At 59.0% G+C, this 223884-nt stretch carries 221 protein-coding genes and 5 tRNA genes (2 of these 226 cut by a window edge); 132 read left to right on the top strand and 94 right to left on the bottom strand.

All coding sequences use genetic code 11. The features are described 5' to 3' along the window. Both dgcA and ACR3E6_RS02250 read left to right on the top strand, forming a co-directional pair. Window positions 1-422 carry the 3' portion of an N-acetyl-D-Glu racemase DgcA gene (gene dgcA / locus ACR3E6_RS02255; RefSeq protein WP_480485618.1) on the top strand. 544 nt of this gene lie to the left of the window's left edge, so 422 of the gene's 966 nt are visible here — the last part of the coding sequence; the start codon falls outside the window, past its left edge; it ends in the stop codon at window positions 420-422. A gap of 10 nt (window positions 423-432) precedes the next feature. Then, window positions 433-1293 carry a D-amino-acid transaminase gene (locus tag ACR3E6_RS02250; protein ID WP_152459035.1) on the top strand — a complete coding sequence of 287 codons (861 nt, stop codon included), beginning with the start codon at window positions 433-435 and terminating at the stop codon, window positions 1291-1293. Between the two features lie 223 nt (window positions 1294-1516). Here the strand turns inward: ACR3E6_RS02250 and ACR3E6_RS02245 are convergent, their stop codons facing one another. Further along, window positions 1517-2419, bottom strand: a complete 903-nt coding sequence (locus ACR3E6_RS02245) for a LysR substrate-binding domain-containing protein (protein WP_210092756.1) — start codon at window positions 2417-2419, stop codon at window positions 1517-1519. A 172-nt stretch (window positions 2420-2591) separates the two neighbouring features. Here ACR3E6_RS02245 and ugpB point away from each other — a divergent pair, with 172 nt between their 5' ends. From ugpB to rpsD, 7 genes are all read left to right on the top strand, one after another. Then, window positions 2592-3902, top strand: coding sequence for a sn-glycerol-3-phosphate ABC transporter substrate-binding protein UgpB (gene ugpB, locus ACR3E6_RS02240; RefSeq protein WP_209832246.1), 1311 nt, complete (start codon window positions 2592-2594; stop codon window positions 3900-3902). 61 nt (window positions 3903-3963) lie between these two features. Continuing rightward, complete coding sequence (gene ugpA, locus ACR3E6_RS02235; RefSeq protein WP_152459032.1) at window positions 3964-4845, top strand: sn-glycerol-3-phosphate ABC transporter permease UgpA; 882 nt, start codon at window positions 3964-3966, stop codon at window positions 4843-4845. Window positions 4846-4865: 20 nt separating this feature from the next. After that, window positions 4866-5702 (top strand): sn-glycerol-3-phosphate ABC transporter permease UgpE, encoded by an 837-nt coding sequence (ugpE, locus tag ACR3E6_RS02230; protein ID WP_152459916.1) that lies wholly within the window; start codon window positions 4866-4868, stop codon window positions 5700-5702. A gap of 3 nt (window positions 5703-5705) precedes the next feature. Then, a complete protein-coding gene (locus ACR3E6_RS02225; RefSeq protein WP_480485615.1) occupies window positions 5706-6761 on the top strand; it encodes a sn-glycerol-3-phosphate import ATP-binding protein UgpC in 1056 nt (351 codons plus the stop codon). After that, window positions 6761-7696 (top strand): glycerophosphodiester phosphodiesterase family protein, encoded by a 936-nt coding sequence (locus ACR3E6_RS02220; RefSeq protein ID WP_480485614.1) that lies wholly within the window; start codon window positions 6761-6763, stop codon window positions 7694-7696. The genes ACR3E6_RS02225 and ACR3E6_RS02220 overlap by 1 nt, the downstream gene beginning before the upstream one ends. A gap of 623 nt (window positions 7697-8319) precedes the next feature. After that, window positions 8320-8640: a hypothetical protein gene (locus ACR3E6_RS02215; protein ID WP_480485612.1), complete on the top strand. Its 321-nt coding sequence runs from the start codon at window positions 8320-8322 to the stop codon at window positions 8638-8640. Window positions 8641-8880: 240 nt separating this feature from the next. Then, the gene (gene rpsD / locus ACR3E6_RS02210; protein ID WP_152459028.1) at window positions 8881-9501 is read left to right on the top strand and encodes a 30S ribosomal protein S4; all 621 of its coding nucleotides are present in this window, start codon (window positions 8881-8883) and stop codon (window positions 9499-9501) included. Between the two features lie 130 nt (window positions 9502-9631). On the opposite strand, the gene ACR3E6_RS02205 is transcribed toward rpsD, so the two are convergent. After that, entirely contained in the window at window positions 9632-10093 is a 462-nt protein-coding gene (locus ACR3E6_RS02205) for an Lrp/AsnC family transcriptional regulator (RefSeq protein WP_171634539.1), read from the bottom strand. Between the two features lie 102 nt (window positions 10094-10195). On the opposite strand from ACR3E6_RS02205, the gene ACR3E6_RS02200 reads away from it, so the two are divergent. The 4 genes from ACR3E6_RS02200 to ACR3E6_RS02185 all read left to right on the top strand — a co-directional run bounded on the left by ACR3E6_RS02200 (window position 10196) and on the right by ACR3E6_RS02185 (window position 14508). Beyond that, window positions 10196-11611 (top strand): aminotransferase class V-fold PLP-dependent enzyme, encoded by a 1416-nt coding sequence (locus ACR3E6_RS02200; RefSeq protein WP_480485610.1) that lies wholly within the window; start codon window positions 10196-10198, stop codon window positions 11609-11611. A 64-nt stretch (window positions 11612-11675) separates the two neighbouring features. Next, complete coding sequence (gene hisC, locus ACR3E6_RS02195; RefSeq protein ID WP_480485608.1) at window positions 11676-12761, top strand: histidinol-phosphate transaminase; 1086 nt, start codon at window positions 11676-11678, stop codon at window positions 12759-12761. Continuing rightward, window positions 12758-13678 carry a prephenate/arogenate dehydrogenase family protein gene (locus tag ACR3E6_RS02190; RefSeq protein WP_171634530.1) on the top strand — a complete coding sequence of 307 codons (921 nt, stop codon included), beginning with the start codon at window positions 12758-12760 and terminating at the stop codon, window positions 13676-13678. The genes hisC and ACR3E6_RS02190 overlap by 4 nt, the downstream gene beginning before the upstream one ends. Continuing rightward, window positions 13675-14508 carry an extensin-like domain-containing protein gene (locus ACR3E6_RS02185; protein WP_171634528.1) on the top strand — a complete coding sequence of 278 codons (834 nt, stop codon included), beginning with the start codon at window positions 13675-13677 and terminating at the stop codon, window positions 14506-14508. Before ACR3E6_RS02190 ends, ACR3E6_RS02185 begins: the two co-directional genes overlap by 4 nt. Here the strand turns inward: ACR3E6_RS02185 and ACR3E6_RS02180 are convergent. Then, a complete protein-coding gene (locus tag ACR3E6_RS02180; protein WP_480485605.1) occupies window positions 14505-15503 on the bottom strand; it encodes a DUF2125 domain-containing protein in 999 nt (332 codons plus the stop codon). The genes ACR3E6_RS02185 and ACR3E6_RS02180 overlap by 4 nt on opposite strands. A gap of 66 nt (window positions 15504-15569) precedes the next feature. Between ACR3E6_RS02180 and ACR3E6_RS02175 the strand changes: the two genes are divergently transcribed. The 3 genes from ACR3E6_RS02175 to ACR3E6_RS02165 all read left to right on the top strand — a co-directional run bounded on the left by ACR3E6_RS02175 (window position 15570) and on the right by ACR3E6_RS02165 (window position 19094). Next, complete coding sequence (locus ACR3E6_RS02175) at window positions 15570-16100, top strand: gamma-glutamylcyclotransferase (protein ID WP_480485603.1); 531 nt, start codon at window positions 15570-15572, stop codon at window positions 16098-16100. 69 nt (window positions 16101-16169) lie between these two features. Further along, window positions 16170-17348, top strand: a complete 1179-nt coding sequence (locus ACR3E6_RS02170; RefSeq protein ID WP_480485601.1) for a biopolymer transporter ExbB — start codon at window positions 16170-16172, stop codon at window positions 17346-17348. 3 nt (window positions 17349-17351) lie between these two features. Beyond that, on the top strand, window positions 17352-19094 hold the full coding sequence (locus ACR3E6_RS02165) for a peptidoglycan -binding protein (protein ID WP_480485599.1): 1743 nt from the start codon (window positions 17352-17354) through the stop codon (window positions 19092-19094). Between the two features lie 49 nt (window positions 19095-19143). Here ACR3E6_RS02165 and ACR3E6_RS02160 read toward each other — a convergent pair whose 3' ends face one another. The 3 genes from ACR3E6_RS02160 to gloB form a co-directional block, all read right to left on the bottom strand. Further along, on the bottom strand, window positions 19144-20031 hold the full coding sequence (locus tag ACR3E6_RS02160) for a YHYH protein (protein WP_480485597.1): 888 nt from the start codon (window positions 20029-20031) through the stop codon (window positions 19144-19146). Window positions 20032-20169: 138 nt separating this feature from the next. After that, window positions 20170-22494 (bottom strand): ATP-dependent Clp protease ATP-binding subunit ClpA, encoded by a 2325-nt coding sequence (gene clpA, locus ACR3E6_RS02155; RefSeq protein ID WP_171168952.1) that lies wholly within the window; start codon window positions 22492-22494, stop codon window positions 20170-20172. Window positions 22495-22668: 174 nt separating this feature from the next. Next, complete coding sequence (gene gloB / locus ACR3E6_RS02150; protein ID WP_480485595.1) at window positions 22669-23436, bottom strand: hydroxyacylglutathione hydrolase; 768 nt, start codon at window positions 23434-23436, stop codon at window positions 22669-22671. A 61-nt stretch (window positions 23437-23497) separates the two neighbouring features. Here gloB and ACR3E6_RS02145 point away from each other — a divergent pair, with 61 nt between their 5' ends. From ACR3E6_RS02145 to ACR3E6_RS02115, 7 genes are all read left to right on the top strand, one after another. Beyond that, window positions 23498-24232, top strand: a complete 735-nt coding sequence (locus ACR3E6_RS02145; protein ID WP_171634510.1) for a class I SAM-dependent methyltransferase — start codon at window positions 23498-23500, stop codon at window positions 24230-24232. Between the two features lie 300 nt (window positions 24233-24532). Then, window positions 24533-25093 carry a F0F1 ATP synthase subunit delta gene (locus ACR3E6_RS02140; RefSeq protein WP_171722736.1) on the top strand — a complete coding sequence of 187 codons (561 nt, stop codon included), beginning with the start codon at window positions 24533-24535 and terminating at the stop codon, window positions 25091-25093. Beyond that, on the top strand, window positions 25094-26632 hold the full coding sequence (gene atpA, locus ACR3E6_RS02135; protein WP_152459013.1) for a F0F1 ATP synthase subunit alpha: 1539 nt from the start codon (window positions 25094-25096) through the stop codon (window positions 26630-26632). Between the two features lie 15 nt (window positions 26633-26647). Beyond that, window positions 26648-27526 carry a F0F1 ATP synthase subunit gamma gene (locus tag ACR3E6_RS02130; protein WP_171634503.1) on the top strand — a complete coding sequence of 293 codons (879 nt, stop codon included), beginning with the start codon at window positions 26648-26650 and terminating at the stop codon, window positions 27524-27526. Between the two features lie 18 nt (window positions 27527-27544). Beyond that, window positions 27545-28969, top strand: a complete 1425-nt coding sequence (gene atpD / locus ACR3E6_RS02125; RefSeq protein ID WP_152459011.1) for a F0F1 ATP synthase subunit beta — start codon at window positions 27545-27547, stop codon at window positions 28967-28969. A gap of 12 nt (window positions 28970-28981) precedes the next feature. Beyond that, on the top strand, window positions 28982-29392 hold the full coding sequence (locus ACR3E6_RS02120) for a F0F1 ATP synthase subunit epsilon (protein ID WP_171168948.1): 411 nt from the start codon (window positions 28982-28984) through the stop codon (window positions 29390-29392). 114 nt (window positions 29393-29506) lie between these two features. Next, window positions 29507-29857, top strand: a complete 351-nt coding sequence (locus ACR3E6_RS02115) for an H-type lectin domain-containing protein (RefSeq protein WP_171634501.1) — start codon at window positions 29507-29509, stop codon at window positions 29855-29857. Between the two features lie 44 nt (window positions 29858-29901). On the opposite strand, the gene rpiB is transcribed toward ACR3E6_RS02115, so the two are convergent. Together rpiB and ACR3E6_RS02105 are read right to left on the bottom strand one after the other, a co-directional pair. Then, window positions 29902-30351 (bottom strand): ribose 5-phosphate isomerase B, encoded by a 450-nt coding sequence (gene rpiB, locus ACR3E6_RS02110; protein WP_171634498.1) that lies wholly within the window; start codon window positions 30349-30351, stop codon window positions 29902-29904. Window positions 30352-30454: 103 nt separating this feature from the next. Beyond that, on the bottom strand, window positions 30455-31474 hold the full coding sequence (locus ACR3E6_RS02105; RefSeq protein ID WP_117872500.1) for a ribose-phosphate pyrophosphokinase: 1020 nt from the start codon (window positions 31472-31474) through the stop codon (window positions 30455-30457). Between the two features lie 107 nt (window positions 31475-31581). On the opposite strand from ACR3E6_RS02105, the gene ACR3E6_RS02100 reads away from it, so the two are divergent. Further along, window positions 31582-32184, top strand: a complete 603-nt coding sequence (locus tag ACR3E6_RS02100) for a 2-hydroxychromene-2-carboxylate isomerase (RefSeq protein WP_171722737.1) — start codon at window positions 31582-31584, stop codon at window positions 32182-32184. Next, complete coding sequence (locus ACR3E6_RS02095; RefSeq protein WP_171722738.1) at window positions 32181-33014, top strand: alpha/beta fold hydrolase; 834 nt, start codon at window positions 32181-32183, stop codon at window positions 33012-33014. Before ACR3E6_RS02100 ends, ACR3E6_RS02095 begins: the two co-directional genes overlap by 4 nt. On the opposite strand, the gene ACR3E6_RS02090 is transcribed toward ACR3E6_RS02095, so the two are convergent. The 3 genes from ACR3E6_RS02090 to ACR3E6_RS02080 are packed head-to-tail and all read right to left on the bottom strand — an operon-like array spanning window position 33001 to window position 35437. After that, the gene (locus tag ACR3E6_RS02090; protein WP_480485591.1) at window positions 33001-34035 is read right to left on the bottom strand and encodes a threonine aldolase family protein; all 1035 of its coding nucleotides are present in this window, start codon (window positions 34033-34035) and stop codon (window positions 33001-33003) included. The two genes, ACR3E6_RS02095 and ACR3E6_RS02090, sit on opposite strands and share 14 nt — an antisense overlap. Beyond that, window positions 34035-34508 carry a YcgN family cysteine cluster protein gene (locus tag ACR3E6_RS02085; protein WP_171206268.1) on the bottom strand — a complete coding sequence of 158 codons (474 nt, stop codon included), beginning with the start codon at window positions 34506-34508 and terminating at the stop codon, window positions 34035-34037. Before ACR3E6_RS02085 ends, ACR3E6_RS02090 begins: the two co-directional genes overlap by 1 nt. Then, window positions 34505-35437: a bifunctional riboflavin kinase/FAD synthetase gene (locus ACR3E6_RS02080; RefSeq protein WP_209832259.1), complete on the bottom strand. Its 933-nt coding sequence runs from the start codon at window positions 35435-35437 to the stop codon at window positions 34505-34507. Before ACR3E6_RS02080 ends, ACR3E6_RS02085 begins: the two co-directional genes overlap by 4 nt. A 260-nt stretch (window positions 35438-35697) precedes the next feature. Between ACR3E6_RS02080 and ACR3E6_RS02075 the strand changes: the two genes are divergently transcribed. Together ACR3E6_RS02075 and ACR3E6_RS02070 are read left to right on the top strand one after the other, a co-directional pair. Continuing rightward, complete coding sequence (locus ACR3E6_RS02075; RefSeq protein ID WP_480485589.1) at window positions 35698-36279, top strand: methylenetetrahydrofolate reductase C-terminal domain-containing protein; 582 nt, start codon at window positions 35698-35700, stop codon at window positions 36277-36279. After that, window positions 36276-37265, top strand: a complete 990-nt coding sequence (locus ACR3E6_RS02070) for a methylenetetrahydrofolate reductase (RefSeq protein ID WP_152459000.1) — start codon at window positions 36276-36278, stop codon at window positions 37263-37265. The genes ACR3E6_RS02075 and ACR3E6_RS02070 overlap by 4 nt, the downstream gene beginning before the upstream one ends. 75 nt (window positions 37266-37340) lie before the next feature. Here the strand turns inward: ACR3E6_RS02070 and ACR3E6_RS02065 are convergent, their stop codons facing one another. The 5 genes from ACR3E6_RS02065 to ACR3E6_RS02045 all read right to left on the bottom strand — a co-directional run bounded on the left by ACR3E6_RS02065 (window position 37341) and on the right by ACR3E6_RS02045 (window position 42084). After that, entirely contained in the window at window positions 37341-37784 is a 444-nt protein-coding gene (locus tag ACR3E6_RS02065; RefSeq protein ID WP_117872517.1) for a MaoC family dehydratase, read from the bottom strand. Window positions 37785-37885: 101 nt separating this feature from the next. Beyond that, window positions 37886-38761 carry a TIGR01459 family HAD-type hydrolase gene (locus ACR3E6_RS02060; protein ID WP_171168937.1) on the bottom strand — a complete coding sequence of 292 codons (876 nt, stop codon included), beginning with the start codon at window positions 38759-38761 and terminating at the stop codon, window positions 37886-37888. A gap of 102 nt (window positions 38762-38863) precedes the next feature. Further along, window positions 38864-39940, bottom strand: a complete 1077-nt coding sequence (locus ACR3E6_RS02055) for a DUF389 domain-containing protein (protein ID WP_171634479.1) — start codon at window positions 39938-39940, stop codon at window positions 38864-38866. Between the two features lie 132 nt (window positions 39941-40072). Then, a complete protein-coding gene (locus tag ACR3E6_RS02050; RefSeq protein WP_171634476.1) occupies window positions 40073-40993 on the bottom strand; it encodes a manganese-dependent inorganic pyrophosphatase in 921 nt (306 codons plus the stop codon). 110 nt (window positions 40994-41103) lie between these two features. Continuing rightward, window positions 41104-42084 carry a TraB/GumN family protein gene (locus ACR3E6_RS02045; RefSeq protein ID WP_480485586.1) on the bottom strand — a complete coding sequence of 327 codons (981 nt, stop codon included), beginning with the start codon at window positions 42082-42084 and terminating at the stop codon, window positions 41104-41106. 110 nt (window positions 42085-42194) lie between these two features. Between ACR3E6_RS02045 and ACR3E6_RS02040 the strand changes: the two genes are divergently transcribed. The 6 genes from ACR3E6_RS02040 to ACR3E6_RS02015 all read left to right on the top strand — a co-directional run bounded on the left by ACR3E6_RS02040 (window position 42195) and on the right by ACR3E6_RS02015 (window position 48052). Continuing rightward, window positions 42195-42869, top strand: coding sequence for a DUF2161 domain-containing phosphodiesterase (locus ACR3E6_RS02040; protein ID WP_171118784.1), 675 nt, complete (start codon window positions 42195-42197; stop codon window positions 42867-42869). Window positions 42870-43021: 152 nt separating this feature from the next. Next, complete coding sequence (groES, locus tag ACR3E6_RS02035) at window positions 43022-43309, top strand: co-chaperone GroES (RefSeq protein WP_010441779.1); 288 nt, start codon at window positions 43022-43024, stop codon at window positions 43307-43309. Between the two features lie 53 nt (window positions 43310-43362). Next, complete coding sequence (gene groL, locus ACR3E6_RS02030) at window positions 43363-45006, top strand: chaperonin GroEL (RefSeq protein ID WP_171634470.1); 1644 nt, start codon at window positions 43363-43365, stop codon at window positions 45004-45006. Window positions 45007-45249: 243 nt separating this feature from the next. After that, window positions 45250-46092: a DMT family transporter gene (locus tag ACR3E6_RS02025; RefSeq protein ID WP_171722745.1), complete on the top strand. Its 843-nt coding sequence runs from the start codon at window positions 45250-45252 to the stop codon at window positions 46090-46092. A gap of 38 nt (window positions 46093-46130) precedes the next feature. Further along, window positions 46131-46904, top strand: coding sequence for an alpha/beta fold hydrolase (locus ACR3E6_RS02020; protein WP_480485583.1), 774 nt, complete (start codon window positions 46131-46133; stop codon window positions 46902-46904). Beyond that, a complete protein-coding gene (locus ACR3E6_RS02015) occupies window positions 46901-48052 on the top strand; it encodes an alpha-D-ribose 1-methylphosphonate 5-triphosphate diphosphatase (protein ID WP_480485581.1) in 1152 nt (383 codons plus the stop codon). Before ACR3E6_RS02020 ends, ACR3E6_RS02015 begins: the two co-directional genes overlap by 4 nt. Before the next feature lie 67 nt (window positions 48053-48119). On the opposite strand, the gene ACR3E6_RS02010 is transcribed toward ACR3E6_RS02015, so the two are convergent. The 4 genes from ACR3E6_RS02010 to ACR3E6_RS01995 form a co-directional block, all read right to left on the bottom strand. After that, the gene (locus ACR3E6_RS02010) at window positions 48120-49187 is read right to left on the bottom strand and encodes a 5-(carboxyamino)imidazole ribonucleotide synthase (RefSeq protein ID WP_480485579.1); all 1068 of its coding nucleotides are present in this window, start codon (window positions 49185-49187) and stop codon (window positions 48120-48122) included. A 2-nt stretch (window positions 49188-49189) separates the two neighbouring features. Continuing rightward, on the bottom strand, window positions 49190-49945 hold the full coding sequence (locus ACR3E6_RS02005; protein ID WP_480485577.1) for an NAD(P)-binding domain-containing protein: 756 nt from the start codon (window positions 49943-49945) through the stop codon (window positions 49190-49192). Continuing rightward, a complete protein-coding gene (gene purE / locus ACR3E6_RS02000; RefSeq protein ID WP_209832266.1) occupies window positions 49942-50427 on the bottom strand; it encodes a 5-(carboxyamino)imidazole ribonucleotide mutase in 486 nt (161 codons plus the stop codon). The genes ACR3E6_RS02005 and purE overlap by 4 nt, the downstream gene beginning before the upstream one ends. A gap of 76 nt (window positions 50428-50503) precedes the next feature. Then, on the bottom strand, window positions 50504-50728 hold the full coding sequence (locus tag ACR3E6_RS01995; protein WP_152458986.1) for a YdcH family protein: 225 nt from the start codon (window positions 50726-50728) through the stop codon (window positions 50504-50506). Between the two features lie 163 nt (window positions 50729-50891). On the opposite strand from ACR3E6_RS01995, the gene ACR3E6_RS01990 reads away from it, so the two are divergent. The 3 genes from ACR3E6_RS01990 (at window position 50892) to ACR3E6_RS01980 (ending at window position 52510) form a co-directional block, all read left to right on the top strand. Beyond that, window positions 50892-51305 (top strand): Hsp20 family protein, encoded by a 414-nt coding sequence (locus ACR3E6_RS01990; protein WP_058275530.1) that lies wholly within the window; start codon window positions 50892-50894, stop codon window positions 51303-51305. Between the two features lie 5 nt (window positions 51306-51310). After that, window positions 51311-51535, top strand: a complete 225-nt coding sequence (locus ACR3E6_RS01985; RefSeq protein ID WP_171168916.1) for a DUF1150 family protein — start codon at window positions 51311-51313, stop codon at window positions 51533-51535. Window positions 51536-51619: 84 nt separating this feature from the next. Next, on the top strand, window positions 51620-52510 hold the full coding sequence (locus ACR3E6_RS01980) for a PhzF family phenazine biosynthesis protein (protein WP_480485575.1): 891 nt from the start codon (window positions 51620-51622) through the stop codon (window positions 52508-52510). Window positions 52511-52561: 51 nt separating this feature from the next. Here ACR3E6_RS01980 and ACR3E6_RS01975 read toward each other — a convergent pair whose 3' ends face one another. The 4 genes from ACR3E6_RS01975 to trxB all read right to left on the bottom strand — a co-directional run bounded on the left by ACR3E6_RS01975 (window position 52562) and on the right by trxB (window position 58291). Continuing rightward, complete coding sequence (locus ACR3E6_RS01975; RefSeq protein ID WP_480485573.1) at window positions 52562-53398, bottom strand: hypothetical protein; 837 nt, start codon at window positions 53396-53398, stop codon at window positions 52562-52564. Between the two features lie 126 nt (window positions 53399-53524). Then, window positions 53525-55246, bottom strand: a complete 1722-nt coding sequence (locus ACR3E6_RS01970; protein ID WP_152458982.1) for a bifunctional sulfate adenylyltransferase/adenylylsulfate kinase — start codon at window positions 55244-55246, stop codon at window positions 53525-53527. Between the two features lie 196 nt (window positions 55247-55442). After that, on the bottom strand, window positions 55443-57134 hold the full coding sequence (locus tag ACR3E6_RS01965) for an adenylate/guanylate cyclase domain-containing protein (RefSeq protein WP_480485571.1): 1692 nt from the start codon (window positions 57132-57134) through the stop codon (window positions 55443-55445). Window positions 57135-57349: 215 nt separating this feature from the next. Further along, window positions 57350-58291 (bottom strand): thioredoxin-disulfide reductase, encoded by a 942-nt coding sequence (gene trxB / locus ACR3E6_RS01960; RefSeq protein ID WP_171634439.1) that lies wholly within the window; start codon window positions 58289-58291, stop codon window positions 57350-57352. Between the two features lie 227 nt (window positions 58292-58518). Here trxB and ACR3E6_RS01955 point away from each other — a divergent pair, with 227 nt between their 5' ends. After that, entirely contained in the window at window positions 58519-59019 is a 501-nt protein-coding gene (locus tag ACR3E6_RS01955; RefSeq protein ID WP_152458979.1) for an Lrp/AsnC family transcriptional regulator, read from the top strand. Between the two features lie 119 nt (window positions 59020-59138). Here ACR3E6_RS01955 and ACR3E6_RS01950 read toward each other — a convergent pair whose 3' ends face one another. The 5 genes from ACR3E6_RS01950 to lgt all read right to left on the bottom strand — a co-directional run bounded on the left by ACR3E6_RS01950 (window position 59139) and on the right by lgt (window position 63358). After that, the gene (locus ACR3E6_RS01950) at window positions 59139-59921 is read right to left on the bottom strand and encodes a Hint domain-containing protein (RefSeq protein ID WP_480485568.1); all 783 of its coding nucleotides are present in this window, start codon (window positions 59919-59921) and stop codon (window positions 59139-59141) included. Window positions 59922-60255: 334 nt separating this feature from the next. Beyond that, entirely contained in the window at window positions 60256-60384 is a 129-nt protein-coding gene (locus tag ACR3E6_RS01945; protein ID WP_256367481.1) for a hypothetical protein, read from the bottom strand. A 267-nt stretch (window positions 60385-60651) separates the two neighbouring features. Continuing rightward, complete coding sequence (pgeF, locus tag ACR3E6_RS01940; protein ID WP_480485567.1) at window positions 60652-61410, bottom strand: peptidoglycan editing factor PgeF; 759 nt, start codon at window positions 61408-61410, stop codon at window positions 60652-60654. After that, window positions 61407-62474, bottom strand: a complete 1068-nt coding sequence (locus ACR3E6_RS01935) for a class I SAM-dependent methyltransferase (protein ID WP_480485565.1) — start codon at window positions 62472-62474, stop codon at window positions 61407-61409. The genes pgeF and ACR3E6_RS01935 overlap by 4 nt, the downstream gene beginning before the upstream one ends. After that, a complete protein-coding gene (lgt, locus tag ACR3E6_RS01930) occupies window positions 62471-63358 on the bottom strand; it encodes a prolipoprotein diacylglyceryl transferase (RefSeq protein ID WP_210092733.1) in 888 nt (295 codons plus the stop codon). Before lgt ends, ACR3E6_RS01935 begins: the two co-directional genes overlap by 4 nt. A gap of 97 nt (window positions 63359-63455) precedes the next feature. Here lgt and ACR3E6_RS01925 point away from each other — a divergent pair, with 97 nt between their 5' ends. The 5 genes from ACR3E6_RS01925 to ACR3E6_RS01905 all read left to right on the top strand — a co-directional run bounded on the left by ACR3E6_RS01925 (window position 63456) and on the right by ACR3E6_RS01905 (window position 66662). Then, complete coding sequence (locus tag ACR3E6_RS01925) at window positions 63456-63704, top strand: accessory factor UbiK family protein (RefSeq protein ID WP_152458974.1); 249 nt, start codon at window positions 63456-63458, stop codon at window positions 63702-63704. A 321-nt stretch (window positions 63705-64025) separates the two neighbouring features. After that, window positions 64026-64526, top strand: a complete 501-nt coding sequence (locus ACR3E6_RS01920) for a type III secretion system chaperone family protein (RefSeq protein ID WP_152458973.1) — start codon at window positions 64026-64028, stop codon at window positions 64524-64526. Window positions 64527-64565: 39 nt separating this feature from the next. Then, on the top strand, window positions 64566-65381 hold the full coding sequence (gene proC, locus ACR3E6_RS01915) for a pyrroline-5-carboxylate reductase (RefSeq protein ID WP_171634418.1): 816 nt from the start codon (window positions 64566-64568) through the stop codon (window positions 65379-65381). Beyond that, on the top strand, window positions 65374-65712 hold the full coding sequence (locus tag ACR3E6_RS01910; protein ID WP_171634415.1) for a tRNA-binding protein: 339 nt from the start codon (window positions 65374-65376) through the stop codon (window positions 65710-65712). Before proC ends, ACR3E6_RS01910 begins: the two co-directional genes overlap by 8 nt. Then, window positions 65712-66662 (top strand): 2-hydroxyacid dehydrogenase, encoded by a 951-nt coding sequence (locus tag ACR3E6_RS01905; RefSeq protein ID WP_480485562.1) that lies wholly within the window; start codon window positions 65712-65714, stop codon window positions 66660-66662. The genes ACR3E6_RS01910 and ACR3E6_RS01905 overlap by 1 nt, the downstream gene beginning before the upstream one ends. Here the strand turns inward: ACR3E6_RS01905 and ACR3E6_RS01900 are convergent. Beyond that, window positions 66659-67237 (bottom strand): thymidine kinase, encoded by a 579-nt coding sequence (locus ACR3E6_RS01900; RefSeq protein WP_480485560.1) that lies wholly within the window; start codon window positions 67235-67237, stop codon window positions 66659-66661. The two genes, ACR3E6_RS01905 and ACR3E6_RS01900, sit on opposite strands and share 4 nt — an antisense overlap. A 354-nt stretch (window positions 67238-67591) precedes the next feature. Here ACR3E6_RS01900 and ACR3E6_RS01895 point away from each other — a divergent pair, with 354 nt between their 5' ends. Then, on the top strand, window positions 67592-68053 hold the full coding sequence (locus tag ACR3E6_RS01895; RefSeq protein ID WP_152458969.1) for a hypothetical protein: 462 nt from the start codon (window positions 67592-67594) through the stop codon (window positions 68051-68053). 166 nt (window positions 68054-68219) lie between these two features. Next, complete coding sequence (locus tag ACR3E6_RS01890; protein WP_480485558.1) at window positions 68220-70022, top strand: hypothetical protein; 1803 nt, start codon at window positions 68220-68222, stop codon at window positions 70020-70022. A gap of 18 nt (window positions 70023-70040) precedes the next feature. Here the strand turns inward: ACR3E6_RS01890 and ACR3E6_RS01885 are convergent, their stop codons facing one another. After that, window positions 70041-71165, bottom strand: coding sequence for a beta-ketoacyl-ACP synthase III (locus tag ACR3E6_RS01885; RefSeq protein ID WP_171722760.1), 1125 nt, complete (start codon window positions 71163-71165; stop codon window positions 70041-70043). Window positions 71166-71324: 159 nt separating this feature from the next. On the opposite strand from ACR3E6_RS01885, the gene ACR3E6_RS01880 reads away from it, so the two are divergent. The 4 genes from ACR3E6_RS01880 (at window position 71325) to ACR3E6_RS01865 (ending at window position 76988) form a co-directional block, all read left to right on the top strand. Continuing rightward, complete coding sequence (locus ACR3E6_RS01880) at window positions 71325-71792, top strand: MarR family winged helix-turn-helix transcriptional regulator (protein WP_171634400.1); 468 nt, start codon at window positions 71325-71327, stop codon at window positions 71790-71792. Further along, window positions 71789-72826 (top strand): efflux RND transporter periplasmic adaptor subunit, encoded by a 1038-nt coding sequence (locus tag ACR3E6_RS01875; protein ID WP_210092729.1) that lies wholly within the window; start codon window positions 71789-71791, stop codon window positions 72824-72826. Before ACR3E6_RS01880 ends, ACR3E6_RS01875 begins: the two co-directional genes overlap by 4 nt. Window positions 72827-72837: 11 nt before the next feature. After that, window positions 72838-75879: an efflux RND transporter permease subunit gene (locus ACR3E6_RS01870; protein WP_171634396.1), complete on the top strand. Its 3042-nt coding sequence runs from the start codon at window positions 72838-72840 to the stop codon at window positions 75877-75879. Window positions 75880-76127: 248 nt separating this feature from the next. Then, window positions 76128-76988 (top strand): hypothetical protein, encoded by an 861-nt coding sequence (locus ACR3E6_RS01865; protein ID WP_480485555.1) that lies wholly within the window; start codon window positions 76128-76130, stop codon window positions 76986-76988. A gap of 53 nt (window positions 76989-77041) precedes the next feature. Here the strand turns inward: ACR3E6_RS01865 and carB are convergent, their stop codons facing one another. After that, window positions 77042-80386, bottom strand: a complete 3345-nt coding sequence (gene carB / locus ACR3E6_RS01860; protein WP_171634390.1) for a carbamoyl-phosphate synthase large subunit — start codon at window positions 80384-80386, stop codon at window positions 77042-77044. Window positions 80387-80563: 177 nt separating this feature from the next. On the opposite strand from carB, the gene ACR3E6_RS01855 reads away from it, so the two are divergent. The 4 genes from ACR3E6_RS01855 to aspS all read left to right on the top strand — a co-directional run bounded on the left by ACR3E6_RS01855 (window position 80564) and on the right by aspS (window position 84817). After that, window positions 80564-81691 carry an aminodeoxychorismate synthase component I gene (locus tag ACR3E6_RS01855; protein WP_480485553.1) on the top strand — a complete coding sequence of 376 codons (1128 nt, stop codon included), beginning with the start codon at window positions 80564-80566 and terminating at the stop codon, window positions 81689-81691. Next, the gene (locus tag ACR3E6_RS01850) at window positions 81646-82293 is read left to right on the top strand and encodes an aminotransferase class IV family protein (RefSeq protein ID WP_480485551.1); all 648 of its coding nucleotides are present in this window, start codon (window positions 81646-81648) and stop codon (window positions 82291-82293) included. The genes ACR3E6_RS01855 and ACR3E6_RS01850 overlap by 46 nt, the downstream gene beginning before the upstream one ends. Before the next feature lie 14 nt (window positions 82294-82307). Then, window positions 82308-82961, top strand: a complete 654-nt coding sequence (locus tag ACR3E6_RS01845) for a CPBP family intramembrane glutamic endopeptidase (RefSeq protein ID WP_480485549.1) — start codon at window positions 82308-82310, stop codon at window positions 82959-82961. A gap of 77 nt (window positions 82962-83038) precedes the next feature. Next, window positions 83039-84817, top strand: coding sequence for an aspartate--tRNA ligase (gene aspS, locus ACR3E6_RS01840; protein WP_480485547.1), 1779 nt, complete (start codon window positions 83039-83041; stop codon window positions 84815-84817). A gap of 172 nt (window positions 84818-84989) precedes the next feature. On the opposite strand, the gene ACR3E6_RS01835 is transcribed toward aspS, so the two are convergent. Next, the gene (locus ACR3E6_RS01835) at window positions 84990-85709 is read right to left on the bottom strand and encodes a response regulator (RefSeq protein WP_171634374.1); all 720 of its coding nucleotides are present in this window, start codon (window positions 85707-85709) and stop codon (window positions 84990-84992) included. Window positions 85710-85845: 136 nt separating this feature from the next. On the opposite strand from ACR3E6_RS01835, the gene mce reads away from it, so the two are divergent. Both mce and ACR3E6_RS01825 read left to right on the top strand, forming a co-directional pair. Further along, window positions 85846-86250 (top strand): methylmalonyl-CoA epimerase, encoded by a 405-nt coding sequence (gene mce / locus ACR3E6_RS01830; protein WP_170346086.1) that lies wholly within the window; start codon window positions 85846-85848, stop codon window positions 86248-86250. Window positions 86251-86274: 24 nt separating this feature from the next. Continuing rightward, window positions 86275-86547 carry a DUF1467 family protein gene (locus ACR3E6_RS01825; protein ID WP_117867937.1) on the top strand — a complete coding sequence of 91 codons (273 nt, stop codon included), beginning with the start codon at window positions 86275-86277 and terminating at the stop codon, window positions 86545-86547. A 6-nt stretch (window positions 86548-86553) separates the two neighbouring features. Here the strand turns inward: ACR3E6_RS01825 and ACR3E6_RS01820 are convergent, their stop codons facing one another. Together ACR3E6_RS01820 and ACR3E6_RS01815 are read right to left on the bottom strand one after the other, a co-directional pair. Next, window positions 86554-87252: an EI24 domain-containing protein gene (locus ACR3E6_RS01820; protein ID WP_171634371.1), complete on the bottom strand. Its 699-nt coding sequence runs from the start codon at window positions 87250-87252 to the stop codon at window positions 86554-86556. Then, window positions 87249-87827 carry a nitroreductase family protein gene (locus tag ACR3E6_RS01815; RefSeq protein ID WP_171722766.1) on the bottom strand — a complete coding sequence of 193 codons (579 nt, stop codon included), beginning with the start codon at window positions 87825-87827 and terminating at the stop codon, window positions 87249-87251. The genes ACR3E6_RS01820 and ACR3E6_RS01815 overlap by 4 nt, the downstream gene beginning before the upstream one ends. Before the next feature lie 135 nt (window positions 87828-87962). Here ACR3E6_RS01815 and ACR3E6_RS01810 point away from each other — a divergent pair, with 135 nt between their 5' ends. Then, window positions 87963-88238, top strand: coding sequence for a DUF167 domain-containing protein (locus ACR3E6_RS01810; RefSeq protein ID WP_171722767.1), 276 nt, complete (start codon window positions 87963-87965; stop codon window positions 88236-88238). Here the strand turns inward: ACR3E6_RS01810 and ACR3E6_RS01805 are convergent. Further along, a complete protein-coding gene (locus ACR3E6_RS01805; RefSeq protein ID WP_170346090.1) occupies window positions 88226-88474 on the bottom strand; it encodes a hypothetical protein in 249 nt (82 codons plus the stop codon). The two genes, ACR3E6_RS01810 and ACR3E6_RS01805, sit on opposite strands and share 13 nt — an antisense overlap. A 120-nt stretch (window positions 88475-88594) precedes the next feature. Here ACR3E6_RS01805 and ACR3E6_RS01800 point away from each other — a divergent pair, with 120 nt between their 5' ends. From ACR3E6_RS01800 to ACR3E6_RS01780, 5 genes are all read left to right on the top strand, one after another. Then, window positions 88595-89302 carry a M48 family metallopeptidase gene (locus ACR3E6_RS01800; protein WP_171634361.1) on the top strand — a complete coding sequence of 236 codons (708 nt, stop codon included), beginning with the start codon at window positions 88595-88597 and terminating at the stop codon, window positions 89300-89302. Then, on the top strand, window positions 89299-89667 hold the full coding sequence (locus tag ACR3E6_RS01795; protein WP_171206242.1) for a YigZ family protein: 369 nt from the start codon (window positions 89299-89301) through the stop codon (window positions 89665-89667). Before ACR3E6_RS01800 ends, ACR3E6_RS01795 begins: the two co-directional genes overlap by 4 nt. 69 nt (window positions 89668-89736) lie before the next feature. Beyond that, window positions 89737-89988: a DUF6455 family protein gene (locus ACR3E6_RS01790; RefSeq protein WP_171634356.1), complete on the top strand. Its 252-nt coding sequence runs from the start codon at window positions 89737-89739 to the stop codon at window positions 89986-89988. Window positions 89989-90002: 14 nt separating this feature from the next. Further along, on the top strand, window positions 90003-90272 hold the full coding sequence (locus ACR3E6_RS01785; protein WP_171634354.1) for a DUF6455 family protein: 270 nt from the start codon (window positions 90003-90005) through the stop codon (window positions 90270-90272). Next, window positions 90272-90532 carry a DUF6455 family protein gene (locus tag ACR3E6_RS01780; protein ID WP_171634351.1) on the top strand — a complete coding sequence of 87 codons (261 nt, stop codon included), beginning with the start codon at window positions 90272-90274 and terminating at the stop codon, window positions 90530-90532. The genes ACR3E6_RS01785 and ACR3E6_RS01780 overlap by 1 nt, the downstream gene beginning before the upstream one ends. Here the strand turns inward: ACR3E6_RS01780 and ACR3E6_RS01775 are convergent, their stop codons facing one another. Continuing rightward, a complete protein-coding gene (locus ACR3E6_RS01775) occupies window positions 90533-90775 on the bottom strand; it encodes a CDGSH iron-sulfur domain-containing protein (RefSeq protein WP_209832295.1) in 243 nt (80 codons plus the stop codon). Between the two features lie 229 nt (window positions 90776-91004). Here ACR3E6_RS01775 and ACR3E6_RS01770 point away from each other — a divergent pair, with 229 nt between their 5' ends. Beyond that, window positions 91005-91193: a hypothetical protein gene (locus ACR3E6_RS01770; protein WP_480485541.1), complete on the top strand. Its 189-nt coding sequence runs from the start codon at window positions 91005-91007 to the stop codon at window positions 91191-91193. Window positions 91194-91329: 136 nt separating this feature from the next. Here the strand turns inward: ACR3E6_RS01770 and ACR3E6_RS01765 are convergent, their stop codons facing one another. After that, window positions 91330-91689 (bottom strand): hypothetical protein, encoded by a 360-nt coding sequence (locus tag ACR3E6_RS01765; RefSeq protein ID WP_480485539.1) that lies wholly within the window; start codon window positions 91687-91689, stop codon window positions 91330-91332. Between the two features lie 112 nt (window positions 91690-91801). Beyond that, complete coding sequence (rimO, locus tag ACR3E6_RS01760) at window positions 91802-93190, bottom strand: 30S ribosomal protein S12 methylthiotransferase RimO (RefSeq protein WP_480485537.1); 1389 nt, start codon at window positions 93188-93190, stop codon at window positions 91802-91804. 40 nt (window positions 93191-93230) lie between these two features. On the opposite strand from rimO, the gene ACR3E6_RS01755 reads away from it, so the two are divergent. After that, a complete protein-coding gene (locus ACR3E6_RS01755; RefSeq protein WP_245223429.1) occupies window positions 93231-95240 on the top strand; it encodes an AsmA family protein in 2010 nt (669 codons plus the stop codon). Window positions 95241-95287: 47 nt separating this feature from the next. Here the strand turns inward: ACR3E6_RS01755 and ACR3E6_RS01750 are convergent, their stop codons facing one another. Genes ACR3E6_RS01750 through ACR3E6_RS01735 form a run of 4 tightly spaced genes read right to left on the bottom strand, consistent with a single transcriptional unit; the run spans window position 95288 to window position 99853 of the window. Next, window positions 95288-96784, bottom strand: a complete 1497-nt coding sequence (locus ACR3E6_RS01750; RefSeq protein ID WP_171634338.1) for a phosphomannomutase/phosphoglucomutase — start codon at window positions 96782-96784, stop codon at window positions 95288-95290. 15 nt (window positions 96785-96799) lie between these two features. After that, entirely contained in the window at window positions 96800-97633 is an 834-nt protein-coding gene (gene kdsA, locus ACR3E6_RS01745) for a 3-deoxy-8-phosphooctulonate synthase (RefSeq protein ID WP_480485534.1), read from the bottom strand. A gap of 5 nt (window positions 97634-97638) precedes the next feature. Next, window positions 97639-99216, bottom strand: a complete 1578-nt coding sequence (locus ACR3E6_RS01740) for a KpsE/RkpR family capsule polysaccharide export protein (protein ID WP_480485532.1) — start codon at window positions 99214-99216, stop codon at window positions 97639-97641. Continuing rightward, on the bottom strand, window positions 99194-99853 hold the full coding sequence (locus ACR3E6_RS01735) for an ABC transporter ATP-binding protein (RefSeq protein WP_152458943.1): 660 nt from the start codon (window positions 99851-99853) through the stop codon (window positions 99194-99196). Before ACR3E6_RS01735 ends, ACR3E6_RS01740 begins: the two co-directional genes overlap by 23 nt. Window positions 99854-100101: 248 nt before the next feature. Here ACR3E6_RS01735 and ACR3E6_RS01730 point away from each other — a divergent pair, with 248 nt between their 5' ends. Beyond that, complete coding sequence (locus ACR3E6_RS01730; protein WP_480485530.1) at window positions 100102-100689, top strand: uracil-DNA glycosylase family protein; 588 nt, start codon at window positions 100102-100104, stop codon at window positions 100687-100689. After that, window positions 100682-101470: an SseB family protein gene (locus tag ACR3E6_RS01725; protein ID WP_480485528.1), complete on the top strand. Its 789-nt coding sequence runs from the start codon at window positions 100682-100684 to the stop codon at window positions 101468-101470. Before ACR3E6_RS01730 ends, ACR3E6_RS01725 begins: the two co-directional genes overlap by 8 nt. Window positions 101471-101530: 60 nt before the next feature. Here the strand turns inward: ACR3E6_RS01725 and yghU are convergent, their stop codons facing one another. Further along, entirely contained in the window at window positions 101531-102409 is an 879-nt protein-coding gene (yghU, locus tag ACR3E6_RS01720; RefSeq protein ID WP_480485527.1) for a glutathione-dependent disulfide-bond oxidoreductase, read from the bottom strand. A gap of 235 nt (window positions 102410-102644) precedes the next feature. On the opposite strand from yghU, the gene ACR3E6_RS01715 reads away from it, so the two are divergent. Next, window positions 102645-103163 carry a YHS domain-containing (seleno)protein gene (locus tag ACR3E6_RS01715; protein WP_171634317.1) on the top strand — a complete coding sequence of 173 codons (519 nt, stop codon included), beginning with the start codon at window positions 102645-102647 and terminating at the stop codon, window positions 103161-103163. Window positions 103164-103212: 49 nt separating this feature from the next. Here the strand turns inward: ACR3E6_RS01715 and ACR3E6_RS01710 are convergent, their stop codons facing one another. Next, a complete protein-coding gene (locus ACR3E6_RS01710; RefSeq protein ID WP_171722775.1) occupies window positions 103213-103878 on the bottom strand; it encodes a J domain-containing protein in 666 nt (221 codons plus the stop codon). Between the two features lie 230 nt (window positions 103879-104108). Continuing rightward, window positions 104109-104975 carry a methylenetetrahydrofolate reductase [NAD(P)H] gene (gene metF / locus ACR3E6_RS01705; RefSeq protein ID WP_480485524.1) on the bottom strand — a complete coding sequence of 289 codons (867 nt, stop codon included), beginning with the start codon at window positions 104973-104975 and terminating at the stop codon, window positions 104109-104111. Between the two features lie 94 nt (window positions 104976-105069). Here metF and ACR3E6_RS01700 point away from each other — a divergent pair, with 94 nt between their 5' ends. Further along, window positions 105070-105975: a LysR family transcriptional regulator gene (locus ACR3E6_RS01700; RefSeq protein WP_171723621.1), complete on the top strand. Its 906-nt coding sequence runs from the start codon at window positions 105070-105072 to the stop codon at window positions 105973-105975. 98 nt (window positions 105976-106073) lie between these two features. After that, window positions 106074-106859, top strand: a complete 786-nt coding sequence (locus ACR3E6_RS01695) for an inositol monophosphatase family protein (RefSeq protein WP_171722777.1) — start codon at window positions 106074-106076, stop codon at window positions 106857-106859. Window positions 106860-106877: 18 nt separating this feature from the next. Here ACR3E6_RS01695 and ACR3E6_RS01690 read toward each other — a convergent pair whose 3' ends face one another. Next, the gene (locus tag ACR3E6_RS01690; RefSeq protein ID WP_171634305.1) at window positions 106878-107621 is read right to left on the bottom strand and encodes a rhomboid family intramembrane serine protease; all 744 of its coding nucleotides are present in this window, start codon (window positions 107619-107621) and stop codon (window positions 106878-106880) included. 42 nt (window positions 107622-107663) lie between these two features. Beyond that, on the bottom strand, window positions 107664-111062 hold the full coding sequence (gene putA, locus ACR3E6_RS01685) for a bifunctional proline dehydrogenase/L-glutamate gamma-semialdehyde dehydrogenase PutA (RefSeq protein WP_480485522.1): 3399 nt from the start codon (window positions 111060-111062) through the stop codon (window positions 107664-107666). Window positions 111063-111170: 108 nt separating this feature from the next. Here putA and ACR3E6_RS01680 point away from each other — a divergent pair, with 108 nt between their 5' ends. Further along, the gene (locus tag ACR3E6_RS01680) at window positions 111171-111653 is read left to right on the top strand and encodes an Lrp/AsnC family transcriptional regulator (protein ID WP_171615577.1); all 483 of its coding nucleotides are present in this window, start codon (window positions 111171-111173) and stop codon (window positions 111651-111653) included. An 84-nt stretch (window positions 111654-111737) separates the two neighbouring features. Beyond that, window positions 111738-112250 carry a tetratricopeptide repeat protein gene (locus ACR3E6_RS01675; protein WP_480485520.1) on the top strand — a complete coding sequence of 171 codons (513 nt, stop codon included), beginning with the start codon at window positions 111738-111740 and terminating at the stop codon, window positions 112248-112250. A 114-nt stretch (window positions 112251-112364) separates the two neighbouring features. Here the strand turns inward: ACR3E6_RS01675 and ACR3E6_RS01670 are convergent, their stop codons facing one another. After that, complete coding sequence (locus ACR3E6_RS01670; RefSeq protein ID WP_152458933.1) at window positions 112365-113138, bottom strand: FadR/GntR family transcriptional regulator; 774 nt, start codon at window positions 113136-113138, stop codon at window positions 112365-112367. Window positions 113139-113472: 334 nt separating this feature from the next. Here ACR3E6_RS01670 and ACR3E6_RS01665 point away from each other — a divergent pair, with 334 nt between their 5' ends. From ACR3E6_RS01665 to dld, 4 genes are all read left to right on the top strand, one after another. Beyond that, the gene (locus ACR3E6_RS01665) at window positions 113473-114522 is read left to right on the top strand and encodes a TRAP transporter substrate-binding protein (protein WP_171634294.1); all 1050 of its coding nucleotides are present in this window, start codon (window positions 113473-113475) and stop codon (window positions 114520-114522) included. A 120-nt stretch (window positions 114523-114642) separates the two neighbouring features. Continuing rightward, window positions 114643-116706 (top strand): TRAP transporter large permease subunit, encoded by a 2064-nt coding sequence (locus tag ACR3E6_RS01660; RefSeq protein WP_171634291.1) that lies wholly within the window; start codon window positions 114643-114645, stop codon window positions 116704-116706. Window positions 116707-116718: 12 nt separating this feature from the next. Further along, complete coding sequence (locus tag ACR3E6_RS01655; protein ID WP_171118676.1) at window positions 116719-117870, top strand: alpha-hydroxy acid oxidase; 1152 nt, start codon at window positions 116719-116721, stop codon at window positions 117868-117870. Window positions 117871-117888: 18 nt separating this feature from the next. After that, a complete protein-coding gene (gene dld / locus ACR3E6_RS01650; RefSeq protein ID WP_480485517.1) occupies window positions 117889-119568 on the top strand; it encodes a D-lactate dehydrogenase in 1680 nt (559 codons plus the stop codon). A gap of 722 nt (window positions 119569-120290) precedes the next feature. On the opposite strand, the gene gph is transcribed toward dld, so the two are convergent. Beyond that, the gene (gene gph, locus ACR3E6_RS01645) at window positions 120291-120950 is read right to left on the bottom strand and encodes a phosphoglycolate phosphatase (protein WP_480485515.1); all 660 of its coding nucleotides are present in this window, start codon (window positions 120948-120950) and stop codon (window positions 120291-120293) included. A gap of 206 nt (window positions 120951-121156) precedes the next feature. Here gph and hemP point away from each other — a divergent pair, with 206 nt between their 5' ends. Both hemP and ACR3E6_RS01635 read left to right on the top strand, forming a co-directional pair. After that, on the top strand, window positions 121157-121324 hold the full coding sequence (hemP, locus tag ACR3E6_RS01640; protein ID WP_083445319.1) for a hemin uptake protein HemP: 168 nt from the start codon (window positions 121157-121159) through the stop codon (window positions 121322-121324). After that, window positions 121321-121797: a hypothetical protein gene (locus ACR3E6_RS01635; protein ID WP_171228953.1), complete on the top strand. Its 477-nt coding sequence runs from the start codon at window positions 121321-121323 to the stop codon at window positions 121795-121797. Before hemP ends, ACR3E6_RS01635 begins: the two co-directional genes overlap by 4 nt. Before the next feature lie 50 nt (window positions 121798-121847). Here the strand turns inward: ACR3E6_RS01635 and ACR3E6_RS01630 are convergent, their stop codons facing one another. The 8 genes from ACR3E6_RS01630 to ACR3E6_RS01595 all read right to left on the bottom strand — a co-directional run bounded on the left by ACR3E6_RS01630 (window position 121848) and on the right by ACR3E6_RS01595 (window position 132831). Beyond that, on the bottom strand, window positions 121848-124913 hold the full coding sequence (locus ACR3E6_RS01630) for an aminotransferase class III-fold pyridoxal phosphate-dependent enzyme (protein ID WP_480485513.1): 3066 nt from the start codon (window positions 124911-124913) through the stop codon (window positions 121848-121850). 103 nt (window positions 124914-125016) lie between these two features. Continuing rightward, window positions 125017-125889, bottom strand: a complete 873-nt coding sequence (locus ACR3E6_RS01625) for an NAD(P)-dependent oxidoreductase (RefSeq protein WP_480485511.1) — start codon at window positions 125887-125889, stop codon at window positions 125017-125019. A gap of 101 nt (window positions 125890-125990) precedes the next feature. Beyond that, a complete protein-coding gene (gene cueR, locus ACR3E6_RS01620; protein ID WP_480485509.1) occupies window positions 125991-126380 on the bottom strand; it encodes a Cu(I)-responsive transcriptional regulator in 390 nt (129 codons plus the stop codon). Continuing rightward, on the bottom strand, window positions 126377-128845 hold the full coding sequence (locus ACR3E6_RS01615; protein WP_480485507.1) for a heavy metal translocating P-type ATPase: 2469 nt from the start codon (window positions 128843-128845) through the stop codon (window positions 126377-126379). Before ACR3E6_RS01615 ends, cueR begins: the two co-directional genes overlap by 4 nt. Window positions 128846-128925: 80 nt before the next feature. Continuing rightward, entirely contained in the window at window positions 128926-129690 is a 765-nt protein-coding gene (locus ACR3E6_RS01610; protein WP_171634261.1) for an SDR family NAD(P)-dependent oxidoreductase, read from the bottom strand. Further along, on the bottom strand, window positions 129687-130619 hold the full coding sequence (locus ACR3E6_RS01605) for an SDR family oxidoreductase (protein ID WP_480485505.1): 933 nt from the start codon (window positions 130617-130619) through the stop codon (window positions 129687-129689). Before ACR3E6_RS01605 ends, ACR3E6_RS01610 begins: the two co-directional genes overlap by 4 nt. After that, on the bottom strand, window positions 130616-131518 hold the full coding sequence (locus ACR3E6_RS01600; RefSeq protein WP_171722787.1) for a bile acid:sodium symporter family protein: 903 nt from the start codon (window positions 131516-131518) through the stop codon (window positions 130616-130618). The genes ACR3E6_RS01605 and ACR3E6_RS01600 overlap by 4 nt, the downstream gene beginning before the upstream one ends. Next, the gene (locus ACR3E6_RS01595) at window positions 131515-132831 is read right to left on the bottom strand and encodes a flavin-containing monooxygenase (protein WP_480485502.1); all 1317 of its coding nucleotides are present in this window, start codon (window positions 132829-132831) and stop codon (window positions 131515-131517) included. Before ACR3E6_RS01595 ends, ACR3E6_RS01600 begins: the two co-directional genes overlap by 4 nt. A 65-nt stretch (window positions 132832-132896) precedes the next feature. Between ACR3E6_RS01595 and ACR3E6_RS01590 the strand changes: the two genes are divergently transcribed. Further along, window positions 132897-133556 carry a TetR/AcrR family transcriptional regulator gene (locus ACR3E6_RS01590; protein ID WP_171722789.1) on the top strand — a complete coding sequence of 220 codons (660 nt, stop codon included), beginning with the start codon at window positions 132897-132899 and terminating at the stop codon, window positions 133554-133556. A gap of 256 nt (window positions 133557-133812) precedes the next feature. Further along, on the top strand, window positions 133813-134508 hold the full coding sequence (locus ACR3E6_RS01585; RefSeq protein ID WP_209832326.1) for a THxN family PEP-CTERM protein: 696 nt from the start codon (window positions 133813-133815) through the stop codon (window positions 134506-134508). A gap of 390 nt (window positions 134509-134898) precedes the next feature. Here the strand turns inward: ACR3E6_RS01585 and ACR3E6_RS01580 are convergent, their stop codons facing one another. Then, entirely contained in the window at window positions 134899-135519 is a 621-nt protein-coding gene (locus tag ACR3E6_RS01580) for a pyridoxamine 5'-phosphate oxidase family protein (RefSeq protein WP_171634247.1), read from the bottom strand. 12 nt (window positions 135520-135531) lie between these two features. Beyond that, the gene (locus ACR3E6_RS01575; protein ID WP_480485499.1) at window positions 135532-135996 is read right to left on the bottom strand and encodes a nuclear transport factor 2 family protein; all 465 of its coding nucleotides are present in this window, start codon (window positions 135994-135996) and stop codon (window positions 135532-135534) included. Between the two features lie 292 nt (window positions 135997-136288). Here ACR3E6_RS01575 and ACR3E6_RS01570 point away from each other — a divergent pair, with 292 nt between their 5' ends. From ACR3E6_RS01570 to ACR3E6_RS01560, 3 genes are all read left to right on the top strand, one after another. Further along, a complete protein-coding gene (locus tag ACR3E6_RS01570) occupies window positions 136289-136852 on the top strand; it encodes a TetR/AcrR family transcriptional regulator (protein ID WP_171634241.1) in 564 nt (187 codons plus the stop codon). A 142-nt stretch (window positions 136853-136994) separates the two neighbouring features. Beyond that, window positions 136995-138152 (top strand): acyl-CoA dehydrogenase family protein, encoded by a 1158-nt coding sequence (locus ACR3E6_RS01565; RefSeq protein ID WP_480485497.1) that lies wholly within the window; start codon window positions 136995-136997, stop codon window positions 138150-138152. A gap of 190 nt (window positions 138153-138342) precedes the next feature. Continuing rightward, a complete protein-coding gene (locus ACR3E6_RS01560) occupies window positions 138343-139614 on the top strand; it encodes an NAD(P)/FAD-dependent oxidoreductase (RefSeq protein WP_480485495.1) in 1272 nt (423 codons plus the stop codon). 2 nt (window positions 139615-139616) lie between these two features. On the opposite strand, the gene ACR3E6_RS01555 is transcribed toward ACR3E6_RS01560, so the two are convergent. Beyond that, window positions 139617-140318 carry an SDR family oxidoreductase gene (locus ACR3E6_RS01555; protein WP_480485493.1) on the bottom strand — a complete coding sequence of 234 codons (702 nt, stop codon included), beginning with the start codon at window positions 140316-140318 and terminating at the stop codon, window positions 139617-139619. Between the two features lie 103 nt (window positions 140319-140421). Here ACR3E6_RS01555 and ACR3E6_RS01550 point away from each other — a divergent pair, with 103 nt between their 5' ends. Further along, the gene (locus tag ACR3E6_RS01550) at window positions 140422-141273 is read left to right on the top strand and encodes a LysR substrate-binding domain-containing protein (RefSeq protein ID WP_171634228.1); all 852 of its coding nucleotides are present in this window, start codon (window positions 140422-140424) and stop codon (window positions 141271-141273) included. Here ACR3E6_RS01550 and ACR3E6_RS01545 read toward each other — a convergent pair. Next, window positions 141264-142166: a LysR family transcriptional regulator gene (locus ACR3E6_RS01545; RefSeq protein WP_480485491.1), complete on the bottom strand. Its 903-nt coding sequence runs from the start codon at window positions 142164-142166 to the stop codon at window positions 141264-141266. The two genes, ACR3E6_RS01550 and ACR3E6_RS01545, sit on opposite strands and share 10 nt — an antisense overlap. Window positions 142167-142241: 75 nt before the next feature. Between ACR3E6_RS01545 and ACR3E6_RS01540 the strand changes: the two genes are divergently transcribed. The 5 genes from ACR3E6_RS01540 to ACR3E6_RS01520 all read left to right on the top strand — a co-directional run bounded on the left by ACR3E6_RS01540 (window position 142242) and on the right by ACR3E6_RS01520 (window position 149415). Continuing rightward, the gene (locus tag ACR3E6_RS01540) at window positions 142242-145454 is read left to right on the top strand and encodes a reductive dehalogenase (protein WP_480485489.1); all 3213 of its coding nucleotides are present in this window, start codon (window positions 142242-142244) and stop codon (window positions 145452-145454) included. Window positions 145455-145579: 125 nt separating this feature from the next. Then, window positions 145580-146446 (top strand): FAD binding domain-containing protein, encoded by an 867-nt coding sequence (locus ACR3E6_RS01535; protein WP_480485487.1) that lies wholly within the window; start codon window positions 145580-145582, stop codon window positions 146444-146446. Next, window positions 146443-146922: a (2Fe-2S)-binding protein gene (locus tag ACR3E6_RS01530; protein ID WP_152458906.1), complete on the top strand. Its 480-nt coding sequence runs from the start codon at window positions 146443-146445 to the stop codon at window positions 146920-146922. The genes ACR3E6_RS01535 and ACR3E6_RS01530 overlap by 4 nt, the downstream gene beginning before the upstream one ends. After that, the gene (locus tag ACR3E6_RS01525; protein ID WP_480485485.1) at window positions 146922-149177 is read left to right on the top strand and encodes a xanthine dehydrogenase family protein molybdopterin-binding subunit; all 2256 of its coding nucleotides are present in this window, start codon (window positions 146922-146924) and stop codon (window positions 149175-149177) included. Before ACR3E6_RS01530 ends, ACR3E6_RS01525 begins: the two co-directional genes overlap by 1 nt. Next, on the top strand, window positions 149170-149415 hold the full coding sequence (locus ACR3E6_RS01520; RefSeq protein ID WP_152458904.1) for a MoaD/ThiS family protein: 246 nt from the start codon (window positions 149170-149172) through the stop codon (window positions 149413-149415). The genes ACR3E6_RS01525 and ACR3E6_RS01520 overlap by 8 nt, the downstream gene beginning before the upstream one ends. Here the strand turns inward: ACR3E6_RS01520 and ACR3E6_RS01515 are convergent. Next, a complete protein-coding gene (locus ACR3E6_RS01515) occupies window positions 149412-150116 on the bottom strand; it encodes a lysophospholipid acyltransferase family protein (RefSeq protein ID WP_171634212.1) in 705 nt (234 codons plus the stop codon). The two genes, ACR3E6_RS01520 and ACR3E6_RS01515, sit on opposite strands and share 4 nt — an antisense overlap. Window positions 150117-150257: 141 nt before the next feature. Between ACR3E6_RS01515 and ACR3E6_RS01510 the strand changes: the two genes are divergently transcribed. After that, window positions 150258-150333 (top strand) — tRNA-Trp (locus tag ACR3E6_RS01510). Between the two features lie 427 nt (window positions 150334-150760). Here the strand turns inward: ACR3E6_RS01510 and ACR3E6_RS01505 are convergent. Beyond that, a complete protein-coding gene (locus ACR3E6_RS01505; protein ID WP_171634209.1) occupies window positions 150761-151528 on the bottom strand; it encodes an alpha/beta fold hydrolase in 768 nt (255 codons plus the stop codon). 378 nt (window positions 151529-151906) lie between these two features. Between ACR3E6_RS01505 and lptF the strand changes: the two genes are divergently transcribed. Next, window positions 151907-153046, top strand: coding sequence for an LPS export ABC transporter permease LptF (lptF, locus tag ACR3E6_RS01500; protein ID WP_171722795.1), 1140 nt, complete (start codon window positions 151907-151909; stop codon window positions 153044-153046). Window positions 153047-153049: 3 nt separating this feature from the next. Here lptF and ACR3E6_RS01495 read toward each other — a convergent pair whose 3' ends face one another. Next, complete coding sequence (locus ACR3E6_RS01495; RefSeq protein WP_480485482.1) at window positions 153050-153883, bottom strand: LysR family transcriptional regulator; 834 nt, start codon at window positions 153881-153883, stop codon at window positions 153050-153052. A 101-nt stretch (window positions 153884-153984) separates the two neighbouring features. On the opposite strand from ACR3E6_RS01495, the gene ACR3E6_RS01490 reads away from it, so the two are divergent. Beyond that, window positions 153985-154587 carry an HD domain-containing protein gene (locus tag ACR3E6_RS01490; protein WP_152458899.1) on the top strand — a complete coding sequence of 201 codons (603 nt, stop codon included), beginning with the start codon at window positions 153985-153987 and terminating at the stop codon, window positions 154585-154587. 39 nt (window positions 154588-154626) lie between these two features. Here the strand turns inward: ACR3E6_RS01490 and speB are convergent, their stop codons facing one another. From speB to ACR3E6_RS01440, 10 genes are all read right to left on the bottom strand, one after another. Continuing rightward, complete coding sequence (gene speB, locus ACR3E6_RS01485; protein ID WP_171634201.1) at window positions 154627-155469, bottom strand: agmatinase; 843 nt, start codon at window positions 155467-155469, stop codon at window positions 154627-154629. Beyond that, on the bottom strand, window positions 155466-156635 hold the full coding sequence (gene nspC / locus ACR3E6_RS01480; protein WP_480485479.1) for a carboxynorspermidine decarboxylase: 1170 nt from the start codon (window positions 156633-156635) through the stop codon (window positions 155466-155468). The genes speB and nspC overlap by 4 nt, the downstream gene beginning before the upstream one ends. Before the next feature lie 76 nt (window positions 156636-156711). Then, a complete protein-coding gene (locus ACR3E6_RS01475) occupies window positions 156712-157935 on the bottom strand; it encodes a saccharopine dehydrogenase family protein (protein ID WP_480485477.1) in 1224 nt (407 codons plus the stop codon). A 25-nt stretch (window positions 157936-157960) separates the two neighbouring features. Continuing rightward, window positions 157961-159850, bottom strand: coding sequence for a biosynthetic arginine decarboxylase (gene speA / locus ACR3E6_RS01470; RefSeq protein ID WP_171722800.1), 1890 nt, complete (start codon window positions 159848-159850; stop codon window positions 157961-157963). Window positions 159851-159951: 101 nt separating this feature from the next. Beyond that, window positions 159952-161037 (bottom strand): DUF1513 domain-containing protein, encoded by a 1086-nt coding sequence (locus tag ACR3E6_RS01465; RefSeq protein ID WP_480485474.1) that lies wholly within the window; start codon window positions 161035-161037, stop codon window positions 159952-159954. 3 nt (window positions 161038-161040) lie between these two features. Further along, window positions 161041-162051 (bottom strand): imelysin family protein, encoded by a 1011-nt coding sequence (locus ACR3E6_RS01460; RefSeq protein ID WP_480485472.1) that lies wholly within the window; start codon window positions 162049-162051, stop codon window positions 161041-161043. 3 nt (window positions 162052-162054) lie between these two features. Beyond that, the gene (locus ACR3E6_RS01455; protein WP_480485470.1) at window positions 162055-163545 is read right to left on the bottom strand and encodes a di-heme oxidoreductase family protein; all 1491 of its coding nucleotides are present in this window, start codon (window positions 163543-163545) and stop codon (window positions 162055-162057) included. Window positions 163546-163561: 16 nt separating this feature from the next. Further along, window positions 163562-164047: a bacterioferritin gene (gene bfr / locus ACR3E6_RS01450; protein WP_170346155.1), complete on the bottom strand. Its 486-nt coding sequence runs from the start codon at window positions 164045-164047 to the stop codon at window positions 163562-163564. Continuing rightward, the gene (locus tag ACR3E6_RS01445) at window positions 163995-164288 is read right to left on the bottom strand and encodes a (2Fe-2S)-binding protein (RefSeq protein ID WP_171722804.1); all 294 of its coding nucleotides are present in this window, start codon (window positions 164286-164288) and stop codon (window positions 163995-163997) included. Before ACR3E6_RS01445 ends, bfr begins: the two co-directional genes overlap by 53 nt. 86 nt (window positions 164289-164374) lie before the next feature. Beyond that, a complete protein-coding gene (locus ACR3E6_RS01440; protein WP_480485467.1) occupies window positions 164375-165646 on the bottom strand; it encodes an imelysin family protein in 1272 nt (423 codons plus the stop codon). A 249-nt stretch (window positions 165647-165895) separates the two neighbouring features. Between ACR3E6_RS01440 and ACR3E6_RS01435 the strand changes: the two genes are divergently transcribed. Next, on the top strand, window positions 165896-166453 hold the full coding sequence (locus ACR3E6_RS01435; RefSeq protein ID WP_209832354.1) for a ZrgA family zinc uptake protein: 558 nt from the start codon (window positions 165896-165898) through the stop codon (window positions 166451-166453). Between the two features lie 472 nt (window positions 166454-166925). On the opposite strand, the gene ACR3E6_RS01430 is transcribed toward ACR3E6_RS01435, so the two are convergent. Further along, window positions 166926-167876 (bottom strand): GlxA family transcriptional regulator, encoded by a 951-nt coding sequence (locus tag ACR3E6_RS01430; RefSeq protein ID WP_480485464.1) that lies wholly within the window; start codon window positions 167874-167876, stop codon window positions 166926-166928. A 168-nt stretch (window positions 167877-168044) separates the two neighbouring features. Between ACR3E6_RS01430 and ACR3E6_RS01425 the strand changes: the two genes are divergently transcribed. From ACR3E6_RS01425 to ACR3E6_RS01410, 4 genes are read left to right on the top strand one after another with little or no spacing between them, the layout of a single operon-like run. Then, a complete protein-coding gene (locus ACR3E6_RS01425) occupies window positions 168045-168755 on the top strand; it encodes a GntR family transcriptional regulator (protein ID WP_480485462.1) in 711 nt (236 codons plus the stop codon). 7 nt (window positions 168756-168762) lie between these two features. Next, a complete protein-coding gene (locus ACR3E6_RS01420; RefSeq protein WP_171722809.1) occupies window positions 168763-169680 on the top strand; it encodes a dihydrodipicolinate synthase family protein in 918 nt (305 codons plus the stop codon). Window positions 169681-169685: 5 nt separating this feature from the next. Continuing rightward, window positions 169686-171182, top strand: a complete 1497-nt coding sequence (locus ACR3E6_RS01415; protein ID WP_480485460.1) for an aldehyde dehydrogenase — start codon at window positions 169686-169688, stop codon at window positions 171180-171182. Continuing rightward, a complete protein-coding gene (locus ACR3E6_RS01410; RefSeq protein WP_480485458.1) occupies window positions 171179-172519 on the top strand; it encodes an NAD(P)/FAD-dependent oxidoreductase in 1341 nt (446 codons plus the stop codon). The genes ACR3E6_RS01415 and ACR3E6_RS01410 overlap by 4 nt, the downstream gene beginning before the upstream one ends. A gap of 10 nt (window positions 172520-172529) precedes the next feature. Here ACR3E6_RS01410 and ACR3E6_RS01405 read toward each other — a convergent pair whose 3' ends face one another. The 4 genes from ACR3E6_RS01405 to ACR3E6_RS01390 all read right to left on the bottom strand — a co-directional run bounded on the left by ACR3E6_RS01405 (window position 172530) and on the right by ACR3E6_RS01390 (window position 176731). Further along, window positions 172530-173264: an SDR family NAD(P)-dependent oxidoreductase gene (locus ACR3E6_RS01405; RefSeq protein WP_480485456.1), complete on the bottom strand. Its 735-nt coding sequence runs from the start codon at window positions 173262-173264 to the stop codon at window positions 172530-172532. Next, a complete protein-coding gene (locus ACR3E6_RS01400) occupies window positions 173261-173992 on the bottom strand; it encodes an SDR family NAD(P)-dependent oxidoreductase (RefSeq protein WP_480485454.1) in 732 nt (243 codons plus the stop codon). The genes ACR3E6_RS01405 and ACR3E6_RS01400 overlap by 4 nt, the downstream gene beginning before the upstream one ends. A 15-nt stretch (window positions 173993-174007) precedes the next feature. Further along, window positions 174008-175111, bottom strand: a complete 1104-nt coding sequence (locus ACR3E6_RS01395; protein ID WP_480485452.1) for a mandelate racemase/muconate lactonizing enzyme family protein — start codon at window positions 175109-175111, stop codon at window positions 174008-174010. Between the two features lie 72 nt (window positions 175112-175183). Beyond that, entirely contained in the window at window positions 175184-176731 is a 1548-nt protein-coding gene (locus ACR3E6_RS01390; RefSeq protein ID WP_480485450.1) for a trimethylamine methyltransferase family protein, read from the bottom strand. Window positions 176732-176958: 227 nt separating this feature from the next. Here ACR3E6_RS01390 and ACR3E6_RS01385 point away from each other — a divergent pair, with 227 nt between their 5' ends. From ACR3E6_RS01385 to ACR3E6_RS01375, 3 genes are all read left to right on the top strand, one after another. Further along, complete coding sequence (locus ACR3E6_RS01385; RefSeq protein WP_480485448.1) at window positions 176959-178431, top strand: flavin-containing monooxygenase; 1473 nt, start codon at window positions 176959-176961, stop codon at window positions 178429-178431. Continuing rightward, on the top strand, window positions 178432-179418 hold the full coding sequence (locus ACR3E6_RS01380; protein ID WP_480485446.1) for an alpha/beta fold hydrolase: 987 nt from the start codon (window positions 178432-178434) through the stop codon (window positions 179416-179418). Between the two features lie 72 nt (window positions 179419-179490). Further along, window positions 179491-179567: transfer RNA gene (locus ACR3E6_RS01375), tRNA-Met, on the top strand. A 385-nt stretch (window positions 179568-179952) separates the two neighbouring features. On the opposite strand, the gene ACR3E6_RS01370 is transcribed toward ACR3E6_RS01375, so the two are convergent. Further along, window positions 179953-180027 (bottom strand) — tRNA-Thr (locus ACR3E6_RS01370). Window positions 180028-180110: 83 nt separating this feature from the next. Between ACR3E6_RS01370 and ACR3E6_RS01365 the strand changes: the two genes are divergently transcribed. From ACR3E6_RS01365 to ACR3E6_RS01290, 16 genes are all read left to right on the top strand, one after another. Then, window positions 180111-180266 (top strand): hypothetical protein, encoded by a 156-nt coding sequence (locus ACR3E6_RS01365; RefSeq protein WP_171118532.1) that lies wholly within the window; start codon window positions 180111-180113, stop codon window positions 180264-180266. A 6-nt stretch (window positions 180267-180272) separates the two neighbouring features. Beyond that, window positions 180273-181541 carry a UDP-N-acetylglucosamine 1-carboxyvinyltransferase gene (murA, locus tag ACR3E6_RS01360; RefSeq protein WP_171634135.1) on the top strand — a complete coding sequence of 423 codons (1269 nt, stop codon included), beginning with the start codon at window positions 180273-180275 and terminating at the stop codon, window positions 181539-181541. Beyond that, window positions 181538-182014 carry a DUF2948 family protein gene (locus ACR3E6_RS01355; RefSeq protein ID WP_480485444.1) on the top strand — a complete coding sequence of 159 codons (477 nt, stop codon included), beginning with the start codon at window positions 181538-181540 and terminating at the stop codon, window positions 182012-182014. The genes murA and ACR3E6_RS01355 overlap by 4 nt, the downstream gene beginning before the upstream one ends. Beyond that, window positions 182015-182536: a GNAT family N-acetyltransferase gene (locus tag ACR3E6_RS01350; RefSeq protein ID WP_480485442.1), complete on the top strand. Its 522-nt coding sequence runs from the start codon at window positions 182015-182017 to the stop codon at window positions 182534-182536. 61 nt (window positions 182537-182597) lie between these two features. Next, window positions 182598-183899, top strand: coding sequence for a histidinol dehydrogenase (hisD, locus tag ACR3E6_RS01345; RefSeq protein ID WP_480485440.1), 1302 nt, complete (start codon window positions 182598-182600; stop codon window positions 183897-183899). A 98-nt stretch (window positions 183900-183997) separates the two neighbouring features. Then, a complete protein-coding gene (locus ACR3E6_RS01340) occupies window positions 183998-184477 on the top strand; it encodes a UPF0262 family protein (protein WP_171722821.1) in 480 nt (159 codons plus the stop codon). Window positions 184478-184480: 3 nt separating this feature from the next. Continuing rightward, window positions 184481-184933 (top strand): arsenate reductase/protein-tyrosine-phosphatase family protein, encoded by a 453-nt coding sequence (locus ACR3E6_RS01335; protein ID WP_171634118.1) that lies wholly within the window; start codon window positions 184481-184483, stop codon window positions 184931-184933. Window positions 184934-184935: 2 nt separating this feature from the next. Next, window positions 184936-185334 (top strand): ketosteroid isomerase-related protein, encoded by a 399-nt coding sequence (locus tag ACR3E6_RS01330; protein ID WP_480485438.1) that lies wholly within the window; start codon window positions 184936-184938, stop codon window positions 185332-185334. After that, a complete protein-coding gene (locus tag ACR3E6_RS01325; RefSeq protein ID WP_480485436.1) occupies window positions 185327-185920 on the top strand; it encodes a GNAT family N-acetyltransferase in 594 nt (197 codons plus the stop codon). The genes ACR3E6_RS01330 and ACR3E6_RS01325 overlap by 8 nt, the downstream gene beginning before the upstream one ends. 62 nt (window positions 185921-185982) lie before the next feature. Beyond that, window positions 185983-186252 carry a DUF4242 domain-containing protein gene (locus ACR3E6_RS01320; RefSeq protein WP_171722823.1) on the top strand — a complete coding sequence of 90 codons (270 nt, stop codon included), beginning with the start codon at window positions 185983-185985 and terminating at the stop codon, window positions 186250-186252. A 67-nt stretch (window positions 186253-186319) separates the two neighbouring features. Next, window positions 186320-187195: a carbon-nitrogen hydrolase family protein gene (locus tag ACR3E6_RS01315; protein WP_480485433.1), complete on the top strand. Its 876-nt coding sequence runs from the start codon at window positions 186320-186322 to the stop codon at window positions 187193-187195. Window positions 187196-187286: 91 nt separating this feature from the next. After that, window positions 187287-187505: a translation initiation factor IF-1 gene (gene infA, locus ACR3E6_RS01310; protein ID WP_005978431.1), complete on the top strand. Its 219-nt coding sequence runs from the start codon at window positions 187287-187289 to the stop codon at window positions 187503-187505. 11 nt (window positions 187506-187516) lie between these two features. Next, a complete protein-coding gene (locus tag ACR3E6_RS01305) occupies window positions 187517-188095 on the top strand; it encodes a Maf family protein (RefSeq protein WP_171634104.1) in 579 nt (192 codons plus the stop codon). Continuing rightward, window positions 188092-189114, top strand: a complete 1023-nt coding sequence (locus ACR3E6_RS01300; protein WP_171722826.1) for a ribonuclease E/G — start codon at window positions 188092-188094, stop codon at window positions 189112-189114. Before ACR3E6_RS01305 ends, ACR3E6_RS01300 begins: the two co-directional genes overlap by 4 nt. Next, window positions 189111-189293, top strand: coding sequence for a DNA gyrase inhibitor YacG (locus tag ACR3E6_RS01295; protein WP_480485431.1), 183 nt, complete (start codon window positions 189111-189113; stop codon window positions 189291-189293). Before ACR3E6_RS01300 ends, ACR3E6_RS01295 begins: the two co-directional genes overlap by 4 nt. Window positions 189294-189372: 79 nt before the next feature. Next, window positions 189373-189447: transfer RNA gene (locus ACR3E6_RS01290), tRNA-Phe, on the top strand. A 164-nt stretch (window positions 189448-189611) separates the two neighbouring features. Here the strand turns inward: ACR3E6_RS01290 and ACR3E6_RS01285 are convergent. Then, window positions 189612-190055 carry a very short patch repair endonuclease gene (locus tag ACR3E6_RS01285; RefSeq protein ID WP_480485429.1) on the bottom strand — a complete coding sequence of 148 codons (444 nt, stop codon included), beginning with the start codon at window positions 190053-190055 and terminating at the stop codon, window positions 189612-189614. A gap of 85 nt (window positions 190056-190140) precedes the next feature. Here ACR3E6_RS01285 and ACR3E6_RS01280 point away from each other — a divergent pair, with 85 nt between their 5' ends. From ACR3E6_RS01280 to ACR3E6_RS01260, 5 genes are all read left to right on the top strand, one after another. Further along, a complete protein-coding gene (locus tag ACR3E6_RS01280; protein ID WP_480485427.1) occupies window positions 190141-191655 on the top strand; it encodes a DNA cytosine methyltransferase in 1515 nt (504 codons plus the stop codon). Window positions 191656-191778: 123 nt separating this feature from the next. Beyond that, on the top strand, window positions 191779-192003 hold the full coding sequence (locus tag ACR3E6_RS01275) for a hypothetical protein (protein WP_480485425.1): 225 nt from the start codon (window positions 191779-191781) through the stop codon (window positions 192001-192003). A gap of 14 nt (window positions 192004-192017) precedes the next feature. After that, window positions 192018-193982, top strand: coding sequence for a hypothetical protein (locus ACR3E6_RS01270; protein WP_480485423.1), 1965 nt, complete (start codon window positions 192018-192020; stop codon window positions 193980-193982). A gap of 12 nt (window positions 193983-193994) precedes the next feature. Next, entirely contained in the window at window positions 193995-194816 is an 822-nt protein-coding gene (locus ACR3E6_RS01265; protein WP_480485421.1) for a hypothetical protein, read from the top strand. Beyond that, entirely contained in the window at window positions 194816-195580 is a 765-nt protein-coding gene (locus ACR3E6_RS01260) for a hypothetical protein (RefSeq protein ID WP_480485419.1), read from the top strand. Before ACR3E6_RS01265 ends, ACR3E6_RS01260 begins: the two co-directional genes overlap by 1 nt. A gap of 16 nt (window positions 195581-195596) precedes the next feature. Here ACR3E6_RS01260 and ACR3E6_RS01255 read toward each other — a convergent pair whose 3' ends face one another. Next, complete coding sequence (locus ACR3E6_RS01255) at window positions 195597-195863, bottom strand: hypothetical protein (protein WP_480485417.1); 267 nt, start codon at window positions 195861-195863, stop codon at window positions 195597-195599. A gap of 217 nt (window positions 195864-196080) precedes the next feature. On the opposite strand from ACR3E6_RS01255, the gene ACR3E6_RS01250 reads away from it, so the two are divergent. The 4 genes from ACR3E6_RS01250 to ACR3E6_RS01235 all read left to right on the top strand — a co-directional run bounded on the left by ACR3E6_RS01250 (window position 196081) and on the right by ACR3E6_RS01235 (window position 200609). After that, window positions 196081-197304: a MobA/MobL family protein gene (locus tag ACR3E6_RS01250; protein WP_480485415.1), complete on the top strand. Its 1224-nt coding sequence runs from the start codon at window positions 196081-196083 to the stop codon at window positions 197302-197304. A 729-nt stretch (window positions 197305-198033) separates the two neighbouring features. Continuing rightward, window positions 198034-199338 (top strand): hypothetical protein, encoded by a 1305-nt coding sequence (locus ACR3E6_RS01245; RefSeq protein ID WP_480485413.1) that lies wholly within the window; start codon window positions 198034-198036, stop codon window positions 199336-199338. A gap of 413 nt (window positions 199339-199751) precedes the next feature. Next, entirely contained in the window at window positions 199752-200114 is a 363-nt protein-coding gene (locus ACR3E6_RS01240; RefSeq protein ID WP_480485411.1) for a hypothetical protein, read from the top strand. 81 nt (window positions 200115-200195) lie between these two features. Beyond that, window positions 200196-200609, top strand: a complete 414-nt coding sequence (locus ACR3E6_RS01235) for a hypothetical protein (RefSeq protein ID WP_480485409.1) — start codon at window positions 200196-200198, stop codon at window positions 200607-200609. A 75-nt stretch (window positions 200610-200684) separates the two neighbouring features. Here the strand turns inward: ACR3E6_RS01235 and ACR3E6_RS01230 are convergent, their stop codons facing one another. Next, on the bottom strand, window positions 200685-201440 hold the full coding sequence (locus tag ACR3E6_RS01230; RefSeq protein WP_480485407.1) for an IS5 family transposase: 756 nt from the start codon (window positions 201438-201440) through the stop codon (window positions 200685-200687). Between the two features lie 74 nt (window positions 201441-201514). Between ACR3E6_RS01230 and ACR3E6_RS01225 the strand changes: the two genes are divergently transcribed. Next, window positions 201515-201940, top strand: coding sequence for a tyrosine-type recombinase/integrase (locus ACR3E6_RS01225; RefSeq protein WP_480485405.1), 426 nt, complete (start codon window positions 201515-201517; stop codon window positions 201938-201940). A gap of 447 nt (window positions 201941-202387) precedes the next feature. On the opposite strand, the gene ACR3E6_RS01220 is transcribed toward ACR3E6_RS01225, so the two are convergent. Continuing rightward, window positions 202388-204151, bottom strand: coding sequence for a helix-turn-helix domain-containing protein (locus tag ACR3E6_RS01220; protein ID WP_480485403.1), 1764 nt, complete (start codon window positions 204149-204151; stop codon window positions 202388-202390). Between the two features lie 332 nt (window positions 204152-204483). Between ACR3E6_RS01220 and ACR3E6_RS01215 the strand changes: the two genes are divergently transcribed. Continuing rightward, on the top strand, window positions 204484-205836 hold the full coding sequence (locus ACR3E6_RS01215) for a ParB N-terminal domain-containing protein (RefSeq protein ID WP_480485401.1): 1353 nt from the start codon (window positions 204484-204486) through the stop codon (window positions 205834-205836). A gap of 638 nt (window positions 205837-206474) precedes the next feature. Here ACR3E6_RS01215 and ACR3E6_RS01210 read toward each other — a convergent pair. From ACR3E6_RS01210 to ACR3E6_RS01200, 3 genes are all read right to left on the bottom strand, one after another. Then, window positions 206475-206549 (bottom strand) — tRNA-Gln (locus tag ACR3E6_RS01210). A gap of 90 nt (window positions 206550-206639) precedes the next feature. After that, entirely contained in the window at window positions 206640-207629 is a 990-nt protein-coding gene (locus tag ACR3E6_RS01205; protein WP_480485399.1) for an NADPH:quinone reductase, read from the bottom strand. Window positions 207630-207725: 96 nt separating this feature from the next. Continuing rightward, on the bottom strand, window positions 207726-208187 hold the full coding sequence (locus ACR3E6_RS01200) for an SH3 domain-containing protein (RefSeq protein WP_171205541.1): 462 nt from the start codon (window positions 208185-208187) through the stop codon (window positions 207726-207728). Between the two features lie 198 nt (window positions 208188-208385). Here ACR3E6_RS01200 and ACR3E6_RS01195 point away from each other — a divergent pair, with 198 nt between their 5' ends. From ACR3E6_RS01195 to ACR3E6_RS01170, 6 genes are all read left to right on the top strand, one after another. Next, a complete protein-coding gene (locus ACR3E6_RS01195; RefSeq protein WP_171630745.1) occupies window positions 208386-209372 on the top strand; it encodes an NAD(P)-dependent oxidoreductase in 987 nt (328 codons plus the stop codon). A 20-nt stretch (window positions 209373-209392) separates the two neighbouring features. Continuing rightward, the gene (locus ACR3E6_RS01190; protein WP_171630747.1) at window positions 209393-209782 is read left to right on the top strand and encodes a GFA family protein; all 390 of its coding nucleotides are present in this window, start codon (window positions 209393-209395) and stop codon (window positions 209780-209782) included. A 110-nt stretch (window positions 209783-209892) separates the two neighbouring features. Beyond that, window positions 209893-211680, top strand: coding sequence for a gamma-glutamyltransferase (gene ggt, locus ACR3E6_RS01185; RefSeq protein WP_480485397.1), 1788 nt, complete (start codon window positions 209893-209895; stop codon window positions 211678-211680). A 93-nt stretch (window positions 211681-211773) separates the two neighbouring features. Then, window positions 211774-213183 (top strand): FAD-binding oxidoreductase, encoded by a 1410-nt coding sequence (locus tag ACR3E6_RS01180; protein WP_171630751.1) that lies wholly within the window; start codon window positions 211774-211776, stop codon window positions 213181-213183. 86 nt (window positions 213184-213269) lie between these two features. Further along, window positions 213270-213548, top strand: coding sequence for a hypothetical protein (locus ACR3E6_RS01175; protein ID WP_480485395.1), 279 nt, complete (start codon window positions 213270-213272; stop codon window positions 213546-213548). A gap of 142 nt (window positions 213549-213690) precedes the next feature. Further along, window positions 213691-216198, top strand: coding sequence for a GcvT family protein (locus ACR3E6_RS01170; protein WP_171630755.1), 2508 nt, complete (start codon window positions 213691-213693; stop codon window positions 216196-216198). A 43-nt stretch (window positions 216199-216241) separates the two neighbouring features. Here ACR3E6_RS01170 and ACR3E6_RS01165 read toward each other — a convergent pair whose 3' ends face one another. From ACR3E6_RS01165 to ACR3E6_RS01155, 3 genes are all read right to left on the bottom strand, one after another. Then, complete coding sequence (locus ACR3E6_RS01165) at window positions 216242-216577, bottom strand: carboxymuconolactone decarboxylase family protein (RefSeq protein WP_152458825.1); 336 nt, start codon at window positions 216575-216577, stop codon at window positions 216242-216244. A gap of 72 nt (window positions 216578-216649) precedes the next feature. Then, window positions 216650-217303: a DUF938 domain-containing protein gene (locus ACR3E6_RS01160; protein ID WP_480485392.1), complete on the bottom strand. Its 654-nt coding sequence runs from the start codon at window positions 217301-217303 to the stop codon at window positions 216650-216652. Further along, on the bottom strand, window positions 217300-218373 hold the full coding sequence (locus ACR3E6_RS01155) for an NAD(P)/FAD-dependent oxidoreductase (RefSeq protein WP_171722840.1): 1074 nt from the start codon (window positions 218371-218373) through the stop codon (window positions 217300-217302). Before ACR3E6_RS01155 ends, ACR3E6_RS01160 begins: the two co-directional genes overlap by 4 nt. 186 nt (window positions 218374-218559) lie before the next feature. Between ACR3E6_RS01155 and ACR3E6_RS01150 the strand changes: the two genes are divergently transcribed. Both ACR3E6_RS01150 and ACR3E6_RS01145 read left to right on the top strand, forming a co-directional pair. After that, window positions 218560-218964, top strand: a complete 405-nt coding sequence (locus ACR3E6_RS01150) for a hypothetical protein (RefSeq protein ID WP_245217997.1) — start codon at window positions 218560-218562, stop codon at window positions 218962-218964. Continuing rightward, on the top strand, window positions 218961-220193 hold the full coding sequence (locus tag ACR3E6_RS01145) for an HlyD family secretion protein (protein ID WP_171630763.1): 1233 nt from the start codon (window positions 218961-218963) through the stop codon (window positions 220191-220193). Before ACR3E6_RS01150 ends, ACR3E6_RS01145 begins: the two co-directional genes overlap by 4 nt. A 60-nt stretch (window positions 220194-220253) precedes the next feature. Here the strand turns inward: ACR3E6_RS01145 and ACR3E6_RS01140 are convergent, their stop codons facing one another. The 3 genes from ACR3E6_RS01140 to ACR3E6_RS01130 form a co-directional block, all read right to left on the bottom strand. Further along, on the bottom strand, window positions 220254-221399 hold the full coding sequence (locus ACR3E6_RS01140) for an iron-containing alcohol dehydrogenase (RefSeq protein WP_480485390.1): 1146 nt from the start codon (window positions 221397-221399) through the stop codon (window positions 220254-220256). Between the two features lie 67 nt (window positions 221400-221466). Next, the gene (locus tag ACR3E6_RS01135) at window positions 221467-222849 is read right to left on the bottom strand and encodes an aldehyde dehydrogenase family protein (RefSeq protein WP_480485388.1); all 1383 of its coding nucleotides are present in this window, start codon (window positions 222847-222849) and stop codon (window positions 221467-221469) included. A gap of 94 nt (window positions 222850-222943) precedes the next feature. Continuing rightward, on the bottom strand, window positions 222944-223884 hold the 3' portion of the coding sequence (locus tag ACR3E6_RS01130; RefSeq protein WP_171205338.1) for a glutamine synthetase family protein. It continues 412 nt past the right edge of the window; the window shows 941 of its 1353 coding nt (coding positions 413-1353); its start codon lies beyond the right edge, outside the window; its stop codon occupies window positions 222944-222946.

Genomic DNA, 223884 nt, shown 5'->3' with positions numbered 1-223884 from the left:
TCGCCCCGCATCTGGTGCGTTTGGGCGTGGCACTGGTCGAGCAGCCATTGCCGTCTGGTGACGACGACGCTTTGATCGGAATGGACCGCCCGGTGCCCGTCTGCGCCGACGAGTCCTGCCATGATCGCGCCAGCCTGCCCGGGCTTAAGGGGAAATACGATGTCATCAACATCAAACTCGACAAGACCGGTGGCCTGACCGAGGCGCTTGAACTGCGCAAAGCCGCAATCGCGGAAGGGTATGACATCATGGTCGGCTGCATGGTTGGCAGTTCGCTTGCCATGGCACCCGCGACACTGTTGGCGCAGGGTGCGGTGGTGACGGACCTTGACGGCCCGCTTCTGTTGGCCGAAGACCGCGACACCCCGCTGATTTTTGACGACGCCGGAGTTCACCCGCCCGAAGCGGCGCTCTGGGGCTGAGGAGACAAACATGACCCGAACCGTTTATGTAAATGGCGAATACCTGCCCGAGACCGAGGCCAAGGTATCCATCTTTGACCGTGGCTTCCTGTTTGCAGACGCGGTTTACGAAGTGACCAGTGTGCTGGATGGCAAGCTGATCGATTTCGAGGGCCACGCGGTGCGCCTGAAGCGGTCTCTGGACGAGCTGGAGATGGCCGAGCCCTGCACCAAGGAAGAGCTGCTGGAAATCCACCGCAAGCTGGTTGATCTGAATGGCATCGAAGAGGGCCTGGTCTACCTTCAGGTTTCGCGCGGCAGTGACGGCGACCGGGATTTTGTCTTCCCTTCGGCCGATACCAAGCCAAGCCTCGTTCTGTTCACCCAGAACAAGCCCGGGCTGGCTGACAGCCCGGCGGCACGGAAAGGTGCCAAGATCATCTCTATCGAGGACATCCGTTGGGGCCGCCGCGACATCAAAACCGTGCAACTGCTTTACCCTTCGATGGGCAAGATGATGGCCAAGAAAGCGGGGTGCGACGATGCATGGCTGGTCGAGGACGGCTTTGTAACCGAGGGCACCAGCAACAACGCCTATTTCGTCAAGAACGGCAAGATCGTGACTCGCCCGCTGTCCAACGACATCCTGCACGGGATCACTCGCAAGGCCGTGCTGCGCATGGCAGCCGAAGCACAGATGGAAGTTGAAGAGCGGCTGTTTACCATCGACGAAGCCAAAGAGGCTGATGAGGCCTTCACGACCTCGGCCAGTGCTTTCGTGATGCCGGTGGTTGAAATTGACGGAGTCACGCTGGGTGATGGTACACCCGGTCCGATTGCCAAACGCCTTCGTGAAATTTACCTGGATGAAAGCCGAAAGGCCGCGATCTGAAGAAATACCACGTTGGACGGCGTTGCGGTAAATTGCTGCGGCGCCGTGTCGACATCAGTCGGGTCCAAGGGGCCGTGAATTTCGCTGTAAATCCCGCCAAGCATGAGCAGTTCACATACGGCTTTCGGCCGAAAGGCAGGTCACTTACAAGGTTGAGCCGGAACACTGGTATTATCGTCGGACCAGTTCCTGCTGTGTCACAGGAATATGGTTGAAGGCGGGGTTACCCGACCTTGAAAGGGCTCAGGCTTTCCTGAAACTGTTCGATGAATTCCAGTGTTACCAATGACGGTTGCTTCAAAATTGGACGCACCAACGAGAGGGTATGCGTCAAGGACGGCTTGAACGGCCGATAACTCAATCCCCACGACGTGTATTGGACAGCATCCAGTTCGCTAACGACCGAGACACCAACACCTTCAAGCGCCAATTCACATGCTGCCGTGAACTGCCTGACCTCGATATGCGAGTTCAATTCGACATTGGCATGTTGAAACACTTTTGAAAGCCGCCCGAAAAAGTCGCTGTCGCGTCGGGTGTGGATGATTTTGCTGTGTGCAAGATCCGCCGGAGTAATTTCGGACAGGCCTTCCAACTCGTGCCCAGTGGGGAACACGCACACCGTGCGAACGTCGATGTTCCTGCTTTCTACGGCCGGATGACCGTGAAAGCTGTCAGTGATTCCGAAATCATACTGCTCGCCGATCATCCATTCCAGAATGCGTTCAGGTCTGTCAGGTTCGATCGTCAGGGTGACACCGGGCCGATCCTTCAGGAAACCGGCGACGACTTTGGGCAAATGGCTGGTGGCAAATCCCGGCAGGCACGCGACACGGATGTGCCCTGCTTTGCGTTGCGTGATATCCTGGCTGACATCCGAAATCTGTCTCATCAATTCGAGAACGCGCTCGACACTTGGCAAGAGATAGCGAACCTCCTGCGTTGGCACCAATCGGCCTTCCCGGCGGTCAAAAAGCTGAAACCCAAGCGATTTTTCAAGATCGGACAGCAATCTGCTGACAGCTGGCTGGGTCACGCCCAGATCAGCCGCTGCGGCCGTGACAGACCCGTTGGTGGTCACGGCCATCAGGGCCTCCAACTGCCGAACTCTCAGAATTTGACTCATTGCTGATCCCGATCTGCTGCGCCATTTCATAACACTATGTTATTTTTTCACCAAGTAGATAGGCCTTGAATTATATTTTTGTAACGTTAACGTCGTGAAATCGTCATGTGGGCCGTTTACGCGTTGCGGTCGGTATTCAACGAAGCATCAACCCTGATGCATGGGAGGAATCATGAAAAAGAATCTGCTTGGCGCTCTTGCCATCACCACGGCCTTGTCCCCCTTGGCGGCAATGGCGCAAACCGAAGTCCAGTTCTGGCATGCCTTCACCGGTCGCCTTGGGGAACTTGTCAAGGGACAGGTTGAAGAATTCAACGCCAGTCAGGATGAGTTCGTCGTGGTCGAAAGCCACAAGGGCAACTACTCGGAAACCCTGAATGCCGGGATTGCTGCATTCCGGGCCGGTGAACAGCCACATATCCTGATGGTGTTCGAAGTCGGCACGGCGACAATGATGTCAGCCAAAGGGGCGATCAAGCCGGTCTATGAGGTGATGGCCGAAAGCGGCGCGTCTTTTGATCCCGACGCGTATATTGGCGCCGTCAAAGGCTACTACACAACCACTGACGGAGAGATGCTGTCGCTTCCCTTCAACTCCTCGACGCCGGTCCTGTGGGTCAACCGCGATGCCATGCAAGCGGCGGGTGTTGATCCGGACACGGATCTGTCCACTTGGGAAAAAGTCGGCGAAGTGCTCGAGCAGCTGAAGGCAGGTGGCGAGGATTGCCCGCTGGTGACAGCATGGCAAAGCTGGATTCACCTTGAAAACCTTTCAGCCTATCACGATGTTCCCTTTGCCTCACGGGACAACGGATTTGCCGGTCTGGATACCGAGCTGATGCTGAACGGTCCGGTGCAGGTTGCACATCTGACCGCGATGGGTGACTGGGCCAAGGACGGCAAGTTCATCTATACCGGCCGCAGAAACGAAGGTGGTGCGAACTTCCGGTCAGGCGAGTGCGCATTGTTCACCGAAAGTTCGGCCGGATACGCCGGCATCAAGGCAGAGGCCGAGTTCGATTTCGACGTGCGTCCGCTGCCCTATTGGGAATCCGTAACCAGTGAGCCGCAAAACACCATCATCGGTGGCGCGTCTCTTTGGGTAATGGAGGGTCATGAGCCGGAAGAGTACAAGGGCGTCGGAGAGTTCCTGAGCTTCCTGTCATCACCTGATGTACAAGCGGCCTGGCACCAGAACACCGGTTACCTTCCAATCACGACAGAAGCGGGTGAGGTTACGCGTGCCGCCGGTTTTTATGACGAAAACCCGGGCACCGACGTCGCAGTGATCCAGATGACCACGAAAGAGCCGACCGCAAATTCGAAAGGCTTGCGCTTGGGATCGTTCGACCAGATCCGGGGCATCATCGACGAAGAGCTTGAGGCGATCTGGTCCGGTGAGAAGACCGCTCAGGAAGCGATGGACAGCGCGAAGGAGCGCGGCGATGCGTTGCTGCGCCGGTTCGAATCCGCCAATCAATAAGTCGTAACGTCATGCGGGCCCTTTCGGGGCCCGCATTTTCTTTCTTCGGTGGGTTTTCAGGATGGAAAAACGCGTCACCTTTCGCGGCTGGCTGTTGCCATTGGCGTTGATCGCCCCTCAGGTCATCATTTCCGCTGTTTTCTTTTTCTATCCCGCCGGTCAGGCCATCTGGCAGTCGCTGTTCATACCTGACCCGTTCGGGTTGTCGTCCCAGTTCGTGGGGCTCGGCAACTTTGAATTCCTGCTGAGTGACAAGTTTTATCGCGCCTCCTTCGTGACGACGGCGGTGTTTTCCACGCTGGTCACGTTGTGCTCGATGATCCCTGCCTTGTTTCTTGCGGTCATTGCGGACCGATTGATCAAAGGGTCCGGGGTCTATCGGACGTTGCTGATCTGGCCTTACGCTGTTGCCCCTGCGGTTGCGGGCGTTCTGTGGCTGTTCATGTTCAACACGCGCGTCGGCGTCGTGTCATGGTATCTTGGCCAGCTTGGATATGACTGGAACCACGTTCTGAACGGCACCGAAGCCATGGGGCTGGTGGTCGTTGCCTCTGCCTGGGGGCGCATAAGCTATAACTTCCTGTTCTTTTTCGCTGCCCTGCAATCCGTTCCAAGATCCGTGATCGAGGCGGCGGCGATTGACGGCGCGCATTTCTGGCGCCGATTCTTCACGATCGTGCTGCCGCTGCTGTCGCCGACGGCGTTCTTCTTGCTGGTGGTGAACGTTGTTTATGCCTTCTTCGAGACCTTTGGCGTGATCCACACGATCACCGGCGGCGGGCCGCAACAGTCGACGACAATCCTTGTCTACAAGGTATTCTCGGACGGGTTTGTGGGGCAGGACCTCGGCTCGTCTTCGGCGCAATCGGTCATCTTGCTGATCGTCGTCGGCCTGTTGACGGTCATCCAGTTCAAATACGTGGAAAAGAGGGTGCATTACTAATGGCGGCCCAACAGCACGGAATGGTCGAAAAACGCGGCGCGGGCATCTGGTTGTCCCATGCCCTCATGATCCTCGGTGTCCTGATCATATTTTTCCCGATATGGCTTGCCTTCGTGGCTTCGACCGTGACCCAGGCCGAGATCGTCTCGCCACCGATGCCTGTCGTGCCCGGCGATCAGTTCTGGGTGAACTACAAGGCGGCGCTGTTTTCGGGGGTAAATGTGCCCGTTGCCACGATGCTGTTCAACAGTCTGGTGATGGCAATCGGAATTGCAGTCGGCAAAATCATCATCTCACTGCTGTCCGCTTTCGCGATTGTCTATTTCCGCTTTCCCGGACGAACGACGTTCTTCTGGCTGATCTTCCTGACCCTGATGCTGCCGGTCGAAGTCCGCATCGTTCCGACGTTCGAAGTTGTCGCCGGGTTCGGCATGCTCAACAGCTATTACGGGCTGATCTTTCCCCTGATTGCCTCGGCCACGGCAACCTTCCTGTTCCGTCAGTTCTTTCTGACCATCCCCGATGAGCTTGCCGAGGCAGCCCGGGTCGACGGCGCGCGACCGATGCGGTTTTTCATCGATATCGTCGTCCCCATGAGCCGGACCAACATCGCCGCACTGTTCGTGATCCTGTTCATCTATGGGTGGAACCAATATCTTTGGCCGCTGCTGATCACGACCGATCCCGAAATGAATACCATCGTGATGGGTATCAAGCAGATGTTCCCGTCCGGTGACGACTTTGCGCATTGGCCGACGATCATGGCGACGTCCATTCTGGCGATGATCCCACCGGTCATCGTGGTGGTGTCGATGCAAAAGCTCTTTGTCCGTGGCCTTGTCGATAGCGAGAAGTAAGAAATGGCAACAGTTACCCTAGAGAATGTCAAAAAGAGCTTTGGCCCGACGGATGTGATCCACGGCGTTGATGTCGATATCGCCGATGGAGAGTTCATCGTGATCGTCGGCCCGTCAGGCTGCGGCAAGTCCACATTGTTGCGGATGGTGGCGGGGCTGGAAACGGTCACGTCCGGGGAAATCCGGATCGGCGGTGAACGCGCCAATGACAAAGAGCCCATGGATCGCGACATCGCCATGGTGTTCCAGAACTACGCGCTCTATCCACATATGTCCGTGCGTCAGAACATGGGGTATGGCCTGAAGATCGCGGGGCTGCCCAAGGCTCAGATCGATCAAAAGGTGACCCAGGCGGCTAAGCTGTTGCAGCTTGAACCTTTGCTGGATCGCAAGCCCAGGCAATTGTCCGGCGGTCAGCGCCAGAGGGTCGCGATGGGCCGGGCCATTGTCCGCGAGCCCGCTGTTTTCCTGTTTGACGAGCCGCTCTCGAACCTGGATGCCAAGCTTCGTGTTCAGATGCGTCTGGAAATACGCGAACTTCAGGAAAAACTTGGGATCACGTCACTTTACGTCACGCATGACCAGGTCGAAGCAATGACGATGGCGGACAGGATGATCGTGATGAACGGCGGCATCGCCGAACAGATGGGCACGCCGCTCGAGGTCTATGAAACTCCACAAACGCTGTTTGCCGCGCAATTCATCGGCAGCCCGGCAATGAACATATTCGAAGCACGGCGCCAAAACGGGGCGGTCAAGATCGGAGAAATCGAAGTCGGCCCCTCTGGGGGTCCGGACTGCGCCGTGAAGCTTGGCATAAGACCGGAGCACCTGTTGTCGGATGACAACGGCCCGCTTGAAGCCGCGATTCAGATGGCTGAACCGCTTGGGGCCAACACGTTGCTGCACGGTCACCTGTCGGGCTCTGAAAGCGCGATCACGGCAAGCCTTCCCGGTGTCCACCCGATCGAAGGACGCCATCCGATTATGCGGTTCTCGGTGGCACCTGAGAACATGCATTTGTTTGACCACGCGACAGGCAAAAGGCTGGAAGGCTGATGGAGTCTCAACAGGTTGAGGCCTTTCGCGGCGGGGAGAACCTGATCCGGGTCGTGGGGCATCGAGGGGCACGGGGCGTGTTGCCTGAAAACAGCATGATCGGCTTCGACTTTTCACTTTCCATCGGCGTCCCGCTTCTTGAATTTGACGTTGTCCTGACAGCCGATGATGTGCCGGTCATTACGCACAATCATCGTCTGCATTCGGCCAGTTTCCGTGATTGCAATGGCCTGTTTCTGACCGGGGAAGAGCCAAAAGTTTCCTCGCTGACTTACGAACAGATCCGACAATTCGATATTGGGCGTCTGGACGGCCATTCCGCCTATGGCCAACGCTTCCCGGATCAGGCGCAAATAGACGATGTTCGTGTTCCAAGGCTGTTGGATCTGCTCGATTTGGTCAATGACCCGAATTACAGTGATGCCCATTTGATGCTCGAGCTGAAGTCGGACCCCGACGTGGCCCATGATGCGCTTTACCGGGAAAACTTTGTCCGCAGAGTACTTCGGGATGTTCGCGGCAAGGGTTTATCTTCGCGCGCGGTGCTTCACAGTTTTGATTGGAACCTGTTGGCGGAGTGTCAGAGGCAAGCTCCGGAAATACCTTCATCCTACCTAACGCAACTTCCGGATAATGCCGACGATGTTGGCGAGGATTCCTCAAAATCCGTTTGCCCGGACTTTCGTGGCCGTCGCGACGAAATTCCAAACTTGGTAAAGCAGGCTGGCGGTTCGCTTTGGTGCCCGTACTTTGCGGATGTAACACCCGAAAACGTCAAGCGCGCAAAAGAGCTGGGCCTGTGCGTCGTCGTGTGGACAGTCAATGAACACGAAGATATCGGCAGGATGATCGATCTGGGAGTGGACGCAATCGTATCCGACTATCCCGGGCGGGTTCAAAGACAACTGTCGGAGTCAGGCTTCCGTTGGCAGTAGCGTACCGGTGATCCCGGCACCCCGAGGGTGACGTGGATGAATTTCTTGCGCCGATTGAAAATTGCCTCAAACAAAGGCCCTTCAGCCCGTTATCGCTCAGGATCAGTATGTTTTTTCAACATGATTTGATGAGAGCCTTTGCTCAGGATACCGTTCTTGGGCCCGCGGCTGACGGAAATCCGGAACGCTGCCCCCATTTCTCTGAGCGTCACGCTTGCGGTTGTCGGGATAGTGTTCCGTGCCTTTGGGCGATGAAGAAGAATTGATACCTGCACATCAGTTCGTTCAATGCCATCAGGTTTTTTGGTATTGGTTTCGCCCATCGCTGGTCACAACCGTCATCGACGGGCCGGCGCCCCTGACGAACAGCGCCAAGAATTGAGTCACATTAACAACAATCTTGGGTTTGCTACAGTTCTGTCTCTTTTCCGCCGGAATTTGTGCTGATAAGGAAAAAATTGAGTGTTGGGGTGTTGGTAAGTGCGAGTGGGCAGATGAGAGCCGGAACAAACGGTCAAATAGCTATTACTTGGTGTCAGACGGAAATTGATGGGCTAGAAGACGCGCCCCTTTCCTGTATGACGGTCGGAGCAGCATGGTCATGGCGTGGACAAGCAATCGTCATGAGTGAGACTGCCGAGCAAAGCATCGGAAAAATCGGAAATGTCGGGGGCCTTTCCAGCCCGGTGACCAGCCACTTTCCTATTGTCCGTGAGATTTCGGGCGATGTGACCGGAACCCTTACCCTTACCAACGGTGCGCAGAAGTTCTCTGCCAAGCTTGTTGCCGATGGCAACGATACGTCGCGGGCTCTTGTGTTCGAAGGCGCTTGCCCGCCACGGGACGAAGAGTTCTGGATTGTCGAAGTGACCGAGCTTGCGATGATCCCAAACCCCGCCGCGAAAAGCGGCGCGACGGTAGTTTCTTTCCCGACCTCAAACTAGGACTTCAAGCCGCCGCCTTGCGGTTTGGGTGCGGAGCCCGGGCCGCTGGTTGTCTGCCCTGATCGTTTTTCTGAACTTTGCGGGATGTTGTATTGACTCCGCCAGCATTGCGGATATAAGCGCGGCTTCATTGGTGTTGGTGGCCCCCGCAAGGGGATGCCTGTCATGGGGGAGACCTCAAGAGGACAACGCCCTTCATAGTGGCCCGTCAGGGCTTCGACCTAACGAAGGAGATCAGCCGTGACCAAACGCACGTCTGCCAAGTACAAAATCGACCGCCGGATGGGCGAAAACATCTGGGGTCGTCCGAAATCCCCGGTCAACCGTCGCGAATACGGCCCCGGCCAGCATGGCCAGCGCCGCAAGGGCAAACTGTCTGACTTCGGTCTGCAACTGCGCGCCAAGCAGAAGCTGAAAGGCTACTACGGCGACCTGACCGAGAAGCAGTTCCGCCGCATCTACGCTGAAGCCGAGCGTGTGAAGGGCGACACTGGTGAGAACCTGATCGGCCTGCTGGAGCGCCGCCTGGACGCTGTGGTCTACCGCGCCAAGTTTGTCGCAACTGTTTTTGCCGCGCGCCAGTTCGTGAACCACGGCCACGTCAAAGTGAACGGCAAGCGTGTCAACATCCCGTCCTACCGCGTCAAAGAAGGTGACGTGATCGAGGTGCGTGACAAATCCAAACAACTGGCTGTTGTCCTGGAAGCCGTCGCACTGGCCGAGCGTGACGTTCCTGACTACATCGACGCCGATCACTCGAAAATGACCGCGACGTTCGTGCGCGCGCCGGGCCTCAGCGATGTGCCTTACCCGGTCGTCATGGAACCGAACCTGGTCGTCGAATTCTACGCGAAGAACTGATCTTCGCCGAAATCGAATTCCGAAAGGCCGCGCTTTTGCGCGGTCTTTTTTTTGGTTTGCCCATGGCGCAGCCGTCATCGCGACATTGCCTGCGACTCCTTAGGGTGTTTTTGGGCAAATGTAGTGCGTGTCAGATCGGCAGGGGCCTGCCTTCGGCGATCGCTTCCATCGCGAAATACGAGGTCACGCTGTCCAGCTCGACCTTTTCGATCAATCGTTGATAGACCTTGTCATATGACGACATGTCCTGCGTTACGACTTTCAGCTGATAGTCGTAATCCCCTCCGATCCGATGAAAATCCACGACTTCCGGGATTGTCAGAACATGGCTCCGAAACGCCTGAAGCCACTGGGCAGAGTGGTGTCGGGTGCGGAGCATGACGAAGACCACAAGGCTCAACCCCAGTTCTTCTCGTGCGATGCGGGCCGTGGATCCGATCAGCACACCGTTTTCGTTCAGGGCCTTCAAGCGCCGCCAGCAGGCATTCTGGGACAGGCCAACCCGATCCGCCAATTCCCGCTGTGACAGGGTGGCGTCCTTTTGCAGCTCTTTCAGTATGCGTGTATCAATTTGATCTATTTTTGATGCCATAACTGATCATATGACACAAAAATTCAAAAATCCACGCAAAGATATGTGAAGTTTCCTCGGGCCAGAAATATCACATTGGTATGGCAGTAAGGAGCCAATGCCATGACCCTGTCCAAATTCCGTGCGGAACTCTGTTCCACCGCTCACAATTCAAATCTGCGCGATGGGCTGATCGGCGAGAACGTTCTGATCCCGGGTCTGCTTGGAGACGTGCCGCTTGTCTATGCGGATTACGTCGCTTCGGGCCGCGCGTTGCGGCAGGTCGAGGATTTTGTGGCGCAGGACGTTTTGCCGTTTTACGCAAACAGTCACACCGAGGCCTCCTACTGTGGGTCCTACATGACACGTCTGCGCCGCGAAGCGCGGGCGGAAATAGCCCGCATTGTTGGTGCTCGGGAAGAGGACGCGGTGATCTTTACCGGGTCCGGCGCCACTGCGGGGCTCAATCGGTTGGTCAGCCTGCTAGGGGTGGCAGAGGCTGACCAGCCGATTGTCTTGATCGGACCGTATGAACATCACTCAAACATTCTGCCGTGGCGCGAAAGCAAGGCATGTGTCATCGAAATCCCCGAGGCCGAGGGCGGTGGCGTGGACCTGCATGCGCTGAAAGCCGCGCTGGAGGCCCATGTGGATGCCGATTTGGTGGTCGGATCGTTTTCTGCCGCGTCCAACGTAACGGGCATTGTCACCGATCCTGATCCGGTCACGCGGATGCTCAAGGCGTATGGTGCCTTGGCCGTTTGGGACTATGCCGGTGGTGGGCCTTATCTGCCGATGGATATGGGGCCCGAAGGGGCCCGCAAGGATGCGATCGTGGTTTCGCCGCACAAGTTTCCCGGTGGCCCGGGCGCGTCAGGCGTTTTGGTTGTGAACCAATCGGCCGTTAAACGGACGTGCCCCAGCTGGCCCGGCGGTGGAACCGTAAGTTTCGTTTCACCGTGGCGGCATGACTACAGCACCGATCTGTCCACCCGGGAAGAGGCCGGGACGCCCAACGTGATCGGAGACATTCGTGCGGCGTTGGCCTTCATCGTCAAGGATGTCGTCGGAACGGACGAAATCGCCCGGCGTGAGGCGCAGTACAATCAAATGGCGCTGGACGGCTGGAAGAACAACCCGAACCTGACCCTGCTTGGGGTCGAAAAAGCGCACCGTCTGCCGATCTTTTCCTTCCTGGTGCGCGACAATGCGGGCCAGCCCGTGCACCAGCAGCTGTTTACGCGGATGCTCAGCGATATCTACGGCATTCAGGCGCGGGGCGGCTGTGCCTGTGCCGGACCCTACGCCCACCGCTTGCTGGGGATCGATCAGGCAACGTCAGAGGCGCTGCACGCTGCCTTGTCCGCTGGGGAAGAAATGAAAAAACCCGGCTGGGTGCGCCTGAATTTCTCATATCTGATGAGCGAAGAGACGGTTCAGTTCATCATCGACAGCGTCAATGACCTGTCGCACCGGACCGAAGAATTCACGCCTTACTACAACGCCGACCCGGCAACAGCGCGCTTCAAGGCCGCATGAGGGAATTGCCGCTTTTCTCAACCCTTTGAGACAGGTATGAGAGGCCCATTCAACGGAGCCTCTCATGACCAAGATCACCCCACAACCCGGCATTATGGACATCGCGCTGTATCAGGGCGGTCAGTCGTATGTGGCGGGAGTGGAGCATGTGATCAAGCTGAGCTCGAACGAGAACCCGTTTGGACCCAGCCCCAAGGCCATAGAGGCGGTGCGCGACAGCGCGGCCACTCTGCATCGTTATCCCAGCACCGACCACGCGAGCCTGCGCGCGGCCATCGGCGCACGCCATGGGCTGGACCCGGCGCGGATCATCTGCGGTGTCGGCAGCGACGAGGTATTGCAATTCGTCGCTCAGGCCTACGCGGGGCCGGGGGACGAGGTGATCTATACCGAGCACGGGTTTTCCATGTACCCGATCATCGCCCGCATGGCCGGCGCGACGCCGGTCATGGTGGCCGAACGTGACCGCAAGGTGGATGTGGATGCCATTCTCGCCGCGGTAACGGGGCAGACGCGGATCGTGTTTGTCACCAACCCCGGAAATCCAACTTCGACCATGATCCCGAACGACGAACTGGAACGTCTGGCGCTGGGTCTGCCCGACACCTGCCTGATGGTTCTTGATGGCGCTTATGCGGAGTTTGTCGATGGGTTCGATGGCGGGGCGTCGCTGGTTGACGCCCATGAGAATGTAATCATGACGCGCACCTTCTCAAAAGTGTACGGGCTGGGCGGTATGCGTGTCGGATGGGGCTATGCGCACCGCCCGATCATCGACGTGCTGAACCGGGTGCGCCAGCCCTTCAACCTGTCAATGACCGCATTGGCGGCGGCTGAAGCTGCGGTAAACGATGTGGAATTCCTGACCTTCTGTCAGGCCGAAAACGCGCGCCTTCGTGTGTGGCTGGCCGATCAATTGGCCAAGACAGGCGTGCCGTCGGACCCGTCCTGCACCAACTTCATCCTAGCGCGTTTCGCCGATCAGGCCGAGGCCGAGGCCTGCGATGACTACCTGAAAACGCAGGGTTTGATTGTCCGCCGGGTTGCAGGCTACAACCTGCCGAACGCCTTGCGGATCACCGTGGGCGACGAAGAAGCCTGCCGCCGTGTGGTTGCGGCGATCACTGCATTCAAAGAGGGCGCAGCATGAGCCAGATTTACGACCGCGTTGCGCTGATCGGGCTGGGCCTGATTGCTTCGTCCATGTTCTGGGCAATGAAACGTGCAGGGCTGGCCGGGGAAGTGACGGGTTATGCCCGGTCTGAAAAGTCCCGTGAAACCGCGCGCAGGATCGGATTGTGTGACCGTGTTTGCGACACGGCACGCGAGGCGGTTGAAGGCGCCGATCTTGTCGTGCTCTGCGTGCCTGTGGGGGCTATGGGCGCAGTTGCAGAAGAAATTGCACCCGTGCTGAAACCCGGTGCCACCGTTACGGATGTGGGTTCGGTCAAGCGGGGCGTCATTCGGGCGGTACAGCCTCATATCCCCGACGGAGTGCATTTCGTTCCCGCGCATCCCTTGGCAGGGACCGAGCATTCCGGCCCTGAATCCGGGTTTGCCGAACTGTTTGACAATCGCTGGTGCCTGTTGGTCCCGGTCGAGGGTTCGGACCCGGATGCCATTGCCCGTCTGCGCGCGCTCTGGGAGGGCATGGGGTCGAATGTCGATGAGATGGATGCGGATCACCACGATCTGGTCCTCGCCGTAACGTCCCATGCGCCGCACCTGATTGCCTACACGATGGTTGGCGTGGCCGACGATCTGCGACGGGTAACCGACAGCGAAGTCATCAAATATTCGGCCGCCGGCTTCCGCGACTTCACCCGGATTGCCGCGTCCGACCCGATCATGTGGCGGGATGTGTTCCTGTCCAACAAGGATGCGACGCTGGAAATCCTGGGCCGGTTCACCGAAGAGCTTTTTGCCCTGCAACGCGCCATACGCACTGGCGACGGCGATCATTTGTTTGACTACTTCACCCGCACCCGTGCTATTCGTCGCGGCATCATCGATGCCGGGCAGGATACGGATGCGCCGGACTTTGGGCGGGGAAAGGCAAGTTCATGAGACTGCGCTGGGGGCATATTCTGATCGGGGTCGTGGCTTTGAGCGCCGCGCCGGTTCATGCCGCGCCCCTTGACCAGTCTTTGGTGCCCCTCATGCGCCCTTTGACTGTTCAGCAGGCTGTCAGCGCGCCTGCCCCTTCTGACATTGCCAACCTGCGTCCGGTTTCGCGTCCGGTTTCGCCGCAAGTCACGGCTGCGGCGGCGCGCCCGTCGGAGCTGCCACTTCTGGGGCCGGACACATCCTTGATGCCTTATTTGCGACCCGAGTCTGTCGAGCAGCAGGTGCTGTTCAAAAGGCGCAAGCTGCGCAAAGGGTCTGTTTGCGGGGATATTGCCATTCAAGGCAAACCTGTTGGCCGTGTGGGCAGCAAGAATTCAGCCTGTGGTGTCAAGGATGCGGTGCAGATCACCTCGGTTTCGGGTGTGATGCTCAGCCGCCCCTCGACGATGGATTGCGGCACCGCCATTGCGTTGAACAAGTGGGTCGACAAGACCGTCAAACCCACCTTTAAACGCCGCGGGCCCGTGGTCGAGCTGCAAATCGCCGCCCATTATGCCTGCCGAACCCGCAACAACCGCAAAGGTGCGCGGATATCCGAACATGGCAAGGGTCGTGCGATCGATATCTCAGGTTTCAAAATGGCTGACGGTGAGGTGGTGACCGTCCTGAACGGGTGGCGCAAGAACCCGTCTCAGAAACAGCTCAAGAAGATCTGGCGCGGGGCGTGCGGCCCGTTTGGTACCGTGCTGGGGCCGAATTCCGATCGCTATCACAAGGATCATTTCCACCTTGATACGGCCCGCTATCGCAGCGGACCTTACTGCCGTTAACGCAGGATCAGGCGCGGGGCAGGGCCCAAAGGCAATGGCCCGAGCGCCACGAAACCATCGCGGAAATTCAGTTGCAGATCCAGCGCGTTGGGGTTTCCGCCCAGCCCTGCCAGAAAGTTCAGCCCTCGGGTGACGGGATCAACGGCCTGATCGGGCAGGGCACCCGCCGCGTTTGCCATTGCGATCATATCCCGCCAGTTTTCGGCTTTGACGGCAATCTCTCCGGTCGGGATACCTTGGGCGTCCACATCCAAATCGCCGGTCGCGAACAGGCGGAGCTCACCCCATTTGATCTCGGCCAGACGCAGATCGATGGCCACGGGCTGCGGACGGCTGTCTTCGAGGGCGGACCGGCTCCAAACCTTGTCGAAAGTGGTGACCATATCCAGTTCCAGCGTCTCAAAGCTTTGCGGTAACGAACTTGCGGAATGCATCAGGGCCCGCAGTTTTTCCCCCGGTGTAAACCCATCCGCGCGGGCCGTGATGGAATAGGCTTCTGAAATTGGCGTTTGTTCCATGATCAGGCTCAGCGTGTCGCCCGAGGCCAGCGTGGTGGAGTTTTCAGTCACCGACCAGGCCTCGGCCGTCAAAGCCATTTTCTCCAGCACGAGCGAGACGCCGGGCTGCAATTGCAGCTCGGCCAGCAATTCGTCGGCCACGATTGTTGATGTCTGGTCGAAATATGACAGGCGTTGCGGTGTGTCCGCGAACCGCAATATCTGACGACCGGGCCAGACGGCGGGGCTTTCGAATTCGATCCAATCCGCGCTCCATGCCGTGCCGTTCACCGGATCCGCCAGCGCCGGATTGTTCAGACGGGTCATGTGGTGGGTCGGATAGCCCGCTGTCGCGACATTCGAGAAATCCGCTTGCCAGCCGCGCGCCTCCTGCTGTTCGAACCAGCCAGTGATCGCAGAGCGCAGGCCATACCCGGCCACGAACCAATAGGCGCTCCATGCTAGGGAAACAAAAATCAACACTCGTATCATACGCATTCGAAAGGCCCTTTTTCCCGCCTTGGAATTGATGTTTATAGGCCGAAACAGGCAAGGACCAGTGCAATGACGATGTGGGTATTCGGATATGGATCGCTGCTGTGGAATCCGGGCTTTCCGGTGGCACGCAGTGAACGCGCGACACTTCATGGTTATTCCCGCTCCTTCTGCATGAGCTCGATCCACCACCGCGGGACCGAAGAAAAACCGGGCCTGGTGCTGGCACTGGACGAACAGGAGAACGCAAGTTGCACCGGTTTGGCCCTTGCGGTCGAGGCGGGTCACGAAGACCGTACGCTGCACGAGCTGCGCGAGCGCGAGCTGATTTCCTCGGCCTATGTTGAACGTATGCTGGATGTGCACCTGGAAAACGGCGAAATCGTCAATGTCGTTACCTATGTGATCGATGCCGACCACGTCCAGTATTGCGGCGGGATGCCGTTGGAGGAACAGGCCCGGATCATCGCTCATGCGGTTGGCGGGCGCGGTCCGAATGATGAATATCTTTACAACACCGTAGAACATCTGGCCGAGATCGGGCTGCGTGACCATGATCTTGAGTGGTTGGCGCAACGGGTGCGCGACATTACCGCATAAACTCTTGGCGTCACGCGCGGAATCCCGCTAGATTCGACGCAAAGCAGGCAAATACCGGGAACCACGCGCATGGCGCAGGCACATCAGGGCGCGAGACCCCATTTCTCGCATCCCATTCGACAAATTCTGTTGATGTTGATGGCGATCGGCTTGTCCGGGCTGGGCGTGTTTCTGGCACTGCCTTACGTATTGCCGGTTTTCTATGCCAATCCGTATCTGAATGGTTTCATTCTGATCGTATTTCTTATCGGCGTCCTCGCTTGTTTTTATCAGGTCACGCAACTGATCGGGTCCGTGCGCTGGATCGAGGCCTTTGTCGGGGGCGTCGTTCGCGAAGATGCGCGTACACCGCAATTGCTGGCGCCTTTGGCTTCGCTGCTGCGGGAGAGAGGCGCGCGCTCACAGATCAGTTCCACCTCAACCCGGTCCATTCTGGACTCCGTGGCCGAGCGTGTCGAAGAAGAACGGGAAATCACGCGTTATATAACCAATGTTCTGATCTATTTGGGTCTGCTGGGTACATTCTTTGGCCTGGCGACAACCGTTCCAGCCATTGTCGACACCATCCGCAGCCTGAACCCGCAGGAAGGCGAAGAGGGGCTGGCCGTCTTCAATCGCCTGATGACCGGACTCGAGGCGCAGTTGCAGGGGATGGGCGTTGCGTTCGGGTCCTCTCTGCTGGGCTTGGCGGGATCGCTGATTGTTGGTCTGCTCGAAGTGTTTGCCGGGCACGGGCAGAACCGTTTCTATCGCGAGCTCGAAGAATGGCTGTCCTCGATCACCCGCGTCGGATTTGCCGGTGGTGAAGAGGGCGGGGCAGAGATCGCCGTACTGACACCTGTGCTGGATGCCATGTCCGAACAGATGGATGCGTTGCAGGATCTGTTTGCCGCTCAGGAAAGTGAGCGGGCTGAGGTTTCGGCCAAGCTGGGGCAACTGGTCGATGTGATTGCCGAGATGAACTATCGCCAGGCCAATACCGAAAGCGTCACTTCGGCTCTGGAGCGTGTTGCGCTGGGGCAGGATGCGTTGCTTGACCACATGCGCGAGCACGGTGCAGGCGATGGCATCGATGCCGAAAGCCGGATGCGCCTGCGCTCGATGGACGTGCAGTTGCTGCGCATTCTCGAAGAGATTTCGGCGGGTCGTCAGGAAAGCATGAACGAATTCCGCAAGGATATCGAACTGCTGGTCAAGGCCCTGACCCTGCCGCGGGGCGCGGTGCGCACCACGCCGGAAGGAGAGTAACCCATGGCGCTGTCCCGCCGCACCGGTCAACGCTTCCAGGGCTCGGTCTGGCCCGGATTCGTGGACGCGATGACCGGGCTGCTGATGGTGCTGACATTCGTTTTGACCATCTTCATGGTGATTCAGTTCGTTCTGCGCGAAACCATTTCGGGTCAGGAAGACGAACTGACGACGCTGGCAGACGAGGTTGCTGCGCTTGCGGGCGCGCTGGGTTTGGAAGAGCGTGAAAACAGCCGCTTGCAGGCAAGGCTGGGTGCGTTGAACACGACGCTGTCGCAGGCCGAAGACGATCTGGCGCAAGCGCAGTCGCTGATCGCCTCACTGACCACCGAACGCGACCGTCAGGCCGCCGCGTTGGATCAGGCGCAGACCCGTATCACGAATTTCGAAGCACAGGTTGCGGCGCTGCTTGCCGAGCAGGAACAGGCTTTGGGCGACATCGCAGCGCTTGAGACTGTGCGCGAGCAATTGCTGACGGAACAAGAGGCGCTGAACCTTGCCCTTGCACAAAGTCGCGAGGAAATCGATGCGCAGACGGAAGCTGCCCGATTGGCAGCCGCCCGCCGCGAGGCACTGGAAGCATTGGTTGCGGATCTGGAGCAAAGCGGCGATGAACGCGCGGCGGAAATCGCTACCCTTGAACAGCAACTGAGCGATGAAGAAGCCGCCCGCCTGGCCGAAGCCGCTGCCGCCGAGGCATTGCGAAACCGCCTTCAGGATGCGGATGCCGAGCTGACGGCCATGACGCTCGCGTTGGAGGCACAACGCAAAGAGGCCGAAGATACGCTGACTCTTCTGGCCGCCGCGCAAGCCGCGCGGGCCGAGCTTGAGCGGCAATTCGGCGACGTGAACCCTGATGAATTGCGCGCCCAGCTTGAAGCCGCCCTGGAGGCGCAAACGCAAGCGCAGGCGGATGCTGATGAACAACGCTCCCTGGCCGAACAAAGGCAGGCTTTGCTGGCTCTGGCAGAATCGACATTGTCGGAAGAGAAAGAAATCTCAGCCGAGGCCCAGCGTGAGGCGGCTCTTCTCAACCAGCAGATTGCCGCGCTGCGCGGGCAGTTGGGGTCCTTGCAGGCTCTGCTGGACGATTTCGAAGAGCGCAACGAGGCCGCCGAGATCCAAATCCAGACTTTGGGTCAGGACCTGAATGCCGCGCTGGCCCGTGCCGCTTCGGAAGAACGCCGCCGCCGCCTGCTGGAAGAAGCCGAACGCCTGCGTCTCGAGGCCGAGGCCGAAGCACTGGCCGGTCAGAATGAGGAACTGGCAGCGCAGGCGGAAGATCTGCAACGCTATCGTTCGGAATTTTTTGGACGTCTTCGGGATGTCCTTGGCGATCAGGAAGGCGTGCGGATTGAAGGTGACCGCTTTGTCTTTTCATCCGAGGTTTTGTTTCCGACAGGATCAGCCGTGCTGTCCGCGGAAGGGCAGCAGGAGGTTGCGAAAGTTGCGAACATCCTGCGCAGTGTCGCCGCTGAAATTCCGCCCGGTCTGAACTGGGTGATCCGGGTCGACGGCCATACCGACAACGTTCCGCTGGCCGGTTCGGGCCGATACCGGGACAACTGGGAACTCAGCCAGGGTCGCGCGTTGTCTGTTGTGCGCTTTATGGTCGACGCGCTGGGCATCCCACCCAATCGTCTGGCGGCAAACGGGTTTGGTGAATTCCAGCCGGTCAATCCGGCTGACACGCCCGAGGCGCGGGCACAGAACCGCCGGATCGAGCTGAAACTCACGGAAAGATAGCAAACCCTTGCCTCTTGCATGGGTAATCTGTGTGATGGGGTCAAACCGATTACCGTCTGCCAAAGCGAAAGCTTTGATCCGGAGTGCCCATGAAGCAGCGGGGTACCACGGGGTAATCCTCGGTCAGAAAATACGCATAGGTTCCTGAAGGGTATTCTGCTGAAACGGTGAAGGCGCCGTTGCATTGGTCCAAATTGCCGTGACCCTGAACAAAAACGTAGTCCTCGTTGAAGGCGCCGTCATGCCGCCCGCCCGGCGCAGCGCCACCCGGCCGGTTGCCGGGTTTCAGACGATAGGACGACGTCATTTCGGTCACTTTGCCCCCTACGACGCCAGTGACGGTATATATCGGGAAACCATCTGCGGCATAGCCGATCAAGGGTGAATGCTCGGACGGTGACCATCCCAGCAGCTTGACCAACCCCGTCGGTACACCGTGATAGTGATACTTTCCGTTCGGCTGTACATGCGCATAATTGGCGTCCAATCCCAAGGAAACAGCGCCACCCAGAGCATTGTAGGACCACCCGGACCTGGGGTCGCCATGCCAAAACTCGGCCGCCAGCGGGTCGAACACAACCCCGTTGAGTGACACGCCAAAGTTCCACCCCATTTGCAGCGGCGTGATTGCACCTTTGGTCGTTGGATTTGCAGGCAATTTCAACTTGACCTTCTGCTGTTCGATCTGGTGCGGATTGCCTTGGTTTGGAAACCGGCCAACCAGATGATCAGGAATGCCGTTGCCCGTCACTTTGATTTTTCCGCCTTTTTCTTTCACCGAGGCGCTGCTTTTCCCGGGGTTTTCGGTTGCTGGCACCAACCTCAGCGTTTCTGCGGTCGTTTCGTCGTGATAGCGAAACCTGTGCTGTGCAGTTGCCACAGCGGCAACGGTGGATAGGGCAAAGGCGGCGCCCCAGAGAATTGAAATTTTGCTCACGTGTCGATCCCTGTCTTGCGTTCATCATTGAAGATGACACGCGGCAGAAGTCTTTTTCCGTCGCACTTTATGCTGTCAGCAGAGAAAAAGCCCGGCGATGGGGATCGCCGGGCTTTGAAGGAGTTGTCTGTATTTTGGTCAGTCTGCCGTCAACAGAGGTGGTTTGTCTCCTGAAATGCGCCGTTGGTCCGGGCCAAGAATTTCAAGATCCAGTTCGCCCTTCTTGACCGAGACACGAACCACGCCGCCCTTGGCCAGCTTGCCGAACAACAGCTCTTCGGCCAGCGGCTTCTTAATGTGCTCCTGAATCACGCGACCCAGCGGGCGTGCACCCATCTTGTCGTCATATCCCTTGTCGGCCAGCCACTCGGCAGCTTTTGGGGTCAGGTCGATGGTCACGCCACGATCCAGCAGTTGTGCCTCAAGCTGTAAGACGAATTTCTCGACCACCTGCAAAATGACCTCTTTCGGCAGCGGTGCGAAGGAGATCACGGCATCCAGACGGTTGCGGAATTCCGGTGTGAACATACGCTCGATCGCGGCCGTGTCTTCGCCTTCGCGCCGATCGCGACCGAAGCCGATGGCGGCTTTGGCCTGTTCCTGCGCGCCCGCGTTCGAGGTCATGATCAGCACCACGTTGCGGAAATTCACCGTGCGACCGTTGTGATCGGTCAGCTCGCCATGGTCCATCACCTGCAGCAGGATGTTGAACACGTCCGGGTGGGCCTTTTCGATCTCATCCAGCAGCAACACGCAGTGCGGATGCTGGTCAACACCGTCGGTCAGCAAACCACCCTGATCAAACCCGACATAGCCCGGAGGGGCACCGATCAGGCGGCTGACGGCATGTTTCTCCATGTATTCCGACATGTCGAAACGCAGCAGTTCCACACCCAGGGTATCTGCAAGCTGTTTCGCCACCTCTGTCTTGCCAACCCCCGTCGGACCGGCAAACAGATAGTTGCCGATGGGTTTTTCAGGTTCGCGCAGACCGGCGCGGGCCAGTTTGATCGCGCTGGACAGCGCCTCGATTGCCAGATCCTGACCAAACACCACCCGTTTCAGCGATGCTTCGAGGTCTTTCAGCACCAACGCATCATCCTTGGTGACGTTCTTGGGCGGAATGCGCGCGATCTTGGCGACAACCGCCTCGATCTCTTTGACGCCAATGGTCTTGCGCCGCTTGCTTTCCGCGACCAGATGCTGCGCCGCGCCGGCCTCGTCGATCACATCGATGGCCTTGTCGGGCAGCTTGCGGTCGTTGATGTAACGCGCCGACAGTTCGACCGCCGTCTTGATCGCATCGGCGGTGTATTTGATGTCATGATGCTCTTCAAAATAAGGCTTCAGCCCGCGCAAGATCTTTACGCTGTCTTCTACCGAAGGCTCGTTCACGTCGATCTTCTGGAACCGGCGGCTCAGCGCACGGTCCTTCTCGAAGTGCTGACGGAACTCTTTGTAGGTGGTCGAGCCCATGGTGCGCAGTTTGCCGCCCTGAAGCGCAGGCTTCAGCAGGTTCGAGGCATCCATAGCCCCACCCGAGGTCGCCCCGGCACCGATCACGGTATGGATTTCGTCGATGAACAACACCGCGTCCGGGTGATCCTCCAGTTCGGTCACAACCGCTTTCAGACGTTCTTCGAAATCACCGCGATAGCGGGTTCCGGCCAGCAGCGCGCCCATGTCCAAGGAATAGATCGTGGTATTGGCCAGCACATCGGGGGCCTCGCCACCGACGATCTTGTGCGCAAGGCCTTCTGCGATGGCGGTCTTGCCCACACCTGGATCCCCCACCAGCAGCGGGTTGTTCTTGCGGCGGCGGCACAGCACCTGGATGCAGCGTTCCACCTCATCCGAGCGTCCGATCAGCGGATCGACATCGCCAGCTCGAGCCTTGGCGTTCAGATCCACGCAGTATTTTCCCAGCGCGCTTTCTTTCTGTTCGGCTTCGCCGGATGTGGTCTGGGCGTCTTCTTCCACCTGATCCGCACCGGATACCGAGCGGCTTTCGCCATAGGCAGGATCCTTGGCGACGCCATGCGCGATGAAATTGACCGCGTCGTAACGGGTCATGTCCTGCTCTTGCAGGAAATAGGCGGCATTGCTTTCGCGTTCGGCGAATATGGCGACCAGAACGTTGGCGCCGGTCACTTCGGTCCGGCCCGAGCTTTGAACGTGGATCGCGGCGCGCTGAATGACGCGCTGGAACGCTGCGGTGGGTACGGCTTCGGATCCGTCGATATCCGTGACCAGATTCGAAAGATCCTCGTCGATGAACTCCACCAAAGTGCTGCGCAGCTCGTCCAGATCGACACTGCACGCTTTCATGACGCGCACGGCATCGGGTTCTTCCAGAAGGGCCAGCAGCAAATGCTCCAGCGTTGCGAATTCATGGCGCCGTTCATTCGCAGCCGCCAGGGCCGCGTGTATGGCTTGTTCCAGTGTGCTCGAGAATGAAGGCACGCGGGTGCTCCTCTGTCTTGGGTCAGAAGGGGGCGGTTTCTTGGCCGGAACCCCATCCCAACCATGTCCTCATACTATTAGAGTTTGGTTGATCGTGGCCCGGCTTCAAGGGTTTTCTTTCACTTGACAGTCACATTTGTTGTGACCGTGGCCCTGAAGAGGAGCAAATAGGCATCAGAACCGGTCTTTTCTAGCCCGAATTTCGGCAAAAACGGCCTCGGGGTCAGCGCCCACCATACCCAATTTCGCCTGAATCGCCGGATCGGCGGCCCTCAGGAACGGATTTGTGGCCTTTTCAAGGGCCAGAGTCGAAGGAACAGTGGCTTTCCCGGCCGCACGCGCGCGGTCGATATCCGCAATGCGATCTTTCAAGGCTTGGTTTTCGGGATCGACTGTAATCGCGAATTTGGCGTTGGATTGTGTGTATTCGTGCCCTGAACAAACCAAAGTGTCGTCCGGCAGGGCGGCCAGCTTGTTCAAAGAGGCCCACATTTGCGCGGGTGTGCCCTCGAACAGGCGCCCACAACCCAGCGCCATCAGGCTGTCGGCGGTGAACACGGCGGAACTCTGCGGCATGTAGAATGCGATATGGCCATCCGTATGCCCGGAAACGTCCAGAACCTGCGCCGGTTCGCCGCCTATCTCGAAACTGTCGCCCTCTTGGACCTGCTGATCCATCGGTGGCAGGCGGTTTGCGTCAGCGGCGGCCCCGATGACCTTTGCCGGTTGTTTGGCCAATATTCCCGCAAGCCCGTCCACGTGATCCCAGTGATGATGGGTCAACAGCACATGTGACAGCGTCCACCCCCGGTCATCCAACGCCTTCAGGACCGGTGCGGTCTCGGGCGCGTCGATCAGGGCGGTCTGGCCAGTGACGGCGTCATGCGCCAGAAAGGCGTAATTGTCGCTCAGGCACGGGATTGTAACGATTTCAAGAGGCATGGCCTTTTGCCCTTTCATTGCTAGACTGCGCCCAGCTAAGCCGATTGACCGGATGTCCGCAATGCATCTTGATGTACAGGATCTGAGGAACTTCTATTACCGCAGCACGTTGGGGCGTGCGGCGCAGGCGGCTATTCGCGGGCGTCTGATCGAGCTTTGGCCGGAAGCAAAAGGCCAGACAGTGGCGGGATTCGGTTTCGCGGTGCCTTTGCTGCGCCCTTACCTGTCGGATGCGCGCCGGGTCATCGGGTTGATGCCGGGACCACAGGGCGTGATGCCATGGCCGGCAGGCATGCCCAACGTTTCGGTCCTGACCGAAGAAACCCTCTGGCCGATCGAGACCGGCCACGTGGACAAGCTTGTGGTGATGCATGGGCTGGAAACGTCGGAACGGCCAAACCAGTTGCTTGACGAATGTTGGCGCGTGCTGGGCCCCGGTGGCCGGGCCGTCTTCATCGTTCCAAACCGGGCGGGTCTGTGGTCACGGTCGGACAAGACCCCGTTCGGGTTCGGGCGCCCGTACTCTGCAACTCAGCTGGAAAACCAGCTTAAGGCTCATCACTTCCTGCCCGAGGTGCATTGCTCGGCCTTGTATATGCCTCCGTCGTTCCGGCGATTCTGGTTGAAATCCGGCAACCTGATCGAAAAGACCGGCCAGCGGATTCCGACGGTGATGGCGGGTGGGGTGCTGATGGTGGAAGTCAGCAAACATATCCGCCCGCCAAGCGGCAGCGTGACCAAAGACGCGGTCAAAAGACCGATCAAAGCGCTGGACGGCTTGCTGAAGCCCGCCTGAGACCCCGGGCAATTCCATGCGAAAAATTGAGGAAAAAAAGTCACAGGAATCGCAAAAACCTGCATATTCGTAACATTTTTCAACTGGGCCAATGTGTTCAAACCGTCGCACTTGCCGTAAGTTAATGAAAAATAACAATTTGTGGATAAATCCGTTACCGCTATAGCGTATTGCTTGGTTGGTTCGGCTCTGCTACATCCCCGGTGATTTTGATCCCCGACCGTCTGGCCGGGGTTTCTTCACGCCCCCGGGGTAGCTGCCGCACGCGAATTCGGGGCCCAAAATATCGGAAGGGTGGACGTGTCCGAACCAGCTTCGATTTCCACTGGCATCGCCGAGCGCTATGCCACCGCGGTCTTCGAGATCGCAAAAGAGAACAACGACCTTGCAGGTCTGGAATCCGGCATCAATGATCTGGCAGCCGCGCTGGACGACAGTGCAGAGCTGCGCGACCTGATCGCATCGCCGCTGGTTTCCCGCGCTGAACAGGAAGGCGCGATCACTGCGATCGCAGACAAGATGGGTCTGAACGCCATCCTGCGCAACACGCTGGGTCTGATGGCGCAGAAGCGTCGCCTGTTCGTCGTGCCGCAACTGCTGAAGGTTCTGCGCGACATGCTGGCTGATGAGCGTGGCGAAGTGACCGCGGATGTCGCCTCGGCCAAGGCGCTGACCAAGACGCAAATGGAAAAACTGTCCAAGACGCTGTCTGAGCGCGTGGGCAAGACCGTAACTATCAATGCGACCGTGGATGAAAGCCTCATCGGCGGTCTTGTCGTTAAAGTGGGCTCGAAAATGATCGACAGTTCGATCCGTTCGAAGCTGAACTCCCTACAGAATGCAATGAAAGAGGTCGGATAAATGGGAATCCAAGCTGCAGAGATTTCTGCAATCCTAAAGGACCAGATCAAGAATTTTGGTCAGGAAGCCGAAGTGGCCGAGATCGGTCGCGTGCTGAGCGTCGGTGACGGGATTGCCCGTGTATACGGTCTGGACAATGTGCAAGCCGGTGAGATGGTCGAATTCCCCGGCGGCATCATGGGCATGGCGCTGAACCTGGAAAGCGACAATGTCGGTGTCGTTATCTTCGGTTCCGACCGTGACATCAAAGAAGGTGACACCGTCAAGCGTACCAACTCGATCGTGGACGTTCCGATCGGTGACGAGCTGCTGGGCCGCGTTGTGGACGGTCTGGGCAACCCGCTGGACGGCAAAGGCCCGATCAACGCAACCAAGCGTGGCGTTGCAGACGTAAAAGCGCCCGGCATCATCCCGCGTAAATCGGTTCACGAGCCGATGGCAACCGGCCTGAAATCGGTTGACGCGATGATCCCGATCGGCCGTGGCCAGCGTGAGCTGATCATTGGTGACCGTCAGACCGGCAAAACCGCCGTTGCTCTGGACGCCATCCTGAACCAGAAAACCTACAACGACGCAGCAGGCGACGACGAGTCGAAGAAACTGTACTGCGTTTACGTAGCGATCGGTCAAAAGCGTTCGACCGTTGCGCAGCTGGTGAAGAAACTGGAAGAGTCCGGTGCGATTGAATACTCGATCGTTGTGGCCGCAACCGCTTCGGACCCGGCACCGATGCAGTTCCTGGCACCCTACGCCGCAACTGCGATGGCTGAATACTTCCGCGACAACGGCCGCCACGCGCTGATCATCTATGATGACCTGTCGAAACAGGCTGTGTCTTATCGTCAGATGTCGCTGCTGCTGCGTCGTCCGCCCGGACGTGAAGCCTATCCTGGCGACGTTTTCTACCTCCACTCCCGTCTGCTGGAACGTTCGGCGAAGCTGAACGAAGACTTCGGCGCGGGTTCGCTGACCGCTCTGCCGGTTATCGAAACTCAGGGTGGTGACGTTTCGGCGTTTATTCCAACCAACGTGATCTCGATCACCGACGGCCAGATCTTCCTGGAAACCGAACTGTTCTATCAGGGCATCCGTCCTGCCGTGAACACCGGTCTGTCGGTTTCGCGTGTGGGCTCTTCGGCCCAGACCAACTCGATGAAGTCGGTTGCGGGTCCGGTTAAACTGGAACTGGCTCAGTACCGCGAAATGGCGGCCTTTGCGCAGTTCGGTTCAGACCTCGACGCCGCAACCCAGCAGCTGCTGAACCGTGGTGCGCGTCTGACCGAGCTGATGAAACAACCGCAGTACTCGCCGCTGACCAACGCTGAAATCGTCTGCGTCATCTTCGCAGGTACCAATGGTTACCTCGACAAGATCGATGTGTCCGACGTTGGCCGTTACGAAGCTGGCCTGCTGGCGCACCTGCGTGGCAAGCACGCGGATCTGCTTCAGTGGATCACGGACGAAGACCCCAAGATCAAGGGTGACGCTTCCGACAAGATCAAGGCTGCGCTGGACGAATACGCCGCAACCTTCGCTTAAGGGAGAGGCGGGCATATGCCAAATCTTAAGGACCTTAAAAACAGGATCGAGTCGGTCAAATCGACCCGCAAGATCACCAAGGCCATGCAGATGGTCGCGGCGGCAAAACTGCGCCGCGCCCAGGAATCTGCCGAAGCGTCGCGCCCCTATGCCGAGCGGTTCAATGCCGTGATGGCAGGGCTGGCGGCTTCGGTCGGGGGCAGCGACAGCGCCCCCAAGCTGCTCCGTGGTACGGGCAGTGACGATGTCCATCTGCTGGTTGTCATGACAGCTGAACGCGGCCTCTGCGGCGGCTTCAACTCGAACATAGCCAAGCTGGCCCGCCAAAAGGCGGAAGAGCTGCGCCTGAAAGGCAAGACGGTCAAGGTTCTGACTGTCGGCAAGAAGGGCCGCGACGCGCTCAAGCGTGATTTTGGCGATCTGTTCGTTGGACATATCGACCTGAGCGAGGTCAAGCGCATTGGGTACAACAACGCGCAAGACATCGCCAAGGACGTCCTGTCTCGCTTTGACGCGGGTGAGTTCGACGTTGCCACGATCTTCTACTCGAAGTTCGTCAACGTCGTGACCCAGATCCCGACGGCGCAGCAGGTCATCCCCGCCTCGTTCGAGGGCGAAGCGGCGGGTGACGACAGCGGTGCCATCTTCGATTACGAGCCCAGCGAAGAAGCCATTCTGGCCGACCTGCTGCCCAAGGGGGTTGCGACTGCGATCTTCTCGGCTCTGCTCGAAAACGGAGCGTCTGAACAGGGTGCACGGATGTCCGCGATGGACAACGCGACACGCAACGCGGGTGAGATGATCGACAAGCTGACGATCCAGTTCAACCGCTCGCGTCAGGCCGTGATCACCAACGAGCTGATTGAAATTATTTCCGGCGCCGAAGCGCTGTAAGAAAACCGGAGACGAAACATGGCGAATGCAAAAGGCAAAGTCACACAGATCATCGGGGCCGTCGTCGACGTGCACTTCGAAGATCAGCTGCCTGAAATTCTGAACGCGCTGGAAACCACCAACAACGGCAAGCGCCTGGTGTTGGAAGTTGCTCAGCACCTGGGTGAAAACACTGTCCGCACCATCGCGATGGACGCGACCGAAGGTCTGGTCCGCGGCGAGGCCGTGACCGACACCGGCGCACCGATCTCGGTTCCGGTCGGCAACGCCACCCTGGGCCGCATCCTGAACGTGGTCGGCGAACCGATCGACGAAAAGGGCCCGGTCGAAGCCACCGAAACCCGCGCCATCCACCAGCCCGCGCCCGAGTTCGACGAACAGTCGACCGAGTCGGAAATTCTGGTGACCGGCATCAAGGTCGTTGACCTGCTGGCCCCCTACGCCAAAGGCGGTAAGATCGGCCTGTTCGGCGGTGCCGGCGTTGGTAAAACCGTTCTGATCATGGAACTGATCAACAACATCGCAAAAGTGCACTCGGGCTTCTCGGTGTTCGCGGGTGTTGGTGAACGGACCCGTGAAGGGAACGACCTGTACCACGAGATGATCGAATCGAACGTGATCAAGCCCGACAACCTGTCGGAAAGCCAAGTGGCCCTGGTGTACGGTCAGATGAACGAGCCTCCGGGTGCGCGTGCACGTGTCGCTCTGACCGGTCTGACCCTGGCGGAACAGTTCCGTGACCAGTCCGGTACCGACGTTCTGTTCTTCGTCGACAACATCTTCCGCTTTACGCAGGCGGGTTCCGAGGTGTCGGCTCTGCTGGGTCGTATTCCTTCGGCCGTGGGCTACCAGCCAACACTGGCTACCGACATGGGCGCTCTGCAGGAACGCATCACCTCGACCAAGTCGGGCTCGATCACGTCTGTTCAGGCGATCTACGTGCCCGCGGACGACCTGACCGACCCTGCGCCGGCAACCTCGTTTGCCCACCTTGACGCGACCACCGTTCTCAACCGTGCGATCTCGGAAAAGGGTATCTACCCGGCGGTTGACCCGCTCGACTCGACCTCGCGCCTGCTTGACCCGGCCATCGTTGGTGAAGAGCACTACAAGGTTGCGACGGACGTTCAGCAGATCCTCCAGCGCTACAAGTCGTTGCAGGACATCATCGCCATCCTCGGCATGGACGAACTGTCCGAAGAGGACAAACTGACCGTGGCCCGTGCCCGTAAGATCGAACGCTTCCTGTCGCAGCCGTTCGACGTGGCCGAAGTCTTCACCGGTTCGCCCGGCGTTCAGGTTCCTCTGGATGTGACCATCGCGTCGTTCAAGGCCGTTGTGGCCGGCGAATACGATCACCTGCCCGAAGCGGCCTTCCTGATGGTTGGTGGCATCGACGAAGTGATCGCCAAAGCGGAGAAGATGGCCGCAGAAGCCGCCTAAGGAGTATCCCTGATGGCAAACACGATGCAATTCGACCTCGTCAGCCCCGAGCGGAGCCTTGCTTCGCTTCAGGCGAGCGCGGTCCAGATTCCCGGCGCGGACGGGGACATGACGGCGATGCCCGATCATGCCCCCACCATCACCACGCTGCGCCCCGGTCTGCTCAAGGTCGAGGCACCCGAAGGGTCCAGCGAATACCTGGTCACCGGCGGGTTTGCCCAGATCAACGGCGACAGCCTGTCGGTTCTGGCCGAAAAGGCCATCCCGGTGGCGGAAGTAACCCGCGCGCATCTGGACGAGCTGATCGCCGAGGCACGCGCCTCGCACGAGGTGGCGAAGGAAAACGGCGAACAGACCATTGTCGACGATGCAGCCAAGCTGCTGGCCGACATGGAAGCGCTTGGAACGCATATGAGCCTGTAACGGGCCCACTAGTGAAAAATTTGAGCGGCCTCGCAATTGCGGGGCCGTTTTTTTGTCGTGCTTTTGCCGAAATGCCGGGGTAAGTTGCGGGAATTCAAGAATAATGATGATAAGATGAAAAAGTTTCTAACCCATCCCATTGGAATTGAGCAGGGTGAAAATGTCCTGTTCTCGGAGTTTGCCGAAGGCGGCGATATGTGGACCGGGCAGGGGCCGCGTGAACGCCGCGCAAACATTCGGTTCAAAGAAGCATTTCGGACCCCGCCTATGGTGCAGATCGGGATCTCGCTGTGGGATGTCGACACGTCCTCGGCGCTGCGCGCAGAGGTTCAGGCCGAACATATCACTGCCGAGGGTTTTGACGCAGTATTCCGGACCTGGTCCGACACTCGGATTGCTCGCATCCGGGCAAGCTGGACCGCGATAGGAGAGGTGGCACACCCGGACGACTGGAATATATCCTGATCCGGGTTCGCCATGTTTTCAGGCGTTTGAACGACTGATTGGGTTCAGTCGTCCTGCGCTTCGATCATGTCCACGCGTGTGGCGTGGCGGCCGCCTTCGAATTCGGCATTCAGAAACGCGTCAACGATGTCCAGCGCCAGACCCTCACCGACAACCCGCGCGCCAATCGACAGCATGTTGGCGTTGTTGTGCTGGCGGATCATGCGGGCCGAGAATGCGTCGGAACAAACGCCACAGCGAATGCCGGGCACTTTGTTCGCAGCCATCATGATACCCTGCCCAGTGCCGCAGAGGACGATACCCAAGCTGCAATCGCCCGAGGCAACGGCCTGCGCTGCGGCCTTGCCGTGCTTGGGGTAATGGGTGCTTTCCGGGGTTGTCGGGCCGATATCAACCACGTCCCAACCTTGCTGTGCGATGTGGTTGGCCACGGACTGGCGCAGCTCGATCGCCGCGTGATCGCTGGAAAGAACAATACGTTTGTTGGCAGTCATGGAGGTGATTCCACTTGTGTCGCCGATCGCGCCCCATGGTCAGATATCCGCGCAATCGGTATTTCAGATATCAGGGGGCGACATGTTTGGCCGCCCCTGTTGCTCAATCCATCTGATACATGGATTCGTAGATTGGGGTCAGCGTCTTGTCTTCGAACAGCGAAGACACACTGGTTCCGTTCCAGATGTTCAGGATCGCCTGGGTGAAGATCGGCGCAGTCGGAACGATGCGGATGTTCTTTGCCTTCAAAATCTCTTTGGTCGGCTGGATCGTGTCGGTCAACACCAGCGACTTCATAACCGAGTTCGTCACCCGCTCGACCGCGGGGCCGCTCATGACACCATGCGTGATGTACGAATGAACTTCCTTGGCGCCATTGTCCAACAGGACCTGCGCGGCCTTGCAAAGTGTTCCGGCGGTGTCACACATATCGTCGACGATCAGGCAGATCTTGTCCTTCACATCTCCGATAACGGTCATTTCAGCGACTTCGCCTGCTTTCTCGCGCCGCTTGTCAACGATCGACAAGGGGGCGTTGATGCGCTTGGCCAGTTCACGCGCGCGCGCCACGCCGCCCACGTCGGGTGAAACCACCATGATCTCATCCAGATTGTCCTTGAACTGGTTTTTGACATCCAGCGCAAAGATCGGCGAGGCGTACAGATTGTCGACGGGCATATCGAAAAACCCCTGAATCTGCGCGGCATGAAGATCCATCGTCAGAATCCGCTCGATCCCTGCGCCGGTCAGCATATTGGCCACCAGCTTGGCGCTGATGGGCGTGCGGGCCTTGGTGCGGCGATCCTGGCGGGCATAGCCGAAATAGGGGATCACGGCCGTGATCCGTTGCGCCGACGAGCGGCGCAGTGCGTCGGCGATGATCAGCAGCTCCATCAGGTTGTCGTTGGCCGGGTTCGAGGTCGGCTGGATAATGAACATATCCTCGCCGCGTACGTTCTCGAACACTTCGACGAAGATCTCGCCATCGTTGAACCGTTCGACGCGTGCATCGACCAATCCCTGGTCGACACCGCGATACAGGCTCATGCGACGGGCGATGGTTTTGGCAAGTGGAAGGTTGGCGTTCCCAGCGATAAGCTTGGGTTCGTGAAGTGTCGGCATCGGCTGAGGTCCCCGGGCAGCAATGGCAATGTGACAGATTCGTGATGTTGACACCGCTTAGCATGGCCTTACCGTCCCGCAAAGGTAACGCAGCGGAGAAAGTGAACATGACCCGGATTGACTACTTTTTTGCGACAATTTCGCCCTACAGCTATCTTGCGGGGAACCGGCTGGAAGAGATTGCGGCGAAACACGACGCAACGATTAACTACAAGCCGCTGGACATCATGGCCCTGTTCGCACGTACCGGGGGCACGCCGCCGAAAGACCGTCATGTATCGCGCATCGAATACCGCGCTCAAGAGTTGCTGCGCCAATCGAAGAATCTGGGGATGGAGTTCAACCTGCAACCGGCGCACTGGCCGACCAACATGGCGCCGTCTTCCTATGCGATCATCGCCGCGATCAAGGATGGTTCGGGCGACGTGGGCAAGTTGTGCCAGTTGATACTGCGCGCCTGCTGGGCCGAAGAAAAGGACGTCGCTCAGGATGATGTGATCCGGGACTGCCTGGCAAATGCCGGGTTTGACCCGGAACTGGCCAACAGCGGTCTGCTGGTCGGGGCCGAAACCTATGCCGCCAATCTGGAAGAAGCCGTGGATCGCGGCGTGTTCGGCGCGCCGTTCTACATCACGCCGGATGGTCAACGCTTCTGGGGGCAGGATCGCCTGGATGATCTGGATCGGCATCTGTCCGAGATCGATGGATGACAGCCCCGACGGCGATGCAATCCGGTTTCGTGAGACGATTGGGTGACGGAGGGCGCAATTTGCTTGCCCTTCATTGCACCATTGCACATTCCGGCGCGTGGTCCGGCCTGGCCAAGGCATTGGATGGCAGCGTGTGTCTTGTTGCACCGGACATGCTGTCTCATGGGCGCAGTCCGGATTGGGACGGTCAAAGCGATTTCTTTGACGCTGTGACAGGGCTGGCGGCGGTCGAATTGACCGAGCCCACGGATCTGGTCGGCCATTCCTTTGGGGCGATCGTTGCGCTCAGACTGGCCATCGAGCACCCGGACCGTATTCGAAGTTTGACCCTGATTGAGCCTGTGTTCTTTGCGGTGGCAAAACAGGACGCGCCCGGTTTCTACGATCAGCACCTGCGAGAGTCCCAGCCGATTGAAGCAGCGTTCCAAGCAGGCGACGAAGCGCTGGCCGCGCGGTTGTTCAACCGGATGTGGAGCTCTGGCATCAGCCCCAAATGGCCTGACCTGCCAGAGCGGACGCGCGCCAGCATGGTACGTGGGATTCATGTTGTTCCCGCGTCTTATCCCGTTCTGTACGATGACCGGGAAGGGTTGCTTGACCCCGACAGATGTAAGCGCGTATCGATGCCAACCCTGTTGCTGAGCGGATCAAAGACCCACCCGACGATCCCCGCAATCTGTAAAGGATTGCAGCGCCGTCTGCCGAACGCACGCCATGAAGTCGTTCAAGGTGCGGGGCATATGCTGCCCATTTCGCACCCCCTTGAAACCGCCGTGCTGCTTCAGGAGTTCTGGAAAGCTGGCCACGGGGCGGGTGTTACAACAGGCTGAGAAACTGATCGATCTCGGCTGTTCCGATCGACCAGTCGCAGACCAGTCTGCACGCAAGGCTTTCATCGTCATCGTCACCTTCCAGCTCGGCCCCCCAAAGGTGGTAGATTGCCCCGGCCTCATGCAGCTGTTTGTGCTTCGCGCGTGAAAAAGCGGCAAAGACCATATTGGCCTGCGGTTCGTGCAGGGACTCGGCCCCTTTTGCACGCAAGCCATCGGCCAGCCGGGCACAGTTTGCATTGGCCTGACGCGCCAGCTTCAGCCACAGATCATCATCAAGATAGGCCGCCATCTGAGCGGACAGGTAGCGATGCTTGGAAAACAGATGCGCCCCGCGTTTGCGCCGCAGCTCGAATTCCCAGGCCTTGCTCTCGTCAAAGAACACCACGGCCTCGACGCCCATCAGGCCGTTTTTGGTACCGCCGAAGCTGACTGCATCCACCCCGGCTTTCCATGTCATGTCAGCCGGAGAGCAATTCAGGGCCACCAGGGCATTGCTGAACCGGGCCCCATCCAGATGGACGGGCAAGCCATATTCCTTTGCGACCCCGCACAGCGCCTGCAACTCCTCCAGCGAATAGACCGATCCGCGCTCGGTGACCTGGGTGATCGACACCGGCCCGCGCTGCGGCCCGTGAACACCACGGGTTTCTTCGCCCAAGATGGACCCGCGCAGCGCGTCCGGCGCCATCTTGTCACCGCCGGGAACAAGGGTCAGCTTGGCCCCGGTGTAAAACTCGGGCGCGTTGCACTCGTCTTCGTGAATATGGGCAACCGGAGAGCAGAAGATCGTTTCCCAAGGGTTGGACAATGTGGCAAGAGCCAGAGAATTTGCCGCTGTCCCCGTCGCCACCAGATAGACGGCCGCCCCCGGAGCTTCAAAGATGCTGCGAATGCGGTCACGCACCTCGTTCATCATCGTGTCGGCGCCATAGGCCATCTGATAGCCCTGATTGGCCTCGGCCAGTTTGGCCATGACCTGCGGGTGAACCGGCCCGGAATTGTCAGATGCGAAATACATCAGCTAGGCTCCTCGATAATGTAGTCTTCCCACTCTTCCATGGGGGTTTCGAACTCGGACACCGTGCGCCCTCGGACCGACACGCCTGCGGCGTGCACGGTTTCCGGCGTACCAGACAACAATGGGTGCCAGTCGTAAAGCGGTTTGCCCTCCCACAGCAGCCGATAGGCGCAGGTTTGCGGCAACCAATAGGCGTGTTCGTCGATATTGTCGGGCGTCATGACGATGCATTCAGGGACGAATTGATGCCGGATGTCGTATTGCGTGCAGCGGCAGCTTTCATCGTCCAGCAGGCGGCAGGCGACGCAGGTCAGGGCAACTTCGCCCGAGTCTTCATCTTCCAGCTTGTTGAGGCAGCACTTGCCGCAGCCGTCACACAGGGCCTCCCACTCGCGCTGGTTCATCTTGCGCAGCGGTTTGCGTTCCCAGAACCGGGCGGGCAGGCCGGTGCGTTCAATCGGATCGGCGCTCATAGGGCGGCCAGAATGCCCCGGGCCTGTTCACAATCGGCATTCATCTGCGCGATCAGACCATCCAGCCCGTCAAATGTCATTTCAGGGCGCAGGAATTCGATCAGCCCCACCGACAAGGTCGCCCCGTACAGGTCGCCGGAAAAGTCGAACAGGAAGGTTTCGATATTTGGCACTTCGCCATGGAACATCGGGCGGACCCCAACCGAGGCCGCGCCGTTATAACTGCCCTGATGCGGGCCATCCAGCACGTCGACCAATACGGCGTAGACACCGAACTTGGGCGGGTGGAGCCCTTCGATGGACATGTTCGCGGTTGGGAAACCCAGCTCCCTCCCGCGCTGCTCGCCCCCGATCACCTCGCCTTCGATCCTGTGCCAATGGCCCAGCATCGCGGCGGCATCCTTTGGGCGACCCTCGCTCAACGCGGTTCGGATGGCGGTTGACGAGACCACGTTTTCCGACCGCTGCATCAAAGGGGCGATCGTCACGCCAAATCCCATCTCTTGCCCGAACCGAACCAGATCGTCAGCCGTCCCGCTGCGGCCCTTGCCAAAACAGAAATCGGCCCCGACCACGACATGGGACAGGCCCAGCCCGTCACAAATCACGTTGCGCGCGAATTCATCGGGGGAAAGCCCGGCCAGCGCCGCGTTGAACGGCAGTTCATACAGTTTCTTCACACCCAGTTTCTCAAGCCGATGCGCCCGCGCATTGCCGCGCATCAGGCGGAACGGAGGAGAGTCCGGCGCAAAGTATTCACGCGGATGCGGCTCGAAGGTCATGACCCCCAGTGGCGCATCCGGGGCCGCGTCGCGGGCCAGTTCGATCACCGACTGGTGCCCCACATGAACGCCATCAAAATTCCCGATCGCAACGCTGGCGCCGCGATCTTCTGGCTCGACAAACTGGAAATCCCGGATGATGTGCATAGGCGATTGCGTAGCGTTGCGTTGCGATTTGTTCAAGCGGCAGTTTGAATTCAAGGCACCGGTCCTGCCGAAACACACCAAAACCACTTGCCGGACATGATTGCACACGGGGCATCCCTGGAATGCTGTACAACATTCGGTCAACTGCTTGATCCAAAAAAAATACTGGGTGTAGACTGGGTTTCCGGCCCTCGGACCACGCTGGGCGGCGGACGATGGCCCGGCCAGGTTCAAATGAACCCAGCACAGGAGGCAGACCCATGTATCGATTGCGACTGTTCGCGATTCGCAACGCCCGTGCGTTCGAGTGGATTTACAAATGTGTCGAACGGGGCATGGTCGCGATGGATCCGGTCTTTGCAAAGATCGGCTACAACCGCGTTGAACGCCCCATTGCGCTGGTCGAAAAAGGCGTCAAAAGTCTTTTGTTTGATTGCAAGATGTGCGGACAATGCGTTTTGTCTTCGACGGGTATGTCTTGCCCGATGAACTGCCCCAAGCAACTGCGCAACGGCCCGTGCGGCGGTGTACGTCCCGGTGAGTTCTGCGAGGTGAAGCCCGATATGAAATGCGTCTGGGCTTTGGCCTGGGAAGGCGCCAGCCGCATGCAACACGGGGGCAACAAGATAAAAGAGGTTCTTCCGCCCGTGGAACACACGTTGAAGGGATCATCATCCTGGCTGCGGGTCAGCCGCGAGATCGCCGCACGGGAACGCGAGGCCCGGGACGCTGCCCGCGAAACGCTTGCGCAGGCGTTCCCGGAGGCGCGTGAAAACGAACCCTCTGCGGCACCTCTGGCTGCAGAACCCCCCAACGCGGTGAACCGGGAGCTGAAGAAATGAATGATGCCCATCGCAGCGAGGTCGAGCCGATCGGCTATGTGCCTGTTCCCGAAGGCTATGTCTCGCACAGTCGATTGGAAAGAGTTCTGCGTTCGGGTCGCTTTGCGGTGACTGCTGAACTTAACCCGCCAGACAGTGCTGACCCCGAGGATGTGTTTCAGGCGGCACAGCCGCTGGGCGAAGTGGCGGATGCGATCAATGCAACCGATGCGTCTGGTGCCAACTGCCACATGTCTTCGATAGGGATCTGTGCGTTGTTGACCCGCGCAGGGTATTCTCCGGTCTATCAGATTTCCTGCCGAGACCGGAACCGGATCGCCATTCAGGGGGATGTTCTGGGGGCTGCTGCGCTGGGCGTCAGCAACGTGCTGTGCCTGACGGGCGACGGTGTCGGGGTTGGGGATCAACCGGGCGCAAAACCTGTGTTTGACTTTGATTCCCTGACCTTGCTGCGGACGATCCGAACGATGCGCGATCAGGGAAAGTTTCTTTCCGGCCGCAAGATCACGCGCCCCCCTCAACTGTTTTTGGGTGCAGCGGAAAACCCCTGTATACCGCCCTATGACTGGCGCCCGGAACGTCTTGCAAAGAAGGTCGAGGCGGGGGCCGAGTTTATTCAGACCAACTATATCTACGACATTCCGCTCTTTGAAAGGTTCATGGACCGGGTTCGGGATGCCGGTCTGGACGAAAAAGTATTCATCATCGCGGGTGTCGGCCCAATCGCTTCGGCACGCGCGGCACGCTGGATGCGCAGCAATGTGCCCGGAATTCACATCCCGGATCATGTCATCGAGCGGATGGAAAAGGCCGAAAAGCCCGCGGAAGAGGGCAAGAAGATCTGTATCGAACTGATCCAGCAGATCCGGGACATCGCCGGTGTTTCCGGGGTTCACGTGATGGCCTACAGACGTGAACACGTGGTGTCGGAAATCATTCTGGAATCAGGTGCGCTGAAAGGGCGAAAAAGAACCCGTTCTTCCTGACGACCTTGTGTGCATTTGAGTGCCCAAACAATAAAGGCGCCGGTCCGGCGCCTTTTGCGAGACTGTGTTTGCCAGTCAGTCGAACTTGCGCGACGGGGCAAGCACCATCGCTTCGCCGATCAGGACCTTCTTGCCCTCGACCGAACAATGGCAGTCCAGCTTGACGCGGCGCTTGGCAAAATCGATGTCGATCACTTTCACCTCGGCATAGACCATGTCACCCGGACGCACAGGTGCCAGGAACTTCAGTGACTGACCCATGTAAACGGTGCCATGACCCGGCAGTTGTTCACCAATCACGGCCGAGATCAGACCCGCCGTCAGCATTCCGTGGGCAATACGGCCTTCGAAGATTGTATCGCGGGCATAGTCGTCGTCCAGATGCACCGGATTCCGGTCGGTCGAGACCTGCGCGAACATTTCGATATCTTCATCCGTCACCACTTTGCGCAGGTGGCGGGACATGCCCATTTCGATGTCTTCGATACAGATCGTTCCGCGCGGAAGATTGTCCAACATGTTGCCCTCACTCGAAATCGGCCGTGAAAGAAAAAACCATCATTTGGCCAAGGTTGGCAACTTTATTACTTCGCAGTTGCAGAAAATCAAGTCTTTTCTTATTACCTCAAGCGCCCGATCGTGTAGGTTGGATTGATCTTTTCCCTTTCAATATAAGCGGTTAGAGATTCGTGGTGCGGATGATGCGACGTTTTTGTTTCTGCCGCGGCCAATCCGCCCGAGATGAACAGAGAATCAATGCCCTCTCCCATGCCGCCCAGAATGTCCGTGTGGGGGCCGTCGCCGATCACCAGAATGTCGCTGTCGGGGATGTCGTGCCCCAGTTCCTGCAACCTGCGGCGGGCTAGATCATAGATCGGGGGATGCGGTTTGCCGAAATACAGGCTCTCGCCGCCCATTTCGGTGTACAGCCTGGCCAAAGCACCGGCGCACCATTCGCGCACCTCGCCGCGGTCCACGACAATATCAGGGTTCGCACAAAGCAGTTTCATCCCCATCTGCTTGGCGTACAGGAAATCCGGCCGGTTCACATCCGGGTCGGCCATCGGGTCGAACGGACCGCAGCAGACAATACCCTCGGCTTCCTTCAGCGGCACACGCTCGATATGGATGGGGTGATCCAACAGTTTCAGCGGTTCGAAAAAGCCCGCATCGCGCTGCCACTCGCCCATGAAGTAAACCTTGTGCCCCACAGCACCCCGGAACATCGCAGATCGCGCGGAATCCCCGCTGGTGGCGATGGTGTCATACGCGTCGGCAGGGACGTTGAATTGCACGAGCTGCTCTGCCACCCCGGCGCGAGGTTTGGGAGAGTTCGTGACCAAGACCACCAGTCCACCCTTGGCGCGATAGGCCTTCAGCGCTTCGACCGCCTCGGGGTAGGCCGTGATGCCGTTGTGAACACAGCCCCAAAGGTCGACGAACAATGCCTTGTAACGGTCCGAGATCTCGGAAAGCGAGGAAACGATCTGGGTCATGGGTGCCTCTGGGTCTGATATCGCGCTGGCGACAGCTATGGCAAAGCTTGGGCCCGAACACCATCCCGCATTCCCGTTTGCGCCAAGGAATGGGTGAATCTGCTACTCGTCTTCGGTAATTTTCGTGACATCCGGGGCCTGCTGAACGTTTTCCGTTCCCAGGATGATCTGGGCCCCGATACGCGGCTGATACCGGATAATGGCCAAGTATCCGGGTCCTAGTTCCTCCTCCAACACCCCGACCAGAGGGGTCTCACGCAGCTTGGGTGGCAGCAAACCGGCAATGGAAGAAACCTTGAACTGCGCTTCGGCCGGCAGATCGACGATCAGCCAAACCTCGGCCCGCTTGCGCTGAGCGTTGACGTCGATGCGGATGATTTCCACGGAAACCGGATCGGCCCATGCACGAATGGACTCGGCCAGTTGCGCCTCGGTCCGCGTTTCCAGATAACGGTTGTAGGTGGACTTCCCAAGCTGCAGGACGACGACGACCAGAAACGCGATCGCGACAAAGACGCTGGCGGTAAAGTTCAGTTTGCGCTTTCCCTTGCTGAAAACCACGGAGCGCGCGGCATAGACAAGATAAACCGCGCAGGCTGACAGAATGATCGCGCCAAGGTTCGTTGCGAAAAGCAGCCCTGCCTCATAGGCCTCGGCGGGTTCGTCAAAATATAAAAGAATGCCCGAGGCCGACAGCGGGGGAACAAGCGAAACACCGATGGCCGCGCCGGGTAGAAGGCTCAATTCGGACTTGTTGATCTGAACATAGGCCCCGGCCACACCGGCAGCGAGCGCGACGATCAGGTCTTCGGTGCCGGGATCGGTGCGCGCCAGGACCTGGTCGGGGATCAAAATGCCACGGGGAACATCTGCGACATAGACCAGAAACCATGCCATCATCACGCAGACAATGGCAGCCAGGCAAACCGTAAGCGCCAGCGTCACCGCGCGTTTCAACCATCCCATGACCATCGCGGCGGCCACCCCGAGGATCGGGGTCATCAGCGGCGCCACAAGCATGGCCGCGATCACGACAGCGCCTGAGTTGCGCAGCAAACCCATGGTGGCAATCACGACCGACAGCGTCAGCAACATTGCAAAACGTCGCCAATACGCCGCCTTGTCGGCACCTTCAAAAAGAAGGATGCTGCGGGTGGTGCTTAGTTTTCGTACGACCATTGCATTTACCTGACCTGGGATAGGCTTTTGACCCCCGGTCAGACTAACAACCGGCAACGCCTCCGCAAATGGCTGTCAGCAAAGAAAAAAGGCGCCCGAATTGGACGCCTTCATATTTGGGTCGCTTGAGGATCAGACCTTCAGGTTCGGAATGATCTGCTTTTTACGACTCATGATACCGGGCAGAACTACGGCGTCGCCGTCCACGGTTGCGCCAAAGCTTTTCTCGGCCACGGTTTTGACCAGATCATTGGGGACCAGCAGCGTGGCCTCTTCGTTCAGGATATCAACCACGAACAGCAGCACCTGCTCGACGCCGTCTTCCTTGGCAACGGCCACCATCGAGTCCGCCAGGCTGGCCTTGCGGTCCAGAACGACGCCGGGAGCGGTGGTTTCCAGAACCGAGACCCGGAATTTGGTGCCGTCGACCTCGTATTCTTTACTGTCCATGCGGATCAACTCGGCGTCCGAAAAGGACGAGACATCTGATTTCGCCGCGAACATGTCTGCGGCATATGCCGAAATGTCCAGCTCGAGCTCGGCCGCCAGACGTTCTGCAACCTCGCGGTCATGCGCCGTGGTGGTGGGTGAGCGGAATTCCAGAGTATCCGACAGAATGCAGGTAAGCGCGGCGCCCTTGATGGCGTCGGGCATCTTGGCCGCATCTTCGCCCATCAGATCAACCATGATGGTGGCGGTGCAGGCCAGGGGGCGCACTGTGATGTCGATCGGGCCTTTGGTTTCCAGGCCACCGACCAGCTTGTGATGGTCGATGATGGCGCGGATGTCCGCGTCGTTGATGTTGGCCGGCAGTTCGGCGGGGTTGTTGGTGTCGACGATAACCACCGGCGTTTCCGCGGGCAGGTCCTCAAGGATCCGCGGCTTGGGCAGGTCCCAGTTTTCCAGCATGAATGTTGCTTCGGTGTTGGGTTCACCCAGCAGTACGGGTTCGGTCTGCTCACCCTTGACCTCGTTCAGGTACCACGACCACAGGATCGGCGAGCCTGTGGAATCTGTGTCGGGGGATTTGTGGCCAAATACTAGCGTCGTCATGTCAGTGTCCTGCGGAATGGAAATTTGCGCGCCTTATAGGGCGGCTAAAGGCCGTTGTCACGCCGCTGAGCACTGTCTGCGACGCTTGGTCTGAAAACCGCTGGGCCCGTTCAGAACTCGGCGCGTGTCAGAACGTATCCGGCTTCTTCCAGCTGATTCAGCAGGCCGTAATCATCGCTCAGGTGCCCCGCGCCGACCGCAATCACAACCGTCTGATCCCTGATGTCCAGAATCTGCGCCATCCAGTTGGCATTTCGCTGCACCAGCAATTGCTGCTCGAAATCCTCCCATTCCGCATCGAAGGCTTCGGGGCTCAGGCCCGACTGCTCCAGCCCTTGTAAACGGGCAAGCTGTATGATCTCGGCGTGCTTTTCTTCCAGATACGCGTTGGCCATGGTGGCCAACTGGTCTGCATTGCCCAGCATCGCCCCGGACAGGCGCACAAGCGACTCGACCTGTTTCTCAAGCGGATAACTGTCGAACATGGCCATCAGGTCTTCGATTCGTTCCAGCGAGTGCTGCGGGATACCTTTTTCAACGGCCAGATCGTTCAGGCGGGCGTCCATTCCATAAGTTGAATTCGGGTCTTCGATCATGCAGGGCGGAATGCTCAGCATCATGGTCAGGAACCACGGACGCATCTTCGCAGCCATCCAGCCGGGGATGCCGCGCTGGGCCAGGGCTGCGGACAGCGCATCCCAGTCGTCTTCCTCCATCAGATCGATCAACGTAGGGCCCGAGGTAATCATTACCGCACTCAGGTCGTTGGCCATCGTCTTTTCGAAGGCGTCCATGTCGTGCTGAGTGACTTCGAAATAAAAGGCGTCCGCTTTGCTGAGTTCGGGCGACAGGCGGTCAATCACGTCTTCCATGCGCGGATCGTAACTGTGCAACGTGCCGATGATGTGCAAAACCGTGTCGCCCTTGCGTGCAATCCAGTGATTGCCTTCGGGATAAGCGATCTGGCCCACTGCACTTTGCAATTTTGTCCGGGTTTCCTCGGGCAGTTGTGGCCGCAGGTCCACCCCCTCGCACGCGGCCTGAGCCGAGATCGGAAACAGAAGGAACGCAAGAAACGTGAGCAAACGCATGGGGCCAGCCTGAATGGTGTCAAGAAGTTGAACCCAGACTTAGCCACGCCACCTGCCGATGTTCAAGCCGCCCGTCTGGTATTCCCTGGCAATCTGCGTAGCATGGCCACATGAACCGCGAGCAGGATCTCTATCCCCCGGTCAAGGCGCTGCTGGAGCGTCAGGGATACACCGTCAAGGGTGAAGTCGGCGCAGCCGACATCGTGGCAGTGCGCGATGGGGATGCGCCGGTGATCGTCGAACTGAAACTGCGGTTCACGCTGTCCCTGTTTCATCAGGCGATCACCCGGCTGAAACTCACCGATCTGGTCTATGTTGCCGTCTGCAAACCCACCGGCCGAACGGCCCGGCGGGCGCTGAAAGATAATCTGGCACTGTGTCGTAGGCTCGGCTTGGGCCTGATCACCGTGCGGGCTGATGGTACGGTCGAGGTTCAGTGCGATCCCGGCCCCTACGCGCCCCGAAAGAACAAAGCCAGGGCCGCACGGTTGCTGCGCGAATTCGACCGGCTGCAAGGCGACCCGAACGCTGGGGGCGCGACGCGCCATGGTATCGTGACGGCGTATCGGCAGGATGCGCTGAAATGTGCGGCCTATCTGGCCGAGAATGGCCCGTCAAAGGGGGCGGACGTCGCCAGATCGGTCGCGGTCCCGGTCGCCACCCGGCTTATGCGGGAAAACCACTACGGGTGGTTCGAGAAGGTTGAAAAGGGCATCTATGGGCTTACGTCAGAGGGCGCAGAAGGGTTGAAGCATTGGGCCTATAGCTGGGAACAGGCTGACTGATCCATTTTGCAAAAAAATCTCTCACAAATTGTTGACTCGGACTTTTAGACTCCCTAGCTATGCGTCGTTATCACTCACACACCCCGAGTGCTAACGCCTCGTCGAAAGGCGGGGGGAGGATAGATAAACTTTGAGCCCAAGGAGCTACAAAGATGGCATTGAAACCGCTTCATGACCGTGTGCTGGTTCGCCGCGTAGAGAGCGAAGAGAAAACCGCAGGCGGCCTGATCATTCCTGACAGCGCAAAAGAAAAGCCAAGCGAAGGCGAAGTCGTCGCAACCGGCGAAGGTGCGCGCAAGGACAGCGGCGAACTGATCGCAATGGCTGTCAAGGCTGGCGACAAGATCCTGTTCGGCAAATGGTCGGGCACCGAGGTTCAGGTCAACGGCGAAGAGCTGCTGATGATGAAAGAAAGCGACATCATGGGGATCATCGAGTAAGCGCGCGCTTTCTCTGATCTTCATTCCAAATCAATTTCTCAAGGAGAAACGACATGGCTGCAAAGGACGTCAAATTCGACACCGATGCCCGCAACCGTATGCTGAAGGGTGTGAACATCCTGGCCGACGCGGTTAAAGTGACCCTGGGCCCCAAAGGCCGCAACGTGGTTCTGGACAAATCCTTCGGCGCGCCGCGCATCACCAAGGACGGTGTTTCGGTTGCCAAGGAAATCGAACTGGAAGACAAGTTCGAAAACATGGGCGCGCAGATGGTGAAAGAAGTCGCCAGCCGCACCAATGACGAAGCCGGCGACGGCACCACCACCGCAACCGTTCTGGCACAGGCGATCGTAAAAGAAGGCCTGAAGCAGGTTGCAGCTGGCCTGAACCCGATGGACCTGAAGCGCGGCATCGACCTGGCAACTGCCAAGGTTGTTGAAGGCATTAAAGCTGCTTCGCGCGAAGTCAAAGACTCGGCAGAAGTCGCTCAGGTTGGCACAATCTCGGCCAACGGCGAAGCGGAAATCGGCCAGCAAATCGCAGACGCGATGCAGAAGGTTGGCAACGAAGGCGTTATCACCGTCGAAGAAAACAAAGGTCTGGAAACCGAGACCGACGTTGTCGAAGGTATGCAGTTCGACCGCGGCTACCTGTCGCCTTACTTCGTCACCAACGCAGACAAGATGATCGCAGAGCTCGACGACTGCATGATCCTGCTGCACGAAAAGAAACTGTCCTCGTTGCAGCCGATGGTTCCGCTGCTGGAGCAAGTGATCCAGTCGCAGAAACCGCTGCTGATCATTGCCGAGGATGTTGAAGGCGAAGCGCTGGCAACTCTGGTTGTCAACAAACTGCGCGGCGGCCTGAAAATTGCTGCTGTCAAAGCACCTGGCTTCGGCGATCGCCGTAAGGCCATGTTGCAGGATATCGCAATCCTGACCGGCGGTCAGGTTATCAGCGAAGATCTGGGCATGAAGCTCGAGTCCGTGACCATGGACATGCTGGGCACCGCCAAGAAAATCGAAATCACCAAAGACGAAACCACCATCGTCGACGGTGCTGGCGAGAAAGCCGAGATCGAAGCACGTGTTGCTCAGATCCGCACCCAGATCGAAGAAACCACCAGCGACTACGACCGCGAGAAGCTGCAAGAGCGCGTTGCCAAACTGGCAGGCGGTGTTGCCGTTATCCGCGTCGGCGGCATGACCGAAGTCGAAGTGAAAGAGCGCAAAGACCGTGTGGACGATGCTCTGAACGCAACACGCGCTGCCGTTCAGGAAGGCGTTGTTGTGGGCGGTGGTGTTGCTCTGGTCCAGGCCGGTAAAGCACTGGAAGCTCTGAAAGGTGCAAACGCCGATCAGGACGCAGGTATCAACATCGTTCGCAAGGCAATCGAAGCGCCGCTGCGCCAGATCGCCGAGAACGCAGGTGTCGACGGCGCGGTTGTAGCCGGCAAGGTCCGCGAATCGTCGGACGCAGCATTCGGCTTCAACGCGCAGACCGAAGAATATGGCGACATGTTCTCGTTCGGTGTGATTGACCCGGCCAAAGTGGTTCGGACTGCTCTGGAAGACGCTGCATCGGTTGCTGGCCTGCTGGTCACCACCGAAGCAATGGTTGCCGACAAGCCGGCCAAGGAAGGCGCGGCACCTGCCGGCGGCATGCCCGACATGGGCGGTATGGGCGGCATGATGTAAGCACGTCGAATTCGCCCCGGCGAATTCTGACGACCCGACAGGCGCTTGGCGATATCGCCAAGCTGCCGATAGGGAAGCCGTATAGCTTAAGAACGGGGTCGCCTTCGGGCGGCCCCGTTTTGTGTTGACAGTTCTGTTTTCAAGGCGTGTTTAGACGCTGCTTTGTCCGGCGCCGGATGTCTGTTCCCACAACCTTCGCGAAAGTGAGTGTGCAAATCCCGCCCAAACGGCTATGCGGATGGCATGAGATTGTTTTTGCTCACCGCCCTGACCATGTGTGCCTTTGCGGCGAACTCCATTCTGAACCGGTTGGCCATCGACAGCGGAGCCAGCGATCCGACCGGATTTGCCATCGTTCGGGTTTTGGCGGGGGCCGTGGTCCTGGCCGCTCTTGTGCTGGCACGCGGAGGGCGCCTTCCGCTGCGCAATCGAAGGCGGATCATTGGCGCGGGGTCGTTGACGCTCTACATGATCGGATTTTCAATCGCCTACCTGACGCTGGATGCAGGCTTGGGTGCATTGATTTTGTTCGGCGTGGTGCAAATTACGATGTTTTCTGTCGGCGCATTGACGGGTGCTACTCCGACCGCCCGGCAGGTGGCAGGGGCAGGGGTTGCGCTTGCAGGTCTTGCCTATGTGCTGTGGCCGAATGGCGCCGTTCAGGTCGACTTGGCTGGCGCGGCTTTGATGGCCGCCGCCGGTATTGGTTGGGCCCTTTACTCTATAGCGGGTCGATCAGAAACAAACCCGCTGGAGGGAACGGCCGCCAATTTCATCGTCGCATTGCCGTTGACTGCCCTGGCGATGCTTGCCGGCGGCAGCGTCTGGCAGATGAGCGGGGCGGGATATCTGCTGGCCGTCCTGTCCGGCGCGGTAACATCCGGGCTTGGCTATGCTTTGTGGTATCGTGTTTTGCCTCAATTGGCCCCGTCCGTGGCGGCTGTCGTTCAACTCAGCGTGCCGGTGATCGCAATTCTCGGCGGTGTCGTCTTTCTGGGCGAGATTGCCGGAGCACGGCTGATCATCGGCGCCACGCTTGTTTTGGGCGGTATCGCGCTGGCCGTGCTGCGACGTCATCGGGGCTAGGGCTTTTATCAAAGGCTGATAGGCTTTATCTGGCGGTTATGAAACTTTTGATTGCCTTGCTCTTCTGCCTCGTTCCTGCCGCAGCCAGTGCGAAATGCGTGATCCTTCTGCACGGCCTTGCGCGCACCGAGGCCTCGTTCACCGTGATGGAGCAGCTGTTCAAGGCGCATGACTATACCGTTGTGCGCCACGGGTATCCATCGACCGAAATCGGTATTCCGGAACTGGCAAGGCAAACCATACCGGACGCGCTTGCGGCATGTGGCGATGACAAAGCCAATGTCGTTGCGCATTCCATGGGCGGTATCCTGTTGCGCTATTGGCTCAAGGACCATCGGCCCGAAAACCTGGGTCGTGTCGTCATGCTCGGCCCGCCCAATCAGGGCAGCCAGTTGGTCGATGAGCTGAGCGCATGGGAAGTGTTCGGGTATCTGAACGGCCCGGCGGGCCTGCAATTGGGCACAGGTCCCGAAGGCATTCCGCGCCGCCTGCCGCCGGTGGATTTTGAACTGGGGGTGATCGCGGGTGAGAATTCGCTCAACCCGCTGTTTTCCTCGCTGATCGACGGGCCGGATGACGGCAAGGTTTCGGTTGAAACCACCAAGGTCGAAGGGATGAAGGATCATCTTGTTCTTCCGGTGACCCACACCTTCATGATGAACAACCCACGCGTTATGGCACAGGCGCTGCATTTCATCGAATTCGGCCGCTTCGATCGGCAGATCACCTGGCTGGACGGGGTGATGGAGATAATCGACGAGATCTGCATCGGGCAGGATTGCTCGGAACCTGACTCGGAGCCCACACGATGACCTCTCTGGATCTGACTTTGACCGGCGCAGAGGTCCTGTTGCCGGAGGATGGTCTTTCGCGCTGCGATCTCTCGATGGCAGAGGGCGTCATTCAGCAAGATCGGACCGGGCGCAGGGTTGACCTGACCGGTTATCTTGTCCTGCCCGGCATCGTCGATCTGCACGGGGACGGGTTCGAACGCCACATCGCCCCGCGTCGAGGCGCAATGAAGCAAATGAACGAAGGTATTCTGGCAGCCGAAGCCGAACTGGCCGCCAATGGCATCACCACCGCGGTGCTGGCGCAGTTCTACAGCTGGGAAGGTGGCGTGCGCGGCCCCGAGTTTGCCGCGCAGGTATTTCGGGCCATCGCTGCGGTCAAGAACAGCACCGTCACGGATCTGATCCCGCAATTGCGGTTCGAGACCAACATGCTGGAGGACTACGAAGGTCTGGCCCATCGTATCGCCGAATGGCAGGTGCCCTATGTGGTGTTCAATGATCACCTGCCGCATGATCGTTTGGCGCAGGGCAAAAAGCCGCCGCGCCTGACCGGACAGGCGTTGAAGGCCGGACGCAATCCGGATGCGCATTTTGAGATGCTGCTCAATATGCATGCCCGCAGGAACGAGGTTCCCGCTGCCGTCGAAGCACTCAGCGCCGAACTTGTCTCAATGAGGGTGCGTTTGGGCAGCCATGATGACGCGACCGCCGAGACTAGGGCATGGTGGCGCGACCGGGGCGTGCGCATTGCCGAATTCCCCGAAACGCTTGAAGCCGCCGAAGCCGCGCGTTCTGCCGGGGATCACGTTATCCTCGGCTCTCCCAACGTTGTGCGGGGGGGATCACACAAGGGGAACGCAAGCGCCGTCGAACTGATCGCCATGGGGCTCTGTGATGCGTTGGCCTCGGATTATCACTATCCCAGTCCGCGCCGCGCGGCGCTGATGCTGGCCAAAACCGGTCTGCTGGATCTGGCCAGTGCCTGGGCGCTGGTCTCGTCCGGCCCCGCGCGGGTGCTGGACATGCAGGACAGGGGCACGCTCGCGCCGGGAAAACGCGCGGATCTGGTCATCCTGGATGCGGACACCCATCGCGTTGCAGCCACCCTGGCCGGTGGGCGCGTCAGTTACATGTCAGGCGACATCGCCGCCCGGTTTCTGGGTTAGGCCCCGCAAAACCTTCACCTTTTCCCAAAAACTCTCGCCGAAGGCGTCGCGCGCAGGCGCGATAGCCTCAACGTTTGATGCGGTTGAAGTGCCCCATCTTGCGCCCGGCCTTTACCTCGGCCTTGCCATAGAGATGTAGCGCAACATCCCGCTCGCGCGCCAGCTCAGGCACGCGGTCCATATCGTCGCCGATCAGGTTCTCCATCACGACGTCGGAATGGCGCTGCCCGTCCCCCAAAGGCCAGCCCGCCACCGCGCGGATGTGCTGTTCGAACTGATCCACGGCGCAGCCATTCTGCGTCCAGTGGCCCGAGTTATGCACGCGCGGCGCGATCTCGTTCACGATCAGTCCGCCGGGTGTCACGAACAGCTCAACGCCCATCACGCCGACATATTCCAGCGCGTTCAGAATATTGGCCGCCAGCAGGATGGCATCGGTGCGCTGGGCGGGGGACAGGCGGGCAGGGATGGTGGTGGTGTTCAGGATACCGTCGCGATGCACATTCTCACCCGGATCGAAACAGGCGACCTGACCGTCCAGACCGCGGGCCGCGATGATCGACACCTCGTGCGAAAAATCCACAAACCCTTCCAGAATGGCCGGTGCCCCGGCCATATCGGCCAGAGCGGCCTCGGCATCCTCAGGCTTGCGTAGCCGGGCCTGCCCCTTGCCGTCATAGCCAAAGCGACGGGTTTTCAGGATGGCGGGTGTCCCGATCTGTTCGATGGCCGCATTCAGGCTGTCCAGATCGGTGATATCCGCAAACGGAGCCGTTTTCAGGCCAAGCCCTTGCAGGAACGTCTTCTCGGTCAGGCGGTCCTGACTGACCCTCAATGCCTCGCGCCCGGGGCGGATCGGGCGGTGCGCTTCCAGAATGTCCAGCGCTTCGGTCGGGATGTTTTCGAACTCATAGGTGATGACATCCACCGCGTCAGCAAAGGCTTTCAGCGCATCTGCATCGTCATAAGCAGCAGTGGTGACGCGATCCGCAACCTGCCCCGCCGGTGGGTTCGCACCCGGCTCATAGATATGGCTGACAAAACCCAGCCTGGCGGCTGCCACGGACAGCATCCGGCCCAGCTGACCGCCCCCCAGAATCCCGATCACTGCACCTTGGGCGAGCATTTCCGCCATCTTCAACTCTCCAAACGTTTGCCAATTGCCCCAAGCGCGGACCGCAGCGCCTCGTGCGCGCCCCCGTCTTTCAGGGCGTCCGTCATTTGCAGGCTCAGCGTGCCCTCGGTCGCCAGGGCGTCACGCTCCTGCGCCAATCGTCCGGCGGCGCCTTTTTCCATCGAGGCCAGAAAACCCGCCATCAACTGCGTTGTATAGAACTCGGCCCCGTCCGCATCACCGGTTGCGTCACCCAGCCATTCGGCACCGGTGGCCATCAGGTCCAGAATGCCGGGAACCATGGCACAAATGGCGAAATGCGCGTTCAGCGCGGCTTCATCCGCAACCTTGATCACCGGGTTCTCGGGCTCGAACAGTTCCGCTAGCAGGCGATCATTGCCAAAGGCGGCCATCGGGCAGCCGCCGGTTTCCAGAAAACCCAGCGGGATGGTCTGCACGAAATCCGACGCCGGGGCGCAAAGCGCGGCCAGATGCTCGGCCGAAACCGCCGCCATGACCGACACGATCTGCTGATCGGCGCGGAATGTCAGCGGGTTCAGAGCCTCGGCCGCGATATGCGGGCGCAGGCACAGGAACACGATGTCCGAGGTGTCAATCACGGCCTGAGGCGCAGCGACGGTCACGCCCAGTTCCGCCTTCAAGGCGGCTGAAACCTTGGCGTTGCGCTCGGTCACGCTGATCTGGTGCCCCTTGGCGGCCATCAGCCGCGCAATCGGCGCGGCGATATGGCCGGTGCCGATAAAGCCGATCCGGCTCATCCCTGCGGTTCCTGGGGGATCGAGGCTGACAACGCGTCACGCCAGCTGTCCAGCCGTTCGGCCAAAGCATCATCCTGCAATGCAAGAATGCCCGCCGCCATCAGGCCGGCATTGGCCCCGCCGGCGGACCCGATCGCCATGGTCGCCACCGGAAATCCCTTGGGCATCTGCACGATGGAATACAGCGAATCCACGCCCGACAAGGCTCGGCTCTGCACCGGGACGCCAATCACAGGCACCCGCGTTTTCGACGCCATCATGCCCGGAAGATGCGCAGCCCCACCTGCACCTGCAATGATCACCTGCAACCCACGCGAAACAGCGGTTTTGCCATAGTCCCACAGCCGGTCCGGCGTGCGGTGGGCCGATACGATGCGTGCTTCGTAGGCGACGCCCAGTTCGTCCAGAATATCCGCGGCCTCCTTCATCGTGGGCCAGTCCGACTGGCTGCCCATGATGATTCCTACTTTCACATCGCTCATCCGCATACGTCCCCGCGCTCAGAAAGAGCGCGCACTATAGCCAAATCCGGTTGGCTGGCAATGCGGTACAGGGCGTTCAGGCGATGATATCGGGCGTCAGGCGGTCTTCGATCAGGCGGATGATGTCTTTCAGGCGCAGTTTCTCTTTTTTCAGGCGCCGCAAGGTCAGTTGGTCGGCCGTTCCCTTGTCATGCAATGCCTGAATCGCCTCGTCCAGATCGCGGTGCTGTCGGCGGAAGACCTCAAGCTCAACACGCAATACTTCATCTGTTTTCATCGAAAGATCGGTAGGCGCGTTCATTGGCGACTCGAGTTGGTTGTGGTGCTTGGCCAACAAGATAGTGTGTCAGACGTTATCGCGCCAGACCTTGTGGACATCCTGGTTTCTTCCCATATTCTATTGCAGGCGGTTGCCAGAACGGGGCCGCACACCACGTCGCTTTTACAAAGAAGGACGAAAATACGTGTCGAAACTTACTCTAGGCTCATACCCGCATCTTTTGGGGTTCGAGCAGTTGGAACGCCTTCTGGAACGGTCTGCAAAGGCCGGAAATGAAGGATACCCGCCCTATAACATCGAACAGACCTCGGATTTTTCCTATCGCATCACTCTTGCGGTGGCCGGGTTTGCCGAGGAGGATCTGTCAATCACGATCGAGGATCGCCAGTTGGTGATCCGGGGCCGTCAGCGCGACGACAGCGAGGGGCGCATCTTCCTGCATCGCGGCATTGCGGCGCGTCAGTTCCAGCGCATGTTCGTGCTGGCCGATGGCGTCGAAGTGGGCGAGGCGATCATGGAAAACGGTCTGCTGCATGTGGATCTGACCCGCGCCGTGCCGGAAACAGTGGTTCAGACGATCAACATACGGAAGGGGTAAGAGCAATGAATACACCGATTGAAATCAACGCCCAGGGCAACCGTATTGTCTATGTCAAAACGGTTGAAGTATCTGAATTGCCTCGGGAAGTTCGTGAACAGGCCGGCGATCTGGATCAGCTTTACGCCGTCCACGATTCCGACGGGCAGCAACTGGCGCTGGTCGCTGACCGCAAGCTGGCCTTCGTGCTGGCGCGCGAACATGACCTGTCTCCGGTGGCGGTTCACTAGGTGGCCTGAAACACTGCTGAAAAAACGTGACATTCTCCGCCTATGCAGTGATCGTGCCACAAATGCTAAAGCAGGAGTGGCTTCATGGGCTGGTTTGACTTTGACTGGGTGGACGCCTTCAGTGATCGCGCCTTCGGTGGCAACGGATGTGCCGTCGTCCATGAAGGTGCGCGCCTGACGCAAGAGGTCTGCATGGCCTATGTGCGCGAAACCTCTCTGGTCGAATGCACCTTTACCGGGCCGTCCGACGTGGCCGACATCCGCGTCCGCTACTTTCTGGCCAGCCGCGAAATTCCCTTTGCGGGGCATCCGACTATCGCCACCGTCGCGGCGATGCGATCCCGCGGCATGATCTCGGGCGATGGTCTGACGCTGGAAACCGGTGCCGGCCTGGTGTCGATCCGGTTGCAGGGGGATCAGATCGAAATGACTCAGGTCGCACCGCAATTCGGTACGCACGTTCCCGCGGAACTGGTGGCGGCAGCGGTCAGTCTGCCAACGGGAGCCATCATTTCTCCGCCTCAAATGGTTTCGACCGGCTTGCCGTTCTGCATCACTGTTCTGCGGGATCATACGGCCTTGCGGGCCGCTCAACTGGTTGAAGGCCCGTTGCGCAAAGTGGCTGAAACTGCTGGGTATTCCGGCTCGGACATGGCCGAGCCGTTTCTTGTCACGCTGCAAGGGGCAACCGATGAGGGGGATACGTTTTCGCGCCTTCTCATGGCACCGCCCAGCCCGCCCGAAGATCCGTTTACCGGGTCTGCCACCGGTGCGATGGCCGCCTATTTGTGGAAACATGGCTTGATGCAAAAGGAAAGCTTCATCGCCCAGCAGGGTCACGATATGGGCCGCCCCGGGAAGGCCATCGTCACGCGTGTCGGCCCGCCTGATGCGATGACGGGCATCAGGGTTTCTGGTCAGGGGCATGTCCTGATGCGCGGGCAGGTCGACCTGCCGGAAACGCCGACACACTAGGCGGGCGTTTACCAAGGGCTGACCCGCGAAACCCTGGCCGGATGCGACGGGCTACATCCAGGCCAATCGCAGAATCGGGGCCGTACTTGGTTCGATCCCATGTCGTTTGCACAACCTGTCCAGATATGACCCTGAAACCGGCAGCCCGCCCATCCGGTTGGCCATCAGTTTCTTCTGATGGCCGTAGATGTGTACCGAATGCACGGTTTCGGTTTCGATTTCATTCGTCGCGATGCGCGGATCGTGTAGCTTCCACAATTCCTCCTGCGCCAGCGGATAAAAGGTTTCAGCAGTCATGGCATGGCGGTCCTCTGCCGTCTGGCGCAGGAAATGGCCAAAGGCTTTGGGCCCCGAACTGGCCCAGGGCAGGGCTTCGATGCCCCAGCGTTCCCCTCTGGCGGTTCGTTCCCGATTGTGGTGCTGCAATCTGCGTCCACGCCAGGGTTGGGACGGGTTAGACGACATGACAAATTTCAGCATCTGTTCCAGGGTCTCCGATCTTGTGGGCAGGCGCAGCACACCCGTCGGGAAGTCGCCCCGCCTGGAGCGACCGAACACGAAATCCGTCGAAAAGTCGAACGCCCGTACGCAATAGGCATCCAGATCGACCCAGATCACCTCGCTTTGCCGCATCAAGTGCAGCCGGAAAATATCCGAGAAGACGGCAACGCCCTGCCTATCTTCGGCATCGACCACAAAAGGTGGCGGCCAGAAAACGTCGCTGGCAGGGCGGGTTTCGACACCTGCCGGAATGCCTTTTACCTCGTGCGCGACATAAAGGACGAAGCGGTGGCCATGATCCAGAAAGGACTGAAGGCAGAGTTGCTCCAACCAACTCAGATCGGATCCAAACCAGAAACTGGCAATGGTCGGAGACTTGTTCGTCATCTCAGTTTCACACCCGCCTTGAGGTCCTGAAAAGCATCAGGACCAGCGGCAATTGTCAATTGGCGACCAAAAAAGGAACGGCCCCCGGAATGACCGGGGACCGCCAAACAAGGTCAGATGAGACCGTTATCCGTTTGCTGCGATCAGGCCCATGCTTTCCAGTTTCAGCAGCACCTGATGGGCGCAGTTGTCGACCTCGACATTTTCGGTCTCGACCCGCAGCTCGGGGTTCTCCGGAACATCGTAAGGGTCCGAGATGCCGGTGAACTCCTTGATCTTGCCCTCGCGCGCCAGCTTGTACAGACCCTTGCGGTCGCGGCGTTCGCATTCCTCGATGCTGGTGGCCACATGCACCTCGCAGAAGGCACCGAACTGTTCGATCTCTTCCCGCACGGCACGGCGCGTGGTGGCATAGGGCGCGATCGGGGCGCAGATGGCGATGCCGCCGTTCTTGGTGATCTCGGACGCCACATATCCGATGCGGCGGATGTTCAGGTCGCGGTGTTCCTTCGAGAAGCCCAGTTCCGAGCTGAGATTCTTGCGCACGATGTCGCCATCCAGCAGCGTCACCGGGCGGTCGCCCATCTCCATCAGCTTGACCATCAGCGCGTTTGCGATGGTCGACTTGCCCGAGCCCGAAAAGCCGGTGAAGAACACGGTGAAACCCTGCTTGGAGCGCGGCGGGAAGCGGCGGCGCAGTTCCTCGACCACTTCGGGGAACGAGAACCACTCGGGGATTTCCAGCCCTTCACGCAGGCGGCGGCGCAGTTCGGTGCCCGAGATGTTCAGGATCGTGACGTTGTCCTTGTCGAGAATCTCGTCATTCGGTTCGTACTGGGCGCGTTCCTGCACATAGACCATGTGCTTGAAGTCTACCATTTCAACGCCGATTTCGTCCTGGAACTGTCGGAACAGATCCTGCGCGTCATAGGGGCCGTAGAAATCCTCACCTTTGCTGTTCTTGCCGGGGCCCGCGTGGTCGCGGCCGACGATGAAGTGGGTGCAGCCGTGGTTGGCGCGGATCAGCCCGTGCCAGACGGCTTCGCGCGGGCCAGCCATGCGCATGGCCAGGTTCAACAAGCTCATAGAGGTGGTCGAAGCGGGGTACTTGTCCAGCACCGCCTCGTAACAGCGCACGCGGGTGAAATGATCGACGTCGCCCGGTTTGGTCATGCCCACGACCGGGTGGATCAGCAGGTTGGCCTGTGCCTCTTTGGCGGCGCGGAAGGTCAGCTCCTGATGCGCGCGGTGCAGCGGGTTGCGGGTCTGGAAGGCCACGATGCGGCGCCAGCCCAGCTTGCGGAAATAGGCGCGCAATTCGTTCGGGGTGTCGCGGCGCCCACGAAAATCGTAGTGCACGGGTTGTTGGATTCCGACCACCGGTCCGCCCAGATAGACCTTGCCGGCCACGTTGTGCAGATAGTTCACTGCCGGGTGGGCATCGTCATCGGCGCCAAAGACCTTCTCGGCCTCGCGGGACTTGTCCGGAGTCCAGCGGTCGGTCACGGTCATGGTGCCCAAGATCACGCCTTCCTGATCACGCAGAGCGATATCCTGCCCAAGTTCGATCTGATCCGCGAAGTCTTCGCTGACATCCAATGTGATGGGCATTGGCCAAAGCGTTCCATCGGCCAGGCGCATATTCTCGACCACATTGTCGTAATCCGCTTCGCTCAGAAATCCCTTGAGCGGGTTGAACCCGCCATTCATCAGCAGTTCCAGGTCGCAGATCTGACGCGGGCTCAGATCCCAGCTGGTCAGGTCGGCCGCTTCCACCTTCAGCTTCTGCGCCGAATCGTATGACACATACAGTTCGGGGATCGGGGCCAGATTGCTTAACATCGTCATTGGAATTCTCTTGTCGCAGTGTTGATTTGCCAGTGGATATCAGGCGGTTTCGAGGCGTTTGCACCGACTGACAGGCGAAGTCCACAGGCGGGAATGTAACAAAGGAGGATATGCGCCGAATATTTTTGAATTGGAAGGAATTTCTAATTCACAAGTCAAATCGATGATCTGATCCTAACGATCAGAGGTTATTGCTTCATGCAGAGAATTCCTGTTCCTGTTTTGTGGCGTTCTGCTCAAGTGTGGATGCACGGGTGACGGGCAGGGCGGGAATCGGTTCAGACACGCCGCGCAGCTGGAACAATCTGATATCGTCCTGGGGCACGACTACACCGGCGGCCTCCAGCAACTCTTGCGAGACCAGCAGTTCGACCTTCAGCGCCTTGGTTTCGCTTTCCAGACGACTGGCGACATTGACGGCGTCGCCGATTATGGTTTTTGACGCATGGCCCGCGGCGCCGATCTCACCCACCACCAGATCCCCAAGATGCAGACCCATCCCGATGCGAATGCCGGGGCTGCCTTCGGCCTCGAGCTGTGCGTTGAATTCATCAAGGGCGTGACTGATGTCGATGGCGGCTTGCAACCCGGCACGGGCGGACGCCGCCGCATTCGGCTTTTCAAAAACGGCAAGCAGCCCGTCTCCCATATATTTGTCCACGACACCGCCTTCCTTGGTGATGGCAGGCACGACCGCATCGAAAAACCGGTTCAGCAGGAACACGATGTCATAAGGCAATTGGCCGGTCGTACGCGCAGTAAAGCTGCGCATGTCCAGAAACAAAACAGCCAACTGACGTTCCTGACCCTGGCTGGCATGCCCGCGTATGCGACCGCCATCTGGCCTGAAAACCCGAAAAACGGTGGTGGGTTCCGTAGGGCGTATCTGGCAGGCCAGTCGCGTCTGCGGCGAGGCGCCCACAGCAGCAAGGCTGCGTGCTTCGACGTCGCCGGGCGGGGGCAGGGCGTCGTTGCCATCCTCTACGATGACTCGGCATGTGGTGCAGCGCCCCTTTCCACCGCACAGGGCGGCGTGCGGCACGCCGTTCACCTGCGAAATCTCAAGCAAAGTCATGCCTTTTTCCGCGACCACCTCGGGGCCTTTGGCGTAATTCACGCGCACCGAATGCCTGCGCCGCCACAGTTTGCGCCCGATGTAAACCAGACCCGTCGCCCCCAGAGCCAGCCAGAAGATCAAAAGGCCATAGTCTTTTACACTGAACAGGGTCTGGAAGGTCTCGGGCGATGGCCAATTGTAGTGCTCGATATATTGCTCGCGCAGGAATTCATCAGCAAAGTCGGCCCATATGCGTCGACCTTCGGTCAGCAATCCGGCCAACGCGAATAATGGCACGAAAACCGCAACGCCGATCAGATAGGGCACGACCTGCGACCACCACCGGGTCAGCCGCAACCACATATGCAAACCGATGCAGCCGTGTATCCAAACAATCAGCAGCAAGGCGCTTTGCATCCATACGGCGATACTGGGCCACATCAGGATGATGATATATCCCATCTCGTCATTGACGTCATAGACTTCGTGCGCGACCCGCGTCTGCACGATGTGCGAGATCAGTTGCAGCGGAATCAGCAAGCCCAGAACGACCTGCAACGCCGTGCTGAATGGCATGCGCAGGGTTCTGCGTTGCGCGATCGATGTCAGGGCCAGACCTGCATGCGTGAACAGGGCAGCATAGAAAAGCACGCTCATGACATCGTGGCGTGTGACGGCCTTTCGACCGTCCTGCATCCCGTGCAGGTAATCCGTGTGAAACAGGCCCAAGCCAATATTTATGAAATGAAAGAATGCGAACACAAACAACACAAGACCACTGACGATCCTGAGTCGGGTTGACCACCCGCCGCGCCAAAGAGCGTTGTTCAAATGTTCACCTGTTTTTCGCTTTTCCCTCAGCAATCCTGATACGCCGCTGGCTGGGGGTCAAGGGATTGGCAGGTGGCATCGGCTGCCGATCAGTGATTGCAGCGCAGCGTATGCTTTGCAGTGCCCCCTTAAACCCCGGGGGCACTGTACTGAAAAGGCTGACGGCCTTCGGATCTGAATTCACCGGGGCAGCCCTGCAAAATTCAGAATTCGCGTTATTCGGTTTCCGCCAGGAACCGTTCGGCATCCAGTGCCGCCATGCAGCCCATACCGGCGCTTGTGACCGCCTGACGATAGACGTGATCGGTCAGATCGCCCGCTGCGAACACGCCCGGAACCGAGGTTTCCGTGCTGCCCGGTTTGGTGACGACATAGCCACCCATATGCGTTTCAAGCGTGTCCTTGACCAGCTCGTTCGCGGGTGCGTGGCCGATGGCAACAAACACGCCTTTACAGGGGATTTCAGTGATCTCTCCGGTTTTGACATGCTTGACGCGAACGCCCTCGACGCCCAGCGGCGCGTCGGTGCCGATCACTTCTTCCAACTCGTGGAACCACAGTGGCTCGATTTTGTCGTTCTTCATCAGCCGGTCTTGCAGGATCTTTTCCGCGCGCAGCTCATCGCGGCGATGGATCAGAGTCACCTTGCTGGCGAAATTGGTCAGGAACAGGGCCTCTTCCACGGCCGTATTGCCGCCGCCGATCACCACGATTTCCTGTCCACGATAGAAGAACCCGTCGCAGGTGGCGCAGGCTGAAACGCCAAAGCCCTTGAACTTCTCTTCCGACGGCAGGCCCAGCCACTTGGCGCGCGCGCCGGTCGCCAGAATGACGGCGTCCGCCGTATAGGTGGTGCCGCTGTCGCCCTTGGCGGTGAAGGGGCGCTGGCTGAGGTCTAGATCGTTGATGATGTCTCCGATCACTTCGCAACCCATGGCCTTGGCATGATCCTGCATCCGGACCATCAGGTCGGGGCCCTGTACCTCGGTGTCGCCGGGCCAATTCTCGACCTCGGTCGTTGTCGTCAGCTGGCCGCCGGGCTCGATACCCTGCACCAGGATGGGTTCCAGCATGGCGCGGCTTGCGTAAACGCCCGCAGTGTATCCTGCTGGCCCCGATCCGATGATCAGAACCTTGGTGTGTCGTGTGTCGGCCATGGTAACTCCGCTCGAATTGCCTGAATTGGGCTTTTGGCCCGTCGCCCCGATATAGCGACCGACAGACCCGGCTTAAAGCCCCTTACTGTTCAAGCCCATTCAAGCCACCTTGCGCAGGGTGAGGGCGAAATGAGAGATTTGAAAACAAAGAAAATTGCGCATGTACGAAACATTATTGCGCGCGCGTGGGGGGCTGATATAAGAACCGCAAAAATCAGGAGCATTTGATGGTCACGACTCGGCTGGATGATATCGACCGCAAAATTCTGGCGGAACTACAGGCAGACGGTCGGATGACCAATGTGGAACTTGCCAAACGGGTCGGAATTTCGGCGCCGCCCTGTCTGCGCCGGGTGCGCACCCTGGAAGAATCCGGTTATATCACCGGTTACCACGCCGAGGTGAATTCCCGCGAGCTGGGATTTGAAGTGCAGGTGTTCGCCATGGTCGGTCTTGACAGTCAGGCCGAGACCGAGCTGCGCGCGTTCGAAGAACGCTGCCGCGAATGGCCTCTGGTCCGTGAATGTCACATGCTGAACGGCGAGGTGGACTTCATCCTGAAATGCGTCGCACCCGATCTCAGCAGTTTTCAGCAGTTCTTGACCGGTGAACTGCTGACCACGCCAAATGTGGCCAGCGTCAAGACATCGCTTGTTATCCGCGGCGCAAAAGACGAGCCAGGCGTGCCGTTCGACGTTCTGGAAGAACGAATGAACCGGACGGCGTAACCCCCAGACGTTTTGCAGGTGCGGTGTTCGGTGGCAGCATGGCAGCCACCGCCAAGGATAGAATCCAACTTAGTAAAAGCTGCATGATGCCCCCCATAATGCAGTAATCGCTATCGTACTCAGGCTGTCATCGCGTCGATTTCTCCGTCCCCGGCGCGCGGCATCAGCAGCGGACCAAAATCGTTGAGCGACTCGATATGCGCAAACAGGTTCAGATAAACCGACCGCAAAGAGTGGCTGATCATCCGGACCGCGTTCACACCTGGGTGATACGTTTCGAACTGTAAACCATCTACCCGAATAACGGAATGCCGTTTCAGACAAATGTGAAACAGTTCAACTGGCGTCGGCGGCATTGTTTCAATCACACCCGTTCCATCCTGAAATTCGGACACAGGTGTCAGAATCGGGTCATTTCCATACAAATGCCGTAAATGCGTCGGTGTGCCCACGATCCGTGCCGCAGGCCCGGCGATTACACCCGACATCGGCTTTTGCATCCCGAATGTATCTGCCGTGACGCGCGTAAGCGGCCGCGTGCGGCCCCGCGAATCCGGACGTCCCGGGATCAGAGTGACAGATCCCTTCCACAGCACGGTTTCCGACGCGCCATCCTGCGTCAGGACAGTATCCCCGGGCATCAGGTCTTCGATGGCCATGGGCCCATGTTCCGTTTCAACCAGCGATCCGCGCGTGAAGGCACAAAAGGCGTCTTCGAACATTGGCAGGGCAGGCGCGATGTGTCTGGTCTGAACCACGTTTCCGTTTTTCAACAGGGTGCTGACTTCATACCGGCGCAGCTGGGCCTTTGGTTTCGTAACCGGTCGCGGTGCGTCCCGCAGCATGGCTGTCGTTTCGATCGCATTTCTGGCCGCACGGGCCAGTGAACTAGGAATAGTCATAAATATTCCTTCCCCTCAAATTGTCCGGTCAGGCGCGGCGTAACCCCGTACAGGCCAACCTGGCGAACTGGTTCTTTGTCTTGAAACAAATGGGTGACCCATGGGCGGCGGTCGGTCAGACCCCGCATTGCGACAAAATCTCGCTTTCCAATGGTCAACACATTGACCCCCCAGACAAACTCGTACTTCACGGGCGAAAATTGCCCGCACACACACAACTCCTGAATCCGTCTCGACCCCCTCAGATCGCGACGCATCACACATCGGGCAGGAGCAAGCCCGAAGCGCGTTCACCCAATCGAGACCGGCAGCTTGGCCTCGGGGTGTTTCTGTCTCAGCGTCGTGCCGCGATGCGGCTGGCGACCCTGACAGAATGGCTTGATACCCGCTTCCACGGCATTTCCAGCTTCTGGCTCCGCGTGGCGGCAACCATGGCTTTGAGAAAGCGAGATTTGGTTTTCATTTTCTGGTCCTGCTCCGAACGGGTTTGTCTCCCGCATCCGTTATGAACCTTTTGTGACGCACGTTTGCGGCATGGATAAGGCTTATCCGGGATGTTTTGCAGACAAGAAATTTATACTCGGTCCATCCTTCCACTCAACACGCCAGCGTCCGAAACAAGGACGTCAGAAGACCATCTGATAGCTGGCAAAACTCGTTACGATTCTGAGTCCGGTAAACACAACAAATGTGGCGGAAAAGTGGCGCAGCGCCTAAATCTGGGCCAAAATCACAATCTTATGACCGAGATCAACCGCCCGTAATCGGCCTCGTTTGCATGTGTTGTGCGGCGATACGAATAGAACCGGTCTGGGTCGGAATATGTGCAGTGCCGGGTCCATTCCGCCTGCCCGACACCGGCCTGCCGCAATCGGTGCAAACCAAAGGCGGGCAGGTCGAATTGCAGCCGGTCATCCTGTCCGTTCGCAAAGAACCGGGTGTTGTCTGGAGAATCGGCGATAAATGCGTCCAGAAACTCGGGGCCCACTTCGTAGGCGCGTTGTGAAATGCTGGGGCCGATGACGGCGTTGATATTCCGGCGTGTTGCGCCAAGCGCTTCCATGGCGTCCAGAGTCGCCTCAAGCACACCGTCGAGTGCGCCGCGCCAGCCCGCATGGGCTGCTCCGATCACATTGGCTGCGGGATCGGCAAACAGAACTGGCTGGCAATCTGCCGTCAAAATTGTCAGCGCCAGACCAGGTCTCGCCGTCACGACCGCGTCCGCGCGTGGTTTTTCACCTTCCAAGGGCTGTTCAACCGTCAGAACTGTTGGGGAATGAACTTGATGCACGCCGATCATCGCCTCGGGCGCGACGCCCATCGCATCGGCAACCCGCCGACGGTTCAGTGCGACAATTTCGGTTTGATCAGACGATCCATAACCGCAATTCAACCCGTTGAAGATACCAGAGGACGCCCCGCCGCGACGGGTGAAGAACCCGTGACGAAATGGGGAAAGCAAGTCCGAAGTCAGAATTTCCAGTGTCATGGCTCTAATCCCGGCGGTGGTGCAGCATAGGCCGGATAGAGGCCCATCACCTTGAACAGATTTCCCATTTCGGCCGGATGCGTCAACCGGCGATGCGCGGCAGCCAGCGCGTCCAGCTCGGAACCGCTAAGCGACCGGGACAAAGCCTGCGCCCTGGCGGTTATGCCAAGCCGTTCCAGAAACACGCCCTGCGGTGTCAGGCGTGTGTGCCTGGCTCCACAGGCGCGGGTCGCAATGGCCAGAGGCTCAAAATCCACATGTGCCGTCAGGTCTGCCTGACCGGGTGACGCCAGCGGATCGGCGGGCTTGTGGTTTTGCAGGGCTTGCAGTGTATCGCCCAAAGAATGCCAGTCGCCATAATCGACGATCAGCGCGGCACCTCCGTGGCTGGCGATCCGACCGGCAATCACGGTCAGAATGGGGATCGCAGCCGCGCACAGCTCGACCAGATCACCATCCTTGGTGTCCGAAAGCCTGTCCGCCAGCGCCACTTGTGGCCCATTGGGGCCCCGTCCAAACAGCAATTCGCCGTCGCGCTCGCCGACCAGGCGTTCACTCCAGCCGTCACCGTCGCGCAGGAACTGCCGGACAGGCAGCGCGTCGAAGAACTCATTCGCCACCAGCAGCAGTGGCTGGTCCGGCAACTCTGCGACACTGTCAGCCCAGTTCGGTGTGTAACCCTTCAGGGTGTCCGCCTGCACCTGCTTCAGGGCAGGCGAGGCCTCGATCAGCACAATCCGGGCAGCATCGTGAAATCCCTGCACGGTTCGGGTGGCACGCAATATGTCACTCATCAGAGTGCCGCGCCCGGGCCCCAATTCGCACAGGGTGAATGGCGCGGGACGGCCCTGATCCATCCAGCATTGCGCAAGGCACAGCCCGATCAGTTCGCCAAACATCTGGCTGATTTCCGGTGCCGTGGTGAAATCCCCGTCAGCCCCCAACGGATCACGCGTCGTGTAATAGCCCAGCGTGGGATGCAGAAGGCATTCGGCCATGTAGTCGGCCACGCTCATCGGGCCATCCTGTCGGATGCGGGCGATCAGGTGATCGGTCAGGCTCATTTTGCCCGCCCTGCGCGCAAGACAAACCACAGGCCAAGCGCGATCATGGGCAATGACAGGATCTGGCCCATGGTCAGGCCATATCCGCCCACATGCCAGGCCAATCCCAGCGGATTGCCGGGCGACACGAACTGCGCATCCGGCTGGCGGAAGAATTCAACAATAAAGCGCGATGCGCCGTAACCGGCCAGAAACGTGCCCATGATCAGGCCGGGTTGCTGAAAGGCTCCCCGGCGATAGACCAGCCACAGCAACAACGCGCCCAGCAACACGCCTTCCAACGCCGCTTCGTACAGCTGCGAGGGGTGCCGGGCACACATTCCCGCAACCACGCCGGGGCAGTCCTGCGCGGCAAAACCGGGAAAGATGACGGCCCAGGGCAGCTCGCTCGGGCGGCCCCACAGCTCGGCATTGACGAAATTGGCAAGCCGCCCCAACAGCAGGCCGGGTGGCACCGTGTAGGCAACCAGGTCGCCCAGCGACAGGGCCGGAATCCGATGGTGCCGGGCAAACAGATACGAGGCCAGAATCACGCCCAGCAGCCCCCCATGAAACGCCATACCGCCCTGCCAGACCTTCACGATCTCAAGCGGATGCGACAGGTAATAGCCGGGTTGGTAAAACAGCACGAAACCAAGCCGCCCGCCCAGGATCACGCCCAGAATGATCCAGGTGACCAGATCCTCCAGTTGGCCCGGTTTCATCGGCGGGCCGTCCGCAGGCCACAGGGCAGGGCGGCGCAACGCCACGACTGCCAGCCGCCAAGCAATCAGGATACCCGCGATATAGGCCAGCGCATACCACCTCAACGCGAACTCCATCCCGAACAGCGAGATCGAGAACAATTCGGGCGACAGATCGGGGAAATTCAGAACAGCCTGCATGTGCGTCTCATTGCCCGGGGTTTGCAGGGCAAGTCAACCTTGAGCCTGCGGCAATCTTTCCCCATATAGAGATCAACCGCGATACCGGAGAAAAGATATGCAAACCCGCAACAAGATACTGGACGACATGTCCCAGCTGATGACCAACGCCATGGGTGTCGCGCAGGGCGCGCGGGAAGAGGCCGAGAACGCGATGAAGTCGATGATCGACCGCTGGCTGGCCGACCGTGATTTCGTCACCCGCGAAGAATTCGACGCCGTCCGCGCCATGGCCCAGAAAGCGCGCGAAGAAAACGCCGCACTCGAAGCCCGCATTGCCGCACTCGAGGCGAAACTGGACAAGTAACGCCGCGGGCGTTCCCTGATTTCACAGTTTTGGACAAACTCTGCCGCCGCGCAATCCGACCGGGATTGTGCGGTGTCGTGCATTCTGACGTATTGCGGGATTTAATCAACACAAAGCTGACCCGACAGCCAATATTTTGATCCACGTTGCCTTCTGTCCACAACTTATTGCTGTTATCCCCAACAAATAGGGTTGCCAGAACCCACGCCACATCGCACCATATTTAGTACAGGCCTATGGGGGAAGCCCGGTTTGTAGAGCAGGCAACTAGCGCTGGGGCGCTGCCAGCCCCAAGATGCTAGAGATTAGTGAGGTGGCATTATGGCCCTTTCCGAGCAGTATCTCGAAGAAGACATTCATCCGATCGACATTGTTGAACATCTGGCCGAACACCACGACTGGGATTTTGACCGCATCGGGGACGATCAGATCGCCATGGCTGTCGAGGGCCAGTGGCGGACGTATTCGATCACCCTCGCCTGGTCCAACTATGACGAAACGCTGCGGATGGTGTGTTCGTTCGAAATGGAACCACCGGCCGAGCGGGAAATGCAGCTCTATGAGCTGCTCAACAAGATGAATGATCAGTGCTGGGCAGGTGCCTTTACCTATTGGGCGAACCAGAAGCTGATGGTGTACCGGTACGGGTTGGTCCTTGCCGGGGGGCAGACAGCCAGCGCCGAACAGATCGACACGATGATCACCGCTGCCGTCATGAGCGCGGAACGGTACTATCCGGCGATTCAACTGGTCACCTGGGGCAATCGAGAGCCAGAAGAAGCCATGCAAGTGGCCATTGCAGAGGCCTACGGCCGGGCGTAAAGCTTTGCCCCGAACCGACATGTAACGCGGGAGGGGCAAATGGACATGACGCGTGTGGCCGAACAGGGGCTTGTGCTTCTGGGGTGCGGAAAGATGGGGTCCGCAATGCTGGCGGGATGGCTGGAACACGGCCTCCCGCCAGCGTCCGTTTGGGTGATCGATCCGCACCCGTCCGACTGGCTGAAGGCGCAGGGCGTCAACATCAACACACCCTTGCCCGAAGCCCCTGCCGTGGTTTTGGTCGCGGTCAAGCCGCAGATGATGGGCGAGGCCTTGCCCGCCATTCAGGCGCTGGGCGGAGGCAGCACGCTGTTTGTTTCGGTGGCGGCGGGCACCTCGATTGCCACGTTCGAATCCGTTCTGGGCAGCGATACGCCGATCATTCGCGCCATGCCCAACACCCCCGCCGCCATCCGTCAGGGCATCACCGCGCTGATCGGCAACAGCCACGCCTCGGCCGAGGATCTGGCTCTGGCCGAAAACCTGCTGTCGGCGGTGGGTGAGACGGTTCGTCTTGAAGATGAGACGCAGATGGATGCGGTCACCGGCCTCAGCGGATCCGGTCCTGCCTATGTGTTCCATCTGATTGAAACACTTGCCAAAGCCGGCGAGGCGCAGGGCCTGCCGCATGACCTTGCGATGAAACTGGCCAAATCGACGGTGGCCGGGGCCGGCGCACTGGCGATGGCCGCTGACGAGGATCCGTCTCAACTGCGGATCAATGTAACGTCGCCGAACGGCACGACCCAGGCCGCGCTTGAGGTGCTGATGCATGAAGAACGCGGCTTCCCCGACCTGCTGCACCGTGCCGTCAAGGCCGCAACCGACCGATCCAAGGAGCTGTCACGTGAGTGAGATTTCTTTCGACGATTTTCTCAAGGTCGATATTCGTGTGGGCGAGGTGATCCGCGCCGAACCCTATCCCGAAGCCCGCAAACCCGCGATCAAGATGTGGATAGACTTTGGTGATGAGATCGGCGAGCGCAAGACCTCGGCCCAGATCACCGCGCATTATGATCCGTCGACCTTGGTGGGCAAACAGGTCATGGCAGTGGTCAATTTCCCCCCTCGCCAGATCGGCAAGTTCATGTCCGAGGTTCTGGTGCTTGGCCTGCCCGATGACAGCGGCGAGATCGTTTTGATCGGCCCTGACGGTAAGGTTCCTACAGGCGGGCGGATGCACTGATGAAACTGCTGATCACGCGCCCGATGACTCCGGCAGTCGAATCGCGCGCCCGCGCCGATTTCGATGTCACCATCCGGGAAAACACCCTGCCCATGGCGCGGCAGGAGATGCTGGCCGCTCTGGCCGATTACGACGTGGTTGTCCCGACGCTGGGCGATCAGTTCTCGGCTCAGATCTTTGCCGAGGCCGGTCAGCCGCGCTGCAAGCTGCTGGCCAATTTCGGTGTTGGCTTCAACCATATCGACGTGGATGCTGCACGCACGGCCGGGATTGATGTAACCAACACCCCTGGCGCTGTCACCGACGCCACGGCCGATATCGCCATGACCCTGCTGCTGATCACAGCCCGGCGCGCCGGTGAGGGTGAGCGGCTGGTGCGGTCGGGTCAGTGGCAGGGCTGGCACCCGACGCAGATGTTGGGCCAACATGTGACCGGCAAGCGCGTGGGCATCGTCGGCATGGGCCGCATCGGGCAGGCCATCGCGCGCCGCTGTCATTTCGGGTTTGCCATGCAGGTGGCCTATCAGTCCCGCAATGCAAAAGATCTGGATTTCCCGGCGGAATTTACACCTGACCTTGAAGCCCTTGTCGCCTCGGTCGATTTCCTTGTGCTTGCGGTTCCCGGCGGTGCGGAAACCCGCCACCTGATCAATGCGCAGATTCTTCAGGCGATGAATCCTTCGGCCATTCTGGTCAATATCGCGCGGGGTGAGGTCGTGGACGAAGCGGCCCTGATCGCGGCGCTGCAATCGGGTCAGATTGCCGGGGCCGGGCTGGATGTCTATGAGTTCGAGCCCAAAGTGCCCGGGGCCCTTTGTGAAATGGAAAACGTCACCCTGCTGCCCCATCTGGGCACGGCCACCGAAGAGGTGCGCAGCAGCATGGGGCAAATGGCACTGGATAACGTGGCGGCATTTGTGGCGGGCGAGGCGTTGCCCAACCCGGTCTAGCCGCCCACCGCCTCGCGCCAGTGTTTGCGGCACAGCGAAACATAGGTCTCGTTGCCGCCGATCTGAACCTGGGCACCTTCGGTGATGGCGTTGCCGTTTTCGTCCTGACGTATCACCATCGTGGCCTTGCGTCCGCATTTGCAGATGGTGCGGACCTCGCGCATCTCATCAGCCAGAGCCAGCAGCGCGGCTGATCCGGGAAACAGCTTGCCCTGAAAATCCACCCGCAGCCCGTAGGCCAGCACCGGTACGTCCAGATCGTCGACGGCCCGGGCCAGCTGCCAGACCTGCGCTTCGGACAGGAACTGGGCCTCATCGATGAACACGCAGGTTACCGGACCGTCGTCCAGTCTGTTTCGGATCATCGCGAAGACGTCGTCGCCGGGCGTGAAGGTATCGGCCTCCTCCGAGATGCCGATGCGTGATGCGATCCGTCCGGCACCCGCCCTTCCGTCAATGGCCGCGGTCATCAGGTATGTCTGCATCCCACGCTCGCGGTAGTTGTGCGAGGCTTGCAGCAATACGGTCGATTTCCCCGCGTTCATGGTTGAATAGTTGAAATACAGCTTTGCCATGACGCGGGTCTAAAACGCTTGGGGAAAAGGAACAAGATACCAATCTTTTTGATGGAGCGACGTCGCCGTTGCGTTCGCAGAGGCCGAGCTACGCTCTAGGGGATGGAACCCCCACATCTGCAACAGCGACGCCGTCGGCCAACATGTGGCCAAAACGCAGCAAGGCTTAACAATATCACCCCGCAATCACTCATTACCGGCTTGAACTGCCGCCACTCACTCACAAAATCCCCCGCATATCTGAGGGATAGCCAATGTATGACATTTCAATTATGACTTGGTTATGGGAAATTTACCCACGCTTTCCCCCGTTTGGACATCGGGCAGGCGTTTGCAGGTAACAAAGGTAAAACAATGGCAGATATCGGGGCCTATCTGAAAAAACACACAGAAGCGCTGGTCAAAGATGTTGGAATCGAAGCCGCGTGTGAAATTACGGGGAAATCCAAGGCCACTTTGGGACGATACTATTCCGACAATGCTGAGCACGAGGACAGGTTCATGCCTGTGGACGCGGTGGCCCGCCTTGAAAACGCGGCGACTTACCCGCACGTGACGTCGGCTTTGGCGGATCTGAAGAACATCACCTTGTCCTATAGCGACCGCAACACCTCTACCCCCCGCACCGGTGGCGTCAATTCGGATGTCATTGCGCTGAGCCAGCGGTTTGCGATGTTGATGACCGAGTATCAGGCCGCAATCGAAGACGGAATCATCACCGTCAACGAAGCCAAACGGTTGCTGAAAGAAACCAGTTTGCTGCAACAGGTTCTGATCGAGATGAAGCTGCATCTGGAAGAAGAAAGCGTCAGCTAGCCGAGGTCAGGAACCGTTGCGCTCATGACCGGCCAGTTTTCGCCTGTGCGGCTTACCTGTTTTCATGCTCGAAAAGTCAGAAACGCTGACTGTGCCTGTTGCCTCAATTCAGTCACGTCTGTCTTGTAAGGTCCGTCGCGGGCAAGATCGTCAAGGGCAGAGAACCATGCAGAAATCGCAGGGAACATACAGGATTTTCGCAGACCGGGTGGTTCTGCGATTTTTTGTATGCGCCTATGTGGCTCTTCTGGTTCTGATGACCCTGAGTGGTCATCAGGATGGCTCTGACGACGTGATGCGCTGGGTGGTCGTGCAGGATCTGTTGCAGGGGCAGGGCTGGTTCGACAACCATCAGTATCGGCTGGGTCCCGAGGGCGGTACATTGATGCATTGGTCCCGATTGATCGACGCGCCGATCGCCTTGCTCTACGGAACATTCGGTTTGGTTTTGCCGCCCGATACGGCCCTTCAGGTGACGGCATTCGCCTGGCCCTCACTTTTGGCCGGCCTGGCCTTGTGGGCCTTTGCGGTGACAGGCAGCGTTTTGGGCGCGCGGGAAGGCGCTGTTTCGGCACTGGTTGTGGGTGTGCTGGCGCTCGGACACTCCAGGAAGTTCGACTATTTTTCGTTTGATCACCACAATGCTCAGATTCTTCTGTTCGCCACGGCCCTGATGCTGTTTGCGTTGCGCAGGGACAAACCATATGCCGGATGGCTGCTGGGTGCCTGCTTGGCGCTTTCGGTGTCGATAGGCACCGAATCGATATTGCAGATCGCACTTGTCGCCGTGTTTTTTGCCATTGACTGGATCGTCAACGGTGAACCGACCCGTCGCCGGACCATGGCATTCGGTATCGGGCTGGTCGTGACGCTTGTACTGACCAGCCTTGCAACAACGGGACACGAGGCCTTTCTGTTTCCAAGCTGTGACGCCCTGACTCTCAGCGTGGCGTTGCCGGCGAGCGTTGCCGCGGCGGGGCTTTGCATTGTGGCCTGGATCGGGTCTGGCTGGTCACTTTGGGGCCGGGTCGGCGCATGTGTTGCAATTGGCGTGGTGACATTGGCCTGTGCTTACCATTTCGCCCCGCATTGTCTCAGCAATCCGATCGAAGCCCTGCCTCAGGACATGCGCGACTATTGGCTGAGCCAGGTGGCGGAAGCCCAGAAAATCAACGTCACTCTGCAACGGCACCGGGGCGAAGCGCTGGCCCTGATCGCGATGTCGATCCTGTGCGTGGCAGCCGCCCTGATCTTTGCAGTCAGATCGCCCTTCAGACTGGAATACGCCCTGTTTCTGGCCCTGATCGTGACCGGCCTGGTGGTGTTCCTCTATCAGTCCAGAATGATGACATTCCTGGGCGTTTCGCTGGTGGCTGTCCAGGCGCAGATCCTGCGTGTCCTGTACACCTCTTATGCAAGCAGTCGCCGCGCGATGTCAGGGCTTGCGATGGTTGCTTTCATCCTCTGCATCTCGCCGAAAACCGGCGCCAGCATCGATGAGCAGTTGGGGCGCTTTGCCGAGCCGTCCTTTGCCGCATCCGCGATGCCGGCCCGACAGTCACAGCAAAATTCGGGGGCATCCTGCAAAACGCCCGAAGCCTATGCAGCCCTGCATGGCCTGCCAGCCGGCAGAGTTCTTGTTGATTTCGACTTTGCCGCGAACGTGCTGCGCCATACCGACCATTCCGTATTGGCGGGCAATTATCACCGGAATCAGGCTGGAATTCTGGCGCAGATCGAACTGTTCCGATCGGACGCCGACCAGATCGGATCACGCCTGACCGAGCTGGACGTGGATTACGTCATGCTCTGCACGTCCGCACCGCGCGCCGAATTCTGGTCCTGGGCGTCACAGGGCCGTGGTTTGCAACCGCGATTGATTGCGGGGGAAATCCCGGCCTATCTCAGACGGATACAAGCTGCGGAAGGTACAGCCTTTCAGGTCTTTCAGGTGAGTGGGGCAGGCTAGGCCACACAAGATCAACCGTCAGGCGTGGCGCTTCACGATCACCGAACCGACGGAATACCCGGCGCCGAAGGAACAGATCAGGCCCAGATCACCTTCCTGCAAGTCGTCGGAATACTTAGAAAACGCGATGATCGACCCCGCAGAAGACGTGTTGGCATAATCCTGAAGGATGTTGGGTTGCTCGCCCGGCTCGGGTTCGCGGCCCAGAACTTTCTTGCCGATGAAGTCGTTCATCGTCTTGTTGGCCTGATGCAGCCACAGGCGTTTCAGATCAGAGTTTCTGACCCCTTCGGCATCCATGTGGTCGCTGATATGCTTGCTGACCATCGGCAGTACTTCCTTGAATACTTTCCGACCGTTCTGCATGAACTGCATGTCGCGCCGGTCGGTCAGCCCGTCAGGGCGCGAGCGGCGCAGAAAGCCGTTGTTGTTGCGGATATTGTTGGAAAACGCAGTAGCACAGCGGGTCGACAGGATTTCGAAATGCGGGCCTTTGGCGTCTTCGATCCGCTCGATCAGCGTTGCCGTCGCCACATCGCCAAAGATGAAATGACAATCCCGGTCGCGCCATTCCAGATGGCCCGAGCAGATCTCGGGGTTGACCACCAGCGCCGCTCGCACCGATCCAGACCTCACCATATCCGCCGCGGCCTGAATGCCGAACGTGGCCGAAGAACAGGCGACGTTCATGTCAAAGCCGAACCCGTTGATCCCCAGTTCCTGCTGAATTTCGATCGCAATCGCCGGATAGGCGCGCTCGTGGTTCGAGGCCGCGCAGATCACCAGATCGACATCCGCCGCTGTGCGCCCCGCCTGCGCCAGCGCCTTCCTGCAGGCATCCACTGCCATCTCGGTCATGATCCCGGGCTCGTCATCGCTGCGCTGGCGCAGCGTCGGGTGCATCACGTCCGGGTTCAGCACCCCGGCCTTGTCCATCACGTAGCGGTTTTCGATCCCCGACGCCTTGACGATGAACTCTTCCGAGGAATGCTGCATCGCCTCCATCTGCCCGGCGGCGATGGCTTCGGCATTCTTCGCGTTCTGTTTGTCGGCATAAGCGTTGAATGCTTCGACAAGCTCGGCATTGGTGATGACGTTTTCCGGCGTGAAGACACCGGTACCGGTGATGGCGGGGGTATACATGGCGAGCCCTGAGTGTTTCGGATTTGCCCAAAATGCAGTCACGGTGTGATTTGATCAAGGTATGTTGACCTAAGGGAATGTGCATAAAGCTGTAGCTTCATATCTTGAATAGTTCAGAAACTGAAGTATATGACCGCTCCAAACGCGCGGAGATCCCCGATGCCCGACGATATCAGCACCAGGCTTGGCCGCCTCAGCCCCGAGATTCAGGCGATCATGGGCGTCTATGCCCTGTACTGGAAACTGGAAGAGACCTTCGACTGTATCGAAACAGACCTGAGCCACCCCGAATGCCATATGCTGATCAAGCTGGATCAGCCGAAACGCATGGGGGTTCTGGCTGCGGATATGCTGAGTGTACCGTCCACAATCACCGCCACCGCGGATTCGCTGGAAAAAGCCGGCTATCTCATGCGCGAGCGTGACCCCGAAGACCGCCGCGCCTGGTTGCTGGTGCTGACCGAGCGTGGCGAAGAAGCCCGCAACATGCTGGTGGCCGAGGCCGGAGACCTTTTTCACAGGGCCTCGGGCCTGAACGACGAAGAAACAGCCGAATTCGCGCGACTGGCGCGCAAAATCCGTGACAACGTTTTGAAAACGGGAATTCCCGAGGGACTGAAGAAATGAAACTCCTGACCTCTCTGGGCCTTGCACTGGCCGTTCTGGCAACTCCGATTACCGCTCAAGATACTCCGAAGCCGGTCAAGCTGATGCAGGTGCACGAAACAACGCCCGGCTTCACCCGCCAGTTCTTCGGTCGTGTTGCCGCGCGGCAGACGGTCGATCTTGCCTTTCAGGTTGCCGGTCAGATCGTCGAAATGCCGGTCAACGAAGGGTTTGTCATCCCCAAAGGCGGCCTGATTGCGCGACTGGATCAGGAGCCGTTCGAACTGCGGCTTGAGCGGGCGCAGCTGCAAAAGGAACAGGCCGACCGAACCGTCGCACGCCTGTCGCGTTTGCGGGGCACCACGGCCAGCCAGGTGGCGGTCGATGACGCGGAGACCGAAGCGCAACTGGCCGCGATCGCACTGCGCGATGCCGAATACGAACTGGAACACGCGACTCTGACCGCACCATTTGACGCGCTGGTCTCCAGCCGCGCGGTCGAGGCTTTCACCACCGTATCGGCGGGCACGCCGATCGTCCGCATCCACGACATGTCCGAACTGCGCATCGAGGTGGACGTGCCCGAGATCCTGTTTCAACGCTCGGGCCAGAACGACGATATCACCATCACCGCCAAATTCCCCGTAAGTGATGAAGTCTTCCCGCTGGAAATCCGTGAATTCGACGCTGAAACCTCAAGTGTCGGGCAGACCTTCCGCATTCAGTTCGGCCTGACCCCGCCCGAGGGGCTGCAAATTCTTCCCGGCTCGTCCGTCACCGTCAACGTAAAGGTCCGGGATGAGCGCACAGGCATCGTCGTGCCGGCGACGGCCGTCATTGCGGATGCAACAGGTGAGCTTAGCGTCATGGTGTTCTCTCCCGCTGGCGCGGATGAAGGCACGGTCCGCCGCGTTCCGGTGACAATCGAACCCACGCAGTCGGGCGATGTTCGGGTGTTGAAAGGCTTGTCCGACGGTGACGAAGTTGTTGTGGCTGGCGGTGCTGTGCTGACAGACGGTCAGTCCGTGCGCCGGTTCACCGGCTTCGCGAACTGAGGGGCAGACAGATGAACATCGCGCGCGCCTCGATTGATCGACCGCTTTACACATGGCTGATCATCCTCATTGCCCTCTTTGGTGGCATCTGGGGATTCACGTCGCTTGGTCGCTTGGAAGACCCGGCTTTCACCATCAAGAACGCGGTCATCGCCACGCAATATCCCGGTGCCACGGCGGAACAGGTGGCGCTTGAAGTGTCCGAACCCCTTGAATCCGCGATCCAGCAGATGGGCGAGGTGGATGTCATAACCTCTGTCAACCAACCCGGACAATCGCTGATCGAAGTAGAGATCAAGTCGACCTACGACGGCACCGAACTGCCCGATATCTGGACCCGCCTGCGGGCCAAGGTGCGCGATGCCGCCCGCGGGCTTCCGTCGGGTGTCAGCCAACCCTATGTGAATGACGGGTTCGGTGATGTGTTCGGCCTGTTCTATGCGGTGACTGCCGAAGGGTTTTCGGACGCCGAAAAGCATGAACTGGCAACGTTTCTGCGTCGCGAACTGCTGACCGTGGACGGCGTCGCCGATGTCGAGGTTCAGGGCCTGCCGGACGAGGCGATTTTTGTAGAGCCCGATCTGGCGATCTCGGTGAACCAGAACGTCCCGCTGCAAGCGATCAACGAAGCCATTGCCAACGCGGATTCGGTGAATTCCTCGGGGTCTTTGCGGTCTGAAGATGCCCGCACCACCATTCTGACGGCCGAGGGTTCGGACAGTGTCTCGGCCATTGCGGGCCTGTCTGTCGGTTCGCAAGGGCAGGTGATCAACCTGTTCGACATGTCCGATGTCTATCGCGCCCGTCAGAACGATCCGGACATCATGATCCGCTATAACGGGACCGAAGCCTTTACCCTCGGTATCGCCGGTCTGGCGACGGAAAACATCGTCGAGGTCGGCAAGCGAGCTGACGCCAAATTCGCCGAGCTGGATGCGAATATCCCCTTCGGTGTCGATATTCTGCCGATCTATCAGCAACATGTGGTGGTCGAGCAGGCCTCGAACGACTTTCTGGTGAATCTGGCCATGTCAGTGGCCATCGTGGTCGCTGTGCTGGGTATCTTCATGGGGTGGCGCGCGGCCATCGTTGTCGGTTCGACCCTGTTGCTGACCGTGGTCGGCACGCTTCTGTTCATGTCACTGTTCTCGATCGAGATGGAACGGATTTCCCTGGGTGCGCTGATCATTGCCATGGGTATGCTTGTGGACAATGCCATCGTGGTGGCCGAAGGGATGCAGATCGCGATGTTGCGTGGCCAATCCTCGCGCGATGCGGCTGAGGATGTGGCGTCCAAAACCCAGATCCCCCTGCTTGGGGCCACCGTGATCGGCATCATGGCCTTTGCCGGGATCGGGCTCAGCCCGGATGCGACGGGCGAGTTTCTGTTTTCCCTGTTTGCGGTGATCGGCATTTCGCTGCTGCTCAGCTGGATACTTGCCATCACGGTCACGCCTTTGCTGGGGCACTATTTCTTCAAGCAGGGCAAGGAGGGTGAGATCGACGCCTACGGGGGCATCCTGTTCCGCACATATGGCGCGATCCTGCGGTTTGCGCTCCGCTTCCGGTGGCTGGTTGTTGCGGGTCTCATCGGCGTAACCGTTGCGTGCTATGCCGGGTTCGGGTTGATGAAACAACAATTCTTCCCCAACTCGAACACGCCTTTGTTCTTTGTGCATTACAAGCTGCCTCAGGGCACGCCGATTGCCCGCACGGCTCAGGACATGGCGGTATTCGAAGATTGGCTGACCCAACGCGATGACGTGGTTTCGGTCACGACATTCGTCGGTCAGGGGGCAACCCGGTTCATGCTGACCTATTCGGCGGAAAAACCGAACCCGAGCTATGGTCACATGATCATCCGCACGGAAAGTCTGGATAACATCCCGGCCTTGCAGGCGGATCTGGAAGCGTTCGGGTCGGTCCAGTTCCCCGAAGGCGAGTTCGGAACCAAGCGCCTGGTGTTTGGCCCCGGTGGCGGTGATCCGATCCAGGCCCGGTTCTCGGGCAGCGATCCGGTGGTCCTGCGTCAACTTGCGGACGAGGCCGTACGGCGCATGGCGGCGGCGTCGCCCAACGCGCTGTTGGTTCATCATGACTGGCGCGAACAGGAACTGGCGGTGCAGCCGATCTATGCCACAGAACGGGCCCAGACCGCGGGTGTTACGCGCGAAGACATTGCGGCCACGCTGCAATTTTCGACCGATGGCATCACGGGCGGTGTGCTGCGGGAACGTGACCGCCTGATCCCCATCATCTTGCGTCGTCCGGCGGACGGAGATTATTCCATCGTCGATCAGGTGGTGTATTCGGACCAATCCGGGAAATTTGTACCAATCGAACAGATGGTCGATGGATTCGAGTACAAATCCCTCAATACGCTGGTTCATCGCCGCGATCGTGTTCTGACCATCACCGTCGGCGCGGACATCCCGACCGACCTGACGGCGGCTCAGGTACACGCCGAAGTTCGGGACGCCATCGAGGCAATCGAATTACCCCCCGGATACAAGATGGAGTGGGGCGGTGAGTTCGAAAACTCGCGTGACGCGCAGGAAAGCCTGGGCAAACAGTTGCCGTTGAGCCTGCTGATCATGGTGCTGATCTCGGTTCTGCTGTTCAACGCGATCCGACAGCCGATCATCATCTGGCTGCTGGTTCCGATGTCGGTCAACGGCGTGGTCATCGGCCTGTTGGGCACAGGGCTGCCCTTTACCTTCACGGCCCTTCTGGGCCTGCTCAGCCTGTCGGGCATGCTGATCAAGAACGGCATCGTTCTGGTGGAAGAGATCGACCTGGTTCGCGCCACGGGCAAACCCTTGCGCGCATCCATCGTCGAAGCCTCGGTCTCGCGTTTGCGTCCTGTGATGCTGGCTGCGATCACCACTATTCTGGGCATGGCGCCGCTGCTGACCGATGCGTTCTTCGTCTCGATGGCGGTGACGATCATGGGCGGGCTGGCTTTTGCGACCGTCCTAACAATGGTCGCCGCGCCGGTGTTCTACCTGCTTTTCTTCGCGGGCGATGAAAAACGCCAACTTGCAACGGTGTGATCCCTTTTCAAGATTGCAATGGAATCCCAGCTAAAACACACCGATCCTTGTGTGCCAGTTTAATCGTACCGAACCATTCAAAGTGACTCAGATCAGAAGGCGTCGGGAGGGTCGTAGAATGGTCACCTGAGGGGCGGCCTTCATGGAACTCGTTGCTTGACGATGGTCGCCGCTCATCGAGAAACGCAAGGCTTGCCAGGCTCTTCTTCATTTGCTTCAGTGTGTTAGGAATTTGCACGAGGAATTCAATGGATAACAAAATTGGCGTGGCGGGCGTCGCTGGGGGGTTGGTCGGTATAGGGACCTTGTTATACACATACATTGATGGGGAACGAGCCAACGCGCGTGAGCAGGATTTGGGATTTAGCCAGTTTGCTGCAAAAATTTCTCGTCTCGAGGCAGATCTTGAACAAATAGACGAAGAACTCACTTTAAAGGATCAGGAGATATCTTCGTTGCGCGACGCGTTGAGTGCCATCGGCGAACGAGCACCGGTTGATCTTACGTTGCTGGAAAAACGCCTTAGCGATCTTGAGGAACAGCCTGTCGGGCAAGGACAAGCCGCTTCTGTAGAGGCTGTGGCAGCTTTTTTAGTACAGAACCACTTGGATGAGCTGCGCGGACCACAGGGACTGGCAGGTCCGCAAGGCCCGGTGGGTCCAAAGGGGGAAGCCGGGGCTGCTGGTAGCTCGGCGGCACTGAGTCCGCGCGCTCCTATCGAAGTCACTGGCGACTTTTCGACAGATTTTGAACCGCAGTATTTCGGGTCGACCAAAGCGAACCTCGTGGGATGTGCAGGAAAGGGCGTGCGGGTTTCCTGCACCATGCTTTTGGAACCGGAAGATGCCGCGTCATATCACTTTCAGGCCAGAGGAGACAAAATTCGCCTGGCATTGCCGACGGCGGAATGGGTCCAGGCGAAAGAATTCAAAGTTGGTTCACAAAAAAACTGGGTTGTCGGGGGCAATTTGTCCGCGGGTATCCCCCAGCGTGTAGATATTGCTTTCGACCTGCCGAGCGGTGGGCACAAAGGATTTCTGGCATTGGAAGTTTTTGAAGGTCAAAGCAGATCAACCGCCGTTTGGAAAGACATCCCTTTGGCAGAATGATGAGGAAGCTCTGGAGCATATCCAGAGCTTCTTAACGCTGATAGCCACGGCGCTTATCCCTGTAGCGACTTCACCTCGACATCCCCTTCGGCCTGCGCCTTGATCGCCAGAGCGGCAGCATGGCTTGCAGCGGCCGTAGTGTAATACGGGATCTTGTCATAAAGCGCGATGGACCGGATGGCCTTGCTGTCCTCGACCGCCTGCGCGCCTTCGGTGGTGTTCATCAGCAGTTGAACCTGACCGTCTTTCAGCATGTCGACCACGTCCGGGCGGCCCTCATAGACCTTGTTGACCACATCGCATGGCACACCCTGTTCCGCCAGCCAGCTTTGCGTGCCGCGGGTGGCGACCAGCGTGAAGCCTTGTTCGACCAGAACCTGTGCGGCCTCGAGCATCGCCGCGCCCTTGTCGGCATCCTTGATCGAAATAAAGGCCCGGCCCGAAGTCGGCAGCACCATGCCCGCGCCCATCTGCGCCTTGAGGAAGGCGCGCGGGAAATCGCGGTCCCAGCCCATGACCTCGCCGGTCGAGCGCATTTCCGGGCCAAGGATGGTATCGACGCCCGGGAAACGGGCGAAGGGCAGGACCGCCTCTTTCACCGAGAACCATGGCATGTCCGGGTCGGCCAGCGTCATCTGATCCGCGATCTTTGTGTCGTCCACGGTCTTGTAGGGCGGACGCTGCGGGAAGCTCGCCAGCTTTTCGCCTGCCATGACGCGCGCGGCGATGGACGCAATCGCGCTGTCGGTGGCCTTTGCCACGAACGGCACGGTGCGCGAGGCGCGCGGGTTGACCTCGATCAGGTAGATCTCATCATCCTTGATCGCGAACTGAACATTCATCAGGCCGACAACGTTCAGCGCCTTGGCCAGCTTGAACGCCTGATCCTTGATCTGCGCGATGATCTCTTTCGACAGCGAATAGGGCGGCAGCGAACAGGCCGAGTCGCCCGAGTGCACGCCGGCCTCTTCGATATGCTGCATGATGCCTGCCACATGCACATCGGTGCCGTCGCACAGCGCGTCCACGTCCAGCTCGACCGCGCCAGCCAGATAGCTGTCCAGCAGAACGGGGCTGTCGCCCGAGACCACCACGGCCTCGTTGATGTAGCGTCGCAGCTGGTCCATGTCGCGAACGATCTCCATCGCGCGGCCGCCCAGAACGTAGGACGGGCGGATCACCAGCGGAAAACCGATTTCCTCGGCGATTTCCAGCGCCTGCGCGTCGGTCGAGGCGATGCCGTTCTTGGGCTGTTTCAGCCCCAGTTCATTGACCAGCGCCTGAAAACGCTCGCGGTCTTCGGCCAGGTCAATCGCGTCAGGCGTGGTGCCCAGGATCGGGATGCCCTCGGCCTCGAGCGCGTTGGCCAGTTTCAGCGGTGTCTGTCCACCGAACTGAACAATGACGCCGTGCAGCGTGCCGTTTTCCTGTTCCTTCGTCAGGATTTCCATGACGTGTTCAAAGGTCAGCGGCTCGAAATACAAGCGATCCGAAGTGTCATAATCGGTCGAAACCGTCTCGGGGTTGCAGTTGATCATGATGGTTTCATACCCCGCTTCGGTCAGCGCGAAGCAGGCGTGGCAGCAGCAATAGTCGAACTCGATGCCCTGACCAATGCGGTTTGGGCCGCCGCCAAGAATGACGACCTTTTTGCGGTCGCTCGGGCGCGCCTCGCATTCGACCTCGCCCATCATGGGCGCTTCGTAGGTTGAGTACATGTAAGGTGTCTGCGCCTCGAACTCGGCGGCGCAGGTGTCGATGCGTTTGAACACCGCTGAAACGCCCAGATTGCGGCGCGCTCGGCGGACGTTGTCTTCGTCACGGCCCGTCAGCTTGCCCAGGCGCGCATCGGTGAATCCCAGCATTTTCAGCTTGCGGATACCATCCTCGGTGACAGGCAGGCCGTCCTTGCGGAGCTGACGCTCGGCCTCGACGATCTCGCGGATACGGGCCAGGAACCAGGGGTCGAACTTGGTGACGCCGAAAATCTCGTCATCGCTCAGGCCATGGCGCATCGCTTGTGCAATGGTGCGCAGGCGGTCGGGTGTCTGCTGGCTGATCGCCTTGATCACGGCGGCCTTGTCGTCGGCCTCGTCCCAGAGGCCTACGTTCAGGCCGGGGATTTCGACCTCATCAAAGCCGGTCAGGCCCGATTCCATCGAGGCCAGTGCCTTCTGCATCGATTCGTGGATCGTACGGCCAATCGACATCGCCTCGCCCACCGACTTCATCGCGGTGGTCAGATAGGGTTCGGAACCGGGGAATTTCTCAAACGCGAATTTCGGAATTTTTGTCACGACATAGTCGATTGTCGGCTCGAACGAGGCGGGGGTGACTTTGGTGATGTCGTTGTCCAGCTCGTCCAGCGTATAGCCCACGGCCAGTTTTGCGGCGATCTTGGCAATCGGGAAACCGGTCGCCTTCGACGCCAGCGCCGACGAGCGCGACACGCGCGGGTTCATCTCGATCACGACCATGCGACCATCGACCGGGTTGATCGCCCATTGCACGTTTGAGCCGCCGGTTTCGACACCGATTTCGCGCAGCACGGCAATCGAGTGATTGCGCATGATCTGGTATTCTTTGTCAGTGAGCGTCAGGGCAGGGGCCACGGTGATCGAGTCACCCGTATGCACGCCCATCGGATCGACGTTTTCGATGGAACACACGATGATGGCGTTGTCGGCAGTGTCGCGCACCACCTCCATTTCGTATTCTTTCCAGCCCAGAAGGCTTTCGTCGATCAGGATTTGACCCACGGGCGAGGCATCCATACCCGAGCGGCAAATATGGATGTAATCCTCACGGTTATACGCCACGCCGCCACCGGTGCCGCCCAGTGTAAAGGCCGGGCGGATGATGGCAGGAAGCCCCACGGTTTCAAGGGTTTCAAGCGCCAGCGCCACGCCAGCGTCCAGGTCTTTCTTGCCGCTCTCGTCCTTGGGGGCGGTCACAATCTCGGCCTTGGGGTTTTCGATGCCCAGCCGGTCCATCGCCTCGCGGAACAGGGCGCGGTCTTCGGCCATTTCGATGGCATCGCGCTTGGCGCCGATCATCTCGACGCCGAACTTGTCCAGCACGCCCATTTCTTCCAGTGCCAGAGAGGTGTTCAGGCCGGTCTGTCCGCCCATGGTGGGCAACAGGGCGTCAGGGCGTTCTTTCTCGATGATCTTGGCGACCACTTCGGGTGTAATCGGCTCGATATAGGTGGCGTCGGCCAGACCGGGGTCGGTCATGATCGTCGCCGGGTTCGAGTTCACCAGAATGACCCGGTATCCTTCCTCGCGCAGGGCCTTGCAGGCCTGAGCACCGGAATAGTCGAATTCACAGGCCTGACCGATAACAATGGGGCCCGCCCCAATGATCATGATCGACTGGATGTCGGTTCTTCTCGGCATGGCCTTGTTCCTTCGATTGTCCGCGAGTCAGGGCACCGCCCCAGCGCCCAAATTGTCCTGCGTTATAGGGACCGCGCAAAAAGGTGCAAGAGGTATCGGAAACAGGGACGAAATTGCCGCTTTCCCCTCTTTCACTTGGCAGAGTATTCTCTATATGGCCCCTCACGGCAAATGAGGATGCAAGTGCGTATTCGTTTCGATCAGGGACCGGCCGGGCGAGGAACCCGGTTTCAGCGTCCGTCTCAGGTGATCCGCGCGGATGTGGCGGAGGACGTGCCCCAGGCTCTGGCGGCGCTGGACGAGGCGCGCGCAGGCGGTGCCTGGCTGGCAGGGTATGCCAGTTACGAGCTGGGCTATGCGCTTGAACCCCGGCTCAATGGTCTATTGCCGGAAGAACGACGCCTGCCTTTGTTGTGCTTTGGGGTCTATGATGCACCGGATCGTGTCGCCCTTCCGTCGCCTGCGGGTGAAGTGGGCGCATTCCGGCCGCGCTGGGATGAAGCGCGCTACGGCAAGGCCTTCAGGGCCGTGCATGACGCCATCGGTGCCGGCGACATCTATCAGGCCAATCTGACATTTCCGATTGATCTGTCCGTCTCGGGCAACAGCGAAACGCTCTATGCCGCGCTGGCGGTGGGGCAGCCAGTGGGCCACGGAGCACTGGTGCAGCAGGATGGGCTGCCCGATCTGCTCAGCCGCTCGCCGGAGTTGTTTTTCCGCACCGATGAGGGTGGGCGGATCGAAACCCGGCCGATGAAGGGCACGCAACCGCGCAGTGAAGACCCGGATGAGGATGCGCGCCGCCGAGCTTTTCTGAGCGCGGACGAAAAGAATCGGGCCGAGAACCTGATGATTGTTGATTTGCTGCGCAACGATATCAGTCGCGTCGCGCTGCCCGGATCCGTTCATGTGCCTGACCTGTTCCGGGTGGAAACCTATGCCACCGTACATCAGATGGTCTCGCTGGTGCGGGCGCAGCTGCACAAATGCGTGGGGTTGGGTGAAATTCTGACGGCACTGTTTCCCTGCGGGTCGATCACCGGAGCACCCAAGATTCGCGCGATGGAAATTCTTGCGGAACTGGAGCCATGGGCGCGCGACATCTATTGCGGGACGATTGGCTGGGCCGCGCCTGATGGTCGGTCCGAGTTCAACGTGGCCATCCGCACCTTGATGCTTGAGGATGATCAGGCCACTCTGAACGTAGGTGGCGGTGTCGTTTGGGACAGCACCGCCCCGTCAGAGTATGAGGAGGCGTTATGGAAAGCCCGCTTCGCCCGCCCGCTGAACCTGATTTCAGCCTGATTGAAACACTGGCCTTCCGCCCAGATCAGGGCTTTGTCAGGCTGGACCGCCATCTTGCACGAATGGCCCGTACTGCGCGGGTGTTCGAGATTCCTTTCAACCCCGATGAAGCGACCGCCCGACTGAATGGCGCTGCTTGTGACACCCCGCTGCGTTGCCGCCTTACGCTGGATGTGTCGGGATCGTTCGATCTGTCGACCGGCGAACTGGTGGACAATCCCAGAATCTGGCGCGTCGCTCTGTCGGATCAGCGTCTGGCTTCGAATGACCTGTGGTTGCGTCACAAGACCACGCGCCGTGCGCTCTATGATGCCGCGCGCGCAGCGCTGCCCGAGGGGGTGGACGAACTGTTGTTTCTGAATGAACTGGATGAGCTTTGTGAAGGCACCATTACGAACCTGTTTTTGGAAATGCCTGATGGCCGGGTTCTGACGCCCGCTCTGTCCTGTGGGCTCTTGCCGGGGATACTGCGCGAAGAACTGTTGGAAAATAAAGCGGTCACCGAAGCTGTGCTGACCTTGACCGACCTGAAAAATGCGCAAACTGTGCGGATCGGAAATTCACTGCGCGGACTGATCGAGGTGGAGCTGATAGTCGGGTGACAAAAAACAGCACGATGATCGGACCGCCGGTTTCACTGTTGCGGCTGCGGCTGGAATTTGGCCTGTTCTATATTGGCTTGCCGCTGCTGATCGCTGTTCTTTTCCCTCCGAACTGGATGTTTCCGGCGCTGTTTGCGCTGACCGGGCTTGGTATCGTGCTGCTGCACCGGACGCCCGGGTTTCAATGGGCCGAACTTCGTTATGACTGGGCCAACTGGACCCTGCGCGAGGTGGCTTTGTTCTCTGCCATCGTGGCTGCCTTTTGTGTTGGTCTGATTCAGATCACGCGCCCGGATGCCGCGTTCTTCCTGCTTGTGCAGCGCCCCGAAATGCTGGCCTTCATCTGGGTCGGCTACCCACTTTTGTCAGCGCTGCCGCAAGAGCTGCTGTTCCGTCCTCTGTTTTTTCGCCGCTATCACGCGATCCTTCCGGATGGGCGTGCGGCCTATCTGCTGAACGCGGCCATATTCTCGTTCGCGCACCTGATGTACTGGAGCTGGATCGTCGCGCTGATGACATTCGCCGGCGGCCTGCTGTTCACATGGGCCTACCGGCAGCGTGGGTCATTCTTCTATGCGGTGTTGTTGCACGCGATTGCGGGCAATATCATTTTTGCGGTGGGGCTGGGCGTATATTTCTACTCGGGCAATGTGCAAAGGCCGTTTTGAAGGGGCAACCCGCCTTGACTTTCCGGGGCTGACAGGGTGTATCGGCGCGACGAATTCTGCGCCCGAAGGGATATTCCATGCACGCCTATCGCAGCCACACCTGCGCCGCCTTGACCGCCGCCAATGTCGGAGAAACCGTTCGCCTGTCCGGTTGGGTGCATCGGGTTCGAGATCATGGGGGCGTGCTGTTCATCGATCTTCGCGACCATTTCGGCGTAACCCAGATCTTGTGCGACGGCGACAGCGCCGCCTTTGCCGAGCTTGAAAAGGTGCGGTCCGAATGGTGCATCCGTATCGACGGCACCGTCAAAGCCCGTGACCCGGACTTGGTGAACCCGAAACTGCCCACCGGCGAGATCGAGGTTTACGTGCGCGAACTGGAAGTTCTGGGGGCCGCCGACGAATTGCCGCTGATGGTCTTCGGCGATCAGGAATACCCCGAGGAAACGCGTCTGCGCTATCGCTATCTGGACCTGCGCCGCGAGGCGATGCAGCGGAACATGACCCTGCGCTCGGACGTGGTAGCCTCCATGCGCAAGCGTATGTGGGATCAGGGCTTTCGCGAGTATCAGACGCCGATCATCACCGCCTCGTCGCCCGAAGGCGCGCGTGACTTCCTAGTGCCGTCGCGTCTGCACCCGGGCAAATTCTACGCGCTGCCACAGGCACCTCAGCAGTTCAAACAGCTGATCATGGTGTCGGGCTTCGACAAATACTTCCAGATTGCACCATGCTTCCGTGACGAAGACCCGCGCGCTGACCGCTCGCCCACCGATTTCTATCAGCTCGACCTCGAGATGTCCTTTGTTGAACAGCAGGACGTGTTCGACACGATCCAGCCCGTTCTGACCGGCGTGTTCGAAGAGTTTGGCGGTGGCCGCAAGGTCGATCAGCACTGGCCGCAGATCTCGTACAAGGACGCGGCGCTGTGGTACGGCACCGACAAGCCGGACCTGCGGAACCCCATCAAGATGCAGGTTGTATCCGACCACTTCCGCGGTTCCGGTTTCGCGATCTTCGCCAAGCTGCTTGAACAGGAAGGCACCGAAATCCGCGCGATCCCCGCGCCGACCGGTGGCAGCCGGAAGTTCTGTGACCGCATGAACGCCTTTGCCCAGAAGGAAGGTCTGCCCGGCATGGGCTATATCTTCTGGCGCGATCAGGGTGAGGGGATGGAGGCTGCGGGACCGCTGGCCAAGAACATCGGCCCCGAACGCACCGAGGCAATCCGTCAGCAACTGGGTCTGGGCGTTGGCGATGCGGCGTTTTTCCTGGGCGGCAAGCCAAAAGCCTTTGAAAAGGTTGCCGGCAAGGCGCGTGACGTGATCGGTGAGGAATTGAACCTGACCGAAAAAGACCGTTTTGCCTTTGCCTGGATCGTCGATTTCCCGATCTATGAGCAAGACGAGGAAACCGGCGCGATCGATTTCGAACACAACCCGTTTTCGATGCCGCAGGGCGGTATGGAGGCGTTGCAGGGCAACCCGCTGGATGTGCGCGGCTACCAGTATGATCTGGCGTGCAACGGGTACGAGCTGGTTTCAGGCGCGATCCGGAACCACAAGCCGGAAATCATGCTGAAGGCCTTTGAACTGGCGGGCTATGGCGAGGATGAAGTGAAATCCCGCTTTGGTGCCCTGTTCAATGCCTTCCACTACGGCGCCCCGCCACACGGTGGATGCGCGGCTGGTATCGACCGGATCGTGATGCTGTTGGCAGATGAGGCCAATATCCGCGAAGTCATGATGTTCCCGATGAACCAGCGAGCCGAAGATCTGATGATGGACGCACCTTCGGACCCGACCTCGGATCAGTTGATGGAGCTGGGTCTTCGCATTATCCCTCAGGACCAGTAAAAAAACCGCCCGCTTGTCGCGGGCGGTTTTTTTGCACGCAGGCAGTCTGTGTCAGTCCAGCGGGTCTTTCAGATTGGTTCGGTTGACGCGGATGGAACGCGCGGCCTGCCGTGTTTGGCGGTACAGCCAGATGCACAAAAGGGTTGCAGTGATGAAATACGCTGTCACCATTTCAAATCGCCTCTCGCTGTTCCAGTCGGTTCTGCACCATCCCGGCAACCTGCGCCGCCTGCGCCATGATCGGCGTCCCATTCGCGCGTGACAATGCGAGCTTTCGCGCTGCTTCCGCCAAGGGCCTGTCATTTGCTTCGCGCGCGACGCCGTGCAGGAACTGTGCGGCGTAGTCCAATGTACGGTGATCGTTGGGACCTGCGAGCACATCGGCGATATGGGCCATGTCGTCCTGATAGGCCAGAGGGTCCGGGCGGATGATTTCATCGCGCACGGCATGAAGCCCGCTGGGGCGCCGGTCCTCTGGCAGGCGTTCCAGAATGGATTTCTGAAAATGGGACATTGATTTTAGCGGCTTGGACAAAAAACCATCCGCGCCGGCCGCAAGAGCCATGTCTTCGCTGCCGTCATCGCCCGAAAGGCCCATGATGACACTGATACGGGGCGTGGCCTCGGCCAATTCGGCGATCAGGTCGGCGCCGGAACCGTCCGGCAGGCCCATATCGACCAGGATAACCGAAGGCCGATAGATCTGTAGGTGCCTTCGGGCCGATTTCAGGCAATCCGCACGGCGAATGCGCGCGCCGCTGTGCAGGCACATCAGGCGGATGGCATCGCAAGCGTACCGGCTGTCTTCGACAACCAATATGGTCTGACCCAGCAAGGGTCGAGTCGCGGTAGGCGCGGCGGCGGTGGTGGCAAGTAGGCCCGAATCGTCCATGGCAGCTCTCCTATGCAGCAGATGCTTCACGCTAGGAACTTCTGGCTAACACGACGTTAACGCGCGATTTGGCGCACTTGTCCTTTGGCGGATCAGCCCCCATAACCCATGCAACGCAGGACAGCAGGAGTGAGACATGATTGGACGTCTGAACCACGTCGCCATCGCCGTACCGGATCTTGAGGCGGCGTCTGAGCAATACCGCAACGCGCTGGGCGCCAAAGTCGGCGCGCCGCAGGACGAGCCGGATCATGGTGTCACGGTCGTGTTCATCGAACTGCCCAACACCAAGATCGAACTTCTGTATCCACTGGGTGACGACAGCCCGATCAACGGGTTCTTGGAAAAGAACCCGGCCGGCGGCATCCACCATGTATGTTACGAGGTCGAGGATATCATCGCGGCCCGTGATCATCTGAAAGCGACCGGAGCCCGGGTTCTGGGATCAGGTGAGCCCAAGATCGGTGCGCATGGCAAACCGGTTCTGTTTCTGCACCCCAAGGATTTCAACGGCTGCCTGGTCGAGCTGGAGCAGGTATAACCCCCCAGCCCCGGAGGGCCTGAAATGACCATTACTGCCGCGCTGGTGTTGTTCGCCGTCATCTGGTTCATGACGTTATTGGTGGTGCTGCCCATTCGCATCAAAACCCAGGGCGATCTGGGCGACATCGTTCCCGGCACGCATGCGGGCGCGCCGGAAGTGCATCACATGAAAAGAAAGATGTGGATCACCACCGGTATCTCTGTGGTTCTGTGGGCGATCATCGCCGGGATCATCCTGTCGGGCGTGATCTCGGTGCGGGATTTCGATTGGCTGAACCAGTTGGAGCCAAGGTAATCCCCGTCAGGCCTTTTGGCCTGACAAGGCATGATAGATATGGGTGAACGTGGCGGCCCCGATGATCGGGATCACGAGGTTCACCAGCGGCACTGAAAGCGGAATGGCCATCAGTGTGCCCGCCACCCAGATCGTCGTTGAATGTTTGGCCCGCAGTTTGCGCGCGCCGTCGCGCCCGATCCTTCGCATCGCGGCAAGGGTAAAATATTCACGCCCCAGCAAAAATCCGTTCATCGCCCAGAAGATGAAAGGCGCAAGCGGGGTGAAAATCGCATAGAGGATCAGCGCCAGCAGGTTTGCCACAATCAGAAGGCCAAGGAAGCTGAGACCGTCCATAAGCGCCTCTGACACCGGGATGCGCCGTGCGGGCGGCAATGTCGGAAAATGTTTGTCCTCAACCGCCTGGGCCACCTCGTCCAGAAAGATCGAGGTGATGGCCGACGCGACCGGCACCATCAGGAAAACGGGCAGGATCAGAACGAGCACGATACCGGAATAGTTCAGAACGTCGTTCAGCCACGGCACAGCTCCCACAAACGGCAGTGAGATTTCGCTGCCGGACAGCCAGTTGATCAACCAAATCGCACCTGCACAGGCCAGAACCAGCAGCAGAATGGTCAGGCCCACGCCGCGCAGCAATACGGCGCGAAACCTGGGGTCTCCGGTCTGGCCAAGTGCGCTGAAAAAGGCGTTCAGGATGATCATTCCGAAACCCACTCTGTCAACGCGGCCACGTTGGGCCGCGGGCGTTCCGGCGGGGTCGCTCCCTCGGTGGCGATATGAATCAAACCGGCCACGCGTTCGTTTTCGGCAAGCCCGAAAGCATCGACACAGAATTCGCGATCATGTGTTTGCCAACCCGACAGCCAATTGGCGCCCCAGCCCGCAGCCAGCGCGGCATTCAGCAGCGCCAGACAGACCGCGCCAGCAGAGTAGGATTGTTCGATGGCCGGAATCTTTTCGGATTGTTTGCGAACCTCGATGACCGCGACGGCCAGATGCCCCATATCGAACTGGCTGCGCGCTTTGGCGATGTCTTCCGGGCTCTTGTTCAGCCTTTGTCCGCAGGCCTCGGTCAGGGTCGCCAGGCGTGACATGGCGCCCTTTTCCAGAACGATAAATCGCCAGGGCTCCAGTTTGCCGTGATCGGGGCTGCGGGCTGCGGCCGTCAGCAACGGCAGCAACTCTTCCCGGGTTGGGGCCGGAGCAACCAGTGTCTTGGCCGGCCGGGACCGGCGCGACTGCAAAAACTCCAGAGCGGCGGGGTTTTTCAGGGACATATGTTAACTTCCTTTACATCGGGACTCTGTATCTTGGTCGGTATTCTGCCCGTTTCAAGGGCACGCCAATGGATTGCGTGGATCAATTTCATTACGACGTGCTTCGTGCAAGACTTTGAGAAAAAAGAGGAGACAATGGCGAAAACCAAACTGCGCGATCTGCCGGATCTCAGCGCAATGGCGCAGGCCGGGGCCGTGTTCAAACTGAAGGTGACGCCCAAGGCGGCCCGCGATCGGGTAAGCGTCGAAGACGGGCAGATCAGGGTATCCGTTACGGCCCTGCCGGAAAACGGCAAGGCCAACAGGGCCGTGCAGTTGCTGCTTGCAGAATGTCTTGGCGTCGCGCCCTCGACCCTGACGCTGAAGCAGGGGCCAGCCGCACGGATCAAGCTGTTTTCCTATGACCCCTGAGGTCCGGTTTCGCGAATTTGATAAACACCTTCGGGCAGATCCAGCGCGGCCGCCAGATCCCGCACCTGCTCGGGTGACAACGTGATCTTCTGTATTTGATCGGTGCGGGGATCAAGTTGTTCCAGCGTGACGCATTCCGCGAAATTGTTGATCACCACATCTTCCTGCAAAGGTTGTTCACCTTCGTCCACAAGCGTAATGACCGTCGAGTCGAATTCATGCTCAATCGTAAACATGAGGCCAGAGTGCAAGCCGCTGGGGCGCAATGCAAGCCGTTCGTTGAACCGGTGGTGTGGTTTCGCCGGCACGGGCGTACTATGTTGAAATCACGGCCATTCGGTCTCAAAGGATATGACATGCACAGATGGTTTGTTTTATTGCTGTCCCTGCTGCTTGCGGCATGTGGAGGGGGGGCCTTGCGCGTCCAACCCGCCGAGGAATGGCTGGGGGACGAGCCAGAGGCCGAACCGATGGTGCAAACCTTCCGAGAGGTCAGTCGCGCTGTTGGAGCGGAAGCCCGCAGCCAGTGTCTGAAACAGACGACCGGGCAGAATTGCGACTTTCGGATTCTTGTCGACCTGAACCCTCAGGCTTCGGTCAATGCATTCCAGACGCTGGATGAAAACAAGCAGCCGGTGATCATATTCACCCGCTCGATGATCGAATCCACCCAGAACGCGGATGAACTGGCGTTTGTCATGGGGCATGAAGCAGCCCACCACGTGTTGGGGCATATCGGCAGGCAGAGTGAAATCGCCAGCGCCAGCGCGGCTGAGTTCGGGCGGGTGGCAGAGTTGCGCGGCGGGGATGCCGCCGCCATTGAAGAGGCACAAAAGCTGGGCGCGCAGGTTGGCGTTCAGGCTTATGTGAAAGACTTTGAGCTGGAGGCAGACCAGTTGGGAACCATCATCACGTATAATGCGGGATACAATCCGTTGGTCGGGGCAAGATTCTTTGATCGCATCCCGGATCCTGGTGACAGGTTTTTGGGAACCCACCCACCAAATGCACAACGTGTGCAGATCGTGCGGGAAACAGCAGAGCAATTGGGTTTGTCCCAATGACCGAACTTACATGCTTGGGTGTTGTCATGACGGATCGCGGCTCGAAATACGCGGTGTCTGGGGCGCAGGTCACGACGCGGGCTGAAATCGATGCCGTTCTGAACGATTTGAAATCCGACAAGAGCTATGCCAAGGCCACCCACAACACCTGGGCTGCGGCTTTGCCGACCGGCGCGTTGAAAGCTGATGATGGGGAAAGCGGCGCGGGCATGGTGATCCTTCGGATGATCGAACGCGCCGGGCTGAAAAATCACGTAATAATCGTGACGCGCTGGTATGGCGGCAAGAAACTGGGCGGGGACCGCTTTCGCCGTGTTCAGGATGCCACGCGAGCCTATCTGGATCACATCGGCGTCCAATCTTGACCTGAGTCAATGTTTGCCTTCGCAGATGCGCTACCCTTTGGACACAGCGTGAAAGCGAAAGGAAACAGCATGCCCTCCCACGAGACCCTGCGGCTGCATGCCGGATTGGTGGACGATATGGCCAGAATGCTGGACATTGATCTTGAGGAAGCCGCCATTGACGGGTCCGTTTCCGTGGACCAGATTTCTGATGCTGTTTTGCGCTGTACCGACTGCCCGAACCCGGATCACTGCAAGAGTTTGCTGAACAATCCCGGATCTGCCCGGCGGACGCCCGAATACTGCCGAAATCAGGAATTGCTTCACAATCTCCTGCCTTGACACAAAGGTCTGCCATGACACATCTGGGCGAAATCATGACCCATCTGCGCTTGGTGTTGCGTATGGGGCAAACAACCGGAACCGATTTGGCTGCGGCCTATCGGAAAGGTCATCTGAAACAGCAAGAATGGGCTGAAATCGTGCAGCAGTGTCGCGGCTGTTCCTGGGCCAGGGACTGCCCGGAATGGTTGGAACGGCGCGAGCAGGTTGAACAGGCACCGACGACATGCCCGAATCGCAAGTACTTTACTGCCCTCAAAACCAAGCAGGTGGAGAACGCTTGATGTCTCAGGTCACGTTGGGGGAAATCGAAAAGCACTTTTGGCTTACGCGCTCGGTGTCACGCTGTATGGGCATTTCAATGACCGAAGCGATGGCCGAAGGACGTCTTTCACCCGAAAAATACGCCGAGCTTGTCACGCGGTGCCGTGCTGCCGGATGTGACGTACAATGCGAGTTTTGGCTTGCCCGGCAACAGGGCACAGCGACCACTGCCCCGGATTTTTGCCCCAATGCCGAGATACTGAATGGGTTGAAAACCTGATCAAAGCCCGTTGTGCGTTCCGTCGCACAAAGGCGGTTTCGAGCTTTGCTTGCACCCACAAAAGAAGGCCTTTTTGCTGTTTTCCGCAGTATATTTCACAGGCTCTAACCCGGTGCCTTTGTGCGATCCGTCGCAAAACGGCTGGCGGCTGGATTTGCCGCAGGCGCACCAGAAATAGGTTTTCCCTTCGACGACCTCGACCGGAAAAGGCGATTTTCGGGCAATGATGGGTGCGTTTGACATATGGCTTCTCCGTCTTTGGATGAATTCGCTGCAACAGTTTAGGGCGCCGGAGTCAGAAGGATAGGTTTTACGCCTCAAAGAACGTCATTGCGCCATTGGATTGGCATGGATTCGCTGTGACTCACGAAGACGTGATCGATTCAGTTGCCAGATTGTCGTTCAGCCCGTATTCTTAACCTGGCCCCGAAAAGCTGGGCAATATCAGAAAAGTAATAAAGGATTGACGGACATGAAACTGAAACTCGCTGCCGTTGGCGCATTTGCACTGATCCTGACTGCCTGTGCGCAGCAGGAAGAACCGACACCTGTTTACATTCAGCCCAGCTATGACAAAGCCGGCACACCCAGCTGTCCAGGTGGTTATCAATTGGCCACAACCGAGGCTGGCCAAACGGTCTGTGACCCAATCACTCAGTAAGCCATTCGCAGGCGGCCCGGACCCGGACCGCCTGTACGCTTTCGGGAAAAACCGCCACCAGTTGTGGCGGTTTTTTCTTGCCTGCGATTTCTCGGCTATCGGACAGGTTGCGTTCTTCGCGTTGCGTGAACCCTGTTTAGTGCCTTTTGAAGCCGTAGGTATGCTTGAACTTGAATGACTTGAATTTCTGTCGCTTGACCGACCCGTAGGGGATATGCCCGAGGACACGCCGTTTGGGGGCGGTGTATCGATAAACCGGGGCCGGCTTTTTGATATGCGCCTTGGGCCGCTTGGCATGTGACCTGGCCTTTGGGGCCACGTAATACCGGTTTATCTTGTGACGGCCGTTTTTGTGAAAGCTCAGGTGTTTGCCGCCAACCGTAGTGAATCCGGCAGAGCCGACCTGTGTAGGCTGGGCGTAACCGGGAGTGGCCACGAAATGCGCGGCCATCAGGAAAACCACGCAATTCAGGCCAAGCTTGAAGATACGAGACATGAAAACCTCCATGATTGGCTTTCAGTCCAAGATCGGGTCTGACCGCGTGTTCGGCCAATAAACTCGGTTCACGCTTTGCCCATATGCCGTGTGCTCGATGCGGTGTCAGACCTTAGACGGGTTTGCCCCACAAATCGTATTCTCCGGCCTCGTCCACTTCGACCGTGACGATGTCACCGGGCCTGAGGTTTTCGAACCCCTCATCGATGAACAGGTTACCGTCGATCTCGGGCGCGTCTGCTTTGGTGCGGCAGGTGGCGGCCTCGTCGTCGACCTCGTCCACGATCACCTCAAGCGTCTGTCCGACCTTCGCCCGCAACTTGGCCTCCGAGATCGCCTGTGCCTTTTCCATGAAGCGATCCCAGCGTTCTTGCTTGATTTCGGCCGGAACGTGATCGGGCAGGCCATTTGACCGCGCGCCATCGACGTTTTCATACTGAAAACACCCGACCCGGTCCAGTTGAGCCTCGTCCATCCAGTCCAGCAGGGTCTGGAATTCCGACTCCGTCTCACCCGGATAGCCGACGATAAAGGTCGACCGCAGGGTGATATCCGGGCAGATCGCGCGCCAGGCCTTGATTTCATCCAACGTTCTGGCCGACGCGGCCGGGCGGGCCATGCGTTTCAGCACATCCGGGTGGGCGTGTTGAAACGGGATATCCAGATAAGGCAGCACGTTGCACCCGGCATCCGCCATCAGTGGGATCAGGTCCCGCACATGCGGATAAGGGTACACATAGTGCAGCCGCACCCAGGCATCGAGCTGCCCCAGCTCGCGCGCCAGATCGGTGATATGGCTGCGCACTTCACCGTCTTTCCACGGGTTGATGTCGTATTTCCGGTCCAGCCCATAGGCCGAAGTGTCCTGGCTGATGACCAGCAATTCGCGCACGCCGTTTTGCACCAGTTTTTCCGCCTCGCGCAGAACCGCATGCGCCGGGCGGCTGGCCAGTTTTCCGCGCATGTCGGGGATGATGCAGAACTTGCACTTGTGGTTGCAGCCCTCGGAAATTTTCAGATAGCTGTAGTGGCGCGGCGTCAACTGCACACTGCTGGCGGGCAACAGGTCCACGAACGGATCAGGATCGGGGGGCACGGCGGCGTGCACCGCATCCAGCACCTGCTCGTATTGGTGTGGGCCGGTGACAGCCATGATGCGAGGGTGATGCTCGCGAATGTAATCCGGCTCGGCCCCCAGACAGCCGGTCACGATGACCTTGCCGTTTTCCACCAGCGCCTCTCCAATCGCGTCCAGCGATTCCGCTTTGGCGCTGTCGAGGAACCCGCAGGTGTTCACAATGACGGCATCGGCCCCGGCATAATCTGGCGAAATGCCGTATCCTTCGGCACGTAGTCGGGTCAGAATGCGTTCACTGTCGACCAACGCCTTCGGGCAGCCCAAAGACACCATGCCGATGGTTGGCTGGTTCGATTGGGGTGTCTCGGTGATCCGGGCAGAAGGCGCCAGGTCGGGGCGGAGGTTCGGAGGGTTTGTCGTCATGCGCGGCATATAGTCGGGAAAGCTTCCCCTTGCAAATGTGATGCGTGATTTGAATGATCACGGCAATGACAAGCCAAAAGGCGGAGAGCAGAAAATGAAATGGCTGATGCGCATCCTGTTTATCGTTGTCGCCGTGATCGCGTTGATCATCGGCGCGCTGTTGCTGATGCCGGGGGAAAAGCTTGCCGCGATTCTGGCCGAGCAGGTCAAAGCCCAGACCGGCCGTGATCTGACGCTGACCGGTGATGTGCGCATTTCCTTCTGGCCGGTGGTCGGGATGGAAACCGGGCCGGTACGTTTCGGCAACGCAAGCTGGGCCGGACCGGAGCCGATGCTCAGCGCGGATAGCCTGGCTGTCGGAGTGGACGCTGCCGGGCTGTTGAACGGGGATTTGCGGATCAAACGTGTTTTTGCAGACAATCCCGTGTTGCGGCTGGAACGATCCGATGGTCGCGGCAATTGGGAATTGAGCGCCCAGACAACCGCGACAACTGCGGTCGCGACCGGGGGCACGACGCCCGCTGAGCATTCGGGGCAGGTCACGCTGGATCAGCTGGAACTGACGAATGCACGGCTGATTTACGTGGAAAACGGTTCGACGCAGATGGATTTCTCGGGCGTGACACTATCTGCGAGCTGGCCCGAGGTGGCGGCCCCGTTGGTGATGGAGGCCGCCATGCCAGTGCCCGGAGGTGCGGTTCAGGTTGACCTGAAAATCCCGGACTTGCCGGCATTTGCCGCCGGGTCAGTGACTGATCTGGAATTGGCTTTGACGGCCCCGGGCGGAGAGATCGGATTTGACGGACGCGTCAATCTTGCGGGTGAAATGGATGGAACCACCAAGGTCGTAACGCGTGACACTGAAGGGATGCTTGCCGCCTTCGGTCAGGCTGGCACATCCGTACCGCCCGGATTGGGCGAGACTGCCGACATTTCAGCGCATATGACGTATACGCAGGATGGGCGGGTTTCCATGCGGAACATGGTTGCGCAATTGGATGACAACCGGTTCGTGGGTGAGGCGGATATAACCATTTCGGACCCGCCGCGTATCGTGGCCCGTCTGGAAGCCGGTGATCTGGATCTGTCGCGGATTTCCGAAACTGCTTCTGCCTCAGGCGGCACGTCTCAGGCAAACGCTCCTGCACCTGAGGGGTGGTCGACGGACCCTATAGACGCGTCTGCTCTGGCATTGGCGAACGGTAAAATCCGCCTGACGGCGAACTCGATCGCCGTGCCCGGGATGACGTTCGGCAAAAGCGATCTGACCCTGTCGCTGGATCGGTCGCGGGCCGTTCTGGAAATGCACCCGGCCACGCTGTTTGCGGGTCAGTTGCACGGTCAGGTGGTGGCCAACAACCGCAACGGCCTGTCTGTGGGCGGCAACGTGACCGCCACCGGGATCGATCTGAAACAGGCACTGACCACGATGGCCGGGGTCAAACGCCTGTCGGGAACCGCTGCGGGAGCGTTTGAGTTTCTGGGTGTCGGCCAGTCCGAGGATCAGATCATGCGGTCCCTCAGCGGCAAGGGAAACCTGGATGTCGGTCCCGGAGTGATTTCCGGGCTCGATCTGGACCGATTGATGGGGCAGGGTACCGGATCAGGCGGAACCACCGTGTTCAACAGCCTGACGGCCAGTTTCACCATCGACCAGGGCGTGTTGACGAACAGCGATCTGCTCATGTCACTGAAGAATTTCCGCGCAGATGGCACCGGCACCGTGGATCTGGGGGCTCGCAACATCGACTATCTGTTCACGCCCGTGGCGCTGCGGGCCAATTCCGGGCAGGGGATATCGGTTCCCGTTCGCATCAAAGGCCCCTGGAGCGACCCGTCGATCAAGCCGGACCTGACCAAGGTGATCGAGGCGGCGGCGGATGTGAAGGTCAAAGAACTGGAAGACGACGCCAAACAGAAGGTTTTTGAAAAGGTCGGAAACGAATTGGATACGACGATCACCGACAGTGACCAGATCGAAGACGCCATCAAGAACAAGCTTGAAGAAGAGGCAAAAAAAGGTCTGCTCAAATTATTCGGCGGCGACTGAGCAACCATCGTGCTTGGGGCATCGGGATATGCCCCAAGCAGTTGTTTTCAGATGGTTTGGTCGTAATCGCCGACACCGGGCTCGGTTCGGATGACGGCGTCAATGTCCGCGAAGATGGCGCGCATCTCAGCCTCGCTTTCGCTGCTTTCACAGACGACGACCAGATTGGGGGTATTGGACGAAGCCCGCACCAGACCCCAGCTGCCGTTGTCCAGAATCACACGTGCGCCGTTCACCGTAACCACTTCTTTGATTGCGCGGCCTGCGAGTGTTTCGCCCGCATCTCCCTTGGCGACCAGCTTGTCGACCAGCCGCTGAAGGATATCATATTTCTGGGTATCGGCGGCGTGGGGTGACATCGTGGGCGTGGACCAGGTCTTGGGCAGGGCCTTGCGCAGGTCCGACATGCTCTTGCCCGGGTTGCGGTCCATCAGTTTGCAGATTTCGACCGCGACACGCATCCCGCAGTCGTATCCACGCCCGATCGGTTCGGCCAAAAAGTAGTGGCCTGATTTTTCGAACCCTGCCAGTGCCCCGATTTCCTTGACGCGGCGCTTCATGTGGCTGTGGCCGGTCTTCCAGTAATCGGCTTTGACGCCCAGGGCCTGCAACTCGGGGTCGCTGGCGAACAGACCGGTGGATTTCACATCCGCAACAAAGGTCGATCCGGGGTGAAGCTTGGCCAGGTCGCGGGCCATGATGACGCCAACCTTGTCGGCAAAAATCTCCTCACCCTCATCATCGACGACGCCGCAGCGGTCTCCGTCACCGTCAAACCCCAACGCCAGATCGGCACCGCTGGATTTCACCGTGGCGGCCATGTCGTGCAGCATCTCCATGGCTTCCGGGTTCGGGTTGTAGTTGGGGAAGGTATAGTCCAGCCGGTTATGGCTGGGCACGACCTCAACCCCGATCCGTTCGAAAATCTCGGGCGCAAAGGCCGAAGCCGTGCCATTCCCGGTCGCGCAGACCACTTTCAGTGGACGGGACATTTTGAAATCCCCGACCAGGTCGTCGATATAGGCCTGTTTGACGCCATCGACGAACTCGTACGAGCCGCCTTCGCGCGCGACGCCCTCGCCGTTCAGAACGATGTCACGCAGTTCCGACATCTCATCCGGGCCATGGGTCAGCGGGCGGTCAAAACCCATTTTGACCCCGGTCCAGCCGTTCGGGTTGTGGCTGGCGGTGACCATGGCCACCGCAGGCACATCCAGATGGAACTGCGCAAAATAGGCCATGGGGCTGAGCGCTGGACCGATGTCTTTGACACGGATACCAGCCTGCATCAGGCCCAGCATCAGGGCATTTTTGATCGCCAATGAATAATCGCGATAGTCGTTGCCGACCGCGATCACAGGCTCGATCCCGCGCCTGTGCATCTGCGTGCCAAGCCCCAGCCCAAGCGCGGTCATGCCGGGCAGGTTGATCTCTTCGGGATATTTCCAACGGGCGTCGTATTCACGGAACCCGGTGGGCGTGATCATCGCGTCGCGCAGAAAGGTCCAGCTGTTGGGCGTTACCTCGGTGAGGGGTTTGATCATAAGAATTCTCAATCGTTAAATCTGAATCGGATTCTCTTTAGCAAGCGCATCAAATTGCATCAATGTGTCAACAAGTTGGGGCATCTGATCGAGCGGGATCATATTTGGCCCGTCCGATGGGGCCGAGTCCGGATCCTGATGGGTTTCAATGAACACGGCCCCGACACCCAGAGAAACCGCGGCGCGGGCCATCACCGGTGCAAATTCGCGTTGTCCGCCCGAAGACCCGCCCTTGCCTCCGGGTTGCTGCACGGAATGGGTGGCGTCCATCACCACCGGATACCCGGTCTTCGCCATTTGGGGCAGCGCACGCATATCGGCAACCAGCGTGTTGTAGCCAAATGAGGTGCCACGTTCGGTCAGCAGTATATTCTGATTTCCGGTGCTTTCGATTTTGTCGACGATGTTGGTCATTTCCCAAGGTGCAAGGAATTGCCCCTTTTTCACATTGACCGCTTTTCCGGTGTTGCCGGCCGCCAGCAGCATGTCGGTCTGACGGCACAGGAATGCCGGAATTTGCAGAACGTCCACCGCCTCGGCGGCGATGGCGCATTGCGCTTCGGTATGAACATCGGTCAGAACCGGGATGCCCATCGTTTTACGGATGTCATCCAGTACCTTCAGCCCCGCATCGATGCCCATGCCACGCTTGCCCGACAGGGATGTCCGGTTCGCCTTGTCATAAGACGCCTTGAAGACGTATTGCGCCCCGGCTGCGTCGCAGGCTTCTTTCATTTTGCCCGCAATCATCTGCGCATGGTCTGCCGTTTCAAGCTGACATGGCCCAGCTATGATGGTCAGCGGAAGGTCGTTGCCGACTGTCAGGTCGGAGATTTTAACATGTTTCATGAGTTTTATGAGGATACCTGTTCACGAAGGACCGACGCGGTAAGCGAGATCATCAGGTAGATACCAGCAAACAACAGGAATGCCAAAATCGTATTTTCGAACTTGCGCGGATAACTGGGTTCCTGACTGGGAACGGGGTTGACCGAGACGGTCAGATAGCGCACCTGCCGGTTGGCTTCGGACCGGGTCGCTTCCATTTGCTGCATTGCCGTTTGCAGCATCATGTCACGCGCCGCCAGGTCCGCCTGCGCGATCTGGATACGCACGCTCAGCCGCGCCAGCGAGTTTTCGCCGTCCGAGGCATCCTGCATCTCGGCATTCAGTTCTCTCAGAACTTTTTCCAGGCGGGCGATATCTGCCTTGACGCCATCAACCTTTGCCTTGTTCGGGCGCAGGTTGTCCTGAAGCGCGGCGAGCTCAAGCTCTTTGTCCTGAACCAGTATTTCGATTTCGTTGATGCGGGCACGCAGGCTGGCAATGACGTTTTCGGGGTCAAGAACAGCGCCCTGAAGCTGAAGCTCGATCAACTCTTCCTGAGCCTGCCTGCGCGCTTCCTGCGCCGCTTCGAAACTTTGCAGCGCGTCGCGCATCTGGTCTTCGCGTTTTTTTCCGGACAAGGCGTTCACCCTGTCTTCGGCATAAGAAATCAGGCGCTCGGAAAATTCGGTCGATGTCTGCGCGTCGGGGGCGGCAACCTCCATCCGAATGACCCCTTCGGTCGGGTCATAGCCGATTGTAATCATGCGTTTGAACAGCTTATAGGCGTCTTCAAGCGAGGCGTCTGGCGCCAGTCTTTGAATCGGGTCGATCCATTCCTGCTTGAAAACATCAGAAAACCCGGCATCGCGGTCCAGCAACAGCAAAGCTTCTTTCGATTCCAGAAAGGACTGAACCGAGATCGAATCCTGTGTGGTGGCGAATTGCGTGCCGGCAAGCAGACCGCCGATATTGCCCGGTCCGCCATCCGCTTGCAGAATCAGGAATTCGGAATCGCTGGCATACATCGGCGTGGCGATGCGGTAGAAATACAAACCGACAATGAAGGTCGGCAGGAACACAAAGGCCGCCAGACGCGCGAACAGTCCAAGCAATTTACGCTTGCGACGACGGGCGATGTCTTTTTGGATTTGGCCAATTTCAAAATTGCGCCGCTCAGCCGGGCTGAGCTCGGGCCCGGGCAGATTTGTTTTCTCGGCACCCATGGCCTGCGGCAGTTGAACGTTGATCCTGTCCTTGGGTTTGTCACCCTCGTCCGATGGCCTTGCGGCGGCAAGGTCCAGAAGATTGGTGCGCTGGAAGGGGTCGATGCCCTTTTTGCGCAGCAATCGCACCGCGTCATAGTCCGACGTCGCGGCCAGACCGTGTTTCTGCGCCAGACGTCGTGCGATACGCAATTGACGGCCCGTCAGGCCTTCGCGCTTGATGTCGTCCAGCTGCGTCCCGGGCTGTGCTTCGTCGGCGGCCGCAGGGCCTTGCGTCGCGTTGCGAATACGCGAGATGGCGTCCGATCGCGCCTCGGCCGAGTTTTCCGTCTGGCGTCTGCGGCGCCAGTTGTATTTTCTAACCTTGGGTTTCGTAGTCATACAGCTGCTTTGCCTCTTCCAAGGAGTCAAACATATACAATTGCCCGTCCAGAAGTACGGCCGCTTTCTGGGCGAATTTCTCCAACACGGACGGGCTGTGCGATACGATTACCAAAGTCGTCGTGCGCAACCTTTCCTTCAGGATCGCCCCTGCCTTTTCGTTGAATTCGACATCTGTTGTCGCCGGCATCCCTTCGTCGATGAGATACATGTCAAAGTCCAGCGCCAGCATCAAAGAAAAGGTGAAACGCGCCCTCATCCCAGAGGAGTAAGTGGCAAGGGGCTGGTCGAAATATTCGCCCAGACCGCAGAGCCATTTGCAATAGGCCTCGATATAGTCGGGGTCCATACCGTAGATCTTGGCGATGTAGCGCGCGTTCTCAAGCGCTGACAGTTTTCCCGACACGCCACCGGTGAACCCCATGGGAAAGGACACCCGGCATTCGCGGCGGACCACGCCTTCGTCGGGTTTCTCCAGGCCGGCCATCATGTTGATCAACGTGGTTTTTCCGGTTCCGTTCGGGGCCAGAACGCCCAGTGAGGTACCCAGTTCGACCCGAAACGAGACCCGATCCAGAATCACCTTGCGGCGCGTTCCGGTCCAGAAGGATTTGCTGACGTTGTCGAATTCTAGCATTCGCGGTCTGCTGCTCGTTTCGTTTGTGTTGTCGCACTTGCGGGCGGCCAGAAAGGGTATTTTTTACCGGCCCATGTTGGCTACATTATGTCGAATTATGAAACAAATGATCAATGCGGTCCGGCTGCGCGCATGAATGTCTGATTGGGTGCAGCAAAGGTTATCGGTCACTTGGTGCCGCGTCAGGTCGTTATTATCTGTTTTGGCAGCCGACAACAGACGGGATGGGCAGGGGCCTTCACGATCATATGAACGCTATACGTCAGGAAATCCGCGCCTGCCGCTTGTGTGCCGACAGGTTCGCGCAAACAAAAACCGCACACGAGCCGCGCCCGGTGGTCTGGTTCCGCCCCGGAACACCGATCCTTGTCGCGGGGCAGGCACCGGGCGCCCGTGTGCACGAGTCGGGGCGGCCCTTCACCGACCCGTCCGGCGACAGGCTGCGGCACTGGCTGGGGATTGATGAGACGGTTTTTTACGATCGCGACCGTGTTTCGATTGTACCGATGGCGTTCTGCTTTCCGGGGTATGATGCGCGCAATGCTGATCTTCCGCCACCTGCGATTTGCCGCAAGACCTGGCATGACCGGGTGATGCAGGACCTGGGGCGTGTGCCGCTGACCGTGTTGGTCGGAGGTCATGCACACAAGTTTCATCTTGGCGCGCGCGGGTCGGTTACGGACACCGTCCGCAACTGGCGGGACCATGCGCCGCGGGTCTTTGCCTTGCCTCACCCGTCCTGGCGCAATACGGCATGGTTGAAGAAAAATCCGTGGTTCGAGGCTGAACTGCTGCCTGTTTTGCGTGCACGGGTCCAAGAGGTGCTGAATGACTGAATCCACGGCGTTGGACACTGCGCATGCCGCGATGCAGGCGGACCCGACAAGTGATGCCGCTCGTCTGCGTTTCTTCGAACGGCTTGCGGATAGCGAGCTGTTTCTGATGCTGACCGAAGAAGCGCGGGACGAGAATATCTCGCCCGAATTGTTCGATGTGGCTGACGGGCGCTTTGTTCTGGCCTTTGATCGTGAGGACCGGCTGGCGCAGTTTGCCGGGCGGCCCGTGCCTTATGTAGCGCTGTCGGGGCGGGTGCTTTCGGGGATGCTTTCGGGGCAGGGCATCGGGCTTGGTCTGAACCTGGAGACTGCGCCATCTTCGATGCTGGTCCCGGCGGAAGCCCTGGAATGGTTGGCTGAAACGTTGCAGCACCGCCCGCAAAAGGTCGAGGAAGAGCTTGCCGAGTTTTTGCCCCCTGCCGGCCTGCCGCAGGCCCTGCTGACCGCGCTGGATGCGAAACTGGCGACGGCAGGCGGACTTGCAAGCGCGGCCTATCTGGTTGCCACCAAGTCCAAATCGGGCGCGCAGGGCCATCTGTTGGGATTTGTCGATGCCATCGAGGGGGCCGAGCCCGCTTTGGCCAAGGCCGCGTCCGAGGCGCTGACCTTTTCCGGGATTGAGGCAGGCGCGATGGATGTCGGGTTTTTCACCGCAAGCGAGGCCGCCGCCGCGCTTCTGGCCAAGGTGGGCCTTCGGTTTGATCTGCCCCAGCCGCAAATTGCCGAAGCGGTCCGCGAAGCCCCCGGCAGCAATCCGGACAACCCACCCATTCTGAAATAACCATCCAAACACAAACACGCGGCGCAAGCTGCACCGCGTGTCATAGCGCCTAAGATATGTTTATTCCGCTGCCGCTTCCAGCTTGTCCTGCGTGCGGGTTTCGAAATCGCTGGCGTCGTGGCGTTCGTGAAGCTGCGTGTGCGGCTCGCCAAAGGCGCGGTTGACCATGCGGCCGCGCTGAACCGCCGGGCGCGCGTCGATTGCCTTGGCCCATCGCATGACGTTCCTGTAGGATTTCACGTCCAGGAACTCTGCCGCGCTGTAAAGGCGGCCCAGAACCAACTGGCCATACCAGGGCCAAATCGCCATGTCGGCGATTGAATAGTCTTCGCCCGCGATGAAGGTTTTCTCCGCCAGTTCACGATCCAGAACATCCAGTTGGCGCTTGGTCTCCATGGCGAAACGGTTGATCGGGTATTCCCATTTCTCGGGTGCATAGGCGTAGAAATGCCCGAACCCACCGCCCAGGTAAGGCGCGCTGCCCATCTGCCAGAACACCCAGTTCATCACCTCGGTCCGCTCGGGGCCGGATGCGGGCAGAAACGCGCCGAACTTTTCAGCCAGATGGAACAGGATCGAGGCGCTTTCAAAAACACGAACAGGTTTGTCACCTGACCGATCCCAAAGCGCGGGGATTTTCGAGTTCGGGTTGGCCTCGACAAAGCCCGAGCTGAATTGATCGCCTTCTCCGATGTTGATCAGCCAGGCGTTGTATTCAGCGCCTTCATGACCAAGTGCCAACAGCTCTTCCAGCATCACCGTGACTTTTACGCCATTGGGTGTCGCGAGCGAGTAAAGCTGAAGAGGATGCTGTCCGACCGGCAGGTCCTTGTCATGGGTCGCTCCGGCGATCGGTCGGTTGATGTTGGCGAATTGTCCGCCACTTTTACTGTCCCAGGTCCAGACCGCTGGAGGGGTATACGAGGATTGGTCGCTCATCTCTTGCCTTTCTTGCCTATGTCAGGGCTGCCATACAGCTAATATTGCAAACCGCCGAGTCCAACCCCACTCAACTGGCGTATTCTGTAACAATCCGCCGCCAAACTCTCACGTTTTCTCGTGTCGGGTCACAGCGGCGTTAGGGGGACTACGCACCGCTTGGGAATCGCATATTGTCCTGTCAGACCTGCCGCAAGGCATCACGGATTTAGTTGACCCGAAAAGGATGAACGACATGAAACGCTTTGCATTGACACTCGCTGCGGCCATAGCTCTGGCGGTTCCGGCTTTTGCCGGCCCTCAATATATCGACGGCACAGGTTTTGCTGTTTCGGGTTATGATGTCGTTGCCTATCGCAGCCTGGATCAGATGCCGGTGGGCCAGTCGCAGCCCGAAGGTGTGCGCGGAAATGCCAACATCACCGCCGAGTACAACGGTGCGACCTGGGCTTTTGCGACCGAGGAAAACCGCGACAAATTCCTTGAAAACCCGGCATACTACGCGCCGCAATATGATGGGCACTGCGCTTACGGCGTGTCGCGTGGTGGCAAGGTTCCTGCAAATCCAAACCTGTGGCGGATCGTGGATGACAAGCTGTATCTCAACATCACCGACGTGGTTGTCGGATTTTTCGAGGAAGACATTCCAGGCAATATCAATCTTGCCGAAGGAAACTGGCCCGGTATCGAACCAAGCGACGCTTCGACCAATGTGATCCCGAAATTCACGTCGGAAGGCCCGGTTTCAAACTGATCCTGCCTCAAAAGACCCAAGCCCGGCTGGTCCAGCCGGGCAGAGGCCGTTACCCCGCAAGCCAGAATTGATCCCGAATATCCTGATCGGCATCAAACCTGATCCGCACGCTCTTGGCGCCCGGAAACTTCCGTTCGCGGATCGTATCGGGGATGATGACTTCTCCGGCGCCGGTATCTTTTGACTGAAAGCTCAAAATTTCAGCCTCGGTGTGGCGCGCGTTGGTCAGGACGGTCGTCGGCAAGGCCACGCGATTTGCCCCATGATGCACGGGCGTGGTGACAAAATAGGTCAGATGCCGCCCGTAACACCCGACCGCGTCGGGAACGTGATCCGAGACACATGCATCAGATCTGTCCTGAACATCCGCTTCATCGTGCATTTGAGGCAACCTCTGGTCGGGATTCAGCATCGCCTTGCAGGCGGCGATATCCTCCAGCGGAAGTTCGATGATGCGCTTCTTCAAACGGGGTCGGCGCGGTTGCGGAGGGCCGGAACTGGCACCACCTTTCATAACCAAACCTTCTTTGCGCAGAAAATCATAAGCCGCCTTGGCGCGCGAAAAACCGGAACTGTCCCCATCCTTGTGATCGGGGTGTGAATGGAATGCGATCTGCCTCCATGCGTCCCTGATCTCTTGGGAACCGGCGCAGGGGCTCAACCCCAGATCCGCCAACGCATCCGCGCGTGCCCGCACTTTATCGACAGGTTCCATACTCAAAACACTCTTTACAAACTACACATTGCCAGTGTGGTCACAGTCATAGTTTTGTCAATTTTCAAGAATGATTTGCGGGGCTGGTGACAACAATCGCGATGTTGAGATTCAATTGTCCCTCAAAGGCGCCGTTTTATAGGCGTGGTTGTGAAACAGTACACATCTTCCGAAACGACAAACGCCCGGGCGTAAACGTAACCCGGGCGAACCATTGGATTTTTTGAAAGTCAGGCGACGTTTTCCAGTTCAACGCGCGGTGTAATGCCCAGTGCAAAGCAGACATCGCGCGTCAATTCGGGACGGTTCAGGGTATAGAAATGCAGCTTGTCCACGCCGCCTTCGATCAGGTCTGAACACAGCTCTGTGCAGATTGCCGTGGCCAACATATCCTCACGCTCGTCGCGCACCGCTTTTTCAAACGCCTGTTCGACCCACTGGGGAATATGCGTGCCACAGCGCTTGGCGAAGTTGCGGGCGCCTGCCCAGTTCTCGATCGGCAGGATGCCCGGCACGATCGGTTTGTCGATGCCGGCCTTGGCGCAAGCATCGCGGAACCGGAAAAAGGTTTCGGCTTCGAAGAAGAACTGCGTCAGCGCTTCGTCTGCACCTGCGTCCAGCTTGGCCTTCAGCCAGTCCACATCCGCAGCCATGTTTGCAGCCTCGGGGTGGGTGTCGGGATAGGCCCCGACACGAATGCTGAACATTTCGGTTTCGGCCAGTGCCTCGATCAGTTCAACAGAACTGGAAAACCCGTCGGGGTGCGGCACAAACTTGTCCTGACCCTTTGGCGGGTCGCCGCGCAGGGCGACGATGTCCTGCACGCCGGCGCGGGCAAAGGTGTCTGCGATCTCCAGCGTTTCCTGCCGCGAAGCATCGACACAGGTCAGATGAGCGGCCACGTTCAGGCCCGATGACTTGTGCAGGGTCGAAACCGCGTCGCGCGTCAGTTCACGCGTCGTGCCACCAGCGCCGTAGGTGACGGAAACAAAACGGGGATCCAAAGGGGCCAATGTCTGGACCGTGTCCCAAAGGCGGAAAGAGGCTTCCAGAGTTTTGGGCGGAAAGAACTCGAAGGAAATTTCAGGTTTGGACATCGTGGCCTCACTGGATCAACTGAGCCTCTTGTGCCATGGCATGCATTGTGAAACAAACTCATATTACTCAACAACAACATGAATGCTGTTTGAAATGCATATTGAATTCCGGCACCTGCGCACCATCAAGGCGATCCATGAATGCGGCGGGCTGGCCCGCGCTGCGGATCAGTTGAACATCACCCAGTCCGCATTGAGCCATCAAATCAAAGGGTTGGAGGATCAGGCCGGGGTCGAGCTGTTCCTGCGCCGCTCCAAACCCATGAAACTGTCGGCTGCCGGTTTGCGCCTGTTGCGATTGGCCGAGCAAATTCTGCCGCAGGTCGAAGCCGCCCAGAATGAGTTTTCTTCGCTGCGGGACGGGCGCACGGGGCGGATGCATATAGCCATCGAATGCCACGCTTGTTTCGAATGGCTGTTCCCGGTGCTCGAATCCTTCAGGAAATCCTGGGGCGACGTGGATGTCGATATCCGCCCTGGTCTTGCCTTCGACGCGCTTCCGGCCTTGCAGAAGGAAGAGGTCGATCTGGTGGTCTCGTCCGATCCCGAAGACCTGCCGGGTGTCGAGTTTGTCGAACTTTTTGATTATAACGCGGTGTTTGTGGCCGCTTCGACCCATCCCCTGGCCAAGAAAGACTATGTCGAGGCCGAGGATTTTCGCGGCCAGACCCTGATCACCTATCCAGTGGAACGCACGCGTCTGGATGTGTTCAGCCAGCTGTTGATCCCGGCGCGGGTTGAGCCTGCCACGATCCGGCAGGTGGAACTGACCGCCGTCATCCTTCTGCTGGTGGCATCGAACCGGGGCATTTCAGTGCTGCCGGATTGGGTCGTGCGCGAGGTCAAATACAACTCGGACTACGTCACCCGACCCTTGACGAAAGAGGGCATTACACGGCGTCTCTATGCCGCGGTCCGTTCGGAAGATCTGGAGAAACCCTTTGTGCAGGAACTGGTGAAACTGGCCCGGGAAGAAGCGCGCAAGCTGCAATCCCAGTAACGGCGTTTCCTGCGGGTCTGTTATGCGCATCATTCCTCTTGGCAAGGGCGCATTGCGGCAGTATACGCGCGGTTTGACCGGACAGGAGCCTTTTGACAATGGTTGGCAGCGCAAATCTCAACATCATGATCAAGGCCGCGCGCAAGGCGGGGCGTTCTTTGGTCAAGGATTTCCGTGAAGTCGAGAATCTGCAGGTGTCGATGAAAGGCGCCGGTGATTTCGTCTCGAAGGCCGACATCGCCGCCGAAGCCATCCTGAAAGAAGAGCTGCTGGGCGCACGACCGACCTATGGCTGGCTGGCCGAAGAGGGCGGCTCCGTCGATGGTGAGGATCCGACCCGCCGCTGGATCGTCGATCCGCTGGACGGCACCACCAATTTCCTGCACGGCCTGCCGCATTGGGCGATTTCCATAGCACTGGAACACAAGGGCAAGATCGTTGCCGGCGTGATCTATGACGCCGCCAAGGACGAGATGTTCTTTGCTGAAAAAGGTGAAGGCGCTTGGATGAACGACACCCGTATTCGCGTGTCGGGTCGTCATCGCATGATTGAATCGGTCTTCGCGACCGGTCTGCCCTTTGGTGGCCGCTCGGATCTGCCTGCGACTTTGCAGGATCTGGCGCGTCTGATGCCCGCCTGCGCCGGTGTGCGTCGTTGGGGCGCCGCCGCGCTGGATATGGCATATGTGGCCGCAGGCCGGTACGAAGGCTTTTGGGAACGCCGCCTGAATGCGTGGGATCTGGCTGCCGGTGTGATCATCGTCAAAGAGGCTGGCGGCTTCGTGCAGGCGCTTAACCCTGAAGGCAACGTGCTGGAAGATGGTGAAGTGATCTGTTCGAACGAACCGATCTTCGATCAGTTCGCCAAGGTGATCCGGGGCTAGGCGCCCTTTGAACCGGCTTTAGCGGCGCGGAACGCGCGGAATGCGGGATTGTGACAGCTTGTACCTCGCTTCCGGGTGGGGCGGATGTCCGTGGGTGCGATCCCAGAACTGAATTCCGCCGCGTCTCAGCCACAGCGGGATGCACAGGATCAGGCCAACGGCAAATCCCCCGGTATGGGCCCAATAGGCGATGCCGCCTTCGTCCGGATTGCTGGTGACGCTGCCAAAGAACTGTATCGCCAGCCAGACGCCCAGCATGATGAAGGCGGGGATGGTAAAGACCCTGAAATAGACGATCAGGATCAGCAGGATATCCACCCGTGCTTTCGGGAACAGCAGCAGATACCCGCCCATCACGCCCGCAATCGCGCCCGAGGCCCCAACAGTGGGAACTTGGGATTCGGGCCCGGTGATGACGTGAATCAGGCCCGCGCCGATTCCTGCCGCCATGTAAAACAGCAGGAAGGGCAGATGGCCCATCTCGTCTTCCAGATTGTCACCGAAGATCCACAGAAACAGCATGTTGCCGGCCAAGTGCATCCACCCCCCGTGCAGGAACATGGATGTCACCAGGGTTTCCAGCCCGAACCCGTCGCTGACCCGCGCCGGAATAATGGCGTAGTCGAAAAACAGCCTGCCGATCCGTGGCCCATCATTCATGATCCCCACATAGCTGAGGAAGATCAGGATATTGGCCGCCAGCAAGGCATAGACAACATAAGGTGTGCGCCCCGAGGGGTTATGGTCGCGGATCGGAAACATGCCGTGACGCTGGGCTTTTGTGCGCCCAGCGTCAAGGCAAGCTTATGCCGCACCTCCCAACAACACGGCGTTTCCACCCGCCGCGGTCGTGTCCACGCAGACATGGCGTTCACCCAGAACACGCGCGCGGTCGGGCTTGCCGGGAATAAGCGGCATAATCGGGCCGTCGCGGCGCGCCAGATGGTGTTCGATCTGCCCCGCTGTTTCCTCGTCTCCCCACCACAACACGCCCGAAATGCCGGTCAGGTTTTCCAACCGGTGCAGGTCAAGCATCCCGGTCGCCTGAATGGCGGTGCCACCCAGCGCAGATACAGCATCGGCCTGCGCACGCGCTGCGGCCGCTCCGGGTCCCAAGCAAAGAAGAGGCGGACGGGGATACACGCTCAGGCGGTTCGATTCACCGGTCGGGCCGGGCAGGGACCGGGTTTTGACCGGCGCAGGTTGACCTTGTGCAGCAGGCAGATCAGCCACGGCGCCCCAGGTATCCGCCGTGCTTTGACGGTCGGGTGCGCAGAACCGGATCATGTAGTTCGGCCCACCCGCCTTGGGGCCGGTGCCTGACAATCCTTCGCCACCAAAGGGCTGAGACCCGACGATGGCGCCGATCTGGTTGCGGTTTACATAGATGTTGCCCGCATGGATTGCCTCGGTCACATGCTGCACGCGGTCGTCTATGCGGGTGTGCAGGCCGAAGGTCAGGCCGTATCCGGTGGCGTTGATATCGGCGATGATCTTGTCGATCTCTTGCGATTTGAACCGGGCGACGTGCAGCACCGGGCCGAACACCTCGCGTTCCAGCGCGGCGATGCCGGGGATCTCGATCAGCGTCGGAGCAACAAAGATGCCTTCGGGCGGCAACGGAAGCTCCTTCAGCACCCGCCCTTCGTTGCGCGCCTTGGTCACATGTTCGGCGATGCCCTGACGGGCCTGTTCGTCGATCACCGGTCCGCAATCCGTCGACAAAAGCCAGGGGTCGTCGACCGACAGCGCATCCATCGCCCCTTTGAGCATGGTCAGAACGTCATCGGCGATGTCTTCCTGCAAATACAGGCAGCGCAGGGCGGAACAGCGCTGGCCCGCCGACTGAAAGGCGCTTTCGATGATCGATTGCACGGCTTGTTCGGGAAGGGCGGTGCTGTCGACGATCATCGCATTCAGACCGCCGGTTTCCGCGATCAGCGGCGTACCGGGGCGCATGGATCCGGCCATCGCCGCACGGATTCTCAGCGCGGTGTCTGTTGACCCAGTGAAGGCCACGCCCGAGATGCGCGGATCCGACGTCAGCGCCGCACCCACGGCAGGCCCACCCGGCAACAGTTGCAGCACATCGCGTGGTACCCCCGCCTCGTGCATAAGCTGAATGGCACGATGTGCGATCAGGGGGGTCTGGGGCGCAGGCTTGGCCAGAACCGCGTTTCCGGTTGCCAGCGCAGCAGAGATCTGCCCAGAGAAAATCGCCAGCGGGAAGTTCCACGGACTGATGCAGGTGAAAATCCCCGCGGGTTCGGCATCGGGGATGTTGGCTGCATAGTAACGCAGGAAATCCACCGCCTCGCGCAGTTCGGCCACCGCATCGGGCAGCGACTTCCCGGCCTCGCGCGCCAGCAGGGCAAACAACTCACCATAATGAGCTTCGTAAAGATCGGCTGCGGCATTGAGGATGCGGGCGCGTTCGGCAGCGGGGGCATCCCAGGGGTTGGCCGAGGCCAATGCCATTTCCACATCCGCCGCGCTGGCTGGGGCCACCGCGCCGGGCTTGTCCTGAGGTCGTGCCGGATTGATCACCGGCTCATCCGCATCGGGTTTAGCCGCATCGGCCAGCAAGGGTTGCGCATACCAATGATGGGCGCGGAACTGATCCCGTGCCGCATCAATCTGATCCAGGGTTGGTGTGTGATGCAGGTCAAAACCCTTGGAATTCGGTCTTTCAGGCTGGAACAATTCCGGCCCGGTCGGCAGTGCGGGCGGAGGGGTCCGGACCGCAACAAACGGATCGGCGGCGACCACTTCCGGTGGCACATCTTCGTCCACAATCTGGTTGACGAAGGATGAATTCGCGCCGTTCTCCAACAAGCGCCGAACCAGATAAGCCAGCAAGTCGCGATGCGCCCCCACCGGTGCATAGATGCGGCACCGGGTGTTCTGCTTGTCCATCACGATCTGATGCAAGGTTTCACCCATGCCGTGCAGGCGCTGGAACTCGAACGGTTGATCCTTGGCCATGTGAAGGATGGCGCTGACCGTGTGCGCGTTGTGCGTGGCAAATTGCGGATAAATCCGATCGGTCATGCCCAGCAGTTTGCGTGCATTGGCGATATAGGAGATGTCGGTTGTCGCCTTGTGCGTGAAGACGGGAAAGCCATCCACACCTTCGACCTGCGCGCGTTTGATCTCGGTATCCCAATAGGCGCCTTTGACCAATCGCACCATAATCTGGCGATCGTGACCTTCGGCCATGCCATACAGCGTATCCAGTACCAGGCCTGCGCGCGGGCCATAGGCCTGAACCACGATGCCAAACCCGTACCAGCCGGCAAGGGCCGGGTCGGACATCACCGCCTCTATCACCTGCAACGACAGCGACAGGCGATCCGCCTCTTCTGCATCGACGTTCAGGCCCATTCCGGCCGCCTTGGCCAGCAGTGCCAGTGCCCGCAGTCGCGGCACCAGCTCGTCCATCACACGCTGTTCCTGTGCCAGCTCATAACGGGGGTGCAGGGCGGACAGTTTTACCGAAATGCCCGGGTTGGCGCGGATATCGTCATGGGTGCAGGCCTCGGCAATGGCCGAGATGGCGCGGGAATAGGACAGGTGATAGCGCGCCGCGTCCGCTTCGGTTCGGGCCGCTTCGCCCAGCATGTCGTAGGAATAGGTATAGCCCTTCTCCTCCATCCCGCGTGCGCGATCCATGGCGGACTGAATAGTTTCCCCCAGAACGAACTGCCGGCCCATCTCTTTCATCGCGCGTGCCACGGCAGTGCGGATCACCGGCTCGCCCAACCGCTTGATCGCACCGCGCAGCGCCCCGACCGGAGACGCCTTGCCCTCGTCCAGCACCTTTCCGGTCAACATCAGTGCCCATGTCGAGGCGTTCACCAACGAGGACGAGGATTGCCCCAGATGCTTGCCCCAATCGGAGGGCGCGATCTTGTCTTCGATCAGCGCATCGATTGTGTCGGCATCCGGCACGCGCAACAGCGCCTCGGCCAGACACATCAGGGCGATACCTTCGTCGGTGGACAGGCCATATTCGGCCAGAAACACCTCCATCAACCCCGGAGAGGTGCTGGACCGGATGTCGCGCACAAGCTGCGCAGCGGCGGTGCCGATGGCGCTGCGATCCGTGTCTGTCAGGTTCGCCTGAGAGATCAGTGTATCCAGAACTGCCGACTGATCGGCGTAGGTTGAGCTATCGATGAGGGTGCGCAGGCTGTGTGACATATGTCCTCCGGTCTTTTTGATAATATAATGCGGAAAATTCAGGACAGCGGCCCGAATATTAGCTATTGGAAGGCCTGTGTTCTGAAGATTCGGCAAAAAACAGCGCAAATGAGCTTTCCTGATCTGGATCGGTTCGACCGGTCGATTCTAAAAATTCTGGCCGAGGATGGTCGTATCTCGGTGGCCGATCTTGCGCGCGAGATCGGGCTGTCGAAATCTCCGACGCAAGCGCGGCTCAAACGGCTTGAGGCAAGCGGAGTAATCCAGGGGTATCGGGCGATGCTGGATCCGATCCGGTTGGGCCTGGATCACGTCGCGTTTGTCGAAGTGCGTTTGACCGATACCCGCGAAAAGGCGCTGGCCGAGTTCAACGCAGCCGTCCGCAAAACCGCCGAGGTCGAGCAGGCGCATATGATCGCGTCCAATTTTGACTATCTTCTGAAAGTGCGCACCGCCACGATGTCGGAATACCGCCGTGTATTGGCCGAGAAGATCTCGTCTCTGCCGCATGTCGCCAATACCTCAACTTTTGTTGCGATGGAGGCCGTGAAGGAAACCGGTATGCTGGGCGGTTTTGAACATCAGCCTTGACGCGGTGGAATTATGGTCCACCCTTGTTTCGTAATGCGAACCTGTGCTGCAACGTTTCTACTGATCGCGTTTTCATGCTCGGCCATGGCCGAGACATGCCCCGCGGCTCCGGATCATATCGAAGGTGTGGATGCGCTGATCAAGCAGGTCCAAAAGGCGCAATCGCAAAGCGACGCCCGGGTCATCTCGAATAAAATGTGGGAACTTTGGACAGACGCGCCGGATGCCCGATCGCAGACCCTGCTGGATCGTGGAATGGCGCGACGAGAGGCGTGGGATTTGTTGGGCGCATTGGACGATTTCAACCAACTTGTCGAATATTGCCCGGATTACGCCGAAGGCTACAATCAGCGGGCTTTTGTAAACTACCTGAGGCAGGATTTTGACGCGGCATTGCGCGACCTGAATGTCACGATCGAAATGTCGCCAAACCATATCGGTGCGCTAAGTGGGCGGGCTTTGTCCCTGATGGGGTTGAGACGTTTGGAAGACGCGCGTGCAGCACTGTCCGAGGCGCTTGAGCTCAACCCGTGGCTGTCCGAGCGGTCCTTGTTGGAGCCAGGCGGCCTTCTGGAGCCGCCCGGAGAAGATATCTGACAGCCGGATCGGGCAAGTTTGGAAACCGGTCGCAAATCGCCAAACAGGTGCCTTTCGCGGCCACCTCGGGGACTGGGGCACCGCAATCAGAAGGGCAAATGGGTGACAAAGCCGTCAGCGTGACAGTATCCGGCGCTTTTCGGCCATGGCTTCGCGTCGCCGCTGCTCGATCCCGAGTTTGAAAGATTCTTCAACAAAGTCGATGTGATCCTTTGCCGCTTTTTCGGCCCGCTTTTCATCCCCTTCGATCACCGCGCGACCAAGTTCGAGATGTTGTTGCAGCAGCTTTTCGCCGGTCCCGTCAATCGTGCGCAGGAAGTCACGATTGTAGAAAACGCCCTTGCGGGTGAGTTCGTAGATCGACGCCATCATGTGGATCAGGGTCGCGTTCTGGCTGGCATCCACAATCGCGGAATGCAGCGCAAAGTCCGCCTCTTGCGAAGCCTTGGCGTCCTGCTCTTGCCAGGCACGCTCGTTTTCATCAAGGATCTCGGAAATCCGTTCCTTGTCTGCCTTGGTGGCGCGACGTGCGGCAAGCCGGGCCGCGAAACCTTCCTGCTCACGACGATACTCAAGATAGTCGAAGAAAGCCGGCTCGTGGCGTTCGTACAAAGCAAGAAGCGCGGGCATCATGGCTTGTCCGGTCAGGGCTGCGACGAATGTTCCCTCACCGTGTTGCGTTGTGACCAGACCGCGTTCTTCCAGCACCTGAAGGGCTTCGCGCAGCTTCGGGCGCGACACGCGCAACATCTCGGCCAGATCACGCTCGGAGGGCAGTTTCCGGCCCTGCTTCAGGATGCCCGAAGCGATCAGGTCCTCGACCTGTGAAACCACCGCATCAGCCAGCGATTCGTGTCCAACCGGTTCAAAAATCGCCGTGGTGTTCATGAGATGCTGCCCCGTGTGACGCTATAATAACCAGAATAACTGGTAAACAAAGATAACCACATCCGTTCAGATTTCAAGCGCGAGGCTGTTCTTCCCGGACGTGAATTACGTGTCTGTTTAAGAATGATTTTTGGAGAATCTGTTGGCTTTTTGAGGCAGTCGCATCGGGATTTTGCAGGGCTTGTCGAAGGCGAGCTTCCAGTTTCGGTTAGCCCAGTGGTAAACAAAGTTATTGACTGGTTTGAGTTGGTAAAGTTAGTTTACCACCGGAGCGGCGCTGGAAGAGCCTGCGCCACTGATCGGAGAAAACCCGACCAAACCTGGAGGAGATTTCATGAAGAAGACCCTGACAAGCCTGGCCGTGGCCGCCAGCCTGCTGGCGGCACCCGCAGTTGCGGCGGACAAGCTGCTGCTGAAAACACCGATTGCCTTTTCGACCGAACTGCCGGGCCTGGGTTCACCTATTCCACGTGTGGCTGATCAGCTGGAACTGATGTCCGGCGGCACGATGAAGATGAAGGTGTACGAGCCGGGAAAACTGGTGCCGCCCTTCGAAATTCTGGACGCCGTGTCCACCGGCAAGATCAACTCGGGCTACACCACGGCTGGTTACTGGGCCGGTAAAATCCCGGCTGCGCCGCTGTTCTCGGCCGTGCCGTTCGGCCCCGAGGCGGGCGAATACATGGCTTGGCTGTATTATGGCAACGGCATGACCCTGTATCAGGAGATGTATGATCAGGCCGGTTACAACGTAAAAGTACTGCCCTGCGCCATCATCGCGCCGGAAACCTCGGGCTGGTTCGCGTCCGAGATCAATTCGCCCGAAGACCTGAACGGGCTGAAGATGCGTTTCTTTGGTCTGGGCGGCAAGGTGATGCAGAAACTGGGTGTAGCGACCTCGCTACTGCCAGGTGGTGAGATCTTCCCCGCATTGGAAAAAGGCGCGATTGACGCGACCGAGTTTTCGATGCCTGCCATCGACGCGCGTCTGGGCTTCCACAAGCTGGTCAAGTTCAACTATTTCCCCGGCTGGCATCAGCAGGCGACCGTGTTTGAACTGCTGATCAACAAGGACGTCTGGAACGAAACCAGCGATCAGCACAAGGCAATCATCGAAAGCGCCTGCAAGGCTTCGATGGCGGACAGCTTTGCCGAAGGCGAAGCCATCCAGCACGCGGCCCTGATCGACAACGTTGAAAACAACGGCGTCACCATCAAGCAGTGGTCGCCCGAGATGTTGGATACCTTCCGCGCGACCTGGGAAGAGGTTGCCGCAGAAGAGGCCGCCAATGATGCCTTCTTTGCCAAGGTTCTGGCCGACATGAACGAATTCCGTGACGGCTATAACCTCTGGAAGACGAACGCCTTCCTCCCACGTCAGTAAACTCTCCCTCACTGACGTTGCCGGGGCGGCCCGATCCGCCGCTCCGGCCCCTGCTTTTCGATCTTCGGACTTTCTAACCTTTCACTGCCCGTATTCCGGGTTGCTGAGCGAGGAATGACCATGACCACCCAAAAGAACCTCAACGATCCAGTCGAAGCCTATGAAGGCATCCTGGAACACCCCGAGTCCGACCGCCAGAAAATCGCCGTCGCGATCGACGCCGGGGTCAAGGCTGTGGGTCATGTCGTCATGTGGGCCAATGTCCTGCTGATGGGCGCGATCTTCGCACAGGTCTCGTTGCGCTACCTGTTCAGCCAGAACTACCCGAAACTGGATGAGATCCAGTGGCATTTCTATGGAATCGTCACGATGATCGGCATCTCGTATGCCTTGATCACCGACAGCCATGTGCGCGTGGACGTCCTGCATATGCAGCTTTCGCGCCGCGCGCAGCGGATCATCGAGGTGATCGGCATCCTGACCCTGCTGACCCCGTTCATCTATCTGATGGTCGATCAGGGCTATGATTATTTCTACGAAAGCTTCCGCGTCAACGAACGCTCGGACAGCCCAACCGGCCTGCCTGCGCGTTGGGCTTTCAAGGCGGTCATTCCGATCAGCTTTGTACTGTTGGCGCTGGCCGCGTTGGCACGGTTGATCCATGACGGGCACGCGCTGATCTACGGGCCGGCCTCGGAACGTGAAGGCGCGCCGCTGCGCCGTGTTCTTCTGGTGCTGGCGGTATTCGCAGCCGTCTGTGTTGGCCTGACCTTCCTGGTCGAAACGACCGAGGAAAAGCTGGTCATCGCGATGTTCCTGACCTTTATCGCGCTTTTGTTCACCGGTTACCCGGTGGCGTGGGTGCTGGCCGGTGTCGGCGTCGCCTATTGCGGTCTGGCCTATCTGTTCGACAACGATCTGATGCTGTGGACCGGGTTGGAAAGCACCTTTACCGGGCTTGATTATCTGACGCTTGGCGCGGTGGTGAACCGGGTCTACGCGACCATGTCCAACGCGGTTCTGGTTGCCCTGCCGATGTTCATCTTCATGGGGCTGATGCTGGACGAATCCGGAGTGGCCGAGCGTCTGATGTCCTCGATGCAGCGCCTGTTCGGGACGGTGCGCGGAGGACTGGCCATCACCGTGACCCTGATCGGGATCATTCTTGCGGCTTCGACCGGCATCATTGGTGCCTCGGTTGTACTGCTGGGCGTGCTGTCGCTGCCGTCGATGATGCAGCAGAAGTACCAGCCGACGCTGGCTGCGGGCGTGGTTTCGGCCTCGGGGACATTGGGCATTCTGATCCCACCCTCAATCATGTTGGTGATCATGGCCGACCAGATGGCGCTGTCCGTCGGAGACCTGTTCATGGCCGCGGTTTTCCCGGGCGTGATCATCGGCGCCTTGTACCTGACCTACATCTTCATTCTGGCTCTGGTGAAACGCGACGCGGCTCCCGTGCCCGAAGGTGCGAAAGCCCCCGACTGGGCAGCCGTGAAGGACGTTCTCATCGCCGTCATCCCGACGCTGATGCTGATCCTTGCCGTGCTGGGGTCGATCTTTGCCGGTCTGACCACACCAACCGAAGCGTCCGGCATCGGTGCCTTGGGTGCGACCTTGCTGGCGCTGGGCTATCGCAAGCTGACCTTTGCCAAGCTGTGGAACGTGCTGGTGTCGACCTTCAACACCACCGCCTATATCTTTGCGATCTTCCTCGGTGCGACTGTGTTTTCCTATGTGCTGCGCGAACTGGGCGGGGATGAGCTGATCGAACATGTGGTGCAATCCACCGGCTTTGGTGCAAACGGGACAATTCTGTTCATCCTGTTCATCGTCTTCCTGCTGGGCTTCGTACTGGACTGGATCGAGATCACGCTGATCGTGCTGCCCCTGATGCGCCCCATCGTGAACGGTCTGGGCATCGACATCCCCGGCTTTGGCGTACTGGATGAACCGGCGCTGGTCTGGTTCGTGATCCTTGTCGCTGTGACGCTGCAAACCAGCTTCCTGACGCCGCCCGTTGGCTTTGCCTTGTTCTATCTCAAAGGTGTTTGCCCGCCCGAGATCAAGCTGACGCATATCTATAAGGGCATCATCCCATTTGTCCTGCTGCAATTGACCGGTTTGGCGCTAGTGTTCCTGTGGCCGACCCTTGCCACCTGGTTGCCGTCGGTCGCCTATTAAGGAGCTTATCGGATGCGTCTGAGCCAATGTCATAACTTCCACGACTTCCGGCGGCTGGCCAAACAGCGGCTGCCGGGGCCGATCTTCAACTATATCGACGGTGGCGCGGATGATGAGGTGACGTATCGGGAAAATACCAAGGCGTTCGACCGCTGCGATCTGTTGCCTTCGGTCCTGCGCGGGGTTTCGGACGTGGACATGTCCGTCACGGTGATGGGGCAGAAACTGGACATGCCGGTCTATTGCTCACCCACCGCGTTGCAGCGCCTGTTCCACCATCAGGGTGAGCGCGCGGTCGCGGCGGCGGCCGAGAAATACGGCACCATGTTCGGAGTTTCCTCTCTGGGAACCGTCTCGCTGGAGGAGCTGCGCCAAAAACACAAAAACCCGCAGGTCTATCAATTCTACTTTCACAAGGATCGCGGGTTGAACGCCGCCATGATGCAGCGCGCCAAAGAGGCGGGTGTTGAAGTCATGATGCTGACCGTCGACAGCATCACCGGCGGCAACCGCGAGCGTGATCTGCGCACGGGGTTCTCGATCCCGTTCCGCTTGACGCTGGGCGGCATGATCCAGTTCGCGATCAAGCCGATGTGGGGGATCAACTATGTCACCCATGAAAAGTTCCGGCTGCCTCAGCTTGAGGAACATGTGGATATGGGCGGTGGGGCCAGCTCGATCGGCGGGTATTTCACCGACATGCTCGACCCGTCGATGAACTGGGATGACGTGGCGCAGATGGTGCGCGACTGGGATGGTCAATTCTGCCTGAAGGGGATCATGACCGTCGAAGATGCCAAACGCGCGGCTGAGATCGGTTGTACCGGCATCATCCTGTCGAACCACGGTGGCCGACAATTGGACGGATCGCGCACGCCGTTCGATCAACTGGCCGAGATTGTCGATGCAGTCGGCGACAAACTGGACGTGATGATGGACAGCGGCATTCAGCGTGGCACCCATGTGCTCAAGGCGCTGTCGATCGGGGCCAAAGCGGTGGGTATCGGGCGGCACTACCTGTATCCTCTGGCTGCCGCGGGGCAGGCTGGGGTCGAACGGGCCCTTGGGCTGATGCGTGCCGAGATCGAGCGCGACATGAAACTGATGGGTGTCACCAGTGTTGGCCAGCTCAGCCGCGAGAATATTCGTTTCCGCAACCCCTAACCCGAAACGGGGGCCGATATGACCAATGACGCGTTGATCAAACATTTCCGCTCTATCGTCGGTACGCGTCACGTGCTGATCGGAGCGCGCGCGACAGAGCGCTTTCGGCGCGGTTTCCGCTCGGGCGAGGGTGAGGCGCTGTGCGTCGTTCAGCCGGGGACCCTGCTGGAGCAATGGAAGATCCTGCAAGCCTGCGTTGCAGCCGACAAGATCGTCATCATGCAGGCGGCCAATACTGGTCTGACCGAAGGGTCTACGCCGTCCGGCACCTATGACCGTGACGTGGTTCTGATCAACACGCGCCGGATGGATACTCTGGTGCCCTTGAACGACGCAGAGCAGATCGTCAGCTTTCCGGGCGCCACGCTTTTTGCGCTGGAAAAACTGCTGGCCCCGTTCGGACGCGAGCCGCATTCGGTGATCGGTTCGTCCTGCATCGGCGCGTCGATCGTGGGTGGGGTATGCAACAATTCCGGCGGTTCTCTGGTAGAGCGCGGTCCGGTTTACACGGAACTTTCCGTCTATGCGCAAATCACCGAACAGGGTGAATTGGAACTGGTCAACCATCTGGGCATCGATCTGGGCAGCACGCCGGAAGAGATCCTTGCAAACCTCGATGCAGGCAGGTTCGAACGCAATCCCGGGACAACCAACAAACGCGCATCGGCCAGCGATTACGCACAGATCGTGCGGGACGTGAATGCGCAAACGCCTGCGCGGTTCAATGCGGACAAGACCAGGCTTTTCGAATCTTCGGGCTCGGCCGGGAAGCTGGCCGTTTTTGCGGTGCGCCTTGACACCTTTCCCAAGAACGAGGTTGAGAAGGTGTTCTATGTGGGCACCAACAATCCCGACGATCTGGCGGACCTGCGGCGCCACATATTGTCAGAGTTCAAATCGCTGCCGGTTTCGGCCGAATACATGCATCGCGAAGCGTTCGATATTGCAGCACGCTATGGCAAGGACACGGTCGTGATGATCGACAAGCTTGGCACGGACCGTCTGCCGATGTTCTTTGCGATGAAAGGCGCCGTGGATGCACGCCTGCGGCGCATTCCGTTTTTGCGAAATTTCACTGATCGTTTCATGCAGGCAGCTATAGCTTTGTGGCCACGTGTCCTGCCCAAACGTATGACGGATTTTCGCGACAAATACGAACATCACCTTATCCTGAAAATGAAGGATGAAGGTGTATCCGAGGCCGCTGAGTGGTTGCCGCGATTTCTGAGTGGCCGGGATGGCGGATTTTTCGAATGTGATGCGCGCGAGGCCAGAATCGCAGGCCTTCATCGGTTTGCGGCGGCGGGCGCGGCGGTGCGTTACATGGCGATCCATTCGGACGACGTCGAAGATATCATCGCACTGGACGTCGCACTGCGCCGCAACGACCAGGACTGGCTGGAGAAGCTGCCGCCTGAGATCGAAGACCAGTTGGTTCACAAACTCTATTACGGGCACTTCATGTGCCACGTGATGCATCAGGACTACATAGTCAAAAAAGGAGCTGACCCAAAAGCTCTGAAGGCCGCAATGTTGAAACTGTTTGACGAACGCGGCGCGGAATACCCTGCTGAACATAACGTGGGGCACCTTTACAAGGCCAAGCCCGACCTGGCGGCACATTACAAATGCTGCGACCCGACCAACTCGTTCAATCCCGGTATCGGCAAAATGTCCAAGGCGAAGAATTACCAATAACCGGTTTTCCGGCGCGGCAGGGTGCTGTGAAAACGGCCGGCAGATACACCGGGTTCTGATGAAAAGGGTGTTGGTGCCCGACTGTCTGATATCCTGAGCGCAACCCCGCAAGCATCTGCCGCGCAGAAGGCTGCCAAAACCGAATGAGCGTCGCGTGTCAGGTATAGGGGAGATTCGGAAGGCGCAGTTGGGGTCGTCGGAATCGGCAGAGAATGTCGCGTTGAGACGCGGAATTCAGTAGCGTTTGACGCAAATCGTTTGGTTTTGAGTATCACAAACACGCATTTGACAGGCTGTCCGGGATCTGAACCGGCGGGTTCATGCGGTCAATTGACAGAGCACCTTTCTGTTCAGGTAATTTCAGGGTCGCGTGATTTCTGGCAGGTTTTCCTAGGGTTACCCTTGGCTTGCAATCGGCTGCAGATCACCCCTGTGAAGCTGCGGGCCGGAAGCCTGTCTTGCATGCGAAAATATGCAGATGACCGGGGCCGGGAAAGCGCCACTTATCCCTTATTTTTCGCGTTTTTTGGGGAACTACGGGAAACCCCCAATTTCGCGCCGCGACAAACAGGGGTAAACATATTTTACCGTACTTACCACACAAACACACACGGTACTAACTTTCCCCGATGAGGGGCTGGTCACACCCCCTCGGCCGGCCCCTCTTAACTTTTGGGGTCCATGGCAGTTGGGGTCAGTGGTCATGCGGATCGTTGCCGGTGTCAGCTTTTGATCAATTTGGCGACGAGGGCGGGCAAATCTTGTGATGTGCCATAGGCCACGGTGTGTGGAATTTCGGCGACCGGCGTCTTCCGGTATCCTTCAGTAAACAGCAAAAACGGGATCTTCGCACGCGCAGCCGTTTCCGCGTCAACTTCGCTGTCGCCGACGAACAGACGCGGGCCGGACGCCTGAAGCGCATCGAAGCTTGCGAACAGATGGTTGGGATCCGGTTTTCGCGTCGAAAGGCTGTCGCCACCCAGAACCGCGTCGAAAAACCGGGACAGGTTCAGTGCCTCCAGCACATGCCGCGCCGGTGTTTCGGGTTTGTTGGTGCAGACGCCCAGAACGCATCCCATTTGCTGCAATTTGGCCAGTGCCTCCGGGATGCCGGGGTAGGGAACGGTCGTTTCGCTTGCAGCGGAATTGTAGTGTTTGAGGGTCAGTTGGGTCAGTTCCGCATGGCGATCCAGCGGCAGCCCGCAATGCCGGATCATGCGTTCGACCAGCTTGGGTAAACCGTTGCCGACGAATCCTTTGATGATATCCGTCGCCAATGGATCATGCCCAACGTCGTTCAGCGTGCGGTTGGCCGCCGCCGCCAGATCGCCCAGGCTGTCCACCAGCGTTCCGTCCAGATCGAATACAACTGCTGCGGTCATGTTTGCTTGCCCTTCATCGCCCGACCCAAGACCTAACCCGCCCTGTACCGAGGGGCAATCGCCTGTTTCAAAACCATGCTTGACAATCCTTACTAAAATAATCAGATTAAGCGGCAGGAACAGAAAGCCAACCCTTTCGGGGTCAGCCAAATCAAGTGAAACGCGATAGATATGGCACCATGCCGAAACGCTCTGGAGATGTCCCGATGAACGTACAGAACCCGACCCCAACCCAAGGTTACGCTGTCTCGATGCTTCCCGCGCACAAGGCCGAGGATCTGACCAAGGGCGGCAACCTGGCCCATATAGAACTTGGCGATCAACTCTATACCCTGCGCATCACCCGTGCAGGCAAACTGATCCTGACGAAATGAGCGCGCCTTTCAAGCGCGGCGGTGCAGCGGTTGGCCGCCTTGCCGATCTCGATCCCATCGAAGCGGGCGCCGTTATGTATCTGCGGATGTGGAGCGAAGGCGAGGGCGGTCGTGCCGACGCTGCCAGCGATTTCCAAGTCGCGCTGGGCGCGGATTGCGGGCGTGCGGCAATGCTGACTTTGGATCGTTTATGCTCTCTATGCGCCACCCATGGCCGCCGCCCCCTGATCCGGCATGGTCTTGGATGTGCATGCCTTGGCGCGGACGAGAATTGCTTTGCACAGATGATCGCGGCAGCGTCCGAAGGGGCGCGTGAAGATGCGATGATGCTGGCGTCTTTGATCGTACGTCCGGATTTTGCCCCCGCGCTGGCATCCCTGTCGGAAGAACTGGGGCTGACTCTCAGACGTATGACCGCAGGTTTCAAAATGCCGACCACCGGCCACCAGACCCCCTCGGCCGTGCTCCACTGACCCTGAGTGTGGAACGGTTGAACCCCGGCGCTGCGCCGGGGTTTTTTCGTTCAGCAGCACCCGCATCCGGCATGGTGATGGTCATGATCGCAAACAGGGGCAGGGGTAAAGTCGCCCACCTCGGACAACACATTCCGCAGCGCCCAGAGGATCATGTCAACATCCTCGGCCTCGATGGTCAGGGGCGGGCGGATTTTCAGGATGTTGTCTTTGGGCCCTTCGCTGCCGATCAGGATGCGATGATCGCGCATCCGGTTTTTGACATAGCTGCAAATCTCGGTGCCTTCGCTTCCATCGGGGTTGATCAGCTCCACGCCGAGAAACAACCCCATACCCCGCACGTCGCCAACGCAACCAAAGTCGGCTTCGATCTGGCGCAGTCCCGCCATCAGACGATCCCCCATCCGGCGGGCATTGTCCTGCAACCCCTCGTCATCGACGATATCCAGCACCTCTTTGCCGATCCGGCAGGACAGGGTCGAGCCGCCAAAGGTCGAAAAGAACTCGATCCCGTTGTTGAAGCTGTCCGCGATCTCGCGGGTTGTCACCAGCACGCCCAGTGGGTGCCCGTTTCCGATTGGCTTGCCCATCACTACGATATCCGGAACCGCGCCCTGGTGTTCGAAGCCAAAGTAATACTCACCCAACCGTCCCAGACCTGTCTGCACCTCATCGGCGATGCAAACACCCCCCGCAGCACGTATTTTTTCGTAAACCGCAGGCAGATAGCCCTTGGGCGGAATGATCTGGCCGCCGACCGACGGGAAGGTTTCCGCGATGAACCCGGCCACGCCCTGTCCCCCGTTGCGAAGGGCGGCAATCGCCGGATCGACAAGATCAGCAAATTTCTGTGCCCGGTCCGCGTCGTCCCGCCTGAATGACCCGCGATAGTCATCGGCAACCTCGACCAGTTCAACCCAGTCGGCTTTCCCGATGCCGCCCGGTTTGTTGAATTTGTAGGCCGAGATCGCCACCGCAGCGTTCGTGTTCCCGTGATAGCCGTGATCCGGCGTCACGATCCCCTTTGCGCCGGTATGGGCGCGGGCCAGCCGCAGGGCCAGTTCGTTTGCCTCGGTGCCCGAGTTGACAAAAAAGCAGACCTGTAGGTGATCCGGCATCTTCGACAGGATCTTGTCGGCAAATTCCACCTGTGCCGGATGCAGATAACGGGTGTTCGAATTCATCCGCTTCAGCTGATCCGCCGCCACGGCCTGAATGCGTGGATGCGCGTGCCCCACATGCGGCACGTTGTTGTAGGCGTCCAGATAGGGGCGTCCCCATTCGTCGAACAGGTGATGCTTCCAGCCGCGCACCAGCATGACCGGATCGTCATAGGTCAGGGATAGGTTGCCCCCGAAATGCGCCCGCCGTTTGTGCAGGATTTCCGCTTTGTCAGTTGGGTGATAGAACACCTTGTCATCCGGCAGGTTCAGCAACGCCGCCGGGTTCGGGCAGACCGCGTGCCACAGCTCCAGTTCGTCCGGGTCTCCGACACCGGGCCAGTCCGCTTCCATGCCATCGGTGGTCAGGGCCAGCTGGAAATGCACATGCGGGGCCCATCCGCCATTCTGGTCGGCATCGCCCAACCGCGCAAACGCGGCGCCCTGTGCCACCGGGTCGCCGGGTTTCAGCCGGTCACAGCATTCCGGATCCAGATGGCCATAGAGCGTATAGAACGGGTCGCCTTCGGGCGTTTCGTGATGGAGGATGATCACCCCGCCGTAGTCAAGGTGCTGGTCGCGGTTTTCGACCACTTCGATCCGCCCGCTCATCGGTGCATGCAGAACCGTCCCGGCAGGCGCAAACACATCCACGGCCAGATGAACCGTCCGCCTGTCCGAGGCTTTCCACGGGCCCTTGCGGAACCCCGGCTCGGCATAGATCAGGCGGGGCTCGTTATAGTAACCCAGCCACAGGTCCTGCCCGTATTCCTCGCCAACGCGCGCGGCCTCGGCCAAAGGCATGTGGAACGGGTTCCGGGGCCAGACGCAGTTTTCGACCGAAAGCGAGCCCATGGGCACATCGCCCAGGTCCTGGCCGAACATGTCGGTAAAATGCCCCCGGTGTTCCTGAAGATAGGCGTGGATGCGTTCAGCCCCATCAACCACGGGCAAGCCGCAAGTCGCCCGCAACCGCGCCGACATCAGCCCGCCATTGACTGACGTGTTCTCAAGGAACCGCCAAGCAGGCGCCTGAGAGATCGTCACATAGGGATCATCCGGATTCTCGGCCGCCATCAGGGTCGAGTTGACGACCGATACGGCAAGCCGCATCCTCAGCAACGGCCAGATCAGGTCAACCTCATCCGCCCGCAGCCGGTTGGCTGCGTGATAGCCCTTTACCAACGCAGCCAGTGCCCGTTCCGGCTTGGGGTGATCCAGCACGACATACGCGCCGGCAATCGCCAGATCGCAGATGCGCGGCGCGGCGCACATGTCGCCCAGATCAATCAGGCCCGAGATCCGCCGCCGCTCGCCCAGTTCCCCTTCGACCAGAATGTTGTAGTCATTGGCGTCATTGTGGATGGCCTGTTTCGGCAGGTCCGCAAGGACATCCGCGATTGCAGCGAACCCCTCACAGATTTCCGTCAGCAGTGCCTGTCGCGCGGGGTCAGAGATCGCGTTTAACTTGTCAGCAATCCAGCCCGCCTGCATCAGGTCCCATTTGAAACCGACCCGGTGCAACCCTTCATGCTCAAACCCTTCCAGGGCCCGGTCGGTTGCCCCCAATACGCGGCCCAGTTTCAGGATCAGCTCTTCGGATTTTGGGGCGGCCTTCGCGTAACATTGGCCCGGCAGGCACTCCAACAGCCAAATCAGCCTGCGCTGTCCTTCAGAATCGGCAATCTCGGGCAGCATTGCTCCGGTCAAATCAGGGAACACCTTGGGAAACGGCAACCCCGGTGCCTCAGAAGCGATATGCGCCAGCGCCTTGATTTGCAAATCAACCAGATCCGCATCGCATCCGGCCCGCATGGCCTTAAGCACATAATCCTGACCATTGGTGGCGTGCACCAGAAAGTTCAGATCATATTCACCATCCAACCGCGTCAAGCGGGCGTCCAGCCCCCAGAGCTGCCGCAGCGCGGCCGTCCATAAAGCACTTAAATCGTCCATTCCCGTCTCCGCTCCGATCGCGCCGGAGCCCTCTTCATCTGGCCAAAAATATCCTCGGGGGGAATCGCGCCTTGGCGCGATGGGGGGCAGACAACCCCCCGCGTTACCCCAGGGCCCGCAGGCGCTTGATCAACGACGAGGTGTCCCAGCGGCCACCGCCCAGTTTCTGAACATCCTTGTAAAACTGATCGACCAGAGCGGTAACAGGCAGGGACGCACCGGTTTCATTGGCGGTATCCAGACAGATACCCAAATCTTTGCGCATCCAGTCGACGGCAAAGCCATGTTCGAACTGATCATCCAGCATGGTCTCATACCGGTTTGCCATCTGCCAGCTGCCAGCGGCGCCTTGGCTGATCACCTCGACCACGGCCCTTCCGTCCAGCCCGGCCTTCTCGGCGAAGTGCAACGCTTCGCTCAGGCCCTGAACCAACCCTGCGATGGCGATCTGGTTGCACATCTTGGTCATCTGGCCCGCGCCGCTGTCCCCGATGCGGCGGCAGATCTTCGCATAGACCTGCATCACCGGTTCAGCCGCATCATAAGCCGCCTGATCTCCGCCGCACATGATTGACAGAACACCGTTTTCGGCGCCTGCCTGGCCGCCCGAGATCGGCGCGTCCACAAAGGCGATACCCTGTGATTGGCCGGCAGCGTACAATTCCCGCGTGACCTTTGCAGAAACCGTGGTGTGGTCGACGAAAACAGCCCCGCTGGACATGCCGTGAAATGCGCCGTCCTTGCCCGTGCAAACCATGCGCAGATCGTCGTCATTGCCGACGCAGGCCATCACAAACTCGGCGCCTTCAGCCGCGTCTTTCGGGGTGGCTGCCATCGATCCGCCATGCTGCTTTACCCAGGCTTCGGCCTTGGCAACCGTGCGGTTGTAGACAGTGACGTCATGGCCTGCGGCCTGAAGATGCCCAGCCATGGGATAGCCCATGACGCCCAGGCCAAGGAACGCGACTTTTGCCATTTTGTGATCCTCTCCGCTGTTCGGTCGGCTTCAGCGGTGCGTGCCTGGCCGAAATGTTTGGCGAAGACAAAGCAAAGCTGCGCCCAAAGGGCAACCCCAAGTCAGCCCTTCCCGCCCAGATCCTGCAGGATCGGGCAATCCGGCCTGTCATCCCCGGCGCAGGCGTCGATCAGGTGGCTCAGCGTTTCGCGCATCGCGTTCAGGTCGACGATCTTGGCTTCGATCTGCGCCAGATGGTCCCGCGCGACCTGTTTCACATCTGCGCTGGCGCGGGTTTCATCCTCGTAAAGCGCCAGCAATGTCCGGCAATCCCCGATGGTGAATCCCAAAGCCCGGGCACGGCCCAGAAAGTTCAGCTTGTGCACATCCTGATCGCGAAATCGGCGATAGCCGTTGTCGTCGCGCAGCGGTTTGATCAGGTCGATGTCTTCATAGTACCGGATCGTCTTTGCAGGCAGGCCGGTGCGGGTGGACACATCTCCGATATTCATGCGTGCACCTCCTTGGCGGGCGGGATCGGGGTTTCCGGCACGCTGGCTTGAACGCGACGCAGACGCAGCGCGTTCGAGACGACAAAGACACTCGAAAGCGCCATCGCGCCGGCGGCCAGCGCCGGAGACAACAGATGGCCTCCGAACGGGTACAGCGCACCAGCGGCGACCGGGATCAGCAGGACATTGTAACCGAATGCCCATCCCAGGTTCTGGCGAATGTTTCGCATCGTTCTACGGCTGATCTCGGTTGCATTTGCAACCCCGCGCAGATCGCCGGACATCAGAACGACATCAGCCGTTTCGATGGCCACATCGGTGCCCGTCCCGATGGCGATGCCGATGTCAGCCGTTGCCAGCGCCGGGGCGTCGTTTATGCCGTCGCCGACGAAAGCCAGCGTTCCGAACTGGTCCCGCAAGGCGGTGATCGCATCCACCTTGCCGTCGGGCAGCACTTCGGCGGTGACGTGATCGATCCCCAGCCGATCAGCCAAGGCCTGCGCGGTGCGCGCGTTGTCTCCGGTGACCATGGCCACGGTCAGACCCATTTGGTGGAGCCGCTCCAGCGCCTCTTCGGTGCCGGGTTTGACCGGGTCGGACACAGACAACGTGGCTGCGGCCTGCCCATCCAATGCGACGAACAATGGTGTTGCCCCTTCGGCGGCGCGGGCCTCTGCTTCGCTGGCCAAGGCTCCAAGGTCGATCCCGCGTTGCTGCATAAGCCGGTGCGACCCGATCAACACGTTCCGGCCTTCAACCAGCCCCTGCATGCCAAGCCCGGTAATCGACAGGACGTCCGTCGCCTGTGGCAGCGTCGCAGGCCCGGCCCGGGTGATCGCCGAAGCTATCGGGTGTTCCGACCGCGCCTCGAGGGCGGCGGCCAGCCGCACAACCTCATCCCTGTCAAACCCGTTCGCCGTCAGAACATTGTCCAGTTCCGGGCGGCCCAGTGTCAGGGTCCCGGTCTTGTCCAGCGCGATGACGCGTGCCTGCTGAAGCTGCTGCAAGGCATCGCCCTTGCGGAACAACACCCCCAGTTCGGCCGCGCGCCCGGTGCCGACCATGATCGAGGTCGGAGTGGCCAGACCCATGGCGCAGGGGCAGGCTATGATCAGCACGGAAACCCCGGCGACAAGCGCCAGCGGCAGGGCGGGGCTTGGGCCGAAGATCAGCCAGGCTGCGACGGTGATCACGGCGACCAGGATGACCGCCGGGACAAAGCGATATGTAATCCGATCGACCAGACCCTGGATCGGCAGTTTGGCCCCCTGCGCCTGCTGCACCATGCGAACGACCTGGGCCAGCACCGTGTCGCCCCCCACGCGCGTCGCCCGAACCCGCAAGGCGCCGGTGCCATTCACGGTGCCGCCGACAACAGCCGCGCCGGCTGATTTTCCAACGGGTATCGGCTCGCCCGTGATCATGCTTTCATCGACGTAAGAGGTGCCCTCGAGCACTTCGGCATCCACCGGCACGCGTTCGCCCGGGCGGATGTGCAGGATGTCGCCCACCGCAATCTCGGCGATAGGGCGGTCTTCTATCCGGCCATCGATTTCGACCCGCGCGCTTTTGGGCTGAAGGCCCGCCAGTTTACGGATCGCAGCCCCGGTTTTGCCCTTGGCGCGCGCCTCCATCAGACGGCCCAGAAGGATCAGAACGACAATCACAGCCGCCGCCTCGTAATAGACGTTGGCAGTTCCCATCGGTAACGCGCCGGGGGCGAATGTGGCCACCACCGAATACAGATAGGCCGCCCCGGTTCCCAGTGCGACCAGCGCGTTCATATCCGGCGTGCCCCTCAGCAACGACGGGATGCCCTTGCGATAAAACACGCGACCGGGCCCCAGCAGCAGGGCCGTTGTCAGGGCGAACTGAATCAACTGGCTGGTCTGCGTGCCGATGGTGGCGTGTACCCAATGGTGGAATGCGGGGATCATGTGCCCGCCCATCTCAAGAATGAACACGGGCAGGGCAAGAGCGGCCGCCAGCAGAGTGGCCCGGGTCAGCCCTGCTGTTTCAGTGTCTGCGCGATCTTCGGGTGTCGAAACGGCTTGAGGCCGCGCCGGGTAACCGGTGTCGGTGACCACCTGTGCCAGCGCCTGTGGCGATGTTGCCCCCGCGGCGTAGGTCACCGCGGCAGTTTGTGTCGCCAGATTGACCTGCGCTTCGATCACACCGGGGCTGGCCGTCAGCGCGCGCTCGATCTTGGCCACGCACGAGGCGCAGTTCATACTTTCAATGCTCAGATCCGCCCGGCTGGTCTCGGCCGGATACCCTGCCGCGTCCAATGCCTTGGTCAGCGCCGAAGCTGGCCCGTCAAAAGCCACCTGTGCGGACTTGGTTGCAAAGTTGACCGAGGCCGTTTCAACCCCGGGCACATCACGCAGCGCCTCTTCAACGCGTCCCACGCAGGATGCGCATCCCATGCCCGTGATTTTCAGCTCTGTCAGTGATTTTTGCGCCATGCGACTCGCCCATGAAGTTTCCTTACCCACCAGATGGGGGTTCCAGTGACGGGAAGGTCAAGGGCCTGGGGCAGCTTTTTTTAGTGCCCCGAGCCGCGCATGTTTCGTTCCATCATGCGCTGATAGAGGCGCGGTGACAGACGGTTGAGCCACCAGGACAGGCGCGCCACGCGGCCAACCGGGATCATGGGCTGCGATTTGTCCAGCCCGCGCAGGATCGTCTCAGCGGCGGCCTCGGGGCTCATTTCGTCCATCCCGTCCTTCGCCGATCCGGGGCGCGCTGTGCCATCCGCCTGCTCTTGTGCGTTGCCGGGGTTGGTGGCCACAAAGGAGGGCGCAGCGATCAGAACGTCAACGCCATGAGGGGCTTCTTCCGAGCGCAGCGATTTGAAGAACCCCTCCAGCGCGTGTTTCGAGGCAGCATAGGCCGTCCGATGGTAAAGCGGTGCAAACCCGGCCACCGATGAGATGGCCAGATGTGTCCCCTTTGACGCCCGAACCGGGTGCAAGAAGGCGCGGGCCATTTCAACGGCCGCAAAATAGTTGATGTCAAACAGAGTTCGGTGGCTGGCCGCGTCGGACTTTTCAAAGCCCCTGATTTGCGTGACGCCGGCGTTGTAGATGACCAGATCGATACTGTCGCTGGTCGCGATCACCTTTTGAGTTGCCCTGGCAAGCTGGTCGGGATCCGTTAGATCGCAGCCAACAGGCAACTGGTTCGGCCCGGTGTCCAGACCTGAAACATCGCGATCCAGCAGCACCACCCGCCACCCGCGACTTTGCAGAGCATGGCTGAGGGCCCGCCCCAAACCGCCCGCCCCGCCGGATATGACAGCCGTCTTCATAGCCCCGCCTGCTTTTGCCAGAGCGAGAATACCTGGGCGCTGGTTTTTTTCGGAGTGTAGCCGAAGTCGGATTTCAGGGCGGTGTTGTCCAATACCGGTCGATATTGCAGAAATCGCACCTGTTCCGGCCCATAGCGGGACAGACCCAGCGGACGTGCAGCGGCCAAAGCCGATTTCAGCGCCCAAGCGGGCAGGCGCAGAACCGGCTTCCCCATCGCACGCGCCAGATCGGTCACGCCCATCGCGCCGTCCCCGGCGACGTTGTAAACGCCAACCGGCCCGTCGGTTGCCGCGCGCTTCAGGATGCGTGCCAGATCATGCGTCCAAATGAACACAAACGGGCTTTCGCTGCCGACGACCGCCAGCAGGCGGGGTTTGCGAAACAGGGCGGTGATCTGGTTTTCGGACCCGGCCCCCAGAACCGTGCCCACGCGCAGCACGACCTGTTCCAGATCGGGGGCGGCACTGCGAACCTCGGCCAGCATCTCTTCGACCTGCCTTTTGTGATCGGAATACAGAAACTCGGGGTTGCCGCGCAACGGATCATCCTCGCGCAGGGGCACGGGGTTGTCCGGGTGATAGCCGTAGGCTGCACCCGAGGATGTGACCACCAATCTTCGCACTCCGTTGGCAAGGGCCGCGTTCACCACCTTGCGGGTGCCCTCGACATCAACCGCATATGCCGCCGCCCGTTCCATTTTTGGCGGAGGCGTCACGATGGAGGCCAGATGCACTATGACATCAGGCTTCACGTTGCAGATCACGCGCGCGGGCGCGTCGGTCGTCACATCCAAGGGCAGATAGTGGACGTTTTCCGGCATGCTGTCGGGGCGTTTGATATCCGTTGCAAAAACATCGTGCCCCTTGAGTTCGGGCAACAGTGCCTGCCCGACCATACCGGCGGCGCCCGTGATCAGGATACGGTTCATCGCGCGGCCTCGGTTCGGGCCATGAACGACGCCAGGGCAATCCCCGAGATCGCGTGCCAGATGCCCCAGAACGCGGCCACCACGGCCATGCCGCCCAGCCCGTGAAAAAAGGCAAAGATCAGCACCAGCCCAAGGCCGGAATTCTGAATGCCGGTTTCGATGGTGATGGCGCGGCGATCGAAAGGGGACAGCCGGGTCAGAGTGGCCACAACCCAACCGCCCCCCAGCGCCAGGGCGTTGTGAAGGATCACAAGCCCGGCAACAGCCCCGGCAAAGCTGAGGAAGAACCCCCAGTTCGCGCCCAGGGCAAGTAAGATGAAAGCCGAAAAAATACCCATCGACAGGTATTGCAGCGGCGCACGCAACCGTGCGGTCAGGGCCGGGCGGCGCTGGTTCAGAGCGATGCCCAGGACCAGAGGCAGGATCAACATCAACCCGACAAGGATTGCGATTTGCACCGGGTCAATCTGGGTCTGTTGCAGGATCGCGCGTGTTGGCGGATACAACCCGCCCCAAAGCGCAATGTTGAAGGGCGTCATGAAAATCGCGCCGATGGTGGCAAAGGCGGTCATCGACACCGACAGCGCCGCATTGCCACCGGCGCGGTGCGTAATGAAGTTCGAGATATTGCCCCCCGGACAGGCTGCGACAAGGATCAGCCCAAGCGCAATAGACGGTCGAGGGGCCGTCACCCACACAAGTGCAAAAGTCAGCGCCGGCAGGACCAGGAATTGGGATACCAGCCCGACGATCACTGGCTTCGGCGCGCGCCTGAGGCGATCAAAATCCCTTGGTGTCAGATCGATCGCAATCGAGAACATCACGATCGCCAGTATCGCATTCAACAGCGTCAGAGAGGCCGGGCTGAAATTCAGCGTAATTTCGTCGATACCACTCATACGGCGGCTTTCCGCAGCCGTTCGATCCATCCGGTGACAGCCTTTCTGTAGGTGGCCTTGTCCACGTAGTAAGCCATTCGCGGCAGATCGATATAGCTCATGCCTCCGGTGGCGCGCGTATAGTCTTTTTGTTTTTTGGATTTCAGATCGGCCGCCACCGGGCAGCCCTTTTGAAGACCTTTGATATAGCGCGCCACCATTTCGGCCTGCTCGTGCCTGCCTTGCCAGCCCAGACCCGTGGCCTCGACCATGCCCAGCACAAAAAGATCGTCCCGTTCGGGGTGCATCGCGTTCAGGTACAGATGTGGAGCATCGCCCTGCCAGTTCAGCAGGCCCTGGTCGATGAACGGATAGTGCAGCTTGTATCCGGTCGCGGCGAGAATCATGTCATAGTCTGCGCGCGTGCCGTCCTTGAAATGCACGGTTTTGCCTTCCAGGCGGTTGATATCGGGGCGAATGCGCAGGTCGCCATGGCCCGCGTGATACAGGACAAGCGAATTCACCACCGGGTGGCTTTCGTAAAGCTGATAATCGGGCTTGGGAAAGCCGTATTTCTGCGGATCACCGACAAACCAACTGAGGATGAGGCTGTCCACCTTGCGCTTCAGCCACATCGGCAGGCGGATCTTGCCGCCCATCGTGTCGGCCGGTTTGCCGAAAACGTATTTCGGCACGAAGTAATAGCCGCGCCGCATCGACAGATCGCAGCGTTCTGCGTGATGGATTGCGTCAACCGCAATGTCACAGCCGGAATTGCCCGCGCCCACGACCAACACACGCTTGCCGTCGAACTGACTCGGGTACCGATATTGCGAGGCATGGATCAACTCGCCGTCAAACGTGCCGGGAAAGCTGGGCATATTCGGTTCCGACAAGGTGCCGTTTGCAATCAGAACCCCTGCGAATTCGGCCTGATGTTCACCTTGGGCGTCCCGCCAGCCAACACGCCAACCATCACCGGATTTGCCTAGCGGAGTGATCCGGGTGACTTCTGCATTGAACCTGTAGGTTTCACGCAGGCCGAAACGATCGGCAAAGGACCGGAAATAGTCGCGCATCGCCCGGTGCGAGGGGTACTCGGCCACCGCCTCATCCATCGGGAAATCCTCGAATTCGGTCATGCGCTTTGAGGAGATCAGATGCGCCGATTCATACATGGTTGATCTGGGGGCATCGATATCCCACAGACCGCCCACATCCGAATGCAATTCGAACCCCTGAAAGGCGATGCCCTGTTCCTTCAGCACCTTGGCTGCGGCCAAACCCATCGGCCCCGCCCCGATCAGGGCGAATGCGTTGCGCGTCTGTGTCATGAACCCTCCCGAAGTTCGTGACGCTTAACTTGAACGAACGACCAAAATAAGGCAAGATGAAATTCATGAGTCCAAAAAACATCGAAAAACCAAGGCAAAGAGCCCCGTCCAGGCGATCGCTTGAAACCAAGGCGCGGATCATGGATGCGGCTGAAACCGTCTTTGCCGAACGGGGATTCGAGGGTGCGTCGATCCGGGATATCGCGGCCTTGGCAGGGGTTCAGATTGGTCTTGTGCACCATCATGGTGGTGGCAAGGAGGAATTGTTTTACAAAACCGTGGCGCGGCGCGCGGACGCGCTGGCGCAACTTCGGATCGACGCGTTGAACAGGGCCAAGGCCGTCGCTCCGCTGACGCTTCACAGCATTCTGGACAGCTTTATCCGACCCTATGTGGACCTGGCAGAAACGGGTGGGCCCGGATGGATGGCATATGGGCGGTTGGTGGCCCACGTATCGGTTGACCCCAGGTGGCGCGATATCGCAGCGGAATGTTTCGACCCTACCGCCCAGCTGTTCATTACCGAGATCGCCACGCTTTACCCGGATGTCGATCCTGCGGTTTTGGCAAGTGGCCAGGTTTATTCGGTCTCGGCGATGCTGGCCCATCTCAACAGCGGATGGCGGGTCAAAGCCCTGTCGCAGGGCGGTGACGTATCAGGCATGGAGCGTCTGGTGGACTTTTGCGCCGCCGGTATCGAAGCAATGGTACGATCCGACCATTGATGAACCATCACGCGGTGCCCGGTTGCGTGTTCAATCGTTCAGTTGGCGCCTTGTATCCGAAGTATCTGTTTCCAAAAGTCGGACAATTGGCGCGTACTAGATGATTGTGTCCTTTTTGACGCTCTTTGGGGCGTCATTCGCCTTGATTGAGGTGAAAACGTGGCGTCAATGTGGCGTTTGAGCTAGGAATATGATCCTGTTGTGCTGCTCTTTCCCAGAGTGGTTTGTAACGAGTATTCATACGTAAGGTGGGCACATGACATTGATACGAAACATAGCTGCGATCGCTGTTGCAGGTGTGATGGCTGCAAGCGGTGCGTCGGCGCTGACCATTTCCAGCATCTCGCCCTCTTGGCAAAACGTAAATCCAAGTTCCGGCGTTACTGAAAGCACCTCTGGTTCTACGATTTCTCTTCGGTGGGGAAGTGGCAGCAGCTCAAGTGGTTACGATTTCACGCCAACTGGCACGCCAATTTCAGGTCTGTTGCCTGGAACGGCATTTGCTCTGGGTCAGTTCTCGCATCTGAATTTCCCGATCACTGGAACAACACTGAGCTCGGTCGACCTTCTTGTCGATATATTGATAAGCGGTGGCCCTCTGGTGTCCTCTTCGTTTGCCCTGACGCATAACGAGACATTGAATCGCCCAGCGAACTGTCCGGCGGATTCCACCCCTTGTGATGACATCGTGACCATTGCCAACAATTTGGGCTCTCAAAGCTTTAATTTCCGTGGACAAAATTATGTGTTCTCGGTCCTCGGTTTCTCTCAGGACGGCGGCAGCACCATTTCTAACGGCTTCAGCACAACGGAAAACATGCAAAACGTCGCAACGCTGTATGGGGAATACACGATTGCCCCCGTGCCGCTGCCCGCTGCTGGCTGGCTGCTTCTTGGCGGCATCAGCGGTTTGTTTGTGATGGGGCGTCGGAAAAAGCGCAGCACGGCCTGATTTGGCTTTACATGCTCTCACCATTATTGGTGGTGAGAGCAGACCCGGAACTGTGCCGATCTTTTTCGACCAGGATTTTCAGCCTGACAGCGCATGCGCCCCCTGGGTTCGACTTGATAGCTTTGGTTGGAATCGACAAGCGCGCTTGTTGGACACCTGTCGCGGTGACGCGCGGTCATCATTCTTGCTGCAAGTGTTCGAACAAAATCTTGCTGAATACCGATGGCGGCGATGTTCGTACCGCACTGGGTGAAGCGAAAAAACCGAACATGATGATCAGAATGATCAGAGCAGTACCGGCAAGGCAAGCCGCCGAGAGGTGAAAGACCGAGCGAACCATTGCGACACTCCCTTCTCTTGATATCCGTAAATTTTGTGAGGGCTGAAACGTCAACCTGACTTTGCCAATTGCTGTTTCAGCCTTTGGTTTTCCGCCTGCAACTCTGCCAACTGCTGCCCCAGCCTGTTCAGATGAGGGCGCAACTCTGCTTCGGTGAAGCGCGGCGTGATGTGGCTTGGGCAGTTCCAGTCCAACGCCTCGACGCGGATGACCACGGCCCGTTCGGCCGGTGCCTCGGCCTCTTCCGGGTAAAGGGTGGCGGCCGCTGTTTCGCCTTCCGTGAACACGACACGCCCAAGGATCTTGAGACGGCGTCGGTTGGCGTAATCCATCAGGATCATTGCAATACGATCATTGCCGTCCAGATTCCCGCGCGAGATATACTGTTTATTGCCGGAAAAATCCGCATATCCGATGGTCTGAGGGCCAAGCACCTTCAGAAACCCTGTCGGCCCGCCCCGATACTGCACATAGGGCCAGCCGGTCTCGGACACGGTGGATTGATAGAACCCGTCCCGCGCCTGAATGAACTCTTTCTCTGGGTCTCCGATCAGATGGCCTTGCCGCGGGCCACCTGCAATGAACTTGGCATAGGTTCTGGCCGATCCCATCCTTTCTTGATGGGCGCGGACTGCGGGTGTGAAGGTCAGTTCGGAAAAAGCGCGGGGCATTGGAAAATCCTTTCAAAGACCCAGTTCGGACAACCCGGGGTGGTCATGAGGGCGTTCGCCCAAGGGCCAATGGAACAGCCTGTCATCTTCGGCTATCGGAAGATCGTTGAGCGAGGCATGGCGATGTGACATGCGCCCGTCATCGGCGAACTCCCAGTTTTCATTGCCATAGGATCTGAACCACTGACCGCTGTCGTTGCGCCATTCATAGGCATAGCGTACGGCAATGCGATTTCCGGCAAAGGCCCATAATTCCTTGATCAGGCGATAATCTAGTTCCTTCCGCCATTTGCGGGTCAGAAAGGCGTGGATGTCGGCATGGCCGGACAGGAACTCAACCCGATTCCGCCATTGACTGTCATCCGTATAGGCGGGCGTCACGCGGTCGGGATCGCGGCTGTTCCAGGCATTTTCCGCCGTGCGCACTTTTTGAGTGGCAGTTTCCAACGTGAAGGGAGGCAAGGGAGTTCTGGACATTTCGCAAAGGCTTTCAGGTGAGGGAGGCGGCAAGAAGAGCAATGGTCAGAAGGAAGGGGACGTACTGAGGTGGAAAAATGCTGGCGCGACGTTTCATCGGTCAAATCCTCGGGTGTACAGATCGGTTAACTTATAGGCAAAGTGTACCGATCTGTAAACTTTTGCAAGTGGAAATTTCATGGTGAGACAAGGCGCCTGGTAAAACTATTTCAAAACAACGCTTTGGCCTGGGGTCATTGTACTTCACGCTCCATGGTAATATGTACAGAACGGTACACCATGGAGCCGAATCATGCGCCCAAACAAACGGGATGAGTTGGTCAGCAAGGCCCTGAAGGTCTTTTACCGCGACGGGTTTCACGCAACCGGCATGGACAAGCTGGTCGTGGAAACAGGCGTGTCCAAGACGTCGATGTACAAGCATTTCCGCACCAAGGAAGACCTGATCGTCGCCGCGCTGCGCTTGCGGGATGAGAACTTTCGCGACTGGTTCTTTCAGCGCATCGACGAGATGGCGGAAACACCGGCCGAGCAGATCATCGTCAGTTTCGATGCCCTGAAAGAGTGGTTCGAAGAGGACGGGTTCCGGGGCTGCATGTTCATCAAGGCCGGGGCCGAGTATCAGGACAAGGATCACCCGATCCATGTACAGGCCGCCGAACACAAACAGCTTTTGCTGGAACACTTCACGGCCATAGCCCAGCAGGCCGGCGCGCATGATCCTCGGAAGCTCGCGAGTCAGATCGTGTTGTTGCAAGAAGGAGCCATCGTTTCCGCCGTTCTGCTCAAGAACTGCGATCCGGCGGAAGACGCCAAGGATGCGGCCAAGCACCTTTTGGCCAAAGCACTGACTTAACCCCGCCAGCCAATAGGTATTCTCTGACATCGTAGGCCAGGGAACGTTGCGTTGTTCCGCAAAGGGACGCGGCGTCACAAGGATTGGCGTGAACCGAACACGGCGCTAGCCTTTTCCGGAAAGACCGATTGGAGGGCGTTCAATGTCACTTTTCACTTCGACTGCGGCATGGGTCACTGATGAACACCGCATGTTCGCGGATATGGTGGGTCGGTTCATGGATGACGAACTGTCGCCTAATATCGAAACCTGGGTTGAAAACGGCGTTGTGGATCGCGATTTCTGGCGCAAGGCCGGCGAAACCGGGCTGATGGCGGGTGCGATCCCCGAAGAATATGGCGGCGTCGGCGGCGGCATGGGCTTTGACGCCATCACGGCCTACGAACAGGGCGCGCGGGGTGATGCGGGTTGGGGTTATGGCATTCAGTCGATCGTGACCCACTATCTCACCGCGTATGGCAGCGAAGATCAGAAGAAGAAGTGGTTGCCCAAACTGGCGTCGGGTGAATTGGTCGGCGCGTTGGCAATGACCGAACCCAGTACCGGTTCGGACGTGCAGGCGGTGCGGACGACTGCCGAGAAGGACGGCAACTCCTACCGGTTGAACGGGTCCAAAATCTTCATCACGAACGGACAGACTGCGGATCTGATCATCGTGGCCGCCAAGACCGACAAAACCGCTGGCGCACGCGGCGTTTCGTTGATCGTGGTGGAAACTGACGGGTGTGAAGGTTTTCGCCGGGGGCGGAACCTCAAGAAACTGGGCATGAAGGGCAATGACACTGCCGAACTGTTTTTCGAAGATGTCAAAGTGCCGATGACAAACCTGCTGGGCCCCGAGGAAGGGCAGGGATTCTATCAGCTTATGAAACAGCTGCCGTGGGAACGGCTGAATATCGCGATCATGGCGCTGGGCGCGATCGATTTCGCCATCGGTGAAACCGTGAAATACGTGCAGGAACGCAAAGCCTTCGGGCAGCGGGTGATGGATTTTCAGAATACCCGGTTCAAACTGGCGGAATGCAAGACCAAGGCCGAGGTTCTGCGCAGTTTCATCAATGATTGTATCGGGAAACTGGAAGCAGGCGAGTTGGACGCGGCAACTGCTTCGATGGCCAAATACTGGGGGTCCGAGGTGCAGAACGAGATCATGCATGAATGCCTGCAACTGTTCGGCGGCTACGGGTTCATGATGGAATACCCGATTGCGCGTCTTTACGCGGATGCCAGGGTGCAGATGATCTATGGCGGCACCAATGAGGTCATGAAAGAGCTGATCGCGCGATCGCTCGACGTCTGAGCCCACCACGCGGGCCCTCCCGCCCGTCGTCTTCATTCCTGACGGAATGACTCCTCCGGTTGGGCCCGGCAGGCCCGGGCAAAGCCCGGGCCTGCCGGGCCTGTTTCGTTGTCGCAGCACGGGTCAAAAGGCCGCTTGCAAAGGGGGGGTGTCGGTATGATGATCCGCCGACAAGACTCAGAGGCCCGACGTGAACGATCCCGAACAATCACTTTGGCAGACCACCTGCACCGAGACAGTCCCCGCACCGCCCCTGACCGCTGACGCAGCGGTTGATCTGGCTGTCATCGGAGGTGGCTACACCGGCTGTTCAGCGGCTTTGACCGCTGCCCGCGCCGGCGCGTCGGTCTGCCTGCTCGAGGCGCAGGAGATCGGGTTTGGCGGTTCGGGGCGCAATGTCGGTCTGGTCAATGCGGGGCTGTGGCTGCCGCCGGATGACATCCGGGCGCATATCGGTATTGAACCGGGGAACCGTTTGATCGACTTGCTGGCCAAGGCGCCGGCGGATGTGTTTGCCTTGATCGATGAATATGGCATTGCGTGTGAGCCCGTGCGCAGCGGAACCCTGCATTGCGCTCATTCCGCGTCGGGTTTGAAGGACCTGCATACGCGTCATGCGCAGTTGAGCGAAGCCGGAGCGCCGGTTGTGCTGTTGTCGGCGGACCAGGCCGGTGAACGCACCGGCAGCCAGGCCTTTCACGGTGCCTTGTTCGATCCACGGGCAGGAACCATTCAACCTTTGGCCTATGCGGTGGGTTTGGCACGCGCGGCGTCACAGGCCGGGGCGCGGATACATACGCAAAGCCCCGTGCAGACCATGACATATGAGGGCGGGCACTGGGTTCTGGTGACACCGGGCGGGACGGTTCGGGCAAGATCGGTCATTCAGGCGACGAATGCCTATCATCTTGCGCTGCCGGATACCGCGCCTGCCTATGTGCCGGTCTATTATTTCCAGTACGCCACGGCCCCGCTGACGGACAATTTGCGCGCCAGTATCCTGCCACGGAAAGATGGGTGCTGGGATACCGGGCTGATCATGACGTCATTCCGGCTGGATCAGGCGGGGCGGATGATCATTGGCGGCATGGGGGATCTGGGACACGCCGGCCGGGTTGCACATTCCGGTTGGGTCCGGCGCAAGCTGGCCGAGCTCTATCCGCAATTGGCCAACCAGTCGTTGGAACACGGGTGGCACGGGCGGATCGCAATGACATCGGATCATATTCCAAAGATCACGCAGATCGGCCCCAACGCTTTGGCCGCACACGGGTATTCCGGTCGCGGCATCGGCCCGGGCACGGTGTTCGGCCGCATGATGGCCGAAAGCCTTCTGGCCGATGATCCCTCGCTTCTGCCGGTTCCCGCCGTGTCGGAACACCGCGAAAACTGGACGCGCGTGCGCCGCGCATTTTTTGAATCCGGCGCGGCGCTGACGCATCTTGTAAAAGCGCGGTTCTAAGTTCAGACAGACCGGGTGATACCGCCGTCCACCCGGATATTCTGTCCGGTGATGTAACCGCCGCCCTCCGAGGCGAGCAGAGCGACGACCGAGGCGATCTCGTCGTAGCTGCGCCCATAACGACCCATCGGAATGCGGCTGCGGAATTCTTCTTTCTCGGGCAGGCTGTCAATGAAGCCCGGAAGAATGTTGTTCATGCGGATATTCTCGGCGGCATATTTGTCCGAGTACAGCTTGGTGAAGGCGGCCAACCCGGCGCGGAACACGCCCGACGTCGGGAAAACCGGATCCGGCTCGAAGGCGGCAAAGGTCGAGATGTTGATGATCGAGCCTCCTCCCTGCGCCTGCATGATCGGGGTCACGAGCCGGGTTGGGCGCACCGCGTTCAGGAAATAGACATCCATGCCGGTGTGCCAATCCTCATCCGTCAATTCAAGGATCGGGGCACGGGGACCGTGACCGGCAGAATTGACCAGAACGTCAACACGCCCCCAATGGGCCATGGCGGCATCGACAAGTTTCTGCAAATCCTCGGTGGACCGGTTCGAGCCGGTAATACCGACACCGCCCAGCTCTTTTGCCAAAGCTTCCCCTTTGCCCGAGGAGGACAGAATGCCGACCTTGAACCCGTCCGCCGCCAGCCTCCGGGCGGAATCCGCCCCCATGCCGCTGCCGCCCGCTGTGATAAGTGCTACCTTTTCCATCTGACATCTCCGTTTTCAGTTGATCCCAAGATGGCTGTCGGACAGTGGTTTGACCAATCAGTTCTGCTGCCTCTATTCTGTAGAAAATCTACAGGATAACAGCATGACCGCCCTTCCACCCCTTAACGCCTTGCGCGCTTTCGAGGCTTCTGCCCGTCACTTGAACTTTCGACTGGCCGCCGAAGAGCTGGGCGTGACGCAGGGCGCCGTGGCGCAGCAGGTGCGCGGGCTTGAGGCGCGATTGAACGAGGTTCTGTTCGACCGCCTGCCGCGCGGGTTGCGCCTGACGGATGCCGGGCGGCGGTTTCACGCGCCCCTGCGACGTGCTTTCAGGTTGATCGAAGAGGCTGTGGCCGACTTGTCTCCGGACCGGCGGATCACATTGTCGGTCACGCCCAGCTTTGCCTCGAAATGGTTGGTGCCGCGTTTGTCGGGCTTCACGGACCTGTATCCGGACGTCTCGGTTCAGGTGGATGCGCGCGAGCGTCTGGCGGATTTCAGTTCGGATGGCGTCGATCTTGCAGTCAGGCAGGGTCGGGCGCCGTTTGCGGCGGAACTGGAGGCGGTGCCTTTGTTCTCGACCGAATTCATCCCGGTATGCAGCCCTTCTGTTGCGGGCGGAATCAGCACCTCTTCTGATCTGCTGACGCAAGTGCTGCTGAACGACACCCACGGATTGTGGCCCTTGTTCCTTGAACGGGTGGGGGTAAGCGGAAAACCCAGAATGATGAGCTTCAGCCAGACCAGCCTTGCGATCGATGCCGCAGTTTCGGGGCAGGGGATAGCACTGGCCAATGCGCCTCTTGTCGCGCCCGAGGTGGCCTCGGGCCGTCTTGTTCAGCCGCTTGCGGATGTCCTGGTTGCAGATCTGGGGTTCTACGTGGTTGCGCCCCGCAAGCCGCGCCAGCCGCAACTGGTCAGGATCATGCGCGACTGGCTGTTGTCTCAGGTCTGAAGAGACGCGGCGATCGCCTCGATCCGGGCCCGCAACCAGCGATGTGCCGGATCATTGGCCGACCTTTGGTGCCAGACCATGTAGATCGACACCGGGGCGCATTCGAACGGCAGTGGCGCGCAATCCAGCATGGCCAGCGGGCCCTGTTTCATCAGCGCCGTGTCGGTCGAGATCAGGTCGCTGCTTAGTATGAAGGCCGGGATGGCGTTGAAATGCGGCAAGGTCACCACTGCTGGCCTGATCTGGCTTTGATCGACGCCACGCATGACGGCGCGGGCATTGCGGCCATCGGCAAAGCGAACCTCGACATGATCGCAGTTGCAATAGGCGTCCCAACTGTCCGGCGGCGTGCGCTGTGTGGCGTCATAGAACAGCATCAGCGGGCTGGTCATCAGGCGTTTTTGAAAGATATCCGGCCCGTCCGGCGGCAACGGGGTCAGCATCAACTGGCATCTGTCACTGCGCAGCAGCTCGGGGTCGGGCACGCCTGAAGGAATGAATTCCAGCCGCAGACCCGCGCCTTCGGCACGTGTTTCTCGAAGCAGCTGCGGAAAGATCAACTCGCGTGGCATGTCGTTGGTGGCGATGCGGATCCTGATCTGTTCAGACTGCGGGTCGAACGGCCGCCCTTCGGTCAGCGCCCGCATTCCGTCCAGCACCTTTTGTGCGGGCTCCTTCAGGGACAAGGCGCGCTCGGTCGGGGTCAGGCCCTGACCGGACCGAACAAACAACGGGTCGCCCAGCACCAGCCGGAGCTTGGCCAGCGTGTGGCTGATGGCCGATTGCGTGACGCCCAGCCGATCCGCAGCTTTCGAAACCGAGCTTTCCTCGAGAATGGTCAGAAAGGTGCGCAGAACCTTGCCGTCGAGATCAGTGAAATCGATTTTCTTCATACCGCTTATGATTATGCATGAATGGTTTCGCTGTCCATGACGGGGTAGGGGATGAGTGGCAACAGGAGGCGCATAATGGGAATCCGCTTTTTCTCGGACAAGAACCGGCCCGTTCACATGGGGCGATACCCGTTGGAGCGTTTGACCCGACAAGATACCATGCCGGATTTGTCGCGCGTGCCCGCCATGGGCGAACTGAGTTTCCTCCGGCCGGAACGGTCCGACAGCATCGTCAACGCCATGGGCGAGTTTCAGGCGATGCTGGACGCGATCCGCGACGGGTTGGTGAACCCGATTGCATCCGAGATCCCCTCAGATCCGCAGGAGCGCGCCAACCATCTGAAGGCATTTGGGTATTTCAACGACGCATCGATGATGGGCTGTGGGCCGTTGCCGTCGGATGCACTGCTGGAGGAACCACGCCGCAACCCCGATATCGACCGGCTTGCCCACGCATTGCGCACGCGCCAGACCAAAACGCTGGCCTCTGGGATCGATCTCATCATGGCCGATCTGAAAGACAGTATGGAGGCCGCGCCCAAGCCGATTGACGACCACCGTCACGCCATCGTCTTTCTTTACGAACACAACCGCGACCCTGACCCTTCCGAACCCGGTGCGGACTGGATCATCGACGCGCAGGATCATCGTGCCTGCCTGCTGGCAACCGAGAATGCGGTGGTCATCGCCAACTATATCCGACTGCTGGGTTTTGACGCCCGCGCGCACAGCATGATGTCGTCCGAAGTTGATCTGGGCAAGCTGGCCATGGCCGCCGGTCTGGCCTCGGTCGAGGGCGACCAGCTGGTTGCGCCTTGGCTGGGCACCCGGTTTGGCCTTGCTGCCGTGACGACCGAGATGCCCATCGCGCATGACCGGCCGCTGAGGCCCATGCCGCAACAGCCGTGGTTTCGGACCCAAGGTCCGGCATGGTGGCTGGGCACGGGATTTGCCAAGAACGCCCTCAACCGTGACCCATATGCCAAACGACGCTATGTGGACGGGGCCCATCCCTTCGAAAAGCTCAAACGGGTCGAGGCTCCGACAACCTATATCGACGAAGAGAATGTGGCCCGCGTTCCCAAGCGCGCCGACATGTTCGCCCGCGCCCAGTTCGGCGACATGGGCAAGTCATTGCAGGACGCCGCGAAAGGCGGGTACTACGTGCGCAAGGCCGCGCCCAGCTTTGCCCAGCGTCGCGCGCTGGGTGCATTCGTTCTGTTGCAGGATGGTGAAAGCGCCGAGGTCGCCGGATCCACCGATGCCGAGCGCAATGCGGCGAACATCAAGGCGGCGACCTATTTCCTGGGGGTCGATGCGGTGGGCCTCAGCTGCTGCCCGGAATGGGCGTGGTATTCTCATGACGCCACGGGCGAAGAAATCGTGCCGCCGCATGATCAGGCCATCAGCATGATCATCGATCAGGGCTATGAAACGATGGAAGGTGCCAGCGGTGACGACTGGATCAGCGTCGCCCAATCCATGCGCGCCTATCTGCGCTTTTCACTGCTGGGCGGCGTGATCGCCCAGCAGATCCGCAACCTGGGCTACAAGGCCAAGGCGCATACGGTTATGGATGGCGAGGTGCTGCAACCGCCGCTGTTGCTGCTCTCGGGGTTGGGTGAGGTCAGCCGGATCGGAGAAGTTATCCTGAACCCCTATCTGGGCCCGCGCCTGAAATCAGGCGTGGTGACGACCGACATGCCGATGGCGTATGACAAACCCATCGATTTCGGCCTGCAAACCTTTTGCGAATCCTGCAACAAATGCGCCCGCGAATGTCCCTCGGGCGCGATCACCGCCGGACCGAAGCTGATGTTCAACGGTTACGAAATCTGGAAATCCGACAGCCAGAAATGCGCCACGTACCGTGTGACGACCCCGGGCGGCGCGATGTGCGGGCGCTGCATGAAGACCTGCCCGTGGAACCTCGAAGGCCTCTTCGCTGAACGCCCGTTCCGCTGGGCTGCGATGAACATCCCCACCGCCGCGCCCGCGCTGGCCAGGCTGGACGATGCGGTCGGCAATGGCGGGCTGAACGACACCAAGAAATGGTGGTGGGATATCGAGTTGCAGCCCGACGGCGCCTATCGCCCTACGACGCACCCGTTGAACCGGCGCGATCTGCAAAAGGATCTGGACCTGAAATACGAGGATCAGACCCTGGCCGTCTATCCCGCTTATCTGGCTCCGCACCCATGGCCCTATCCCTTTGCAATGGACCGAGAAGCCGGGATTGCAGCCTATGAGGCCATGGTGACGGCTGACGAGTACAAGGCCCGCAAGGCAAGCGGGGACATGTCGATCATCCATCGCTATCAGATCGCCGGTGATGCGCCCGTGATGCGGGTCGCCGTGACCAAGGTTGAAAAGATGACGGCGGATGTCACGAAATACGAATTTGCATCGCTGGACGGTGCGCCCCTGCCGGGATGGACAGCGGGCGCACATCTGGACGTTCTGGTCGCGCCTGAATTTCTGCGGCAATATTCCATGTCCGGCGACCCGTCGGATCGTACGAAATATCAGATCGGAGTGCTGCGCGAGGATGACGGGCGCGGCGGGTCCGCGCTGTTGCATCGCATCTTCACCGAGGGCCGAAAGGTTTTCGTGTCCAATCCGATCAACCACTTTGAATTGGATGAAAGGGCCACCAGAACATTCCTCATGGGTGGCGGCATCGGCATCACCCCAATGATCGCATTTGCCCATCGTCTGCATGCGCTGGGCCGCGAGTTCGAATTACACTATTCGGCCAGCACACGGGGCGGGGCGGGGTATCTGGATGATCTGGCCGCCATGCCCTGGGCGGATCGCGTTCATTACCATTTCTCGGATGAAGGCACCCGCGCCGACCTGAATGTAATTCTGTCCGGCTACCGGGATGGATGGCATGTCTATACCTGCGGGCCGGATCGTTACATGGACGGCGTGGTTCAGGCGGCCGAGCAGCAGGGCTTTCCTGAAGAGGCGCGTCACCTGGAATATTTCTCGGTTCCTGAAACGCCTGAATATGAAAACCACGCGTTTGAGCTCAAGCTTGCGCGTTCGGGCCGGACACTGCCCGTGCCCGCAGACAAGGACGCGGCGCAAGTTCTGAACGAAGCCGGTATTCATGTGGATGTGAAATGCGCAGACGGCATCTGCGGCGTCTGTAAATGCGGTGTCATTTCGGGCGAGGTCGAGCATCGGGATTTCGTTTTGTCCCGCAAACAGCGCGAAGGCGCCATGATCCTGTGCCAAAGCCGCGCGGCGGAACCTGATGGGGTGATCGAGATCGATCTCTGAACCCTGTCCAAAAGCGACATTTGGAAGTTGAATTTTGATCGCTCGGCCCATGGACGCCGGACGAGGGGTGAATTAACGTCGCCGCGAACCCAGATATTCCTGACCAACAGGTACGAGGTAGCTTCATGGATTATCACAGCCCTGCCAGCTTTGCCGAAGCTTCGGCTCTGGCCGCGAACGCGACGGGCATCACACGTTTTCTGGCGGGCGGTACGGATGTACTTGTGCAACTGCGCTCGGAACTGGTGACGCCCGATACGCTGATCGACATCAAGAAGATCGACGGCGTGCGTGACATCACCCGCAATGCCGACGGCAGTTGGACGATCGGCGTGGCCGTCACCGGCGCCGAGATGAGCGAGCACCCCGAGCTTGGCCGCGACTGGCCCGGTGTGGTCGAGGCGATGGACCTGATCGGTTCAACTCAGGTTCAGGGCCGCGCGACGCTGACGGGCAATCTGTGCAATGGCTCACCTGCGGCTGATTCCGTGCCCGCCATGGTGGCCGCAGGCGTGACCGTCACCGTAACCGGCCCCGATGGCACGCGTGACGTTGCGGTCGAGGACATCCCGACCGGGCCCGGCAAGACCTCGCTGGCGAAGGGCGAGTTGATCTCGGCCGTCAACATCCCTGCCCGAGGCAAGAATGGGGGCGGCGCCTATCTGCGGTTCATCCCCCGTACCGAAATGGACATTGCGGTGGTGGGCGTAGGTGTGAACCTCCGTCTGGACGGTGAAGTCATCACAGAGGCGCGCGTGTCGCTGGGTGCCGTGGCACCGACCGTTCTGTTGGTTGAAGACTGTGCCAACGCGATCATCGGCAGCACTTTGGACGATGCCGCCCTTGACGCACTGGCCGCGGCCGCGTCCGCCGCCTGCAATCCGATCGACGACAAACGAGGTACGATCGCATTCCGTACCGAAGTCGCCGGCGTTCTGGCCAAACGTGCCGCAAAGATCGCCTATGCCCGCGCGAAGGGAGAAAACGCATGAGCAAGCTCCACGTATCCACCACCGTGAACGGGGACGCAGTCGAATACCTGTGCGACCCGCGCGAAACCCTGCTGGACTGTCTGCGCGACAAACTGAACCTGACCGGCGCCAAAGAGGGCTGCGGCACCGGTGATTGCGGCGCGTGTTCGGTCACCGTCGATGGCCGTCTGGTGTGCTCGTGCCTGATGCTGGGTGTCGAGGCCGAAGGCAAGCAGATCGAAACCGTCGAAGGGATTGCGGATGGTGACATCCTGCACCCGTTGCAGAAGAAGATGATCGAATACGCCGCGCTGCAATGCGGCATCTGCACCCCGGGCATTCTGGTGGCGGCGAAGTCGCTGCTGGAGAAGAACCCCAATCCGACCGAGGAAGAAACGCGTTATTGGCTGGCGGGCAACCTATGCCGCTGCACCGGTTACGACAAGATCATTCGCGCCGTGATGGACACGGCGGCTGAGATGCGGGAGGCGTCATAATGGCTCTGGACGATCGCAAAACTGACTTCACCTTCGTTGGCACCCGCCCCGATCGCCCTGACGGTCTGGACAAGGTGACGGGCCGGGCCAAGTTCGGTGCGGATATCTCGGCCCCCGGCATGTTGCACGGCGCAATTCTGCGCTCACCCCATGCCCATGCCCGGATCGTCAGGATTGATACCTCGAAAGCCGAGGCATCGAAGGACGTCAAAGCCGTCGTGACCCGCGCCGATTTCGCCGATGTCCCGTTCAAGCCCGGGCTTGAAGGCGAATTCTGGAATGTGCTGGAAAATGTCATGGCGGGGGAAAAGGCGCTCTATGACGGGCACACGGTAGCTGCGGTGGCGGCCACATCTGCCTTGGCGGCACGTGATGCGCTGAAACTGATCGAGGTCGAATACGAGGTGCTGCCGCACGTCACCGATGTGGACAAAGCGATGGCCCCGGATGCGCCGGTGATCCGGGAAGGTGCTGCGGATTATTCGGTGCCAGAAGGGATGCACCCGAACGTCGTGCGTTATCACGAAAGCGGTCACGGTGACGTCGAGGCGGGCTTTGCCGAGGCCGATCTGGTTATCGAAGACAGCTTTGTCACCGAGGCGACCCATCAGGGCTATATCGAACCGCATGCCTGCCTGGGCATGCTGGGCAATGACGGCAAGGGCGAGTTGTGGTGCACAACCCAAGGTCACTGGATCGCGCAAAAGACCTGTGCGGCGCTGCTGGGAATCGAAACCTCTCAGCTGCGCGTCACGGCGTCTGAAATCGGCGGCGGTTTTGGCGGCAAGACCACGGTGTTCATCGAACCCGTCGCGCTGGCGCTCAGCCGCAAGGCCAACCGTCCGGTCAAGATCGTGATGACCAGGTCCGAAGTTTTTCGTGCCACCGGGCCGACCTCTTCGGCGTCGATGGACGTGAAGATCGGCATGAAGAAAGACGGCACGATCACGGCGGCGCAGGGTGTCTTCCGCCTGCAAGGCGGGGCCTTCCCCGGCGCCCCGGGCGATATGACGGCCATGTGTGCCTTTGCGCCCTACAACCTGACCAACGTCAAGCAGATCGGTTACGATGTGATGTCGAACCGTCCGAAACAGGCCGCGTACCGCGCGCCGGGCGCTCCGATGGGCGCCTTCGCCGTTGAATCCGTCCTTGATGAGCTCTGCAACAAGCTGGGCCTCGATCCTATTGATGTGCGTTTGAAAAATGCCGCGCATGAGGGCACGAAGGCCAGCTATGGCCCGACCTACGAACGCATCGGTCTGGTCGAAACCCTTGAGGCTGCCAAAGCGCATCCCCATTACGCGGCACCGCTGAAGCCGGGGCAGGGGCGCGGGGTTTCCTGCGGTTTCTGGTTCAACCACGGGGGCGAAACCAGCGTCTCATTGGCACTGTCCGAGGATGGTTCGGCGCAGTTGATGGTCGGCACACCCGACATCGGCGGGTCGCGCGCATCCATGGCCTTGATGGCGGCCGAGGTTCTGGGCATTCCGTATGAAAACATCCGCGTGACCATCGCCGACACGGCGACGCTGGGTTACAACGACGTGAGCCATGGTTCGCGCGTGACCTACGCGTCGGGCCTCGCGACGATCAAGGCCGCAAGACACGCGGTCGAGAAACTGTGCGAACGTGCGGCGGCCAAGTGGGGCATCCCGGTCGATGCGGTGAAATGGGAAGACGGCTGCGCGGTGCCCTCGGGGCCCAATGCGGGGGATTTCGACGCGATGCCTTTGGCCGACATCACGGCGGATATGGGATCGACCGGAGGCCCGATTTCGGGCCATTTCGAAGCAACCCCCGAAGGCGCGGGCGTATCCTTTGGCACCCATATCGTCGATGCCGAGGTCGACCCGGAAACCGGCAAGACATCGATCACCCGGTACACGGTCATTCAGGACGCCGGCAAGGCGATCCACCCGACCTATGTGGAAGGGCAGTTTCAGGGTGGCGCCGCACAGGGCATCGGCTGGGCACTGAACGAGGAATACATCTATGGCGAAGATGGCCGGTTGCAGAACTCGATCTTTCTTGACTACCGGATTCCCGTTGCCAGTGACCTGCCGATGATTGACACGGTGATCGTCGAAGTGCCCAACCCGGGCCACCCGTTCGGGGTGCGCGGCGTGGGCGAGACGGGCATTGTGCCGCCCCTGGCCGCCATTGCCAATGCGGTGTCCAATGCGGCGGGTGTTCGGATGAAGCAACTGCCGATGTCTCCGCCGCGCATTCTGGCGGCCCTGAAAGAAAATGGTTGAGGTCCACCTTTGGTCCGGCCTCCGGTCACTGACCGGGGGCCAGCAAGTGGTTGAGGTCGAGGCCAAAACCACCGGAGAGCTATTACGGGCTTTGGTCCGTGCCCACCCACAGTTGCAGGCCCCCATTGATGCAGGGGTCTCCATCGCGATCGACGGGCGCGTCATAGCCACCGGGCTTACCGAGCCGATTCCCGAAGGCAGTGAAGTCTATCTGATGCAACGTCTCAGGGGCGGTTAGGCGTCAGGTGACCAGGGCTCGCGCCCGACCATCCGGTCAGCTTCTGCCGTGATGTCGTTCATGTGCTGCTCCAGGCTCAGGCGCAGGGTCTCGATTTCCTCTTCGCTGGCCTTGCGGGGCACTGTTTCAGTCCATTCCCGGCACAGAAACACGCCTTCATTTCGCCAGGGGCGGGGCATCAGAAGGTGATCCCAGGTTCCCGCTTCGCGACCATGTTTCGCGGAAAAGGTGATACCGAATACGCGCTTGCCCGAGGTGCGCGCCCATACCAACGGAACCGTCGACAGAACCCGTTCCGGCCCGCGCGGTCCGTCTGCCGCGATCCCAATAGAGATGCCCTGCTTCATCTTGCCCAGAACCTGGCGTGACAAGGCAACGTGGCGTGTCTTGCTGGCCATGGCGATCGTGTCCATGCCAAACAGCTTTTGTACCCGGCCCACCATGCTGCCCGCCCGGGCAGACGAGGTGATCGAACAGATGCGCCCCTTGTCCAGCGGGAAGAAATAGGGCGACTGCGCCAGCCGTTGGTGCCACAGCACAACGATGACCGGTTCACCTTGTTCGGCCAGCTGATCCAGTTCTTCGTATCCGATGCGCTGCCAGCGTGTGTTGCGGTTGACCAATCGAATGTAAGTGGCGATCCGGCGGGCCACCCAGTTCAGCACGGCTTCGCTGTCTGCGATCTTCTTGCGGAGGTTCACACGGGGTTCCTTTTGCTGACCGGACCTTGTCTTAGCGCACTGCACATTTTGCGCAACTTGTTTGTCGGCTCAGATAGTGGCGTGGAATTCGAAAAAGCCTCTTGAGTCCGCCGCGCGGCTGTCATATCTGGGGCTCACCGTAGGGGTATAGCTCAGTTGGTAGAGCGACGGTCTCCAAAACCGTAGGTCGCGGGTTCGAACCCTGCTGCCCCTGCCATCCTCATCAAAACACCATTCGGCAATCGTGCCTGGCGCGTTTCCAGCGCGCGCGGCTTTCGGCTATGGCCGGGGCGGACCGGCAATTAGAACGCATGCAGGCTTTGTGAGCCGCAGTGTAGCCAAACCCTATATGCCATCCAAAAATACCGGTCCAGAGTGTGAACAGCGTCACTGACGGATGTTGGAAAGTCTGGTTGTTTGAGAATGTCAAAGAGTTGGCGTTCAGGTTCTGCACAGAACGCAGGTTTTCAGTTTCTCCCTTGTGACTGGGGCGCGCTTGTGGTCGAGCGCGCCCTTTCCGTTTCTGGTCAGCAACCCATAGTGACGATATCAGAACGTGCAGAGAATCCGTCCAAAGACGGTACTTGAGCAGAACCTGCAAAATCGGGCTTTGCACCATAGAAAGGTGTTGGGCGACCGGTCAGTCAGGCCAGCAGCGCCAGATCCCCGATATTTGTCTTGTGCCGGGTCGGCATCGTTTTTGCCGGATGGCCGTCGATCGTCAGGGCGAGGTCCTCATAAAACCCGCCGCTGTCGAACCACCAGCGATGCGACTTCATCATCTTGCGCTGCCCTTTGGGGACGTCTCGTTGATATTGGTGGTCACAGAAAATATCCCAATGACCTTTCGAGGTCAGCTTCGGCATCCCGACACGACCAGCGCGACGCCGACCGCCGTGAACAATCCCACCGGCCAGGGCCAGCACCTTGTCTTTCCGGCTATAGTAATTGGTGAATCGCTTGCACCGTTTTTTCAGGACCAGATCGCCCCATGCGCCCTTTTCCAGCCATTCTGAATCGATGTCCGCTGACGCAAACATGACCTGATCCGCCGACCATATCTTGTTGCCTGGCCCGGCCGAATCCCCGAAGTCCGAGAAAGCGCGCAGTACCACCAACGCCCCCATGGAATGCGCGATCAGATGCACCTTGGGGCGTGGCGACATCCCCAACAGCGGCAAGATCCCGTCCCCCACCAGATGCGGCGCCACCGCCTTGGCATCGGAGCGGTCCGAGTCGTAGGTGTGCACCGATCCGTCGCTGGGCCAGTCAAAGGCAACGACCGCGCCCTGATACCCGTTGCCCCTGAGATTGGTTTCTATTTTCCCCAGCCGGTCCAGCATGTCCTTCTGGCTGGTGTTGAACCCGTGAACATAGATCAGGACGGCCGAATCCCCGCCCTCCTGTCGCACGAGATCCAGCCATTTGGTTTTTTTGATAATACTACCCTTACGAATTTTTCCACCAGGGCTTTGCTGGGTGATGTGAACATACCTGGTCTTTGCCGCCGGCTTAAACGTGAACTTTTTCTTCGGGGCGTTATAGGTGCGGCGTGAAAAAAACAGTGCCAAGTCGGAAACTCCCTTCTGAACAATTCCTGAATTGTGCCACGAACTGCCATTTTCACAAAGGGTTGGCCTTTAACCTCTTCGGGGCCAAATCGGCGTCGTTGGGAGAATGCGGGAATGCGCCAAGGTTGCATACCGGGGCATCCTGACGTCCAATGCCTGTTTCTTCTGCCGGCTTAATGCCCTAGTGTCCGCTGCAAACGAACACACGCACGAGGCCCCATGTCGCGTTTTGATGGATATTTCCTGCGGCAATTGCTGATTCTGTTTGGCTTTTTCACCCTGGTGCTTGTCGGTGTGTTCTGGATCACCCGGTCTGTCAGCCTGTTTGACAGGGTCATCAGCGGTGGGCAGTCGGCGATGGTCTTTCTGGAATTCACCGCGCTGACTTTGCCGACCCTGATCCGCACGGTCATGCCCATGGCGGTGTTTGCCGCCGCCGTCTATGCCACAAATCGCCTGAGCCGCGAAAGCGAACTGACGGTTATGCTGGCCACCGGATCCAGCCCTTGGCGGCTTGCCCGGGCGGTGCTGCTGTTCGGTGTGATTACCGGGGTGATGATGGCGATCATCAGCGTGTTCCTGCGCCCGGCCTCGGTTGAACAGCTGGAAATCCGGCAGGCTGAAGTGGCCGGAGATGTGACGGCTCAACTGCTGAACGAAGGCGAATTTCTGCACCCCGCCGAAGGTGTCACGGTTTACATAGGCAGGATTGATCTGGACGGCACACTTCATGAAGTCTTCGTGTCTGATCGCCGCGATCCTGAAAACGCGGTCAGCTATTCAAGCGTAACGGCCTATCTGGTCAACAATGATGCTGGCATTCACCTCGTGATGGTTGATGGGGTTGCATTGCGCCTGAACAAGGAAGGCAAGGTGTTGTCATCGACCCTGTTCCAGGACGCGTCCTACGACATCTCGGAACTGACGAATACAAATCCGATGGCCCGGCGCAGCCTCGAAGCCATTCCAACCGCCGACCTGATCCGCAACCGGGATGAGGTTTCAGCCACGGAAGGGTTCAGCCAAGGCAAGCTGATCGAAGAGCTGCACCAGCGGTTCTCGTGGATTGCGATTTGCATCGCCGTGGCGCTGGCCGGGTATTCAACCCTGATGCTGGGCAGCTTTTCCCGGTTTGGATTGTGGCCTCAGATATTGGGCGCCTTCACCATTCTTGTGCTGCTTGAAGGTGTGCGCGGGTTTGTTTCCCCGGTGGTGATCGATGACCCGGAGCTTTGGTTTCTGCTGTACCTTCCCGCAATCATAGGGGTGCTGATCTCGGGCCTTTTCCTGCTTGTTGCTGGTCGGCCGCTTGTGCGAAAACGGCAGCGCGATCCCCAGATCATGCCGACACCGGCCTGAGTTCTAGCCGCGAAGATCCACCAAACAGCTGTGAATGTCGTCAAATTCCTCGCGATCACCGCGGGTGACCAGATACATGGGCAGCGGCAAGCTGATACTGTCCTCGACCCGCTCCAGAGCACCCGAGGCCAGATGTTCGGAAATGACGTAATCGGGGAAATAGCCGTTTCCGCCTCGGTGCAGAACATATCGCAGCGCCATCATGCAATTGCCAAGAAACACTGTCTGACCCGACGCCCGTCGCGCAGCCGATCTGACATGGTCCTGATAGACCTCGCCCAGTTCAAGGTTGACGAAGATCATGTCATCGTCCGTGCCGTCAGCCTGTGGCGTCCGGACCAGGGACAATAGCTCGGGTTCAAGCGCGTACCATGTGACACGCCGGTCCGCCGGCTTTTCATGTGTGATCGCCGCGTCCAGCACATGGGTTGCCACCGCTTCGACCATGTTCATGTCGTGGTCATAGTTCAGCGTCAACAGCAATTTGCCAAAGCGCTGTTCAAACCGAACCGCCAGGTCCACCAGCAACGGATCCCAGATGCTGAGCTGGCCGCCCAACCGCAGTGCCGGGCGGTTCTGTGCCTGTCCCGGCAGGTCGCGCGATGCGAAGCCCCAAAGGGACAACATCTGTTCCGCATAGGGTTTGAACTGCCGGCCGAACTCGGTCAGCGCCGTTCCTCCGGCACCGCGCGTGAACAGCGCCCTGCCGGTTTCCTCCTCGATCAGGCGAATACGCGCGCTGACAGCGGTCTGCGTCACATTCAACTTGCGAGCGGCGGCATGAAAGCCACCGGCTTCGGCCACGCAGAGAAAAGTTTCCAGAGCTTTGAATTGCATGTCGAAAGTATTTTTTGATCATTGCGATAAAATCAATTCATTTTTTTGAAGGGTGGTTTCGAACTACGCTTTCGCTCAGGACACATGCCAAAGGATCAGCCATGCTGGACAAAAGCCACAAACCCACCTGGACCAGTTTCGAAACAGCCACCAAGGCCGACTGGGACGCCGTGATGGAGTATGAAGAGGCGTATAATGCGGCCCTGCCAGACCGTATCCTCGATGCCATCCGCTCGTTGGACGAAGAATGGACGCCCTATCCGGTCAACCGCTACCAGCACAGCCTGCAAGCCGCGACCCGTGCTTACGAGGACGGTGCGGATGAGGAACTGGTGGTGGCGGCGTTGATCCATGATACCGGCGATATCCTGTCGCCCTACAATCACGGAGAGCTGTCAGCGGCGATGATGAAGCCTTACGTCAGCGAAAAGACATATTGGATTCTCAAGCATCATTGCGTGTTTCAGGGGTACTACTACAACCACCATCTGGGCGGCGACCGCAACGCGCGCGACAAATATCGCGACAGTCCTTATTGGGAAGATTGTCGCTATTTCTGCCATGAATATGATCAGAAGGCGTTTGACCCGAATTATCCGACCAAGCCGCTGGAGTTCTTCGAACCTATGCTGCGCCGCGTCCTGAACAGGGGCGAAGGCCATATGGAGCTGAACGAAACCGCCGATGACGGCAAAACTGGCTAGGAACCGGATCAGGCGGGCCAGCCCGGCCCGCCTGTCTGATCAGCAGCTCGCCATCAGGCGATAGACGATCTGCGCCGCGGTGAAATCCCAGGCGGCATTGCCGTCGGGGGCCAGTTCGACCACGTCGAAGCCGACGCATTTACGACCCTTCAACGCATGTTCCACCAGGCGAAGCGCCTGATAGTATCCCAGCCCGCCCGGAACAGGCGTGCCGGTCGCGGGCATCTGCGCCGGGTCCAGCCCATCAACGTCAAAGCTGACATAGACCAGTTCGGGGAAGTCGTCGGGCAGGTCGACGGCATGGATGTTGCCGGTCACCAGCTCTTCGGCATCCACGTGGAAGACGTGGTTCCTCAGGCGGCTTTTGGCTTCCTCGGTGGAAAAGGCGCGCACGCCGAACTGGGCCAATGGGATACCTTCCTCGGCCAGCAGATGCATCACCGAGGCATGCGAGTGTTTTTCGCCCTGATAGGCGTTGCGCAGATCGGCATGGGCGTCGATCTGCACGATACCGACGGGCTGGCCCAGGGCGCGGGTCACACCCATGACCGCGCCATAGCTGAGCGAGTGTTCACCGCCCAGCGTGACCGGCACCTTGCCGGCACGGACGGCGGCCTCGGTGTGCTGGGCGAGGCGCTCCATGACGTCCGGCAGCGGGCCGGCGCAATCCAGTGGGGCTTCGGTAAAGATGCCTTCGACGCAGGGTTCCGCGTGACCCGTGATGCGTTCGAGTTCATTGCTGGCCTCGATGATCGCTTCGGGGCCTTTGGCGGTGCCAGACCCGTATGAGACCGTGCGCTCCAGCGGCACCGGGATCACACGGAACCGGGCGTCTTCGCTGCGTTCGGCCTCGGTCAGTTCGCTGTCGAGGAAAATGCTCATGAAAGTCTGTCCTTAAAGTCGTCATAGCCGAATTCCCTGATGATCTTCAGGTCATCGGTTTCGCTGTTCCACAGGGCGATGGTGGGCAGGGGCACGCCGTTGAACGTGTTGGTCTTGACCATCGAGTAATGCGCCTGATCGAGGAAGGCAAAGCGCTGCCCGATCCGCAGCGGCTCGGCCCAAGTGTAGTCGCCGATCACGTCGCCCGCCAGGCACGAGGGGCCGCCGAGGCGGTAGGTGTGGCCAGCTTCGGCCTCGTCCATCAGGGCGGGCCGATAAGGGGCCTCGATCACGTCGGGCATGTGGCAGGTGGCCGAGATATCGGTGATGGCTAGGTTCATGCCATTGGTGGGCAGGTCAAGGATTTCTCCGACCAGAATGCCTGCGTCCAGGGCGACGGCCTCACCGGGTTCGAGGTAGACGTCGACGCCATATGCCTCGCGTATGGTTTTGATGAAAGCCACCAGACCCTCACGGTCGTAATCGTCGCGGGTGATGTGGTGACCGCCGCCGAAATTCAGCCATTTGAGCTGGCCCATGAATGGCCTGAGTTTTGGTTCGACAGCCGCCCACGTGCGTTGCAGCGGCTCGAACCCTTGTTCGCAGAGTGTATGCATGTGCAGGCCGTCAACTCCGGTCAGAGTCTCGGCAGTCAACTGGCTGACCGGCGTGCCCAGGCGTGAGCAGGGCGCGCAGGGATCGTATTTCGGCACCTCACCTTCGGAATGTTCCGGGTTGATCCGCAGGCCGACCTGAACGCCCGCGGCCTGGGCTTTGGCGAGAAAGCGGTTCTTTTGCGCCGGAGAGTTGAAGATGATGTGATCGGACAGCGACAGGATTTCGTCGATATCCGCGTCCTTGTATCCGGCGCAGAAGGTGGCAACCTCGCCGCCATATTCTTCGCGGCCGAGCCGTGCCTCGTAGATGCCGGACGCACAGGTGCCGCCGAGGTGCTGGCGGACCAGCGGGGCCAGCGAGAACATGGAAAACGCCTTGAGCGCGCTCAGGACATGCGCGCCGGACCGGGTGCCGATGTCGGCGAGGATGCGCAGGTTTCGCTCAACCGCCTTTTCATCGACAACAAAGCAGGGGGTTGGCACGCGGCTGAGGTCGAAATTGCGAAAGGCACCGGCATCGCCGGCCTGTGTTTTCATCATGTCGGACATGTCAGGCGTCTCTGAGTTCGTGGAGAGGCCGGGGGCTCTGCCCCCGGACCCCCGGAGTATTTGGAAAAAGATGAAGTCAGAATTCGACCGGGCCGTCGAGTTCGTGGACCTGCCAGGGCAGGCCGTGTTCATTCAGCATGTCCATGAAATTATCCGGATCGAGCTGTTCCATGTTCCACACGCCGGGCTCACGCCAGTTGCCTTTCAGCACCTGTGCTGCACCGATCATGGCGGGGACGCCGGTGGTGTAGCTGACGGCCTGAGAACCAACCTCGCGGTAGCACTCTTCATGATCACAGATGTTGTAGATGTAATAGGTCTTCTCGCCCGAGCCGTCCTTGGCCTGACCCGTCGCGATGTCGCCGATGCAGGCCTTGCCCTTGGTTTCCGCGCCCAGATCACCGGGATCGGGCAGCAGGGTTTTCAGGAACTGGATCGGGATGATTTCCTTGCCGTCATGCATCACCGGATCGATGCGGGTCATGCCGACATTTTCCAGAACTTTGGCGTGAGTGATGTAAGCGTCACCGAATGTCATCCAGAAGCGGGCGCGTTCGATCTCGGGGAAGTGGGTGCTGAGCGACTCCAGTTCCTCGTGATACATCAGATACATATTCTTGGGGCCGATGGCGGGAAAGTCGAACTCGACCTTATGGGTCATGGCGGGGGAGTGTTTCCACTCGCCACCTTCCCAGTGGCGCACTTCGGCCAGCACTTCGCGCAGGTTGATCTCGGGGTTGAAGTTGGTGGCGAATTCTTGGTCGTTGCTGCCGCCATTGGCGTCGAGCACGTCGATCTGGCGGATCGTGTCCAGCTTGTGTTTCTTGAGCCACTTGGCGAAGACGGATGTCACGCCCGGATCGAAACCCGAGCCGAGGATGGCGGTCAGGCCAGCCTGTTTGAACTTGTCCTGATAGGCCCATTGCCAGTGGTATTCGAACTTGGCCTCATCCTCGGGCTCGTAGTTCGCAGTGTCGAGATAGTGGCACCCGGCCTCGAGGCAGGCGTCCATCAACACCAGGTCCTGATAGGGCAGGGCCAGGTTCACCAGGATCTCGGCACCGGTTTCCTTGATCAGCTTCACAGTGTCCTCGACCTTGTAGGCGTCAAGCTCGGCGGTGGCGATGTCAACGCCCACGCGCTCTTTCACCGATTTGGCGATGGCGTCGCATTTCGACTTGGTCCGGCTGGCCAGTGTGATTTCGGTGAAGATGTCCGAATTCATCGCCATCTTGTGCACGGCGGCGTGGGATACGCCGCCCGCGCCGACAACCAGTGTTTTGCCACTAAGTGAACCCATGGGGGTAATCTCCTCTCACAGGGGGTTATTCGTAGTAGGTGTAGCCGTTGATCGAGTCGCGATAGGCGCTCATCAGGGTTTTGCGGTCCTTGGCTTTCAGAGTACCGGTCGAGATCGCCTCGTCCACCATTTTGCGGAAGGCGGCGACGCAGTCGGTGGGGTCGAATTCGACATAGGACAGCACCTGGCTGATCGTGTCGCCCTCTTGTTCGTGCAGCAGGTCGAACCCTCCGTCAGCGCGCAGGTCGATGGTGACGACGTTAGTGTCGCCAAAGAGATTGTGTAGATCGCCCAGCGTTTCCTGATAGGCGCCGACGAAAAAGACGCCCATGAAATATTCATCATCTTCGGGCAGGGTATGCACCGGCAGACTGGGTGAAACACCGTCGGCCAGGATGAACCGGTCGATCTTGCCGTCGCTGTCGCAAGTGATGTCGGACAGGACTGCCCGGCGGTCGGGTGTCTGGTTCAGGCCCTGCAAGGGCACGATGGGATGCAGCTGGTCAATGGCCCAGACGTCCGGCAAGGACTGAAACAGAGAAAAGTTGCAGTGGTAGATATCGGCCACTTTCTCAAGCTGGTCGTCCACGTCGGTTTCCAGATCGTCACTGGCCGCCAGCGCCTTGAGGCGGGCCATCAGCGACAGGTAGATCCGTTCGGCCCGGGCCATCTGGCGCAGGTCTACATATCCACGGCGGAACAGGGCGCGCAATTCGTTGCGATAGAAGGTGGCGTCGTTCCAGCATTCCTGAAGACGGTCTTTGCTGAGATAGCCGTGCACCGCGGCAAGGTCTGAAACCATGTGGTGATCGTCGGCTTCAACCTCGGGGCCGTTGGGCGCATCATAGAGCGTGCTTTCCAGCACGTTGAACACCAGCATCGACGACGTCGCCACCACCGCGCGGCCGCTTTCGGTAACCAGCGTCGGGTGGTCCACCTCGGCCTCGTCCATGGCATAGGCCACGGTTTCCACCACATTAGCGCAATATTCCTCGACCGTGTAGTTGATCGAGTTTTCAGCCGCCTTCTTTTCACCGGTATAGTCCACCCCCATACCACCGCCGAGGTCCAGATGGGTCAGCGGCACGCCCTCGCGCGTCAGTTCGGTGTAATAGCGGCAGGCCTCGCCCACCGCGCGGCGCACGTCGTTGACGTCCTGCACCTGAGAGCCCAGATGCGAATGCTGCAACTTCAGGCAATGCAGAAGGCCCGCGTCGCGCAGCTTGTCCACCGTGGCCACCAGTTGATCGGTGTTCATACCAAAGGCGGACCGGTCGCCCGAGCTTTCTTCCCATTTGCCGCTGATCTGGTTGGTCAGCTTGACCCGCACGCCAATCAGGGGTTCAATGCCCAGCTCTTTGTATACTTCGATCACCGTGTCAGCCTCTTTCGGGCTTTCAAGAACGATCACCGTGTTGAACCCGATCTTGCGGGACAGGATGGCCAGCTGGATGAATTCGGCATCCTTGACACCGTTGCAGACGATCAGCGCTTCGCTGGCCAGCCGATGTGCCAGCGCGATCACCAGTTCGGGTTTGGACCCGGCCTCGAGCCCATAGTTGTACTTCTTGCCGAATTCGACGATCCGGTCGACGACCTGGGCCTGCTGGTTCACCTTGATCGGGAACACACCGCGATAGCTGCCCCTGTAGCCGACGCGGGCGATGGCTTCGCGGAAGCTTTCGTTCAGATGCGCGATCTCGTGTTCCAGATAGGAAGAGACGCGCAGAACCATCGGGGCCTTGATGCCTCGGTCGTTCAGATCGCTGAGAATACCTGGCAGGCTGATCGCGCCAACATCGGGAGCCAAGGGATTGCGCAGACCGATCTCGCCCTGCTCCGTCACCTCGATGAGGCCTTTGCCCCATTTCTCAACTCCGTAGATCGAATGCGGTGCGTCGGGCGTCTGTTTCAATCAAGTCGGTCCTTAACGTTGGGGTGCCAGTTTCGCGCCCGGCAATACGGCAGCTGTTTGATTCTTCCAAGTCTAAACTATGTGACGGAAAAATCCGAATTTCATGCCGGTGGGCTGATCGGGACCAGATGATTGTCCCACTGGCACATCGCGCGGGTCCGGATCTCGGGGTGCGCAGTGGTCAACGCGCCGAACACACCGGTTCCGGTGGTGAAAACCAAATCGTTTGGGCCGGAACCAAGCCCGCAGACATCCTCAAGCTCGAACGCATCGCTGAATGTGCCACTGGCCACGTCGAACCGCTGCAACGCATTGCCGCGTGGACAGGTGATGGCAACGGTTGCACCATCCGCCGAAAACGCGATGCTGCCCGCATAACCTTGCAGCGTGCTCTGATCCTGCACCGGCGCAGACAGAAGGTGCGGGTTTTCCCCCTGACGGTGCAGGCCCAGCAAGGGCGGATGTTCGGCTTTGCTGCCCTGCCACTGCATCGCAAAGCCCACCAGCCCGTCGCGACGGACCGCCAGATGGCGGATCGAGTTCTTGTGAAGCGCAGGCGACAGCGACACCTGTTCCTGAACCAGGCCCGTCAGGGAAAGGTAGGTCAGGTTGGGCTTCATCGTCGGCAGGTTCAGTTTCGTGCGCCCGGTTTCGGGATGGGTTTCGATACCGCCATTGGCAATCACAAGCGTTTTCCCACCCGGCATCAACCGCATGTCATGCGGCCCGACGCCGCCGGACGGGAATTCGCCCAAGCGCGCAAAGGTTTCAGCGTTCCAGACGCCTATGATACCTTTTCCGGCCTCGTAATCGTTTTCGGTGGCAAAGAAAATCGTGCCGTCGGCTGAAAAAGTACCGTGACCATAGAAATGCCGGCCTTCCGGCGCCGTCAGCCGCGCGATCGGTGATCCCGTCACGCAATCAATCACCACGGCAAAGGTGCCCGGACGGCGCGCAAAGGCGACGGCCTGTGCTTTGACCGGATGTGCCGCAGCCGCATGCCCGCGCGCGGGCAGGGGCACGGAAAACAGAAGGGTTCCCTGTGCATCCAGACCGGCCAGTCGATACGAACCATCCGGAAACAGCGCTGCGGCCAGAAACTCCGGCGTGCCCACCGAGGCCCATCCATGGATCGGAGGAAGAGAGGTTGCAGCAAGCCCTGCAAGGAAACGGCGGCGCGATGTCACGGATCAGTCTCCGTCCAGAGAATTGAAGCCTGCGCTGACGCCCAGCGTCGGGCCAAGTTCAGTCGAAGCAATTGCGCGAATATCGTGGATGGACTGTTGCAGGGCCTCGATACGGAACCGGGCCTGCGGATCCGCAACGCCGGCCAGCGCCGGGTCGTCAATGGCCTGCGCATTCTCAATGGCGCGCGCAAAAGCAGCATCCAGATCCGCGGCGATATCGGGATGATCAAAGGCCAATCGCGATGCAAGATCACGAAGGGCCATCAGCGAAAGTTCGACATGGCGCAAGGATCGCTTCGACCGCCACGCTTCGGCGCGGTTCGGACGCGGGCGGTCGAACGTGCCCAACGGGCGACCAAGCCGAGTGTCGGCCGTGAATTCAAGACTCGTGGACAATGCCTTGAACAGTTCCTGCATCGCTTCGTCCTGCGTTCGGAAGCGGCCGTTCTCGCCGGGCCGGGTCAGGCTGGGGGCATAGCTTTGCCAGTCATCGGCCATCGCCCGTGCGTTGGCATCAATGTCCGCCGCGATCGCCTGAATCAGCGCGCAGCGGTAATCCGCATTGCCCTGCTCTGCAAAGGCGGGATCGAACAGCATTCGTTCCAGCGCAAAGAACCCGCGTCCGGCTATGGATGTCTCGGCATAGGCTTCGGGGTCTTGCACGGCGTCATCCTCGGTTGCGATATGCTGGGACAGGGCTTTGGAGGTGAACCCTTTCGTGTCGGGCCAGAACGCCATGGCAAATGCACGATCATCGACCTCGGTCGGACCGAACCGCAGGTGACTGGCGGAAATCCAGCTGTCGAAGGCCGCATCATAAGCCGCGCGCAACGCAGGTGAGGTCGGATCGCAATCCACCCGCGATGCACTGACCAGAGCCCCGGTCGTTTCCGGCAGCTTGTCGAACCTGGGCAGTGTATGTGTCTCGGCAACGTCCATCAGGATCGGTGCGCGGTCCTGCGCCTGTGCGGCAAGAGGCATCATCAACGCGGCAATAATCGTAAGAAAACGCATGGGTCAGAGGCTCTCCAGAAAACGGATCAGGGCGTCGCGGTCAGTTTTCGGCATCGACACAACCGCATCGCGCGCGGCCTGGGCTTCGCCGCCGTGCCACAGGATCGCCTCGAGCAGATTGCGTGCCCGCCCGTCATGCAGAAACTGCGTGTGGCCCGAGACGCGTTCGGTCAGACCTGTGCCCCACAAAGGCGGCGTCCGCCATTCGCGCCCCGTCGCGCGGGCCTCGGGGCGGTGATCCGCCAGACCTTCGCCCATGTCATGCAGCAGCAGATCGGTGTAAGGCCAGATCAGCTGAAAGCTGTGCTCGGGCCGATCTTCCAACCGGTGGGTGACATGGGCCGGAGTATGACACGATGCGCAGCCGGTCGTGTGAAACACCTCTTTGCCGCGCAAAACCTCGGGGTCGTCGACATCACGGCGGCCGGGCACGCCCAGATTGCGGCTGTAGAAATCCACCAGGTCCATGCCCTGCTGATCGATCTCGAACTCGCGGGTATCGGTGTCGCCATGCGGGGCCTCGACGCAGTTCACCTGCAAGTCCGTGCAGTCCCCCTGAGGTGCCGGGTAAAGCGGGCTTGAAATACCGATATCCCCGGCAAAGGCTGCGGCGGATTGCTCCATCACCGTCGGCATGCCTGCCTTGTGCCCGAACCGGCCCATCATCGGGGCGCCGTATTCAACAGACCAGACGATGTTCGGACGGCCCGAGATGCCATCCCCATCCACGTCGTCGGGATCAGCCTTGGCCAGAAGGTCTTCGACCGGGATCGCCTCGAGCAGGCCAAGCCCGATCATCTGTGGTGCGACCCTCGGGCTCAGCATTGCATCCGGGTGCAGCGGGCCATAGCCCAGATCAGCGGCCCTGTAAGTCGGGCGGCGCAGTGACGCGGTCTCGCCGTCAGAGAGTTCAACAGGGACTTCTTCGTAAGAGATATCCAGCCGATATTCCGCCGGATGCCCCGCAAGCGCGAAATCCTGCATCTGCCCGCCATAGTTGGGATCGGGCCGGGTGGCGATGTAATCCTCGATCTCGGCATACCCGTCTTCCGGCGCGCCGGGGATCGAGACCCGAAGGAACATTGAGACCGCGTTGTCATCGGGCCCGTTCGGTGTGTGCCCCCGCCCATCCTTTATATGGCAACGCTGGCAGGATCGCGCGTTGTACAGCGGCCCCAACCCGTCAGAGGCCAATGTGGATGATGGTGACGACACCCAGATTTTCTTGAACAACCCGTTGCCGACCTTGAAATCCAGCTCCTGCTCGAAGCTCAGATTGCCCGAGGGTTGCGAGAACGCATCCGCGTCGTTGCGGACCCGGACAGTTGCCGCCCCGGCCGAGAGTTCTTCGAACGGCTGCGACACGCCAAAATCCTGCGGGGGTGCCGTCACGGCGGCAATGCGGGCGCGTTCCTCGTCGGTGCGGGGGGTGAATTTCAGATGCAGGTCCCGCAGCTCGGCTGCCAGGGAGGGGGTGGCCGCCAGGGCGGCCACTGACAGGGCAAAAAGACTATTCGCCTTCGTCCATTTTCGATGCGTTGAGTTGCGCATAATTGGCTTCGCCGATCCTTTCATACAGGTCGAGCTGCGTTTCGAGGAAGTCGATATGTCCCTCTTCATCGGACATCAACTGTTCGAACAGCGACATGGAGACAAAGTCGCCGGCCTCCCGACAATACTCGCGCGCTTCCTTGTAAAGTGCCCTGGCGTCGATCTCGGCCGCCAGGTCGCATTCCAGCGTTTCCTTCGGCGTCTGACCGATCCGCAACGGGTCCAGTTTCTGAAGGTTGGGGTGACCTTCCAAAAAGATGATCCGTTCGATCAGCTTGTCCGCGTGGCCCATCTCTTCGATGCTTTCCTCGCGGCTTTTCTTGGCCATATGGCCAAGGCCCCAGTCTTCTTGCAGGCGGTAATGCAGCCAGTATTGACTGACGGCAGTCAGCTCATGCCGCAGAGACTTGTTCAGATATTCGATGACCTTCGGATCGCCTTTCATCAGCCTTCTCCTGTGTTGCTCCGGCACGCAAAGTGCGGAGTTGCATGGGGACTTCCAGATTACCGCTGGCCCGCATTGTGTCTAGGAACAGCGGCATGCACCCGCCACAATCCGCCGATTTGCCAAGGGCATGGTAGATCTTGCCGGGGGTGATGATGGTCCGCGGATCCGCCGTGCGCATCCAGTCGATGGCGGCACGGATGTCGTGATCGGATATGTTGGTGCAGTGGCAGACAATCATTGGTCTTGGCTCGTTTCGCCGCCCTGTCAGGCGATCAGTAAGGTTTGCAGGGGCCGGAAAGAAACCCTCTCCGGCCCGCTTGAAGATTAATGGAAGACGGCGTCCGGGTTATCCAGGCTGTCTGACCCTTCAAACGCAACCCCGTCCAGCTCCAGCGCGGTTACGATGCGCTCGATCGTTTTGGTCTGATCGATCAGGCCGTTGACGCCGCCCATGATCAGGGCCTCACCGCCTTCGTTACCGCGCTCAAGCATCTGGTCATAGGCAAATCCCGCCTCGGCCGTTGTCTTGATCTTGCCCAGGGCCTGCATGGTGGCGGCCAGTTTCGCTTTCATCTCGGTATCCAGCGCCGGATCGGTGGCGATGACCAGATCGGCCAGAGATGCGCCCGAAACCGGGGTGCCATCAATGCGGGTATAGCTGCCCAGATAGACGTTCTGGATGCCCAACCCGTCATAGTAATGGCTGTTGTGGGTGTTGTCCGAAAAGCAGTCATGTTCTTCTTCGGGATCGTTCAGCATCAGGCCAAGGCGCATCCGTTCGCCGGCTTGCTCGCCATACGAGAGAGAACCCATGCCGGTCAGGATCGCGCTGATGCCTGCTGCTTCGTTCTCCACAAGGGCTGCGCGCGCCGCTCCGCCGTCTTTCCACTGATCCGCCATCCAGGCCAGATCGCTGACCAGCAGTTCGGTCGCAGCGCTCAGATATTGCACGCGACGGTCGCAATGGCCGCCGGTACAGTCCTCGCCCTGCGCATAATCAGTCGCTGGGCGGTTGCCGGCACCGGCGCCATGGCCGTTCATGTCCTGACCCCACAGAAGGAACTCGATGGCGTGATAGCCGGTTGCTACATTCGCCTCGATACCATCGGCTTCGTGCAAGGTGTCGCTCAGCAGTTCGGGGGTGATTTCGCTGGCATCAATGGTCTCGCCCGACAGTTGGAAACTGGGGTTGGCGATGACGTTCAGCACGGCAAATTCGTTTTCGTCCGTCGCGCCGCCATAGGCCGCGTCGACATAGTCGATCAGCCCTTCGTCCAAGGGCCAGGCGTTCACCTTGCCTTCCCAGTCATCAACGATGGCATTGCCGAAGCGATAGACTTCCGTCTGCTGATAGGGGACACGCGCAGCAACCCAGGCCGCGCGCGCCGCGTTCAACGTTGCGTCCGAGGGATCGGCGATCAGCGCGTTGACCGCATCCTGCAATTTCCTGGCTGAAATCAGGCTGTCCTCAAATTTGGCTTCCGCAATATTGGCATAGGTGTTCAGTACATCTGCCTTGGTGGGGGCATCACCCGAGATCGCGGCGGTTGCCATGCAAAATGTCAGGGCGCTGGCAGTGGTGAATAACTTGGTCATAGGAGTTCGATGCTTTCCTGTCAGAACTGTCGGATCGCGCGGGGATGTCCCGCGGGTTTCGCGAAGAATTAACTGAGTGATTTAGTCGGTAATGTCAACCTGAGTTTTATTGTCGGATATAGGTGGTGATGGTTGAATCCCACGCTCCTCCCCAAATCTGGCGAGCTCTGATCCGAGGGTTAACGTTGCGTGGCAGGTGATTCGCGGTAAAATCACTGTTGTGATTCTGTTAAAGGCGGTTTTTGGTTAATGAAGTGCTCTGTTCTGGCGTTGTCTCTTTTTCCGGCAGCTCTTGCCGCTCAGGCGACGCAGATCACGCCCACCCATCAACATGGGTCCGGTCAATTGGAAATCGTGTTTACGGACACGGAATTTACGCTGTCGCTCAGGGTTCCAAGCATTGACATCATTGGGTTCGAGACCCCGGTGGCAAGTGATGACGAGCGTACGCGTGTCGCCATCGCGATTTCCGAACTGTCCAAACCACTGGATCTGTTTGTCGTCCCGCCCGACGCCGTGTGTTTTACCGCATCTGCAAACGTGATCCTGACGCATGATATTCCGGGGCAGCAGGACAACGCGGGCGAGGGGGGCACGTCATTCGCAACGGGCGAACATTCGGAATTTCAGGCTGACTACGTTGTTCAATGTCAGGATATGGATGCGCTGACCACGATGGAATTTGCGTATTTCCAGCGGTTCAACGGGACAGAGAAGCTGAACGTTCGCGTCGGATCAGGCGCGGCGACCAGCGCCCATGAAATCACGCGCGCCGCGCCCAGGCTGGATATGACGCAAATCCGTTAGAAATGGCGCTTGAGCGCCTGTTGGGCGGTTTCAGGCACGCAGCCGAATCTGTCGAGCCAAGATTGCCCCGTCCATCCGTGGGGTGCCGGGCAGAAAACGAACACCTCAGATCGAAGCAGATTGCTCCCCGGTGCGATCTTTGAATGCAGCAAGGACGAAACCTGTAATTTATATTTTTCACAAGTGGTTATGGCCTTTGAGGTTGCCGGACTTCGCTGAATCAAAAGTCTCCAATTGAGGCAAAGATTAACGAATAAGGGCACAAGAATCGCATGTATGACAAGTTCTCGCAAAACTTATGCCAATATCCAAATCTATTGGTACATCATCCTGCCGATCTGTTGACTAGTCCGGTTTTAATGAGGGGGTATCTCGGCAGGGTTAGGGGGATGCCCGTTCAGGCCCGTCATGGGCCGACAAAGCGCGGCATCCCCTGCCGTTTCGATTGCGGCAAACCCACTACCACACAATGTCAGTCGATCTTGTTGCGTTGCGCGTGCGGGGTGACGCCAAAGCTTGATCGGTAGACGCGCGAAAAATGGCCCGGGTTTTCAAAGCCGCAGGCCACGGCAATCTCGGTGACGGATGCTTCGGTCTGAAGCAGCAGTTTCTGGGCGCGTTCCAGCCGCATTTCCATGAAGTATTTCTTGGGCGACGTGTTGAGGTATTTTCCAAACAGCCGCTCAAGCTGCCGAGTTGAAATGCCAAGTTCTTCTGCAATGAACGAAGGGGAAACCGGGGTTTCGATACTGTCCTGCATGATTGTAATTGCCTTGGCGAGGTGCGCATTGCGCATTCCGTTGCGTGATTGCAGGGAAACCCGTTGTTTGGCCGTGGCATTGCGTACCGCGTTATAGACCATCTGATCCGCCACATCGATGGCCAGTTCTTCACCGTGATCGCGTTCGATCAGGTGCAGCATCAGATCCGCCGTTGCCGTTCCGCCAGATGCGGTAATGTGCTTTTCATCGGCCACGAACACGCTGCGTACTAGGTTGACCTCGGGAAAGGCCTCCATGAACGCGTCGTGATATTCCCAGTGGATTGCCGCTTGCATTCCGTCGAGAAAGCCAGCCTCGGCCAGCACCCATGCCCCCGAGCACAGGGCGCCGATTTTCGTGCCGCGCGCGCGTTCGCGGCGCAGGGTTGCAAGCAGGGGGCGGGTGACGTGGTCACGCATGTGAATGCCCGACAAGACAAACAGCTGATCACATTTGGCCAGACCCTGAAGGCCGGAATGCACCAGCGTGATGGATCCGTTCGAGCACACGGCCTGCTCGCCATGTTCTGACAGAAAGGACCAGCGGTACAGTTCATCGCCGCTCACAAGATTGGCGATCCGCAAGGGTTCGACTGCGCATGAAAACGCAAGGTGCGAGAACTCCTCGACAAGGATGAAAGTGATGTGCCGCGTCTGAGGCATGAGCAGTACCGTTTGCAAGCTGGGACAATGCCCAGAACATGAGTCTATTTCGCAGGCTCTTATGCTGCACGAACTATTATTGTATACAAGTTGTATTTTTATGGAATACAAAACTGTGACCGCACGCGATTCGACCGCGTTCGCCGAACAGAAGGATGAGGCCAAAGCATGAAAGACGAAGCCAAGTCTCGCAAAAGCGCGCTGAAAGAGCACCTGAAAGTGTCCATCCTCACGCTGCGCCTGCGCCCGGGCGCCGATCTGGACGAGGCGCACTTGTCCGAGGAATTCGGCTTGTCGCGCACGCCGCTGCGCGAGGTGTTTCGACAATTGGCTGGCGAAGGCTATCTGGATCTGCGGACAAACCGCAGCGCCCGGGTTTCCGAGATGTCCTACACCACACTGCGCGACTTCTTCCTTGCCGCGCCCATGGTATACGGAGCGATCCTGCGTTTGGCGGCTTTGAATGCGTCGAACGCCCAGATCAATGATTTGAAAAAGGCCCAGCAGGCGTTCAAGGCGGCCCTTCGGTCCGGGTCCGGCGAGGACCGAGCCTTGGCCAACAACCGCTTTCATGACGTGACCGGCGAAATGTCCGGAAATGTCTACCTGCTGCCGTCGTTCAACCGGCTGTTGATCGATCACGCCCGGATCGGCATGACGTTTTACCGACCTCAGACGGCTGAGATGTCCGAGAACCTGTCTCAAGCAAGCCGCCAGCACGACGCCATCATCGCCGCCATCGAGGCGCGCGACGAGGCGGCTGCTGCGCAGCTGGCCGAAGATCACTGGAACCTGTCACGCGATCAGATCGAGATGTTCGTGATGCCTGACGCGCTGGATGTCCCGATGGGAATCCCGCCCCTTTCGAAACCTGCATGAGGACGGAATGAACCCGATTTTCAAGTTTGAGGGGATTTATACCCCTGTGGTCACGCCCTATCACGACGATGGCAGCGTGAATTGGGACACGCTGTCCGACGTGATCGAATACCTGGTCGAAAACGGCGTGCATGGCCTGATCTCGGGGGGGTCGACCGGTGAGAACTATGCCCAGACCGTCCACGAACGTGTCGAACTGGCCCGGTTCACGCATGAGCAGTTGAAGGGCCGGTTGCCATTGGTGGTTGGCACAGGCGCGATGCTGACGCCGGATTCGATTGCCCTTGCCGCTGGCGCGCGCGAAATCGGCGCCGATGCGATCCTGCTGGCCAGCCCGCCGTATTCGGTGCCGACTGATCGGGAAAACGCGCTGAATGCGCTGGCCATCGACAAGGCCGCGGACCTGCCGGTGATGCTGTACAACTACCCGCACCGCACCGGCACGATGATGGGTGAGGAATTCCTCGACCGCGTTGGCCGCAGTCGCAACTTCTGCGGCATCAAGGAAAGCTCGGGCGATATCAACCGGGTGCATTTGCTGGCCCGCGACTATCCGCATATCCAGCTTGGCTGCGGCATGGATGATCAGGCGCTCGAATTCTTTGCCTGGGGTGCGCCGTTCTGGGTGTGCGGCGGGTCCAACTTCCTGCCTGCCGAACATGTGGCTCTGTATCAGGCCTGCGTGGTCGAAGGGAATTTCAACAAGGGCCGCCGGATCATGTCGGCGATGATGCCGCTGATGCGGGTGCTGGAACAGGGTGGCAAGTTCATCCAGACCATCAAGCATGGCGTGACCATGAACGGGATCGATGCGGGCGCTATGCGGCCTCCGTTGAAGGGCTTGAACAAGGACGACAAACGCGCGCTGGAACAGGTCACGCGCGTGCTGAAGAAGACAATCGCCGACATCGTGGCGGAAGGGTAAGAGACATGGATCTGCTAACACAGGACGAATACCAATCCATCGCCGCAGGCCTGAACCTGCCGACCGGGGCGTTCATCGACGGCGCATTCCGCCCGGCGATCTCGGGTGAGACGTTTGCAACCGTAAACCCGGCCACCGGCGACAAGCTTGCCAATATCGCATCCTGCGGTGCGGCGGATGTGGATTTTGCAGTCGAAAAAGCGCGCGAGGCCTTCGACGATGGCCGCTGGTCGAAACTGCACCCGTCCGAGCGCAAGGACGTGCTGATCCGGCTGGCCAAGCTGATGACCCGCAATGCCCGCGAACTGGCGGTGATGGAAAGCCTCGACAGTGGCAAGACCATCTATGACTGCGAAACCGTGGACGTGCCCGAAACCATCCACTGTCTGAAATGGCATGCCGAGGCGATCGACAAGATCTACGATCAGGTCGCACCTGCCAGCGACGACCATATCGCCATGGTCGTGCGTGAGCCGATCGGCGTCGTGGGGCTGGTACTGCCGTGGAACTTCCCCCTGCTGATGCTGGCGTGGAAGATCGGCCCGGCACTGGCGGCGGGATGTTCAGTGGTTGTGAAACCCGCGGCTGAAACCACACTGACCGCGCTGCGTATGGCCGAACTGGCGATGGAGGCTGGCCTTCCCCGCGGCGTGCTGAACATCGTACCGGGTGGCGGTGCCGACGTGGGCGAACCCATCGGGCGGCACATGGATATCGACATGGTGTCCTTCACCGGCTCGACGGTGACGGGCAAACGGTTCCTGACCTATTCGGCGGAAAGCAACGCCAAAGAAGTGGTGCTTGAGATGGGCGGCAAGAACCCTGCCATCGTCATGGATGACGCCGAAAACCTAGACCGGGTGGCGGCGCATGTGGTGAACGGTGCGTTCTGGAACATGGGCGAGAACTGCTCTGCCTCGTCGCGCCTGATCGTGCACAAAGACGTGAAAGCCGAACTGCTGGACCGCATCGCGCATCACGCCAAACAGTGGAACATCGGCGACCCGCTGGATCCTGAAACCCGCATGGGCGCGCTGGTCAGCGAAGGGCATTACAACAAGGTCTGCGGATATCTCGATCAGGTTGAAAACGTGGTGATCGGCGGCAAGGCCGATAAAGGCTTTGTCGAGGCGACCGTCGTCGAAGTGCCGGGCAATGACGCCGTGCTTGCCCGAGAGGAGATCTTCGGCCCGGTCCTGTCGGTGATCGAAGTGTCGGGCTTTGACGAGGCCATCAAGATCGCCAATGACACCGACTATGGCTTGTGTGCCTCGATCTTTACCGCCAACGCCAAACGGGCCATTCGTGGTGCGCGGGCGATCCGGGCGGGCACCGTGACCGTCAACAGCTTTGGCGAAGGCGACATCACCACGCCGTTTGGCGGCTACAAGCAATCGGGCTTTGGCGGGCGCGACAACTCGATCCATGCGCATGATCAGTACACCCAGCTGAAAACCATCTGGATCGATCTTGCAGACGACGCCGACGAGGCTGTGGATTGACACGATACGAGGCCAAAAGACTGCCGCGGCAGACCGGTCCGGCGGGATGGAATGCCATCCTGCCGCCCCAGGACCCTCTGCCAGAGCTCGAACAGGACCTGACCGCCGACATCACCATTGTCGGCGGAGGGTTTGCCGGGCTGACGGCGGCGCGGCGATTGCACCAACTGGACCCTTCGCTGAAGATCGCCGTGCTGGAAGCGGGCCGATTTGCCGATGGTTCGGCGGGGCGGAACTCGGGGTTCATGATCGACCTGCCGCATGATCTGGCCTCGGACAATTACGCAGGCGATGGGCTGGAAGCGGATCGCGCCGCCATTGCCCTGAACCGCAAGGCCATCGCTTTCGCGACCGAGGTCGCCGCCGATTGCGACCTGCCGCAGGAAATGTTCGACCCTTGCGGAAAATACAATGCAGCCGCCACACGGGCAGGAGACGCCCATAACCGCGCCTTCGCCGAGCATCTGACCAAACTGGGTGAGCCGCACACGCTGTATGACCAAAAGCAGATGCAAGAGATCACGGGCAGCCCGCATTATGTTTCGGGGCTGTTTGCGCCGGGGACGGTGATGATCCAGCCCGCAGCCTATGTACGGGCGCTGTCGGGTCAACTGGCTGGCCAAATCAACGTATTCGAGAACGCGCCAGTCACCAGCTTTGAAAAGCAGGGCGCAGGTTGGGTGGTCAACACCGCCAGGGCCAAAGTCAGCACCGGGCGGATCGTTCTGGCCAACAATGGCCATCTGGAAAGCTTCGGATTCTATCAACGGCAATTGATGCATATCTGCCTCTACGCCTCGATCACGGCGCCGCTGACCGAGGCGCAGATCAAGACACTGGGCGGGCGACCGCGCTGGTCGGTGACCCCGGCGGATCCGATGGGCACCTCGGTCCGGCGCATTTCGGGCAGCTATGGGGATCGCATCCTGATCCGCACCGGGTCCAGTTTTCACCCGACGATAGAAACCACCCGGATGCGGTTGCGCAATGCCGGCTGGGTGCATGACCGGAAGTTCCGTGAACGCTTTCCGCATCTGCCCGATGTACGGATGGAGCATCGCTGGGCCGGGATGCTGTGCCTCAGCCGCAACGGATCCGCAGCGTTCGGCGAAGTGGCGGATGGCGTGTTCTCGGCCTGCTGCCAGAACGGCCTGGGCATCGCCCGCGGCACCCTGCAAGGCATGGGCATCGCGGAACTGGCGCTGCAAGGCGGATCAGAGATCGCGGATCACTTTCTGGCGCAGCCGGATCTTCCGCGATTGCCGCCCGAGCCTTTCGCCTCGCTTGGGGCGAACAGCTATCTGATCTGGAAAGAATGGCGGTCCGGCAAGGAATGACGCGTGGGCATCAGGGCAAGCTCAGCTTGGCCATGCGCCCACCATCTATCGTAAAGACCTGCCCGGTGATGAAACCCGCATCCCCGGATGCCAGAAACGCGACGAGCGCGGCAACTTCTTCAGACCGCCCTGTTCGGGCCACCGGGTGGATCTTGGCGATGTCGCGACGGAATGCGGGCGGGTCGGGCATGGATTCGATGAAATCCTCGTTCAACTCGGTATCGATCCAACCGGGCGCGACGGCGTTGCAGCGGATACCTTCGCCCCCGTGATCCACGGCAACGGCGCGGGTCAGGCCGTGCAACCCTGCCTTTGATGCGCAATAGGCAGCGTGACCGGGATTGCTGCCCAGGCCTTCTATGGATCCGGTGTTGACGATGGCGCCCTTGGTCTGGCGCAGATGCGGCAGCGCGGCCTTGATCATCAGGAACGGGGCGGTCAGGTTCACCGTCAGGTTGCGGTGCCAGTCCTCAAGGCTCATTCCTTCGACCGAGGCTTCCTGCATCATGCCGGCGTTGTTGACCAACACGTCCAGACGCCCGGCTTTCGCGATCACTTTGTTGACCACCTGTGCCGGGCTGTCGGGAAGGGTGAAATCTGCAGCAATGCCTTGGAATTCGGTGTCCTGACCACGTTGGGCGGTGAAGACCAGTGCGCCTTCGTCGTGCAAACGCCGGGCAATGGCCTTGCCGATGCCGCTGCGCCCGCCGGTGACCAGTGCCACCTTTCCATCGAACCGCCTCATGATACCGGTTTCCCTCCATTCACCTCAACCAGCGTGCCGCAAACATAACGCGACGCGTCCGAGATCAGGAACATGATGACGTCGGCGATGTCCTCGGGCTCGGCGATCCGGCCCAGCGGCACGGTCCGGCCCAGTTCGGCTACGGCTGTATCGGGGTCAAAGCCCCGCGTTTCAAAGCCTGATCGCAGCATCGGGGTATTCACTTCGTTCGGGCAAACGGCGTTGATGCGGATACCCTGATGGGCGTGATCCATGCCCATGCACTGGGTCAGGGACGCGATGGCCGCCTTGGTCATGCAATAGACCGCATGATTGGGGCCGGGGCGCAGCCCCCAGCAGGACGCGGTGTTGACGATGGCCCCGCCGCCAGCGTCCGCCATGATCGGAATTGCCGCACGACAAATGCGGAACGGGGCTTCGACATTGACACCCAATGACAGAGACCAATCCGCATCAGACGTATCCGTGACCGACCCGCGCGTGATGACGCCCGCATTGTTGATCACGATGTCAAGCCCGCCCAATGCGGACGCGGCTGCGCCGGGCAGCTGGTCTGCATATTCGGGAACAAGCAGATCACCGGGCAGATGTGCCTCGGCCTCGATGGCATCGACAGCCCGGTCGGCGACTGCGACCCGCGCCCCGGCATTGCGCAGGCGTTGAACGATTGACGCCCCGATGCCGCCAGCCGCGCCAGTGACCAGAGCCGATTTTCCTTTCAGGTTCATATTGTCATCCATTTCTTAGAATGATGCGACAGGTGCGCCGAGCAGGCTTTCATCAGGAACCACGCCCAGCCCCGGCCCGGTTGGCAGCGCGATATGCCCGGCGTCGACCCGGATGCCGTTTTCGGGATCGTAGTTGCCTTCGATATATGGCGCAGCCAGCCAGACGCCTTCCAGCAGGTCGGGCCGAACGGTTGCACCGATATGGGTGCATGCAGCGGCGATGATGTCCCCGCCCCAGCTGTCATCGCAGGTATGGGGCAGGTTGCGCGCCTCGCAGATATCACGGAAGGCGCGCATCGGGTGCAAGCCGCCGATGCGGGTGACCTTCATGCCGAACCCGTCGACCAGACCGGTGCCCGCCGCCGAGACCACGGTGTTCAGGTTGGTGCTGTTTTCATCCATATAGATGCCATGCGTGACCTGAGGCCGGATCTTCCTGAGATCTTCGATTGTGTTGCAGGGCTGTTCCATGATGAAGGGGATTTCGGGGCATTCGCGGCTGACCCGCAGGGCGTCTCGTGTGGTCCAGCCCCGGTTGCCGTCGACGGCCAGACGCATACCCGATCCCTTGACCACGTCCCAAACCTTTCGAATGGTTTCGATGTCGATCTCGACCGGGCGGCCTCCGACCTTGATTTGCAGACGCGGGAAGCCTTCGGCCATTTTCTCGGCAGCCAGTTTCGCGATGTCGTCGGGTGCACCGACGCCCGTGGCATAATAGGACGGCACCTTTTCCGAGACCGCTCCGCCCAGCAAATCGGAAACCGGAACACCCAAGTGTTTGCCAAGCAGGTCGTGCGCCGCAATGTCGATGGCGGCCTTGGCATAACCATGACCGTTCAACAGCCCATCCATCCGGCGATGCAAGGCCAGAGGCAGGACCTCTGTTCCGATCAGGCCCGGGGCCATTTCGACCAGAGCGGCGCGCGCCCCGGCGGCGTGCGCCTCGGCATAGGTCGGGCCAACCGGGCAGGTCTCGCCCCAGCCGGTCAGACCGTTGTCCGACACGATTTTGACCAGCGTGGTATCCAGCGCCCAGACCTGAGCGTTGGCCATGGTATAGGGCCCGTTTTTGACCGGCAGGTCGTGGCTGTAAATGTGCAGTTCGGCGATCTTCATCTTGGTTTACGTGTCTTGAGTGGAAAAAAGGGCCCACCCGGATGACGGGTGGGCAAGTACGGGGAGTGTGGATCAGTATGTTTGGTTCAACTCGTCCGCCGCCGGGATTTCCCTTTCGCGGCGGGCGATATAGTCCAGAAGGGCCTCGTTCTTGGCCTCGTCCAGCTTTGGTTCTTCATATTCGGCCAATAGTTTCCGCGCATGTTTCAGGGCGCGTTCGGTGATTTCCACCTCCCCCTCGGCCACCCATTGCTCGATCGAGTTGTTGTCGAACAGTTCCGGCATGAAGAACGCGGTCTGAAAGTTGTCCTGCGTGTGCGGATGACCCAGATAATGCCCGCCGGGCCCCACATCGGGAACCGCTGCCAGGGCCTGATCGAAATCGTGCCACATTGGGCCTTCCGCCATCCGGTAAGCCATCGCGCATTGTTCGGCGTCGACGATAAACTTGGCGACCGAACAGTGCATGCCCGCCTCGTTCCAGCCTGCCGAATGCCAGATATAATTGGCCCCGGCGTGAATGACCGCACTGAGCGTCGTGGCGGATTCGTACCCGGCCTGTGCATCAAAGGTCTTGGCCCCACCCAGAGTGTTCGAAGTGCGCCACGGTACGTCGTAGAAGCGCGCCATCTGGCCGATCATGAAGTTCATCAGGCTGATTTCGGGCGTGCCGGCCATCGGCGCGCCGGATTTCATCGAAACGGTCGACAGGTAATGCCCCCAGATCGCCGGGCAGCCCTTGCGGATCACCTGCGTATAAGCCAGCGCCGAAAGCGCCTCGGCGGTCAGCTGCGCCACGGTCGCGGGCACCGATGCCGGGGTGTTCGCGCCACCCAGAACAAAGGGCGAGCACAGAACCGGCTGATTGCGGCGGCAGAAGGCCCGCATCGCACCCAGCATGGTTTCGTCCCACACCAGTGGGCTGTTGCCGTTGCAGTTGCCGGTGGTGACCGGATGATCGTCAATGAACCCTTCGCCGAACAGGATATCGCACATATCCATCACATCCTCGGCATTCCTGGGCGAGGTGGTCATGCCCATGAAGGTCTTGTCCGAGTACTTCATCGACGAATAGGTGATGCGCAGGTGCCGCTGGCTGATCGGGTGGTCGTAGGGCTCGACAATGTGATGGGCCGAGCTGTGCAGCGCCGGCATCATGTGCGACAGCTTGTGGAACATCGCCAGATCATCCAGCGTCGGGTTCCGGCGCACGTCATCCAGATCGCGCAGGAAAGGGGCCCCGGTCATTGGCACGAAGATCGCGTGCTTGCCACCCAGTGCAAGGTTCTTTTGCGGATCGCGCGCGTGATAGGTGAACTGCGCCGGAATGGTCGAGATCAGCTCGCGCACCATATTTCGGTCCAGATAGACCAGTTCGCCGTCAACCTTGGCCCCGGCTTTTTTCCAGTCTTCCAGCGCGATGGGGTCGCGGAACTGAACGCCGACATTTTCCAGAATGTCCATCGCCGCATTGTCGATGCGCTCAACCTGGGTTGCGTCCATGACCTCGCACAGCGGGATGCCTCGGGTCAGGCCCGGCAGCATGTCGAAATTTGGAGCGGTGCGTTGGGCTCGGCGGGCAGAACGTCCGCCGGAACGCGTGACAGTGCGAGTGGTCAAGGGGCAATCCTCCAATTTTGAAACAAACTGACGGATTCGCGGCGCAACCACCTCTCTGATTGCGATATGTGCTTGCAATAAGCGACACGGGTCATTCCAAATAATTTTGTCCCTGCGTAACGAAAAAGACGCCGGGTCATTGTTACCTGTGTGACCTACTTCACAGCCAGGCAAGTGCATATATCTGCAACAGATAAACGCAGGGTTGTTTCAGAAGGCACTCACTCATGCACCACAAAACAGAGATGCTGATCGTCGGCGCCGGGTTTGCCGGGCTGACGATGGCGCTTGAGGCGCGCAAGCGCGGTATCAAGGATATCGCGATTTTGGAAAAGGCCGATGATATCGGGGGGACATGGCGCGAAAATACCTATCCCGGTGTCGCCTGTGATGTGCCGTCGCATCTGTATTCCATGGCGACCCATCTCAACCCGCATTGGAGCCGCGCCTATGCCGGTGGCGCGGAAATTCAGGCTTATCTGCAAAATGTCGCGCGTCAGGAAGGGTTGTATGACCTGTGCCATTTCCGGCAGGAGCTGAAATCGGCCAGCTGGGATGGAACGCGATGGCAAGTTGAAACGATGGATGGCCAGCAATGGTCGGCGCGGTTTCTGGTCTCGGCCATTGGCGCACTTCATTATCCCAGCATCCCGGATATCCCCGGCGCCGACGGTTTTTCGGGGCCCAGTTTCCACTCGGCCGAATGGAATCACGAAGTCGATCTGACCGGCAAGCGCGTGGCGGTCGTTGGAACCGGCGCATCCGCCGTTCAGTTTGTACCCGAGATCGCCAAGATTGCAGGCCACGTCGCGATCTTTCAACGCAGTGCGCCTTACGTGATGCCGCGCCCGGACGGTCCGATTGCGCCCTGGGTGCGCAGCCTTTACGCTTGGCTTCCCATTTTGCCCCGCATTCGGCGCAAGCTGATATTCATGATCTTCGAATTTCGCCACCGCGTGTTTCGTGGTGAGGAACGCGCGGTGAATTTTGCTTTGAAGATGTGGCAAAAGGCATTGGAGCGCGCCATCACCGATCCGGTCGAACGGCGGACTCTGACCCCCGACTATCGGATCGGCTGCAAACGTATCCTGAGTTCGAACGATTGGTACCCGACCCTGGCCCGCGACAATGTCAGCGTTGTTCCGAAGGGCGTCGCTCGAATCGAAGGTGACACGGTCATCGCGGCGGATGGCACCCGGACCAAGGCGGATGTCTTGATCTGGGGCACCGGGTTTCACGTAACCGACGTGGTCGAGCGTCTGGACATTACCGGTACGGACGGGCTGACGCTGCGCTCTGCCTGGTCGGATGGCATGTGCGCGCATCTGGGTACCGCAGTTTCGGGTTTTCCCAATTTCTTCCTGCTTCTGGGGCCGCATACCGGGTTGGGGCACAACTCGGTCGTGCTGATGATCGAGGCCCAGGTTGGCCATATCGGCCGGGTCCTGAGCGAGATGCAGCGCGAAGGGTTGTCCGCAATCACTCCAGACGCCGCAAAACAGGCGGCGTTCACGCGGGAAATGCACAGCCGCCACGCGGACGGCGTCTGGCAGGCCGGCGGCTGTACATCCTGGTACATGGATGCGGAAGGCCGAAACACGACCTTGTGGCCCGGCACCGTTGCCGAGTTTCAGAAACGCATGGCACAATCAGGGTTGGAGCAATACGGACCCGCCGCCCCTGGCAATGGAGAAAGTTGAATGACAACCGTTCTGATCGCAATCGCCGTCCTTGTTGCGGTTCTGTTTGTCTTGAACCTGTGGACCCGGAAGATTACCCGCCGGGGTCGTGAAACCGTGCCGCAGCTGGGTCAGATCACACCCGTTCGCGGCGGCAGCATCCACTATGTGGAAAAGGGAAATCCCGAGGCGCAGACCATCGTCATGATTCACGGTCTGGCCGGGCAGTTGCAGCACTTTACCTATGCGCTGGTGGATCTTCTGGCCGACGACTACCACGTTATCGCGCTGGACCGGCCGGGATGCGGGTATTCAACGCGCGATACGGCCGAGCTGGCGCAATTGCCCCACCAGGCAGGCATGATTGCCGAGTTTCTGGACAAAAAAGGCGTGGACCGCGCTGTTCTGGTCGGCCATTCACTGGGGGGCGCGGTTTCACTAGCGATGGCACTGGACCATCCGGCCCGGGTCGCCGGTCTGGCGCTGCTGGCGCCGCTGACGCACAAACTGCCCGAAACCCCGGCGATCTTCAAACCCCTTGAGATCCGCTCCGAATGGATGCGCAGCCTGATCGGCAACACGCTTGCCGTTCCCCTTGCGTCCAGAACCGCGCCGCACACGCTGAGCGCAGCGTTTGACCCGGAAACCCCGCCGGACGACTTTTTGGACCGGGCAGGCGGCGCGCTTGGCCTGCGGCCTTCCGCCTTTGTCACGGCCTCTCAGGACGTTGCCGGGGTCGATGCAAGTATCAATGCGCAGGTCGCGCGCTATCCGAAACTGACTGTCCCCGGGGGCATCTTGTATGGCCGTCAGGACGCGATACTGTCACCGCCGCTGCACGGGCCGACAATGACCGAGTTCGGGCTGAGTTACGAAGAGCTGGACGGGTTCGGCCACATGATTCCGATCACAGAGCCCGAAATATGTGCCGTCTTCATCCGCAGGATGACCGACGCGACCACATCCCCTCGAACATCCTTGCAGGACAGGCCATCAGAGCAGGCGTGAAAGAAATCTTGAGGTTGGTTGATTTCCCTCTTGACCCTCCCGGGCCCCTCGCTTACATCGCCTCTCACTCAAGGCGGAGTAGCTCAGTTGGTTAGAGCAGCGGAATCATAATCCGCGTGTCGGGGGTTCAAGTCCCTCCTCCGCTACCAAAACCCTTCCCATTTTGTTGAATGGTTTGAGGCCGCAACGCCGGGGATCCTCCTTCGCTTGTGTATCTACGTATCCAGCCGGCAACACCCGTCTTTGTGCAGATGCTGCCAGCTTGTTCTGGCGTGCCTTGTGCGTCAGATCCGCCCCATGCCGTTAAACAGCCGGGGGTCTGCGTCCTTGATCGCCCGGCGGCCGTGCTTTACCCGTGTGTGTTGTCGATCACGGCGATATCCCCGTCCTGCCAGTTGATTTCGACCGTGCAGCTTTCGGCGATGTCGTGTTCTTCGTTCGTCAAGAAAACCTCCGCCGCCCCACATCAGGGAATTTACAGGAAGTGTCCCGAGAGTCCGAGCATATCTACAACATCGACTAAATCGGAAATCATGGTGCTGCTGGAGAGAATTGAACTCTCGACCTCTCCCTTACCAAGGGAGTGCTCTACCTCTGAGCTACAGCAGCGCTGTGGGCGGGTGATTAGACTCAAACGAAACGCGGCGCAAGGGTGTCTGGACGGTTTTTTTCGCCTCCTGTAGAGAAAGATCATGACGAATAAAAATTCACCCAAAAAACAAGGCAAATCCGGGGATGCGCGCGAAGAGCGGCTGAAAGCGGCGCTGAAGGCCAATATGGCCCGGCGCAAGGCGCAGGCCAAGGCGCGGGCGACCTCTGGGGACAAGGCTGACAAGGACAAGGGATAAGAGCAGATGGATTCGATTCTGGTGACGGGCAACGGCCCGCTGAATGGTCAGATACCGATTGCGGGGGCCAAAAACGCGTGTCTGACGCTGATGCCTGCAACCTTGCTGAGCGAAGAACCGCTGACGCTGACGAACGCACCACGCCTCAGCGACATCAAGACCATGACCGCTCTGCTGCAATCACTGGGGGCCGAGGTGTCGTCGCTGCAAGATGGTCAGGTGATCGCGATGTCGAGCCATAGCCTGACCAGCCAAACGGCGGATTATGACATTGTGCGCAAGATGCGTGCCTCGAATCTGGTGCTGGGCCCCTTGCTGGCGCGGTTCGGGCAGGCGGTTGTTTCTCTGCCAGGTGGCTGCGCGATTGGTGCCCGTCCGATGGACTTGCATGTGGAAGGGCTCGAGGCGCTGGGCGCCGAGATTGAGCTGAAAGACGGGTATCTGCACGCCAGGGCTCCGGGAGGGCTGAAAGGCGCGGTGCACGAGATGCGCTTTGCCTCGGTCGGGGCCACCGAAAACATCGTCATGGCGGCGACGCTGGCCAAGGGCACCACGGTGCTCAAGAACGCCGCGCGCGAGCCCGAGATCGTCGATCTGGTCGAATGCCTGCGCAAGATGGGTGCGCAGATTTCGGGCGAGGGCAGCTCGACCATCGAAATTCAGGGCGTCGACCGGCTGCACGGTGCCACCCATCAGGTTGTCACCGACCGGATCGAACTGGGCACCTATATGCTGGCCCCGGCGATTTGCGGTGGCGAGGTCGAACTGCTGGGCGGGCGCATGGCGCTGGTTGAATCCTTTGCGGCCAAGCTCGACGCGGCGGGGGTCAGTGTCACCGAAACCCAAAACGGCTTGAAAGTGGCGCGCAAGAACGGCCGTGTGCAGGCTGTGGATGTGGTGACCGAACCCTTCCCGGGCTTCCCGACCGACCTTCAAGCGCAGATGATGGCGCTGATGTGCACGGCTGAGGGCACCTCGGTTCTCGAAGAACGCATTTTCGAAAACCGCTTCATGCATGCCCCGGAACTTGTGCGCATGGGCGCGAATATCGAGGTGCACGGCGGCACTGCCACCGTCACGGGTGTCGAAACCCTGAAAGGCGCCCCGGTGATGGCGACGGATCTGCGGGCTTCGGTGTCGCTGATCCTCGCCGGATTAGCGGCAGAAGGTGAGACGACGGTAAGCCGGGTCTATCATTTGGACCGCGGATATGAACATGTGGTGCGCAAGCTGGAAGGCGTGGGCGCAAAAATCGAACGGATCAAGGGCGAATGACGGACGCAAGTTTTGAAGACGGGCGCGAAGCCCCGCTGAATCTGGGGGCTGAGGATGCAGATGACCTGAAGGTGATCTCGACCCTGGTGCAGGATGCGGTTTTTCCCGTGACCGAGATGAAATGGCAACCGTCGCACCGCCGCTTTGGCCTGTTGCTGAACCGTTTTCGCTGGGAAGACAAAGATGCCGCCGCCCGCCGTGACCGCCCGTTTGAACGGGTGCAGTCGGTGCTGGTCTTCGATTCCGTTCTGTCCGTGTCCAGTCAGGGCATTGATCGCAGCGAGAAAGACATGGTCATGTCGCTGCTGTCCGTCGAATTCGAACCCGGTGAGGATGGCGCGGGCCAGGTCTTGCTGACCCTGGCGGGTGACGGCGCGATCCGCCTGACGGTCGAGGCGTTGGATGCCACGCTCAAGGACGTCACGCGCCCATATCGGGCCCCATCCGGCCGGGTGCCGCAGCACCCCGAATAGATGCAGAACAAGCGCGGCATTTCTCAGGCGTTTTCAAATGTGCCCGAGGGTATTGCCCTGCGTCCCGCGACCGTGTTCGATGTGTTCGACATCAGTCGCGTGCTGATACGGTCGATCACGCAGCTTTGTGTGGCCGATCACAACAACGATCTCGACCATCTGGAACAATGGACCGCGAACAAAGACCCGGCGACCATCCGGGGCTGGTTCAAGCCGGGATCACAGATCTGGCTGGCCGAGCGTGAAGGGCGGGTGGCCGCGGTCGGTGGGTTGTTCGAAACCGGCAAGATCACCTTGCTCTATGTTGACCCGGATCACGTCGGCAGCGGGGTGGGGGCCGCGTTGCTCAACCGGCTGGAACGGCAACTGGCTGCGTGCGGCTGTACCGAGGCGCATCTGGACGGCACGAAAACCGCCCGGGAATTCTATTTGCGCCACGGCTGGAAGGTCACCGGTCAATGCAGTGACAGTCGGGACCTGACCTGCTTTGCCATGCGCAAATCGCTGCACCCCCAGGGCTGAGGGTTGAGGCCGCGCCCCGTGGGCGATATGTCCCGTGGCGCAACGCCCGGAGTGCCAGATCATGCCCGTTTTCCTTGACGCCACATCACCCGATTTCGAAACCGCCTTTCAGGCCCTGCTGTCCGCCAAGCGCGAGGACAGCCCGGATGTGGACGCGGTTGTGGCGCAGATCATCGACGATGTCCGCAACCGGGGTGACGCGGCGGTCATCGAACTGACCACGAAATTCGACCGGCTGGAGCTGACGCCCGAAACGCTGGCCTTCAGCGCTCAGGAAATCGCGGACGCGGTGACGCAGGTCTCGGCCGAGGATCGCGCGGCGCTGGAACTGGCCGCCGCCCGCATCCGGGCCTATCACGAAAAGCAGATGCCTAGTGATCACAGCTGGACGGATGAGGCCGGGGCCACACTGGGCTGGCGCTGGTCAGCCGTTTCAGCCGCCGGGTTGTATGTGCCGGGCGGGCTGGCTTCTTACCCGTCGTCGGTTCTGATGAATGCCATCCCGGCCAAGGTGGCGGGGGTTGAACGGCTGGCCATCGTGGTGCCCACCCCGGACGGGCAGGTGAACCCGCTGGTGCTGCTGGCAGCGCAGCTGTCGGGTGTGGACGAGGTCTATCGCATCGGCGGCGCGCAGGCCGTGGCGGCGCTCGCCTATGGCACCGACACCATCGCGCCGGTCGACAAGATCACGGGCCCGGGCAACGCCTTTGTTGCGGCGGCCAAGCGCCGTGTCTTTGGCAAGGTCGGCATCGACATGATTGCGGGCCCTTCCGAGATTCTGGTTATCGCCGACAAGAACAACGATCCCGACTGGATCGCGCTGGACCTGCTCAGCCAGGCCGAACACGATGAAAGCGCGCAGTCGATCCTGATCACGGATGATGCCGCTTTTGGCCAAAGCGTCGCTACGGCGGTCGAAAAACGCCTCGAAACCCTGCAACGCCGCGCCATCGCCGGGGCCAGCTGGCGCGACTTCGGCGCCATAATCACCGTCCGTGATCTGGATCAGGCTGCAATCCTATCGAACCGTATCGCCCCGGAACATCTGGAGCTTTGCGTCGCAGACCCGGTGGCGCTGAGCGAAAAAACCATCCACGCCGGGGCCATCTTTCTGGGCCAGTACACACCTGAAGCCATCGGTGATTATGTGGGCGGTCCCAACCACGTGTTGCCCACCGCGCGTTCGGCACGGTTTTCGTCAGGCCTCAGCGTGATGGATTTCCTCAAACGCACCACGCTCAGCCAGATGACCCCCGAAGCCCTGCGCGCCATTGGTCCTGCCGCCGAACAGCTGGCGTGCTCGGAAAGCCTCGAGGCGCATGGCCTCTCGGTCACCGCGCGCCTGAACCGCCTGAATGGCTGAAATGACGCAAAGACCTGGCGCATATGGCGTTTCTGTGCGTTGCCCGTTGAATATCATTGCTATAGGTCTGTGCTGACGCAAGGAATGTGACTGTAAAGATGACCCGCATCTCGCATATCGAACTGGATGATAGAAATCTGCCGCCGCCCACGCCCGAGATCGAGCAGGAACGCAAGGTTGCCATCTATGATCTGCTGGAAGAAAACAGCTTCTCGCTGCCCAAACGCGACGACCGCGTTGTGCCCGAAGGCCCCTATCGCCTTCAGCTTTCGATCCGCGACAAACGGCTTGTCTTCGACATTGAAACCGAGGCCAACGAAAAAGCGGCCGAGTTTCACCTGTCGCTCGGTCCCTTCCGGCAGGTGGTCAAGGATTACTTCCAGATCTGCGAAAGCTATTTCGATGCGGTGAAATCACTGCCGCCCAGCCAGATCGAAACCATCGACATGGCCCGCCGGGGTATCCACAACGAAGGCAGCCGCGTGTTGCAGGAACGGCTGGAAGGCAAGGCAGATGTCGACACCGACACCGCCCGTCGCCTGTTCACGCTGATCTGCGTTCTGCATTTTGGGGGCTGACGCGTGAAGCCTCTGCCGCAGTCGGTCTTGTTCTGTTGCGACCACAACGCGGTTCGGTCCCCGATGGCCGAGGGGCTGATGAAGAAATTCTATGGCACCGGCACCTATGTTCAGTCCGCCGGTGTGCATAACGATCTGGAAATCGACGGCTTCAGCATCGCCGTCTGCCACGAGGTCGGCGTGGAACTGTCCCGCCACCGCTCACGCTCCTTTGACGAGATGCAGGAATGGGGTGATGACCTCAGCTCGTTTGATCTGGTGGTGGCGCTTTCACCCGCCAGTCAGCGGCAGGCGCTGGAACTGACCCGTGTTTTTCACCTCGATGTCGATTATTGGCCAATAATGGACCCTACCGGGTTGGGCGAGACCCGCGAAGAAAAGCTACATCACTACCGACAGACCCGCGATCAGATCATCAAACATCTGAAAGACCGCTGGGGCGAACCTACGGAGTGACCATGAACCAGACCGTCAAAACCTATTTCGAAGCCTTCAATGCCGGTGACGTGGATGCCATGCTGGCCTGCCTGTCCGATGACGTGGCCCATCACGTGAACGAAGGCCAGATCCGCATTGGCAAGGACAAGTTCGCCGCGTTCTGCGCGCATATGAACCGGTGCTACAAAGAAAACCTGACCGACATCGTCGTGTTCGAAGCCGAAGGCGGCACCCGCGCCGCAGCCGAATTCATCGTCAACGGCACCTACCTGAAAACCGATGATGGCCTTCCGGATGCGCATGGCCAGACGTACCGCCTGCCTGCCGGTTCGTTCTTCGACCTGAAGGATGGCAAGATCACCCGCGTCACCACTTTCTACAACCTGGCAGACTGGACCAAACAGGTTTCGAATGGCTGAGGTCACCGACGTCCGCCCCCTGACCGGAACGGCACTCGGGGCCGCTCTGGACGATGTCGCCCGCCTGCGGATCAGGGTGTTTCACGCCTGGCCCTACCTCTATGACGGCGATCTGGAATACGAACGCAAATACCTGCAATCCTACCGCGACAGCGACAAGGCCATCGTGATTGGCGCCTTCGACGGCGACCGCCTGATCGGCGCCTCGACCGGCGCACCGCTGACTGACCACGCTGACGATTTCGCGGCGGCCTTCCAGGGCTCCGGGCTTGACCTGCATGACATCTTCTATTGCGCCGAATCGGTGCTGTTGCCCGACTATCGTGGGCAGGGTGTCGGCCACAGGTTCTTTGACGAACGCGAAGCCCACGCCCGCGCGCTGGGTTTCACCAAATGCGCGTTCTGCGGTGTGCAACGCCCGGCAGATCATCCGATGCGGCCCGACAATTACCGCCCGCTGGATGCCTTCTGGCACGCGCGGGGGTATGAACCATTGCCCGGTGCGATCGCACAGTTTTCGTGGAAAGACATTGGGGAAGAGGGTGAGACGCTGAAGCCGTTGCAGTTCTGGATCCGGGATCTCTGAACGCCAAACGCAAAAAAATTCCCGAATCATGGTAGTGTTGGGTTTTCTGTGGGGGAATTGCCATGAAACGCTATGTTATCGAACGCGATCTTCCGGGTGTCGGTTCCATGTCCGGTGACGAACTGTGCGGCGCGTCTGCGAAGTCGAACGAAGCGCTGGCGCAAATACCCGGCGTGCAGTGGGAGCATTCCTATGTTGCTGGTGACAAGACCTTTTGCATTTATCTGGCCGAGAGCGAGGACGCGATCCACAAGCATGCGGAACTCAGCGGGTTCCCGGCCAACACGGTCACCGAAGTGACCACGATCATCGATCCGACGACCGCAGGGTAATTGGGCTGTACTCCGGTCTGCGTCCGCGACTAAGGTCACGCGAATTTGACCGAACGGGGACGCTGCCATGAAAGTCGCAACTGCCGCCTACAACCTCGACTGGCTGAATAGCTGGGCGCAATACGAAGACAAGCTTGAGGGGTGGGTGTCCCAGGCCGCAGGGCAGGGGGCCGAATTGCTGGTCTTTCCCGAATATGGCGCGATGGAGCTGTCGACCCTCGACGGGGCCGAGATTGCCGGCGATTTGGAGCGGTCGATCCGGGCCGTGTCCGACCGGATGGAGGATGTACAAAATCTGCACACCCGCGTCGCCAAGACGTACAAAACCTACATTCTGGGTGCGTCGGCGCCGGTTGTTGATGGCCCCGGGCGTCCGGTGAACCGTGCCGCCTTCTACGCGCCGGATGGCAGTTTCGACCATCAGGACAAACAGATCATGACCCGGTTCGAACGCGAGGATTGGGACATCGCCCCGGGGGGTCCGCTCAAGCTGTTCGACACCGCACTGGGCAAGATCGGTGTGTTGATCTGTTATGACAGCGAGTTTCCGTTGCTGGGCCGCGCGCTGAGCGAGGCAGACCTGATCCTTGCGCCATCCTGTACCGAAGCGCTTTCGGGTTACTGGCGCGTGCGGATTGGCGCAATGTCAAGAGCTTTGGAAAATCAATGCGTTACGGTCATGGCCTCGCTGGTCGGGAACAACCAGTGGTCCGAGGCGGTGGATGTGAACACCGGGACCGGAGGCGTTTTTGGCCCGCCCGACAAGGGGTTCCCGGCCACCGGTGTGCTGGCCGAAGGCACTTTGAATCAGCCGGGCTGGACCTATGCGGATGTCGACCTGTCAGCCATCGCCGAGGTCCGCGCGGACGGTCACGTGCTGAACCGAACCCATTGGGAGGAACAGGCCGCCCGAGTCGAATCGGTCACAATATCCGCTCTTTAGGTGATTCCGCCCTTGAAATAAGGCCGAAATAGGCTCATTTAAGCGCACACCCCCGCAGATTCTGCGGGTGCAACGTAATGATGGAGACAACATGGCCAAGGAAGATACGCTCGAATTTCCCGGTGTCGTGAAGGAACTCCTGCCTAATGCGACGTTTCGGGTCGAGCTGGAAAACGGCCATGAGATCATCGCACATACGGCAGGCAAGATGCGCAAGAACCGCATCCGTGTTCTGGCCGGCGACAAGGTTCAGGTCGAGATGACCCCATATGATCTGACCAAGGGTCGGATCAACTATCGCTTCAAGTAACGCCTGCCGCAATGGCGTTCATTCTCGGATCGGGCAGCCCAAGACGGCTGGACCTGCTGGCCCAGCTTGGCGTGCGGCCCGATGCCATTTGCCCTCCTGACATCGACGAAACGCCCTTGAAGGGCGAGCTTCCGGTTCCGTATTGCCACCGCATCACGCGCCAAAAAGTGCAGGCTGTTCAGGCAGATAGAGGTGACGTTACCCTCTGTGCAGATACCACCGTGGCCTTGGGGCGTCGGATTCTGGGAAAGCCCGAGGATGCGGGGCAGGCGGCAGAGTTTCTGCATTCCCTGTCTGGTCGTCGTCACCGCGTGATCACCTCGGTTGCGGTCCGGCGCGGAGACCGTGTGCTGCAGCGTGATGTCGTCTCACAGGTCAAGGTCAAACGTCTGTCGGATGTCGAGATCAACGCCTATCTGGCGACCGGAGACTGGCGCGGCAAGGCAGGCGCCTATGCGATTCAGGGGCCCGCAGGGGCTTTCATTCCATGGATTTCGGGGTCGTTCACAGGCATCGTTGGCCTGCCCCTGTCCGAGACCGCGGCCTTGCTGCAAGGCATCGGCTATCCACTGTATCGAGAGGCATCATGAAAGGTCGCACCATTGTTCTGGACCACATCCAAGGCCGCGAAGCGGCTGCGCTGATGGTCGACGGCAAGTTGGATGACTTCTTGATCGCCACAGACGCACCCGCGCCCGGCACGATCTATCGCGCCCGCGCTGACCGCCCGGTCAAGGGGCAGGGCGGAATGTTCCTGACCACACCAGATGGCCCTGCTTTCCTGCGACAAGTCAAAGGCTTGGGTCCCGGTGCCCTGTTGTTGGTACAGGTTACCGGCTTTGCAGAGCCCGGCAAAGCCATACCGGTGAGCAATCGCATCCTCTTCAAAAGCCGCTATGCGATTGTTACGCCGGACGCTCCGGGCCTGAACATTTCGCGCAGTATCAAGGACGAGGACACACGCGATCAACTGCTTGAAATCGCCCACGAGCAGATGGGTGACAGCGCCTATGGATTGATCCTGCGCTCCTGCTGCGCTGGTGCGGATGCCGAAGAGATCTCGGAAGACCTCTCGGCCATGTTGACGCAGGCCGAGCAGGTGATGAATGACGACGGGACCGAGCCTGAACTTCTCAGCGAAGGTGACAGCCCCCATATCCTTGCCTGGCGCGACTGGACCGACCCGGCCGAAGTCGTGACACAGGCGGGCGGGTTCGAAACCCACGGCGTTCTGGATGCGCTGGATACCGTGCGTGGAGCGTCCGAGCCTTTGCCGGGCGGAGGGTATCTTTACATCGAACCCACACGCGCGTTGGTCGCCGTGGATGTGAACACCGGAGCGGACACCTCGCTGGCGGCGGGCACCAAGGCCAATTTCGCCTGCGCCAAGATGCTGCCCCGTGCGTTGCGCGTACGTGGGCTGGCTGGTCAGATAACGCTGGACCTCGCTCCCATGCCAAAGAAGGATCGCCGCGGGTTTGAGTCCGCTTTGCGTGCCGCGTTCAGATCAGACCCGGACGAGACGATTCTTGCAGGCTGGACCCCGCTGGGCCACTTTGAGTTGCAGCGAAAGCGTGGTCGCGTTCCTGTAATGGAGATCCTGAAATGAACTGCCCGATTTGCGGAGGCGAGACCGAGCAGAAATTTCGTCCGTTTTGTTCCAGGCGGTGTGCGGACATTGATTTGGCCAAGTGGTTGAACGGGTCCTACTCGGTTCCGTCGCAGCGCGAAGATGACCTTGAAGCCAAGGATGACACGCAGGACTTCACGCCAAAGCGACCGCATTGAAAAAATGTGAAAAAGCCTCTGGACACCGCTGGTAGCAAGTCATAGAAGGCCCCCACCCAACGACGAACGTCGTTCCCGTGCCCGGGTAGCTCAGGGGTAGAGCAGTGGATTGAAAATCCTCGTGTCGGTGGTTCGATTCCGCCCCCGGGCACCACTTTTTCCGCAGGAAAAATAATCTATGTCGTTGCTTTATGACAATAAAGTGCGATGATCTACTGTTGGGAAGATGTGGATTGCCCCGGCTTGCTACACAATTTGCTCCACATTCTGCTCCACACACTCTGATTTTTTTGAGGCCAACGCCAAGGACGTCGCACGTCACTCGAAATCCATCCGGGCAGGCTGCCCACCCTCAATGAACTCTTCCACCTTTCTAATCAAACCGGGCGGTGGCTCTCGCCCGATGGCACACTCCCAGACGACACCCACTCGCCATCCAGCCTCCTCAAGATCGTGGATGTTACGCCCATCTCTCTCCACATTCTGGCGAAATTTTTCTACCCAGAATTCGACGTTGCTGGAGGGCGTGGTGGCTTTCCGGCATCCGGAGTGGCGGTGCCAGTAGCAACCATGGACAAACAGGACGGTTTTCCACCTCGGCAGCACGATGTCCGGTGAACCAGGCAGCTTTTTGGCATTCAGCCGGAATCGAAATCCTCTGCGGTGAAGGGCCTTCCGCAGAGCTACCTCTGGCCTGGTATTTCGACCTCGAATGCGCGACATCATCCTGGAGCGCACTTCGGGTGTGACTATGTCTACCATGTGATCCCATTCTCATGGCGGCAGGTTTGCCCTGGCGCACATCATACTCTTGAAGATAAAAGAATAATACATTGAAGGGACGTAGATGAGCAGTGAATTCGCAATAATCGACCTGTTTGCGGGGCCGGGAGGCCTTGGTGAGGGGTTTACTCAGGCTGGCCGTGATGGCGACGTCAGCATGAAAATCCACCTGTCTGTGGAAATGGAGACCAACGCCGTGCAGACTTTGCGTCTGCGCTCCTTCCTGCGCCGCTTTGGCGAAGAGTTTCCAGAGGAGTACTATGCGGCACTGAATGAGGGTGTGGAATTTCCGAACTGGTCGGAGCTCTACCCGGAAGAATGGAAACACGCAGAGCAGGAAGTCCGGCAATTGGTTCTGGGAGATTCCGGTGTTTTCGACGAAATTGCAGGGGTTCTCGACAAGGTTCGCACAGACTTCCAAGGAAACACCATCCTGATCGGTGGTCCGCCCTGCCAAGCCTATTCACTGGCTGGCAGATCGCGCAACAAGGGCAAGGAGGACTATGTCCTCGAAAACGATCACCGGCATTATCTCTACAAGGAATACGTGAACATCTTGGAGCGCCTCGAACCGGCAGCCTTCGTGATGGAAAACGTCAAGGGAATGCTGTCGAGCAAGGTTGATGGCGGGGGAATCTTCCATCGAGTGTTGGATGATCTTGCCGGGGCTGGACGAGGTTACACCCTGATTCCGCTGACTGCTGCGCCGCATCTCGGGGTGGGGCATCCTCCGGCGCGAGACTTCATTCTCCGCGCAGAAGATCACGGTGTGCCGCAAGCCCGGCACAGGGTGATCGTGGTCGGCGTGCGGAAAGATATCTCTGAAAAGTTGGACTTCGGGGAGGAACCTCTCCTTGTGCGCCGAGATCGGCACACGACCGTTGAAAGAGCGCTCTCCGGGATCCCGCGTGTTCGGAGCGGGCTGAGCCGAGGTGATCAACTGGAAGCTTGGATCGATGCGGTACGAGACCAGGCAAAGGAGATCTCAGAGGCAAAGGATGTGCCTGAAGAAGTCAGGAAACGTGCCCGACGAATTGCCAAGACAAATGAGCTTCCATTGGCACGACAGGCGCGAGCCTACTCTGATGATCATCAGCTTCCGAAGGATCTGGAAGAATGGCTACTGGACGAAAAACTGGAAGCCGTCCTTCATCATGAAACCAGGGGGCACATCCCCGGCGATCTCGGGCGTTACCTGTTCTCTTCCATCTTTGCAGAGGAGCATCAGAAGGCTCCGAAATTGTCTGAGTTCCCTGATTTTCTGCAACCTGAACATAAGAACCGTGAAACAGGGCACTTTGCTGACCGATTCCGGACTCAGGTAGGTAGCCGTCCTTCGACCACGGTGACGAGTCATATTTCAAAGGATGGGCACTATTTCATTCATCCTGACCCTACACAGTGTCGATCCTTGACGGTCCGAGAGGCAGCCAGGTTGCAGACGTTCCCTGACAACTATTTCTTCCATGGGGGCAGAACGGCCCAGTACCATCAGGTGGGCAATGCAGTGCCTCCGTATCTGGCATTTCAGATCGCAAGCGCGGTTTCCAGCATGTTGAAACAAGCGACGAAAGGTTAAACACTTAGGTCGAAAATAGTCTTCATACCTAAAATGGTCACTACATTTATCAAATATAGTTGACATTTTTAATTCTGAATAACTATATGAGTCGGGCGCCACGCGAATTGGAGGTGACGGCCGATGGTTGAACGAGACAAGCGACAGAAATTTGAGGAACTCGCCGAGAAGCGCGTGAACAAGGCGATCAAGGATCTCCGCCTCATCGGAAACCTCTCGAACAAGAACAACTACTCGTTCGATGATGGTGATGTTCGGAAAATCATGAAGGCGCTCGACGATGAAATGAAAGCATTGAAGGGGCGTTTTGCACAGACCCGCCCCTCGGACCAAGATTTCAAATTGTAAATTAGGAAGATGTGATGTGGAGTTTTCCAAAGGCCGGCCCAGAGCACAGCAATTCAAGTTCGAAACTGAATGAGTTCTTCAATGATCAGGATGCTTCTACGGCTCTGGTTCGAGAAGCCGTCCAGAACTCATTGGACGCCGCTCTTGATCCGACGAAGCCGGTCAGAGTGCGTCTTTCGTTGGCCTCGTTCCCATGGGAAACCCTCGAGCCATTCCTCCGGACTGGTCAAGCAGGAGAGACCGTTGACAACCACCTGTCGAGCAACGATCTCGGAAAGTTCGCGGAGAGTTTTGCCGGAAAGGAGCTTCGCTGTTTGATTATCGAAGATGAAGGCACCAAGGGCCTCATCGGCGAAACTGACAAGAGCAACGCTCATTCGGGATCCAACTTCGTCGGCTTCTGGTGGAACGATGGGATCAGTGGCAAGGGTAAAGGATCCAGCGGCAGTCACGGCGTTGGTAAAACCACTCTTACTCGTATTTCGGGGATGTCGCTGTTTTTGGCGGTGACAAAGCGCAGCGATGACCAGAAGAGATATCTTCTTGGCTTTGCGAACTTGCCCTATCATCGGGTGAACGGGAGCAGTTATCTCGGCTACGGCCGATTTGGCCAATCGGTTCATGAAGGCGGCAATGAAAAGTTCATGCCAATCGAGGAAACTACTGACGTTGAGAGGTTCCTGTCCGAGTTCTCCTTGAAGCGTGACGAGAGCGGCTTGTCGGTTTTCATCCCGGGCATTCCCAGTTCAGTCGACAGCGGTGGGCTTCTCCTTGCGACAGTACGCGATTACTACTGGCCCATCCTGAAGGGGGATCTTGTTGTCGAAGTCGTCGATCGCCTTTCCGGTGAGACGACGACGGTGTGCGCGGAAAACCTCTCAGAAGTGATCACGCATATTGCAGATCAAGGAGGGCGGCTCAGGAAAGCTGTTTCGGATACTGAACACCGCGTCAGGATTGTGCGGGAGATCCTTGAACTCAAGACCGGCGGGAATCCAAACTGGTTTGCTGGGAATGAGCCGATCATGACTCACACAGCTCATGGAGACACCCGGGGCGCAGTTACCAAGGATTGTTTTTCGGAAAACAACCTTGGAAGGATGTTTTCTGCATTCGAGAAAGGTCAACTGGTTGGGTTCAGTTTCAGCCTGAAATTCGAGACCGTTGATGGGGAGCAGCAAGTCGGTTTGGTCGAAGTATATTTCAAAAAAGATGACTACAAGTTGACCGACAATGCGCAATTCATCCGGAACCAGATCATCATATCGAGGCAACCCTCGAACATCCCGGCAAAGAATGTCACCTGTTTCTTGATCGCTGAAGATCGAGATATGTCGGACTACCTCAAGGAAGCCGAAGAGCCGGCGCATACGAGGTGGTTCCTGAATCGATTCAATGAACAAAAAAGCTTCACATCCGATTGGGCGCTGCGGTTTGTGATGGATCTCCCAGCATACATGTATCGCATCCTTTCTCGGGAAGATGAGGATGCGAGCACATACGAGAATTTCGCCGATGATATCTTCTCTGTCACGGAACCGATGGGGATCGGTTCCAAGAAGAAACGTGGACAGAAGCGGAAAAAGTCGGAGGAACCAGATGACATCCCGCCAGTGAAGAGGTCGCCTGCCATTCGGGTCGAAAGGGATACAGAGAACCCGGGTTTCGACCTGCTCCCGGTGGGGAACATTGCCGAACTGTTCGAAGAAGAGGAAGTCGCCTTCCCAGTCGAAGTTTCCGTGAAAGCGGCATATGTATCGGCTCTCGGAAAAAGCAGATCATGGCGGGACTACAGCAAAATTGATTTCCAATTTGGAAAGACCATTCCAATCGAGATTTCGCCAAAAGGGGCAGCAAAAGTTGTTTCGGCGTCGGAGAATACCTTCACCGTTGAGCTGCTCCAGCCGGAGTTTCGGGTTTCAGCAAAAGGTTTCGATGGAAACCGGGACTTGCTGATCCATCCAAGAATTAAATTGTGATGAGGTTAGCCGATGACCATTCAACTTGAATTCAACGACACGCATAATTTCACTGGTCGAGCTCGGATCAAACAGAAAAGCGAGCTTTTCTCTTTACAACTCATTGACCGCCAAGGGGAAACTGTCCGAATACATGCAAAATTCGACCGGGCCGCGATCGAGAAAGAGTGCAAGCTCGACAAAGAGGAACCCAAGGAGTTCGTACTCGATGTCTTCGCGCTCGGCGACATTCGTCGACATGTGCTTCCGGAATACAGGTCCGAGGATGAAATCGAGCTGGATGAGATCCCGGATGGAGCAAACTTGGAATTTCGCCTGAAGGTGATTTCACGTTCTATAGATGCTTCAGGGAAGATCCTCGCCGCGACAGGTGGGCGTGTAAGGCTCCATACCGGCAGTGGGGACGAAGGCTCAGGAGAACAGAACCAGGGTATCTTCCATCCCAAGCCCTCAACGAGCATTGGGGATCGCATTTGGCAAGTCGGCTGGGATGGGCAAGGAGACTTCGAGGTGTTCGTGCACGCCGACTATTTCCACAAATTCGTCGACGATCCACTGTTCGCCGCACATGTCTTCCCCGAGATCGTGAGAAGTGTCGCCACAGGAATTCTTCTGAGATTCGACAGCATCAAGGACATTGACGAGGATTCTCTATTGGCAAAGTGGGTGAGCTTTATTCAGCAACGGCTCGCTATACCCCTCGAGGGAGAAGAAGCTGCCCATCTCAACGATGCAGACAACATTGATAGGCTCGATCTCGTCGAACAGATCGTTGCTGCGTTCACCAGTCAGAAATGGCGGGAAGGTAAAACGCTGATCGAGGAGATTTTGTAATGGAGAGAACGCTTTGCGAGTTCAATTCGGATGGTGTAGCCGCCTTTCAGGAACTAATGGATGCGGAGAGGGCAAAGGTGAAATCTTCGCAGCCAGCGAAGGTTTCCGAAGATTTCTTTTCCATGGTTGAAAAAATCGCTGGGGCTTCAGAATTGGTTCGAGAGGTGCTTGGAGCTGACCCAATCGATGACTCCATGGTCTTCGATTCAAGGTACGAATTCGGCCACTATCTTCACGAGACACTTCCTGTCGAATTGTCCAAGGTCCAGTATTCGAATGTGGGACTATGGGCTTGGATATCGGCGGTCTACCTCCCTCAATTGCTGAAGCGATCCAGTCGGGGAAACTCACATGATCTATGGAGTACCTATCGGTATATTCCCCTCGCCTACAGCAAGTTCCGTTACTACAGGCATCTGGCTTTCATTTCGTTCTGGCTTCACAGGCAACTGGGAGAGACTGCTGCGCGCCTGTTCTTGTCTCGGCCCATGTATGAGCACTCCGATGCCATCGAGCAGCTCTATACCTCCGACAAGGATTTCCTGACAACACCGGCTTTGTTGGAGGTGTCGGTCGAAATGTACTTGGATGCCGAAAGCGGGGCTATGAAGAAAAAGGCGCTTGGCAAAGAAACCCCTGGCAGCGCCAGACGCTTGGCGACCAAGGTGGCGAAACAGCTGCAAATGAATTTCGACATGCATTCGATGAGCAAGGAACAAGTTTACAGTCTCCTACCTGCCGAATTCGATGCCTGGAGAAAGTAGCGGGTGCAAACAGGGTTCAAGCTTTCTTTTCAGGATCGCCGTTTTTCAAGGCATCTGGCAGCCCCAAAAAACGCCGGTCGGAGGGCCGAGTAATTCTCTTGTGTAACCATGCCAAGGTGGCCTCCCTCTTCGAGACTTCCAATTGCCCGAGGTGTTCTTGCAAAGCGGCGCCGTAGATAATTTTCCTTCGCGTCTCGTTGCGGCGCTTCTGTTTTTGCGCCTGTGCCTGAAGATCCCTGAGCCGCTGTCGAGCGTGTTCGATTTTCGCTTCCAAATCCGCCATTTCGTTCTCCCATATCGATGGTGGCCGAACAGGAAGTGGTGCCCAGTTTGAACGATCGCTCCTATCTTTGAATAGGTGTCTCACCTTGCCTCCCTGAGCGCGGCCCTCGCACGCCCTGAAAAGGCGATGCGCGCAGTTACGCAAACTGAAGTTTGCCTGCGCGCCTGGCCGGCGGGGCTGAGGAGCGGAAGTCGGGTTCGGGCCCGACTTCCCTTGGATGATACATCCTGCAAGCCGCCTCGAAGTCGTTGTTCATTCCAGAGCCGATGGTAGATCTGCCGTCAAATCTGCCGCCTATACCGCCCGCGCGTCCTACCGAGACGAGCGGCTGGGGCAGCGATTTCGAGCAGGCAAACGTGGCGGGCTTCTATCGCATGAACTCATCAACTGGAGCGGCGATGCCGAAGCTCTCTGGAACAGAGCAGAGCGCGCGGAGACCCGGCGCAATGCCCGGGTCATCAGGGAGCTGCGCCCATCCCTGTCGGCCGAGCTGCCGCTCGCCGAACAGGTGAGGCTTGTTCGTGGATTTTCACTGTGGCTGCGTGATGAATATGGTGTTGCCGTCCAAGCCGACATCCATGCGCCCCGGTTCCTGGATCGGGGCTTGGAACGGCGTCACAACGCCGGCAAACTGGCCACGGATGCCCAGGATTACCTGGCAGCGCTTTTCGACCCGACGCGGACCAATCGAAATTTCCATGCGCACATCCTGCTCACGACCCGTAAGGTTTGCCCGGAAACCGGCGCGTTCGGCGACAAGACCAGGATTCTGGATGACAAGAAGACCGGCCCCGAAGAGATCCTTCGCATTCGTCAGGAGTGGCAAAAACGGACCAATGCGGCGCTGAAACGGATCGGCTCGCCGGCACGGGTCGATCTGCGCTCCTATGAAGATATGGCCAAGGCCGGGGATGCCCCGGTCGGCCTCATTCCTCAGGATCATCTTGGTCCTCGCCGGGCCGAAAGGTCGCGCCGTCTGGAAGAAGATGGAAGCGATACCAGCGCAGCGGGTCAGCGCAGGGCCGAAATCCGGGAGCACAATGATGAGCTCTGGCGCGCCTGGCAGCAACTGCGTGCCTTGCAGCGCGAACAGGACCGGCTGGAAGAATCTGCGCGGATTGCGGCAGAACGGGAAGCCGAAAGAATGGAAAAAGCCGGCGCTGAAAAACGCCGGCTTCAGGATGCAAGGACTGCTGCGGAAGCGGAGACCGTCGTCGAAGCCTCCGCGCAGTTCGACAGCGTCAGGTCGGCTTCGATGTGGGAGCTGGCGATTTCTTCGGCGCAGGCGGGAGCGAAAGAGCCGCCTTGCGAGCAGCCGGATGAGTTTTCTTCAGAGGTCGATTTGGACGCTTACGACCCTCCGCCAAGGCGGCCGCAGCCGCAGCCGGTTTTGACACCGCGGGTTGTGCGGGTACGTCGTCGGGGGCATCGACATATGTGACCACTTTTTCTGCCTCAAGCCGGTCGAGGCAGTCGGTCAAATATGCGATCTCTTCCTCCAGCGCCTGAACTTTCTTCGCATGTTCGGCCTCCAGCATGGCATAGTCGCGTTCGCGGAGGGCGAATTGCCGGACATTTTGCTCTGTTATCCGAGCGATCTGCCCGCGAACGATGGTCTCCACACTTGCCTCAAGTGCAGTCACCGCTTTGCTGATCTGTTCTTGTGTGCCGTCTGGCAGCGGGGTGTCGTGGGGCTGTGCTTCATCCTTCGTTGCAAGATGATCTTCCCAGACCCTCCGAATCCGAGCGTAGTTGCCCTTGCCTTCAAGGGCTTTGTGAATGTCTGTGGCGGTGATCTCCCGGCCGAGATTTTTCTCCAGCGTTTCACCGGTCTCGATGATCTTCTCGTCGGAATTGAGAGGGGTGCGAGGCATGACTTACTCCTGTTGTTGCCATTTGCAGGAGGGACTTGGGTTCGTTTCCAAAATCGGAGAAACAAACTTTCAAATATTTTTTGCCCAGCCTGGAAAAATAAGTAATGTCAGTTGGTTGGTAAGTTGGTTTGTGTGTTTGTAAGGTCTGAAAGTTTGTCGGTAAGTAAGTCAGATAAGTTTGTCTGAATGTCGCTGGCAGACATTCGGACACGTTGCTGCCTGGCCCTGATTTCAGCCTGAAAACCAATTCAAGCCGATTTTTTCTGTGCTTTCCGCACGGGACGTAATTCCCTGGGATGAAGCATTCAGATCCCAGCGAATTCGCCCCGCTCGACCAGATTTCAGACCTCTCTGCCGAGGAATACTTTCGCCTGTTGCACCCTGAAGGCTCCCGCGGGCGTGCGGCGGTTCTGTGCAAACAAGGCGGCGACGAAGTGGAGAACTTTTCGCTTGAACACGCAGGCATGATCATGCAGATGCCGCTGTTTCTCGATCAAACCAGCTTTCTAACCCTCAACCGCTTCTGGAAGGGGCGACAAGGCAGGCACCTGGCTGCGCTGAACTCGCTCTATGTAGATCTCGACTATTTCAACGCTCCGCAATGGCGTGGGAAATCACGGGATGAGGTGCAGGCGGCATATTCAGCGCATCTGCTGGTTTCAGGAATGCCACAGCCATCCATTTTCATCCACACCGGCCGGGGCCTCGCTGCAATCTGGCTGATCGAGGAAATCCCGGTTTCGGCGCTCCCGCGCTGGCAGGGGGCGATGCGCGCCCTGATCGAGTTCTCCACATCTTTTGGGGCGGATAAGGCATGCAGGGATGCCACAAGGGTTTTTCGTATTCTCGGCACCATCAATGAAAAATCCGGCAAGGAGGTCCGTATCTCGGGCGGCACCGGAAGGCGTTACGGCTTTGATGCCCTGGCAGATCAAATCTTCAGGGCCAGCGGCAGACCGATCCGCGAGGAATTGGAGGAGCGAAAAAAGCAGAAGAAAGGGAAGAAGCGGCCCAGTGGCATATCAGTGCCCAAGGGGCTGCCGCAGGCCAAGCGTTTCAAGTTGATCCTGGATGATCTGGAAATCTTTCGAAATGCCCACGGCGGTGTGATCCCAACAGGCTTGCGGAACACGTGGTTACATTTCCATGCGACTTGCCTCACGCACATTCCCGGCATCAGGGACATCGAAGGGGAAGTGCGGAAGATGGCCGCAAGGGCAACACCCGGGCTGAAGCCCGGGGAAGTCAATGCGATCGCCAGACAGGCAGAGAAGAAGGCCAGGCTCACCAGAACGGCGTCGGTCTGGGGTGACGGTCGATATCACTACAAAGGCGCGACGATCGCAGATGGACTCGGCATCACGCCGGAATTGGCGCGCCGTCTTGGCCTGCAGCAGGTCATCCCGGCTTCGGAAAGAAGGCGTCGTAAGGCGGAGGCGGAACGGCAGCGTCGCTCTGAGAATGGCGCTGTGTCCCGGGAAGAATACCTGGCAAAGAACAACGCCTCGCGTGAAAAGCCCAGGGAAAAACTCGGCATTGGGAGAACCAAGTTCTACGAGTTGAAACGCGCTGGAAAGCTCCCTGTTCAGGAGGCGGCATGATGCCGGACAGGTCCGTGCCCGCTTCAGGGGCGTAGCCAGCGGCCCTGGCTCCGCCAGGGGGAGAAAAGAGCGCCCACCCACCTCCCCAACGGCATATGCCACGAGCAATCGGGACATGAAGCCTACGGCGGACAGCCCCGCGGCAACAGCGTCGGCACAGACATGTCCGGAGAAAACTCCGAGGACTTCCAGGATGGTCGGGCAAACCCTAATGGATCCTGCATTTCCGGTCGCACCCTTTGGGCGAGGGCGCGACCGGAAACGCAAGCTCCTCAGGGATCGTGTCAAAACGGTTCCTCGTTTCGAGAGTGTGGGTGTCTGGGCCGGCTGTAAATGGCCGGTCCAAGAATGCCCAAGCCCGGTCGGGTCTTGAAGCCGAGCGCGTCCTGCGCTCGGTAACAGAGGAGAACGTGATGTTCGACCTGACTACCCCGGCGCATGGCGAATTGCAGGATTTTCTGCGGTTCCATTCCGAAGCCCTCCAGAATGCATCTCTGCTTCTTGGCGGAAGACCTGCGTTGAAGACGACCCTCGCGCTGATCGACGATATCTGCAAAGCTCCGGTTCTCACTCGGCGTCTGCAACAGGGCCTGGTGCGGCTCCATGAGTTGCTCTCGCTGGAGCATGTGCATGATCCAAACCGACCGGAAGCAGCGTATTTCGCGGATCTCGATCCAAGTGCCCCTTACGTCGAAGACCTGTGCCTGCTGACCGAAGCACTCCAGGATGTCCTGCACCGGCTCAACGATCGGCAGGATTTCCCTCGCGCCGCCTGAGCGCACCCGCCGGTGGGGTCCTCCCTCCATCGGCGTCTTGAGAGGCCGCATGGGGCGGCCTCACCCACTGGAGGATCCAATATGGATATCGAAACCGAACGCGAGGTGCACGAGCTGACGCTGGCGACAATCTATCATGGTCGCCTGCTTGCCGACGAATGGCAGGAAACGGGCCTCGTGCCTCTGGGCACAACGAAACAACTCACTCAGGATCTGCTGCAGAACCTCCATGAGCGACGCGGATTGGAGGAATTGGATGAGGATCGCCTTCACCTGCTGGGTGAGCATATCAGAAAATTCACCAACCAGTATCGTGAAGGTCTGGGTGATCGAGCGCTGCAGCAGAATATCGAGACCGAGCAGATCTTCGACATGAAAGCGATTGATCTCATCAATCTCGCATGGCGATGGCGGCAGCTGCGTGGCGCCAAGCGCGCGCTCGATGACAAGACTGCCGCCATCCGCGAAACCGACAGGTTGTTAGCTGACACCTGATCCCTGCTTTTCGCCTTATGAGCGGCAGGTTTCAAACTCTTCAAACTCGAATTTCCGCGTTTTTAGGGTCAGGACTCATAACCAATAAATGACGGTTGCGGCGAGGGCGATGGCGGAGAGGAAGACCTTCGGGCATCTGTCGTATCTGGTCGCCACACGCCTCCAATCCTTGAGCCTGCCGAACATGATCTCGATGCGGTTGCGGCGTTTGTAGCGGCGCTTGTCGTACTTCACCGGCTTCTTCCGCTGTTTCCTGCCAGGGATGCAGGCGCGTATCCCTTTGTCTTTCAAGGCTTCTCTGAACCAGTCGGCGTCGTAGCCACGGTCTCCGAGCAGCCAGTCGACATTCGGCAGACTGCTCAGCAATGCCCGTGCGCCGATGTAGTCGCTGACCTGACCGGCGGTGACGAACAGGTTGAGCGGCCGGCCTTGGCTATCGCAAATAGCGTGCAGCTTGGTATTCATGCCGCCTTTCGTCCGACCAATCAGGCGTGCACGCCCCCTTTTGACGCCCATGCTGGTCGCTGTCCGGTGGGCTTTGAGATAAGTCGCGTCGATCATTACGGTCTTCTTCTCGCCGTGTTCGGCGGCTAGACCGGCCATCATCCGGGCAAAAACGCCCTTGTCGCTCCATCGCTTCCAGCGATTGTAGAGCGTCTTGTGAGGACCATAGACAGCGGGAGCATCGCGCCATCGCAAACCATTGCGGTTGATAAAGATTATCCCGCTCAACACACGCCGGTCATCGACACGCGGCTTACCGTGAGACTTGGGAAAGAAGGGCTCAAGACGCGCCATCTGCGCGTCGGTCAACCAGAAAAGATCAGACATGTTCACCGCTCGTTTTTCAGCCGTGAATCATGCCGCTCGCTGAAAATCAATGAGTCCTGACCCTAAGAAGGGGTATGACACAGGCGGACCGAGTTGGTGATCTAAAAACTGCCAACTCTTACCGAAAACTGGCGATTGTGCCGGATTTGCAAACCCTTTTTAAACTGAAGCTTCTGTCTAGCCAAAGCCCATGGGTCTTTGCCTCGAAGTCCGGGCCCCCCAAGCACTATCACACAGTTCGTAATCACTGTTGGGTTCCGTTGCTAAGGCATGCCGGTGTCGACCATCGGGGATTCCACGCGCTAAGACACTATGTCGCTTCATCTGTGATGTTGGATGGAAAGTACTTGGAAGCATTCAAGATGCTTGGCCATCACACCGCGAGCTTTACGATGTCTCAGTACGGTCACGTGATAGATGATGGTTCAGATCGGTTTAGCGAAATTTCTTGTGGCTTGTTCGACAAGTACAAATCCAAGCCTCTTGAGGCGATCAATTGAAAGTGAGCCTTGGCGGTAAGAAGGATAGCGGAACCGTGATCCGCTGTCCTTATACCAGCGCTGATGTTGGGCGCACGGTTGTGGAATCTACCTATTCGCAGGCCCCAAAAACGAGAATTTACCACAAAAAACGTGGTAAATGGCATAATCTGATGAATGTCGCGCAAGGCGAGATTTCTGTTAATGTATTGAAAATGTTTGGGAAATCTGGCTGGGGTGGTAGGATTCGAACCTACGATACACGGTACCAAAATGTAATAATCGCTTACTTCGTGCTATAATTGCTTGCAATTTTTACTTTAAGTACAGGTCGTTAGATGACTTAAAGTACAGACGTGTGCATATTTGCTTACATTTTTCGGACCGAGCCATGTTTCTCTTACAATGCACATCACAATCCATCACACGACATCGTTTACTGTGGTAATTTACCACAGTAAAAAGACTTTAGCACTCGGCCATATCCTTCAATCTACGGATGTTTGCTTCGCAAGAAGTCACGCCTTCACTGAAGCCAGCCTCGCGATAAGCTGATAAGCCGTTTTCGAAGAACTCAATTGCTTGCTGAATGTCCGATTGCGCGACCTCAGACGCTGCAATCCTAGCGTGGTTTCCGAAGATACTCCCCAGCCTACACTGAATGTACCCCCATCTTTGCACATCACGTTCCTTGGTAATCCATTGGGTGGCCTTTTCGAATGAAGCCATCGCACGCATAAAATTGACTTCTTTCTGAACGTCATTTTCTGCATACAAGCCATGTTCGAACAAAACATCGCCAAGACACCGATGTGCCTCCGCATACTGGTTGGGAAATGCGGTCTCTGAATAGGCATCGACGGAGTTCTGAAAGCAGGAGATAGCTGTTAGCCGCGCCAAGAGATACACTTCTTCTTTCGCCTCGTTTAGGTGAGCTAGGCGCAGCACAGTATTTCCGAGGTTAAAGTTTCCCCCTCCCCATGCTTCGACGTCACCAAATCGCTCGCTGATCTCTATTGCCTCCCCAAATGCTTTGCGCGCCTCTTGAAGTGCAGCCAAATCCAGAGTTTCGCCAAACTCTTCAGCTCGTAGTAGAGATGATCCAAGACCATTGAAAACATGGCAAAGCAGTTCGCTATGCTCATTCAATGCCAGCAAATTGTCTCGAGCGCTCCTGTAGAGGTCGATCACCTGCGCAAGCGTTTCCGGGTCTCCTTCGATCCTTCCCCGATCAGACAAACTGTTAGCCAGAGAAATCTGCGCTGAGATCTTCTCGTATGCAAATTCTGTTCCCTCAAGGTACCTTACAGCGTCCCTCGCGAACCTCTCTGCATCTCGAAGCAACGATGCCTTTTCTTTTGCGCTCAATGCTTCAGCTCTGTTCCTCTGAACAAGGCTGATCCGGTAGCATATTCCGGCAACAACAGCGGGAACTTCAGCAGGATCAGAAATTTCTAGGGCATCATTGAGAAGGCGTTCTGCCACCCTGAAATCGACATCGTATGAGCGCCGAGCCGCTTCATAAATTCGCTTACCTAGGTTTTGGAGGAGTTCGATTGTCACATCCTTGTCAAATGGCAAGTAGAACATCGCAGCTTTACGGTAGTGAGAGTAACTCGCCTCAAAGTCACCTGCTAAGAGTTTGGCGTCCCCCCTCAAAGCTCTAATTTCTGCTTGTTTATCGATCTCGGCCAGCGTCTTTTCTTGCTGATGTAACTCCTCTGCCTTCTCTAGGATTTCATCCACTTCGGCATACTCACCAGCTTGCAGTGCGGTAACTGCCGTTCCCCGTAGTTCTTCGACCTCTGATGAAACTGCCTCAATTTTGGAAATCTTGTCTCGTAGCCGAACAAACTCTGCGGCTTTCTCACAAAGGTATGAGTTGAGTTCATCAAAAGAGGCATCTGGATTGTCGTGATCAAATTTTTGCGCCAGCTTTCTGATCAGACCGGAAGCTTCCTTAAAGGCAAGATCAAGTGCTGGGTTTGGCTGGTAGCCGACTTCACCCGCGCACTCATCCAGCTCCTCTTCTGTAATCTTCAAGTAGACGATAAGCGGATCGATGGTCTTCAAATGTGGGTTAGACACCAGCCCATTTTCTAGCTCGCTGATTCTGCGCACCTTGCCCGATGAGCCAAATGCATCTTCAGCAAGCTGAGTCTGTGTAAGACCTAAGACGCGTCTTTTCCTGAGGATCAGCTCCCCTAGCGCTTTTCCAAAACTACTGCTCATTCCGCATATTTTCCGCAAGTCACCCGCATGCAAACCGCAAATCTACAATGTAATCATTTCATATCTTTGGATGGCGCATGTAACCAGTCGTTCGAACGACGATCAACCTCGAAGGAAGATTGTCATATGAAACTAAGTAGTACGTTTGCTCTCCTTACGGCGGGAGCGTCTCTCGCGGTGGCATTTGATCTAGATGCAACCCAAATCATCGCGACTTTGAACGCGATCAGCGTTTGGGCAGCCGTCAACGAATAGACGTTACGTGAGTGTTCCCCACGATGCACAAGCAGTAAGTTTCTAAAAGCGCATCTTGGCGGCTCCGCAATCAAGGGTTGACTGCCACTGCATCTAAGATCACGCTCGACGAAAAAGAGAATAGTATGATTTTAAAAGAAATTCGCATTTGTGACCTGCAAGTAAATAGAGCTAATGATCGCCACGGCGAGTTGGAAAACGAGACAGCGGCTATCTCGTGGTTGTTCAATACTCGTGAGACGCATATGAAGAATCTTGCCAAGGACATCGTCGCCGAAAGCAAGATTTTTGAACCTCCGCTTGTGGCACCGGAGAACGGTAAATTCGTTGTATTCGATGGAAACCGGCGAGTAACTTGTTTGAAGGTGCTCGAAAAACCGGCTCGGGCTCCAACGTTGGAGCTTCAACAGTACTTCACCAAGCTGCGTGATGGGTGGACTGGCCCTTTTCCAGAGAAGGTTCTCTGCCAAGTCGAAGAGGACCGCGATCACATCGATAACATCCTGTACCGTAGGCACACAGGTACGTTGAACGGCGTCGGGCAGTCGAACTGGGACGACCGCATGAAGGACAACTTCGTTGCCAGGTCGGGCAAAACCGTGGGGTTCAACGTAGCTGACGAAATTGAATCCAGACTACGCGAGGCAGGCTTGCTCCCAGAAAAGAAAATACCTCGCTCGAATCTAAACAGATTTCTTTCGGCGGAAGTCATCCGAAACCGGATTGGGTTCAGCGTTAGGAAAAAGGCTTTTAGATACACACATAAGCCAGAAGTCGTTATTAGAACGTTCGAAAGGCTGGCAGACGACTTTTCCAATGGGCGCATAGTTCTTGGCGATATCTGGGACAACGAAGGCAAACTGGCGTATGTCGAAAGGCTCGAAGCAGAAGGCGTCTTACCGAATGACACTGACTTGCTGGACGAAAAAGATAACCCCGATAGACCACGGCCACCTTCTCCCAAGCCCAAACCTAAACCGAAACCTAGCCCGTCGAAGCGAACGACTCTAATTCCACAGAAGGACTTCGGAATTCTTTGGACCGGAAAGCAGCAAAGGCATCACGCCATCTGGGAGGAACTTCAGTTTCATCTCAGTACCGAAAAACATCCCAACGCAATTTCGGTGCTTTTCCGCGTCCTGCTTGAGCTCGCCATCGAGCACTATGCCGAAACCCACGGAGTTTCCCTTCATCAAAAAGACAAGCTAGCGAAACGAGTTGAGAAAGTCGGGAACGAGCTTTTCGCCTATGGGAAAATTGACAAGAAGCAGCATTCAGCGACCAAGAAGTTCTCCCAATTGGATCAGTTGGTGTCGGCAGACACTCTGAATCGCTATGTTCATTCCCCTAGTTTCGCCCCATCAGCAAAGCACCTAGAAGCTCTATGGGACACAATGGCAGATTTCATTGTCGCGTGCCTAAAGGGTTAATATTCGCAAGTGCGGCTAAACTCGACAAAGACGGGCTGCAGCACAGCGTTGAGCAAGCATTGACGTTCAGTTGGGAGAAGGAAGCGCGTGTGACTGTTTAGCTTCACTTCTGAGTGTCAGGTATACTTACCTAGTAAATCGCGTACGAGCCAGCTTTGGTATTGGTAAGTTGGTCGGAGATAGCGCGCGATGGTTTACAAAAAGAATGCGGAGTTAAAAGGCGTTCGGTTACTGCGAATAGAACAGGTCGTGGAAAAATTGCACGGAATCGGAATGGATGACGTTAACAGGACTTGGGTCAACAATCGCATCGAACGTGGACAGATGCCCTATGTAAAGGTCGGCAAATATCGACGCATACGCGAAGATGTTTTGGATAAGATGATAATGCGTTGGTATCGGGATGCAGAACGTTAACTTGCTCCAAACACACAGAAAATAATCCTTGCTGTGGTAAAGTTACCGCGCATCGTATGTTTATTTTTTTATTACAAAACAATGCCTTATCTCAAAAATCATGTGTAAATTTTTGCGATTACCACAGTTTTACCACAGTTTACCACAGTAAATCACCGGATTTTTGAGCGCCAAGCTGTGCGACTCAAAATCCTAAATCATTCTAAAATATAGGAAAAATCTGGCTGGGGTGGTAGGATTCGAACCTACGATACACGGTACCAAAAACCGCTGCCTTACCACTTGGCTACACCCCAACAGTGAGCGGCTATCTACGATTGTTGTTGGCGGGGATCAAGAGCGTTTTGTCAAAAAAACTCAGGTTGAACCGATTTTTTTCAGGGCAGTCATTGGGTGTCGATCAACACGGCTCCGGTCCGGTTTCCATCCTGCACCATTGCATGCGCAGATGCGCATTCTTCCAGTGCAAAGACCTTTTGAACAGGGCAGGTCAAAGCGCCATCCGTCAATGCCTTGTGAAGGGTCTTCACGGCATTGGTACGAAGATCCAGCGGAAGAAGGTAAATCAAAATGGTCTCAAGCGTCATGGCTTTGAACATCATCGGTCCGAATGGAAACACGGGGGTCATGTCTTGGGCAGAGCCATAGGCGTTGATGCGACCGTTCTCGGCAATGACCGCGGCGTTTGTTTGAATATTCCGGCCGAATTCGACGTCGATAATTCGGCCGATTGTCTTTCCTTCATTTGCATCGAGAATTTCGGAGGAAAGATCCTTGCTGGCGTAATCAATCACGATATCTGCGCCGGCTTCTCGGACCCGGTCAAAGTTGCGAGGGCTGGCGGTCGCGATCACGCGCGCGCCTGCCCATTTGGCAAGCTGAACGGCCAGAAAGCCGACGGTGCCCGCGCCACCGTGTATCAAGATCGTTTGCCCATCGGGGCAGCCGCCTGAAAACACCGCGTGGCAGGCGGTAAGACCGGGAATGCCCAGAATCGCGCCGGTCTGCATCGACACCGCATCCGGCAGAGCCACGGCCTGGGCATCGGGAAGGGTGATGTGGCTGGCGGCGGTGCCGAAAGGGCGTTGCCATTGCCCGTTCCAGATCCACACGCGCTGCCCGATCCGAGATACGGATACTCCGTCGCCAACGGCCGAAATCACACCAGCGCCGTCACTGTGCGGGATGATCAGGGGGAACGGAGGCTCTGTCACGCCCGGTCTGGTCCCGGCGCGGGCTTTGACGTCGGAAGGGTTCACTCCGGAAAAGGACAGCTCTACCGTGACCTCGCCCGGACCCGGCGGGACCGGAGAGAGGTCCTGTATCCGCAGGACATCGGCCGGGTCTCCGAAGTTGGAATATGTAACTGCGCGCATGATCGCCTCCGTTTTGGTCGAGTTTCACAGCATATCGGCAGGAAACTCAAACACCTTGTCGCGTGTCCGCAACGCGGGGGAAGGTCGGCCCTGTGGTTATTCGCGAATCTCGGACGGGTCGACCCCCCAAAGGTTCGACTTCAAGGTCCAACCCCGATACCCGCCGGCGGTGATCCGGCACCAGTCCAGCGAACAGGTTCCCAGTCGGGCCACGACCCCGGATTCGAAATGCGCGTTCACGGGGGAGGTCGGATCGGGTCGGGCATAGACAGGCAGCATCTCGGATTCAATCAGCACTGTCCGAACACCCGACAACAGGGCGTAGTGAACCCAGCCTCCGGCGCCGTCGCGGTCCTGAACCCGTCGCCAGTTGCCGTATTCGGCAGTGACCTGAAGCGGCATTCCGCGCCGTTTGAACACCCAGTCGATTCGATGTGTCAAAGAAGGTCCGCGTCGCACGTTGCCTTCTGCTGCTTTCATCGAGACATAACGGGGCAGGGGGAGGTTGGTGACGGATCCTCGTTTCACGTCGGCATGAGCAGCCCATGCGCCGAACATGATCAGAAATACGGATAGTGCCGCCAGACAGCGGCGATTTACCGGTCGAATACCACTCACTGACTGCCTGCTCTTATGCCTGTTGATCCGGTTCCGAAAAAAGGTCGACTCAATGCCAAAGGGGTTCTTGTGCCCCGCCTTATCCTGCGCCACGATGCCATGGCGCGCGTCCGTTTGCAAAGCAGTGGGAGGGCCGAGGTGCCAAGAGAACGTTTGAGTGTTGTCGTTACGCGACGGTTGCCCGAAGCGGTCGAAACACGTTTGAGCGAGTTGTTTGATGTGCGCTTGCGCGACGATGACACTCCGATGACGCGCGAAGAACTGGTGGCCGCAGTGCAGGACGCTGATGTCCTGGTGCCTACGGTGACTGATGCGATTGATGGCGGTCTGCTGGGGCAGGCGGGCGAAAGGCTGAAGCTCATCGCCAATTACGGTGCCGGTGTCGACAATATTGACGTGTCCACAGCGCGCCAGCGTGGGATTCTGGTGTCGAACACGCCGGGGGTTCTGACCGATGACACCGCCGACATGACCATGGCCCTGATTCTGGCCGTTACCCGACGCATTCCCGAAGGTCTGAGCGTGATGCAGCAGGGAGATTGGTCCGGCTGGGCGCCCACCGCGTTTCTGGGAGGCCGTATCGGTGGTCGTCGTCTGGGCATTCTGGGCATGGGCCGGATCGGGCAAGCGGTGGCGCGGCGTGCGAAAGCGTTTGGAATGCAGGTCCATTATCACAACCGCCGCAGGTTGCGCACCGAGACCGAGCAGGAGCTGGAGGCAACCTATTGGGAAAGCCTCGATCAGATGGTCGCGCGGATGGATGTGATCTCGGTCAATTGCCCCTCAACGCCGTCGACCTTCCATCTGATGAACGCACGTCGTCTGAAACTGATGAAACCCTCGGCAGTGATCGTGAACACGTCTCGTGGTGAAGTTGTGGACGAAAACGCCCTGACCCGGATGATCCGCGCAGGTGAAATTGCGGGGGCGGGGCTGGATGTCTACGAACAGGGCACTGACGTGAACCCGCGCCTGCGGCAGCTGCCCAATGTGGTTCTGTTGCCTCATATGGGATCAGCCACGCTCGAGGGCCGGGTGGAGATGGGCGAGAAGGTCATCATCAACATCAAGACCTTCGAAGATGGCCACCGCCCGCCGGATCAGGTTGTGCCAGCAATGCTCTAGCGCTCTGGAAAGGAGCAGGAATGGACGTCTATGAAGGAGGGTGCCGTTGTGGAAATCTGCGCATCAGGGCTTCGGGTCGTCCTCTGCGGGTCGGAATCTGTCACTGTTTGGACTGCCGCAAGCATCATGGCGCGGTTTTCTATGCGGCGGCCGTTTTCCCGGACGACAGAATAGAGGTTTCCGGCGAAGCGCGTGGTTATGCTAACAGGTATTTTTGCCCCGGCTGCGGCTCTCCGGTCTTTGCGCGCAGCGGAACCGAAGTGGAGGTGCATCTTGGATGCCTTGATGCGCCAGATCAGTTGGCGCCAACATATGAAAGCTGGGTCATCCGGCGTGAAGCTTGGTTGCCCGAGTTCCGCGGTATGACCCGCTATGATCAGGATCGATTGGTGGGCGACGCAAAGGCTTAACGCGTGCTGCGGACACCGGCCATTTGCTGATGGCGTGCAGGTTGGACTTGTTCAGAGCGTGTTCGGCGCGCAGTTTTGATAATCAGGGATGTATCGGAGGATTTGATCAGATGAGACGTGTTTCAGTTCTACTGTTTTCTGCATTTTGTTTTGCAACTCCGGGGGTCGCTCAGGAAGCGGCCGATGCCGTTGCGCCCGAAACGGCCACGGAAGGGCAGGTACAGACCATGACCGACGAGGTCATCGCGGCGCTCGAGGCCAAACTGGATGGCGTTCCGGTCACGTCCCAGAACTGGATGGTCGCCGCGGCCAACCCGCTGGCGGTGGAAGCCGGTGCCAGAGTATTGCGCGCAGGTGGGTCTGCCGCAGACGCCATGGTTGCGGTGCAGGTCGTGCTGGGCCTGGTCGAACCGCAATCCTCGGGCTTGGGCGGCGGTGCGTTTCTGGTCTGGTACGATGCAGCGACCGGTCAGATGACAACTCTGGACGGGCGAGAAACGGCGCCGCTGGCGGCTACACCAACCGTGTTTCAGGACGAAAACGGTGAGCCGCTGAAATTCTTCGATGCGGTTGTCGGTGGGCTGTCCGTGGGGACGCCGGGCACACCTGCTTTGCTGGAAGAGGCGCATCGCCGCTGGGGGCGTTCCTCGTGGCCCGGATTGTTTGCCGATGGAATCCGGTTGGCGGATGAAGGGTTCCTGGTGTCCCCGCGTCTGGCCAGCCTGGTCGAAAAAGATGCCGAGCGTTTGTCGCGCTTTCCGGAAACGGCCGCGTATTTTCTGCCAGGGGGCGCACCGCTGCAACAGGGGCAGCGCCTGATGAACCCGGCTTATGCTGAAACACTGCGTGTGCTGGCCCGCGATGGGGCGGCCGGATTCTATGGCGGTGAGATTGCCGCGGATATCGTGCGCACGGTTCGCAATGCTCCAAGCAATCCTGGTGTTCTGTCCGGTGCGGATCTTGCGCTGTATCAGGTGATCGAGCGCGAGCCGGTTTGCGCGGAATACCGCGCCTATGAAGTCTGCGGCATGGGCCCGCCGTCGTCGGGTGCGCTGACCGTGGGGCAAATTCTGGGGATGCTGAACGGCTATGATCTGGCGGCTATGGGGCCGGAAAGCGCCGAGGCCTGGCGGTTGATCGGGGACGCTTCGCGCCTCGCCTTTGCGGACCGGGGCCGGTACATGGCTGACAGCGATTTCGTGCCCATGCCGACCAAGGGGCTGGTTGATCCGGCCTACCTGTCGCAAAGAGCGGAATTGCTGAACACCGAAGGCGCGCTGGCAGATGTCGGGCCCGGTCAGCCGGAGTTCGACCACGCGCTGAACTGGGCGGATGATGTGTCGCTGGAGCTGCCTTCGACCTCGCATATCTCGATTGTAGACAGCTATGGCAACGTGCTGTCGATGACCACGACCATCGAAAACGGCTTTGGCTCACGTCTGATGACGAACGGGTTCCTTCTGAACAACGAACTGACGGATTTTTCGTTCAAGACCCACAGCGATGGTGTGCCGATCGCCAACCGGCTGGAACCCGGAAAACGCCCGCGTTCGTCCATGAGCCCGACCATCGTGATGCAGGATGACGCGCCGGTTCTGGCGATTGGCTCGCCGGGCGGCAGTCGGATCATCGGCTATGTGGCCAAATCGATCATCGCATGGGCCGACTGGGGCATGGATGTGCAACAAGCCGTGTCGCTGCCGCATCTTGTCAATCGTTTCGGAACATATGATGTCGAGGCCGGGACCGCTGCCGAAGGCTTTTCCGACGGGCTGACCCAGTTTGGGTTCGAGGTAAACCCGCGTGACCTGACATCTGGCCTTCACGCCATCGAAATCGGAGACGGGCTGAGCGGTGGTGCCGACCCCCGTCGCGAAGGTATTGCGCTGGGCGAATAGGGCCTCGGTATTTGTGGGGATTGCCGGCACTTGGTGGGCCCTTTAGTCATGGACTGAACGGCCCGCAACGTGCTGGGACAGGGGAGGATGACGATGGTGCAGGCGACCGCTTTGCCTCGGAATGAAACAGGTATTGAAACCGTCATAGGCGTTCTGAAACAACGTTTTGGCGACAGGTTGCAAACGGGTACCGCGATCCGTGAACAGCACGGGCACACCACGACCTGGATCGAAAACCAGAGCCCGGATGCTGTGGTTTTCCCGCATACTACGCAGGACGTGTCGGAAATTGTCAAAACCTGTGCCGCGCACCGGGTGCCGGTGATTCCCTTTGGCACGGGAACGTCGCTGGAAGGGCATGTGAATGCGCCAGCAGGGGGGATCTCGGTCGATCTGATGCAGATGGACAAGGTGCTGGCTGTCCACGCCGAAGATCTGGATTGTGTCGTGCAGCCCGGCGTCACGCGCGAGGCGCTGAACACCCATTTGCGGGATCAGGGTTTGTTCTTTCCGATTGACCCGGGGGCGAATGCCTCGCTGGGCGGTATGGCCGCGACCCGCGCGTCGGGCACCAATGCGGTGCGATACGGAACGATGCGGGACAACGTTCTCAGCCTCGAGGCGGTGATGCCGGACGGCCAGATCATCCGTACCGGTCACAGGGCCAAGAAGTCATCGGCCGGGTATGATCTGGCACGCCTTCTGATTGGGGCGGAAGGCACGTTGGGTATCATCACCGAGCTGACTCTGCGCTTGCAGGGCATCCCCGAAGCGATCAGCTCGGCCAGGTGTTCCTTTCCTTCGGTCGATGCCGCGTGCCGCGCGGTGATGATGACCATTCAGTATGGCATTCCGGTCGCCCGAATAGAGTTGCTGGATGAAATGTCGGTTCAGGCGGCAAACGCCTATTCCGGGCTGAGCCTGCCGGAAACGCCATTGCTGCTGCTGGAATTCCATGGCTCTGAAAGCGGTGCGGCGGAACAGGCTGAAACCTTTGGTCAGATCGCCCGGGAATTCGGCGGTACGGATTTTGCTGCGACCTCGACCACCGAAGAACGGAACAAGCTTTGGCAGGCGCGCCATGATATGTATTGGGCATGTCTGCAACTGCGCCCGGGCGCGCGTGGTATTTCAACGGATGTCTGCGTGCCGATCTCGCGCCTGGCGGAGTGTGTGACAAGCACTCAGCAGAAGGCAGCTGATCTTGGCTTGCTCGCGCCAATGGTGGGGCATGTGGGGGATGGGAACTTTCACTCGCTTCTTTTGATCGACATGCAGAACGCCGAAGAAGTCGCCAAGGCCGAAGAGTTTGTCGGGTGGTTGAACGACCTGGCAATTTCAATGGAGGGCACCTGTACAGGTGAACACGGAATCGGTCAGGGCAAGCGGCCATACCTCATCAAGGAACTGGGCGCCGCCACGCAGTATATGGCCGCAATCAAGGCTGCTTTGGACCCCGAGAACATCATGAATCCCGGCAAGGTTTTGGCGGGCCAATCCTAGCGGTTTTCGCGTTCTGGCCGGCATTGCGCCTTCAAATCGTCCACATGTTCTGGTCTCACCGACTCGGTTAGGAACAGGTGGCCGACATGAGCGCAAAATATCTGGCAGGGTTTGCAGCGATCTGCGGGATCGCCGTTGTTGGGCTGGACTATTATCAGCAGGCCAAGGCATCCGAAAACGGGCTGGGCTTCAAAGGTTATGTTGCCTCGGTATCCGCGCGTGTCGGGATTTCGGAAAGTCGGCTTGAAGCTGATGCCCAACCTTCACAGCCCGAGGAACCTGCGGCGAAGACACCGTCAGAGGAAGTTCGGAAACTTGTCTGCACCACGATCGGGACAAGCAAGCGCTGTCGCTCCAGCGGTTGAGATCACGGGTTTCATGTCAGATCTGCGACCCGCATTCGATCATCGGGTCGTTTTTTTCATATCACTGGTCGGATGAATGTCGCGCGATCCCCCTCAAGTGCGCCATATGGTGTCAACTGATTTCAAGGGGAGACGCCCGGTTATGAAAACCCAAGTCAAAGCACTGGTTGTTGGCGGCGGCGCCGTTGGGACCTCGATTGCCTACCATCTGGCCAAAGCGGGCTGGGATGATGTGATGTTGATCGAACGGGACGAGCTGACGTCCGGGTCCACCTGGCACGCGGCTGGTCTGCTGCCATTGTTCAACATGTCCTATGCGACAACTCACATCCACAAGTACTCGGTCGACTTCTACAAGACGCTGGAAGAAGAAACCGGACTGAACGCGGGCTTTGCCGTCGTAGGCAACCTGCGCATGGCACAGACGCAGGAGCGCATGGATGAGTACATGCTCTACGCCTCCACCGCCGAAACCTGCGATGTTGCCTATGAGTGGCTGACCCCCGAGCAGATCAAGGAACGTTGGCCGTTGATCGAGACATCGGATCTGAAGGGCGCGATCTACCATACCGAAGACGGGTATATTAACCCGGCTGATGTGACGCAGGCGATGGCCAAGGGGGCCCGTCAGCGTGGCGTCGAGATCGTGCGCAAGATGCAGGCGGATGCCTTCCACTGGAACGGCACCCATTGGGAAGTCACCTGCACCAAGATGGTGGAAAAAGGCGGCAACCTTGTCGAAAGCGACGAAAAGGTTGTGATCACTGCCGAACATGTCGTCACTGCATCGGGCAACCACGCACAGCGCACCGCCAAGATGCTGGGCATCAAGATGCCGGCGATCCCGGTCGAACACACTTTCATCGTCATGGACAAAGACCCTGAACTGGTCAAATGGCGCGAAGCAGGCAACCCCGAACACCCCGTCGTGCGCGACGCCGACAATGAATCCTACGCCCGTGAAGAACGCGGCGGCTGGATTCTGGGTATCTATGAACATGGCGCCCCCGCGCGGTTTGAACACGGTGTACCGGACAGCTTCCGCGCGGATCTGTTCCCGCTGGATTTGGATCGGATTGCGGATCAGTACATGGCGATGGCCGAACGTGTGCCGTCCTGTGCTGAATCCGGCCTGAAAGACGATTTCAACGGCCCGATCTGCTATACGCCTGACGGCAACCCGCTGGTCGGTCCTGCGCCGGGCCTGCGCAACATGTGGCTGGCCGAAGGTTTCAGCTTTGGTATCACTGCCGCAGGCGGCACCGGCTATTATCTGGCGCAGATGATGGTCGATGGCGAAGCCGAAATCGATATGGCCTCGCTGGACCCCAAACGCTATTCCAGCAACTGGATGACCACCGAGTTCGCGGCCCGCAAGAACGAAGAGTGCTATGAGCACGTCTATATCCTGCACCACCCGGACGAAGAGCGTGAAGCCTGCCGTCCGCTGCGGACCGTTCCGGCCTACGACCGTCAGAAAGCGCGCGGTGCCCAGTTCGGCTGGGTCAACGGCTGGGAACGTCCGAACTACTTCGGCCCTGTCGATGCGCCCGAGAACTTCGACAAAGAAGCACGCTCGTTCCGTCGTGGCGGCTGGTGGCAATATGCCGTCGAAGAAGCCAAGGCGATCCGCGAAGGCGTCGGCCTGATCGACGCATCGGCCTTCACCAAGCACGTCGTCAAAGGCCCCGGTGCGACTCAGTTCCTGGATTGGTTCACCTGCAACAAGCTGCCCAAGGTTGGTCGTATCAACCTGACCTACGCGCTGACATCGCACGGCACCACCCGCACCGAATACACCATCGTCCGCAATGGCGAGAACAACTATTACCTCGTCTCTGCCGGTGCCTGGACCGAGTACGACGCCGATTATCTGCGCAAGGCGGCCGAGGACAAGATGGAAGAGTTCGGTTACATCGAGATCCAGGACGTGACCACGCAATGGGGTGTTTTCGCCATCGCCGGACCCAAGTCGCGTGACGTTCTGAAAGAGGTCATCAAAGATGCCGATCCGGAAACCGCACTGTCCAACAAGCGCTTCCCTTGGCTTTCGGCGCGCCAGATCGAACTGGGCATGTGCCCGGTCAACGCGATCCGCGTGGCCTATACCGGTGAGCTGGGCTGGGAACTGCACCACCCGATCGAGATGCAGAACTACCTGTTCGACCTGCTTGAAAAGGCCGGTGAGAAGCATGGTATGAAGCTGGTTGGCGCGCGAGCCCAGAACTGGCTGCGTCAGGAGAAATCCTATCGCGCATTCGGCACCGAACTGGGCCGCGACGCGACTCCGCTGGAAGCCGACCTGCCGCGTTTTGTCGACCTGTCTAAGGACTTCTACGGTAAGGCCAAGCTGGAAGAGACCGGCGTGCGCGTCAAATGCTGCACCCTGCTGATCGACGGACCGGACGATGCAGATCCGTGGGGCCGCGAGGCGCTGTACACACCGGAAGGTGAACGCGTGGGTCGATTGACCTCGGGCGGCTACTCGGTGGCGTTCGAGAAATCCATTGGCATGGGTTACGTGAAGCCCGAAATGGCGGTCGAAGGCACCAAGCTGCAGGTCAAAATTCAGGACAAGCTGTGGGATGCGGTCGTCACCTGCGACAGCCCCTACGATCCGAAAAACGAAACCATCCGCAAGGACGGTTGATCTAAGAAAGGCCCCGAAAATCTTCGGGGCCTTTTCTTTTTTGTCATCCAGACAGTTCGTCGAAGCATTCCAGCGCCTTGGCCGCGTACATCATGGCTGGGCCGCCGCCCATCTGGATCGCCATGGCCAACACGTCGGACACTTCTTCCCGTGTCGCACCGGCCTTGATCAAAGCTTCGGTGTGCAGGGTGATGCAGGGTTCGCATCGCAGGGTGACTGACATGCCCAACGCAATGAATTCCTTGGTCTTGTAGTCGAGCGTCCCGCCCTCTTTGACGGCTTTGCCAAGCGCTCCGAATGCGCGTGTCGTATCGGGAATGGATCCGTTCAGGTTTCGCAAACTCTTTCGTGTTGCCGAGAGTTTTTCTTGCCACGCCATTGCTGAGTGCCCTTCTTCATATCTAGCAACTGGAATATGAATTGGGTTGCGGCTGTTTGACTTTGATCTCGATCAGACGTCAGGGCGTTCGGCAATGAACGCTAGATTGTTGGCAGGCATTTCGACCGGTGCCAGCGCGAGCAGGCCGACGTTTTCGAACAGGTTCAGAATGTCCACGTCGTTTTTATAGCCGATTTGCGGGTCTTGCTGGATCAAAGCCTTATGAAAGTGGACATCCCCGTCACTGATGAGTTTGCCCGAACGTTTGAACGGGCCGTACAAGATGAACCGGCCCATTGGTGACAGGGATTGTGCGACCTCTGAAATGATGGTTCTGGTTTCCTGCCAACTGATCAAGTGAATCAAGTTTATCAAAACGATCAGATCCTGGCCGAAAAACCGCCTGTGCCAGCCTGATGTCGCTGCATCCAGTTCTGCGACCCGCGCGACATTGGGCAGGTTGCGGGTATAGGCATCGATGCTCACGCGCCGCTCAGGGTCAACTTCCGAAGGCTGCCAGGTCAGCCCGGGCAGCACTTCGGCGAAGGCCCTGACATGCTGACCAGTCCCGCTTGCGATTTCCAATGCGTGGCCCTGGGGCGGGCCCCATTCTTGCAACACAGCACACAGGGCGTCCGTGTTCCGGGATGCTGCCGGGGCCACCAGCTTGCCATCTTCAGACGCATTGGCGACGCTTGCAGAAGAGGGGAGGCTGCGTTTGATCATCGTTCCAGCCTGTCAGGGGTCAACATGCCAATTATGTCAGGTTCCAGCTCGGGTGTGTTTCCGACAACAAGATCGCACAGCAGTTGCGAGGCCGCCGGTGAGGTTTGAAAACCATACCCGCCCTGGCCGCCACACCAGACAAACGAAGGGTCCAGCGGGTCGCGCCCAAGCACCAAGGTCCCGTCTGGGGCAAAACTGCGCAATCCTGCCCAGTTCGTTTCCACCCTTGTGACAGGCTCGGTCATCAGTTCCTCATACCGTGCCAGACCTTCTGCCAGCACCATATCATCGGCATAAGCATCCTGTGGCGCAACCGGATCGGCTTCGGATGGTGAAACCAGCAACTTGCCCGCATCCGGTTTGGCGTACCATGTTTCGCCGGCGCCCAGCATCATCGGCCAGATGGAAACGTCATGCCCTCCGGGGGCGGGAAGACGCGCCATCGACCGACGGCGAGGTGTGAGGCCGATACCGGGCAGCCCCGCAAGCTGTGCAACCTCATCCACCCAGGCCCCTGCTGCGTTGATCAGAGTGCGGGCTTCAAAGATCTCACCGGCCTCAACCACCCAGTGCTTTTCTTTTCGAATGCCGGTGACTCTGCTTTTCGTCGAAACCGTTCCATCGTTTTGCCGGATGGTTCGGGCGAAATCCTGCAACAGGCGATCCGTATCGATGTCAAAGGCCGCTTCGCTGATGGCTGCAAACCCGACCTTGTCCGGATCCAGAATCGGAACGCGCGATATCGCTTGATCCATCGGTATTTTCACCATGTTCAGATCGGCGCAATCGGCTTCGAACATGTCGGGCTGGTCAATTGCCCCGACCAGCATCAATCCGCGCGGGGTCAGGTAACCGCCATTCTGCGTATGAAGAAAGGCAGCCCCCGCTTTGTTCAATGCGACGACCGAAGGCGGTCCATAGCTTTCTTCGAACAACGCCGCTGACCGGCCCGAGGCGTGATAGCCCAGGGCATCTTCCGCTTCCAGAACCATCACGGTTCCGTGCTGCGACAGGCGCGCACCGGCGCTCAGCCCGGCGATGCCGCCTCCGATTATCAGGAAATCAATCATGACTTGCGATCCATCCTGTAAAGAGACGCTACAGGTTCCTTGAGTTTCATGCTGACGCCAAAGCTCCTCATTCGCCACGCGTTTGGTTTTCCGGACTATAAGCAGCCTTGAAATTGTGCTTCAACCCGGTCAAAGAAGTATCAAAATAAACAGGAGGGTAAGGTGACCGCAGCAGACGTTCATCCAATGGCCACAGGGCATATTCCAGGATATGTTGTCGCAGCTGACGGAAGCGATTACCTTTTCTCCGCCATGGTCGTTTTTTTCGTCGTTCTCGTGGTGCTGATCGGTGTCGGATACCTGACGCTGCATTCGGTTCCTGAAAAAATGGCCCACGAAAACAATCACCCGCAATTTCAGTTGGTGGGTATTCTGGCGCTGCTGGCGCTATTTACCCATAATGGGCTTTTCTGGGTTGCTGCAATATTGGTCGCAGGGTTTCAGTTTCCGGATTTTGCCACCCCGCTTCGAAACATTGCCGATGCCATTCGTTCTCTGGGTCGGTCACCTGTTCTGGAACCAGTGCCTGAAACAACGGTGCCGGCATCGTCAGAATCCGAACCCAGCGACGCGCAGGAGCAAGCCATATGATCGAGACCATGCTCTGCGCCCTGATAACGGTGCTGCCCGACTATCTGTTCCGCCGTTTTGTACAGGGCAAGCGGATCGGTCACGAGATTACCTTGTTCACCATGTGGTACGAACTGCGCTGGGGTTTGACCACCTGTGCCATTCTGGCGCTGACCGTCATTACCACACTGTTTTATTTTCATCCGGCCAGCAAAACCGCGGCATCCTATTTCCGAACGGTGACCATTCTGCCGCAATTGGGCGGTCGTGTTTCCGAGGTTTTCGTCAAGAACAACGAACTGGTAACCGCAGGACAACCGATTTTCCGGATCGAGGATTTCAGCCAGACTGCTCAGGTTCAGGCGGCAAATGCGCAGATTGCACAGGTGCAGGCCTCGCTTAAGGTTGCGGAAACCGATTTGGCCGAGGCGGAAGCTGGAATTGCAGGTGCCAAGGCAGCGCTTGCGCAGTCTCTGGAGGATCTTGAGCGCAACACAACCTTGCGAGATGAGGGTTCAAGCGCCGTAAGACTGGCCGAGATTGAGAGGCTGGAAAACCTTGTCGCCGAGCGAGAGGCCCAGGTTCTTGCAGCGGAATCCAAACGTGCTGCGGTTGAGCAGCAGATCGAAGAACTGATCCCCGCGCAGCTGGCCAGTGCCATTGCGCAACTGGATGCTGCGCAGACCGAGTTGGACAAGACGGTGATCACCGCGGGCGTCACAGGGCGGGTCGAACAGTTCGGCCTTCAGGTCGGTGACTACGTAAGCCCATTGTTGCGCCCCGCGGGCATTCTTGTGCCATCGCACACAGGGCATGATCGTTTTCAGGCCGCTTTCAACCAGCTCTCTGCCCAGGTTATCAAGCCGGGCATGATTGGTGAATTGGGCTGCATGACAAAGCCATTCACCGTGATCCCCACCGTGGTGGTCGAGGTGCAGGATGTCATCCCGTCCGGCCAGATCCGCCCATCGGACGAACTGCGGGACGTGCAGACCAACAACAATCCGGGCTCGATTCTGGTCTATATGGAGCCGCTATACAAAGGTATGGCCGATGACATTCCGCCGGGCAGCAATTGTCTGGCCAATGTCTACACAGACAACCACGAGCGGCTGGAGCACGAGGATCTGGGCTTTTGGGAGGCGGCCTTTCTGCACGTGGTCGACACGATCGGCGTGGTACATGCCGCGGGTCTGCGCCTGCGTTTGATCCTGATGCCGGTGAACACTCTGGTTTTGACCGGGCATTGATCTGATCTAGGCAATCCGAACGCGAAGGGCCCGGCAAGTTTTGCCAGGCCTTTTGGTTACTTAAAGCGCTGCTTTGAACAGCTGCGTCAGGTTGTCTTTCGTCAACTCAATCGGGTTGCCGCCGCATGACGGATCGATGATCGCCCCTTCGACAAGCTCTGGGATAGAAGCTTCGGTCACACCCAATTCGGACAAAGTGCGGGGGATGCCAAGGCTGTCGTTGAAATTCTGCACGAACGCGCGGAAACCATCGAAGCCGCCGTCGATGCCCAGATATGCGGCAGCTTGCTGGAACCGGTCTGCAATGGCCGGGGCGTTGAAGTCCAGCACAGCGGGCATGCAGACCGCGTTGGTGGTGCCGTGATGGGTGTTGAATACCGCACCTATTGGGTGGCTCATCGCGTGGATCGCGCCAAGGCCCTTCTGGAAAGCCGTTGCGCCCATGGCAGCGGCGCTCATCATCTGGGCGCGGGCCTCGATATCGGTGCCGTCAGCATAGGCACGGGGCAAATACTCCTTCACCAGTCGCATACCCTCCAGCGCGATGCCCTGGCTCATCGGGTGATAATGCGGGCTCGAGAAGGCTTCGACACAATGCGCGAAGGCGTCCAGGCCAGTTCCTGCCGTGATGAACTTGGGCATCCCGACGGTCAGCTCCGGGTCGCAAATCACCACGGTCGGCAGAACCTTGGGATGAAAGATGATCTTCTTGGCATGGGTCTCGGAATTGGTGATGACGCTCGCGCGGCCCACTTCCGATCCTGTCCCTGCGGTGGTCGGAACGGCAATGATTGGCGCGATCACGTCGGCATCGGCTCGTGTCCACCAGTCGCCGATATCCTCGAAATCCCAAACGGGGCGCGTCTGACCGGCCATGAAGGCGACCATCTTGCCCAGATCCAGCCCAGAGCCGCCGCCAAAGGCGATCACCCCGTCATGACCACCTGAGTTATAGGCCGCAACTCCGGCTTCAAGGTTCTTCTCATTCGGGTTGGGGTCCACATCGCTGAACAGGCCGCAGCCCAGTCCCGCGGCTTCCATGATGTCCAGTGTCGCGCTGGTGATGGGCAGATCGGCCAGCCCCTTGTCCGTGACCAGCAATGGTTTCTTCATTCCGGCGGCGGCGCAGGCTTCGGGCAATTCCCTGATGCGCCCGGCTCCGAATTTGATGGAGGTCGGATAGGACCAGTTTCCAACAAGTGTCATGTCAGGTTTCCTTTGCAAAATAAGGCCTGCTTCGGCGAGGGGGTGGGTCCGAAGCAGGCCGTCGTCCTTAGCCCGTTACCTTTTTGAGGTGGTAGGATTTGGGACGTGTCAGGTTGTGATATCCGATGACGGACAAACCGCCGCCGCGCCCGGTATTCTTGCAGCCCGTCCAGCACAGGCCGGGGTCCAGATAATCGGCGCGGTTCATGAACACGGTCCCGGTTTCGATCCGGTCACCTACCCGCGCTGCACGATCCACATCGCGGGTCCACAGGCTGGCAGTCAGGCCAAACTCACTGTCATTCATCAAGGCGATGGCCTCCTCATCCGAGAACACTTTCATGATGCTCACCACGGGCCCAAAGCTTTCGTCCCGCATCACGCGCATGTCATGTGTGACATTGGTCAGGATTTGCGGTGTCAGGTACGCGCCACCGTCGTCTTCAGCGAAGGTGTCGATATGCGCAACCGCACCGGCTGCAACCGCCTCGGCGATCTGGGCTCGCACCTCATCGGCAAACCGCACATTGGCCATCGGGCCAATCGTCGTCTCGGCATCCAGCGGATTGCCCAGCTTGTAACCCTTCACAATGTCCACTGCCTTGGCGACGAAGTCATCATAAAGGCTCTCGTGAACATAGATCCGCTCGATTCCGCAACAACACTGGCCTGAATTGAACATCGCACCGTCAATCAGCGTGTCGACCGCGGCATTCAGGTCGGCGTCGTCCATGACATAGCCGGGATCCTTGCCGCCCAGCTCGGTGCCGACGCCGGTAAACGTGCCCGCCGCGGCACGTTCCATCGCCCGACCGCCGCCGACTGATCCGGTGAAGTTCACGAAATCAAATGCATTGCCCGCGATCAGGTCGTTGGTCACGTCATGGCTCAGGAACACATTCTGGAACACGTCCTCGGGCACACCTGCCGAATGGAACGCCTTTGCCATACGCTCGCCCACCAGCAGCGTCTGTGTCGCGTGTTTCAGGACGACCGTATTGCCCGCGATCAGCGCCGGTGCGACCGTGTTGATCGCCGTCATATAGGGATAGTTCCAGGGCGCCACCACAAAGACCACCCCATGAGGAATGCGCTTAATGTAGCGTTTGAACGTTTCGTCTTCGCCGACGGCGATATCTACCAGGGACGTCTCGGCAATCTCCGCCATATGGCTGGCGCGTTCGTTGAATCCACCGGACTCGCCGCCATAACGCACCGGGCGTCCCATCATATGGGCCAGTTCCGGCACGATCTCATCGTTCATGGCGCCAACGGCGGCCACACCCGCCATCACAAGATCGATCCGCTCCTGCAACGGACGGGCTGCCCATTCCGCCTGAGCAGCCCGAGCACGCGCCGCGGCCCCGAACGCGGCCTCTCGCGACAACACTTCACGTTCGGCAAAAACCGATCCGTCGATCGGCGAGACACATTTCAACATCTGCCCCATTTTCACTCCATTTCCGAAAGAAACAGGATCCCTGCTTCATCTGGCCCAAAATATCCCGGGGGTCTGGGGGCAGAGCCCCCAGCGTGACCCGACCTCACGCCCGCTCGAACCCGCGGGCAATTTCCCAATCCGTGACCACGCGTTCGAACTCCTCGATCTCGACCTCTGCGGCACGGGTATAGTGGTCGACGACGTCATCGCCCATGGCCGCGCGCAACATGACCGATCCGTGCAGCGCATCCCGCGCCGCACGAAGGTTGCCCGGGATCATGGCAGTCTCACCCTGATAAACGTCGCCCTTGGTCGGCGGTTGCAGATCCAGCCCTTCCTCGATGCCCGCGATCCCTGCCGCCAGCATGCCAGCCATCGCCAGATAGGGGTTCATATCTGAGCCCGGAATTCGGCACTCGACGCGTACGGCCTTGGTGCCGTCACCGCACAGGCGGAACCCGGCGGTGCGATTGTCCACAGACCAGATGATCCGCGTTGGCGCGAAGGTGCCTTTCATGAAGCGTTTGTAACTGTTGATGTAAGGTGCCATGAAATAAGTGTAATCAGGGGCATATTTCAGCAGCCCAGCCATATAGCTTTTCATCAGCGCCGACATGCCCAGATCGTCCCCGGCGTCATAGAAGGCAGGCTGTCCATCCGCCCACAGTGACTGGTGCACGTGGGATGAACTGCCGACTTTCTCGTGGTGCCATTTCGGCAGGAACGTCGCTGCGTGACCATGTTGCCACGCGATCTCTTTCACAGCGTTCTTGGCGATCGAATGATACTCGGCCGTTTCCATCGCGGGCGCGTATTTGATGTTCAGCTCTTCCTGTCCGGTCTCGGCCTCACCTTTGGAGTTCTCAACCGGAATGCCCGCATCCCACAGATGGTTGCGGATCGGACGCATCACATGCTCTTCCTTGGTGGTCTGGAGGATGTGATAGTCTTCGTTATAGCCCGAGATCGGCTCCAGATCCCGAAATCCTTCCTTGCGGATCTGGTCAAAGCTTTTCTCGAACAGGAAAAACTCAAGCTCGGTCG

Source organism: Ruegeria sp. AL3 (assembly GCF_056536065.1).
This window is presented reverse-complemented; position numbering and strand designations above follow the sequence as displayed.

What these genes read in the sequence shown, in the direction of transcription:
- ACR3E6_RS02250 (WP_152459035.1), top strand. Translation starts at nt 433, where the DNA reads ATGACCCGAACCGTTTATGTAAATGGCGAATACCTGCCCGAGACCGAG.
- ACR3E6_RS02245 (WP_210092756.1), bottom strand. Translation starts at nt 2,419, where the DNA reads ATGAGTCAAATTCTGAGAGTTCGGCAGTTGGAGGCCCTGATGGCCGTG.
- ugpB (WP_209832246.1), top strand. Translation starts at nt 2,592, where the DNA reads ATGAAAAAGAATCTGCTTGGCGCTCTTGCCATCACCACGGCCTTGTCC.
- ugpA (WP_152459032.1), top strand. Translation starts at nt 3,964, where the DNA reads ATGGAAAAACGCGTCACCTTTCGCGGCTGGCTGTTGCCATTGGCGTTG.
- ugpE (WP_152459916.1), top strand. Translation starts at nt 4,866, where the DNA reads ATGGTCGAAAAACGCGGCGCGGGCATCTGGTTGTCCCATGCCCTCATG.
- ACR3E6_RS02225 (WP_480485615.1), top strand. Translation starts at nt 5,706, where the DNA reads ATGGCAACAGTTACCCTAGAGAATGTCAAAAAGAGCTTTGGCCCGACG.
- ACR3E6_RS02220 (WP_480485614.1), top strand. Translation starts at nt 6,761, where the DNA reads ATGGAGTCTCAACAGGTTGAGGCCTTTCGCGGCGGGGAGAACCTGATC.
- ACR3E6_RS02215 (WP_480485612.1), top strand. Translation starts at nt 8,320, where the DNA reads ATGAGTGAGACTGCCGAGCAAAGCATCGGAAAAATCGGAAATGTCGGG.
- ACR3E6_RS02205 (WP_171634539.1), bottom strand. Translation starts at nt 10,093, where the DNA reads ATGGCATCAAAAATAGATCAAATTGATACACGCATACTGAAAGAGCTG.
- ACR3E6_RS02200 (WP_480485610.1), top strand. Translation starts at nt 10,196, where the DNA reads ATGACCCTGTCCAAATTCCGTGCGGAACTCTGTTCCACCGCTCACAAT.
- hisC (WP_480485608.1), top strand. Translation starts at nt 11,676, where the DNA reads ATGACCAAGATCACCCCACAACCCGGCATTATGGACATCGCGCTGTAT.
- ACR3E6_RS02190 (WP_171634530.1), top strand. Translation starts at nt 12,758, where the DNA reads ATGAGCCAGATTTACGACCGCGTTGCGCTGATCGGGCTGGGCCTGATT.
- ACR3E6_RS02185 (WP_171634528.1), top strand. Translation starts at nt 13,675, where the DNA reads ATGAGACTGCGCTGGGGGCATATTCTGATCGGGGTCGTGGCTTTGAGC.
- ACR3E6_RS02180 (WP_480485605.1), bottom strand. Translation starts at nt 15,503, where the DNA reads ATGCGTATGATACGAGTGTTGATTTTTGTTTCCCTAGCATGGAGCGCC.
- ACR3E6_RS02175 (WP_480485603.1), top strand. Translation starts at nt 15,570, where the DNA reads ATGACGATGTGGGTATTCGGATATGGATCGCTGCTGTGGAATCCGGGC.
- ACR3E6_RS02170 (WP_480485601.1), top strand. Translation starts at nt 16,170, where the DNA reads ATGGCGCAGGCACATCAGGGCGCGAGACCCCATTTCTCGCATCCCATT.
- ACR3E6_RS02165 (WP_480485599.1), top strand. Translation starts at nt 17,352, where the DNA reads ATGGCGCTGTCCCGCCGCACCGGTCAACGCTTCCAGGGCTCGGTCTGG.
- gloB (WP_480485595.1), bottom strand. Translation starts at nt 23,436, where the DNA reads ATGCCTCTTGAAATCGTTACAATCCCGTGCCTGAGCGACAATTACGCC.
- ACR3E6_RS02145 (WP_171634510.1), top strand. Translation starts at nt 23,498, where the DNA reads ATGCATCTTGATGTACAGGATCTGAGGAACTTCTATTACCGCAGCACG.
- atpA (WP_152459013.1), top strand. Translation starts at nt 25,094, where the DNA reads ATGGGAATCCAAGCTGCAGAGATTTCTGCAATCCTAAAGGACCAGATC.
- ACR3E6_RS02130 (WP_171634503.1), top strand. Translation starts at nt 26,648, where the DNA reads ATGCCAAATCTTAAGGACCTTAAAAACAGGATCGAGTCGGTCAAATCG.
- atpD (WP_152459011.1), top strand. Translation starts at nt 27,545, where the DNA reads ATGGCGAATGCAAAAGGCAAAGTCACACAGATCATCGGGGCCGTCGTC.
- ACR3E6_RS02120 (WP_171168948.1), top strand. Translation starts at nt 28,982, where the DNA reads ATGGCAAACACGATGCAATTCGACCTCGTCAGCCCCGAGCGGAGCCTT.
- ACR3E6_RS02115 (WP_171634501.1), top strand. Translation starts at nt 29,507, where the DNA reads ATGAAAAAGTTTCTAACCCATCCCATTGGAATTGAGCAGGGTGAAAAT.
- rpiB (WP_171634498.1), bottom strand. Translation starts at nt 30,351, where the DNA reads ATGACTGCCAACAAACGTATTGTTCTTTCCAGCGATCACGCGGCGATC.
- ACR3E6_RS02105 (WP_117872500.1), bottom strand. Translation starts at nt 31,474, where the DNA reads ATGCCGACACTTCACGAACCCAAGCTTATCGCTGGGAACGCCAACCTT.
- ACR3E6_RS02100 (WP_171722737.1), top strand. Translation starts at nt 31,582, where the DNA reads ATGACCCGGATTGACTACTTTTTTGCGACAATTTCGCCCTACAGCTAT.
- ACR3E6_RS02095 (WP_171722738.1), top strand. Translation starts at nt 32,181, where the DNA reads ATGACAGCCCCGACGGCGATGCAATCCGGTTTCGTGAGACGATTGGGT.
- ACR3E6_RS02090 (WP_480485591.1), bottom strand. Translation starts at nt 34,035, where the DNA reads ATGTATTTCGCATCTGACAATTCCGGGCCGGTTCACCCGCAGGTCATG.
- ACR3E6_RS02085 (WP_171206268.1), bottom strand. Translation starts at nt 34,508, where the DNA reads ATGAGCGCCGATCCGATTGAACGCACCGGCCTGCCCGCCCGGTTCTGG.
- ACR3E6_RS02080 (WP_209832259.1), bottom strand. Translation starts at nt 35,437, where the DNA reads ATGCACATCATCCGGGATTTCCAGTTTGTCGAGCCAGAAGATCGCGGC.
- ACR3E6_RS02075 (WP_480485589.1), top strand. Translation starts at nt 35,698, where the DNA reads ATGTATCGATTGCGACTGTTCGCGATTCGCAACGCCCGTGCGTTCGAG.
- ACR3E6_RS02070 (WP_152459000.1), top strand. Translation starts at nt 36,276, where the DNA reads ATGAATGATGCCCATCGCAGCGAGGTCGAGCCGATCGGCTATGTGCCT.
- ACR3E6_RS02065 (WP_117872517.1), bottom strand. Translation starts at nt 37,784, where the DNA reads ATGTTGGACAATCTTCCGCGCGGAACGATCTGTATCGAAGACATCGAA.
- ACR3E6_RS02060 (WP_171168937.1), bottom strand. Translation starts at nt 38,761, where the DNA reads ATGACCCAGATCGTTTCCTCGCTTTCCGAGATCTCGGACCGTTACAAG.
- ACR3E6_RS02055 (WP_171634479.1), bottom strand. Translation starts at nt 39,940, where the DNA reads ATGGTCGTACGAAAACTAAGCACCACCCGCAGCATCCTTCTTTTTGAA.
- ACR3E6_RS02050 (WP_171634476.1), bottom strand. Translation starts at nt 40,993, where the DNA reads ATGACGACGCTAGTATTTGGCCACAAATCCCCCGACACAGATTCCACA.
- ACR3E6_RS02045 (WP_480485586.1), bottom strand. Translation starts at nt 42,084, where the DNA reads ATGCGTTTGCTCACGTTTCTTGCGTTCCTTCTGTTTCCGATCTCGGCT.
- ACR3E6_RS02040 (WP_171118784.1), top strand. Translation starts at nt 42,195, where the DNA reads ATGAACCGCGAGCAGGATCTCTATCCCCCGGTCAAGGCGCTGCTGGAG.
- groES (WP_010441779.1), top strand. Translation starts at nt 43,022, where the DNA reads ATGGCATTGAAACCGCTTCATGACCGTGTGCTGGTTCGCCGCGTAGAG.
- groL (WP_171634470.1), top strand. Translation starts at nt 43,363, where the DNA reads ATGGCTGCAAAGGACGTCAAATTCGACACCGATGCCCGCAACCGTATG.
- ACR3E6_RS02025 (WP_171722745.1), top strand. Translation starts at nt 45,250, where the DNA reads ATGAGATTGTTTTTGCTCACCGCCCTGACCATGTGTGCCTTTGCGGCG.
- ACR3E6_RS02020 (WP_480485583.1), top strand. Translation starts at nt 46,131, where the DNA reads ATGAAACTTTTGATTGCCTTGCTCTTCTGCCTCGTTCCTGCCGCAGCC.
- ACR3E6_RS02015 (WP_480485581.1), top strand. Translation starts at nt 46,901, where the DNA reads ATGACCTCTCTGGATCTGACTTTGACCGGCGCAGAGGTCCTGTTGCCG.
- ACR3E6_RS02010 (WP_480485579.1), bottom strand. Translation starts at nt 49,187, where the DNA reads ATGGCGGAAATGCTCGCCCAAGGTGCAGTGATCGGGATTCTGGGGGGC.
- ACR3E6_RS02005 (WP_480485577.1), bottom strand. Translation starts at nt 49,945, where the DNA reads ATGAGCCGGATCGGCTTTATCGGCACCGGCCATATCGCCGCGCCGATT.
- purE (WP_209832266.1), bottom strand. Translation starts at nt 50,427, where the DNA reads ATGAGCGATGTGAAAGTAGGAATCATCATGGGCAGCCAGTCGGACTGG.
- ACR3E6_RS01995 (WP_152458986.1), bottom strand. Translation starts at nt 50,728, where the DNA reads ATGAACGCGCCTACCGATCTTTCGATGAAAACAGATGAAGTATTGCGT.
- ACR3E6_RS01985 (WP_171168916.1), top strand. Translation starts at nt 51,311, where the DNA reads ATGAATACACCGATTGAAATCAACGCCCAGGGCAACCGTATTGTCTAT.
- ACR3E6_RS01980 (WP_480485575.1), top strand. Translation starts at nt 51,620, where the DNA reads ATGGGCTGGTTTGACTTTGACTGGGTGGACGCCTTCAGTGATCGCGCC.
- ACR3E6_RS01975 (WP_480485573.1), bottom strand. Translation starts at nt 53,398, where the DNA reads ATGACGAACAAGTCTCCGACCATTGCCAGTTTCTGGTTTGGATCCGAT.
- ACR3E6_RS01970 (WP_152458982.1), bottom strand. Translation starts at nt 55,246, where the DNA reads ATGACGATGTTAAGCAATCTGGCCCCGATCCCCGAACTGTATGTGTCA.
- trxB (WP_171634439.1), bottom strand. Translation starts at nt 58,291, where the DNA reads ATGGCCGACACACGACACACCAAGGTTCTGATCATCGGATCGGGGCCA.
- ACR3E6_RS01955 (WP_152458979.1), top strand. Translation starts at nt 58,519, where the DNA reads ATGGTCACGACTCGGCTGGATGATATCGACCGCAAAATTCTGGCGGAA.
- ACR3E6_RS01950 (WP_480485568.1), bottom strand. Translation starts at nt 59,921, where the DNA reads ATGACTATTCCTAGTTCACTGGCCCGTGCGGCCAGAAATGCGATCGAA.
- ACR3E6_RS01945 (WP_256367481.1), bottom strand. Translation starts at nt 60,384, where the DNA reads ATGAAAACCAAATCTCGCTTTCTCAAAGCCATGGTTGCCGCCACGCGG.
- pgeF (WP_480485567.1), bottom strand. Translation starts at nt 61,410, where the DNA reads ATGACACTGGAAATTCTGACTTCGGACTTGCTTTCCCCATTTCGTCAC.
- ACR3E6_RS01935 (WP_480485565.1), bottom strand. Translation starts at nt 62,474, where the DNA reads ATGAGCCTGACCGATCACCTGATCGCCCGCATCCGACAGGATGGCCCG.
- lgt (WP_210092733.1), bottom strand. Translation starts at nt 63,358, where the DNA reads ATGCAGGCTGTTCTGAATTTCCCCGATCTGTCGCCCGAATTGTTCTCG.
- ACR3E6_RS01925 (WP_152458974.1), top strand. Translation starts at nt 63,456, where the DNA reads ATGCAAACCCGCAACAAGATACTGGACGACATGTCCCAGCTGATGACC.
- ACR3E6_RS01920 (WP_152458973.1), top strand. Translation starts at nt 64,026, where the DNA reads ATGGCCCTTTCCGAGCAGTATCTCGAAGAAGACATTCATCCGATCGAC.
- proC (WP_171634418.1), top strand. Translation starts at nt 64,566, where the DNA reads ATGGACATGACGCGTGTGGCCGAACAGGGGCTTGTGCTTCTGGGGTGC.
- ACR3E6_RS01905 (WP_480485562.1), top strand. Translation starts at nt 65,712, where the DNA reads ATGAAACTGCTGATCACGCGCCCGATGACTCCGGCAGTCGAATCGCGC.
- ACR3E6_RS01900 (WP_480485560.1), bottom strand. Translation starts at nt 67,237, where the DNA reads ATGGCAAAGCTGTATTTCAACTATTCAACCATGAACGCGGGGAAATCG.
- ACR3E6_RS01895 (WP_152458969.1), top strand. Translation starts at nt 67,592, where the DNA reads ATGGCAGATATCGGGGCCTATCTGAAAAAACACACAGAAGCGCTGGTC.
- ACR3E6_RS01890 (WP_480485558.1), top strand. Translation starts at nt 68,220, where the DNA reads ATGCAGAAATCGCAGGGAACATACAGGATTTTCGCAGACCGGGTGGTT.
- ACR3E6_RS01885 (WP_171722760.1), bottom strand. Translation starts at nt 71,165, where the DNA reads ATGTATACCCCCGCCATCACCGGTACCGGTGTCTTCACGCCGGAAAAC.
- ACR3E6_RS01880 (WP_171634400.1), top strand. Translation starts at nt 71,325, where the DNA reads ATGCCCGACGATATCAGCACCAGGCTTGGCCGCCTCAGCCCCGAGATT.
- ACR3E6_RS01875 (WP_210092729.1), top strand. Translation starts at nt 71,789, where the DNA reads ATGAAACTCCTGACCTCTCTGGGCCTTGCACTGGCCGTTCTGGCAACT.
- ACR3E6_RS01870 (WP_171634396.1), top strand. Translation starts at nt 72,838, where the DNA reads ATGAACATCGCGCGCGCCTCGATTGATCGACCGCTTTACACATGGCTG.
- ACR3E6_RS01865 (WP_480485555.1), top strand. Translation starts at nt 76,128, where the DNA reads ATGGATAACAAAATTGGCGTGGCGGGCGTCGCTGGGGGGTTGGTCGGT.
- carB (WP_171634390.1), bottom strand. Translation starts at nt 80,386, where the DNA reads ATGCCGAGAAGAACCGACATCCAGTCGATCATGATCATTGGGGCGGGC.
- ACR3E6_RS01855 (WP_480485553.1), top strand. Translation starts at nt 80,564, where the DNA reads ATGCAAGTGCGTATTCGTTTCGATCAGGGACCGGCCGGGCGAGGAACC.
- ACR3E6_RS01850 (WP_480485551.1), top strand. Translation starts at nt 81,646, where the DNA reads ATGGAAAGCCCGCTTCGCCCGCCCGCTGAACCTGATTTCAGCCTGATT.
- ACR3E6_RS01845 (WP_480485549.1), top strand. Translation starts at nt 82,308, where the DNA reads ATGATCGGACCGCCGGTTTCACTGTTGCGGCTGCGGCTGGAATTTGGC.
- aspS (WP_480485547.1), top strand. Translation starts at nt 83,039, where the DNA reads ATGCACGCCTATCGCAGCCACACCTGCGCCGCCTTGACCGCCGCCAAT.
- ACR3E6_RS01835 (WP_171634374.1), bottom strand. Translation starts at nt 85,709, where the DNA reads ATGGACGATTCGGGCCTACTTGCCACCACCGCCGCCGCGCCTACCGCG.
- mce (WP_170346086.1), top strand. Translation starts at nt 85,846, where the DNA reads ATGATTGGACGTCTGAACCACGTCGCCATCGCCGTACCGGATCTTGAG.
- ACR3E6_RS01825 (WP_117867937.1), top strand. Translation starts at nt 86,275, where the DNA reads ATGACCATTACTGCCGCGCTGGTGTTGTTCGCCGTCATCTGGTTCATG.
- ACR3E6_RS01820 (WP_171634371.1), bottom strand. Translation starts at nt 87,252, where the DNA reads ATGATCATCCTGAACGCCTTTTTCAGCGCACTTGGCCAGACCGGAGAC.
- ACR3E6_RS01815 (WP_171722766.1), bottom strand. Translation starts at nt 87,827, where the DNA reads ATGTCCCTGAAAAACCCCGCCGCTCTGGAGTTTTTGCAGTCGCGCCGG.
- ACR3E6_RS01810 (WP_171722767.1), top strand. Translation starts at nt 87,963, where the DNA reads ATGGCGAAAACCAAACTGCGCGATCTGCCGGATCTCAGCGCAATGGCG.
- ACR3E6_RS01805 (WP_170346090.1), bottom strand. Translation starts at nt 88,474, where the DNA reads ATGTTTACGATTGAGCATGAATTCGACTCGACGGTCATTACGCTTGTG.
- ACR3E6_RS01800 (WP_171634361.1), top strand. Translation starts at nt 88,595, where the DNA reads ATGCACAGATGGTTTGTTTTATTGCTGTCCCTGCTGCTTGCGGCATGT.
- ACR3E6_RS01795 (WP_171206242.1), top strand. Translation starts at nt 89,299, where the DNA reads ATGACCGAACTTACATGCTTGGGTGTTGTCATGACGGATCGCGGCTCG.
- ACR3E6_RS01790 (WP_171634356.1), top strand. Translation starts at nt 89,737, where the DNA reads ATGCCCTCCCACGAGACCCTGCGGCTGCATGCCGGATTGGTGGACGAT.
- ACR3E6_RS01785 (WP_171634354.1), top strand. Translation starts at nt 90,003, where the DNA reads ATGACACATCTGGGCGAAATCATGACCCATCTGCGCTTGGTGTTGCGT.
- ACR3E6_RS01780 (WP_171634351.1), top strand. Translation starts at nt 90,272, where the DNA reads ATGTCTCAGGTCACGTTGGGGGAAATCGAAAAGCACTTTTGGCTTACG.
- ACR3E6_RS01775 (WP_209832295.1), bottom strand. Translation starts at nt 90,775, where the DNA reads ATGTCAAACGCACCCATCATTGCCCGAAAATCGCCTTTTCCGGTCGAG.
- ACR3E6_RS01770 (WP_480485541.1), top strand. Translation starts at nt 91,005, where the DNA reads ATGAAACTGAAACTCGCTGCCGTTGGCGCATTTGCACTGATCCTGACT.
- ACR3E6_RS01765 (WP_480485539.1), bottom strand. Translation starts at nt 91,689, where the DNA reads ATGTCTCGTATCTTCAAGCTTGGCCTGAATTGCGTGGTTTTCCTGATG.
- rimO (WP_480485537.1), bottom strand. Translation starts at nt 93,190, where the DNA reads ATGACGACAAACCCTCCGAACCTCCGCCCCGACCTGGCGCCTTCTGCC.
- ACR3E6_RS01755 (WP_245223429.1), top strand. Translation starts at nt 93,231, where the DNA reads ATGCGTGATTTGAATGATCACGGCAATGACAAGCCAAAAGGCGGAGAG.
- ACR3E6_RS01750 (WP_171634338.1), bottom strand. Translation starts at nt 96,784, where the DNA reads ATGATCAAACCCCTCACCGAGGTAACGCCCAACAGCTGGACCTTTCTG.
- kdsA (WP_480485534.1), bottom strand. Translation starts at nt 97,633, where the DNA reads ATGAAACATGTTAAAATCTCCGACCTGACAGTCGGCAACGACCTTCCG.
- ACR3E6_RS01740 (WP_480485532.1), bottom strand. Translation starts at nt 99,216, where the DNA reads ATGACTACGAAACCCAAGGTTAGAAAATACAACTGGCGCCGCAGACGC.
- ACR3E6_RS01735 (WP_152458943.1), bottom strand. Translation starts at nt 99,853, where the DNA reads ATGCTAGAATTCGACAACGTCAGCAAATCCTTCTGGACCGGAACGCGC.
- ACR3E6_RS01730 (WP_480485530.1), top strand. Translation starts at nt 100,102, where the DNA reads ATGAACGCTATACGTCAGGAAATCCGCGCCTGCCGCTTGTGTGCCGAC.
- ACR3E6_RS01725 (WP_480485528.1), top strand. Translation starts at nt 100,682, where the DNA reads ATGACTGAATCCACGGCGTTGGACACTGCGCATGCCGCGATGCAGGCG.
- yghU (WP_480485527.1), bottom strand. Translation starts at nt 102,409, where the DNA reads ATGAGCGACCAATCCTCGTATACCCCTCCAGCGGTCTGGACCTGGGAC.
- ACR3E6_RS01715 (WP_171634317.1), top strand. Translation starts at nt 102,645, where the DNA reads ATGAAACGCTTTGCATTGACACTCGCTGCGGCCATAGCTCTGGCGGTT.
- ACR3E6_RS01710 (WP_171722775.1), bottom strand. Translation starts at nt 103,878, where the DNA reads ATGGAACCTGTCGATAAAGTGCGGGCACGCGCGGATGCGTTGGCGGAT.
- metF (WP_480485524.1), bottom strand. Translation starts at nt 104,975, where the DNA reads ATGTCCAAACCTGAAATTTCCTTCGAGTTCTTTCCGCCCAAAACTCTG.
- ACR3E6_RS01700 (WP_171723621.1), top strand. Translation starts at nt 105,070, where the DNA reads ATGCATATTGAATTCCGGCACCTGCGCACCATCAAGGCGATCCATGAA.
- ACR3E6_RS01695 (WP_171722777.1), top strand. Translation starts at nt 106,074, where the DNA reads ATGGTTGGCAGCGCAAATCTCAACATCATGATCAAGGCCGCGCGCAAG.
- ACR3E6_RS01690 (WP_171634305.1), bottom strand. Translation starts at nt 107,621, where the DNA reads ATGTTTCCGATCCGCGACCATAACCCCTCGGGGCGCACACCTTATGTT.
- putA (WP_480485522.1), bottom strand. Translation starts at nt 111,062, where the DNA reads ATGTCACACAGCCTGCGCACCCTCATCGATAGCTCAACCTACGCCGAT.
- ACR3E6_RS01680 (WP_171615577.1), top strand. Translation starts at nt 111,171, where the DNA reads ATGAGCTTTCCTGATCTGGATCGGTTCGACCGGTCGATTCTAAAAATT.
- ACR3E6_RS01675 (WP_480485520.1), top strand. Translation starts at nt 111,738, where the DNA reads ATGGCCGAGACATGCCCCGCGGCTCCGGATCATATCGAAGGTGTGGAT.
- ACR3E6_RS01670 (WP_152458933.1), bottom strand. Translation starts at nt 113,138, where the DNA reads ATGAACACCACGGCGATTTTTGAACCGGTTGGACACGAATCGCTGGCT.
- ACR3E6_RS01665 (WP_171634294.1), top strand. Translation starts at nt 113,473, where the DNA reads ATGAAGAAGACCCTGACAAGCCTGGCCGTGGCCGCCAGCCTGCTGGCG.
- ACR3E6_RS01660 (WP_171634291.1), top strand. Translation starts at nt 114,643, where the DNA reads ATGACCACCCAAAAGAACCTCAACGATCCAGTCGAAGCCTATGAAGGC.
- ACR3E6_RS01655 (WP_171118676.1), top strand. Translation starts at nt 116,719, where the DNA reads ATGCGTCTGAGCCAATGTCATAACTTCCACGACTTCCGGCGGCTGGCC.
- dld (WP_480485517.1), top strand. Translation starts at nt 117,889, where the DNA reads ATGACCAATGACGCGTTGATCAAACATTTCCGCTCTATCGTCGGTACG.
- gph (WP_480485515.1), bottom strand. Translation starts at nt 120,950, where the DNA reads ATGACCGCAGCAGTTGTATTCGATCTGGACGGAACGCTGGTGGACAGC.
- hemP (WP_083445319.1), top strand. Translation starts at nt 121,157, where the DNA reads ATGAACGTACAGAACCCGACCCCAACCCAAGGTTACGCTGTCTCGATG.
- ACR3E6_RS01635 (WP_171228953.1), top strand. Translation starts at nt 121,321, where the DNA reads ATGAGCGCGCCTTTCAAGCGCGGCGGTGCAGCGGTTGGCCGCCTTGCC.
- ACR3E6_RS01630 (WP_480485513.1), bottom strand. Translation starts at nt 124,913, where the DNA reads ATGGACGATTTAAGTGCTTTATGGACGGCCGCGCTGCGGCAGCTCTGG.
- ACR3E6_RS01625 (WP_480485511.1), bottom strand. Translation starts at nt 125,889, where the DNA reads ATGGCAAAAGTCGCGTTCCTTGGCCTGGGCGTCATGGGCTATCCCATG.
- cueR (WP_480485509.1), bottom strand. Translation starts at nt 126,380, where the DNA reads ATGAATATCGGAGATGTGTCCACCCGCACCGGCCTGCCTGCAAAGACG.
- ACR3E6_RS01615 (WP_480485507.1), bottom strand. Translation starts at nt 128,845, where the DNA reads ATGGCGCAAAAATCACTGACAGAGCTGAAAATCACGGGCATGGGATGC.
- ACR3E6_RS01610 (WP_171634261.1), bottom strand. Translation starts at nt 129,690, where the DNA reads ATGAAGACGGCTGTCATATCCGGCGGGGCGGGCGGTTTGGGGCGGGCC.
- ACR3E6_RS01605 (WP_480485505.1), bottom strand. Translation starts at nt 130,619, where the DNA reads ATGAACCGTATCCTGATCACGGGCGCCGCCGGTATGGTCGGGCAGGCA.
- ACR3E6_RS01600 (WP_171722787.1), bottom strand. Translation starts at nt 131,518, where the DNA reads ATGAGTGGTATCGACGAAATTACGCTGAATTTCAGCCCGGCCTCTCTG.
- ACR3E6_RS01595 (WP_480485502.1), bottom strand. Translation starts at nt 132,831, where the DNA reads ATGACACAGACGCGCAACGCATTCGCCCTGATCGGGGCGGGGCCGATG.
- ACR3E6_RS01590 (WP_171722789.1), top strand. Translation starts at nt 132,897, where the DNA reads ATGAGTCCAAAAAACATCGAAAAACCAAGGCAAAGAGCCCCGTCCAGG.
- ACR3E6_RS01585 (WP_209832326.1), top strand. Translation starts at nt 133,813, where the DNA reads ATGACATTGATACGAAACATAGCTGCGATCGCTGTTGCAGGTGTGATG.
- ACR3E6_RS01580 (WP_171634247.1), bottom strand. Translation starts at nt 135,519, where the DNA reads ATGCCCCGCGCTTTTTCCGAACTGACCTTCACACCCGCAGTCCGCGCC.
- ACR3E6_RS01575 (WP_480485499.1), bottom strand. Translation starts at nt 135,996, where the DNA reads ATGTCCAGAACTCCCTTGCCTCCCTTCACGTTGGAAACTGCCACTCAA.
- ACR3E6_RS01570 (WP_171634241.1), top strand. Translation starts at nt 136,289, where the DNA reads ATGCGCCCAAACAAACGGGATGAGTTGGTCAGCAAGGCCCTGAAGGTC.
- ACR3E6_RS01565 (WP_480485497.1), top strand. Translation starts at nt 136,995, where the DNA reads ATGTCACTTTTCACTTCGACTGCGGCATGGGTCACTGATGAACACCGC.
- ACR3E6_RS01555 (WP_480485493.1), bottom strand. Translation starts at nt 140,318, where the DNA reads ATGGAAAAGGTAGCACTTATCACAGCGGGCGGCAGCGGCATGGGGGCG.
- ACR3E6_RS01550 (WP_171634228.1), top strand. Translation starts at nt 140,422, where the DNA reads ATGACCGCCCTTCCACCCCTTAACGCCTTGCGCGCTTTCGAGGCTTCT.
- ACR3E6_RS01545 (WP_480485491.1), bottom strand. Translation starts at nt 142,166, where the DNA reads ATGAAGAAAATCGATTTCACTGATCTCGACGGCAAGGTTCTGCGCACC.
- ACR3E6_RS01540 (WP_480485489.1), top strand. Translation starts at nt 142,242, where the DNA reads ATGGGAATCCGCTTTTTCTCGGACAAGAACCGGCCCGTTCACATGGGG.
- ACR3E6_RS01535 (WP_480485487.1), top strand. Translation starts at nt 145,580, where the DNA reads ATGGATTATCACAGCCCTGCCAGCTTTGCCGAAGCTTCGGCTCTGGCC.
- ACR3E6_RS01530 (WP_152458906.1), top strand. Translation starts at nt 146,443, where the DNA reads ATGAGCAAGCTCCACGTATCCACCACCGTGAACGGGGACGCAGTCGAA.
- ACR3E6_RS01525 (WP_480485485.1), top strand. Translation starts at nt 146,922, where the DNA reads ATGGCTCTGGACGATCGCAAAACTGACTTCACCTTCGTTGGCACCCGC.
- ACR3E6_RS01520 (WP_152458904.1), top strand. Translation starts at nt 149,170, where the DNA reads ATGGTTGAGGTCCACCTTTGGTCCGGCCTCCGGTCACTGACCGGGGGC.
- lptF (WP_171722795.1), top strand. Translation starts at nt 151,907, where the DNA reads ATGTCGCGTTTTGATGGATATTTCCTGCGGCAATTGCTGATTCTGTTT.
- ACR3E6_RS01495 (WP_480485482.1), bottom strand. Translation starts at nt 153,883, where the DNA reads ATGCAATTCAAAGCTCTGGAAACTTTTCTCTGCGTGGCCGAAGCCGGT.
- ACR3E6_RS01490 (WP_152458899.1), top strand. Translation starts at nt 153,985, where the DNA reads ATGCTGGACAAAAGCCACAAACCCACCTGGACCAGTTTCGAAACAGCC.
- speB (WP_171634201.1), bottom strand. Translation starts at nt 155,469, where the DNA reads ATGAGCATTTTCCTCGACAGCGAACTGACCGAGGCCGAACGCAGCGAA.
- nspC (WP_480485479.1), bottom strand. Translation starts at nt 156,635, where the DNA reads ATGTCCGACATGATGAAAACACAGGCCGGCGATGCCGGTGCCTTTCGC.
- ACR3E6_RS01475 (WP_480485477.1), bottom strand. Translation starts at nt 157,935, where the DNA reads ATGGGTTCACTTAGTGGCAAAACACTGGTTGTCGGCGCGGGCGGCGTA.
- ACR3E6_RS01460 (WP_480485472.1), bottom strand. Translation starts at nt 162,051, where the DNA reads ATGCGTTTTCTTACGATTATTGCCGCGTTGATGATGCCTCTTGCCGCA.
- bfr (WP_170346155.1), bottom strand. Translation starts at nt 164,047, where the DNA reads ATGAAAGGCGATCCGAAGGTCATCGAATATCTGAACAAGTCTCTGCGG.
- ACR3E6_RS01445 (WP_171722804.1), bottom strand. Translation starts at nt 164,288, where the DNA reads ATGATTGTCTGCCACTGCACCAACATATCCGATCACGACATCCGTGCC.
- ACR3E6_RS01440 (WP_480485467.1), bottom strand. Translation starts at nt 165,646, where the DNA reads ATGACCAAGTTATTCACCACTGCCAGCGCCCTGACATTTTGCATGGCA.
- ACR3E6_RS01435 (WP_209832354.1), top strand. Translation starts at nt 165,896, where the DNA reads ATGAAGTGCTCTGTTCTGGCGTTGTCTCTTTTTCCGGCAGCTCTTGCC.
- ACR3E6_RS01430 (WP_480485464.1), bottom strand. Translation starts at nt 167,876, where the DNA reads ATGCCTCAGACGCGGCACATCACTTTCATCCTTGTCGAGGAGTTCTCG.
- ACR3E6_RS01425 (WP_480485462.1), top strand. Translation starts at nt 168,045, where the DNA reads ATGAAAGACGAAGCCAAGTCTCGCAAAAGCGCGCTGAAAGAGCACCTG.
- ACR3E6_RS01420 (WP_171722809.1), top strand. Translation starts at nt 168,763, where the DNA reads ATGAACCCGATTTTCAAGTTTGAGGGGATTTATACCCCTGTGGTCACG.
- ACR3E6_RS01415 (WP_480485460.1), top strand. Translation starts at nt 169,686, where the DNA reads ATGGATCTGCTAACACAGGACGAATACCAATCCATCGCCGCAGGCCTG.
- ACR3E6_RS01405 (WP_480485456.1), bottom strand. Translation starts at nt 173,264, where the DNA reads ATGAGGCGGTTCGATGGAAAGGTGGCACTGGTCACCGGCGGGCGCAGC.
- ACR3E6_RS01400 (WP_480485454.1), bottom strand. Translation starts at nt 173,992, where the DNA reads ATGAACCTGAAAGGAAAATCGGCTCTGGTCACTGGCGCGGCTGGCGGC.
- ACR3E6_RS01395 (WP_480485452.1), bottom strand. Translation starts at nt 175,111, where the DNA reads ATGAAGATCGCCGAACTGCACATTTACAGCCACGACCTGCCGGTCAAA.
- ACR3E6_RS01385 (WP_480485448.1), top strand. Translation starts at nt 176,959, where the DNA reads ATGCACCACAAAACAGAGATGCTGATCGTCGGCGCCGGGTTTGCCGGG.
- ACR3E6_RS01380 (WP_480485446.1), top strand. Translation starts at nt 178,432, where the DNA reads ATGACAACCGTTCTGATCGCAATCGCCGTCCTTGTTGCGGTTCTGTTT.
- ACR3E6_RS01365 (WP_171118532.1), top strand. Translation starts at nt 180,111, where the DNA reads ATGACGAATAAAAATTCACCCAAAAAACAAGGCAAATCCGGGGATGCG.
- murA (WP_171634135.1), top strand. Translation starts at nt 180,273, where the DNA reads ATGGATTCGATTCTGGTGACGGGCAACGGCCCGCTGAATGGTCAGATA.
- ACR3E6_RS01355 (WP_480485444.1), top strand. Translation starts at nt 181,538, where the DNA reads ATGACGGACGCAAGTTTTGAAGACGGGCGCGAAGCCCCGCTGAATCTG.
- ACR3E6_RS01350 (WP_480485442.1), top strand. Translation starts at nt 182,015, where the DNA reads ATGCAGAACAAGCGCGGCATTTCTCAGGCGTTTTCAAATGTGCCCGAG.
- hisD (WP_480485440.1), top strand. Translation starts at nt 182,598, where the DNA reads ATGCCCGTTTTCCTTGACGCCACATCACCCGATTTCGAAACCGCCTTT.
- ACR3E6_RS01340 (WP_171722821.1), top strand. Translation starts at nt 183,998, where the DNA reads ATGACCCGCATCTCGCATATCGAACTGGATGATAGAAATCTGCCGCCG.
- ACR3E6_RS01330 (WP_480485438.1), top strand. Translation starts at nt 184,936, where the DNA reads ATGAACCAGACCGTCAAAACCTATTTCGAAGCCTTCAATGCCGGTGAC.
- ACR3E6_RS01325 (WP_480485436.1), top strand. Translation starts at nt 185,327, where the DNA reads ATGGCTGAGGTCACCGACGTCCGCCCCCTGACCGGAACGGCACTCGGG.
- ACR3E6_RS01320 (WP_171722823.1), top strand. Translation starts at nt 185,983, where the DNA reads ATGAAACGCTATGTTATCGAACGCGATCTTCCGGGTGTCGGTTCCATG.
- ACR3E6_RS01315 (WP_480485433.1), top strand. Translation starts at nt 186,320, where the DNA reads ATGAAAGTCGCAACTGCCGCCTACAACCTCGACTGGCTGAATAGCTGG.
- infA (WP_005978431.1), top strand. Translation starts at nt 187,287, where the DNA reads ATGGCCAAGGAAGATACGCTCGAATTTCCCGGTGTCGTGAAGGAACTC.
- ACR3E6_RS01305 (WP_171634104.1), top strand. Translation starts at nt 187,517, where the DNA reads ATGGCGTTCATTCTCGGATCGGGCAGCCCAAGACGGCTGGACCTGCTG.
- ACR3E6_RS01300 (WP_171722826.1), top strand. Translation starts at nt 188,092, where the DNA reads ATGAAAGGTCGCACCATTGTTCTGGACCACATCCAAGGCCGCGAAGCG.
- ACR3E6_RS01295 (WP_480485431.1), top strand. Translation starts at nt 189,111, where the DNA reads ATGAACTGCCCGATTTGCGGAGGCGAGACCGAGCAGAAATTTCGTCCG.
- ACR3E6_RS01285 (WP_480485429.1), bottom strand. Translation starts at nt 190,055, where the DNA reads ATGGTAGACATAGTCACACCCGAAGTGCGCTCCAGGATGATGTCGCGC.
- ACR3E6_RS01280 (WP_480485427.1), top strand. Translation starts at nt 190,141, where the DNA reads ATGAGCAGTGAATTCGCAATAATCGACCTGTTTGCGGGGCCGGGAGGC.
- ACR3E6_RS01275 (WP_480485425.1), top strand. Translation starts at nt 191,779, where the DNA reads ATGGTTGAACGAGACAAGCGACAGAAATTTGAGGAACTCGCCGAGAAG.
- ACR3E6_RS01270 (WP_480485423.1), top strand. Translation starts at nt 192,018, where the DNA reads ATGTGGAGTTTTCCAAAGGCCGGCCCAGAGCACAGCAATTCAAGTTCG.
- ACR3E6_RS01265 (WP_480485421.1), top strand. Translation starts at nt 193,995, where the DNA reads ATGACCATTCAACTTGAATTCAACGACACGCATAATTTCACTGGTCGA.
- ACR3E6_RS01260 (WP_480485419.1), top strand. Translation starts at nt 194,816, where the DNA reads ATGGAGAGAACGCTTTGCGAGTTCAATTCGGATGGTGTAGCCGCCTTT.
- ACR3E6_RS01255 (WP_480485417.1), bottom strand. Translation starts at nt 195,863, where the DNA reads ATGGCGGATTTGGAAGCGAAAATCGAACACGCTCGACAGCGGCTCAGG.
- ACR3E6_RS01250 (WP_480485415.1), top strand. Translation starts at nt 196,081, where the DNA reads ATGATACATCCTGCAAGCCGCCTCGAAGTCGTTGTTCATTCCAGAGCC.
- ACR3E6_RS01245 (WP_480485413.1), top strand. Translation starts at nt 198,034, where the DNA reads ATGAAGCATTCAGATCCCAGCGAATTCGCCCCGCTCGACCAGATTTCA.
- ACR3E6_RS01240 (WP_480485411.1), top strand. Translation starts at nt 199,752, where the DNA reads ATGTTCGACCTGACTACCCCGGCGCATGGCGAATTGCAGGATTTTCTG.
- ACR3E6_RS01235 (WP_480485409.1), top strand. Translation starts at nt 200,196, where the DNA reads ATGGATATCGAAACCGAACGCGAGGTGCACGAGCTGACGCTGGCGACA.
- ACR3E6_RS01230 (WP_480485407.1), bottom strand. Translation starts at nt 201,440, where the DNA reads ATGTCTGATCTTTTCTGGTTGACCGACGCGCAGATGGCGCGTCTTGAG.
- ACR3E6_RS01225 (WP_480485405.1), top strand. Translation starts at nt 201,515, where the DNA reads ATGACACAGGCGGACCGAGTTGGTGATCTAAAAACTGCCAACTCTTAC.
- ACR3E6_RS01220 (WP_480485403.1), bottom strand. Translation starts at nt 204,151, where the DNA reads ATGAGCAGTAGTTTTGGAAAAGCGCTAGGGGAGCTGATCCTCAGGAAA.
- ACR3E6_RS01205 (WP_480485399.1), bottom strand. Translation starts at nt 207,629, where the DNA reads ATGCGCGCAGTTACATATTCCAACTTCGGAGACCCGGCCGATGTCCTG.
- ACR3E6_RS01200 (WP_171205541.1), bottom strand. Translation starts at nt 208,187, where the DNA reads ATGTTCGGCGCATGGGCTGCTCATGCCGACGTGAAACGAGGATCCGTC.
- ACR3E6_RS01190 (WP_171630747.1), top strand. Translation starts at nt 209,393, where the DNA reads ATGGACGTCTATGAAGGAGGGTGCCGTTGTGGAAATCTGCGCATCAGG.
- ggt (WP_480485397.1), top strand. Translation starts at nt 209,893, where the DNA reads ATGAGACGTGTTTCAGTTCTACTGTTTTCTGCATTTTGTTTTGCAACT.
- ACR3E6_RS01180 (WP_171630751.1), top strand. Translation starts at nt 211,774, where the DNA reads ATGGTGCAGGCGACCGCTTTGCCTCGGAATGAAACAGGTATTGAAACC.
- ACR3E6_RS01175 (WP_480485395.1), top strand. Translation starts at nt 213,270, where the DNA reads ATGAGCGCAAAATATCTGGCAGGGTTTGCAGCGATCTGCGGGATCGCC.
- ACR3E6_RS01170 (WP_171630755.1), top strand. Translation starts at nt 213,691, where the DNA reads ATGAAAACCCAAGTCAAAGCACTGGTTGTTGGCGGCGGCGCCGTTGGG.
- ACR3E6_RS01165 (WP_152458825.1), bottom strand. Translation starts at nt 216,577, where the DNA reads ATGGCGTGGCAAGAAAAACTCTCGGCAACACGAAAGAGTTTGCGAAAC.
- ACR3E6_RS01160 (WP_480485392.1), bottom strand. Translation starts at nt 217,303, where the DNA reads ATGATCAAACGCAGCCTCCCCTCTTCTGCAAGCGTCGCCAATGCGTCT.
- ACR3E6_RS01155 (WP_171722840.1), bottom strand. Translation starts at nt 218,373, where the DNA reads ATGATTGATTTCCTGATAATCGGAGGCGGCATCGCCGGGCTGAGCGCC.
- ACR3E6_RS01150 (WP_245217997.1), top strand. Translation starts at nt 218,560, where the DNA reads ATGGCCACAGGGCATATTCCAGGATATGTTGTCGCAGCTGACGGAAGC.
- ACR3E6_RS01145 (WP_171630763.1), top strand. Translation starts at nt 218,961, where the DNA reads ATGATCGAGACCATGCTCTGCGCCCTGATAACGGTGCTGCCCGACTAT.
- ACR3E6_RS01140 (WP_480485390.1), bottom strand. Translation starts at nt 221,399, where the DNA reads ATGACACTTGTTGGAAACTGGTCCTATCCGACCTCCATCAAATTCGGA.
- ACR3E6_RS01135 (WP_480485388.1), bottom strand. Translation starts at nt 222,849, where the DNA reads ATGGGGCAGATGTTGAAATGTGTCTCGCCGATCGACGGATCGGTTTTT.